Origin of the sequence: Mucilaginibacter gotjawali (assembly GCF_002355435.1) — a bacterium.
Taxonomy (GTDB): Bacteria; Bacteroidota; Bacteroidia; order Sphingobacteriales; family Sphingobacteriaceae; genus Mucilaginibacter; species Mucilaginibacter gotjawali.
The window spans coordinates 4,492,339-4,723,024 of sequence record NZ_AP017313.1; the positions used below are offsets into that span (position 1 = coordinate 4,492,339).

Annotated in this window: 194 protein-coding genes, 2 tRNA genes, 3 rRNA genes and 3 pseudogenes (1 of these 202 cut by a window edge); 75 read left to right on the forward strand and 127 right to left on the reverse strand. The window is 43.1% G+C overall.

The window, feature by feature from the left end; translation table 11 throughout:
• Positions 1-1,118, reverse strand: the 5' portion of a protein-coding gene (locus MgSA37_RS19785; protein WP_096354366.1) for a right-handed parallel beta-helix repeat-containing protein. 415 nt of this gene lie to the left of the window's left edge; only the first 1,118 of its 1,533 coding nucleotides appear in the window; the start codon lies at positions 1,116-1,118; its stop codon lies beyond the left edge, outside the window.
• A gap of 129 nt (positions 1,119-1,247) precedes the next feature.
• Positions 1,248-1,625, reverse strand: coding sequence for a chorismate mutase (locus MgSA37_RS19790; protein WP_096354368.1), 378 nt, complete (start codon positions 1,623-1,625; stop codon positions 1,248-1,250).
• 219 nt (positions 1,626-1,844) lie between these two features.
• Between MgSA37_RS19790 and MgSA37_RS19795 the strand changes: the two genes are divergently transcribed.
• Positions 1,845-3,605, forward strand: a complete 1,761-nt coding sequence (locus MgSA37_RS19795) for a DUF885 family protein (RefSeq protein ID WP_232010691.1) — start codon at positions 1,845-1,847, stop codon at positions 3,603-3,605.
• 499 nt (positions 3,606-4,104) lie between these two features.
• On the opposite strand, the gene MgSA37_RS19800 is transcribed toward MgSA37_RS19795, so the two are convergent.
• From MgSA37_RS19800 to MgSA37_RS19810, 3 genes are all read right to left on the reverse strand, one after another.
• Complete coding sequence (locus MgSA37_RS19800; RefSeq protein WP_096354371.1) at positions 4,105-6,516, reverse strand: glycoside hydrolase family 127 protein; 2,412 nt, start codon at positions 6,514-6,516, stop codon at positions 4,105-4,107.
• Between the two features lie 230 nt (positions 6,517-6,746).
• The gene (locus tag MgSA37_RS19805) at positions 6,747-8,663 is read right to left on the reverse strand and encodes an alpha-amylase family glycosyl hydrolase (RefSeq protein WP_096354373.1); all 1,917 of its coding nucleotides are present in this window, start codon (positions 8,661-8,663) and stop codon (positions 6,747-6,749) included.
• Between the two features lie 198 nt (positions 8,664-8,861).
• On the reverse strand, positions 8,862-9,443 hold the full coding sequence (locus MgSA37_RS19810) for a thymidine kinase (RefSeq protein ID WP_096354374.1): 582 nt from the start codon (positions 9,441-9,443) through the stop codon (positions 8,862-8,864).
• Positions 9,444-9,594: 151 nt separating this feature from the next.
• Between MgSA37_RS19810 and MgSA37_RS19815 the strand changes: the two genes are divergently transcribed.
• Positions 9,595-10,647 (forward strand): hypothetical protein, encoded by a 1,053-nt coding sequence (locus MgSA37_RS19815; RefSeq protein WP_096354376.1) that lies wholly within the window; start codon positions 9,595-9,597, stop codon positions 10,645-10,647.
• Positions 10,648-10,723: 76 nt separating this feature from the next.
• On the opposite strand, the gene rodA is transcribed toward MgSA37_RS19815, so the two are convergent.
• The 14 genes and pseudogenes from rodA to MgSA37_RS19880 all read right to left on the reverse strand — a co-directional run bounded on the left by rodA (position 10,724) and on the right by MgSA37_RS19880 (position 25,486).
• Positions 10,724-11,986, reverse strand: coding sequence for a rod shape-determining protein RodA (gene rodA / locus MgSA37_RS19820; protein WP_096354378.1), 1,263 nt, complete (start codon positions 11,984-11,986; stop codon positions 10,724-10,726).
• Positions 11,979-13,994, reverse strand: a complete 2,016-nt coding sequence (mrdA, locus tag MgSA37_RS19825; RefSeq protein ID WP_096354379.1) for a penicillin-binding protein 2 — start codon at positions 13,992-13,994, stop codon at positions 11,979-11,981. The genes rodA and mrdA overlap by 8 nt, the downstream gene beginning before the upstream one ends.
• Positions 13,991-14,509, reverse strand: a complete 519-nt coding sequence (gene mreD / locus MgSA37_RS19830) for a rod shape-determining protein MreD (protein ID WP_096354381.1) — start codon at positions 14,507-14,509, stop codon at positions 13,991-13,993. Before mreD ends, mrdA begins: the two co-directional genes overlap by 4 nt.
• Positions 14,502-15,335, reverse strand: coding sequence for a rod shape-determining protein MreC (mreC, locus tag MgSA37_RS19835; protein WP_096354383.1), 834 nt, complete (start codon positions 15,333-15,335; stop codon positions 14,502-14,504). Before mreC ends, mreD begins: the two co-directional genes overlap by 8 nt.
• A 63-nt stretch (positions 15,336-15,398) precedes the next feature.
• Positions 15,399-15,776 carry a four helix bundle protein gene (locus tag MgSA37_RS19840; RefSeq protein WP_096354384.1) on the reverse strand — a complete coding sequence of 126 codons (378 nt, stop codon included), beginning with the start codon at positions 15,774-15,776 and terminating at the stop codon, positions 15,399-15,401.
• Positions 15,777-15,870: 94 nt separating this feature from the next.
• A pseudogene (locus MgSA37_RS19845) lies at positions 15,871-16,892 on the reverse strand (rod shape-determining protein).
• Positions 16,893-17,049: 157 nt separating this feature from the next.
• Positions 17,050-18,576: a bifunctional phosphoribosylaminoimidazolecarboxamide formyltransferase/IMP cyclohydrolase gene (gene purH / locus MgSA37_RS19850; protein ID WP_096354387.1), complete on the reverse strand. Its 1,527-nt coding sequence runs from the start codon at positions 18,574-18,576 to the stop codon at positions 17,050-17,052.
• Positions 18,577-18,770: 194 nt separating this feature from the next.
• Positions 18,771-19,067, reverse strand: a complete 297-nt coding sequence (locus tag MgSA37_RS19855) for an FtsB family cell division protein (protein WP_096354389.1) — start codon at positions 19,065-19,067, stop codon at positions 18,771-18,773.
• Between the two features lie 172 nt (positions 19,068-19,239).
• Positions 19,240-20,544: a DEAD/DEAH box helicase gene (locus MgSA37_RS19860; protein ID WP_096354391.1), complete on the reverse strand. Its 1,305-nt coding sequence runs from the start codon at positions 20,542-20,544 to the stop codon at positions 19,240-19,242.
• A 418-nt stretch (positions 20,545-20,962) separates the two neighbouring features.
• A complete protein-coding gene (locus MgSA37_RS28360) occupies positions 20,963-21,130 on the reverse strand; it encodes a hypothetical protein (protein ID WP_157750650.1) in 168 nt (55 codons plus the stop codon).
• Between the two features lie 13 nt (positions 21,131-21,143).
• Positions 21,144-21,677, reverse strand: coding sequence for a signal peptidase II (gene lspA / locus MgSA37_RS19865; protein WP_096357613.1), 534 nt, complete (start codon positions 21,675-21,677; stop codon positions 21,144-21,146).
• Positions 21,678-21,906: 229 nt separating this feature from the next.
• Complete coding sequence (gene eno / locus MgSA37_RS19870) at positions 21,907-23,205, reverse strand: phosphopyruvate hydratase (protein WP_096354393.1); 1,299 nt, start codon at positions 23,203-23,205, stop codon at positions 21,907-21,909.
• A 292-nt stretch (positions 23,206-23,497) separates the two neighbouring features.
• A complete protein-coding gene (locus MgSA37_RS19875) occupies positions 23,498-24,595 on the reverse strand; it encodes an ABC transporter permease (protein ID WP_221199458.1) in 1,098 nt (365 codons plus the stop codon).
• A 126-nt stretch (positions 24,596-24,721) separates the two neighbouring features.
• Positions 24,722-25,486, reverse strand: coding sequence for an ABC transporter ATP-binding protein (locus MgSA37_RS19880; RefSeq protein WP_096354396.1), 765 nt, complete (start codon positions 25,484-25,486; stop codon positions 24,722-24,724).
• A gap of 451 nt (positions 25,487-25,937) precedes the next feature.
• Here MgSA37_RS19880 and MgSA37_RS19885 point away from each other — a divergent pair, with 451 nt between their 5' ends.
• Complete coding sequence (locus MgSA37_RS19885) at positions 25,938-26,468, forward strand: hypothetical protein (protein ID WP_157750651.1); 531 nt, start codon at positions 25,938-25,940, stop codon at positions 26,466-26,468.
• 112 nt (positions 26,469-26,580) lie between these two features.
• Here the strand turns inward: MgSA37_RS19885 and carA are convergent, their stop codons facing one another.
• Positions 26,581-27,681 carry a glutamine-hydrolyzing carbamoyl-phosphate synthase small subunit gene (gene carA / locus MgSA37_RS19890; protein WP_096357615.1) on the reverse strand — a complete coding sequence of 367 codons (1,101 nt, stop codon included), beginning with the start codon at positions 27,679-27,681 and terminating at the stop codon, positions 26,581-26,583.
• Between the two features lie 257 nt (positions 27,682-27,938).
• Between carA and panB the strand changes: the two genes are divergently transcribed.
• Positions 27,939-28,754, forward strand: a complete 816-nt coding sequence (gene panB, locus MgSA37_RS19895) for a 3-methyl-2-oxobutanoate hydroxymethyltransferase (protein ID WP_096354398.1) — start codon at positions 27,939-27,941, stop codon at positions 28,752-28,754.
• A gap of 168 nt (positions 28,755-28,922) precedes the next feature.
• On the opposite strand, the gene MgSA37_RS19900 is transcribed toward panB, so the two are convergent.
• On the reverse strand, positions 28,923-30,149 hold the full coding sequence (locus tag MgSA37_RS19900; protein ID WP_096349579.1) for an IS4 family transposase: 1,227 nt from the start codon (positions 30,147-30,149) through the stop codon (positions 28,923-28,925).
• 110 nt (positions 30,150-30,259) lie between these two features.
• On the opposite strand from MgSA37_RS19900, the gene MgSA37_RS19905 reads away from it, so the two are divergent.
• The gene (locus tag MgSA37_RS19905) at positions 30,260-30,985 is read left to right on the forward strand and encodes an RluA family pseudouridine synthase (protein ID WP_096357617.1); all 726 of its coding nucleotides are present in this window, start codon (positions 30,260-30,262) and stop codon (positions 30,983-30,985) included.
• Positions 30,986-31,067: 82 nt separating this feature from the next.
• Here MgSA37_RS19905 and MgSA37_RS19910 read toward each other — a convergent pair whose 3' ends face one another.
• Entirely contained in the window at positions 31,068-32,168 is a 1,101-nt protein-coding gene (locus tag MgSA37_RS19910; RefSeq protein ID WP_221199435.1) for a zinc-dependent alcohol dehydrogenase family protein, read from the reverse strand.
• A 180-nt stretch (positions 32,169-32,348) separates the two neighbouring features.
• Complete coding sequence (yiaK, locus tag MgSA37_RS19915; RefSeq protein ID WP_096354400.1) at positions 32,349-33,338, reverse strand: 3-dehydro-L-gulonate 2-dehydrogenase; 990 nt, start codon at positions 33,336-33,338, stop codon at positions 32,349-32,351.
• A 279-nt stretch (positions 33,339-33,617) separates the two neighbouring features.
• On the opposite strand from yiaK, the gene MgSA37_RS19920 reads away from it, so the two are divergent.
• Both MgSA37_RS19920 and purN read left to right on the forward strand, forming a co-directional pair.
• Entirely contained in the window at positions 33,618-34,136 is a 519-nt protein-coding gene (locus tag MgSA37_RS19920; RefSeq protein ID WP_096354401.1) for a hypothetical protein, read from the forward strand.
• Between the two features lie 195 nt (positions 34,137-34,331).
• Entirely contained in the window at positions 34,332-34,910 is a 579-nt protein-coding gene (gene purN, locus MgSA37_RS19925; protein ID WP_096354403.1) for a phosphoribosylglycinamide formyltransferase, read from the forward strand.
• A 98-nt stretch (positions 34,911-35,008) separates the two neighbouring features.
• On the opposite strand, the gene MgSA37_RS19930 is transcribed toward purN, so the two are convergent.
• From MgSA37_RS19930 to MgSA37_RS19970, 9 genes are all read right to left on the reverse strand, one after another.
• Complete coding sequence (locus tag MgSA37_RS19930; RefSeq protein ID WP_096354404.1) at positions 35,009-35,188, reverse strand: hypothetical protein; 180 nt, start codon at positions 35,186-35,188, stop codon at positions 35,009-35,011.
• Positions 35,189-35,264: 76 nt separating this feature from the next.
• Entirely contained in the window at positions 35,265-35,549 is a 285-nt protein-coding gene (locus tag MgSA37_RS19935; RefSeq protein WP_157750652.1) for a type II toxin-antitoxin system RelE/ParE family toxin, read from the reverse strand.
• 3 nt (positions 35,550-35,552) lie between these two features.
• On the reverse strand, positions 35,553-35,747 hold the full coding sequence (locus tag MgSA37_RS19940; protein WP_157750653.1) for a hypothetical protein: 195 nt from the start codon (positions 35,745-35,747) through the stop codon (positions 35,553-35,555).
• A gap of 151 nt (positions 35,748-35,898) precedes the next feature.
• Positions 35,899-37,047 carry an acyltransferase family protein gene (locus tag MgSA37_RS19945; protein ID WP_096354409.1) on the reverse strand — a complete coding sequence of 383 codons (1,149 nt, stop codon included), beginning with the start codon at positions 37,045-37,047 and terminating at the stop codon, positions 35,899-35,901.
• 117 nt (positions 37,048-37,164) lie between these two features.
• Entirely contained in the window at positions 37,165-39,261 is a 2,097-nt protein-coding gene (locus MgSA37_RS19950; RefSeq protein ID WP_096354410.1) for a vWA domain-containing protein, read from the reverse strand.
• A 112-nt stretch (positions 39,262-39,373) separates the two neighbouring features.
• Positions 39,374-40,117, reverse strand: coding sequence for a 3-oxoacyl-[acyl-carrier-protein] reductase (gene fabG, locus MgSA37_RS19955; RefSeq protein ID WP_096354412.1), 744 nt, complete (start codon positions 40,115-40,117; stop codon positions 39,374-39,376).
• A 74-nt stretch (positions 40,118-40,191) separates the two neighbouring features.
• A complete protein-coding gene (locus tag MgSA37_RS19960; protein WP_096354414.1) occupies positions 40,192-40,917 on the reverse strand; it encodes an Ntn hydrolase family protein in 726 nt (241 codons plus the stop codon).
• 306 nt (positions 40,918-41,223) lie between these two features.
• Positions 41,224-42,192 (reverse strand): beta-propeller domain-containing protein, encoded by a 969-nt coding sequence (locus MgSA37_RS19965; protein ID WP_096354415.1) that lies wholly within the window; start codon positions 42,190-42,192, stop codon positions 41,224-41,226.
• A gap of 9 nt (positions 42,193-42,201) precedes the next feature.
• The gene (locus tag MgSA37_RS19970) at positions 42,202-42,867 is read right to left on the reverse strand and encodes a hypothetical protein (protein ID WP_157750654.1); all 666 of its coding nucleotides are present in this window, start codon (positions 42,865-42,867) and stop codon (positions 42,202-42,204) included.
• 216 nt (positions 42,868-43,083) lie between these two features.
• Between MgSA37_RS19970 and MgSA37_RS19975 the strand changes: the two genes are divergently transcribed.
• From MgSA37_RS19975 to MgSA37_RS19985, 3 genes are all read left to right on the forward strand, one after another.
• Positions 43,084-43,605: a transposase gene (locus MgSA37_RS19975; RefSeq protein WP_096354418.1), complete on the forward strand. Its 522-nt coding sequence runs from the start codon at positions 43,084-43,086 to the stop codon at positions 43,603-43,605.
• Positions 43,606-43,733: 128 nt separating this feature from the next.
• Positions 43,734-44,408, forward strand: coding sequence for a hypothetical protein (locus tag MgSA37_RS19980; RefSeq protein ID WP_096354420.1), 675 nt, complete (start codon positions 43,734-43,736; stop codon positions 44,406-44,408).
• A gap of 7 nt (positions 44,409-44,415) precedes the next feature.
• A complete protein-coding gene (locus tag MgSA37_RS19985) occupies positions 44,416-44,703 on the forward strand; it encodes a DUF5076 domain-containing protein (protein ID WP_096354421.1) in 288 nt (95 codons plus the stop codon).
• Positions 44,704-44,706: 3 nt separating this feature from the next.
• Here the strand turns inward: MgSA37_RS19985 and MgSA37_RS28365 are convergent, their stop codons facing one another.
• The 7 genes from MgSA37_RS28365 to MgSA37_RS20015 all read right to left on the reverse strand — a co-directional run bounded on the left by MgSA37_RS28365 (position 44,707) and on the right by MgSA37_RS20015 (position 50,543).
• Positions 44,707-44,871 (reverse strand): hypothetical protein, encoded by a 165-nt coding sequence (locus tag MgSA37_RS28365; protein ID WP_157750655.1) that lies wholly within the window; start codon positions 44,869-44,871, stop codon positions 44,707-44,709.
• A 215-nt stretch (positions 44,872-45,086) separates the two neighbouring features.
• Positions 45,087-45,302 (reverse strand): cysteine-rich CWC family protein, encoded by a 216-nt coding sequence (locus MgSA37_RS19995; protein ID WP_232010692.1) that lies wholly within the window; start codon positions 45,300-45,302, stop codon positions 45,087-45,089.
• 144 nt (positions 45,303-45,446) lie between these two features.
• Complete coding sequence (locus tag MgSA37_RS20000; protein ID WP_096354424.1) at positions 45,447-47,825, reverse strand: ribonucleoside-diphosphate reductase subunit alpha; 2,379 nt, start codon at positions 47,823-47,825, stop codon at positions 45,447-45,449.
• 172 nt (positions 47,826-47,997) lie between these two features.
• On the reverse strand, positions 47,998-48,966 hold the full coding sequence (locus MgSA37_RS20005) for a ribonucleoside-diphosphate reductase small subunit (protein ID WP_096354426.1): 969 nt from the start codon (positions 48,964-48,966) through the stop codon (positions 47,998-48,000).
• A gap of 467 nt (positions 48,967-49,433) precedes the next feature.
• On the reverse strand, positions 49,434-49,796 hold the full coding sequence (locus MgSA37_RS20010; RefSeq protein WP_096354427.1) for a methionine-R-sulfoxide reductase: 363 nt from the start codon (positions 49,794-49,796) through the stop codon (positions 49,434-49,436).
• Between the two features lie 161 nt (positions 49,797-49,957).
• Positions 49,958-50,110: a YdeI/OmpD-associated family protein gene (locus MgSA37_RS29200; protein ID WP_232010693.1), complete on the reverse strand. Its 153-nt coding sequence runs from the start codon at positions 50,108-50,110 to the stop codon at positions 49,958-49,960.
• 16 nt (positions 50,111-50,126) lie between these two features.
• Positions 50,127-50,543, reverse strand: a complete 417-nt coding sequence (locus MgSA37_RS20015) for a YdeI/OmpD-associated family protein (RefSeq protein ID WP_232010694.1) — start codon at positions 50,541-50,543, stop codon at positions 50,127-50,129.
• Between the two features lie 145 nt (positions 50,544-50,688).
• Between MgSA37_RS20015 and MgSA37_RS20020 the strand changes: the two genes are divergently transcribed.
• Positions 50,689-51,183: a hypothetical protein gene (locus MgSA37_RS20020; RefSeq protein WP_096354429.1), complete on the forward strand. Its 495-nt coding sequence runs from the start codon at positions 50,689-50,691 to the stop codon at positions 51,181-51,183.
• A 72-nt stretch (positions 51,184-51,255) separates the two neighbouring features.
• On the opposite strand, the gene sucD is transcribed toward MgSA37_RS20020, so the two are convergent.
• The 5 genes from sucD to MgSA37_RS20045 all read right to left on the reverse strand — a co-directional run bounded on the left by sucD (position 51,256) and on the right by MgSA37_RS20045 (position 56,461).
• A complete protein-coding gene (sucD, locus tag MgSA37_RS20025; protein WP_096354430.1) occupies positions 51,256-52,137 on the reverse strand; it encodes a succinate--CoA ligase subunit alpha in 882 nt (293 codons plus the stop codon).
• A 159-nt stretch (positions 52,138-52,296) separates the two neighbouring features.
• Positions 52,297-53,523 carry a C4-dicarboxylate transporter DctA gene (dctA, locus tag MgSA37_RS20030; RefSeq protein ID WP_096354433.1) on the reverse strand — a complete coding sequence of 409 codons (1,227 nt, stop codon included), beginning with the start codon at positions 53,521-53,523 and terminating at the stop codon, positions 52,297-52,299.
• Between the two features lie 239 nt (positions 53,524-53,762).
• Positions 53,763-54,572, reverse strand: coding sequence for a hypothetical protein (locus MgSA37_RS20035; RefSeq protein WP_157750656.1), 810 nt, complete (start codon positions 54,570-54,572; stop codon positions 53,763-53,765).
• Between the two features lie 208 nt (positions 54,573-54,780).
• Positions 54,781-55,554 (reverse strand): hypothetical protein, encoded by a 774-nt coding sequence (locus MgSA37_RS20040; RefSeq protein ID WP_096354436.1) that lies wholly within the window; start codon positions 55,552-55,554, stop codon positions 54,781-54,783.
• A gap of 118 nt (positions 55,555-55,672) precedes the next feature.
• The gene (locus MgSA37_RS20045) at positions 55,673-56,461 is read right to left on the reverse strand and encodes a hypothetical protein (protein ID WP_096354438.1); all 789 of its coding nucleotides are present in this window, start codon (positions 56,459-56,461) and stop codon (positions 55,673-55,675) included.
• A gap of 217 nt (positions 56,462-56,678) precedes the next feature.
• Between MgSA37_RS20045 and MgSA37_RS20050 the strand changes: the two genes are divergently transcribed.
• The 3 genes and pseudogenes from MgSA37_RS20050 to MgSA37_RS20060 all read left to right on the forward strand — a co-directional run bounded on the left by MgSA37_RS20050 (position 56,679) and on the right by MgSA37_RS20060 (position 63,209).
• The gene (locus MgSA37_RS20050; RefSeq protein WP_096354439.1) at positions 56,679-57,134 is read left to right on the forward strand and encodes a protein tyrosine phosphatase family protein; all 456 of its coding nucleotides are present in this window, start codon (positions 56,679-56,681) and stop codon (positions 57,132-57,134) included.
• A 136-nt stretch (positions 57,135-57,270) separates the two neighbouring features.
• Positions 57,271-60,272, forward strand: a pseudogene (locus tag MgSA37_RS20055) (leucine--tRNA ligase).
• Positions 60,273-60,713: 441 nt separating this feature from the next.
• On the forward strand, positions 60,714-63,209 hold the full coding sequence (locus tag MgSA37_RS20060) for a TonB-dependent receptor domain-containing protein (protein ID WP_096354441.1): 2,496 nt from the start codon (positions 60,714-60,716) through the stop codon (positions 63,207-63,209).
• Positions 63,210-63,333: 124 nt separating this feature from the next.
• Here MgSA37_RS20060 and MgSA37_RS20065 read toward each other — a convergent pair whose 3' ends face one another.
• Positions 63,334-65,136, reverse strand: a complete 1,803-nt coding sequence (locus MgSA37_RS20065; RefSeq protein ID WP_096354443.1) for a MutS-related protein — start codon at positions 65,134-65,136, stop codon at positions 63,334-63,336.
• Positions 65,137-65,318: 182 nt separating this feature from the next.
• On the opposite strand from MgSA37_RS20065, the gene rlmH reads away from it, so the two are divergent.
• From rlmH to MgSA37_RS20085, 3 genes are all read left to right on the forward strand, one after another.
• Positions 65,319-65,792, forward strand: a complete 474-nt coding sequence (gene rlmH / locus MgSA37_RS20070) for a 23S rRNA (pseudouridine(1915)-N(3))-methyltransferase RlmH (RefSeq protein ID WP_096354444.1) — start codon at positions 65,319-65,321, stop codon at positions 65,790-65,792.
• A 718-nt stretch (positions 65,793-66,510) separates the two neighbouring features.
• Positions 66,511-67,437, forward strand: coding sequence for an aspartyl/asparaginyl beta-hydroxylase domain-containing protein (locus MgSA37_RS20080; protein WP_096354447.1), 927 nt, complete (start codon positions 66,511-66,513; stop codon positions 67,435-67,437).
• Positions 67,438-67,475: 38 nt separating this feature from the next.
• Complete coding sequence (locus MgSA37_RS20085) at positions 67,476-68,399, forward strand: cation diffusion facilitator family transporter (RefSeq protein WP_096354449.1); 924 nt, start codon at positions 67,476-67,478, stop codon at positions 68,397-68,399.
• Positions 68,400-68,775: 376 nt separating this feature from the next.
• Here the strand turns inward: MgSA37_RS20085 and MgSA37_RS20095 are convergent, their stop codons facing one another.
• From MgSA37_RS20095 to MgSA37_RS20105, 3 genes are all read right to left on the reverse strand, one after another.
• Positions 68,776-69,324, reverse strand: coding sequence for a DUF5606 family protein (locus MgSA37_RS20095; protein ID WP_096354452.1), 549 nt, complete (start codon positions 69,322-69,324; stop codon positions 68,776-68,778).
• Between the two features lie 85 nt (positions 69,325-69,409).
• Positions 69,410-69,847: a peptidylprolyl isomerase gene (locus MgSA37_RS20100; RefSeq protein WP_096354454.1), complete on the reverse strand. Its 438-nt coding sequence runs from the start codon at positions 69,845-69,847 to the stop codon at positions 69,410-69,412.
• A 122-nt stretch (positions 69,848-69,969) separates the two neighbouring features.
• Complete coding sequence (locus MgSA37_RS20105; protein ID WP_096354455.1) at positions 69,970-70,341, reverse strand: hypothetical protein; 372 nt, start codon at positions 70,339-70,341, stop codon at positions 69,970-69,972.
• 353 nt (positions 70,342-70,694) lie between these two features.
• Between MgSA37_RS20105 and MgSA37_RS20110 the strand changes: the two genes are divergently transcribed.
• The gene (locus MgSA37_RS20110; RefSeq protein ID WP_096357623.1) at positions 70,695-71,876 is read left to right on the forward strand and encodes an asparagine synthetase B; all 1,182 of its coding nucleotides are present in this window, start codon (positions 70,695-70,697) and stop codon (positions 71,874-71,876) included.
• A 99-nt stretch (positions 71,877-71,975) separates the two neighbouring features.
• On the opposite strand, the gene MgSA37_RS20115 is transcribed toward MgSA37_RS20110, so the two are convergent.
• From MgSA37_RS20115 to MgSA37_RS20150, 8 genes are all read right to left on the reverse strand, one after another.
• Complete coding sequence (locus MgSA37_RS20115; RefSeq protein WP_232010695.1) at positions 71,976-74,075, reverse strand: putative porin; 2,100 nt, start codon at positions 74,073-74,075, stop codon at positions 71,976-71,978.
• The gene (locus tag MgSA37_RS20120; protein ID WP_096354457.1) at positions 74,068-74,889 is read right to left on the reverse strand and encodes a purine-nucleoside phosphorylase; all 822 of its coding nucleotides are present in this window, start codon (positions 74,887-74,889) and stop codon (positions 74,068-74,070) included. The genes MgSA37_RS20115 and MgSA37_RS20120 overlap by 8 nt, the downstream gene beginning before the upstream one ends.
• Complete coding sequence (lpxK, locus tag MgSA37_RS20125) at positions 74,852-75,985, reverse strand: tetraacyldisaccharide 4'-kinase (RefSeq protein ID WP_096354458.1); 1,134 nt, start codon at positions 75,983-75,985, stop codon at positions 74,852-74,854. The genes MgSA37_RS20120 and lpxK overlap by 38 nt, the downstream gene beginning before the upstream one ends.
• Positions 75,986-76,041: 56 nt before the next feature.
• Positions 76,042-76,410, reverse strand: a complete 369-nt coding sequence (locus MgSA37_RS20130; protein ID WP_096354460.1) for a type II toxin-antitoxin system VapC family toxin — start codon at positions 76,408-76,410, stop codon at positions 76,042-76,044.
• Positions 76,404-76,646, reverse strand: a complete 243-nt coding sequence (locus tag MgSA37_RS20135; protein ID WP_096354461.1) for a hypothetical protein — start codon at positions 76,644-76,646, stop codon at positions 76,404-76,406. The genes MgSA37_RS20130 and MgSA37_RS20135 overlap by 7 nt, the downstream gene beginning before the upstream one ends.
• A 94-nt stretch (positions 76,647-76,740) precedes the next feature.
• Complete coding sequence (locus MgSA37_RS20140; RefSeq protein WP_096354463.1) at positions 76,741-77,922, reverse strand: chromate transporter; 1,182 nt, start codon at positions 77,920-77,922, stop codon at positions 76,741-76,743.
• Positions 77,923-78,004: 82 nt separating this feature from the next.
• On the reverse strand, positions 78,005-78,775 hold the full coding sequence (locus MgSA37_RS20145; RefSeq protein WP_197706028.1) for a Type 1 glutamine amidotransferase-like domain-containing protein: 771 nt from the start codon (positions 78,773-78,775) through the stop codon (positions 78,005-78,007).
• A 124-nt stretch (positions 78,776-78,899) separates the two neighbouring features.
• Complete coding sequence (locus MgSA37_RS20150; RefSeq protein ID WP_096354464.1) at positions 78,900-81,281, reverse strand: ABC transporter permease; 2,382 nt, start codon at positions 81,279-81,281, stop codon at positions 78,900-78,902.
• Between the two features lie 344 nt (positions 81,282-81,625).
• Between MgSA37_RS20150 and MgSA37_RS20155 the strand changes: the two genes are divergently transcribed.
• From MgSA37_RS20155 to MgSA37_RS20175, 5 genes are all read left to right on the forward strand, one after another.
• Positions 81,626-82,144, forward strand: a complete 519-nt coding sequence (locus MgSA37_RS20155; protein ID WP_096354466.1) for a hypothetical protein — start codon at positions 81,626-81,628, stop codon at positions 82,142-82,144.
• 186 nt (positions 82,145-82,330) lie between these two features.
• Positions 82,331-83,239 (forward strand): serine hydrolase, encoded by a 909-nt coding sequence (locus tag MgSA37_RS20160; RefSeq protein ID WP_096354468.1) that lies wholly within the window; start codon positions 82,331-82,333, stop codon positions 83,237-83,239.
• 38 nt (positions 83,240-83,277) lie between these two features.
• Positions 83,278-84,081, forward strand: coding sequence for an alpha/beta fold hydrolase (locus MgSA37_RS20165; RefSeq protein WP_096354470.1), 804 nt, complete (start codon positions 83,278-83,280; stop codon positions 84,079-84,081).
• A 102-nt stretch (positions 84,082-84,183) separates the two neighbouring features.
• Positions 84,184-85,410, forward strand: coding sequence for a BamA/TamA family outer membrane protein (locus tag MgSA37_RS20170; RefSeq protein ID WP_096354472.1), 1,227 nt, complete (start codon positions 84,184-84,186; stop codon positions 85,408-85,410).
• A 98-nt stretch (positions 85,411-85,508) separates the two neighbouring features.
• A complete protein-coding gene (locus MgSA37_RS20175) occupies positions 85,509-86,720 on the forward strand; it encodes a BamA/TamA family outer membrane protein (RefSeq protein WP_096354474.1) in 1,212 nt (403 codons plus the stop codon).
• A gap of 779 nt (positions 86,721-87,499) precedes the next feature.
• On the opposite strand, the gene MgSA37_RS20180 is transcribed toward MgSA37_RS20175, so the two are convergent.
• The gene (locus MgSA37_RS20180) at positions 87,500-88,594 is read right to left on the reverse strand and encodes a hypothetical protein (RefSeq protein ID WP_096354476.1); all 1,095 of its coding nucleotides are present in this window, start codon (positions 88,592-88,594) and stop codon (positions 87,500-87,502) included.
• 210 nt (positions 88,595-88,804) lie between these two features.
• Between MgSA37_RS20180 and MgSA37_RS20185 the strand changes: the two genes are divergently transcribed.
• The 9 genes from MgSA37_RS20185 (at position 88,805) to MgSA37_RS20225 (ending at position 100,782) form a co-directional block, all read left to right on the forward strand.
• Positions 88,805-91,927, forward strand: a complete 3,123-nt coding sequence (locus tag MgSA37_RS20185) for a tetratricopeptide repeat protein (RefSeq protein ID WP_096354478.1) — start codon at positions 88,805-88,807, stop codon at positions 91,925-91,927.
• A 12-nt stretch (positions 91,928-91,939) separates the two neighbouring features.
• Positions 91,940-93,754, forward strand: coding sequence for a TonB-dependent receptor (locus MgSA37_RS20190; protein WP_096354480.1), 1,815 nt, complete (start codon positions 91,940-91,942; stop codon positions 93,752-93,754).
• Positions 93,755-94,050: 296 nt separating this feature from the next.
• The gene (locus tag MgSA37_RS20195) at positions 94,051-95,103 is read left to right on the forward strand and encodes an HU domain-containing protein (RefSeq protein WP_096354482.1); all 1,053 of its coding nucleotides are present in this window, start codon (positions 94,051-94,053) and stop codon (positions 95,101-95,103) included.
• A gap of 16 nt (positions 95,104-95,119) precedes the next feature.
• Positions 95,120-95,827 carry a MotA/TolQ/ExbB proton channel family protein gene (locus tag MgSA37_RS20200; RefSeq protein WP_096354484.1) on the forward strand — a complete coding sequence of 236 codons (708 nt, stop codon included), beginning with the start codon at positions 95,120-95,122 and terminating at the stop codon, positions 95,825-95,827.
• A complete protein-coding gene (locus MgSA37_RS20205; RefSeq protein WP_096354486.1) occupies positions 95,824-96,222 on the forward strand; it encodes an ExbD/TolR family protein in 399 nt (132 codons plus the stop codon). Before MgSA37_RS20200 ends, MgSA37_RS20205 begins: the two co-directional genes overlap by 4 nt.
• Positions 96,223-96,286: 64 nt before the next feature.
• Complete coding sequence (locus MgSA37_RS20210) at positions 96,287-97,108, forward strand: energy transducer TonB (RefSeq protein WP_096354488.1); 822 nt, start codon at positions 96,287-96,289, stop codon at positions 97,106-97,108.
• A gap of 100 nt (positions 97,109-97,208) precedes the next feature.
• Positions 97,209-98,534, forward strand: a complete 1,326-nt coding sequence (locus MgSA37_RS20215) for a bifunctional folylpolyglutamate synthase/dihydrofolate synthase (RefSeq protein ID WP_096354490.1) — start codon at positions 97,209-97,211, stop codon at positions 98,532-98,534.
• Between the two features lie 248 nt (positions 98,535-98,782).
• Entirely contained in the window at positions 98,783-99,772 is a 990-nt protein-coding gene (gene mgrA / locus MgSA37_RS20220; protein ID WP_096354491.1) for an L-glyceraldehyde 3-phosphate reductase, read from the forward strand.
• A gap of 26 nt (positions 99,773-99,798) precedes the next feature.
• Positions 99,799-100,782 (forward strand): Gfo/Idh/MocA family protein, encoded by a 984-nt coding sequence (locus MgSA37_RS20225; RefSeq protein ID WP_096354493.1) that lies wholly within the window; start codon positions 99,799-99,801, stop codon positions 100,780-100,782.
• Between the two features lie 196 nt (positions 100,783-100,978).
• Here MgSA37_RS20225 and MgSA37_RS28620 read toward each other — a convergent pair whose 3' ends face one another.
• Positions 100,979-101,155: a DUF6496 domain-containing protein gene (locus tag MgSA37_RS28620; protein ID WP_172885350.1), complete on the reverse strand. Its 177-nt coding sequence runs from the start codon at positions 101,153-101,155 to the stop codon at positions 100,979-100,981.
• A 205-nt stretch (positions 101,156-101,360) separates the two neighbouring features.
• On the opposite strand from MgSA37_RS28620, the gene MgSA37_RS20235 reads away from it, so the two are divergent.
• Complete coding sequence (locus MgSA37_RS20235) at positions 101,361-102,470, forward strand: AI-2E family transporter (protein WP_096354495.1); 1,110 nt, start codon at positions 101,361-101,363, stop codon at positions 102,468-102,470.
• 118 nt (positions 102,471-102,588) lie between these two features.
• On the opposite strand, the gene MgSA37_RS20240 is transcribed toward MgSA37_RS20235, so the two are convergent.
• The 12 genes and pseudogenes from MgSA37_RS20240 to MgSA37_RS20295 all read right to left on the reverse strand — a co-directional run bounded on the left by MgSA37_RS20240 (position 102,589) and on the right by MgSA37_RS20295 (position 110,486).
• The gene (locus MgSA37_RS20240) at positions 102,589-102,894 is read right to left on the reverse strand and encodes a hypothetical protein (RefSeq protein WP_096354497.1); all 306 of its coding nucleotides are present in this window, start codon (positions 102,892-102,894) and stop codon (positions 102,589-102,591) included.
• Positions 102,895-102,921: 27 nt separating this feature from the next.
• Complete coding sequence (locus MgSA37_RS20245) at positions 102,922-103,521, reverse strand: tetratricopeptide repeat protein (protein WP_096354499.1); 600 nt, start codon at positions 103,519-103,521, stop codon at positions 102,922-102,924.
• A gap of 91 nt (positions 103,522-103,612) precedes the next feature.
• Positions 103,613-103,894 carry an Ada metal-binding domain-containing protein gene (locus MgSA37_RS20250; protein WP_096354501.1) on the reverse strand — a complete coding sequence of 94 codons (282 nt, stop codon included), beginning with the start codon at positions 103,892-103,894 and terminating at the stop codon, positions 103,613-103,615.
• Positions 103,891-104,595 (reverse strand): annotated as a pseudogene (locus MgSA37_RS20255) (2OG-Fe(II) oxygenase). The gene MgSA37_RS20250 and the pseudogene MgSA37_RS20255 overlap by 4 nt, the downstream one beginning before the upstream one ends.
• A 62-nt stretch (positions 104,596-104,657) precedes the next feature.
• Complete coding sequence (locus tag MgSA37_RS20260) at positions 104,658-105,506, reverse strand: methylated-DNA--[protein]-cysteine S-methyltransferase (RefSeq protein ID WP_096354502.1); 849 nt, start codon at positions 105,504-105,506, stop codon at positions 104,658-104,660.
• Positions 105,507-105,693: 187 nt separating this feature from the next.
• A complete protein-coding gene (locus MgSA37_RS20265; RefSeq protein ID WP_096354504.1) occupies positions 105,694-106,500 on the reverse strand; it encodes a pyrroline-5-carboxylate reductase family protein in 807 nt (268 codons plus the stop codon).
• Positions 106,501-106,539: 39 nt separating this feature from the next.
• Positions 106,540-106,818: a pyrimidine/purine nucleoside phosphorylase gene (locus MgSA37_RS20270; RefSeq protein WP_096354505.1), complete on the reverse strand. Its 279-nt coding sequence runs from the start codon at positions 106,816-106,818 to the stop codon at positions 106,540-106,542.
• A 59-nt stretch (positions 106,819-106,877) separates the two neighbouring features.
• Positions 106,878-107,411, reverse strand: a complete 534-nt coding sequence (locus MgSA37_RS20275) for a GNAT family N-acetyltransferase (protein ID WP_096354507.1) — start codon at positions 107,409-107,411, stop codon at positions 106,878-106,880.
• Positions 107,412-107,696: 285 nt separating this feature from the next.
• Positions 107,697-108,092 carry a toxin-antitoxin system YwqK family antitoxin gene (locus MgSA37_RS20280; RefSeq protein ID WP_096354508.1) on the reverse strand — a complete coding sequence of 132 codons (396 nt, stop codon included), beginning with the start codon at positions 108,090-108,092 and terminating at the stop codon, positions 107,697-107,699.
• 96 nt (positions 108,093-108,188) lie between these two features.
• Entirely contained in the window at positions 108,189-109,253 is a 1,065-nt protein-coding gene (locus MgSA37_RS20285; protein ID WP_096354510.1) for a nucleotidyltransferase domain-containing protein, read from the reverse strand.
• Complete coding sequence (locus MgSA37_RS20290) at positions 109,250-110,005, reverse strand: nucleotidyltransferase domain-containing protein (RefSeq protein ID WP_096354511.1); 756 nt, start codon at positions 110,003-110,005, stop codon at positions 109,250-109,252. The genes MgSA37_RS20285 and MgSA37_RS20290 overlap by 4 nt, the downstream gene beginning before the upstream one ends.
• Positions 110,006-110,129: 124 nt before the next feature.
• Positions 110,130-110,486 (reverse strand): hypothetical protein, encoded by a 357-nt coding sequence (locus MgSA37_RS20295; RefSeq protein ID WP_096354513.1) that lies wholly within the window; start codon positions 110,484-110,486, stop codon positions 110,130-110,132.
• A 138-nt stretch (positions 110,487-110,624) separates the two neighbouring features.
• Here MgSA37_RS20295 and guaA point away from each other — a divergent pair, with 138 nt between their 5' ends.
• The 5 genes from guaA to tnpA all read left to right on the forward strand — a co-directional run bounded on the left by guaA (position 110,625) and on the right by tnpA (position 116,935).
• Positions 110,625-112,154, forward strand: coding sequence for a glutamine-hydrolyzing GMP synthase (gene guaA / locus MgSA37_RS20300; RefSeq protein ID WP_096354515.1), 1,530 nt, complete (start codon positions 110,625-110,627; stop codon positions 112,152-112,154).
• The gene (locus MgSA37_RS20305) at positions 112,111-113,358 is read left to right on the forward strand and encodes an ABC transporter substrate-binding protein (protein ID WP_096354517.1); all 1,248 of its coding nucleotides are present in this window, start codon (positions 112,111-112,113) and stop codon (positions 113,356-113,358) included. Before guaA ends, MgSA37_RS20305 begins: the two co-directional genes overlap by 44 nt.
• Positions 113,355-114,515: an RsmB/NOP family class I SAM-dependent RNA methyltransferase gene (locus tag MgSA37_RS20310; protein WP_096354519.1), complete on the forward strand. Its 1,161-nt coding sequence runs from the start codon at positions 113,355-113,357 to the stop codon at positions 114,513-114,515. The genes MgSA37_RS20305 and MgSA37_RS20310 overlap by 4 nt, the downstream gene beginning before the upstream one ends.
• An 84-nt stretch (positions 114,516-114,599) precedes the next feature.
• The gene (locus MgSA37_RS20315; RefSeq protein WP_096354520.1) at positions 114,600-115,433 is read left to right on the forward strand and encodes a hypothetical protein; all 834 of its coding nucleotides are present in this window, start codon (positions 114,600-114,602) and stop codon (positions 115,431-115,433) included.
• 1,034 nt (positions 115,434-116,467) lie between these two features.
• Complete coding sequence (gene tnpA / locus MgSA37_RS20325; RefSeq protein WP_096354524.1) at positions 116,468-116,935, forward strand: IS200/IS605 family transposase; 468 nt, start codon at positions 116,468-116,470, stop codon at positions 116,933-116,935.
• Positions 116,936-117,043: 108 nt separating this feature from the next.
• Here the strand turns inward: tnpA and MgSA37_RS20330 are convergent, their stop codons facing one another.
• From MgSA37_RS20330 to MgSA37_RS20340, 3 genes are all read right to left on the reverse strand, one after another.
• Positions 117,044-117,613 carry a MarC family protein gene (locus MgSA37_RS20330; RefSeq protein ID WP_096354525.1) on the reverse strand — a complete coding sequence of 190 codons (570 nt, stop codon included), beginning with the start codon at positions 117,611-117,613 and terminating at the stop codon, positions 117,044-117,046.
• A gap of 189 nt (positions 117,614-117,802) precedes the next feature.
• Positions 117,803-118,966 (reverse strand): MFS transporter, encoded by a 1,164-nt coding sequence (locus MgSA37_RS20335; RefSeq protein WP_096354527.1) that lies wholly within the window; start codon positions 118,964-118,966, stop codon positions 117,803-117,805.
• 97 nt (positions 118,967-119,063) lie between these two features.
• A complete protein-coding gene (locus MgSA37_RS20340; protein ID WP_096354528.1) occupies positions 119,064-120,587 on the reverse strand; it encodes an amino acid permease in 1,524 nt (507 codons plus the stop codon).
• A 219-nt stretch (positions 120,588-120,806) separates the two neighbouring features.
• Here MgSA37_RS20340 and MgSA37_RS20345 point away from each other — a divergent pair, with 219 nt between their 5' ends.
• The gene (locus tag MgSA37_RS20345) at positions 120,807-121,052 is read left to right on the forward strand and encodes a DUF6364 family protein (protein WP_096354530.1); all 246 of its coding nucleotides are present in this window, start codon (positions 120,807-120,809) and stop codon (positions 121,050-121,052) included.
• A gap of 3 nt (positions 121,053-121,055) precedes the next feature.
• Positions 121,056-121,478 carry a type II toxin-antitoxin system VapC family toxin gene (locus MgSA37_RS20350; RefSeq protein WP_096354531.1) on the forward strand — a complete coding sequence of 141 codons (423 nt, stop codon included), beginning with the start codon at positions 121,056-121,058 and terminating at the stop codon, positions 121,476-121,478.
• A 112-nt stretch (positions 121,479-121,590) separates the two neighbouring features.
• On the opposite strand, the gene MgSA37_RS20355 is transcribed toward MgSA37_RS20350, so the two are convergent.
• The gene (locus MgSA37_RS20355) at positions 121,591-123,828 is read right to left on the reverse strand and encodes a sodium-translocating pyrophosphatase (protein ID WP_096354533.1); all 2,238 of its coding nucleotides are present in this window, start codon (positions 123,826-123,828) and stop codon (positions 121,591-121,593) included.
• 154 nt (positions 123,829-123,982) lie between these two features.
• On the opposite strand from MgSA37_RS20355, the gene MgSA37_RS20360 reads away from it, so the two are divergent.
• From MgSA37_RS20360 to MgSA37_RS20380, 5 genes are all read left to right on the forward strand, one after another.
• A complete protein-coding gene (locus tag MgSA37_RS20360; RefSeq protein ID WP_096354534.1) occupies positions 123,983-125,449 on the forward strand; it encodes an APC family permease in 1,467 nt (488 codons plus the stop codon).
• On the forward strand, positions 125,421-126,833 hold the full coding sequence (dacB, locus tag MgSA37_RS20365; RefSeq protein ID WP_232010696.1) for a D-alanyl-D-alanine carboxypeptidase/D-alanyl-D-alanine endopeptidase: 1,413 nt from the start codon (positions 125,421-125,423) through the stop codon (positions 126,831-126,833). Before MgSA37_RS20360 ends, dacB begins: the two co-directional genes overlap by 29 nt.
• 38 nt (positions 126,834-126,871) lie before the next feature.
• Entirely contained in the window at positions 126,872-127,435 is a 564-nt protein-coding gene (locus MgSA37_RS20370; RefSeq protein WP_096354536.1) for a hypothetical protein, read from the forward strand.
• A 52-nt stretch (positions 127,436-127,487) separates the two neighbouring features.
• Complete coding sequence (locus tag MgSA37_RS20375) at positions 127,488-127,982, forward strand: hypothetical protein (protein WP_157750658.1); 495 nt, start codon at positions 127,488-127,490, stop codon at positions 127,980-127,982.
• 84 nt (positions 127,983-128,066) lie between these two features.
• Positions 128,067-128,300, forward strand: coding sequence for a hypothetical protein (locus MgSA37_RS20380; protein ID WP_096354538.1), 234 nt, complete (start codon positions 128,067-128,069; stop codon positions 128,298-128,300).
• 9 nt (positions 128,301-128,309) lie between these two features.
• Here the strand turns inward: MgSA37_RS20380 and MgSA37_RS20385 are convergent, their stop codons facing one another.
• Entirely contained in the window at positions 128,310-129,020 is a 711-nt protein-coding gene (locus MgSA37_RS20385) for a hypothetical protein (RefSeq protein ID WP_157750659.1), read from the reverse strand.
• 41 nt (positions 129,021-129,061) lie between these two features.
• Complete coding sequence (locus MgSA37_RS20390; RefSeq protein ID WP_096354542.1) at positions 129,062-130,900, reverse strand: UbiD family decarboxylase; 1,839 nt, start codon at positions 130,898-130,900, stop codon at positions 129,062-129,064.
• A gap of 204 nt (positions 130,901-131,104) precedes the next feature.
• On the opposite strand from MgSA37_RS20390, the gene MgSA37_RS20395 reads away from it, so the two are divergent.
• Both MgSA37_RS20395 and MgSA37_RS20400 read left to right on the forward strand, forming a co-directional pair.
• Positions 131,105-131,941 carry a sulfite exporter TauE/SafE family protein gene (locus MgSA37_RS20395; RefSeq protein WP_096354543.1) on the forward strand — a complete coding sequence of 279 codons (837 nt, stop codon included), beginning with the start codon at positions 131,105-131,107 and terminating at the stop codon, positions 131,939-131,941.
• Between the two features lie 116 nt (positions 131,942-132,057).
• Positions 132,058-132,438: a DUF1634 domain-containing protein gene (locus MgSA37_RS20400; RefSeq protein WP_096354545.1), complete on the forward strand. Its 381-nt coding sequence runs from the start codon at positions 132,058-132,060 to the stop codon at positions 132,436-132,438.
• Between the two features lie 368 nt (positions 132,439-132,806).
• On the opposite strand, the gene MgSA37_RS20405 is transcribed toward MgSA37_RS20400, so the two are convergent.
• Positions 132,807-135,245: a TonB-dependent receptor gene (locus MgSA37_RS20405; RefSeq protein ID WP_096354546.1), complete on the reverse strand. Its 2,439-nt coding sequence runs from the start codon at positions 135,243-135,245 to the stop codon at positions 132,807-132,809.
• 332 nt (positions 135,246-135,577) lie between these two features.
• Between MgSA37_RS20405 and MgSA37_RS20410 the strand changes: the two genes are divergently transcribed.
• Positions 135,578-136,375: a HipA family kinase gene (locus MgSA37_RS20410; RefSeq protein ID WP_096354548.1), complete on the forward strand. Its 798-nt coding sequence runs from the start codon at positions 135,578-135,580 to the stop codon at positions 136,373-136,375.
• Complete coding sequence (locus MgSA37_RS20415) at positions 136,353-136,736, forward strand: DUF3037 domain-containing protein (protein ID WP_096354550.1); 384 nt, start codon at positions 136,353-136,355, stop codon at positions 136,734-136,736. Before MgSA37_RS20410 ends, MgSA37_RS20415 begins: the two co-directional genes overlap by 23 nt.
• Before the next feature lie 81 nt (positions 136,737-136,817).
• Here MgSA37_RS20415 and MgSA37_RS20420 read toward each other — a convergent pair whose 3' ends face one another.
• The gene (locus tag MgSA37_RS20420; RefSeq protein WP_096354551.1) at positions 136,818-137,195 is read right to left on the reverse strand and encodes a hypothetical protein; all 378 of its coding nucleotides are present in this window, start codon (positions 137,193-137,195) and stop codon (positions 136,818-136,820) included.
• A gap of 153 nt (positions 137,196-137,348) precedes the next feature.
• Here MgSA37_RS20420 and MgSA37_RS20425 point away from each other — a divergent pair, with 153 nt between their 5' ends.
• Positions 137,349-138,635 (forward strand): DUF3887 domain-containing protein, encoded by a 1,287-nt coding sequence (locus tag MgSA37_RS20425; protein ID WP_096354552.1) that lies wholly within the window; start codon positions 137,349-137,351, stop codon positions 138,633-138,635.
• A gap of 116 nt (positions 138,636-138,751) precedes the next feature.
• Here MgSA37_RS20425 and MgSA37_RS20430 read toward each other — a convergent pair whose 3' ends face one another.
• Entirely contained in the window at positions 138,752-139,225 is a 474-nt protein-coding gene (locus MgSA37_RS20430; protein WP_096354553.1) for a DinB family protein, read from the reverse strand.
• Between the two features lie 216 nt (positions 139,226-139,441).
• Between MgSA37_RS20430 and MgSA37_RS20435 the strand changes: the two genes are divergently transcribed.
• Positions 139,442-141,175 carry a DUF885 domain-containing protein gene (locus MgSA37_RS20435; RefSeq protein WP_232010697.1) on the forward strand — a complete coding sequence of 578 codons (1,734 nt, stop codon included), beginning with the start codon at positions 139,442-139,444 and terminating at the stop codon, positions 141,173-141,175.
• 916 nt (positions 141,176-142,091) lie between these two features.
• Positions 142,092-143,009, forward strand: a complete 918-nt coding sequence (locus tag MgSA37_RS20440) for a DUF6263 family protein (protein WP_096354555.1) — start codon at positions 142,092-142,094, stop codon at positions 143,007-143,009.
• Positions 143,010-143,084: 75 nt separating this feature from the next.
• Here MgSA37_RS20440 and MgSA37_RS20445 read toward each other — a convergent pair whose 3' ends face one another.
• Entirely contained in the window at positions 143,085-143,456 is a 372-nt protein-coding gene (locus tag MgSA37_RS20445) for a YXWGXW repeat-containing protein (protein ID WP_172885351.1), read from the reverse strand.
• 291 nt (positions 143,457-143,747) lie between these two features.
• On the opposite strand from MgSA37_RS20445, the gene ligA reads away from it, so the two are divergent.
• The gene (gene ligA / locus MgSA37_RS20450) at positions 143,748-145,763 is read left to right on the forward strand and encodes an NAD-dependent DNA ligase LigA (protein ID WP_096354557.1); all 2,016 of its coding nucleotides are present in this window, start codon (positions 143,748-143,750) and stop codon (positions 145,761-145,763) included.
• Between the two features lie 355 nt (positions 145,764-146,118).
• Positions 146,119-146,631, forward strand: a complete 513-nt coding sequence (locus MgSA37_RS20455) for a hypothetical protein (protein WP_096354559.1) — start codon at positions 146,119-146,121, stop codon at positions 146,629-146,631.
• A 30-nt stretch (positions 146,632-146,661) separates the two neighbouring features.
• Here MgSA37_RS20455 and MgSA37_RS20460 read toward each other — a convergent pair whose 3' ends face one another.
• Both MgSA37_RS20460 and MgSA37_RS28370 read right to left on the reverse strand, forming a co-directional pair.
• Positions 146,662-146,850: a hypothetical protein gene (locus MgSA37_RS20460; protein ID WP_096354561.1), complete on the reverse strand. Its 189-nt coding sequence runs from the start codon at positions 146,848-146,850 to the stop codon at positions 146,662-146,664.
• The gene (locus tag MgSA37_RS28370; protein WP_157750660.1) at positions 146,822-146,962 is read right to left on the reverse strand and encodes a hypothetical protein; all 141 of its coding nucleotides are present in this window, start codon (positions 146,960-146,962) and stop codon (positions 146,822-146,824) included. Before MgSA37_RS28370 ends, MgSA37_RS20460 begins: the two co-directional genes overlap by 29 nt.
• Positions 146,963-147,053: 91 nt before the next feature.
• Here MgSA37_RS28370 and MgSA37_RS20465 point away from each other — a divergent pair, with 91 nt between their 5' ends.
• Together MgSA37_RS20465 and dapA are read left to right on the forward strand one after the other, a co-directional pair.
• Entirely contained in the window at positions 147,054-149,510 is a 2,457-nt protein-coding gene (locus MgSA37_RS20465) for a DUF5686 and carboxypeptidase regulatory-like domain-containing protein (protein ID WP_096354563.1), read from the forward strand.
• A 135-nt stretch (positions 149,511-149,645) separates the two neighbouring features.
• Complete coding sequence (dapA, locus tag MgSA37_RS20470) at positions 149,646-150,524, forward strand: 4-hydroxy-tetrahydrodipicolinate synthase (protein ID WP_096354565.1); 879 nt, start codon at positions 149,646-149,648, stop codon at positions 150,522-150,524.
• A gap of 73 nt (positions 150,525-150,597) precedes the next feature.
• On the opposite strand, the gene MgSA37_RS20475 is transcribed toward dapA, so the two are convergent.
• The 18 genes from MgSA37_RS20475 to MgSA37_RS20560 all read right to left on the reverse strand — a co-directional run bounded on the left by MgSA37_RS20475 (position 150,598) and on the right by MgSA37_RS20560 (position 172,224).
• Positions 150,598-150,774 carry a histone H1 gene (locus MgSA37_RS20475; RefSeq protein ID WP_096354567.1) on the reverse strand — a complete coding sequence of 59 codons (177 nt, stop codon included), beginning with the start codon at positions 150,772-150,774 and terminating at the stop codon, positions 150,598-150,600.
• A 343-nt stretch (positions 150,775-151,117) separates the two neighbouring features.
• A complete protein-coding gene (locus MgSA37_RS20480) occupies positions 151,118-152,533 on the reverse strand; it encodes a glycoside hydrolase family 125 protein (RefSeq protein ID WP_096354569.1) in 1,416 nt (471 codons plus the stop codon).
• Between the two features lie 88 nt (positions 152,534-152,621).
• On the reverse strand, positions 152,622-153,998 hold the full coding sequence (locus MgSA37_RS20485; protein ID WP_096354571.1) for a sensor histidine kinase: 1,377 nt from the start codon (positions 153,996-153,998) through the stop codon (positions 152,622-152,624).
• Between the two features lie 225 nt (positions 153,999-154,223).
• Positions 154,224-155,468 carry an aminotransferase class I/II-fold pyridoxal phosphate-dependent enzyme gene (locus tag MgSA37_RS20490; RefSeq protein ID WP_096354573.1) on the reverse strand — a complete coding sequence of 415 codons (1,245 nt, stop codon included), beginning with the start codon at positions 155,466-155,468 and terminating at the stop codon, positions 154,224-154,226.
• A gap of 212 nt (positions 155,469-155,680) precedes the next feature.
• Positions 155,681-157,294 carry a cell division protein FtsZ gene (ftsZ, locus tag MgSA37_RS20495; RefSeq protein WP_096354575.1) on the reverse strand — a complete coding sequence of 538 codons (1,614 nt, stop codon included), beginning with the start codon at positions 157,292-157,294 and terminating at the stop codon, positions 155,681-155,683.
• A gap of 174 nt (positions 157,295-157,468) precedes the next feature.
• Positions 157,469-158,815: a cell division protein FtsA gene (gene ftsA / locus MgSA37_RS20500; protein WP_172885352.1), complete on the reverse strand. Its 1,347-nt coding sequence runs from the start codon at positions 158,813-158,815 to the stop codon at positions 157,469-157,471.
• A gap of 1 nt (position 158,816) precedes the next feature.
• Positions 158,817-159,677: a cell division protein FtsQ/DivIB gene (locus MgSA37_RS20505; protein ID WP_183476097.1), complete on the reverse strand. Its 861-nt coding sequence runs from the start codon at positions 159,675-159,677 to the stop codon at positions 158,817-158,819.
• Positions 159,670-161,025 (reverse strand): UDP-N-acetylmuramate--L-alanine ligase, encoded by a 1,356-nt coding sequence (murC, locus tag MgSA37_RS20510; RefSeq protein WP_096354579.1) that lies wholly within the window; start codon positions 161,023-161,025, stop codon positions 159,670-159,672. The genes MgSA37_RS20505 and murC overlap by 8 nt, the downstream gene beginning before the upstream one ends.
• 75 nt (positions 161,026-161,100) lie before the next feature.
• On the reverse strand, positions 161,101-162,207 hold the full coding sequence (murG, locus tag MgSA37_RS20515; RefSeq protein WP_096354581.1) for an undecaprenyldiphospho-muramoylpentapeptide beta-N-acetylglucosaminyltransferase: 1,107 nt from the start codon (positions 162,205-162,207) through the stop codon (positions 161,101-161,103).
• An 80-nt stretch (positions 162,208-162,287) separates the two neighbouring features.
• Entirely contained in the window at positions 162,288-163,442 is a 1,155-nt protein-coding gene (locus MgSA37_RS20520) for an FtsW/RodA/SpoVE family cell cycle protein (protein ID WP_096354583.1), read from the reverse strand.
• A 153-nt stretch (positions 163,443-163,595) separates the two neighbouring features.
• Complete coding sequence (gene murD, locus MgSA37_RS20525) at positions 163,596-164,939, reverse strand: UDP-N-acetylmuramoyl-L-alanine--D-glutamate ligase (RefSeq protein ID WP_096354585.1); 1,344 nt, start codon at positions 164,937-164,939, stop codon at positions 163,596-163,598.
• A 114-nt stretch (positions 164,940-165,053) separates the two neighbouring features.
• Positions 165,054-166,295 (reverse strand): phospho-N-acetylmuramoyl-pentapeptide-transferase, encoded by a 1,242-nt coding sequence (gene mraY, locus MgSA37_RS20530; protein WP_096354587.1) that lies wholly within the window; start codon positions 166,293-166,295, stop codon positions 165,054-165,056.
• 201 nt (positions 166,296-166,496) lie between these two features.
• Positions 166,497-166,838 (reverse strand): four helix bundle protein, encoded by a 342-nt coding sequence (locus MgSA37_RS20535; RefSeq protein ID WP_096354589.1) that lies wholly within the window; start codon positions 166,836-166,838, stop codon positions 166,497-166,499.
• Between the two features lie 76 nt (positions 166,839-166,914).
• Positions 166,915-168,375, reverse strand: coding sequence for a UDP-N-acetylmuramoyl-L-alanyl-D-glutamate--2,6-diaminopimelate ligase (locus tag MgSA37_RS20540; RefSeq protein ID WP_096354591.1), 1,461 nt, complete (start codon positions 168,373-168,375; stop codon positions 166,915-166,917).
• Positions 168,372-170,480: a penicillin-binding protein gene (locus tag MgSA37_RS20545; protein WP_096354593.1), complete on the reverse strand. Its 2,109-nt coding sequence runs from the start codon at positions 170,478-170,480 to the stop codon at positions 168,372-168,374. The genes MgSA37_RS20540 and MgSA37_RS20545 overlap by 4 nt, the downstream gene beginning before the upstream one ends.
• Positions 170,470-170,880 carry an FtsL-like putative cell division protein gene (locus MgSA37_RS20550; RefSeq protein ID WP_096354595.1) on the reverse strand — a complete coding sequence of 137 codons (411 nt, stop codon included), beginning with the start codon at positions 170,878-170,880 and terminating at the stop codon, positions 170,470-170,472. Before MgSA37_RS20550 ends, MgSA37_RS20545 begins: the two co-directional genes overlap by 11 nt.
• Positions 170,877-171,779 carry a 16S rRNA (cytosine(1402)-N(4))-methyltransferase RsmH gene (rsmH, locus tag MgSA37_RS20555; protein ID WP_096354597.1) on the reverse strand — a complete coding sequence of 301 codons (903 nt, stop codon included), beginning with the start codon at positions 171,777-171,779 and terminating at the stop codon, positions 170,877-170,879. Before rsmH ends, MgSA37_RS20550 begins: the two co-directional genes overlap by 4 nt.
• On the reverse strand, positions 171,772-172,224 hold the full coding sequence (locus tag MgSA37_RS20560; RefSeq protein ID WP_096354599.1) for a division/cell wall cluster transcriptional repressor MraZ: 453 nt from the start codon (positions 172,222-172,224) through the stop codon (positions 171,772-171,774). The genes rsmH and MgSA37_RS20560 overlap by 8 nt, the downstream gene beginning before the upstream one ends.
• Positions 172,225-172,431: 207 nt before the next feature.
• On the opposite strand from MgSA37_RS20560, the gene MgSA37_RS20565 reads away from it, so the two are divergent.
• Positions 172,432-172,707 (forward strand): hypothetical protein, encoded by a 276-nt coding sequence (locus tag MgSA37_RS20565; RefSeq protein ID WP_096354601.1) that lies wholly within the window; start codon positions 172,432-172,434, stop codon positions 172,705-172,707.
• A 41-nt stretch (positions 172,708-172,748) separates the two neighbouring features.
• Positions 172,749-174,332 (forward strand): serine hydrolase, encoded by a 1,584-nt coding sequence (locus MgSA37_RS20570; protein ID WP_096354603.1) that lies wholly within the window; start codon positions 172,749-172,751, stop codon positions 174,330-174,332.
• 183 nt (positions 174,333-174,515) lie between these two features.
• On the opposite strand, the gene MgSA37_RS20575 is transcribed toward MgSA37_RS20570, so the two are convergent.
• The 6 genes from MgSA37_RS20575 to MgSA37_RS20610 form a co-directional block, all read right to left on the reverse strand.
• The gene (locus MgSA37_RS20575) at positions 174,516-175,280 is read right to left on the reverse strand and encodes a DUF4846 domain-containing protein (RefSeq protein WP_157750661.1); all 765 of its coding nucleotides are present in this window, start codon (positions 175,278-175,280) and stop codon (positions 174,516-174,518) included.
• A gap of 4 nt (positions 175,281-175,284) precedes the next feature.
• Positions 175,285-176,160 carry a M15 family metallopeptidase gene (locus MgSA37_RS20580; RefSeq protein WP_096354607.1) on the reverse strand — a complete coding sequence of 292 codons (876 nt, stop codon included), beginning with the start codon at positions 176,158-176,160 and terminating at the stop codon, positions 175,285-175,287.
• Positions 176,138-176,713 (reverse strand): pentapeptide repeat-containing protein, encoded by a 576-nt coding sequence (locus MgSA37_RS20585; RefSeq protein WP_096354609.1) that lies wholly within the window; start codon positions 176,711-176,713, stop codon positions 176,138-176,140. The genes MgSA37_RS20580 and MgSA37_RS20585 overlap by 23 nt, the downstream gene beginning before the upstream one ends.
• A gap of 177 nt (positions 176,714-176,890) precedes the next feature.
• Complete coding sequence (locus tag MgSA37_RS20590) at positions 176,891-177,508, reverse strand: hypothetical protein (RefSeq protein ID WP_096354611.1); 618 nt, start codon at positions 177,506-177,508, stop codon at positions 176,891-176,893.
• A 203-nt stretch (positions 177,509-177,711) separates the two neighbouring features.
• Positions 177,712-181,695, reverse strand: a complete 3,984-nt coding sequence (locus MgSA37_RS28625) for a methylmalonyl-CoA mutase family protein (protein ID WP_172885353.1) — start codon at positions 181,693-181,695, stop codon at positions 177,712-177,714.
• 187 nt (positions 181,696-181,882) lie between these two features.
• Complete coding sequence (locus MgSA37_RS20610) at positions 181,883-183,457, reverse strand: tetratricopeptide repeat protein (protein WP_096354613.1); 1,575 nt, start codon at positions 183,455-183,457, stop codon at positions 181,883-181,885.
• A gap of 120 nt (positions 183,458-183,577) precedes the next feature.
• On the opposite strand from MgSA37_RS20610, the gene MgSA37_RS20615 reads away from it, so the two are divergent.
• The 7 genes from MgSA37_RS20615 (at position 183,578) to MgSA37_RS20645 (ending at position 191,678) form a co-directional block, all read left to right on the forward strand.
• Positions 183,578-184,567, forward strand: a complete 990-nt coding sequence (locus MgSA37_RS20615) for a hypothetical protein (RefSeq protein ID WP_096354615.1) — start codon at positions 183,578-183,580, stop codon at positions 184,565-184,567.
• Positions 184,568-184,645: 78 nt separating this feature from the next.
• Positions 184,646-185,596 (forward strand): TIGR01212 family radical SAM protein, encoded by a 951-nt coding sequence (locus MgSA37_RS20620; protein WP_096354617.1) that lies wholly within the window; start codon positions 184,646-184,648, stop codon positions 185,594-185,596.
• Positions 185,597-185,795: 199 nt separating this feature from the next.
• Entirely contained in the window at positions 185,796-187,016 is a 1,221-nt protein-coding gene (locus tag MgSA37_RS20625; protein ID WP_157750662.1) for an acyltransferase family protein, read from the forward strand.
• A 32-nt stretch (positions 187,017-187,048) separates the two neighbouring features.
• A complete protein-coding gene (locus MgSA37_RS20630) occupies positions 187,049-187,894 on the forward strand; it encodes a hypothetical protein (protein WP_096354620.1) in 846 nt (281 codons plus the stop codon).
• Entirely contained in the window at positions 187,894-189,255 is a 1,362-nt protein-coding gene (locus MgSA37_RS20635) for an acetylxylan esterase (protein WP_096354622.1), read from the forward strand. The genes MgSA37_RS20630 and MgSA37_RS20635 overlap by 1 nt, the downstream gene beginning before the upstream one ends.
• Before the next feature lie 229 nt (positions 189,256-189,484).
• Positions 189,485-190,798: an acetylxylan esterase gene (locus MgSA37_RS20640; RefSeq protein ID WP_096354623.1), complete on the forward strand. Its 1,314-nt coding sequence runs from the start codon at positions 189,485-189,487 to the stop codon at positions 190,796-190,798.
• A 16-nt stretch (positions 190,799-190,814) separates the two neighbouring features.
• Positions 190,815-191,678 carry a hypothetical protein gene (locus MgSA37_RS20645; protein WP_096354625.1) on the forward strand — a complete coding sequence of 288 codons (864 nt, stop codon included), beginning with the start codon at positions 190,815-190,817 and terminating at the stop codon, positions 191,676-191,678.
• Positions 191,679-191,752: 74 nt separating this feature from the next.
• Here the strand turns inward: MgSA37_RS20645 and MgSA37_RS20650 are convergent, their stop codons facing one another.
• The 3 genes from MgSA37_RS20650 to MgSA37_RS20660 form a co-directional block, all read right to left on the reverse strand.
• Positions 191,753-192,223 carry an SRPBCC family protein gene (locus MgSA37_RS20650; RefSeq protein ID WP_096354627.1) on the reverse strand — a complete coding sequence of 157 codons (471 nt, stop codon included), beginning with the start codon at positions 192,221-192,223 and terminating at the stop codon, positions 191,753-191,755.
• Between the two features lie 47 nt (positions 192,224-192,270).
• Positions 192,271-192,738: a GNAT family N-acetyltransferase gene (locus MgSA37_RS20655; RefSeq protein WP_096354629.1), complete on the reverse strand. Its 468-nt coding sequence runs from the start codon at positions 192,736-192,738 to the stop codon at positions 192,271-192,273.
• Between the two features lie 151 nt (positions 192,739-192,889).
• On the reverse strand, positions 192,890-193,363 hold the full coding sequence (locus MgSA37_RS20660; protein ID WP_096354631.1) for a ribonuclease H-like YkuK family protein: 474 nt from the start codon (positions 193,361-193,363) through the stop codon (positions 192,890-192,892).
• Between the two features lie 246 nt (positions 193,364-193,609).
• On the opposite strand from MgSA37_RS20660, the gene MgSA37_RS20665 reads away from it, so the two are divergent.
• Positions 193,610-195,640, forward strand: a complete 2,031-nt coding sequence (locus MgSA37_RS20665; RefSeq protein ID WP_096357633.1) for a M13 family metallopeptidase — start codon at positions 193,610-193,612, stop codon at positions 195,638-195,640.
• Positions 195,641-195,734: 94 nt separating this feature from the next.
• On the opposite strand, the gene MgSA37_RS20670 is transcribed toward MgSA37_RS20665, so the two are convergent.
• From MgSA37_RS20670 to ettA, 4 genes are all read right to left on the reverse strand, one after another.
• On the reverse strand, positions 195,735-196,151 hold the full coding sequence (locus MgSA37_RS20670) for an SMI1/KNR4 family protein (protein ID WP_096354633.1): 417 nt from the start codon (positions 196,149-196,151) through the stop codon (positions 195,735-195,737).
• Positions 196,152-196,196: 45 nt separating this feature from the next.
• Positions 196,197-196,943, reverse strand: a complete 747-nt coding sequence (locus MgSA37_RS20675; RefSeq protein ID WP_096354635.1) for a hypothetical protein — start codon at positions 196,941-196,943, stop codon at positions 196,197-196,199.
• 99 nt (positions 196,944-197,042) lie between these two features.
• Positions 197,043-197,996, reverse strand: a complete 954-nt coding sequence (locus MgSA37_RS20680; protein WP_096354637.1) for a DUF4240 domain-containing protein — start codon at positions 197,994-197,996, stop codon at positions 197,043-197,045.
• A gap of 2 nt (positions 197,997-197,998) precedes the next feature.
• Positions 197,999-199,681 carry an energy-dependent translational throttle protein EttA gene (gene ettA, locus MgSA37_RS20685; protein ID WP_096354639.1) on the reverse strand — a complete coding sequence of 561 codons (1,683 nt, stop codon included), beginning with the start codon at positions 199,679-199,681 and terminating at the stop codon, positions 197,999-198,001.
• 498 nt (positions 199,682-200,179) lie between these two features.
• Here ettA and MgSA37_RS20690 point away from each other — a divergent pair, with 498 nt between their 5' ends.
• Entirely contained in the window at positions 200,180-202,714 is a 2,535-nt protein-coding gene (locus MgSA37_RS20690; protein WP_096354642.1) for an ATP-dependent Clp protease ATP-binding subunit, read from the forward strand.
• Between the two features lie 352 nt (positions 202,715-203,066).
• Entirely contained in the window at positions 203,067-203,636 is a 570-nt protein-coding gene (locus MgSA37_RS20695) for a dihydrofolate reductase family protein (protein WP_096354644.1), read from the forward strand.
• A gap of 69 nt (positions 203,637-203,705) precedes the next feature.
• Here MgSA37_RS20695 and MgSA37_RS20700 read toward each other — a convergent pair whose 3' ends face one another.
• From MgSA37_RS20700 to MgSA37_RS20730, 7 genes are all read right to left on the reverse strand, one after another.
• Positions 203,706-206,564 carry a carboxypeptidase-like regulatory domain-containing protein gene (locus MgSA37_RS20700; RefSeq protein WP_096354646.1) on the reverse strand — a complete coding sequence of 953 codons (2,859 nt, stop codon included), beginning with the start codon at positions 206,562-206,564 and terminating at the stop codon, positions 203,706-203,708.
• Positions 206,561-209,329 carry a hypothetical protein gene (locus tag MgSA37_RS20705; RefSeq protein WP_157750663.1) on the reverse strand — a complete coding sequence of 923 codons (2,769 nt, stop codon included), beginning with the start codon at positions 209,327-209,329 and terminating at the stop codon, positions 206,561-206,563. The genes MgSA37_RS20700 and MgSA37_RS20705 overlap by 4 nt, the downstream gene beginning before the upstream one ends.
• A gap of 21 nt (positions 209,330-209,350) precedes the next feature.
• Positions 209,351-210,727, reverse strand: coding sequence for a carboxypeptidase-like regulatory domain-containing protein (locus MgSA37_RS20710; protein WP_096354650.1), 1,377 nt, complete (start codon positions 210,725-210,727; stop codon positions 209,351-209,353).
• Between the two features lie 40 nt (positions 210,728-210,767).
• Positions 210,768-211,754: a FecR family protein gene (locus tag MgSA37_RS20715; protein WP_096354653.1), complete on the reverse strand. Its 987-nt coding sequence runs from the start codon at positions 211,752-211,754 to the stop codon at positions 210,768-210,770.
• A gap of 78 nt (positions 211,755-211,832) precedes the next feature.
• Positions 211,833-212,417 (reverse strand): RNA polymerase sigma factor, encoded by a 585-nt coding sequence (locus MgSA37_RS20720; protein WP_096354656.1) that lies wholly within the window; start codon positions 212,415-212,417, stop codon positions 211,833-211,835.
• Between the two features lie 110 nt (positions 212,418-212,527).
• Positions 212,528-213,550, reverse strand: coding sequence for an aldo/keto reductase (locus tag MgSA37_RS20725; RefSeq protein ID WP_096354659.1), 1,023 nt, complete (start codon positions 213,548-213,550; stop codon positions 212,528-212,530).
• Positions 213,551-213,592: 42 nt separating this feature from the next.
• The gene (locus tag MgSA37_RS20730; RefSeq protein ID WP_096354661.1) at positions 213,593-214,450 is read right to left on the reverse strand and encodes a YitT family protein; all 858 of its coding nucleotides are present in this window, start codon (positions 214,448-214,450) and stop codon (positions 213,593-213,595) included.
• Between the two features lie 148 nt (positions 214,451-214,598).
• Here MgSA37_RS20730 and MgSA37_RS20735 point away from each other — a divergent pair, with 148 nt between their 5' ends.
• Positions 214,599-214,925 carry a hypothetical protein gene (locus tag MgSA37_RS20735; RefSeq protein WP_096354663.1) on the forward strand — a complete coding sequence of 109 codons (327 nt, stop codon included), beginning with the start codon at positions 214,599-214,601 and terminating at the stop codon, positions 214,923-214,925.
• A gap of 88 nt (positions 214,926-215,013) precedes the next feature.
• Here MgSA37_RS20735 and MgSA37_RS20740 read toward each other — a convergent pair whose 3' ends face one another.
• Positions 215,014-215,994, reverse strand: coding sequence for an acyl-ACP desaturase (locus MgSA37_RS20740; protein WP_096354665.1), 981 nt, complete (start codon positions 215,992-215,994; stop codon positions 215,014-215,016).
• A 1,092-nt stretch (positions 215,995-217,086) separates the two neighbouring features.
• Here MgSA37_RS20740 and MgSA37_RS20750 point away from each other — a divergent pair.
• The 6 genes from MgSA37_RS20750 to MgSA37_RS20775 all read left to right on the forward strand — a co-directional run bounded on the left by MgSA37_RS20750 (position 217,087) and on the right by MgSA37_RS20775 (position 224,554).
• Complete coding sequence (locus MgSA37_RS20750; RefSeq protein WP_096354669.1) at positions 217,087-218,433, forward strand: sensor histidine kinase; 1,347 nt, start codon at positions 217,087-217,089, stop codon at positions 218,431-218,433.
• A gap of 12 nt (positions 218,434-218,445) precedes the next feature.
• Positions 218,446-219,150 carry a cellulose biosynthesis cyclic di-GMP-binding regulatory protein BcsB gene (locus MgSA37_RS20755; protein WP_096354671.1) on the forward strand — a complete coding sequence of 235 codons (705 nt, stop codon included), beginning with the start codon at positions 218,446-218,448 and terminating at the stop codon, positions 219,148-219,150.
• The gene (locus MgSA37_RS20760; RefSeq protein ID WP_096354673.1) at positions 219,105-220,553 is read left to right on the forward strand and encodes a hypothetical protein; all 1,449 of its coding nucleotides are present in this window, start codon (positions 219,105-219,107) and stop codon (positions 220,551-220,553) included. Before MgSA37_RS20755 ends, MgSA37_RS20760 begins: the two co-directional genes overlap by 46 nt.
• A gap of 103 nt (positions 220,554-220,656) precedes the next feature.
• On the forward strand, positions 220,657-222,495 hold the full coding sequence (locus tag MgSA37_RS20765; protein WP_096354675.1) for a glycosyltransferase family 2 protein: 1,839 nt from the start codon (positions 220,657-220,659) through the stop codon (positions 222,493-222,495).
• Positions 222,492-224,054, forward strand: coding sequence for a hypothetical protein (locus MgSA37_RS20770; protein WP_096354676.1), 1,563 nt, complete (start codon positions 222,492-222,494; stop codon positions 224,052-224,054). The genes MgSA37_RS20765 and MgSA37_RS20770 overlap by 4 nt, the downstream gene beginning before the upstream one ends.
• Positions 224,055-224,311: 257 nt before the next feature.
• Positions 224,312-224,554, forward strand: a complete 243-nt coding sequence (locus tag MgSA37_RS20775) for a hypothetical protein (protein WP_096354678.1) — start codon at positions 224,312-224,314, stop codon at positions 224,552-224,554.
• Positions 224,555-224,680: 126 nt separating this feature from the next.
• Here the strand turns inward: MgSA37_RS20775 and MgSA37_RS20780 are convergent, their stop codons facing one another.
• The 6 genes from MgSA37_RS20780 to MgSA37_RS20805 all read right to left on the reverse strand — a co-directional run bounded on the left by MgSA37_RS20780 (position 224,681) and on the right by MgSA37_RS20805 (position 230,575).
• Positions 224,681-224,938, reverse strand: a complete 258-nt coding sequence (locus MgSA37_RS20780; protein ID WP_096354679.1) for a DUF7660 family protein — start codon at positions 224,936-224,938, stop codon at positions 224,681-224,683.
• Positions 224,939-225,054: 116 nt separating this feature from the next.
• A 5S ribosomal RNA gene (gene rrf, locus MgSA37_RS20785) occupies positions 225,055-225,166 on the reverse strand.
• A gap of 290 nt (positions 225,167-225,456) precedes the next feature.
• Positions 225,457-228,333: ribosomal RNA gene (locus tag MgSA37_RS20790) — 23S ribosomal RNA — on the reverse strand.
• A 252-nt stretch (positions 228,334-228,585) separates the two neighbouring features.
• A tRNA-Ala gene (locus MgSA37_RS20795) sits at positions 228,586-228,662 on the reverse strand.
• A gap of 102 nt (positions 228,663-228,764) precedes the next feature.
• Positions 228,765-228,839: transfer RNA gene (locus MgSA37_RS20800), tRNA-Ile, on the reverse strand.
• Between the two features lie 214 nt (positions 228,840-229,053).
• Positions 229,054-230,575: ribosomal RNA gene (locus MgSA37_RS20805) — 16S ribosomal RNA — on the reverse strand.
• Together the 16S, 23S and 5S rRNA genes with 2 tRNA genes alongside form the textbook arrangement of a ribosomal RNA operon.
• Between the last annotated feature and the right edge of the window lie 111 nt (positions 230,576-230,686).

Below are 230,686 nucleotides of genomic sequence, written 5' to 3' on the forward strand. Positions count from 1 at the left end.
ACAATATTGCCGTAAACCTTGCAGTTGTAAAACTGTTTGGGGTCGTCGGAACTGTTCCAGATGTACAGCCCTGCCTGCGAATCAGAAACCGTACCATCATTTTCACTGACGTTATTCCGGATGATGTTGTCGTGCCAGGGTGATGCGCCCCAGTATTGAAAAATACAAAAGCCGCTGCCCTGGTTGCCATAACTGAAGCAATTTTCGATGATGGAATTGGTAGTGCCGCCGTCAAAATCAAATCCGCCGCCGTCGGCGCCGCCTTTGGATGTTTTGTTATTATAGGATAGGCAATGCCGGATGGTTACACTGTCCGCTTCATAACACCAAATGCCCACCGGGCCGTTGCCAATACGGGGCATGTCCCAGCCGTTGTTTGTGGCCGTACAGGCTTCAATAGTTACTTTGGTGCAATGGCCAACCACAATGCCGTTACCGCTGTGATTATCGAGTTTTGTCGGGTCGCCGGGGTTATTTTCGGCACGGCAATCAAAGATCTTTATATTCCTCGAATCTTTTTTGCTGTTGCGCCCTTCAACCGTAATGCCGGCCGAACCGTTGTCGCGCACAAAAACGCCATCACAATAAACCGATGAAGATGAATCAATAAGCAGCCCTGATTTTTGAAAGCCGCTGATATCCATGTTATCAACCTTTATATTTTCACTATTAATAATAGCCAATCCGTTTTCACGGTTACCTGTCTTCCGACCCAATCCTGTGAGTTTCAAATTCCTGACCACCACGTTAGCCGATTTGTAAATACTAATCGCCCGACCGCTATCGGCATTCAGGGTTGCCTTACCATCACCGTATGAAGAAAAGGCAATCCATTGGTCTCTGGCTTCTGCCTGATCCATACGGATAATCAACTTACCTTTGAATGTTTCGCCTGCTTTAAAGTAAACAATACTATGCGGCTTTAAGTTAAGGCTGTTAATTTTTTGGATGGTTTGAAATGGGGCATCTATGGTACCGGGGTTATTATCATTGCCCGAGTTACTTACATAATATTTTGTATAATCAGCTTTTTTATGCTGCGCGACAGTCTTCGCCCCTATAAAAAAAATAGCACATAAAGCAGCAAAACTGCCCAACAGGTATTTTTTAAGAATCATTTACAATTGGTTTATAATACCGTAATTATGGTGAATATATATCGATTATAAAAACCCATACACATCAAAAATAAAAAGACACAAAATATTACGTCTCCGCACCAAAAATTATAAATGTATTTATGGTGCTCAATGGTCCGTCGACGTACTATCCCCTTCTATCCTCAAACTTTCTTTATGGATAGCATTTAATAGTTCGGTAATAAATTCACTTGATAAACCTTCTTTGCTGCCCGCTGCTATGCCCTTATCAAGCACCTGTTTAAACCGGGCGGCCTGCAATGGCGGGATATGGTTTTTTGCTTTGTAAATGCCGATCTCTTTAACAATCCTTTCCCTTTCGCCTAAAACTTTCATCAGCTGGTTATCCAGCGAATCAATTTTATGGCGACTGGCATCCAGGTCCTGTTGGGTATTTACGGGGCTGGTTTGGGCGTGTGCGGCGCCAATGCTTAATATGCAGATCCCTATTGCCAAAATAACGGCTTTAAAAAGCTTGTTTTTCATATCAATGGTTGTTTATGGCCATAAATTTAGGGGATTAAATCTTTCCGGGCGATGCATCCGGTTAAAAATTTGCCATAACCTGTTAATTTACCGTTAAAAATGGCTTGCCTATCCCCTATTTTTATCCCTGTTTAATTTGTCTTATATTTCAACATAATTAACATTAACTCCGGCAAAGCTATGGTACAATTAAAATTACAAAAATCTTTAACATTAGTATTGGTAACTTTAATATATCTGATATTAAAATCAAATCAAACATTAGCCCAAACCACAGCCGGTACCGCCGCCATGTACGAACAAAGCAGCGAAACTTCGGGCCTGGTGATTCAATACGGGCAGGATGTAAATGCCATCAGGGATTTTTATTCGCCCTATACAAAGATTGACGGCTACGAGGATCAATCAGTACAAACCTCGCCCGATGAGCGTAAACGACTGATAGAGATCGGTAACGGTTATCTTGAAAAACTAAAGCAACTGGATTTTGACAGCATGAGCATTTATGGCAAGGTAGATTATACCCTGCTGAAGAAAGAAATTGTGTACGACCTTGGCTCACTAAAGAAAGACGAAACCGAATACAACCAAATAACTGCCTATATCCCCTTTGCCGACGATATTTACCAGCTGGAAAAGAAACGCCGCCGTGGCATCTCGCTCGACGGGCAGGGCGTTGCCCTGCAACTGAACAATATCTTGAAGGCTGTAAACACTTCGAAAGCTTTGTTTGCATCGGTTTCGTCCATCGATATGCCGCTGGCACGTAAGGGGAAAGCCGCCGTGCTTGGCCTGCGCAGTCGTTTGAAAAGCTTTTACGATTTTTATATTGGTTACGACCCTAACTTTACCTGGTGGGCGCCAAAACCGTATAAAAACCTCGATTCGGCCCTAAATGTTTATGCTGCGCTCATCTACAGCAGAGGCAAGATCAATACTACCCAAAAGCCCGACAGCAGCGGGATTAAAGGCGTACCCGTTGGCCGCGATGAGCTGATCAGGGAACTGCAGGCCGAAATGATCCCCTATACGCCGGAAGAGCTGATTAAACTGGCTAACAAAGAGTTTGCTTATTGCGATGCCGAAATGCTGAAAGCATCCAACGAAATGGGCTTTGGCAACGACTGGCACAAGGCGCTGGAGAAAGTAAAAAACAGCTACGTGCCGGCAGGTAAACAGCCCGAAGAGATCCTGAAATTGTATAATGATGCCTTAAGCTTTATTAAAGAACGCGACCTGATTACCATACCGCCCCTTGCCGAAGAAACCTGGGGTATGACTATGCTGACACCGGAGGCACAACTGGTGAACCCCTTCTTTTTAGGCGGCTCTCAAATTATGATCAGCTACCCCACCAATACAATGAACGAGGAGGATAAGCTGATGAGCATGCGGGGCAACAACCCCTACTTTTCACGCGGCACCGTACAGCACGAGCTTTTGCCGGGGCATAACCTGCAGTATTTTATGAACAGCCGCTATAAATCGTACCGGCAGGCTTTTTATACCCCGTTTTGGATTGAGGGATGGAGCCTGTACTGGGAGCTGCTGCTTTACCAGCAAGGCTTTGCCCAAACGCCCGAGCAACGCATAGGCATGCTGTTTTGGCGCATGCACCGCTGCGCACGCATTATATTCAGCCTGAACTATCACCTGGGCAACTGGACACCGCAGCAGTGTATCGACTTCCTCGTCGACCGTGTGGGCCACGAACGTGCTAATGCCGAGGGCGAAGTACGCCGGTCGTTTAAAGGCGACTACGGTCCGCTTTACCAGGTGGCCTACCTTACCGGCGGCCTGCAACTGATGGCCCTTAAACACGAACTGGTTGACAGCGGCAAAATGACCTATAAACAATTTCACGATGCCATTATCAAAGAAAATACCATGCCTATTGAAATGGTTCGCGCCACCCTCACCAACCAAAAACTGGAACGCGATTTTGTTACCAAATGGCGGTTTTATGATTTTGGGCGATAGAGATTAGAGATTAGAGATCAGGTATGCGTTTTGGTGTGCTGTATCGTTGTACGATCCATACAAACGTTACAGTGATACAGTAGTGATACAAATTCCGCACTCCCCTGTCATCCCGATGTATATCGGGATCTCACAATACAGGCCGTTGACAGGTGCACCAACATACATAGCGGGCATTGGAGGGCTACCTATCTGTGGGCTACCTATCCGTGGGGTGCTGAAACAAGTTCAGCATGACATTCTTATTTTATTTTATTGATGAATTGCTGTATCGTGCTGTATCGTTGTATCGTTTGTATGGGCCGTACGGTGATACATTGATAGGGCATCACCACCACGTCGTTGCGAGGAACGAAGCAATCTCTGCACACGCTAATCAACTGACGAGTATCTCTGGTTTACCTGTCAGCTGCACGCCATTCATTTATACATTTCGTTCGTTGACTGTCTGTTGCAGAGATTGCTTCGTTCCTCGCAATGAGCGGGTTGGGGAGTATTATCACTTCACCGCCCACTCATGGATCCCTGCGGAGTTATCTGCCGGTAACTGCAACTCGAGCTTTAAGGCTGTGGTTTGTACAGGCTCAAACTCAAGGATATTGTATTTGTCTTTGGCGATATCGTAGGGGGTGGTGTTTTTTACAGGTACCCAATTGCCATCTTTTTTGTAATAAACTTTGTAGGATACCGGGATGCGACAGCCGCCCCAGGGACCATCATCGTACCAATAAACTTTTGATTGCGATACGGTGTGCTGGGTATCAAAATCATATTGCACAAATTCGGTAGTATCATGTTTTGGCCACCAGTGCAGGTAGGGCATGTTATGGTCGTTGGAGTTTTCGGGATCATATTGGTCGTTAAGGGCCTTCAGCATCCGTTTACTGCTTACCGAGCCTGATACCTTGCTGGTACTGGCAATAGTTGGCGCAGGTTTTGGCATGGATGCCGATGCTTCATAAGGGATCCATACCGTCATCTCACCCGATCCGCGGTTTGCCCAGGCATAATACGGGATGGCGGTAACATCCTGATTGGTTTCTAAAAGCGCATCAGAATTTATGCGGCGCTTGCTGCCCATCCCCTTGGCGGTGATCACTTCTACCCCATTCAGCAGGTTTGGCCTGTACAAAGCGTTGCTCACCGCCATTTTATCAACGGTAATGTTTTGCACGGTACTGTCGCGGTTATCGGGGCCTTCAAGGCAATATACAATGGGGCCGCGTTCAAACACAAAACGGTCGCGGTCGGCTTTTACCTGTTGGTTGGCAATTACTTTTTGCGTTTCCATAGGTAAATCCATGGTTACTTTATCACCTTTTTTCCAGGTGCGGTTTAATACGGCGTAGCCTTTTTCGGTTTGATAGGCTACCTTTTTACCGTTGATGCTGATGGTAACCGGTTCGGGTTTGGTATCGACAAAAGTGTACAGATCGCCCGGTACCGGTTTGGCTATGGCCCAGCCGGGAATCCGAACCCGCAGGGTGAAACTGGTGCCTTTTTCGGGGTTTACTGTTAAATCTACCTTACCGTTCCATGGGTAATTGGTGGCTTGGATGATGTTGATCTTACCGGCATCAAGCAAAATATCGCTGCTGTTACTCATAAACAGGTTCACATACAGGTCGTTTTTATCATGCGCATAAACATAGCCCGGCACCGAAGGCAAAAAGCGCGTCATGTTGGAGATACAGCAGGCACAGCTAAACCAGGCGCTGCGCTGGTGCTGCCCCACGGATGCCAGGGGGTTTGGATAAAAGAACCGGTTGCCGGTTAAGGATACCCCGGATAACAAACCATTATAAAGCGTGCGCTCCAATACATCCACATATTTTGAGTCGCCGTGCAGTAAAAACATACGGCTATTCCAGTACACGTTGGCAATGGCAGCGCAGGTTTCGGCATAAGCCGACATATTGGGCAGATCATAAGCATCGCCAAAAGCCTCGCCGTTGCCGGTGGCGCCAATACCCCCGGTGATGTACAATTTTTTGCCAACCACATCATTCCAGATATCATCAATGGCATGCAGGTATTGCTGGTTCCCGGTTAAGGCAGCCACATCGGCCATACCGGTGTACATGTAAGCGGCACGAACGGCGTGCCCTTCGGCATCGTGCTGGTCGACTACTCTTTTATCCGCCTGGTTATAGGCATCACCTTTAGGCCCGCGAACGTCAAGGAAGAATTTAGCAAGGTCCAGGTATTGTTTATTGCCGGTAACCCGGTATAATTTTACCAGCCCTATCTCCACGATCTGGTGGCCGGGGTATTTTTCTTCTTTGCCATAACCGAAGGTGCGTACCAGCAGGTCGGCATTTTTCAGTGCGATATTCAGTAATGTTTTTTTACCGGTAGCCTGGTAATGGGCAACTGCGGCTTCGTAAAGGTGCCCGGCATCATACAATTCATGACTCAGGATCTCTTCATTTTCCCAGCGTTGTTTGCCGATCCATTCGTGCGGTTTTTCAGCGTTTACCGTGCGGAAGGTGTACAGGTAACCATCTTTTTCCTGGGCAGCGCCGATGATAGTGATAAGGGTGTCAATATATTTATCAAGTTTAGGGTTACTCTTCACCTCCATGGCATAGGACGCACCTTCAATCACTTTATAAATATCGGTATCATCAAAAGGGAATTCGCTCAGCTGATCACCGCTGAGCAATTTCGCAGCACGTAAAAAGTTATCCACCCTGCCATTGGCCTTGCATTGCGCCAGCACATAAGGGATAGTGATGTTGGCGTTCACTTCCATCTTTGGCTCCCAAAAACTGTCGTTCACATGCACCTGCGTAAAGGGCACAGGCTGTATAGGGTAATCTTTTTGCTGGGCATAAAGACCACCGTCAAATAAAGCGAGCGAAAATACTGCCCCGCAAATAATCCTGAATGAAATATTACTCATCATCATACAATCTTCCTCTATAGACTATCAAAAACCTGATCTTCCTGGTGGGTAGCTAAGATAAATAAACAATAGTATGATTGGAATTATTGCATTGAGAGGAAAATGCTATTTTTTTCGAACCGATGGCGCCGACTAAAAAAACAGGTACATAAAATACTTATTATTAAATATTTACAAAAAAGCCTATACCACTGGTGAGTGGTACAGGCTATCAATTTGGTTAAAATACTGTATTAATAGGTTAATGGCGTGTTACTGTAAACATGATATTCGCCCGGGGCCAGTGTCATATTATAAGGTAATGACGTAACATTGATGGACGTACCCGAAAAGTTATCGTACCAGGTACCAGTGGAAGGAAAGCTTAGTGCAACGGGCTCAGCTACCACATCAAAATTGCCCACTACCTCAACATTATTGGTTGGATCTAACAACTGGATAAACTTAACAGAGCCAGCCAAATTATAAGTGAACGTAGTGGTTGTAAATACCGGGTTCTTTGTTTTCATCCTGATCATCCGCGAATAAACCTGGTATAAATGATGGCGGTTTGGATCGGCCATATACTCCCAGTGAGGTGGTTTATCACCCAAACGGCCGCCGGTGCCTGCATCGTTAATGCTCACATCGTACCCGCGCTCGCCAAACTGCCAAAGCATTTTGGGGCCGGGTGACGAGAACATAAACACGGCGCCCATTTCATCCCGTTTAAGGCCGGTTGCCAGGTCTTTTATACTGTAAGATCCATTAACATTACCATAGGCGCCATTTTTAAATTGCAGCCGTTCTTCGTCGTGGCTTTCAAAATAGGATACCAATGCATATGGGTTGGTGAAACTATAAGCATTGTAAAACAATCCTGTCAAATCCCATGAGCCACCGCTATCGTTATAACTCATTAACGCCTGCTCGCCGTTAGTGCTCATGTTGCCCCAGGTCATCATCCCTACATTCGCCAGTTCATTTTCTTCCTGGTTGCTGGCAAAATCTTCAAGGATGACATAAAATTTGGGATCGATCGACATCATATAGCTGTTATAATCTTTCCATATAGCCACCCTGCTGGCATCATACTGGCCCCAAAGGCCAACATCGCTACCAGAGTTGAATTGGGTAAATCCCTTGGCAAGGTCAAACCTGAAACCATCAATATGATACTCCTGCATCCACCATTTTAAAACATTTTTTACAAAATATTTGGTTGCCACACTTTCGTGGTTAAACTGGAAACCAACATTATACGGGTGAGTGGCTACAGTATTGTACCATGGGTTATCAGCTGTTGGTGCCGAACCATTCCAATACATTTGAACCATTGGGGAGGACCCAAACGAATGATTTAAAACAATATCCTGGATCACCGCGATACCTTTTGCATGACAGGCATCGATCAATGCCTTTAAATCATTTTTTGTACCATAATATTTATCGGGGGCAAAGTAAAAGTTCGGGTTATATCCCCACGAATCATTCCCTTCAAACTCGCTCACTGGCATCAGTTCAAGCGCATTTACACCTAAATTTGCAATATAGTTGAGGGTGTCCTTTATGGTTTTATAATCATGGGTGGCAACAAAATCGCGCACCAATGCTTCGTAAATCACCAGGTTTTTAGGATCAGGGCGTTTAAAGGTGGTGTTTAGCCAGGTGTAAACAGGTTGGTTGGCCCAAAAAGTGCTTACTATGCCGCTTGCCCCTGCCGGGTATGCTTTTAAGTTGGGATATACCGTATGTGACGGTGTATTTACGTATTGGTCGTTATTGGGATCAAGAACTTTTTCAGTGTAAGGATCTGCCACTTTTAAATTGCCATCGATCAGGTACTGGTAGGCATATTCTTTGGTTGGGTCGAGGTTATCTATCTGAACCCACCAACGGGTACCATCAACTGAATTTTTCATTGCTGTTGGCTGCCAGCTATTAAATTCGCCAATAACCCCTACGCTGGTTTTCTTGGGTGCATACAAGTTAAAAATAACCGATTTGCCTGAATTAATAAAGGTTACGCCATCTTTAGCGTTTGCCGGTGGGTCGACCCCTTGAGTTCCGGTAACGTTCCCGGTATTATTGTTAGAAGGAGTTTTTTTGCAAGAGGTAATACTGATCAATAATATACCGATGAGTAATAAGTACAAATTCCTGATGTTCATATCTTTTATTTATAATTGGTTTCTTAGCTTAAACTGAATTTATGTATTTTATGTATAGAGGACATAAAATAAAAATCAGCCGGTAATAATCGGCCTCAAAAAGGACCGCTACAATTTCAACGTATAAAAGTAGAGAATTATCTTTAGATTAATAATGAGGTATCAAAAAGAATTATAAAAGAGCCCGCTTTTGGCGGCTCAGGAAGCAGAATTAAGATAGCAGATCCTGCACCGGGGCTCATAGCTTTCTTTTTCGCCCAACAGGATCCGGGTGTCGTCCGGAACCAGCCTGTAGGAGTACATGGCCGGGTTGCCGCATCGTACACAAACTGCCTGTAGTTTGCTTACCGAATCGGCCATGGCCATAATTTGCGGCATAGGTCCAAAGGGCTGGCCTTTAAAATCCATATCAAGGCCCGCTACAATAACCCGCACCCCTTTATTGGCTAAAACGTTGCAAACGTCGGGTAATTCTGCATCAAAAAACTGCGCCTCATCAATACCTACAACATTCACGTCGCTGGCAAGGAGCAAAATAGAGGAAGCGTTTTCGACCGGCGTTGAGGGGATAGAATTAGCATCATGGGACACCAGTGCATTCTCAAGGTAACGGGTGTCGGCCTTGGGACTAAATATTTCCACCTTGAGCCTGGCAATCCGGGCGCGGTTCAAACGCCTGATGAGTTCTTCAGTTTTGCCTGAGAACATGGAACCGCACACCACTTCAATACTCCCGCCAAGCTCACTCTTCCGCTTAAAAACATCTTCGTTGAAAACCATTTATTTTATGTTGTGATTTCACCGATTTGGATGTGATTTCACCTATTTACCAGTCATTTTAAACCAATCACCAATCTCCGGACTCTAATCTGTATCGACAAATATCAGAATTTAATCTTATTTTTGGATAGCATTTTTCTAACATTGAGGCATGAAGCAAAAGGAAGTATTTAAAAAGATTGGTGGAATTATACAGGAGCTTAGTGATCAATACGAATACCTGAGAACGGTACCCGATGATTTGAACGACCTGGAACTTGAACTTTTTGTTGCGAACGCACATTTCCTGACGGACCACATTGAGGTATTGTGCAAACTTAACTTGCAAAACAAACCCAAACGTACCGTTGAAAAACCGGAGAAGCCTGAGAAACCTGAAAAGGCAGAGATCGCCTACGAGCAAAAATACTTTGAGCCCGTGGTTCAGCAAATGAAACACGGTTTGGATAAGGAAGAAGAGAAAAACGGGAAAGAGGCTTTAAAGGGAGATGAGCCCAAAGATGTACCCCAGGAAAAAGTGACCGAAAAGCTGAAAAAGGAACCGGCTAAAACCGCGGAATCAGAAACCACGGTTAGCAAACAACCTGAAAAATATGAGGCTCCGGAGATCGACCTTTCATCCGCGGCACCGGCAGATACTTATTCATTTATAAGAGAAGAGCCTGCAACCATAAGGCATGAACTGATCCTGGACGAATCAATGGACCGGGATGAGGATGAAAAGCTGGAAACAGAACGCGAGCCGGTAAGGGAAACTAAAAAAACGAGATTAATATCACCGCTTACAGCAGAGACAGCTGAAGAAGAAGCGGTCACCGAAATTATCAACAAAAAACCGTCGGAAAGCAAACCGGAAACGGTTAAGGATAGCCAGGCCGCTGAAGATGAAGTTTTGACCATTAATCAAAAAATGTCGTCGCAGGTAAATGACAAAGGTATAGCACACACTGAACAGCTTACTATTAAACCAATAAGTGATATTAAACTGGCCATTACCCTCAATGATAAACTGCTGTACGTTAAAGACCTGTTTAACGGTTATAACCTGGCTTACAGCGAAGCCATAGAAATACTTAACCGCTTTAACACGTTTGAAGAAGCCGCCAGGTTTTTAAAAACCAATTATGTTACCAAAAACAACTGGGAAAGTAAGCCGGCGACAACAGAGAAGTTTTATGCGTTGCTGAAGAGACGGTACGCTTAGTTGTGAGTGGTGAATTGTGAGTGGTAAGCGGAAAATCAACTACTCACAATTCACTACTCGCCACTTACTGTTCAACCTAAACAATCCCCATCCGGTTTGAATCAAGCTTTACCAGCACAAAAATAAGCATGGTGAAATTCAGCAGGGAAGAACCGCCATAGCTGATCATCGGCAAAGGTATACCGATAACCGGGGCGAGCCCTATCGTTGTGGCGATGTTAATGATAACGTGAAAAAAGATGATCGACGCCACGCCATATCCATAAATTCTTGAAAACGGCGATCGCTGTCTTTCCGCTAAGAAAATAATCCTCAATACTAAAAATAAATACAGACCCAAAACCACCACCGAGCCTGCAAAGCCCCACTCCTCGCCTACCGTACAGAAAATAAAATCAGTACTTTGGGCAGGTACAAATGAGTATTTGGTTTGTGTGCCATGTAAATATCCTTTCCCCCAAAACTTACCTGAACCAATAGCAATTTTTGATTGGTTTACATTATAACCTTGCCCCCTCGGATCGCTTTTAATGCCCAATACAATATCAATACGAACCTTTTGATGGGGCTGCAAAACGTGATTGTAGATAAATTTAACGGAAAATACAAAGGCTATGCAAATAGCCAGACCCGTAATCATAGCAACAACAAGCCGCCTGTTTTTGCGGAATAAAGCAATAATCAGCAGCGCCACTAACGAAATTACAGCAACAACATATATAGGGGTATATAATATTGAGGTAAGAAAAAGAATAATAAACAGTGCGCTGATAACCAGGAAATATGGCGAAAGCCCCTCGCGATACAAAACAAAGATCAACGAATAAAAAACAAGCGTTGAGCCCATATCCGGCTGCATCAGGATAAGAAGCATAGGTACGCCTATAATAGCGCCTGCGGTTAAAAATGAGCGCCACTCAGTTATCCTTACATTAGTTGCACTTAAGTACCTGGCAAGTAACAGGCACGTGGTAAACTTTGCAAACTCGGATGGCTGCAGTTTAAAGCCGCCGCCTAATGATATCCAGGCAGCATTGCCGCCAACGCTGCGCCCTACTACCAGTACCAGCAATAGCAACAAAAGCGTTATGCCATAAAAAGCCGGGGCAAGGGCTGTTATAAACCTGCTTTCGAGCAACAGGATAACAATACCAATGACAAGGGAAATAAGAATGTATAATAATTGTTTACTGTAATCGGTTTTAAAGTCCAATATACCTGGGTGCCGCTCATCAAAAACAGCGGAATGAATATTAAACCAACCGATAGTACAAAGGGCCAGGTAAATAAATACCGTTACCCAATCCACATTAAAAAAGAAACTGCGCTGGTTATTCATTTTCTTTACGTATAGGTTGTGCAGCCAAAAACCGGGTTAAAGAATCTTTTTTATTTTTTGCAGCCGCGCTTTTAGCTCCTTTAAGCTTCCTGCTTACGGAGTCCTGCATTCTTTTTTTAATGCTATCGGCTTTTAACGCTTTTCTTCTGTTAAAGGAATTGCTGTGCAGGTAGGTGGCAGAATCAGGTAAACGGGTAGCATTCGCATAATAATCTACGGTTATGCCTGACTCCCGCTGGCTAATGCTTCCCTTTAAATATTTTTCGACAATAAAACTTGCAATCGGCGCGGCCCAATGCGCACCTTCGCCCGAGTTTTCTACCACTACGGCGATGGCTATTTTAGGATGATCGCGCGGGGCGAAAGCAACAAATACAGAATGTGACTCGCCATGCGGATTTTGCGCCGTTCCGGTTTTACCACACATAACAATACCTGGTATTTTCGACTTGATGGCTGTTCCTTTGTCAACTACCGCCTGCATTCCATTGATAACCGGTTGAAAATATTGCGAATCTATCCCAACATAATTTCTAACTGTATATTCCTTTTTTATGACATTTTGTTCGCCTATCGCTTTAATCAAATGCGGTTTATAATAATAGCCTTCGTTTGCTATGGTACATTCAAGGTTTGCCAGTTGCAAGGGTGTTGCCAATAGCTCCCCCTGGCCAATGGCAAGGGAAATAATGGTACTGGAGCGCCATCCACCTTTTTTGTAAACATTATCGTAATGTAGTGGCGTGGGGATATTACCTCTGCTTTCACCTGGCATATCCAAACCAAGTTTCGATCCTAAGCCAAATTTACCAACGTTATTGCGCCAGTTAGCAAATGTAGCGTCTGTTTTCTTCGCCCCGTTCCTGTCCATGATCTTTTGGAAAACCATTGAAAAATAGCCGTTGCATGAAAGCGCAACTGCACTGCTTAAATTCACCAGGCCGTGCGCCTCACCGTTGTTACAAGGAATTTTCCTGTTACCCGCCTTGTAATATCCAGGGCAATAATAGGTGGTACCCGGATCAATAATACCCTCCTGTAAAGCAATCAGTGCGCTCAGTGGCTTAAAGGACGACCCCGGAGGATATTTCGCCTGGATGGGCCTGATGAAAAACGGATCAAACGGATCTTTATAAATTCTGGCTGCATTGTTGCCGCGTTCGCGGCCAACCATCAGGTTAGGATCATACGTTGGGCTGCTTACATAGCAGAGTATTTCACCCGTAGAGGGTTCAATAGCCACTATACTACCCAACTTATTTTTCATCAATTTTTCGCCTAATTTTTGGATGTCAATATCCAATGATGAAGTTAAACGCTGACCGGCTACCGCTGCGGTATCAAACATACCGTTTGCATAACGCCCCTTTGGTTTACCGCGCGAATCGACCATCAGGTTTTCAACACCCCGCTGCCCTCTCAAAACTGTTTCGTACGATTTTTCAACGCCGGTGATCCCGATATAGTCGCCGGCATGGTAGTAGCCTCCAGAGCGTTTGATATCCCGGTCCTGTGCCTCGCCGATATAACCTAAAAACTGCGCGGCAACTGAATCGGGATAAGTGCGCAAATAACGTGGGGTTGAATAAAAGCCAGGGAATTCTGATAGCCGCTCCTGCAAAGACGCATACGTGGTTACCGAAATTTGCTTTTCGAACGGTGAGGATAAAGTAGGCGAGTATTTCATTGCCTTTTGCCATTGCTTGTCAAACTCCTGGCGGCTAATTCCCAATAATCTGCAAAACTCTGTTGTGTCAAATGGTTTAACCTGTTTAGGGCTCACCATAATATCGTAAAAAGGGACATTTTGAACAAGAATTTTTCCGTTTCGGTCTAAAATCGGGCCGCGGGCCGGGTTATGGATGATCTCCCTGCGAACGTTATTACTCGCGTAAATAGCATAACGGGGGTCGATAACCTGTATATAAAATAGCCTGGCTAAAAGGATGATAATGATGGTTAAAAAAATCCCGGTAATTACATACCTCCGCTCAAAAAAACTATTCATTTCCGCTCTTTCTTTCTGAAAAATATTAAACCTGTAATTAAAATCAAAAATACGGTAAATAGCGAACTGAGTAAAAAGCGGCCTATAATATATGGCAATCCGGAAATGCTAAATGATTCGATAAGAAACAGGAAAAAATGGTGAACCAGGGTTAACGTTATAACATACGTAGAAAACCACCTGAGGCCCTTATTGCTGAGTGTTGGTTCCGGTTCGTTGTCAAAACCATCCTTCTGAACGGTAACGCTGATAAAAAAGATACGCACTAAAGCAAGTATCACACATGCTGATGCGTGCAGACCGGGCGTATCATAAAAAGCATCGATGGTGAGCCCGGTAATAAACGCCAATACAAATAAAAGCACATTGGGTATTTCAAACGGCAGCAGCAGGATAAACAAAATATAAAGGAACGGCGTAGATAAATTATACAGGGTCATGTTTTTCAATAGAAAAACCTGTATAAAAACTAAAACAAAAAACCTTAACAGGTTAATAAAAATGCTTTTACTCATCCTTTTTTTGCCGGGCCTCCAGGGCTTCCTGTTCTTTTGAAAACTTATTATCCACTACATTAACGTACTCCAGTTTACTGAAATCAACTGAAAGGGTTATTTCCATATTTAATGAATACCCCCCGCCTTTTGTACGAAGGCTGCTTATTTTACCAATGGGCACGCCTTCCGGAAAAAGTGAATAGCCCGAAGTTACCACCCATTCTCCTACCCTGGGCCGGGCATTGTTTGATACGTCCTTAAGGATACCTTTATGCGGGTCCATATCATCACTCCACTCTACATGGCCTATTTCTTTGTTATCGGCCAGCATGGCGCTAAACTGCGAATCCTTGTGCAATAACGATTGAACAAGAGAAAAATGGTCAGATACAAATACTACCTTCCCAACAATTCCTTTGTTACAGATAACCCCCATTCCTTTTGCGATGCCTTGCTTGCTGCCCTTGTTAATGGTAAGGTAATTATTGTTGTGGTTAACTGAATTATTGATCACCCTGGCTACGATGTAATCATATTGTTGTTTATAAACCGTATCGGTAACCTTATGCTTTGTAACGGTGTCGGCATAAAACGAAGACTTCAGGGTGTTACGCAAATGAGCATTTTCACGTGCAAGGCTGTCATTAACTTCTTTCAGGGAAAGATAGCTGTAAAACTCATCGGCCCTGGCATAGAGCCCCCCGGTAACTTTGTTTGCTGAGTTAATAAATTCTGCCCGCTGAAAGGAATTGTTTTTTACGTAGATAACAAGGGAGGTGACCTCGAAAATGAGGAACAAAAAAAATGCGTTGTACTTACTGATAAATATCCAGAGGTTACGCATGGTTAGAGATTAGTTGATTAGTTAATTAGAGATTAGTTAAAAATCAAACGTATTAATTAGGGATTAGAGATTAGGTTTATGATCTGCCTGTTTTCTTAAAAAGTTGATATATCCGTTTATCATTTTCATACACTCCTCACAATCTTCTTTAAAAGAATTAAATACTTTTACTTCAATTATGTTATTATCCATAGCAATATAAAGATGATCTATTGTCTCTGCTGCTGAGCCGCGTGCATTTAGCAGGAATTTCGCCGCGTCGGCGTAATGAAATCGCCCATGTCCTTCAGCTATGTTATTTCCTATTGAACGGGAGGATCGAATGATTTGATCACTCAACCTATATTTCTCCTCAGCGGGGAATGACTTCACCAATTCTGTTATCTTATTTCGTAAAATTCTCGCCTTCTTCCAAACTTCCAAATCTTCAAAAGAACTCATATCTAAAATTCAAAAAATAAGTTGAATATCGAAATCAACTTTAAACAGCATTAAAGAACTAATCTCTAATTAACTAATCTCTGGTCTCTAATCCCTATTGCATTAAAAATTTAAAATTACCGATGTTTTTAAGCGCTGTTCCGGTACCGCGTACTACGGCACGCAGCGGATCTTCGGCCACGTGAACCGGCAGTTTGGTTTTCGCGGCTATACGTTTGTCGAGGCCGCGCAACAGTGCGCCACCACCGGTTAAGTAGATCCCGGTTTGATATATATCCGCCGATAATTCGGGCGGGGTAATTTCAAGTGCTTTTAATATCGCTTCCTCAATTTTTGAGATAGATTTGTCCAAACAATGTGCGATCTCAGAATAAGAAAGCATGATCTGTTTCGGTACGCCTGTCATCAGGTCGCGGCCCTGCACAGCAAAGTCGGCCGGCGGATCAGCCAATTCTGGTAATGCGGCACCAACTTCAATTTTAACTTTTTCGGCAGTACGGTCGCCGATCATAATATTATGCTGGCGGCGGATATATTGTACAATGTCTGAGTCGAAATTATCACCTGCTACGCGGATGGACTGGTCGCAAACAATACCCGAAAGGGCTATTACCGCAATCTCTGTTGTACCACCACCAATATCAATGATCATGTTGCCCATTGGCTCTTCAACGTCAATACCGATACCTACGGCAGCTGCCATTGGCTCATGGATCAGGTAAACCTCTTTAGCGCCGGCAATTTCGGCCGAGTCGCGCACGGCGCGTTTTTCCACTTCGGTAATACCTGATGGGATGCAGATCACCATACGTAAAGAAGGGAAAAACCATCCTTTGCCCTGGTTGATCATTTTGATCATCCCGCGGATCATGTGCTCTGCTGCGTTAAAGTCAGCGATCACACCATCTTTCAGGGGGCGAACCGTACGGATATTATCGTGCGTTTTGCCTTCCATCTGCATGGCTTGCCTGCCAATGGCAATTACTTTATTGGTTGTTCTGTCGAACGCTACTATCGAAGGTTCATCAACAACTACTTTGTCATTATGTATTATGAGGGTATTTGCGGTACCTAAATCAATCGCGATTTCTTGTGTAAAAAATTAAATAGACCCATTTGGTTTAAATTTATTATGACACGAATTTCACGAATGTAAGCTAATTTTCACGAATGATTTGCATTAGTTGATGCAACGTGATATTTATTTCCATTTCCTAAAATTCCTGTCCACTCTTATAAATTCGTGTTAGTTAGTGTCCCGATAAACCCGGGATTAATGTTTAAAATGCCGTATCCCTGTAGTTACCATCGAGATGTTTTTTTCGTCGCACATTGCAACCGAAAGCTTATCGTTTATTGACCCACCTGGTTGTAAAACAGCTGTAATGCCGGCCTCTGCCGCCAACTCAACGCAATCAGGGAAAGGGAAAAAAGCATCTGATGCCATCACCGCCCCATTCAGGTCGAAACCAAAACTATGCGCTTTAATAACCGCTTGTTTTAATGAATCAACCCTTGAGGTTTGCCCAACACCGCTTGACATTAACTGGTTATTTTTCGCAAAAACTATGGTATTTGATTTGGTATGTTTTACCACTTTATTTGCAAAAAACAGATCCTTCATTTCATGTTCGGTAGGTTTCCTGTTGGTTACTGCTGTCATTAGTTCCGGCCCTTCTATCGTTGCGTCCTTGTCCTGCTCAATTACCCCGTTAAGCAATGTTTTAAATTGTTTGGCGGGTAACAGCACCTGCTGGCGGACCAGTATAATACGGTTCTTTTTCTCTTTTAGTATAGCCACTGCTTCATCAGTAAATGCCGGCGCTATTAAAACCTCGTAAAATATTTTACTGATCTCGGTAGCGGTTTCAGCATCAATCTCATCATTGGCAATAATTACACCGCCAAAAGCCGATACGGGGTCGCAAGCCAGCGCATCAATCCAGGCTTCTTTAATAAAATTGCGCGAAGCGATGCCGCATGCGTTGGTATGTTTTAATATAGCAATGGTTGGCTCGGTAAATTCGTCGATCAAAGCCACTGCTGCGTCAACATCTACCAGGTTATTGTAGGATAATTCCTTACCATGCAATTTGGTAAACATGGCATCCAGGTCGCCGTAAAAAACACCTTTCTGGTGCGGGTTTTCGCCGTAGCGCAACACCTGGCTGGTTTGAATGCTTTCCTTAAATACCGGCAACTGCTCTTCCTGGTTAAAATACTGGAAGATGGCAGTATCGTAATGTGATGATATATTAAAAGCTTTATTGGCAAAAGCCCGGCGCTGATCGATAGTGGTGGCCCCATTCTGCGCTTTCAGGATATTTTCCAGTTCAGAATAGTCTTGTTTCGATGCAACGATCACCACATCTTTAAAATTTTTGGCTGCTGCACGGATCAGTGAAATACCACCGATATCAATTTTCTCAATGATCTCAGCTTCTTCAGCATTTGATTTTACGGTTTCTTCAAAAGGGTAAAGATCAACAATCACCAGGTCGATCTCGGGGATTTCGTATTGTGCCAATTGCTGTTCATCGCCTTCAAAATTCCTGCGGGCTAAAATACCCCCGAATACCTTGGGATGCAGGGTTTTAACACGACCACCTAAGATTGAAGGATACGAAGTAAGGTCCTCAACGGCGATTACATCAACCCCTAAATTGCGGATAAAAGTTTCGGTTCCACCGGTGGAATATATATTAACCCCAAGGCGGTTTAACTCATGGATTATAGGCTCTAAATTATCTTTGTAATAAACTGATATTAAAGCGTTTTTTATTTGAACAGATTGGCTCATCTACAGCTAAATTTTGAGCCGCAAAGGTAAGGATTTGTGTTCAGAGATTGGGAGTTAGCCGGTAGTTTTTTTTTGATTGGAATTTCTCTGATTTTATTTTGATTTCGCCGATTGTTAATTTGTGGTTTAGTACAAATTACAGGGCTTTTTCAAAAAGGGAAAATCGTCCTACAAAGTGAGTATTAGCTAAAAATTTAATCTTTCTTCGGCTGCACAATCACAAACACGTCCTCGTTATCCTTTTTCATCAGGTATTTTTCGCGGGCAAATTTCTCCAGCTCTTTGGGATTTGAGTCGAGTTCGTTCAAATCCTTGTATACCTTGGCGGTTTCTTTTTGGTAGAAATCACGCTCTTGTTTCAATTTGCTTACCTGCTGGTAATACTGGTATTGCGAGAACAGGTCGTTCTTGTCAAAAAATATCATGAATACCACAAATGCCAGGGCAACCAGGAAATATTTATTCCGAAAAAGGTTAAACAAGCGTATCATGGCAACAAATTTAAAATATTATTTAAAACTATTTAAAAATGATGGTTTGTGCAAGTGGGGTTATTAACTTTTCAACAAGTAGTTGATTAGGTTGATTAAGTGAGTTGTTGATTAGGTTAACAACTATTGTATAAACCTAATCAACTATTCACCAATCTCTAATCACTAACCCCTACCTCCTCCTGTCACGACTCCCGCTCCGGGCGCCGCTCAGGCCGCTTGCGCCACCCCGGTTGGCATTGCCAAAACCGCGACCGCGTTTAGGGCCACCAGAGTTATGGCCGCCACCGCCCGAACCTTTTTTTGCGCCGCCGGCTGCTTTTGCAACAATGCTTTGCGGGCTCATGGGGTATGGGTGTGCTTCCTCGACAGGGATCTGCTTGCCGATCAGTTTATGGATATCCTGTAAAAATTCAATTTCTTCCTCGTCGCAAAACGAAAGTGCTATTCCGTTTAACCCGGCACGGCCCGTACGGCCAATCCTGTGCACATAGGTTTCAGGGATGTTGGGCAGTTCGTAGTTAATTACGTGTGTCAGTTCATCAATATCAATACCGCGGGCCGCAATGTCAGTTGCAATCAAAACACGGGTGGTACGGTTCTTAAAATTACTTAAGGCCCTTTGGCGTGCATTTTGCGATTTATTGCCGTGTATGGCCTCGGCAGTGATGCCAACGCGTACCAGGTCTTTTACTACCTTATCGGCGCCGTGTTTGGTGCGGGTAAATACCAGGGCATTTTTAATGGCCTTATCTTTTAATACATGCAGCAATAAGGATTTTTTATCCGATTTCTCTACATAAAATAAAGCCTGCTGTATCGTATCCGCAGTAGATGATACCGGGGTAACTTCCACCTTTTCGGGTTTGGTTAGTATGGTATTGGCCAGCTGCTGGATCTCGTTCGGCATGGTAGCCGAGAAAAACAAGGTTTGCCTTTTGGCGGGTACCTTGGCTATGATCTTTTTAACATCATGTACAAAGCCCATATCCAGCATACGGTCGGCTTCATCCAGTACCAGCATCCGGATATGCTCCAGGTGTACAAAGCGCTGGTTCATCAGGTCAAGCAGGCGGCCTGGAGTGGCAACCAAAATATCTACGCCCCTTCTTAAAGCATCAGTTTGCGGATTTTGCGAAACGCCGCCAAAAATCACCATATGTTTTAACCCAGTGTGCTTGCCATAAGCGGCAAAACTTTCATCAATCTGGATGGCCAGCTCGCGGGTTGGGGTAAGGATAAGTGCTTTAATGGTTTTTTGTTCCTTGTGCTGCAGCCTGTCCTGGTATAATAACTGCAGGATGGGGATTGCGAAGGCGGCCGTTTTACCGGTGCCTGTTTGGGCGCAACCCAGCAGGTCGCGGTTTTGTAATATAATGGGGATAGCTTGTTCCTGTATAGGGGTTGGGGTGGTATATCCCTCTGTTTTCAGAGCACGTAAAATCGGCTCAATTAATTTTAAATCTTCGAATGACATGTAATTATTGTAAATGTTTGCTAACGCGAAGCATAAGCGGGGATCTGAAGTATTTTTCGGTGATCAACCTTAAGCGAAACGGTAATTATTCGCAAAGATACGTTTTTTATTTGGGAAGTTGTTTTTTGTAACCAAAAGCTACAGGGTGAAAATTACGATGATGATTTGCTTAGTGAATAAAAGGGACATGGGTGAGGTGTAGTGAGGTTATGTTTTTTAGTAAAAAAGGGGTGATTAGAAAGATTTATGGAGGTAAACTATATTAAGATTGGGTCAAACTTTTTATTTTGGGCGTTGCCTGCGGCCGGGCTGTACGCTCATACGCCTGCAGGCCTTACGCACAGTGGCCGGTATCCGCTCCCATCCCTAACGCAAAAAATTCTAATAATCAACCTGTGCCTTTAATCGATTGATTTTCCTAAGCTATGCTGGCTTCGCGGCTTGCATCTTTCAACAATTCGCTAATGATAAAGTCTTGCGCGTTTTCTTCAAATTCATCCCGAAATTGACTGCCGATTTTCCCATATTCGATATCAAGAATTTCGCCGAAATCTTTGGCATTTCTTATTGATTCATTCTTATCCATCTTGAAAATATTATTAAATCTGCTCGCCGGTTGGCGTTTCTGTTTTTACACCCTCTTCCGGCTTCTTTTTAAACCATGCATGCAACAGGATCATAAATGTACCCGCCATAATGGACATATCGGCCACGTTAAATATACCTGTTTGAAAGATGACAAAATTAATGTGCAAAAAGTCGGTTACCGAGCCGTGCATGATCCGGTCGTAAATATTGCCAATGCCGCCGCCAACGATGAGGATAATACCTACTAAAGTTACCCGGTTAAGGTCGGTTTTGGTGAAAATATAATAAAGGCCAAAAAGCACTGCTAATAAGGGTAGTATATTGAGTAAAACATTTCTTAAGGGTCCCTTAAGATTGTCGCCTAAACTTAAAAATGCGCCTGAATTTTCGACCCTGGTGATGGTGATATGGTTATGCAGGTAGCCAACCCAGTCATAATATTCAAATTTATGCCTGATGATGGCCTTGGTACCCTGGTCGCAACCAATGTTTACTGCAAGAAGGAGTATAATAAGAAGCGTTCTGCCTAACCGGGATGATTTCATTTTCTGTCTGAACCGGAATTTCACCGATTGCCTGGATTTAAAGGATGCAAATATAGAGCACAGATTTTACTGATTTCTTTAATTCCCCTGATTTTTAAAAAAAACAAGAAGCCGACCCTATAGCCGGCTTCTATTAATTCGTGAAATTCGATTTAATTCGTAAATGTTCGTACTTAAATCAATTCGTGAAAATTCGCACTTATTCGTGAAAATTAGTGCAAAAATTCTGTTAGCGGTTTTTAAAGTATTTAAAATCTTTACCGATAAATTTCGCGCTATCACCCAATTCTTCTTCAATACGCAGTAACTGGTTGTATTTCGCGATCCTGTCAGACCGTGAAGCTGAACCTGTTTTTATCTGGCCGCAATTTAAAGCAACCGCTAAATCAGCGATGGTTGAATCTTCAGTTTCGCCCGAACGGTGGCTCATTACCGAAGTATAGCCATTGGTTTGCGCCAAAGTTACCGCGTTAATGGTTTCAGTTAAGGTACCTATCTGGTTTACTTTTACAAGGATGGAGTTTGCAGTGTCTTCATCAATACCTCTTTGTAAGCGTTTTACATTGGTAACAAACAAATCATCACCAACCAACTGAACTTTGCTGCCAATTTTGTCGGTCAATAATTTCCAGCCTTCCCAATCGTCCTCAGCCATACCGTCTTCGATGGAAATAACCGGGTACTTTGCTGCCAATTGAGCCAGGTAATCAGCTTGTTCAGCACTGGTGCGGATAGCACCTTTTTCGCCTTCAAATTTGGTATAGTCGTATTTTCCGTTTACGTAAAATTCAGATGCAGCGCAATCAAATGCCAGGCAAATATCTACACCTGGTTTGTAACCTGCTTTTTCAATCGCTTTCAAAATGGTTTCAACACCGTCTTCGGTGCTGTCAAAAGTTGGCGCAAAACCACCTTCATCACCAACAGCAGTTGAAAGGCCCCTGTCATGCAATATCTTTTTCAAATTGTGGAATACTTCGGCACCCCAGCGTAACGCTTCTGAAAAAGAAGGCGCGCCAACCGGCATGATCATAAATTCCTGGAACGCGATAGGTGCATCAGAGTGTGAACCGCCATTAACAATGTTCATCATCGGGATGGGCAAAGTATTTGCGTTAACGCCTCCAATGTAGCGGTAAAGTGGCTGGCGGCTTTCCTGGGCGGCAGCTTTCGCAACCGCTAAAGAAACGCCTAAAATAGCATTGGCGCCTAATTTCCCTTTGTTTTCGGTACCGTCAAGTTCAATCATCAGTTTATCGATGGCGTTTTGTTCAAACACATCAAGTCCCTGCAATTCTTTGGCAATTATATCATTTACGTTAGCAACGGCTTTTAGGACGCCTTTGCCCATATATTTGGTTTTATCATTGTCACGAAGCTCCACCGCTTCGTGTACTCCCGTTGATGCGCCGGAAGGTACTGCGGCGCGGCCAAGTGCGCCATTTTCGGTTAAAACATCTACTTCAATAGTAGGGTTGCCGCGCGAATCAAGGATCTGGCGGGCATGTACGTCAATAATTAAGCTCATTGGGATTGGTATTTGTCAATTTAAATATCCTTAGTGTAATTAGTACACTATATCATATAGTTTTCAAATATACAACTTCCGCTATATATGTGTAAAGATTTCACAGATTGTTTTGTGATTTCACTGATTATTAACAATTATTTAAAGTGACGGGGCTAATTTTTGAATCTTGTAAATTGCGGCCTTAATTTACACGTACGAATTATAAATATGATGCTTAATCAATCCCCTCCATATTAACATTTAAATGCCAAAAAGCCGCGCATTCGCATGGCACCATATTGCACATCACCTATTCCCACTTAAAAGTTTTCACCGCAACCGCGTAAACAATGATAAACCAGATCCCGATGATCAACAGATCGTGGGTTACATCTCCAAGACCTGCACCTTCAAAGGCTACATCGCGCATGGCTTTATTCAAATAGGTTAACGGCAAAATATTACTCAGCCACTGCAGCCAGGTTGGGAAAGCGGTGGTGGCAAAAAAGGTACCTGACAGTAAGAATTGAGGCATCGTTATAATATTGGACAGCGGCGGAACAGCGCTTTCATTTTTGGCAATGCCGGATATAATAAAGCCGAAGCCCATAAAAACGATCAGGCCTAAAGCTGACAGGATCAGCATATTGATTACCGTAGTAACGCCATGGATAAGCGTAAACCCGAAAAAGTAGTGACCAACGAGGATGATAAACAAAGCCCCGATCCACGAAAAAACCAGGCGGGCCAATGCTTCGCCCAAAACAATGCTGTATTTTTTTACCGGGGTGGCAAAAAAACGTTTGATCACCAGGGTTAAACGCAGGCTGAGGAACACAAATGCCGTCCCGAAAACACCACTGCTCAATAATGAAAAGCCAAGCATCCCGGGAAGTAAAAAGTCGATGTATTTATATTCGCGGCCATGAATAGTGGATTCTTTCAATTCAGCGATTGGTTCGGCCTGCGTATTATGGCGGCTATTGATCTCAAAAAACATACTATTTAACATGGACCGCAGCACACCATCTTTTTGAGCCGAAGCAGTGGTATACTGTATATTCAGCGTATAATAGGGAGGTATTGTGCTCGTCTTCACATCAATTATAGCATCAATATTGCCTTTTGAAAGGTTTTTATTCATTTCCGTTGCCGACTGATCCTTTATCAGGTGAATAGCCGGGGTATGTGCTAAACGCTGGTAAAGCGAATCGGATTTACTGGTATCGCAGGTTTTGGCGACGCCCACATCCATTTTCAACCCGCCGCCGCCAATATTGGCAAAAACAACGATAAATATTAAAGGGAAAGCCAAACTAAACACCACCGCCGAAGGGCTGCGGATAATGGAACGGAAACTGGCTTTGGCGATTGCAAGGGTTGCTTTTGTATTATTATATTTCTTCATTATGTTGGTTCAATAGTTCACTGGTTCATTAGTTCATTGGTGAGGCGTCGCAGAATTACAAATGGGTAGTGCAAAATGCCTGCAAAAAACCGCCAACTTCTTCTCCCCCTTTAGGGGGCCGGGGGGCTACCCCTCTCTCCACTCCTTACCGGTAAGGTCAATAAACACATCCTCTAAATTGGCCAGTTTTACTTGTTTTTTACGTTCGAAACCCGACTCAATCAATTTGTCGATAAAATGATTTGGGGTATCGATGCCTACGATGCGGCCACCGTCAACAAAGGCAACGCGATCACACAATTCTTCGGCTTCGTCCATATAATGAGTGGTGATGACAACCGTTGTTCCGCTGTCGCGGATCTCGCGGATCAGGTCCCAGAGGTTTCGGCGTGCCTGCGGATCCAGCCCTGTTGTTGGCTCATCCAGGAAAATAATTTTCGGGTTATTAATGAGTGTTGTGGCGATGGAAAAACGCTGTTTTTGTCCGCCGGATAATTCTTTATATTTTGATTTAGCTTTATCAACCAATGCCACTTTTTCCAGCATCTCGTTGGCTGTTTTATCAATGCCATATAAACCGCAGAAAAGCGCGATCAGCTCAGATAGATTTAAATTAGGATAATAGCCAGCGGATTGTAACTGAACGCCAATGCGCTGTTTGATCTTATCGGCATCATGATCAATAGAAAGCCCGTCGACGGTGACTTCACCGGCTGATTTTTCACGCAAGGTTTCAATGATCTCGAGGGTGGTGGTTTTACCGGCGCCGTTAGGGCCAAGCAAGCCAAAGATCTCGCCGTCATACACTTCAAAACTAATTCCTTTTACGGCTTCAAAATCGCCGTAATTTTTCACCAGGTTTTTTACCGTAATAATAGGTTGTTTTGCCATGCTGCAAAAATCGTTTTCTAATTTGGAATTTCTGTTATCTTTTTGTCGAAAGATGGTGTTTTTTTAAGTCTCCCCCTACCGGGGGAGATTATTCGTATCCGTATTTGTTTTTTAGGCACTCATGATTGCTACGCAATTTAGAGGGGGGCTGGGGTTTTATTTTATCAAATGCCCAAGGGTGTGTATCAGCGCCTGCGCCTGCGCGGCAAGATGAATGGCATAATGAATAATTTGACCAGCGAGTAAAGTTTTCATGATAACAATTGATTTATGGCTCAAAGTTGCTATCAGCGCAGAAATTCAGTTAGTTAATTTAGGCGAAGGAAGCCAAATATCCGGTAAACAGGGTAAAAATGCCGATGAAATATTCCGCCGGAATCGGTGAAAATAATTTAATACTTATATTTATCATGGTTATAATTCAGGATCTGCCATCTTAAAATCAAACGCAATGATGAAAACGTTATTTACCTGCCTGTTGCTTGCTATCATCTGCGCGTCATGTGACACAAAGGTTAGGATAAACGCCCCGGAGCGCTACCAGGTGCCCGAAGACAGCGCGATCACCAAAGCCGTGCATGACGCTTATACTGCTATCAGTTTTAAAAAAGGTGAAAATCCCCGTTTCAGCGAAATTAAAGACTATTTTATTCCGCAGGCACAACTGATCAATTTCAGGGGCGATACCGCACAAATAACCAGTATTGATCAATTTACCGAACTTTACAAACAGTTTGTCGCAGCTAACCACATCAACCTGTTTTACGAAGAAGAAATTTTTGGCCGCACCGAACAGTTTGGCCGCATAGCCCATCGCATCAGCACATACAAAACCTATCTAAACCGGATGGACACAGTAGAAGAAAGGGGCGTAAACAGTTTCCAGCTGATAAAAACAAAAACCGGGTGGAAGGTGTCGAGTATAATATGGGATGTAGAAAGACCGGCGTTGAAGGTGCCGGGGTATTATTTGAAGAAGTAAGGCCTCAGCACACTAAATCAAATTTTCAATTATAAAAAAAGCTTTTGAGTTCAAACCCAAAAGCTTTTTTTATGATCTGCACATCTGTAATCTGCACATCCGCACATCGTCCTTATTTCATCAAGGCTATAAAATCATCAAATAAATACCTGCTGTCATGCGGGCCGGGAGATGATTCAGGGTGATATTGTACTGAAAATGCTTTTTTGCCTTTTACCCTGATGCCTTCAATAGATTGGTCGTTCAGGTTAACGTGGGTGATCTCTACTTTGTCAGATGCCCTTACCGCTTCAGGCACTACGCCAAACCCATGGTTTTGCGACGTTACTTCACAATGGTTGATGATGACGTTTTTTACCGGGTGGTTTAAACCGCGGTGGCCGTTAAACATTTTTTTGGTAGGGATATCATTCGCCAAAGCCAGTAACTGGTGACCAAGGCAAATGCCGAACATCGGTTTTTCGGCCTTTAAAATTGCTTTTACCGTTTCAACAGCATAAGGCATGGCAGATGGATCGCCGGGGCCGTTGGATATAAAATAACCTGTTGGCGCAAAATCCTTTTCCATGTCTTCGAAAGAAGTTTTTGCCGGGAAAACTTTCGCATAGATATCCCTTTCGTCAAAATTGCGCAGGATGTTTTTCTTAACGCCAAGGTCGAGTACCGCAACACGGTAGGTAGCGCTTTCATCACCGAAGGTATAAGTTTCGGTAGTGGAAACTTTTGATGAAAGCTCGAGGCCGTCCATGGAAGGCACTTCGGCAAGCCTGCTTTTCAACTCTTCAATGTCCAATATCTCAGAGGAAATGATAGCGTTCATTGCACCCTTATCACGGATATGGCGCACCAGCTGCCTGGTGTCAATATCCGAAATACCAACAATATTTTCTTCCTGGAAATAATCCTGGATCGATTCATCAGCCTGTTTACGGCTGTAGGCGATGTTATAATTTTTACAAACCAGGCCTGCGATCTGGATCCTTCCGGATTCAACTTCGGCATTAGCGATACCGTAATTCCCGATATGGGCGTTGGTAGTAACCATGATCTGACCGAAATACGAAGGATCGGTAAAAATTTCCTGGTAGCCTGTCATGCCTGTATTAAAACAGATCTCGCCGGTGGTGGTGCCCATCTTGCCGGCTGATTTTCCATAAAATACAGTTCCGTCAGCCAGTAATAATACTGCCGGTAATTTGGTTAAATATGTCATTGATAAAATAAAATGAATGGTAAAAATGCCGGTTTGCCTGGTGCGGCGCCCCATAAAAACAGGCTGAAAATTTGAAGTGAGAATCTCCCATGTTCAAGGGGCAAAGCTAATGATTTGACACGAATTACACGAATAAAATTCGAATTTTCACGAATCTTGTTGCCCGGTTACTATTCAAAAGCTAAATATGCCTTATTCGAAACAATTCGTGTAATTCGAATAAATTAGTGAAATTCGTGCCATTAAATTATTATCCCATGTCGGTAAATAAAGAGGTTAAAAGAATTACCACCCACATTTTACAGGAAATGAAGGCCCGCGGCGAAAAGATCAGCATGCTTACCGCCTATGATTATTCTATGGCGGCTATTGTTGATGAAGCCGGCACAGACATTATCCTGGTAGGCGATTCCGCCTCCAATGTAATGGCCGGGCACGAAACGACCTTGCCGATAACGCTCGACCAGATGATCTACCATGCTTCATCGGTAGTGCGCGCGGCAAAACGGGCATTGGTGACAGTCGATCTGCCTTTTGGTTCCTACCAGGGAAATTCAAAGGAAGCGCTAAATTCTGCTATCCGGATCATGAAGGAAGCCGGCGCCCACAGTGTTAAAATTGAAGGCGGCGTTGAAATTGCTGAATCCGTTAGCCGCATCCTTACCGCGGGTATCCCGGTTATGGGCCATTTGGGGCTTACGCCGCAGTCCATTTATAAATTCGGCACCTATACGGTACGGGCAAAACAGGAGTCGGAAGCGCAAAAATTAAGGGAAGATGCCTTAAAACTGCAGGAACTGGGTTGCTTTGCTATCGTGCTGGAAAAAATACCGGCAGCTTTGGCCAAACAGGTGAGCGAAAGTTTAAGCATCCCCACAATAGGAATAGGCGCCGGACGTTATTGCGACGGACAGGTGTTGGTGATCCACGACATGCTGGGCATCAATAAAGAGTTTAAACCAAGGTTTTTACGGCAATATGCCAACCTGAACGAGATTATGAACGGCGCCATAAAAAATTATATCAGCGACGTTAAAACAAAAAGCTTCCCCAACGAGAAGGAAGAGTATTGAGTTAGAAGTCCATGGTCGATAGTCCATAGACCATGGTAAAAATAGCCATTAACGGCCATGGTCTATCGACTATCATGGGTGTCCGGTAGAAAGTTTAAACTTACAAAAAAAGCATGTTTAAATGATTGAAACAGGTTTTTTAAGTTGATTTTGACTGGGAAAAAGTATCTAAATCGGGAATAAAAGGTTAGCTTGTGGGCTTGCTTTTAGCTTTAGTCGAACCGTAATCTCTCTAATGTCATTAACGATATAGGATAGGCTATGGTAATGCATTAAGCAAATGCGAATCAGGTTTACGAAATTAGAAAAGCCATGTACAGTTTTACTGATGCATCTTCTGATGACTTCCAGCAGTAAAAAAGCGATCATGGCGATGTATATCTGAGACTTACAAGCATTTTCGGATGTGCCTAAAAAGGTTTTAATCTGTAAGTTCTGTTTCATTCCCTTAAAAAACAGTTCAATATTCCAGCGAGATTTATAAATCAGACTTATCGTCTCAGCAGACCACTCTAAATTAGCTGTTAACAGGTCTATCTCACGATTATTTATGCTGTCATAAGCCACTACTCTCCGCATTTTACAAGTGCCCAAGCCGGTAGTGCGCGCCTTTTCCCCTGTGATCTGGATGATCTGATCAGAAATGATGATTGTGTTTTCCCCGGATATTACAGGCCGATCTTCCAGCACCTGGTAACTTATTTTTTCTTTCAGGCGGGTAACAAAGTCGCCATTGTTATCAATACGATCTTTAAAAAAGGCAAAATCAAGGTACCCTCTGTCATATACCAAAATACTTTGGTAGCTTGTTTTGAGGTGAGATAGAGCCTTCCTGTCATCTGTCTTAGCATCGGTGATATAGACCATTTCCGGTATTTGGCTTGCCAGGTCGAAGCTCACATGTGCCTTGATCCCGCCTTTTGCTGTCCGGAATTTTGCCCATTTAATCAGGTTTAGGCATACGGTCATCGTGGTGGAATCTATCAACTTTACTGAGCGCCCTTTAATCTCTTCAATGATCTTATAATGCTCGCTTTTTGAAAACAATCCTTTGTAGTAAGTTATTAATTCAGAGAACAATAACTCATATACTTGATAGTTACGCTCTGCATTCCCATCCGACATTGTGGAACGGGCCGGAGATTGTTTTAAGCCAAGTTCTTTTAGGAACAATGTGTTTACATTCATGCCTAAAGTGATGTCCCGGAGACTATAACAGCCGTTCAGCTGTCCGAAAAGCATAGCAATTAGCTGACTTTCTGTATTATAGCGCCTAAAGCCATCATCGGAAGAATTTTTATTAATACACTTACTTAATATTGTAGAAGGAATTAAGCCGAGGATTTGGCTAAACAAACACTTGTCATTACTTTTACTTCTGTGAATTGAGCTCATTGGATTGTTTTAAATGTGGTAATTCAAAACTAATCTTTTGAGCTCTTTTCTTTAATCTTTTTTCTACCGGACAGTAGTGATCGACTATGGTCCATGGACAAACAACAAACATGACCAAAGTCAACATAAAATACGAAAACCTGCCTGTAACCGACAAAGACGTGCTGTACGAGGATAACCATCTTATTGCGATTAATAAGCGGGCGGGCGATATTGTGCAGGTAGATACTACAGGTGATGAATCGCTGGAAGATAAGGTCAAAAAATATATTGCCCAAAAATATGATAAACCCAACGGCGCTTTTTTAGGCGTGGTACACCGACTGGACAGACCGGTAAGCGGGGTGATCCTTTTTGCAAAAACCAGTAAAGCGCTTGACCGGATCAACAAAATGTTCAAGAACCGCGAAATGAATAAAACCTATTACGCGGTTGTTCGCACAAAACCCTACCCCCCCGCCGGTAATTTAGTACACTGGCTGGTAAAAAATCCGCAGAAAAATGTAACTAAGGCATATGATCATGAAGTACCCGGCAGTTTACGTTCGGAATTAAACTTCAGGGTGGTTGGCGAGCTGAATGGCTACACATTAATAAGGGTTGACCCCATTACCGGCCGTCCGCACCAGATCAGGGTACAGTTGTCTACTTTAGGAAGCCCGATCGTAGGCGACAATAAATATGGGTACCCCCGCGGCAGTTTGCGTAAAAGCATCAGCCTTCATGCACGCCGCCTGGAGTTTATTCACCCGATAAAACAGGAGAATATCATTATCACCGCCCCCGTCCCCCATGATGGTTTTTGGGAAAAGTTTGAGGGAATGATGGAGGAGTAGGTTAAGTCTTAAGTCGAAAGTCTTGAGTCCAAAGTCGGATTTGAATTTTTCGACTTCAGACTCAAGACTTTCGACTTCGGACTCAGTCCGCTGTCATGATCACTTTCAGCGCTTTTTCTTTGGCCGCATTTCCAAAAGTTTCATAAGCTTCCATTACCTGGTCGAGCCTGAAATGGTGGGTGATCAGCTGGTTCGGATCCAGTTTTTTAGCACCAACTGTTTTCAGCAGCATAGGGGTGGTCACAGTATCCACCAGCCTGGTGGTAATGGTAATATTTTGCGACCACAATGTTTCCAGGTGCAGCGTAACGCTCTTCCCGTGAACGCCAATATTGGCAATATGCCCGCCCGGTGCAATTATAGATGTGCAGATCCCGAACGTTTCGGGTATGCCAACTGCTTCAATAGCTACATCTACTCCTTTGCCGTTTGTCAAACTTTTTACCTTTTCAATTACGTTTTCCTTTGCACCATTTACAAGTTGCGTTGCGCCAAATGTTTTAGCGGTATTCAACCTGTTTTCGTCCGGGTCGATCATAATGATCTCGGCCGGCGAATAAAACTGTGCGGTTAACAAAGCAGCCAAACCTATCGGCCCTGAACCTACAATAGCTACGGTATCACCTGGTTTTACCTGCCCGTTTAAAACACCGCATTCAAACCCGGTTGGCAAAATATCACTCAGCATTACCAGAGCTTCTTCATCTGCTCCTGCAGGAATTGGGTAAAGGCTGTTATCGGCATGCGGAATCCTTACATATTCGGCCTGGGTACCATCAATCAGGTGACCCAATATCCATCCCCCGTCTTCACAATGCGAATACATCCCTTTTTTACAATACTCGCATTTGCCGCATGAGGTAATGCATGAGATCAGCACGTGATCGCCTTTTTTGAAATTGCTTACAGCAGTGCCCAGTTCCTCTATAATTCCCACACCTTCGTGGCCGATGATCCTGCCATCGGTAACTTCCGGCACATCGCCTTTCATAATATGAAGGTCTGTTCCGCAAATCGTCGTTTTAAATATTTTCACAATCGTATCAGTCGGTTTCAATAAACCAGGTTTTGGTTTGCTCTCCCATGCCTTGTTACCGGGCCCGTGATAAACCAATGCTTTCATCGTTTTTGCCACGCCGTTTACCGGTGGGATAACCACTGCTTCTTTTACTAATGTTTCCATGATATTTTTGTTTATTGGAAGGTATACTTAAACTACAAAGATGAAGTCATCCTGTTTCAAAAGAAATGCCGGGAGATATTATTAAAGGTGATTCTTTGCACTTTATCGGAGGGACGAAAAAATACTATTGACTTCAGGTTAGTTGCGATCGAAAAAAACTCGATTTTGGATGCCCCCCCCTCACATCCCAAGCACCTGCTTCCAAATCTTTTCATCTACCCAAACGCCTTCTTTTAAACTTTTCTCCCTGGTGCGCAGCGTATTTTCGCCGGGATAGGAGATGGTACCGCCTTCTTCCACCGGGCTGCTGGTTTTGGTATAGCTGATGATCTCTTCGATGAGTTGCGCAGTATGTGCGTTGTTATCGGGCTTGATACAAATAAAAACCTGTGATACGCCGCTTTCTTTTTCGCTTTGGGTGATCTTAACGGTGGAGTTGCCCTGGCTAAGCACCGTTGCCAGCAGATCAAGCACCAGGGATAAACCCGAACCCTTCCAGAAACCCACCGGCAACAACCTTTCGGATTGCAGGATGTCCGCAGCATTGGTACTTAAGTTACCTTCGGCATCATAACCGCCCGGTAAGGGCAGTTCCTTCTTTTGGGTTTTATACAAATTAAGCTTGCCAACGGAGTATTGCGAGATGGCCATATCCAGCACCACATGCCCGCCGTCGCGCGGAACGGCGATCACCAGCGGGTTATTGCCCAGTCGCGGGTCGAGCCCGCCCCAGGGCGGCAGGTTGGCAATGGTATTGGTAAAACAAATGCCGATCATCCCGGCCTCAGCAGCCTGCCAGCCATAGGCGCCGGCACGCATCCAGTGGTTGGTATTTTTAATGGCCACGCAGCCAATACCATTTGCTTTGGCCAGTTCAATGGCACGTCCCATACAAAAACGTGCATTCAATATTCCCGGCGCAAGTTTACCCTCCCATTGCTCCAACGAACCAAAACTGTTTAACAATTCAGGCTCCGCATCTTTTTGTACCAGCCCCTGTTTCACATAATCAACAAACACCGGGAACCGGTTCAGTCCATGCGTGTAAACCCCATCGCGGCTGTTCTTGGCAAAAATTGTTGCAATCGTTCCGGCCTTGTCCCCGGTAAAACCAAGAGAAAGCAGTACCCGGTTAAATTCGGCGAGGAGTTGTTCAAAGGGGATGGTCATTTAAGTCGAAAGTCTTGAGTTCTGAGTCTAAAGTCAATAAAATCTTCATTACAAACTTACAACTTTGGTCATTTTAAGTAGAAAGTCTTGAGTCCTGAGTCTTAAGTCAATTAATTCATTGCAAACTTACGACTTTAGACTTAAGACTCCGGACTTGAGACTTTAAACACCGGACTTAAGACTCACAATCATTATCACCTTTAATGATAATATTAACCCATTTAAACAGTTATACATAAACCCTGCCCGTAATATGGCCGGGAATTTTTATTTTTGACGATGTTTTCCTCCATAAAAAGTAAACGTGCCCTTTTAATCATTACCGGTTTGCTTACGGCCCTGGTGATCAATTCCTGTAAAAAGACCAGCATCAGCCCTATACAGCAACTTTTTACCGGAGGCACCTGGGAGCTGGCATCCTTACAAACCACCTATTATACAGGCAATACCGCTGACTCGACAGTTACAGATAGCTCAACCTGCCTGACTAGCCAGTTTTTTACTTTTAATACCAACAATACCTGTACCTATACCAACTTTGATTGCATAACACAAACTTCGGCAGCAGCGGCCTGGTCGTTAACGGGCAACCAGCTTTTTTTACAGGCCGCAGTTGTATGTAAGGATACCACGGCTGCGGGAAGCTCAACACCATTTTCCTATGCCCAGATCCAAAATCTTGGGATTTATTCCCTGGTGCTGAATACCGGCGATATCCAGCCCAATTATTCGCTTACGGCAAAGCGCAAGGTCATTACCTATGGCTTTATTCGCCAAAAGACCACCACTTCTCCATAATTTGCAAACAGCGCCGTTTGTTTAGCATAAATTAAGCTTTCATTTGCATTTGACTGAACCGGATTGCCGTAAAATCTTTATATTTGGGACGTATTATAAGGGTTTTTCACGTTTTTGCATGGTTTTATTGCTATTTTCGAAAACCCGCGGAAAACAATTGATAAAATTAATGGGCATTAAAAAATTTAAGTTTTAATGAAAAAAAGAATCGCAATTTTTGCTTCAGGATCAGGGTCAAATGCTCAAAAAATAATGGAGCACTTTAAGCGTCATCCCGAGGCAGAAGTAGTACTGATCCTCACCAATAATCCGCAGGCCTATGTATTACAGCGCGCCGATAATTTCGAGATCCCGGCCCACATTTTTACCCGCCACGAATTCTATGAAACCGATGAAGTGATCCGCCTGTTAAAAAACCTGCAGGTCGACCTGATCGTTCTTGCCGGCTTCCTTTGGCTGGTTCCTGAATCGTTATTAAAAGCATTCCCCAACAAGATCATCAACCTTCACCCTGCCCTGCTGCCAAAATATGGCGGCAAAGGTATGTTTGGCGATCACGTACACAAAGCTGTACTGGCCGCTAAAGAAGAAGAATCGGGCATTACCATCCATTTTGTAAACGACCAGTTTGACGAAGGCGAGGTCATCCACCAGTCCCGTTTTAAAATAGACCCGGATGATAACCTGGAAGTAGTTAAGTTTAAAGGCCAGCAGCTGGAGCACCAATATTTCCCAAAAGTGATAGAGAGTTTGTTGAAAAAGATGAAGAGTTAGGGGTTGGTTAGTGTTTAGGGCTTAGTTTTCTTTTGGTCGTTTCAAACCGCTCATAAATATCATTCAAAGCCTTGCTTTCCGTAGAAAACCCACGTTCATTATATCGGGGCACCTCTTTCATGTTCGAAGACCCGCCATTCTTTATATGCAATGTCACCAGGCCTATAATTATCAGTTATTTCGAGCATAATACCCTCTACATACGGGCCGTCTAAAGAATAGGCGCTTTGGCTAACGCCCAATTCAGTCAGCTTTTTAGTTAATTCCTGCCGGTTCATTTAATGCCAATGTTATCTTTTTAATTATATATAGCAACATTTTAGGTTGAGGAAGTAAACGAGAACATTACTTCTATCAAAAAAGTAACGACCCATGAATTATCTCATAAACTACCAGTTCGTTTTCCTGCACCCTAAATGCAATAACCCAATCATTAAAGTGACTGCACGAATATCTATAAGCAGCTAAAACAGGATGATTACATAAGGTATATTGGATGTTTGGCTGAGCCAATTTTTTTAATGCGGCTTTGAATCTAAGCGCATATCTCGCGCCACTTCCCCTGGTGTTTTTGGATTCTACAAAAGCGGCGATTGCATCAATCACACTCATGGCTTTAGGTGTAATTTTTACAATCAACTTTTACAGCTTTTTGTTGGAGTATTTTGAAAAAGCACTTTCAAGATCGAAAGGTTTAGCGTCGTTTCCTTTTGAAAGGTAATCCATCAATTCTTCATCTGTTGCCTTTCTGCCTATTCCTTTCACCATCGCGTTCACATCCAGTTCTTCAAATTCACCGGCCCTTACTGATAAACCCAATTCTTCTGCTAATTGCATAATCAAATGTGTTTTTTTATCAGAATTTGATTTGATGATCAATGTTGTCATATTCGAAGTTAGCAAATTTTTTGTTGAATTTTCACATACTGCTTTTAATTAAAAGTGCGTTCTTGAGTTTATATATTCTGCCCGATCGTCTTCCAGGAGCCTAAATAACCCTCCGCTTTGTCAATAGCCCATTTCTTATCCTCAACGCCGGTTTCTCAATCACATACCGTATCAACAGTGCCCCTGCAATAACGCAAACGATACAGATCAGCATCACTATATTGCTATTTTTATCCAGCCCCTCCTTTTCCAGCAGATTCTGAACTAAATGGATGATGATCTTATGCGAAAGATAAATTGAATAAGATAATGTGGCTATCAGCCCGGTGACCTTTGATTTGAGCCGGTAAAATATATTATCAGGGCTTACAAATGCCGCCAAAATCATCCCATACCCCAGCGCCACCAGCGGGAAACCCAATATTACCGTATTATAGGTAGATTGCTGCGGGCACAGCAGCCATGCGGCAAATACAACCAGTAAACCTGCACCCAAAACCTGGTAGCTGTATTTGTTTACCCACTGTTTAAACCCCGGGTAAAAAGTAAACACCCCGGCGATGCTTGCCCCAACCAGTAAACCATCCAGCCGGTTATAGGTAGGATAATATACGTATTCGTTAAAGCGGGCGCCAAATTCATCGGTATCGAGGTAAGGGGCAACCAGGTAATGCCAGTTTAAAAATCTCACCATATAACATGCAACAAATAAAATCACCACCAGGTAAACCGCCTTTTTGCCCGCCTTAAAAAAATTGAACAGCAGGAAAATTAAAGGCAGCAGCAAATAAAACTGTTCCTCAACACATAGCGACCAGCCATGGCTGAAGGTGCCGTATTTTTTTAGGTCGAGGCCGAAATTTTGGGTAAAAGTGAAATACTGCCATAGGGGCGACAGGTGCCCCCACTCGCGCGCTAACGGAAAAGCGATATAGATGGTGATCACCAGCAAATACGGCGGGATGATCCTGAAAAAGCGCTTGATAAAGAACTCCTTTACCGAAATATTTTTGCCTTTTGATACCGTATTAAACAGCTGACCGGCAATTAAAAACCCGCTCAATACAAAAAACAGGTCGACACCCGTCCAGCCAAAATTACTGAACCGGCCGCTTTCCCATGCCGGGTGCCCAAAAAACTGGTAATGGAAACATAATACATAAGTGATGGCCAATGCCCTCAAATGGTCCAGTCCGTGCAGTTTGTGCTGATCGCCAATTTCATTGACAACCGATAGTTGTTCGGGCATTTAGTATCTGATTTATTTTAAACCAATCTGCAAAGATTTTATTTTTAGCCCGGTAATCAGCCAAAGCACACTACAACAATACCACAACTGTACTCAACTTTTGCAGGTTTTTGGGGATTAGATCACCCCTTCGCGTTTCCTTAAAAACCATTCCATACTAAGCAGCAGCAATATCAACACGAAGACCCATTTTACATCCACCAGGTCGCTGTAACGTTTGTCTTCATACACAACCGTTTTCACATTCTCGTTTTTGCGGATGAGATTAGCCAATTGGCCAATCTGCGAAGGTTGGATCATTTGGCCCCCGCTTTGTTTGGCAATGGTACGCAGCAACTGGTGGTTGGCGGCGCTTTGCCTTGCTTCCAGGTTTAAAGGTTTTACCGTGAGTTGCCCTGATGAATTAAATACCCTGTCGCCATTTTTTGTGGAAGCCGAATAAGTGTATTCCCCGACTGGTAAAGTACCTGCATTCAGCTGGTAATTTTGATTGACGCGGGTAAACAGGAAGCTGTAATCTTTTCCCTTTTCGCTTTTCAGGTTGATCTTTACATCAGGGGTATTGATCAGTTCAAGCGCATCATTATAAAGTTCGGCATTAAGCAACACATTCTCGCCTTCATCAAAAACCCTTTTTGACGGGTAAACAATAAAACGCTGCCGGCTGGCATTCGCCGTTAAATATTGTACCCCCTGCCCAAATAGCTCTTCAAGGGAATGATGGTTGCCATATTTCTGAAATTCCGCCAGCTGCCAGCGCCACAGGCCCTCGCCTGTAAGTACCGCCACGCGTTCGCCGCCTTCATCGCCGAAAGACAATAAGGGGTACGAAGTTTCAACACTGCCAATCCTTTGCTTTAACAAGGTGCTGCCCGATAGCGGCGAACTGTAGCTGCCATAAGGCGCCAGCAAAGGCGGGAAAACCGCGATTTTATTCCGGGTAGAATCAGATAAGGTGAAATCCGTAAAATCTGCTGTTGGCTGTGCAAATACTTCCTGCATCTGCTCCTGCCCCGAACTTATTTTTACCAATTGCTGCCCCTGGTCAAATGCCTGCAAATTGCTTTGCGCCCCTACCATATACCAAACCGGCACTTTTGCTTTAATCAAATTCTGCAGGATATTATTCCCCGTTGCCGATACCTGGAAAAGGATGAGCAAACTGTAATCTCCGGGCTTAACTGATGCAAGGTCCGCCAAAAAACTTGTTTTAACCTCGTAATTTTTATTATTCTGGATCGACTGCCGGATCGCGCTGACATCCGGGTGCGGGCCATCATAAACCAGCAAGATCTTTTGTTTGGCATCCAGCACATCTACATAAATGGTTTCGGTATTGTTTTGGGTCGATACTTCGTTTTGTACCGGTGCTATGCTGATGTTAAATTTTCGCGTCCCTTTTTTATCTGCATTCAGTTTCAGGGTAACTGCCTTATGGAAATCGTTTGAGTTGATCTCCATATTTTGAGCCGATACCTGCCGCCCATCTTCGGTTACCGACAAATGCATCGTTTCGCCTTTGGCCTGGTAGGCCTCCGCCAACACCTCTATCTCAAAATCGTTGCCTAAAAAAGCGGTTTTGTTGTAGTTGACGTTGCCCATCAGCAGGTCGCGTTTGGCAATGGTATCACCAAGCGCAATGGTATAAATCGTCGATTTAATGTTTCGGGCCTCATATTGCGGATCGGTGCCCCTGTTGTACAAACCATCTGTTGCCAGCACCACCGCGCCTATATTCTGATTTACAAAACGTTCGTTTAGCTGGTGCAAGGCATTAGCTATATCTGTTTGCTTGCCCGAAAAATCCTTGGTAAGCCCGTCAGCCACATCCTTATTAAAATGAAATTCGCGGACATCGTAATCACTCCCCAGTTCTTTTTTGAGGTCAGAAAGGGCGTCTAAAGTCTCTCCGCCAGCTGGTGGAGGATATTTAGAGGGGGCGAATAGCTTTATTGATTGCGAATTATCCTGCAAAACCAAAACCAATGGTTTTTGCGGGTTATAGCTTACCGTTTTAACCAGGGGTGAAAGTAGCAGCAGCGCGATGATCGAAACAACCACAGCACGGCCTGCAAATAGCAGGTAACGGAATTTTTTATCCAGACTAACCGGCTGTTTATACAGCAGCCATCCATACAATATACCCAATACCAGGCAGGCAGGCGCCCACCATCCCGAAACCGTTCCCCAGGTAATTGAAAATAATAGCTGCATATTGGCCCCCTCTAAATCTCCCCCGGTAGGGGAGACTTTAAAAAACTTCAGGGTAGTCTTTATTTAAACAAATCTTAAAAGCCCTCCCTACCGGGGAGGGTTTGGGTGGGGCTTACAACATTCCACCATCAACCGGTATCACCTGCCCGGTAATATACGATGCCATATCAGATGCTAAAAACACACAGCAATTTGCCACATCTTCAGGTTCGCCGCCGCGTTTTAGGGGGATAGCCTGCGCCCAGCCTTCAACCACCTTGGGATCAAGCACTTCGGTCATTTCGGTTTTTATAAAGCCCGGGGCAACCACATTGGTACGGATATTCCTGGAACCTAATTCTTTGGCGATAGATTTTGAGAAACCGATAATGCCTGCCTTTGAAGCCGCATAGTTGGCCTGCCCGGCATTGCCCTGCACCCCAACAACCGAGCTCATATTGATGAACACCCCGTAGCGGTTTTTCATCATTATTTTTGAAGCCGCTTTAGTCAGGTTGAAAATAGATTTCAGGTTTACTTCCAATACATCATCCCAGTTTTGTTCGGTCATGCGCATCAGCAGGCCGTCTTTGGTGATGCCGGCGTTATTCACCACGATCTGCAGGGTACCAAAATCAGCAACAATATCATTTACCAGCTTTTCCGCTTCTTCAAATTTGGAAGCGTCCGAGCGATAGCCTTTTACCTTGGTACCGAAACGTTGCAGTTCCTGCTCCAATGCCTCGCCTTTTTCAACAGAGGATAAATAAGTAAACGCTACATTAGCGCCATGCTCGGCAAATTTCTCGGCAATTTTACGGCCTATTCCTTTTGACGCGCCGGTGATCAGCGCGGTTTTTCCTTCTAATAACTTCATAATATATCGTATGATTTCGGGCGATGAAGATAGGGAATTAGTCCGAAAGTTTGAAGTGCAGAGTTTGCACAACCCTATTGAATTGTAGCCCCGCTATTGCTTTTTTTTATCCAAACTGCACCATCTGGGCTCAACTCCAGTAAATCGATCGGTCCACCAACGGTGAGCGGTTGTTTTGCTGCTTCCAGTTCAACCAATTGCTGAACATATAAGTCGGGTTTTTGCAGCATTGTCTGTTTTGCAGGCAACTCATCAGGTGCGGCATCGTCAATATCTTTGGAGATCCCGATTACGGCGAGGAAACCAACCGGTAATACACGGCAACGCACTACTGGTTTATTCTTTTTCAGGTAAACCCTGAATTGGACATCCATCACCCTGGCCCGGCCATCTGTGTAACCAAAAAATGCAACTTCTGCCAGGCCGTTGGCTAAAAATCGTTTGAGCATTTCCGGGTAAAATTGCTGCGCTTCATCCATCAGGTGCTGGTAGTGCGCCGTCATTGCAGCACCAAACGCTTCTATAGCAGCATCCGGATCATTGTTTTGGCCGAGGGCATTGTTGGCAGCTGTCAGTAATCCGCCATCGTCAAAACCGGCTATCGCGAAATAAGTATTACCTACGTTGTGAATTTTGCATATAGACTCCGTCCGGGTTTTATCGTCATCAAGGTAAAACGTCCGCCGGCTGTCTGCCGCAACGTAAATATGACCATTAGGCGCAATATAAATGGCAATGCAGGTTGAAAAGCCCCTTAATGAGGAGAAAATTAAAAATCCGGTTATTAATAATTTATTCACTTTAACTTTACATAAAGTTAACTAATTATTAATGTTAAAAAGCAAGGATATTTAAAAAAAGAAGGGGTAATAAATTAGTTAAACCTTAGATTTAGCAAAGCAGTTAACAGGAGGATTTGGTTAAACATACAGTTATCCGTAAAAAGAAGACCGTTGGCTAAATGCCCGCCATTGGTTAGCGGAGGATCAGGGAACAGAGAGACATTGAAGTGAGGCAATTGCAGTTCGGAATATTTTTCCGAACTGCCAGCTTACATACTTTTGAAAAATCAGAAGGTTTTGCGGGCAGCCTTAAAATAATCCCCTCTACTTCCAATCCGAATACAAAATACCACTTCCTATGCTGTACTTATTCAAAACAATAGTATGCGGCGTATTGGCGTCAATAAATACGGGGGGCGTTCCCAGGTAAATGGCCGCCGGTTCAATGGCATTGTTGGTATCCGGATCAACATAAGTGGCCACCAGGTAATCTAAACTGCTGTTATAAACAGGGCTTGCCGAATTGGTTACCGGGTACGACGCATCGGGGTAAGTATTCATATTTGAGAAAAGTTCCGTAGTTACCAGGGCGTCGGTGTATCCGTTAGGATCGGTATACCCTACAACCAGGTCGGCACTGGTGCCGGCAAAACCAACATAATTCATCTTATAGCCATACATATCAGGGTTGCTGTAGGCTACCGCTTTACCTGTAGCGGCCGGTACCATAACCAGTTCGTAAGTATCGCCATTGTTAAAGTTAAAACTATGCACCACATAAACAAAATCGCCGTTTATGGATACGGATGCCGATAAAATATCGGTGTTCGACCCGCCAACAATGCCCGGGTAAGCAAATGCAGGCAGCTTAAGGGCCGGCCCATAATAGGCCATGGTGCTGCTATTAAGGATATAAAGCGTTTTGTCGTCGGCGCTCCAGTCAAAACTTTTTGCAGATGTATATTGCGTAAGCTTAGTGATAAGCGTGCCTTTATGATCGACGATCAGGATAGCATTATTAGCATCAAGGTAAGCAAACTTAGTATGGTCATGCGATATTTTAACAAAGCGGGCGGCACTGCCATCGGTAGTAACCTGTACTACGGGTTTGGTAAAATCAGCCACGTAATAAATATTGCTTTTGTAAATAAAGGCGGCACCGGTAATGCCGGGATGCACCAGGCTGTCAATTTGTTTGGCCTGTGTTTTGGTTATATACGGATACGGGCCTTTTTGGCAACCCATAGCAACAACTATCAACAGGGCCAAAAGGCTATAGATCAGTCTTTTCATAAATCCCGTTTAAAAATTATAAGTTAAAATAAAGCTGCCTGCGTACGAACTGTATACAGTACCAACAAGCGGATTATCGGCCGCTCTCCCCGTTGGCGCAAAAAGGTTGTACTTACCTTCAATACCGATAGCCACATTGTCGTTAAGGGAATAGGTAAACCCGATCTTTGGCGCCAGGTAAGCGTCTTTTTCACCTAAATTCTCTGTATCATCAACATACAGGTCGGACGAGTGAAAAGCCATGTGCGTATAATAAGCACCCAAATTTAACCCGGCGTAAACTTTCACGCCATCTGAAATTTCAAAGTTGTAAGCCACGCCAAGATAAATTGATATTGCCGTGTAATTATCATAATGAACGGTGCCATAATTTGTTTGATCCACCTGGTAGTAAAAAGTATCCAGCTTGGGTTTATATGCATGATAACCAATGGTAATGCTTGAGGTAAAATTGCCATGGTACGAAAACACGCTCACCCCATAGCCTATGGCCGGCTTAAAAGTGTAGCCCAGGTTGCCTACAGGTACATCATAGCTGCCCACCAGGCCAATACCGTAGGTGCCGCTGCCACCGCCGCCATAACGATAGTATTGGGCATTTGCTGTGCTAGTAGCAAAAACCAAAATAGTTAAAGGGATAAACAAAATGGTATTAAACAACTGTTTAAGTGACAAAAGGTAAAGGTTAAAGCCCATTAAATTGCGTGGTTTGATGCATCAAAGTTGCAAATTTTTTAATTAATACTTTTTATTTATTTCAAAATTATTAAAATGACAAAGGTGATGTAATGACGCTAGTAAAGAGATTCTCATTTAATTTCCGCCCTTGTTGGTGTTTTCACCAACAAGTACCGATATGTCAGAATTAAAGATATTTTTTAATTTAGCTATATGGCCGATATCAATTTTGACTACCACCCGCAATTTTTTACTGCAACTATTTTGGAATGGAAACACCTGTTAAAGGAAGACGAATTTAAAGACATCATCATAAAAAGTCTTCAATTTTTAGTAAAAGAAAAGAGCGTTGTGATTTATGCTTTTGTAATTATGCCTAATCATATTCACTTAATATGGCAGATCCAGGACGGTTTTAAGAGAGATAAAATTCAACTGCGTTTTTTGAAATTTACAGCCCAGCATATGAAATTCAAACTTTTACAAACTGATAAATCACGACTTGACCATTTTAGGGTTAATGCCAAAGACAGGGAATATCAATTCTGGGAAAGGAACGCATTGAGCATTGATTTATGGAACGAAGCGGTATTTATGCAAAAACTTGAATACATACATAACAATCCATTACAGGAAAAATGGCGGTTAGCTGAATTTCCGGAAGAGTATAGATATTCGTCTGCTGGATTTTATGAAACTGGCATTGATGGGTTTGGCATTCTTACTTCTTATTAATATCCTGTTTGCTGACATCCCTCTTTTGTTGGTGAAAACACCAACAAAGGCGAACAGGGTAGCTGATGCGGCCGAACATAAACACCGATTCAAAAAATAAACTTAACTTAGACTGCGATAACAATTGTATGCGCAGGAATTTCCTTATTCTTTTTTCACTTTCGTTATTTAGCTGCCACCAAACTATCGGCATTAAAGCACAGCGCCTGGCGGATACATTGGCTGTTCTAAAAAGAAACAGCGAATTCAGGCCCTTAAACGAGGATGATGCCTACGACTTTATGAACAAATACTACCTGCCCCGCCTTGGTTCCTTAGAAACCGGGCGAAAAATATTTATTCATCCGCTAACCGGGGTGAATTTTAAAGATTTATATATTGAAGACAGCATCAAACTGCAAAAAGGATATAGCGCAGATTCAACGCGTAAATTTACAACAGAAACACGCCCCCCACGCCCGCCGCTATTGAAACTTGATGATAATTTCAAATGGAACAACAAAAAACTTTTAAAGGCCGTAGTTATTAACGACTATATTAAAACTTCCGGAAAAGATAATTCTTACGATAACACCGATAGTATTAAAGCATGGCATCATAAATATGGGTATGGCTATATGTGTGTCTCCTATCCACAATACAATGCCTATTCAAAACGCCTGGTGATACGCGAATGGATTGAAAATGATGATTGGTGCGGCACCGGACGGGAAAGTAAATTTTGGTTTACCAGAACGCCTGCGGGGTGGAAAACCGACTCATATCAGTGGAATCATAGCCAATACAAAACTATTAAACCTTAATAAAATAATGAATGAGCTAAATATCCCGCCCGAAGCATTAAAAGATAAAGATGCCTTTGAGTTACTGAGAGTCTGGGCTGCCTTTGAAGAACAACATGTTATAATTAATTCAGGACTTAGCGGAGGCCCGAAAGCTTTTGGCTTTCTATTAGCTGAGCTGGCCTTGCATGGTTCAAAACTATACGGACAACGTTTGGAAAAAGATGAATTGGAAACATTAAAGGAAATACTTGATGGTTTTAATAACGAGATCATCAAGGAATCCGGCAATCCCAGCGGGTCTATTGAAGAATAATCATTACTTTGAATTCCACTTTCGCTCGATAATTCCAGATTGGCTATTAACAACCATGCCTGTATCGCACCAGTTAAAAAGAACCAATTCACCAAATTGGTTTAACTCAATACCCACATAAGGACAATCTTTTCCATTAAAAAAAGTTCTTTTTTCTGTATCCTCCATAAATAATCACCGGAGGTTGTAATGCCAAATACGTTCTGGTTATACCCCCCCTTTATCGGCGCTTCTATAAGTAAAACAATTACGCCATCAACTACCAACGTCTTCTTTATGGTATATTCAAAATCTAAAGAATAACCATTCGAAAGAGTGATTTTGTTCCTATCGACAATATAATCCATAAAATTTATAACTACACTTGATATGAAAGCAGGCCATTATCTTTTCAGTAATGCCATGTATTCCTCCTTCAACTCCAGCAAGCAAGCTGCGCACATACAGCCCTCGTAATTCTCGCTTATATACTGTACCTCGTTCAAATTCAACTGCACTGCGGCGCACTGGCATTTGGTAAAGGCGTTGGCTTTACATTCTATGCTTTTGCCGCAACGTTCGCAGGAAATTATTTCATGTTTGGTCATATTGAAGTCCATAGTCCATGGACCATGGTCGATAGTTTTGATGTGTTCAATTTTATAGTATTCTGGTCAACCTAAAATAAAAAGACCATAGTTAATTTCAGGATAAATTCCTGATTTCAACTATGGTCTATCGTCCATGGACCATGGACTAAAAACTTATGCCGAGCAAGTAACGCAACCCTCTTCCATTGAGCAGCTCGGACCGGCAGGTATTTCATCCACAATCTGGTCAACTACTTCAGGAATTACAGGATCCATGTTTTTGCCACCCTGGTTTTCAACGGTAAATTTAACCGCCTGCGATGCTGCCTGTGTACGCAGGTAATACATACCTGTTTTAAGGCCCTTCTTCCATGCGTAAAAGTGCATTGAAGTAAGTTTAGACGCATTTGGCGAGTTGATGAACAGGTTGAGCGACTGCGACTGGCAGATATAAGCGCCCCTGTCGGCCGCCATATCAATGATATTACGCATCTTGATCTCCCACACGCTTTTGTACAGGTCTTTTAGTTCCTGCGGTATTTCTGCAATATCCTGTACCGATCCATTGGCGGTGATGATCTTATCCTTCATGTTGTTATCCCACAAACCCAGGTTAACCAAATCGCGCAGCAAATATTTGTTAACGATGATAAACTCACCGCTCAATACCCTGCGGGTATAGATGTTTGAGGTATAAGGCTCAAAACATTCGTTATTGCCTAAGATCTGTGAGGTAGATGCGGTTGGCATTGGTGCTACAAGCAATGAGTTACGCACACCATGGTTCATTACGTCCAGGCGCAGGTTTTCCCAATCCCAGCGGCCGCTGTCGGGCTTAACACCCCACAGGTCAAACTGGAACTGTCCTTTTGATAAAGGCGAGCCTTTAAAGGTTTCGTAAGCACCTTCTTTTATCGCAAGGTCTTTTGAGGCTGTCATGGCTGCAAAGTAGATGGTCTCAAAGATCTCTTTATTCAGCTTCCGGGCTTCATCGCTTTCAAAAGGTAAACGCAGCAGGATAAAGGCATCAGCCAATCCCTGCACGCCCAAACCTATCGGGCGGTGCCTTAAGTTGGAGTATTCGGCCTCTGCAACCGGGTAATAATTATTATCAATGATCTTGTTCAGATTGATGGTAGCCTGGTAAGTTACCTCATACAGTTTAACATGATCAAATATGCCTTCCCTTACATAACGTGGCAGGGCCAGTGATGCCAGGTTACAAACCGCCACTTCCTTATCTGAAGTATATTCTATAATTTCAGTACAAAGGTTCGAGCTTTTGATGGTTCCCAAGTTCTGCTGGTTTGACTTACCGTTAGCGGCATCTTTATACAACAGGTATGGCGTACCGGTTTCTACTTGAGAGTCCAGTATAGCAAACCAAAGTTCCTGTGCTTTTACCACCTTGCGGGCACGGCCTTCTTTTTCATATTTGGTATACAGGTCCACAAATTCTTTTCCCCAGCAATCAGCCAAACCCGGCGCTTCATGCGGACAGAACAAACTCCAGTCTTCATTTGCTTCTACACGCTCCATAAACAGGTCGCATACCCAAAGGGCGTAAAAAAGGTCACGGGCGCGGTTCTCTTCCTTGCCATGATTTTTACGGAGATCTAAAAATTCAAAAACATCTGCATGCCATGGCTCCAAATAGATAGCAAAGGCGCCTTTGCGCTTGCCGCCGCCCTGGTCAACGTAACGGGCGGTATCATTAAATACACGCAACATCGGGATAATGCCATTGCTGGTACCATTGGTACCGCTGATATATGAACCGGTTGCCCGTACATTGTGGATGCTTAAACCTATACCACCTGCGCTTTGTGAAATTTTAGCGGTTTGTTTTAGGGTATCGTATATGCCATCAATACTATCATCCTTCATGGTTAATAAAAAGCACGATGACATTTGCGGCTTAGGCGTACCCGCGTTAAATAATGTTGGCGTAGCATGGGTGAACCAGCGCTCGCTCATTAAGTGGTAGGTTTTGATAGCGCTTTCCACATCTTCTTTATGGATGCCGATAGAAACACGCATAAACAGGTGCTGCGGACGCTCGGCAATTTTACCGTCAACTTTTAACAGGTATGATTTTTCCAGCGTTTTAAAACCGAAGTAATCAAAACCAAAGTCGCGGTCGTATATAATGGTGCTGTCTAATAATTCAGCATTTTCTTCAATAATTGCCCAAACGTCATCAGCCAAAAGTGAAGCGTCTTTCCCGGTTTTAGGGTCAATATAACCGTGTAACAGGCGCATCGTTTCGGAGAACGATTTGATGGTGTTTTTGTGAAGATTGGATACCGCTATGCGCGATGCCAGCAAAGCATAATCAGGGTGCTTTGTGGTTAATGATGCAGCTGTTTCGGCTGCAAGGTTGTCCAGTTCGGAAGTAGTTACCCCGTCAAATAAACCCTCAATTACTTTTTTGGCCACATCAATCGGGTCAACCAAAGCAGGGTTTAAACCATAGCATAACTTTTCAATACGTGCGGTAATTTTGTCGAACTTTACCGTTTCTTTTTTTCCGTCTCTTTTGATAACGAACATCTTGACCCCCTTGTTTAATTATTATTTATTTTATTGTACCCTTATTGTTTGAACTAAGATGCGTAGGATTTTTCACTTATTGTTTATTTTCAATGGTGTTCAAGAGGGCTTCGCCGTTAAAGGATGACAGGATTTTTTACTAATCTCTAATCTCCAGCCTCTGATCACTAACTTAAAAGTCCTCATCCAGCGAAAACGCTTTATTGTCCTGGCCGTTTAACACACCACTTTTCTGGTAATCCCCAACCCTTTTTTCAAAGAAATTGGTTTTGCCCTGCAGGCTGATCATTTCCATAAAATCAAACGGATTGGATGCGCCATAAAACTTATCGTAGCCCAGTTCGCCCAGCCACCTGTCGGCTACAAATTCAATATACTGGCTCATTAATTTCGAGTTCATCCCGATTAAGTTTACCGGCAATGCGTCGATAATGAATTCTTTTTCAATTTCAACAGCGTCGGTGATGATAGCGGTTACGGCTTCCTGCGAAAGCTTATTATCCAGCATTTTGTATAGCAAGCAGGCAAATTCGCAGTGCATGCCTTCATCGCGCGAGATCAGTTCATTACTGAAGGTTAATCCCGGCATCAGGCCGCGTTTCTTCAACCAGAAGATGGAGCAAAAGCTGCCTGAGAAAAATATCCCCTCAACAGCTGCAAAAGCCACCAGGCGTTCAGCAAAACTTCCGTTATTGATCCAGCGCAGCGCCCATTGTGCTTTTTTACCAACACAGGGAACGGTATCAATGGCATGGAACAAACGGTCTTTTTCTGTCGGATCCTTGATATAAGTATCTATCAGCAGCGCGTAAGTTTCTGAATGGATATTCTCCATCATGATCTGGAAACCATAAAAACAACGCGCTTCGGGCAATTGCACCTCGCTCATAAAGTTTACGGCCAGGTTTTCGTTAACTATCCCATCGCTCGCGGCAAAGAAAGCCAGCACATGCGAAACAAAATGTTTCTCGCCTGTACTCATGCCTTCCCAGTGTTTCATATCATCACCAAGATCTATCTCCTCCGCCGTCCAGAAACTCGCTTCGCACTTTTTGTACATCTCCCAGATCGCAGGATATTTGATCGGTAAAATAACAAAGCGGTCTTTGTTCTCTCTTAGTAATAATTCGGTCTCTTCCATTTAAGCTGTATTTTATTGCAAGCCTTTTTGCTATCCTTTTGTTTTTTAACGCTACCCGTTAGCCGACGACTTTCCCTTAGCCTTAGTTTTAACAACCGTGATAAATATTGATCACTCTAATGCTTTAACTCCCTGCTCACCAATCTCTGCCAAACTAATTTTTTATTTTTTCCGGTCACTACAGATGTACATAGTGTCCTTTATTTCAATACGATCCCGGGGTACCGGAGACCGCTAAAAAGCGTTGCAAGAACTTATATCAAATATAGGAGAAGCATTTTTACGGTGATAGCTTAAGTTTTAAACATCAGCTATAAGTTATACACAATCCACTTTATCAATTAGTAATGAGCAGATTAGTGCCTTTTTAACCTACCCGTTTTTAGTCCGATGTTAATATTGCGTTAACAACTTCTTAACCTAAAAATCAGGTAAAAAACAGGGCCAAAACCGCCAAAAAACAGCCATTATTCAGCAGGAACAAACTTCATGGATACTGAGTTTACGCAGTGCCTTACATTTTTGGGTGTTAAATACTCACCCTCAAAAACGTGCCCTAAATGCGCGCCGCAGTTGGCGCAGACAATCTCAACCCGCCTGCCGTCGGCATCCGGCACACGCTTTACTGCGCCTTCAATCTCGTCGTCAAAGCTTGGCCAGCCGCAGTGCGATTCGAATTTTGATTCGGAAGTATACAGCGGCGTATCGCACCTTTTGCATACATATAAACCCTGCGCCTTGTTGTTTAATAAAGCACCGGTAAATGGCCTTTCAGTGCCTTTGTATAATATTACCCGTTCTTCGTCGGGTGTTAATATGTTGTATTCCATTTTTAATTAGTGAATTAGTGAATGATTGAATTAGTGATTAGGGTAATCAACTTACTCCTGGCACCATCAACTTTCCGACTTTCGGCTTTCTATTTATCTCAATATACGGGTATTTTCCGGGCAAAAAAAGGCCAGTTTTGGATATTTACCTGACCCTGACATTACTGCCGGTAATGGTTTGCCTTAATGTTTTGAGCTGCAAGGCTTACCGTTTCGGCGATGCGTTTTTGGCGGGTGGCAACTTGTTTGGCGTTGCTGATCCATTCGAGGATAATTTTTTGAGACGAACGTGAAAATGATTCAAAATTCTTCATGGCTTCCGGATTTGCTTCAAGGGCGGCTTTCAGATCCTCCGGTACGATTTCTATCGTCCACCTGGTCGAGTGCATTCCATGTACCGGTTGTTTTAGCCAGTTCAATCATTTCAAGTCCCGCGGACGCCATCAAACCAAGGGCGAGCAAATGTTCTACCTTTTGCTTATTGATTTTACTCCAGTTACTTTTCGGATTCCGTTTGGCAAAAAACTGGTAATAACTTTTTTCGTTACGTTTATTGGGCTTACTATCTATCCAGCCAAAACAAAGCGCCTCTTCTACGGCTTCGTTATAATAAACGCTGGGTACGCCACTGCCTTTGTGGTACATGATCAGCCATACGCTTTTTTCGGATAGATGAAATTCCTGCAACCAGCTACGCCAGGCCTGGCGATCTTTTGCATAGAAGGCATTTTCCTTTTCTTCGGGCATTGTGTTCATGAAAAAAATCACCCTAAAAATAAAAAATTCCGGCCAAAACCCGGACGTTAATTATTGAACTAGTGAGTTAGTGAATTGAAATTTACCAATTATGCCTATTTTCATCCATAACCCAGTATCTTAATCCAAAAATATCATGAAACCTCTTTTGATAAGTTTATTTTTCGCCATTTCGGTACAAACGCAGCCAAAACAGCAGAAAATAATTCTTCCTCCACCGGATGATTATTATCTTAATTCAACAGAAAAATTAAGGTATGCCTTTTTCAAATTCGACTCAAAACGCGATGAATACATTTTTGATAAAAAATCCAAACCGGCTACTTTATCAAAAACTGAGCTCTTAACTATTGAAAAATTAATTGTAAAAGGAGTAGGAGTTTACAATAAAAGCAGAAGTGGTAAATACAATATGATTAAAAAGCCGGAAAAATATTTTAAGCAGTTTATTGCAATAACAAATACCAAAGGCGAAAAAGAAGTTTGGGTTAATTGCTGTTGTGCGGTGATGCACAAATCATGGAAAACACATATCCAACAAACCAGCGACGGTGGAAGTTGTTATTTTACCATCAAAATCAATCTGACAAAAAACAAGGCCACTAAACTCAATGCCCATGGTCTCGCATAGATAAAATAAAAAATCCCGGCCAAAACCAGGATTTTTTTAATTATTTAAATAAAAACCTTTCAGCTTTTACCTTTAAGCTTTCACCTTTTTTAGTTCCTCTGCCATTGCCGCGCCAATTTCAGCAGGAGATTCTACCACGCGGATGCCGCATTCGCGCATAATTTTCATTTTGGCTGCTGCGGTGTCATCGGCTCCGCCAACTATGGCGCCGGCGTGGCCCATGCGGCGTCCCGGAGGCGCTGTTTGGCCTGCTATAAAGCCAACCACAGGTTTGGTACCGTTTGCTTTGATCCAGCGCGCCGCTTCGGCTTCCATACCGCCGCCAATTTCGCCGATCATAATGATACCGTGGGTATCCGGGTCGTTCATCAACAGCTCAACCGCTTCTTTGGTTGGGGTACCGATGATCGGGTCGCCGCCAATACCAATGGCAGTGGTGATGCCCATACCGGCTTTAACCACCTGGTCAACCGCTTCGTAAGTTAAAGTACCTGATTTGGATACTACGCCTACATGGCCTTTTTTAAAGATAAAGCCCGGCATAATACCGATCTTGCTCTCGTCAGCCGTAATGATCCCCGGGCAGTTAGGGCCGATCAAACGGCTATCCCTGCCTTTTAAATATTCTTTCACCATGATCATATCCTTTGTAGGGATCCCTTCGGTGATACATACAATTACTTTAATACCTGCTTCGGCCGCTTCCATAATGGCATCGGCAGCAAATGCAGGGGGCACAAATATGATAGATACATCGGCGCCTGTTTTTGCAACCGCGTCGGCTACGGTATTAAATACAGGCCTGTCAAGGTGGCTCTGGCCGCCCTTACCCGGCGTAACACCGCCAACCAACTGGGTACCATACTCAATCATCTGCGATGCATGGTAAGTACCTTCGTTACCTGTAAAACCCTGAACTATAACTTTGGAATCTTTATTTACGAGTACGCTCATTGTGCTTTTTGAATTTGTAGCGCAAAGCTAAAGTTTTTGACGGAATGTCAAGCCCCCTTGCCCCCTAAAGGGGGAATATTTTTACAATTTGTACAGCTTCGTTCAAAACCATGAAAAAGGCGTACTTTTTTACCAACATGCGAATCAAAAGCTCCCCCTTCAGGGGGCTGGGGGGCTAAATTCCCCTTCACTCTTCGCAATCACAATTGTAGCGATCCCGTTCCCTATCATATTGGTAATGGCCCGCGCTTCCGACATAAACCTGTCTACCCCCAGCAAAATGGCAACGCCTTCTGCGGGAATAATCTTTATGGCCGCAAGCGTGGAGGTTAATATGATAAACCCACTGCCGGTTACCCCTGCCGCGCCTTTACTGGTGATCATCAGAATCCCGATGATCGTTAATTGCTGCACCAGCGTGAGCGGGATATGAAATACCTGCGCCAAAAATATCACCGACATGGACAGGTATATGGTCGTCCCGTCCAGGTTAAATGAATATCCTGCCGGGATCACCAGCCCCACCACCGATCGTGAGCAGCCGAATTTTTCCATTTTATCCATCATGGCCGGCAATACGGATTCCGATGAGGATGTTCCCCATACCACCAGGATCTCTTCCTTAATAAAAGCCAGGTATTTCCATAAACTGAACTTATACAGGTAGCAAATAAGGTTCAATACACCGAAGATGAAAAAAATGGAAGTAAGGTAAACGGAACCCATCAATATGCTCAATGGCTTGAGTGTTTTTAGGCCGAACGTACTGATGGTATAGGCCATCCCACCGAAAGCGCCGATGGGTGCCACACGCATCACCATGTGCATGATCTTAAAAAACACCTTGCTGAATTTATCAAATAAGCTGATCACCGTTTGCCCGGTTTCGCCCAGGTGGCTGAGCGCAAAGCCAAACAATATCGCAAAAAACAGGATCTGCAAAATGTCGCCCTTTGCAAACGCTTCAAATATATTGGGTGGTACTATATGGGTTAAAATATCCAGCCAGTGCATATCTGCAGCGGCTTTTTGGTAAACCGCCAGTTTGGAGCTATCTGCAGCAATTTTACTTACAAAGCCATCGCCGGGCCTTAAAATATTGGCGACGATCATCCCGATAACCAGGGCGCTGGTACTTACGATCTCAAAATAAAGCAACGCTTTGCCCCCTACCCGGCCCACTTTCTTCATATCACTCATACCGGCAATGCCCAATACGATGGTAAAAAAGATGATCGGCGCGATGAGCATCGTGATCAAACTGATGAAAGTCTGGCTGATGATTTTTGCCGTCGGCCCAAAGGTGGGGAAGCAAAAACCAACGATTACGCCTAACAGGATGCCTGCCAGTACCTGGAAATTAAGATTGGTAAGGAGTTTCTTCATGCAAAACAAGTATACAATTAAATATAAATATTTTGCAGCTGTGCCTCATTTAATTAACGCTGCGGGCGCTTACCCCGTGAAAAACAATCAGCGCAAAGCCGCAACGCCAAGCAGAAATGTGAGCAATTTAATATCGAATAAAGAATGTCGAATAATGAACACCAAAGTCTTAACTTCATTATTCTGTATTCGACATTCGGTGTTCAATATTAATATCCTTAAATTAACATTTATGTCGATCAAAGGGGCGTTACTATCCCCGTAAGCAGGTTAACCCTATAATTTTTGCCGCCGGTACTTATCTCCGCCTGGTGATTTCCTAAAAATGTTATGGTTCCGGTGGTGGCGGTTTGCACGCCATCAATAGGGCCGCCCGGGAGGTTGTTATATTCAAAGTTGTAAAAGGTGGACGTGCCTGAAACAACATCCGGCACACTGCCGGAAACATCCACAATCAGGCCCAGCAATTTAAACCCACTGTAAAAATAATCGAACCCGAGCGTTACCTGCCCTTTTAAAACGCGGTAATTATGCGAAGAATAATTATAGCCATTCATCGATACCGTTTTATAGGTTTTATCCAGGGCCTGCACTTTATAATCCTGGGCAACGGTGTAAGGCGCGTTGAACGCTGCGCCTGAGTAAGTATTGGTAATGCTGTCACGCACGATATAACCATCGGGGATATCGGCACTGCAGGTATATACAAAATGAAAGTTACCTGTATAGTTGATGGACGTGTCGGTGGCGGTTTGGTTATAATTATAGCTGGTATCAATAGTAAAACCGCATAACGGGCTCATGGCAAATGTGCTGAAAGAAAGGGCGTTTTTATTTCCGGTAAGGTTTACAGGCGCCTTGATACCGTTTTTAACGTTGGCGCCGCCATATTGCCCCGTTATTGATTTATACAGATCAACGGCTATCCGGCCGCTGAGCGCGGCATAATCGGTTTTGCTTTTTACAACCGTTGTTTCGTTTTTTTTACATGACAAATAAACAACAGAAAGGGCCGTAAAAAGAAGGGTTAGCTTTAGTACAGGTTTCATTACAAATTGGATTTCGGTTTTTTGTACTTTGCGATGCAAATACCCCGCCAATGCAATAAAAAACACACCGGCACGGGAGCCTGCGAAACAAGTTGACAGGATGAAGCAGCGCTAAAACAATGGTGGAAATAATTTATCGTCTAAATATAAAAAAAACCTTCCCCGTATTTACAGAAAAGGCTCTTTTTATTGTTTTTTTATTTTGGTATCAGCTTACTGCGCCGGTTTGCAGGTTTACGTTATATGCTTTACCATTAATAGTTACAGCCGCCATATGGTTGCCAAGGAAGGTAATGGTGCCCTGGTAGTTCCACACGCCTTTAGGGCCACTTCCGCTGGTGTTAAAAGTAGCCGTGCCAGCAATAACATCGCCGGCAGCGGGGCTAAAAATAACCGATGTAAGCGTATAGTTAAATACTTCGGTACCGCTCCTTTTTGTACCCGTATTGTACTGGTAACTTCCGTTTGAGGCCAATGACCCGTTAAGCGATAAATTTGCATTTTGGTTTAATGGATTTGCACTCAAAAGCGTTAAATTTTCGGCAACTTTATAATTCAGGTTAAGCGTAGGGCTTGTTAAACTGATAGTAATATTATCATTAGTGGTGAAGCCTGAAACCACGTTATTTACGCAGGAGAAACTAAACTTAAATGTTCCGGAGATAGTGGCCGATCCGCCGTTTGCTGCGCCGGTATAGCTCATGGTGGTATCAATTAACAAACTGCAATCGGGGTTGGTTAAGCTTTGCTGCACTTTCCCTTTGGTGTGTACCGCAAATGAGGTTGGCGAACTTAAACCGCCGGAAATATCTACACCCAAGCCGCCAAATAACGACTGATCGATATTTAAGGCCACCTGGCTGGCAACTTCCTGGGGCGCCAATTGCGGATCGGACGTCGTTTTTGCTGCTTTTTTACATCCTGAATAAACGATTGCCGTCCCGGCAAGTACCAGTACAATAGAACGTAGTTTTATTTTCATGATAAGATTATTAATTTCTATACAAATGTATTAAAGATAAATTTAATAAAACAGGTAAATCATCCATAAAAAAGCTCCCCTCAAGTTATCAAAGGGAGCTTCTGTTGATATTTAAGGTTTAAATAGTTGTTGATATTTTTCCGGTAAGCAGGTTTACATAGTAGATGCTATCGTAGTAGTCAACTTTAGCCATGTGGTTGCCTAAGAAAGTAAGCGTACCATACAGGGCATAAGCAGTAGTACCACTAAGGCCTGTTGCTACAAAAACAGCTTTTCCGCTGGTAATGTCAGGAGGGGTTTGGTCCAGGTGTACCTGCAGGCCTGATAAAGTAAATGAATTATAGGTTAGGCTTTTACCGCCTTTGGCACCGCGGTCAAGTACAATAGTGGCTTGAATCAATCCGTCAACGGTAACCAATGAATTGTTGGGGTTTAAACCGGTAACTTTATAGTTTTGGCTTAAACCATCAATAAAGCTGTATCCCGGTGCGGTACCAACAGTTGTTAAAGTATCCTGTGCGGTGTAGCCTATAGCGCTGCCGTTATTACATACATAATAAAATGAAAGCCCGCCGGTAGTACTGGATTTAATGGTATCGCCAATATTGGTATTGTATGAAATACCATTGTTGATATAAAAACCGCAGGCATAATTGGTGCTGTTTACTTTTACCGTTGATGTTGAATTAGGAACAGAAGGCGTGCTGATACCGTTGTATACGTTAATGCCCCCAAACTGCCCCGTTAATGAATGGTACAGGTTTAAGGCGATTTGGGCGCCGGCGGTTTGTTTAGTGGTGGCGGTAGTAACAGTGGCTGGTTTTGCGCTTTCGCTCTTTTTGCAGGCATTAAATAATACAGCTACGCCAGATAACAATATTATTGCGCTAAGTAATTTAGTTTTCATAAAGTGAGTGGTTTTAAGAGTAATAATTTATCGACAACTAAGTTAATGGATGAAATGCCTTTTTTATCAAAAAATCAAAGAAAAAGGCTAAATAGCACCGAAATTAACCCTAGGGTAAATAATACTTTCCTTATATTAAATATGGGAAAATTCTTCCCCTGTTTATGGTGTTGTTTTTTCTAAATGATTGTCTGTTATTTATTTATAATTTTATCTCATGAGTTCTGTTTACAATTTCCGTCAAATTTCTGGGATGATGGCTTGCTCCGGCCAGCCCTCAGAGGGACAGTTGCCCCTGATTGCCGCGGAAGGCTACCAGGTCATCGTAAACCTGGGATTGGCAGATGGTAAATATGCGCTAAAAAACGAAGGCGCCTTAGTTAAACAGCTGGGGATAACCTATCACCATATCCCGGTTAAGTTTGATGATCCGAAAACCGACGACCTTATAGCCTTTTTCAAACTGATGGATCAACACCCAAACGACAAAACGCTGGTGCATTGCGCTGCCAACTACCGGGCATCGGCATTTACCGGCCTTTATCTTTTTTCAACCGGCCGGCTTAACGAAGATGAAATGCTTTCCTTTATCGAAGATGTATGGCAACCTGATGCCGTTTGGCAGCAATTTATTGAGGATAGTGCCGATTTTATAAAAGAGCATAGGTTTTAACATTACAACCTTCCAACTTTTAAACATTACAACATACTTCAACACCTTACAACCTTTCCAACTTATTCCAACCAAATCACTACCAAACTAATAGGGATTTTCTTAATTTCGCAGCCTCACACGCCTTTTATATAAAATGGATTACCAATTTAAAGATATAGAGAAAAAATGGCAGCAGTTTTGGGCTGATCACCAAACGTTTAAAGCTGAAGACAAAACGGCCAAACCGAAGTACTATGTGCTTGATATGTTCCCCTATCCTTCAGGAGCAGGTTTACATGTTGGCCATCCGCTGGGCTATATCGCATCGGATATTTTTGCACGTTATAAAAGGCTGAAGGGGTTTAACGTATTGCACCCGATGGGATACGACAGCTTTGGGTTGCCTGCCGAACAATATGCCATACAAACCGGTCAGCACCCGGCTATTACTACGGAAACTAATATTGCCACCTATCGCCGCCAGCTCGACCAGATCGGCTTTTCGTTCGACTGGAGCCGCGAAGTGCGTACCAGTTCGCCCGATTATTATAAATGGACGCAATGGATCTTTATGCAGCTCTTCAACTCCTGGTATAATAAGGATGCGGACAAAGCCGAATCCATTGCCAAACTGGTTGAACATTTTGAACTAAACGGCGCTGCCGGCATTAACGCTGTGTGCGACGATGAAATTTTAAGTTTCACCGCAGAGGAATGGAAGGCCAAAAGCCATAACGAGCAACAATCCGAGCTGTTAAAATACCGCCTTACCTACCTGCGCGAAAGCACCGTAAACTGGTGCCCGGCCCTGGGTACCGTTTTGGCGAATGATGAAGTAAAAGACGGTTTTAGCGAACGCGGCGGCTACCCTGTTGAACAGAAAAAAATGATGCAGTGGAGCATGCGCATCACCGCCTATGCCGACAGGCTTTTAAAAGGCCTGGATACCATTGACTGGCCCGAGCCTTTAAAAGAAATGCAAAGGAACTGGATAGGGAAAAGTGTGGGAGCGTCAGTTAGATTTACGATTTCAGATTTACGATTTACGAATGGTGAGAATTATATAGAAGTTTTCACCACCCGCGCAGATACTATTTTCGGAACAACATTTTTAGTGCTTGCTCCCGAACATGAATTGGTGGCATCATTAACTACGCCTGAACAAAAAAGCGCTATTGATGCTTATATCGCGCAAGCAAAAAAGAAATCGGAGTTGGAGCGCATGGCAGATGCTAAAACTGTTTCGGGAGCGTTTACAGGCAGCTTTGCCATTAACCCGGTTAGCGGCGAAAAGGTACAGATCTGGATTGCTGATTATGTTTTGGCGGGCTATGGTACCGGCGCTGTAATGGCCGTACCATCCGGCGATCAGCGCGATTATTTGTTTGCCAAACATTATCATTTGCCGATCATCCCGATCATCGACATACAAAATATCGAAACCGAGGCCGACCCAACCAAGGAAGGGCATTATATAAACTCGGGCTTCATCAATGGCTTAGCATATAAAGAAGCTACTGCGGCCGTAGTTGCTAAATTGGAAGAATTAGGCGCAGGCAAGGCAAAAGTGAATTTCAGGATGAGGGATGCCATTTTTGGCCGCCAGCGTTACTGGGGCGAACCAGTGCCCGTTTATTTTAAAGATGGCCTGCCCTATTTAATTGATGAAAAAGACCTGCCGCTGGTATTACCGGAGGTTGATAAATATTTACCCACCGAAAGCGGCGAACCGCCGCTCGCAAGAGCAACCGGCTGGAACTACAAAATAGCCGCTGACAGTAAAGTCTCTCCGCCATCTGGCGGAGGAGATTTAGAGGGGGCCGGTACGTTCCCCTACGAGCATAGCACCATGCCCGGCTGGGCCGGCTCAAGCTGGTACTGGTACCGGTATATGGATGCCCAAAATGATACAGCCTTTGCTTCGGAAGAGGCCATTGAGTACTGGAAAGATGTTGACCTTTATATCGGTGGCAGCGAACATGCTACAGGGCATTTGTTGTACAGCCGTTTCTGGAACAAGTTTTTGAAGGATATTGGGTTAGTAGTTGAAGAAGAGCCTTTCAAAAAATTGATCAACCAGGGGATGATCCAGGGACGTTCAAGTTTCATTAATAAACTGAACATTGACTTAATTGACGAACAAGGGCAGAAGATTATAGACAATACGAGTAGCGATAATGTTGCTATTTTTTATATTTCCGATGATTTAGTTAAAAAATATAAAAATGATAGAGACTGGATAAAACAATTGGAAAATAATTTAAATGAAAAATATCATTTAAAATTGTCTGAACTAAAAAGAAAGATTTCTTTAGAACATGTGTCTTTCACTCCTTGGCACGTTAATGTTAATTTAGTTAATAACGATATTCTAAATATAGAAGCATTTAAAAAGAGTATTCCCGCAATAGTTATAATACCGAGTTCGTATTCGAAAATGGAGTATTTACTTGCCATTGGGAAATCGAAAAAATGTCGAAATCCAAATTCAACGTGGTAAACCCGGACGACCTGATAGAACGTTACGGCGCGGATACCCTACGCATGTACGAAATGTTTTTGGGCCCGCTGGAACAAAGTAAACCATGGAACACCAATGGTATTGAAGGTGTGTTTAAATTCCTGCGGAAATTCTGGCGCATGTTTCATAATGATGCCTGGGATTTTAAAGTTTCAACCGAAGAGCCAACCAAAGCGGAATTGAAATCGTTGCATAAAATTATCCGTAAAGTGGAGGAAGATGTGGAACGCTTCTCCTTCAACACTTCGGTTTCCAGCTTTATGATCGCTGTAAACGAATTGACAGATCTTAAGTGCAATAAAAGAGCAATCTTACAAGACCTGGTCATCGTTCTTTCGCCCTATGCGCCGCATATCTGCGAGGAATTGTGGACCTTGCTGGGCAACGAAGCCGGTACATTATCCTATGCGCCGTACCCGAAATTTAACCCGGCATACATGGTTGAAGATGAATACGCCTACCCTGTTTCCATCAACGGTAAAACCAAAATGAACCTTAATATTTCATTAAGCCTTGATCCTGCCGCGATTGAAGCTTTTGTATTGGCGAATGCTGACGTGCAGAAATATATGGACCATAAAGCCCCTAAAAAAGTGATCGTGGTTAAGGGAAGAATTGTAAACATTGTTTTGTAGCGCCTCGTCCTGAATTATGAAATGATTGATTACCAGACGATTGCACCGATGCCGCCAAAAAGCAAATTTGATACGTATTGACTATCAACCACTTAGCCAATTACGACAATTTATAAAAAAGTGAAACACACTGATAATGAACATGTTTCACAACGTTCCATTTGTTCCGCGTGGGAAAATGGAACGCTTAGGTTGGTTGTACAGGGGCTTTGCCAGCCTGTCTTTTTTAGCCATACCCGGGATATTTTTTTATGATTTCCCAGGTAAGTGAATCTGCAGGTGGCTAATCGCACAGGAATTTCGACCTGGTTTTCAAGCGATCAAAATATTTATCAACCCCACCGTAACGAATTAATTACAATTACCATATGATGACAAAATAAGCTGATCTGCCTGTAACATTTCAGCTATTTTCGCCTCCAATTAAAAAAATCACACGAAATGAAACGTTTTTATATATTTTTTGCATTCCTGTTTTCTGTAATAACGGCGAACGCCCAGTTTGGCGTCGGCGGCGGTGGGTCAAACATCGTCGGGAAAATATCAGGCACCCTGATTGATTCTATCTCCAAAAAACCGCTGGATTACGCTTCTGTCGGTTTATTCCGGGTTGGCGGCAAAAGCCCATTATCCGGTTCAATAACTGATGCCAAAGGTAATTTCAGAATAGACGGTGTACACCCCGGTAATTATAACCTGGTGATTACCTTTATAGGCTATCCTACAAAAACGGTAGGACCGTTTACTACAACTGATTCAAAACCCGATAAAAACACGGGTGTGATCAATGTTTCGCCGGGCGCGAAAACACTAAAGGAAGTGACCGTTACCGGCCAGGCAAATTTGATCGAAAATCATATTGATAAGATTGTTTATAATGCCGAAAAGGACCTTACCTCAACCGGTGGCAATGCCAGTGATGTTTTGCAAAAGGTTCCGATGGTGTCAGTCGACCTCAATGGTAACGTAGCTGTTCGCGGCGACCAGAATGTTAAAGTACTGATCAACGGAAAACCGTCTGGTGCGACCTCTGCAAGTTTATCGGACGTATTGAAAACCATTCCGGCTGCACAAATCAAAACAATTGAAGTGATCACGAGCCCTTCAGCTAAATATGATGCAGAAGGTTCAGCTGGCATTATAAATATCATCACCAAACAAACCAATATATCGGGTATCAGCGGTTCGGTTAGCGGTGGCTTTGGCACACGTCAAAACAACGGTAACTTCAACCTCAACTATAACAAAAACAGGTTTAGTTTATCTGTGAATACAGGCGGTAACCTAACCTGGCCGCAAACGTCCATCAGTGATTTTAACCAGCATTTTCAATATGGAAATACCAATGTGGCTCAAAGTTCAGACGGCACAAGCCTTGTTAAGCGTTATGGCACCATAAGTTCTGTAACTGCCAGCTACCAGTTTAATGCTTTTAACGATATCACATCAACATTCCGCTACAACAAAGGCGGTTTCAATACAAATTCAAATAATACATCAACCAGGACGGATTACAATCATCCGGATTCAAGCTATTCCTATCTAAGCAATACACTGGGCCATAACTCATTCGGCGGGTTCGACTGGACTATGGATTACACGCACAAGTTTAAAAAAGAAGGCAATAACATCGTATTTTCCGGTGAATGGAGCCACAGTGAGATCATTACTGATTTTACCGACTATTTTACGCCCCAAAAGCTAACCAATGTTAAAAATAATATCGACGGAATAAATAATGAGTATACTTTCCAGGCAGATTATACACTACCGGTTAATAAATTATTAAAGGTTGAAGCCGGTGCAAAAGAGGTGATCAGGCGATTAAGCAGTAATTCTCAGGCTTTTGATCCATCGGGAAATGATTTTGTTTATGACCCGCTTACTTCCAGCGTTTACGACTATAACCAGAACGTTACCGCGGGCTATACCGTGCTTACATTCACCCTGCCGAAAGGGTATTCAATTTTAGCAGGCGGAAGGGTTGAGAACACCAATATTCACGGCGATCCGCAAAGTGCCGGCGAGACGTTTCTAACACCATTTAACAGTGATTACCAGATTTATATACCCAGCTTAACCCTTCAAAAACAAATTTCGTCAACACAAACGATTAAATTAAGCTACAGCAAACGTATAACCAGGCCAAGCCTTCAATTTTTGAACCCCTATGTAAGCCAGACAAATAAACTGGCACAAACGGTTGGTAACGTTGCTTTATCGCCAGAGGTTTCGCAAACAATTGATTTAAATTACAATACCTTCATCAAATCATCATTGCTTAATTTTTCAATTTATTACAGGCATATTGACGGAGTAATTGAAAACATTGCAAACCATATTGTAGTAGATAGTTTAATCGGCACACTTACAAAATACCAGAATGCTGATGTCAACAATTCATTCGGATTTAACTTTTTCACGTCCATAAATCCTATTAAAATATTAACGCTGCGTACCAATATCAACGTTTATACTTATAGCCCTACACCCTATGCACAGTACGCTTACTATTTCACTAATACCGCAACAAAGGTTCAGTATAATATATTTTTAAGTGCGTCTGTCACTTTACCAAAAGACCTGGTAGCCGAATTGTTTGCACTGGAAAATTCGCCAAGGTACACCCTGCAGGGTCAAAGCCCTTCATTCAGCCTGCTTGGATTGGGTGTAAAAAAACAGTTCCTGAACAAAAAGGCTTCAATTGGTATCAATACCCTTGAACCATTTAATAAATATAAAAACTTTAATTCCACTACCACAAGTCCCGGGATTACCCAAACCAGTCATTTTGCGTTCCCGTTCCGATCAGTGGGCTTAACATTTAGCTACAGCTTCGGTAAGTTAAAATTTGCCACCCCGTCGCAAAAGAAGGGTGATGTTGATGAAGAGAAACAAGGCGACCAGGGAATTGGCGGAGCCGGTGGCGGTCGGTAATGTGCAGATATGCAAATGTGCAGATGTGCGAATGATGGATTGATGTCCAAACATTCGCACATCTTCATTTGAGCTATCCCGCATTCATTGTCCTCAAAATCCGCATATCCGCACATCCGCACATCTACTCCGCCTCCACATCAATCCCTATCTGTTTTAGCAATAACGATGCGTTGAAGGTTTTGCATTCCCCGTGTTTCATTTTATAATCAAACAGCATTTCGCCATTGACTACCTGGATATCAAAATAAAAATTGCGGATATAGGCTGGATATTTCTTTTCCAATTCGGCGATCTGCAGATCGTGGGTAGCCACCATGCCTACCGCTTTTTTACCGATGAGCCGTTCAATTACCGCTTTTGAGCCCAGGTATTTATCAACCGAATTGGTGCCCCGCAGCATTTCGTCAATCAAAAAGAAAATCTTTTGGTCGCTTTCAACCGCCTTCAGTAGCATTTGCAGCCGGTCCAGTTCGGCCTTAAAAGTGGAGGTGCTTTCATTTAAGGAGTCCTTGATGCGCATATAGGATAGAATGGTCATTACCGAGACTTTCATGTGCTGAGCACATACAGGCGCGCCGCAAAGCGCCATTACCGTATTGATACCCGCAGTACGTAAAAAAGTACTTTTACCGGCCATGTTGGAGCCAGTGATGATATCAATATTAAAAGCACTATCCAGCTCATAATCGTTTTCAATCCTTTTTGCCCTGCTGATGAGCGGGTGGGCCAACCCTTTTGCGGTTAACGTATAAGCAGGGCCATCGGCAATTTCCGGGAAACACCAATCGGGGTAATTAATGTGCAAACTTGCCAGGCTAACCAATGCTTCATACGCTGCAATCACATCAAAAGCTGCTTCAAGGTTTTTATCGTTATTGCGCTTCCAGTTTTCTATGGCGATGATCTGGCGGATGTCCCACAGAAAAAACACATTCAACACAAAACCAACAATTAAGTTTAAGTGATAATTGAGTTTATTGATGAGGCCGGATAATTCTTTGATCTGCGCCGATGTATTACCGGTTGCTAAACGTTCCACCAGGTTTTTGCAATAGCCCGATGCCCACTGCTCCTTTTCAATTTTCTCAAAAACAATGGCATAGTTATTTAAGGTATCCCCTATTTTTCCGGCAATCAGGTCGGCTTTTTTTATATAAGACGCTTTTGAGGACACGATACCCAGGTTAAAAAGGCCAACAAGTACCGCTACGGTTCTTAACACAGGAAAAAAGTAGCTTGCTATAATCAGCAGCACCAGTAAATAAGGCGCAATTTTTGCATAAATACCAAGCCATTTTTCGCCTGGGAGTGCTAAGGGAATATGCAGGTATACAAAAAGGTTTTTGAGTTGATTTGTCTCGGCTTTATTGGCAAATAACAACAAGGCCTGCATTTCAAGCTTCCAGGCATTTTTGCTAGAGAGTTCCTTTATAGCTTCCTGCCGTGCCAGGATAACCTCTTTTTCAGCAGGAGCGCTAAGCCATCCGGCAAGCTTTTCGTTACCGGTGGGGGTAGCAGCGCGGTTAAGCAGTTGGAATAGCGAGGCATTGCCAAAAATATCCAGGTCGGCGCTGTAAAAATGCCTATCATCTGCAAAACGGCTGCCGTTATCGTAAATATTTGAGTAGTTTAAAATACTTTCAATTTCATTTTCGTTGACTTTCTTCAAGTCGAGGAAATATCTTTTTTGTTTTTCGAAAACTGATTGTCGCGATACCAGCCAGGCAAAGCAGAATAACGAAATGATAAATGAAATGGCCAGTACGGTAAAATCATCCAGCGTAATGGCAAAATATAGGGCTAATACCAGCAAAGCAAATACAACTAAACGCATAAGCGAATACCCATTTGCCAGTTCTTTAAATTTATCAGCCTGCTGCTGTGCATTTGTTACCCTTTGGGTGTAGTCTTTGATGATATCCATTTTTTGTTGTAAAGTTGCAATGTTGAAAGGTTGTAAAGTTTTTTTATTCGGAAAATCAATATGGATTATAGATCAACATATGTCGTTTTTATTTAGCGTTACTATAACATTTCAACTTTGCAACGTTACAACATTTCAACATAAAATAACATTCCAACTTTACAACATTACAACTGCCGCTCATGAAGATCACTTTTATAACCGTTGGCAAAACCGTTGACAGCTACCTGAAAACGGGTATCGATATTTACGTCAGCAGGTTAAAGCATTATACCAAACTTCAGATTATTGAAATTGGTGAACTAAAAAACACCAAAACGCTAACCCGCGACCAGCAAAAAACAAAAGAAGCGGAACTGATCCTTAAAAAAATCTCTCCCCTTGACCACGTGATCCTGCTCGACGAAAATGGCACCGAACTTACCTCGCAGCAATTCTCAGCTTATATCAATAAAAAAGCAATCAGTTCAACCTCAAACCTGGTTTTTATTGTAGGTGGCCCTTATGGCTTTGATACGACTGTTTACCAGCGGGCTAACGATAAGATCTCCCTATCGGCCATGACCTTTTCGCATCAAATGGTACGGCTGTTTTTTGTTGAACAACTGTACAGGGCCTTTACCATTATTAAGGGTGAGCCGTATCACCATGAATAGTGAGTCGGTGAGTGGTGAATAGTGAGTGGTGAGTCAATGTCGTTTACTTAGGGGATATTTATTTTTATAAATTGTTTTTTACAGTAGATATACAGCTCCTCTTTTGTAAATATTGCGATGAGCAACACGTGCAACACCCTGCAAAAAACCAATAAATTTTTGATTATCAATTATTTAAATGAGGACAAATTTTTTTTCATTGACAAAAATCTGTCAGCACTTTTGAAGTTTTTGCGCCGTTCAGGCAATTCCAACATCCCCCCGAACCTTAAGCAGGCAGCATCGATTGGTGAGTGATAATTTAGAAATAACCCATCTAAGAATAGGGTACGCCCAAACATATTGCCCAATGTCATTAAGTTAGGGAAAAGGGAAGGGAATTAATATCGAATAATGAATTTTGAATGTCAAATTTCGAAGTTTCTTACTTTATTATTCAATATTCGACATTGGGTGTTCGATATTAAAATCCCTTAACTTAATGGCATTGACATTCTGCCTCATAGAGGCTACCGCTTTGTAGCACACCTCACAAAAAAGAAATATTGCCATGTCAGTGGCTACCCTTCGCAAATTGGCCCATGGTTCAAAAGCCTACTACTCACCAACTGACCCATACAGGCAAATCGTCAGTTTTCTGTAAAAATAGCGTTTCAGGCACCCAGGGGGCACATTTCGTTAAACGAAAGTCTTTATTTTTGAGAAAAGATATTGACCCATGCATCAAATTTTACCAGAACTGCTGTCCGTAAAATTCATTTTATTTTATATCCTCATCATTTCTACCGCCATTGTACACTACCGCGGAAAAGTAAGGTATAAGTTTTTCAGGCAGCTAACTGATCACTCAACATTTATGGCGCCCATTAATATCCCAATGTATGCGTTGTCAGGCGTTGAGAATAAACCGTATATCAGCCAGGCAAATTTCCCGCAATTAAGTTTGTTGAAAAACAACTGGCAAACCATCAGGGATGAGGCTTTGCAGCTGGAACGCGAAGAACTGATAAAAGGATCGGACAAGTACAATGATATGGGCTTCAACTCTTTCTTCCGCCGCGGTTGGAAACGTTTTTATTTGAAATGGTATAATGATTTTCACCCATCGGCCAAAAAATATTGCCCGCAAACTATCCAGCTGATCAAAGAGATCCCCGAAGTTAAAGCAGCCATGTTTGCCGTATTGCCTGCCGGAAGCGAACTTTTGCAGCACCGCGATCCTTATGCGGGCTCCCTTCGTTACCACCTGGGGCTGATCACCCCCAACTCCGAAAACTGCCATATTGTGGTTGACGGGCAAAGTTACGCATGGAAAGATGGAGACGATGTACTATTTGACGAAACCTATGTGCATTATGCGGAAAATAAGACAGATATTGATCGCATCATCCTGTTTTGCGACATCGAGCGCCCTGTAAAAACTATTTTTGGGCGCGCCTGGAACAAATTTTTCGGCTGGTTTATTATGGCAGCGGCTGTTTCGCCTAATATGGGTGAAGACAAAACCGGCAACATTAATAAAGCTTTCAAATATGTTTACTCCATCCGCCTGCTGGGGAAACGCATTAAAGCATACGACCGCAATGTGTATTACGCTGTAAAATATGCGTTACTGTTGCTGATATTGTACCTTATCTTTTTTTGACAATATTTTAATTTACAGTTTTTTACTAATTTTGCCGGATGTCAGACGGTCACGATCATTCGCACCACCACCATCACCACGATCATACCCCTAAGCTCGATCATCTGAATTCGGCTTTTATTATCGGTATCATTTTAAATTCAGCATTTGTAGTCATCGAGGTTGTGGCTGGTTTTTTAACCCACTCCCTCTCGCTGCTTACTGATGCAGGCCATAATTTAAGCGATGTAGCGGGGTTAGCCCTTGCATTGCTTGCCTTTAAATTAACCAAGGTAAATTCAACCAGCAACTATACGTACGGATTTAAACGATCAACCATTATGGTATCGTTTTTTAACGCTTTGATCCTGTTTGTTGCGGTTGGATTTATCGGCTATGAGGCAATCACCCGCTTTATTGAACAGGAGCCCGTAGATGGCGGCACAATGGCCTGGGTGTCACTTATAGGCATTGGCATCAACGCCTTTACTGCCTGGCTTTTTGTAAAAGACAAGGATAAGGACCTGAATGTAAAAGGCGCCTATATGCATATGGCTATTGATGCTATCGTATCATTCGGCGTGGTGATATCCGGTATCATTATCTATTTTACGCACATCTACTGGATAGACAGTGCGGTGAGTTTAATTATTGCTATCGTTATATTAAGAGGAACATGGAGTTTATTAAAGGACAGCCTAAGGCTTGAAATGGATGGCGTACCTACTAAAATAGACCTGGAAAATATTAAAAATGAATTGTTAAAAGGCAAAGGAGTTGTAGATGTACACCATATGCACGTTTGGGCGCTGAGCACTACTGAAAATGCCCTGACCGCCCACATTGTGATCGCCCCGGAATATATTTCAACTTTTGACGCCATAAAACGCGATTTGAGGCATCGTTTAGAACATCTTGATATCAACCACTGCACCCTGGAGCCGGAATTCTCGGAAGCGGAATGCAAACAGCCTGATTGCTGAATTCCTGCTAATTCTCTGACATGACGTTAGCTTTAACAAGGTTTTGGTTTGAATTTGAATCAATTAATAACGATACTCCATACTATTTAGCGCTCGGATGCGGTGTAACTGCATACAGTTACGAGGATGCAGTTCATTTATTGGATAAACTCGTGTTTGAGGGTCGACCTATATCGAAAATCAAAAAGCACATTGAAAATATTGATATTTCGACTTTAGACGCTGATCATATCTTACCAAATATGGTCAGACCGCCAAATTTGAGAGGTATTTGGTACCCTCAGGGATTTTAAGCAAGAAACGGAATTGTCTGTATAGGTATAAAATAAAACGCCCCGGAAGAACCAGGGCGTTTTTATTTATGTTGAATTTTTTGTTAAGCTTTTTTAGCCGCCGGTTTTTTTGCCTTTGCAGGCGCTTTTTCAGCATCTGCTTCTTTAGCAGGTTTTGCTGGCGCTTTCTTAGCAGCTGGTTTTGCCGGTTCTTCCACAACAGCAGGTTCCTCTGCTGGTGCAGGCTCTTCAGCCACCGCTGTAGTTGGATCTGCTTCTGTAAATAATGGCAGGTCTTTTATGATGGAATACCAGTTGAGTACCTTTTTCATATCCGAGGCGTAAACCTTTTCCTCATCATGGTCAGGCGCTACTTCCCTGAAAAAATCCCTTAGCTTTTTACCGTCAGCCTTGGCATCAGGTACGCTCGCCGAATTTTTCATCCTTTCAAAAACATCCACCAGCTTAATGTCTTCATCTTCCCCAAAAAGGGTAATTTCATTCAGCGCCGCAATTTTTGCGGTTGATATATTGGCCACCATTTTGGTTTTCAGCACATCAAGGCTTTCCAAAATATAGCCGGTTTTGTTTTGCGCCAGCGCTTTCCATAGTCCAGGCTTACCTGATACTGCTACTATTCCCAGTAAATTCATTCTTTATTTTTTAAATAATGATCAGCGTGTAACCGGAGATTAGAGAGCAGCCTAAAACTAATCTCCAGTCTCCAGTCTCTAATCACTAATCCTCGATTACCTCTATCCCTAAAATTTTATCACCACGCTGAATAGCGTCAACCACGTCAACATTTTCAACTACTTTACCAAACACGGTATGTTTCCTGTCCAGGTGAGCGGTATTAGTACGATTATGGCAGATAAAAAACTGCGAGCTGCCGGTATTAGGGCCTGCATGCGCCATAGATAAAACACCACGATCATGATATTGGTTATCGCCGGTTAATTCGCAATCAATTTTATAGCCTGCGCCGCCAGCACCGGTACCGGTTGGGTCGCCGCCCTGCACCATAAAGTTAGGGATCACACGGTGAAAGATCACATTGTCATAGAAACCTGATTTAGCTAATTTTTTAAAATTGGCTACAGTGTTCGGGGCATCCTTGTCGAAAAACTCAACAGTCATGTCGCCCTTTTCGGTTTTAATAATGGCTTTGCTCATTTTTAATATTTAATGGATGGCAAAGGTAGTAAAAAACAAGAAAGGTAAAAGAGGGGAAAAGAGGTAAAAGCGGAAAGGTTAAAGGCGAAAGCTGAAAGGTAAAAGGTGATCGCATAAAATTGTTACTTATATTTTTCAAAGTAGGCTGTTATCGTCTGGTAGATTTCACTGTCTTTACCGGCCACAAACCGGGTACTGATATTTATATCGACGCCATGTTCCAGCGCAAACCTGATAAATATACCCCCATTTTTAGAGCTAGCAAAATCCATATATAAAATGTCTTTCCAATAAACAGTTTTGTTGCCAATAAAATATTGAAGTTTCTCATTGTCCAGTTCAAGGGCAATTTCTCCCCGCCGCAGCGGCAAAATGTATTTGTGTATTAAATAGGTGAGCATTCCGCACGTTGTAAGAAAGCCCAAACCAACACCCATCCAGGCCGCGCGATCAGCCGTATTAGTCGCCAACATCATAACGGGGAAACCCAACATTGGTAAAAAGAAATTATACTGATATACCAGATTTGGTACTTACTGTAGGGGTATTTTATAACATCCATTTTTTTATTTTAGGCTGACAAATATAGAATTAATGGGGTCTCTTTTATTGTTGAACCCTGAGCATTATCAACTTTTTAAAAGTTGCCAAATCTCCTCCGCCTAAATTGAATAATACCCTATCCAATTATTCGTTATATTTGAACGTGGCAACAAGCGAAATTATGAAATACAAAAAACATCCTTCACCTTTTACCTTTCAGCTTTCGCCTTTCACCAAATACCTTTTAGCTTTCGCCTTTCTGCTTTTACCTTTAATCAACAGGGCTGCATCGATATTAATCCCTATGGATGAGGACCAGAAGGACCACCTGAAATCATACGGGATTGCATTTTGGGTACTCAAAAACGGTGAAGAAATTGACTGGCTGCTCAATTACCGCGGCGGCAGTTTCCTTGCCAAATATGAGCAACGGATTGAGGATGAATGTAAGATCCGCGGTGTAAGTTACGAAGTGATCCCCGATGGCAAAGTAAACCAGATCATTACCGAAGTAAGCGATCCTTCCGTAAATATGGATGTGGTAAAGCTTGAAAAAGCGCCGAAAATTGCCGTTTATTCGCCCAAAAATAAGTTGCCCTGGGATGACGCCGTTACCCTGGTGTTAAAATATGCCGAAATACCTTATGATGTTTTGTACGATGAGGAAGTAATTCGCGGCGACCTGCCCAAATACGACTGGCTGCACCTGCACCACGAGGATTTTACCGGCCAATACAGCAAGTTTTATGGCGCCTTCCGCTTTGCCGACTGGTATAACGAAGACCAGAAAATACAGGAGGCCATGGCGCATAAACTGGGCTTTAAAAAAGTATCGCAAATGAAGCTGGCCGTTGCCCAAAATATCCGGACGTTTTGTGCCGGAGGCGGCTTCCTGTTCGCCATGTGCTCGGGTACCGATACTTTTGACATTGCGCTCGCTTCGGCCAATACCGACATTTGCGGACCGATGTTTGACGGCGATGCCGCCGACCCGGATGCGCAATCCAAACTGGACTTTACGCAAACGTTCGCTTTTCAGAATTTTACACTGGATATGAACCCCATGTCGCACCAGTTCAGCAATATTGATGTTACTGCCACCCGGCAGACAGACCGTACAAAAGATTTTTTTACGTTGTTTGATTTCTCTGCAAAATGGGATGTAGTGCCCAGTATGCTCACCCAAAACCATGATAAAGTGATCAAGGGTTTTATGGGTTTAACTACTGCCTTTAACGAAAAAATGCTGAAGCCCGGCGTTACCATTATGGGCGAAATGAAAAGCAATAATGAAGCCCGTTACATCCACGGCGAATATGGCAAGGGCCAATGGACATTTTATGGCGGCCACGACCCTGAAGATTACCAGCACATTGTAGGCGACCCTCCTACCGACTTAAAATTACACCCCAATTCACCGGGATACAGGCTGATCCTGAATAATGTATTGTTCCCCGCAGCAAGGAAGAAGAAGCAGAAGACCTAAAGAACAGCCCCCCGGCCCCCTAAAGGGGGAGTTTAAAGGGCGTTTAATCATCCTGCAAATCAAAAGCTCCCCCTTTAGGGGGGTGGGGGGTCTTGGCCGCTAATTATAAAACGCCCATGACACCCCAAACTTTAACAAATGGTCCTGTTGCGGGTATTTGTAAACGGTATAATAACCTTTACTTAGCAGTCCCTGGTTGGCATAATCATACATGATAAAAAAGTTGGTATGCTGCAATGTAGCTTTCAAAAACAGGGTGGCCACCGGGAAGGATGAAAAAGTAACATTGGGGCCGTTATAAAACTGACCCAGGCCCGGTGCATAGGATGGCGCTACATATTGAGTATTGTAGCGCACGTCAATGCCAATACTGGTATTCAATACATCAAAATACATCCCCTTGTAATACAGGCTGCTGTAATTATAAAACTCGGGCGTGCGCAAGGTTGCCTGGTAATCTGTTTTTTGATAAACGGCATAGGTATCAAAATGCCAATGCCGGTACGACAGGCTCTTACCCACGCTCACTTTTAATAAATTAATATCGGAGCCAAGTTGAACCGGGTGCGCATCTATACCATTGGTTTGTGCCGCAAAATACAAATAATCGCCAATCAGGAAGTACTCTGCCTTCAAATCAAACCGCAGGGCGTCATTTATATAATTGAATGAGATACTATTGGTTTTTTGATTATTGAATTTGTTGTGGAAAATAAAGTGATCGGATACCCAATCTGTATAAACCAGCGGCGGCGCGCTGCTTTGTGTATACCCTTCAAAAACTATTTTACCCACTTTGCCACCTCCGGCAAGTGTTAATTTGGCGTCATATAAAAAATTGCCAAAATCACGGCCGGCCGCTATTTGCTGTACATTGCCCTCAAGCAATAACCTGTCGCTGAAACGATAACTTATTTTACCGTTCAAAGTGATATCCTGGAAAGAATTACTCTGCTGTTTTACAGGAAGGTTTACTTTACTGCCATATTGATTTAACGTTGTATCCCGTACATACTGGTTATAAGAATAAATGTCCTGGGTTAAGCCCAGGTCCAGTTTAGCCTCGTTTTTTACCGGCTTATCGCCCCTGCTCCTCAAATAAAAACTGTAGGAGAAACTATTTTGCAAATGGTGCACCGTAGTAGAGTCGCGGGCATAATTTGAATCGAAATAATAATCAGGAAACACGTTATATGTGTCCGCGTCATTTTGCCTGAAGTTGTATTTTTTACTTTCAACAAAAAACGTATAAGCAACGCGCTGCGTTGGTAAAATACTTGAATTGGCGCCCTTCTTTTTAAGGCTGTCAATCCTGCCGATATAATAAAATTGTTTTAAGTAAAAACTGGTCCCCGTCCACTGTTCATAGGTATTGGGCAAACGGGAAATCTCATCGGTTGCTGCCAGTGGGTTTTTCTCTACAAATATCGTATCATTTGATAAGATGGACCCCGTTATGGGCGACTTTAAGTTATTATAAATCAGGTTAGTGAGCAAATTATACCTCTTGTTTTTTGATTCGTACCAACTAAAAAAAGCAGCATTTACGTTACTTACATTCTGGCCCAGCAATGCGCTGCCATAATAGCCCTGTGAACCTGTAAAGTTCAAATTAAAACCTACGTTTAGCTGTGGGTTTACATTTTGAGTATGGGTAACCTTTAAAATCTGCTCTTTATGGCCGCCTGTTACAAAATCAAGTATCGTTAGGGGCACCCTTGCGCGGTAATAGTTAATGTCCTCAGGGTTTAACAAGTAAGGATCAAGCTCATGCTGTCCCACGTCAAATCCAATGGTTTTTGATGGTGAAAACAAAAGGCTCCTTTGGGGCTCCCCGGTGTAACCAAGGCTAATCCTGGGGTCGCGCGGCTGCAGCAACGGGCTGTAATTCTCAAAATTCACAACGCTCGTATCCAGCCTGAATAGCTGCGTGCTATCCCTTAACAGCTTTTCAGTAGTCACCCTGATAAATTTCGAGTTAAAAACTACTGAATCCTTCCTTCTGTCCATTTTTTTCCGCAACGAATCCAGCTGCTGGTCGGCAGTTTCAGGTTTGGAGGTAGTGGTATCATTAAAATTGGGTTTACGCTGCTGCCCGGGATAAGTTGGATTATTCGGATTTGTCGGCGATTGGGCAAAAACAATTTGCCCCGATATGCACATCAGTAACAGGATAATATATTTAAACTTCTCAGGCATCTTTACCGGCTATCAATTCTTTAAGTATCATTGTCATTTTTGGTTCGGCAGCCCTGGCCACTTCCAATATCTCTTCCAGCGAAACAGGTTTTAAAACTTCATTAAAACCTTCATCAGTAAGCACCGATATGGCAAATACAGGCAAACCCATATGGTTGGCCACTATTACTTCGGGTACGGTGCTCATCCCCACCGCATCGCCGCCTATGGTGCGTAAAAATTTGTATTCGGCTTTTGTTTCAAGGTTCGGACCAGTTACAGCAACATAAACTCCTTTATGGCAGGTAATATTGTTGGCCCTGGCAATATCCAGGGCTCTTACTATCAAATCGCGTTGATAAGGTTCGCTCATGTCCGGAAAACGGGGACCCAATTCCTCTTCATTCCTGCCCAGCAAGGGGTTATCGCCCTGCAGGTTGATGTGGTCTTCAATCACCATCAGGCCGCCTTTTTTAAATTCGGGGTTAAGCGACCCGCTGGCATTGGATACATACAGGGATTTTATGCCCAGCATTTTCATTACCCTTACCGGGAAAGTGATCTGCTTCATGGTATAGCCCTCGTAATAATGCAACCGGCCTTGCATGGCAACAACTTTTACCCCTGCAAGTTTGCCAAAAATCAATTTACCTGAATGAAACTCTAAAGTAGAGATCGGAAAATCCGGGATATTGGCATACATCAGTTGTTTTTCAACTTCAATTTCATTCACCAGGCCGCCAAGTCCTGTGCCAAGGATGATGCCGGCTTCGGGTTCAAAATCGCCAATACGGCTTTTAATGTATGCTGTTGTATGTTGTATGCTCTCTAACATAGTTGTTTATTAGCTGGTCAAATTGTTGCCCGCTTTCGTCCAAAAATTCAACCTTTATGGGAACCACAAAAACCGGTAAACTTTCGTCTGCCGGTAAAGGCCATCTGAACCACGAATCTTCTAAACGCTGTGCATCCTTTTCTGTTGTGATGATCAGTTTTTTTTCTGTTTTGCAGGCAACAAACTCAGCGGCAAGTTTAGTGATATTTTTCAAGGTAAACGGGTGATGGTCGGGATATTTATGATGAATAACATGGGTGGTAAACCCATTTAAGTATTGCAAAAGTGGTTTGGCATTGGCAATACCGGTCAGTAAAAACACGGTAGTATCCTTATCAATCCCGGTATTTACAGGTTTACCATCTAAACGCTGCAATGGCTGGTAAGCAATGGTCGAAAAAAACAATTGCTGGTAAGGACCCGGCGCTACCTTTTGATAAGCATTTTCTTTTTGACCGTTAGTTAGCGTTGCCGGGCATTTGGTTACAACAATCACCTGCGCCCTCCAGCGCCCACTGAACGGTTCGCGCAAGTCACCCGCTGGCAATAACAAATGAGGTTCGTTTAACCGGTTATAATCAAACAGCAAAATACCCAGGCCCGCCGTAACGGCCCGGTGCTGGTAGGCGTCATCTAAAATTACCAGGTCGTGTTCCGGCAGCAGTTGGTTCAGTCCTTCTACCCGCTTTTCACAAACGGCCACCGTAATATCAGGAAACTTGTGCTTGAACTGAGCCGGTTCGTCGCCTATTTGGTTGGAAAGTAGTGAGTAGTGAGTGGTGAGCTGTGAATTTTCGTTTTCTTTTCCTGACTCCTGATTCTTGATTCTTGATTCTCCAACCAAATATCCTTTTGTTTCCCGCCCGTATCCACGACTTAACGTAGCCAGTTTGTAATCATCCTTTAATAAACGGATAAGGTATTCAGCCATCGGGCTTTTGCCTGCACCGCCAACATCAAGGTTACCTATAGAAATTACCGGTTTATCAAATTGATAGCTTTTAAAAAATCCCGCATCATAAAACCAGTTGCGGATAATAACCACCAGCCCGTACAAGAGCGAAAAAGGTAATAAAAGCCAGCGCAGGTATTTCATATTTCGCTGTAAAGATAGGAAAAGGGATTTATTGGGGATTAAAATTAGACTTCGGACTATATCAACTCAATACCAGGGATAAATTGAAAATGTTTTTTATTAAGCGTGTAAAGGGGAAGGTTATAATAGAGTGCGGTAGATGCAATAAGCGTATCTGCGATACCTGGCCGATGACTTAATGTATAGGTTTTGAAAAGATCAATAAAAATATCTGTTATATCTGAGCTGATGGGTATTGCTGTATATTTATTTAGCTGTTTTTCAATTTTCGCAAAATCGGCTTTATCTTTTGCGCCAACAATAAACTCAGCAGTCGTAATAGCACTTACGTAAAATACCTCAGATTTTATCTGCTCAACCGTTTCCTTTACAGCAAGATTTCCCCTGTAAAGTTCAATAAGAATATTAGTATCAAAAATCACCATTTGGAAGGCCAGGCTTTGTCCCTTATTTCTTCAATCGAGGGGAAATCAGGTGCCGCGCCAAAACTTTCGAATAATTCATTTACATTGATTTTTTTTCCCTGGGGCGGCGAAGGATGAACTTCTTTTTTTGCATTACCTACTTCCACTACAATCACCTCAACCTTTTTTCCAAAGAATTTTTCGGGTATATCAATGCTGTGATTTTTTTTATCGGGAACTAAAGCTTGCTTGTACATTATTCTCTCTGTTCTTGTGCGTAAAACAAATATACATAATTCAGGGGCAAAATTCAAACCCATACAAACTCCTTATGCCGGAAATCAGAAACACCTACAATGCCTTTAATAATAACCCAACAATCGCTGCCACTCCAATAATATAAGGTTCCTGCATTTTTTTAAAGTAGATGAGGGCTAAAACCGCAGCCAAAGCAATCGCCGCTGTCGGAATATCGACAATTGAACGCATGCCAATAACAATAACCGATCCGACCAGCGCACCAATTACCGAAGCGGTAATACCATCCACAAATGCTTTGATACTGGCATTTTTGGCGATCTTTTTAAACGAAGGCGCCAGTGCGACCGTAAAAAGATAACAAGGCAGAAAAGTTGCCAAAGCTGCAATACATGCGCCGGGGAAACCGGCTACCAGGTACCCAATAAACCCAACCGTTATCACTACCGGGCCGGGGGTGATCATGGCCACGGCAACGGCATCAACAAACTGGTGTTCATTCAACCAGCCAAAATCTTTAACCACTCCACCATGCAAAAAGGGAACGATAGCCAAACCGCTGCCAAACACAAAGGTGCCTGCCTTCACAAAAAACCAGGCAATATTCCACAGGGTTTTATCGTCGTAGCGCCAGAAACCTATGCCGAGTAAAAGGCCCGCGGGCGCAACAGCCGGCTTTTTCATCCATCGCGGGGGTGCCTTAATCACCATGTATAATAGACCGCAGCCGATAAAAAGCAAAATTTGCTCCTGTTCCGTTATTACAGTTATCAAAATGGCAGCAATATAAAACAGCCATAACAACCATTTTGATTTTACGGCAGTCCATTCAAATTTGCTGATTGATTTTATAGTGAGTTTATAGGCGCTCATCCCGATGATGCCGATCACCGCCGCCCCTACCCCATAAAACACCGCCTGCATCCAGGCAAGCCCGCCGTAAAGCTGGTAAGCCATGCCCAGTAAAACCACCATAAAAAATGAGGGCAGCACAAATGCCAGCCCGGCAAGTGTGGCCCCTAAAAACCTATGGTGAACAAACCCGATATAGATCCCCAACTGTGCAGCCAGCGGGCCGGGCGCCAGTTGCGCCAGCGCAAGGCCTTCTTTGTATTCTTCTTCGGTAAGCCAACCTTTATTTTCAACCAGGTCGCGGTGCATATAGCCAACCAAAGCAACCGGCCCGCCGAAGCCCCAGGTGCCCAACTTTAAGAAGTATTTAACAAGCTCATAAATGGAATAAACTGGCACCTGGTTTGATATATTTTTTTCCATTTTCTGGTACTGATACCTAAAGATAATAGATTTTCACCTCAACTCCCAAAATTCCGGTCAAAACAAACACACCCGATAACTCTTACTTAATGATCTCAGCTACCGGCAACATCTTTTCGTCGATCTTCCCATCTACAACAGAGACATAGTATGCATGGCTTTTATCATCAATAGCTACAGTGCGCACAAATTGTTCATTTTCAAAAACCACGCCGGCCAGGTCGTCGATAGCGTAACCCGGGCTTAGCCTGCCTCTCAAAATATTGTCGAAATAAAGCGGTTTGCGCATAGGTTCGCTTTGGTAATGCGGGCAATGGCTGGCAGCAATAAATGCCAAACCATGTATAATAGCCAAATTCTTCGGCCGGGAATCTGTTGTACCCCCATCAAACCAGCATAACGAGCCGGCACTGCCGCCTGCCATGATGATCCCTTTATTGTAGGCTTTTCTCAGCACGGTATCAATGCCCTGCGCCTTCCATATGGCCAGCATGTTCAAGGTATTGCCGCCGCTTACAATGATGGCATCCATGCTCAGCAGGTTTTCTTCAAAAGTCTTTGGTTCGGTATAGGAAGCTATAAAAGTTTTTTGAACGCAAGCCTGCATCGGCAGGTCCTGGCACACCTCGTACCAGGACACGATGGTAGCGGCATTATCGCCGGTAGCAGTAGGCAAAAAGCAAATTCTTGGATTTTGTTTTTTTGTTAAGGCGATCACATAGCGCATAAATGGTTTGGTAAACTGGCCGCCGTAAGCAAAAATTGTGCGGGTAGCTGGTGTATGGGTGTTTACTTGGGCCATAGCAGTATAACAAAGGGATATAAATATAAGGGCAAAACTGATCTTCTTCATGCAGGGGTATAATTGTGCCGCAATATATAAATTTTAGCAATTGCTTTACAAAAAGTAAATCCCGGCAAATATTTTGCCGGGATTCGTCCTAAAATAAACTAAAACTAAAACTCTTTCCTTCAATCTATTCGCTTCTCAAACTTTTTACCGGGTTTGCAATTGCGGCTTTAATCGCCTGGAAACTTATCGTAATTAAAGTAATAACAATAGCGGCAATTGCTGATATGATAAATACACCCGGGCCAATGGTGATGTGGTAATCATATTTCAATAGCCATTTTTGTAAAAAATAAAAAGCCAATGGAGAGGCTATCACACAACTGATCGTAACGAGCAAAATAAAATCACCCGACAGCAGTAGCCATACCTGGCTTACGCTGGCGCCCAATACTTTTCGTATACCAATTTCTTTGGTGCGCTGTTCTGCAACAAACGCAGCCAGCCCAAACAAACCGAGGCACGAAATAAATATGGCCAGAACAGCAAAAATGCCGGCCAGCTTACCTATCAACTCCTCCTGGCTAAACTTCTCATTATACTGTTTATCCACAAAGCGGTAATCATATGGGTATACCGGGTTGTATTTGTTAAAGATGGGGCTGATCTTTTCTACTGCTGCGTGCGCATTCATCTTGGGCGACAACTGGTATAACAAATTGCCATTCGGACCATTAGCGCTAAAGGTAAACATCGTTGGGTCGGCAGCGCTGTATGGCGAGTTCATCAGTGCATCCTTTACTACACCGATGATCCGGAATTTTTGTCCACCCCAGGTGATGAGCTGATTTACAGGGTTATCAAGCCGGAGCCTTTTAATCGCAGCTGCGTTAAATATTACATTGCTGGTATCCGCCTTTGAGCCTGGCACAAAATCACGTCCCGATTGCATTTGCATGCCTAATGTTTTAAAATAATCATCGGAAACCGTTATACTCCCCATTTCAACCGTTTCGCCGGGTCGCTTGCCGGGAAACATATCCACGTCGGTATGCGACCAAACAGTGGTTGCCGGGCTTGATGATGTACACAATGCCGTTACAGCACCGGTTTGAAGAAGATCGTTTTTAAGTGCGTTAAAATTGCGGGCCAGGTCTGCATTCATATCAGTGGCCATCAAGCGGCTGACCTGGTAACCGATTGGCCTGTCTTTGGCATATTGAATTTGCCTGTATATGATGGCGGTACTGATAATTAAAGCTATTGAGCAGCTAAATTGTGTAACCACTAATATTTTGCGCGATACTGAAGCCGATTTGCCCACCTGGATGGCGCCCTTTAATACCCTGACCGGATTGAATGATGATAAGTAAAATGCCGGCCTGCTGCCAGCCATAATGCCGGTGAGTGAAACGCATACCAGCATAAAAATCCAAAATACCGGGTTTGCATACGGGATGGAGATCAGCGTACCTGTGAGTGAATTAAATGCCGGCAAAGCTAACTGCACCAATAGTATCGAAAACAAAAATGAAATAAAAGTAACCAACGACGACTCTATCAGGAATTGAAAGATCAAATCTTTACGCTGTGAGCCGATGGCCTTGCGCACGCCAACTTCCCTGGCCCGCTTCTCAGAACGGGCAGTCGACAGGTTAATAAAGTTGATGCAGGCTATAAGCAATACCAGCGCGCCGATGAGTGTAAAAATGCGGACATAGTCGATAAAGCCGCTAGCCGCTTTTCCATTTTTGAAATCGCTGAACAGGTGCCATTTTAGCATGGGGTACAAAATAACATTGGAGTTCATTGCGTTGATGTTATCTTTTTCGCCCTTTTCTATATCCCGTATTTTGGCTGATACAGCGCCTAATGAAACGCCGGGTTTTAGTTCGGCATAAATCGCGAAGCTGTTATTGCCAAAGCTGCCGGTGCGCGCCATTTTCACATAGCGCTGCGTTGCTTCGTAATAGCTGAATGGAATAACATATTTAAACTGGAAGGTTGAGTTTGCCGGAATATCTTTAATAACTCCTGTAACTTTTAAATTATCATGGTTATCAACCCTTATCAATTTATTGATGGGATCTGTGTTTCCAAATAAAGCTTTCGCTGTTGATTCCGTTAGCACAATTGAAAAAGGATCTTTTAACGCTGCATCAGCATTTCCATAAATAAAAGGGTAGCGGAACATCTTTAAAAAATCGCAGCCGGCCTGTACTCCATACCAGTAAAATTTCTTATTACCAACCATAAGGCCATGGGCGCCCCAACCATCAGTTTCGGCAACATGGGCAAATTCAGGGATATTATGACGAAGGGCATCAGCAAGTTTTAACGATGTGGACGAGAAGGTAAGCGTATCGCCATTGCTGTTGTAATTGCGCATTACCTGGTACAGCTGCCCGTTACCGGGCAAAAACTGATCATAACTGTATTGATAATTCACCCATAAACCAATTATCAAAGCCACAGCCATCCCGGCAGCCAGTCCCCAAATATTAAGTAAACTATAAACCTTGTTGTGCAGCAGGTTTCGCCAGGCAATTTTTAAATAGTTCTTTATCATGTTCCTTGGCTATTAGTCGTTGATCGATCTTAGCATTTACGGGTTTCCAAACCTTATCGTATTCAGCCAAGAAAATGCCAAACCAATTACAAACTGATTATCAATTAGTTAATCACATTTATCAGGAACTTTATTGTACGTTTTTGATACAGTAGATGTACGGTTATGAAAGAAGTGCAAATCCTTTAAAGCTTCTTAGGATGTTATATTGCGAAACCGTTATGATAACACTCATTTTACAGCGTGCCCGCAATCATTTCTCAACCTTTAGCCAGCACCTATTATTGCACATTAATCTCATACTGAGATATGCAATAATTTATTAATCATTAACACCTATTGACATGAAAAATTACCTATTAACATTTGCATTGTTGGGTGCAGCTGTTTTCAGCTGTATGGCTCAAACTGCGTCCAAATCATCAAACCAGGAAAGTAAATTCAGTATCGGGGTAGATGCCGGCTTACCTACCGGAAATGCCAGCAATGTGTACAATTTCGCTATCGGCGGCTCGGTTAAGTACGAAGCATTGGCATCTACTGATTTTTTTGTTACTTTTTCGGCAGGCTATGAATCTTTCCTTGTAAAAAGCTCGCTGACTTCGCTTGGTGCAAAATCATCTATGGGTTTTGTTCCGCTAAAAGCAGGACTAAAATACTACTTTTCTGAGGGCTTTTTTGGTGAGGCTCAAGTAGGCGCTTCCATCTCAGCAGAAAGCGGTGGTGGTACTGCATTTGCTTTTGCCCCATGTATCGGCTATTCTTTTAATGGCGGTTTTGAAGCTGGTATCAGGTATGAGGATTGGACAAAAAGTGGAAACCTGGGACAGGTTGCATTGCGGCTGGCCTATCGTTTTAATTAATACAACTTTTAATAAAGCAATAAAAAAACCGGGCAAAATACCCGGTTTTTTTATTGCTGTTTTTAAAAATCCGGGAGCCCTGTGTTTAAAAAGAACGGCTTCGCGATAACCAAATGGCATATTTACTTTGGCAAATATTTTATCTTTCCGATTGCTTTTATACCTTAGATAAATTAAAAACGAAAGATGAGGCATACACTTCTGGCCCTGATGTTATTTATAACATCAGTTGCCTTTGCGCAAACTGATACTAAACTAAATGCCATGCTGCAGGATGCTGTAAAAGGATTTAACGGACAGGTGGGTATATATGTACATAACCTGAAAAGTGGTAAAACTGCAGCCTTAAATGCCGATACACTGTTCCCGACTGCCAGCATGATAAAGGTGAGTATACAATGCGGTTTGATGGACAAAATTGAAAAGGGACTGATAAATTACAACCAGAAACTGGTGTACCGCGATTCATTGCTGTATAAAGGCGAAGATATTTTGGGTTCATTTAAAGACGGGGATACGATAGAGGTAAGTAAAGTTGCCCTGCTGATGATCACGATGAGCGATAATACGGCAAGTTTATGGCTGCAAAAGCTGGTGGGAACAGATTACATCAACAACTGGCTGGATGTTAATGGCTTTAAAGTAATGCGCGATAACTCGCGAGCTACCGGCCGCGACGCTATGCATGCCAGGTATGGATGGGGGGTTACTACGCCCTTTGAAATGTGCCGCCTTTTTACCATGATTGCCAACGAAGAGGCGGTGAGCCCTGCCGCCAGCGAAAGAATGATCAGGAATATGGGCCGGATCTTTTGGGATAATACAGCGCTTTCGCAAATCCCTCCGTATATCCATACGATATCCAAGCAAGGTGCGCTTGACGATTACCGGTCGGAAACTGTATTGGTAAACGGGCCGCATGGCGATTATGTTTTTTCCATCATCACCAACCATAATAAGGACCAGCGCTGGACGCAGGATAATGAAGCAGATGAACTGATCCGTAAAGTATCCGCTTTATTATGGCACTACTTTGAACCAAAAAGCGACTGGAAACCGGCCGCAGGAATAGACAAATTTATGAAGGATGAATAATTTTATGCGTTTAACATTAGACAAATCTATCTTCTAAAATGAAAAAATATACGCCGGTCTTCATACTCCTGCTTTGTTTAAGTTCGGGGCTATTTGCACAGCCAAAAGACGAAGGGCATTATTTTACTTCTTTCGACAGCACAAAAATATACTACGAAGTAAAAGGCGACGGCTATCCTGTTTTGCTGATCCACGGCTTTTCGGGTAACGGGCAGGGGCTAAAAACCTGCGTATTTTATGACGATCTGCTGAAAGCAGGTTATAAAGTAATCCTCATCGATCAGCGCGGCAACGGCCGTTCAGACAAACCGCATAATGAAAGTGCCTATGCCAACGATGCCGAGGCCAAAGATATTACCGGCCTGGTAACCTGTTTGCATATTAAACAATATGACGTCGTTGGCTATTCGCGCGGATCAATTATTGCATCCAGATTGTTGGTGCTGGACAAAAGGCTGCATAAAGCAATAATGGGCGGCATGGGTGATGCCTATACCAATCCGGAATGGCCACGACGTGTGCACGCCTACCGCGCTTTAATGGGCGATACATCCCTTCATGACGTGGACGATATGGTAAAATACATCCACAGCCAGCATTTTGATGAACTTGCCCTGGCGCTTCAGCAAAAATACCAGCCATCAACAAGCCCGGCAGAGCTTTCGAAAGTAAAAATTCCGGTTTTAATTATCCGTGGAACAGAGGATAAGGAAAACGGATCGGAAACCGGGTTGAATAAACTGATCCCAGGTTCGGCCCTTACCTATGTCCCCGGAAACCACAACACGGCAATTCATACAAGGGAGTTTTCATATGCTGTAATTAAATTCCTGGCGCAGTAGTTTTTTTAACTGAACAGGTGCCATACATTTTTACAAATTCCTTCGTTAAGTGTTTTTTAATGCTTTCATTTACAAAGGAGAAAGGCTGGTTTTTATTTGGCAATGGGGAAATTTGTTTTACTGCTATTTTTATTTTTTATACCCTGTTTGCTTTTGGCACAGGGCCCCATAGATAAAGGCCATTTTAGTTTTGATACTACCGGCAAAAAGGATCTCATTGATATTGCGCGTGCGCTTATAAAAGACAAACCCAGGTCTGTGATATTTGATGAAAAAAAGAAAATTTATTTCTCATTTTTACCTGTTTCTACATCTATCCCCGGCGGCGGCTCGGCACTGGTTACTTCCACTACCGCCGGCATTTACCTGGGCGACCCTAAAACCACTTATCTATCAACCGTTACTTTTGCGCCGTATGCAAATTTAAAAGGAAGATATGGCATGCCTGTCCGGTCGAATATCTGGCTCAGCAATAATGCATGGGTTATCCAGGGCGATTCCCGTTTTTTGGTTTACCCCCAATTTACCTGGGGCCTGGGCGGCGGGCAGCCCGAAAGCTCCCGGTTTTTAGTAAACTATAACTATATCCGCATTTACCAGGCCGCGCTAAAAAAAATCAAACCCTATTTTTTTGTTGGCGCCGGCTATGCCTTTGATGATTATATTGATATCGAAAATTCCGACAACAGCATTAACAATGGCAATACCATCAGTAGTTTTACCCAATACAAATTTGGTACATCAACCGATAAAAACTCTTTTTCATCGGGCCCTACCATAAACTTACTTTACGATACCCGGAAAAACGACCTTAACCCGCTTCCGGGTACCTATGCAAATGTGGTTTATCGCTATAGTGGTGTGGTGTTTGGCAGCAATAATAGCTGGCAGTCATTATATTTCGACTTTCGCAAATATATTTCGCTTAACCATGGCGGCCCAAAAAGCGAACTCGCTTTCTGGAGTTTCTACTGGACCACCCTCACTACCGGCGCACCATATCTCAACCTCCCGGCAATCGGCATGGATCCTTATAATCGCTCAGGCAGGGGTTTTGAACAAAACCGGTACCGCGGCAAAAGGTTATTCGACCTGGAAACCGAATACCGCGGCGATATAACCCACAATGGCTTACTGGGTTTTGTTTTGTTTGTCAATGTAAACTCGGCCAGCCAGCTAAAAAGCAACCGTTTTGTTTACTGGAACCCCGCAGCCGGCACCGGCTTACGCATCAAGTTCAACAAAAAATCGGATACCAATATTTGTATTGATTATGGTTTTAGCAAAGATTACTCATCCGTAAAAGTGGGACTTGGCGAAGCATTTTAAGCACATCATCAATCCCGGTATCGTGCCTGTTAATTTATATATTCTGTTTGCGTTTAATCAACTCCAAACAAAAAATTGAAATTTTTCTTATATGAGTAATGAAAAAAATTTTATTGGCGTTCCTTTTTTGCATTGCAGCATTTGCGGTTCGCGCCCAGGTTCCTGTTGATACCACTAACAAAACAGATATTGATACCTCTGGTCAAAAGGATTTGATCGATATAGGCCGGTCGCTTTTCCGGTTTACCCCCAGGAAAAATCACAAAGAAAAAAAACAGATTTATTTTTCATTTCTTCCTATATCCTCTTCAGTACCCGGTGGAAGCAAAGCATTGGTAACTTCTACAACTGCCGGTTTTTACCTGGGACCCCGTAAAACCACCTATATTTCAAGCGTCACCTTTGCGCCGTATTTTAATTTAAAAGGACGTTATGGGTTGCCTATCCATTCAAGCATCTGGCTCACCGACAATTCGTACAACATACAAGGTGACACCCGCTTTTTGGTTTACCCCCAATACACCTGGGGCCTGGGTGGCGGTCAGCCGGAAGGAAATAAACTATTGGTGAATTATGATTACATCCGTTTTTATCAAAGCCTGCTTAAACGAATAACCCCATATTTGTACGCCGGCGTTGGTTATAATATGGATTATTTCATCAATATCAATACAATACCTGCCACTCCGCTAAGCAATTTCACCAACTATCAATATGGTACAGCCCAGGGCGTAAATTCATTTTCGTCGGCTATTACTTTTAATGCATTGTATGACACGCGCGAAAATTCATTTAACCCGCTCCCTGGCGCCTTCGCAAATATTATTTACCGCAATAATACCAAGCTCCTGGGAAGCGACAATAACTCGCGCTCGCTGTATATCGATCTGCGAAAATATATCTCGGTAAGCAATTCAGGGCTAAAAAACCAATTTGCATTTTGGGCATACTACTGGACAACCCTTTCTACAGGCACTCCGTATCTCATGCTGCCGAGCATCGGTAACGACCCCTACCAGCGCTCGGGGCGCGGCATTGAACAGAACAGGTACCGTGGGGAAGCTTTGGCATATTTTGAAACTGAATACCGCAGAGATATCACCCGCAACGGATTGCTTGGATTTGTTTTGTTTGCCAATATCAACTCAGCCAGTCAAGCCAACAGCCACCGTTTTGCTTATTTAAACCCTGCAGGCGGCACCGGTTTACGTATAAAGTTCAACAAAAAATCCAATACCAATATCTGTATTGACTATGGTATAAGCAACGGATTTTCGGATATCAATTTAGCGCTTGGCGAAGCGTTTTGATATATTTGAAAAATACAGCAACCATCAGATTGTAAGGCAATTACAAATTATAATATTTATTTTCCATATTGAAAAAAGTTTATTATATTTGATTAGCTTAAAATTGCTTTATAATCAAATTCCCTGATACTATGGTTGCTTCATTGCATGACAGAGGTAGTTTAGAGAAAACCGACCGAAAAGTTTATCATTGCCATAAGTGCAACACTGTTTGCGACACCCGGATTCATCGCGGTATTTTAGTAAAAACTTTACTTTTCTTTCTTCCGTTAAGGAGATATTTATGCCTCAATTGCAGGCGTAAATTTTATGTTTGGCACTAATCTCTGTTCACAATTATCTATTTTTCAAATTCCCCCCAATAAATTACAGCACTTTTGTGTTTTACTTTTATTGTAGCAAAACAATTGGCGAATAAATTTCTTATATTTCTAACCCGGTAAACAACAGCGAATTTTGAGCGAAGAAGCAAGTATCAATAAAAAAAAATATTGCCCCATTTGCGGCGAGCCTTTTCATTTTCGGGTGCGCAGGAGTTGGTTATTAAAACAGCTTTGGTTTATATTACCATATAAGAAATATTATTGCGCTAAATGCAAAAAAAACTTCTTTGTAAAATCGAAAAAGCCCTGACTCCTTTTCGTGTTTTTACGATCTTCATTCAATTCTCCGTTTTATCGAACTACAAGTAAAGCCAGAATTTACTGCAGAATGATGTTACCGGCATAAATTGGCTACATAATATTAAAGTGACTGGCTGATTTTACCTGGCCCAAAAACTAACGTTTAAACGTTTTCAGCTCCCTATCAATCCGTTCGTTCCATCTCTCCTGTGCGGCGTGATCGCCACCATGATTGGTTTCCTCGTCATACTGTTTTTGTAAACTGTCCATTTCTCTGTAGGCATCCAGGTAATCCACGTTAACCGGTCCGTCATAATTGGACACCGGTAAATATTCAGCCCTTATCCGCCGTTTAAAATGTTCAGCCACAATCCTGGCGATATCAAAATGCCGTTGTTCATGGTTTAAAGCATAATCATTTTGCATACCTGCTTTTACCCAGCAATCGTTTTTGGGTATACAAACTTTTATGTCCAGTTCAAGGTTGATCGCGCCGTTGATAACCGTAGCTTTTTCGTTATAGCCTATTGTTGCAAACACCTCGGCGTCAAACCTGCTTTGAGGCACTTTTCCATGAAAATCAGCCCAGGTTAATGGCCTGGTAAACGAATAATAAACCGTGTCCCCTTCGGTTTTCTCTGTGTAGTCGGTAAAGGTAACCTTTACCGTTTTTGCCAGGTTGATATTGGTTGCCGCCTGTTTATTCATCCAGGTGTTCAGATAAATCAGGGCGTTTGCCAGCGAATGCCGTAAAGTTGGTTCAGCATCCTGTACAGGGCCTCCGCTCCGGGTATATTGTATCTTACCATTGTAATCAACAAGGTGTATGGTGTCGCCGTCCTCCCGCAGCAAGCTAAATGACATTACTGTTGAAACGTCACCGCTAACGTGTCCATCCTCCAACACCAGTTCACCTGCTTTAAACTGTTTAAGCCGGATAATAACCGGCCTGAGGGCTTTGTTTTTTGGCAGATTGTGGTTGATAAACCGTTTAATGGCCACGAAGCCGCCGCCCGCGAAATCATAGGGCTTACCGATAGCGGTGGCGCTTTGTCCGAGTATTGAAGCATACCATAGTATGCCGTTTTTATCTCCGCGCTCATCAATAACATTTTCTATATAAAACTCCTTTGGCGTTACAGGCACCTGTTCATCCTTTAATATAATTGAATCGTTTTGGATCTCAGCATGCTTAAAACCGGTTAAAACCAGTACTGTAAATATTAAAAAGATGAAAAAAAGCTTGCTCATTTTTGTTGACCAATAACGAAAATCCCGGCAAAGAATTATCAAATTTAACCAACAAATTACTCATCTTAACAACCCTAAAGTTTTCCACACCAATACCAACCCTCTGATTCTATCCGTTAACAAACCAATGTTCTCCACAGTATGTGCATTACTATTGTGGAAATCGCTTAATGCGTTTAGCTATTTTTGAACATCGTTAGTTTGCGCCCTATGATAAAATACAAATACGTCGCCTTTATTGTCCCGTTATTTCTTGCCTCCAGATTATACGCCCAGCAAAACCCCTCGTTCCAGGTTTATAATACCTATCATGCGGCTACAGACCTGCTTGATAAAGGCGAGTATGTTGCCGCTGCGCAACAGTTCCGGCTGGTTGAACAATCAAAACTTAAAGCCGGTACCCAATCGCGTTTCGAATCGGAATTAACCCTTTTAAAAGAGAATTCCCAATATTACGAAGCTTTGTGTGCGCTTGAACTCGAAAATGACGATGCCGAGAGCATGTTCCTGCGGTTTATAAAAGAACATCCTGAAAACCCTTTCACGCGCCTGGCTTATTTCCAGATCGGGAAGTCTTATTCAAAACGCGAGCAATGGGCCGAGGCCCTGGAATGGTTTGATAAGGTACAGGCCGATGAGTTAAGCGGCCGGGAAAATACGGAATACAAATTCCGTAAAGGGTATGCTTATTTTTCAACCAATGACTATAAGCACGCCCAGGAGCTGTTCAGCGAAGTAAAAGGCCGCCGCTCGGAATATACCGACGACGCTACCTATTACTTTGCCTACATTGCCTACATGAATAAGGATTATCACCTGGCGCTGGTAAATTTCCAAAGGTTAAAAAACTCGAAGAAATATGAGAACAGCTATCCTTATTACATTACAGCTGTTTACTTCCTTGACAACCGTTATGATGATGTGATCAGTTACGCGGTGCCTATTCTCAACAAAACCCATCAGCAAAACGAACGGGAAATGCTGCGGCTGATCGCCGCTTCTTATTTCGCGAAAGCTAATTATGCTGACGCGGCCAAATATTATACCCGTTTTGAAAACGAGGACCTCGGCAAAACACAGACCACCCAGGATACCTACCAAATGGGCTACACTTTTTATAAAGTAGCCAACTATACCAAAGCCGCTACCGAACTGGAGAAACTACAACAACAAAATGATGTATTTAGCCAGAACGGGGATTATACCCTGGGCGATGTTTTTCTGAGGTTAAATAACAAACAAAGCGCCCGCAGTGCTTTCTTCCTGGCATCAAAGCTCAGCTTTGACAGGCAATTGCAGGAAGACGCGTTATACCAGTATGCCAAGTTATCCTACGAGCTGGATTACAACAACCAGGCACTGGATGCAACCAGGCTTTATTTAAAAAATTACCCAAAAGCTAAACGTACCGACGAAGTAAAAACGTTACTGGGCGAGGAATTACTTAATTCGCACAATTATGCCGAAGCGGTGGATATACTGGAACCTATCCCCAATAAATCAGCCAGCGCTATGGCGGCTTACCAAAAGGTTACCTATTACCGTGGTCTTGAGTTTTATAACGAACGCGCTTTTGAGAACGCCATCGGCATATTCCTGCGTTCATTAAAACACCCGGTTGACTCGCATATTGCTACGTTAACCACTTACTGGATGGCTGAAGCCATGTACGAGGTTCGCAAATACGACGAATCGGTTGAAACCTTCCAGAAATTTTTGGACATGCCGGATGCTCCGGAAACGCCGGTTTACAATTACGCCAATTACGCACTGGCTTATGCGGCATTTGGCGGCGAAAAATACAGAACCGCCGCTACTTATTTCCTAAAGTTTTTAGATGGCGACGAAAAAGATGCCAATACTGTAAACGATGCCATCACCCGCCTGGGCGACAGCTATTTTGTTTTAAAGAACTATAGCAGGGCATTAGACTATTATAACAAGATCATTGAGCGGCGCAGCCAGGGTGAAGACTACGCCTTATTTCAACGGGGTATGATCCAGGGGTTGCAGGGTGCACCTGATACCAAGATCAGCACGCTGAACGATGTTTTGAGCAAGTTCCCGAAATCTGACTATGCTGATGATGCATCGTTTGAGATAGCTTACACTTATTATGTAAAGAACGACACACTCAAGGCAAAAAGCGCGATGCTGGATATGATCCAGAAATACCCCACCAGCAGCTATGTGCCGCGTGCATTGGTTACCGTAGGTTTGATTGACTATAATGCCGGAAACGATAACCTGGCGATTGAATCTTTCAAAAAGGTGGTGCAGGATTATTCTTCAACCGATGAGGCCAAACAGGCGCTTAAGCAAATCGAAAAGATCTACACCGATAAGGGCGACGGGCAAACGTTTATTAGCTATGCGGCTACAGTGCCTATTGCAAACTATACCACGGCCGACCAGGAAAACATTATGTACACCTCTGCAAATAATCTGTATGCCAGGGGTGATTGGGATGGCACAGTGGGTGCCGTGAATGCTTATTTTGATAAATTCCCAACCAAGCCCATTTACGAAAAAGGGGCGCGGTTCATCAGGGCCCAAAGCCTGGTAAACCTTGGCCGCTCACAGGAAGCGGTTAATGACTATAACGTTATTTTAAACGACTGGACCAGTAATTATACTGAGCAATCCCTGATTGCCATGGCCAAACTTTATATCTCGCAAAAGAAGTATAACGAAGCGGTTGTTTTCCTTAAAAAACTGGAAGTAAATTCGGAATATAAGGCCGACTACACTTTCGCCATAAACAACCTGCTGCTTTGCTACTCCCAGATGGAAATGCCTGACGATGCGCTGAATTACGTAAAACTGGTACGCGAAAATGAAAAAACCGCGCAGGAAGATAAGTTTAAAACGGGCCTGTACGCTGGCCAGGCTTACCTGCAAAAGGGCGACACCACAAAAGCTGTAGTTGAATTTACTTATACCGTTACAAATACCAAAACAGTGGCCGCCGCTGAAGCAAAATACAACGTTGCCCGGATTGAATACCTTAAAGGCAAATACAAGGCATCGCAGAAAACCTGTTTTGAACTGGTGAAGGACCTGCCAAACTATGATTATTGGGTAACGAAAACCTTTATCCTGCTGGCTGATAATTATGTGGCGCTGAAAGATAATTTCCAGGCAAAAGCTACGCTGCAGAGTATTATTGATAATTATAAAGGCGACGACGATATTTTACCAACCGCCAAACAAAAAATGGATCAATTAAGCCCGGGAAACAAAACCGAAATAAAATCAGATTCAACCGGCGTGAAGAAACGAAACATGAAGTCGGATACTACAGGGGTGAAGAAACAGGATAACAAAGAATAAATAAGACAAGCAATGAAATTTAAATACATCTATATACTGCTTACCTTACTATCAGCATTATACTTTGTTCCTGCTGATGCGCAAATAAAGCACAAAAAAGCAAAAAAGCCTGCGGCGAAAGTTATTCGCAAAAAACCGGCAGCTATTGCAAAAACAGCTCCGGTAAAAAAGGCCTCAGCTAAAGGCCTTGGAGATGAAGCGGCGAAAGTTAAAACTGATACCACCAAAAAAATGCCCTTAAGCGGCAATAGCCTGACGGAAGAAATTGTGGTAACCACTGCTTATAAACCTGTTTTGGCCGATGCGGTAAAGATCAGGATCAACCCCGACCTGGAGGATAAAACCCCATTTAAGGCACCGTTAACTTATTTCCCGGTTGATAAACGCCTGGAACTAAATACAGATATCAAACCTTTTAACGCTATGAAAATGCCGAAAGAACAGGATTCGGTATTGAATAATAACTATGTTAAAGTTGGCCTTGGCAGTTTAAAAACTACGTTTGGCGAAGCTTATTTTAACAATGGCCGCGACCAGGGTTTGCAATTTGGCGGCTATTTAAAACATTTTGCGCAGAGTGGCTCCTTGCCCGATCAGAAAATGAACCGCGAGGAAGCGGGCATTTTTGGCAAAAGCATTGGCCAGGTAACCTCATTAAGCGGCAGCATCAATTATAACTACAGGGGTAATTATTTTTATGGTTTCGACCAAACCAACCTTCCTCCGGCAAATCTGCAGCTGGACAAACAACACTTCAGCACCATCAGCGCGCAGGGCGAACTGACTAAAAACTATAAAGACGTTCCGAACGACTTTACTTACGCGCTTAAGTTGAGCGGCTATATGTATAACGATGCCTACCAGGCTAAAGAAAGCAATGTAGTGCTGTCCGGATTTTTAAACGAAACCATCAACCAGTTTTATGCGGGGCTTGCAGGTTCCATCGACGTGGCCACCCAGCAGGACAGCGCTTATAACTATAATAACAGCTTCATAAGGCTCAACCCCTATTTAAAATTCCAGGGCGACAGTTATAAAATTGAAGCTGGGGTAAACATCGTCGATAACTTTGGGTTCACATCATCGTTCCACATTTTCCCGGCGGCAAAACTCGAATTACAACTGATCCCTAAATACCTGCGCATTTTTGTAGAGGCAAAGGGCGATGTAAACCGCTCATCGTTACTTGATTTCTCGAATACCAACCCATTTCTCGGGCAGAATATCGCGATCAAAAACTCGGTTGACCAACTGGACATTGCGGCGGGTTTAAAAGGCACGATATTGCCGGGCTTAGGTTTTAAGGCGACGATTTACCGCAACCAGGTAAAAGATATGCCTTTGTTTGTAAACAATTTTGATTTTGCAACCGGGTATAACCGTTTCACGGTGATCTACGTTAACGGCAAATCGCGGGTTAACGGTTTAAACGGCGAGTTGGATTACAAAGCATCGGACGATCTGGATATTTTTGGACGGGTAGAATTTAAGCAATACCAAATGCCCGCCGGTATCCAGCCATGGAACCTGCCTACCTTCAAACTGACAGCGGGTACCGTTATCCATATCAGCAACCTGGTTAATGTGAGCGGATCGATGTTTATACGCGGATCGGCTATGGATCCATACCCTGCGACCACCGGCAGCCTGGCGCCTACTACGATATCTTCATTTGTTGATTTGAGCGGCGAAGTGGAATATAAAGCAACCAAAAGATTATCAGTATTTGTACATATAAACAATATTTTAAACGGAACAAATCAAACCTGGATATATTATCCTGACTACGGATTTAATATATTTGGCGGCGTTGGCTATAAATTTTGATAAATTGTAAAACGCCCAGGCGTTCAAAAAAAGAAAAGATAATTGCAGCTACCCTCTTTTTTGCCTGCAAAAGAGAGGGTGGTCGAGCGTAGCAAAGACCGGGTGAGTCAACCCGGCGGACATTAGCGCCAATGCATAGCGGCGAGTTTACTCACCCCGACTGCGCTACGCTGGTCGACCCTCTCTTCCGCAAGCGGTAAAGAGGGTAGCTACAGATGTTGTTAAATTTAAAACCTTTTAAACGAGAAAGGCGCACCGGGTTTTAATATTTTATAATAAACTGTACTTTAGCGAAAATGAATTTAGCCGATTATTTAAGTGAACTTTTAGGGCAACAGGACGAAGTTAGCGTTCCGGGCCTTGGCTATTTTGTGCGTTTGCGTATTAAAGCTTATTATAGTGATAGCGAAGGCAGGTTTTACCCGCCGCATCACCAGGTAAAGTTTGTGCCTGAAATTAAAGAAGATGATACCTTTGCCCAGTATGTTGCTGATAATAAAAACATATCGCTGGCATCGTCAAAGTATTTTGTCGAGAAGTTTATCAGCAAATTAAAGGAGGATGCAGCCAGGGGGAAATACTTATTCGCTGACCTTGGGTCCTTCTTTACGGAACAGGGCCAGCTTGTTTTTAAACCCAACGACCGCATACCTGCAGATCCTGCGTTTTATGGTTATCCACCGGTTGACATACCAAAAATTGGTACGCCGGTGCCTGTGGATGCAAAAAAACCGGTCGTCAATCAAACGCAATCCGTTACTGCGCCGCAGGCACCAGCCACAGCCGTAAGTACGGCTTATGTTAAACCTGTTCCGCAGCCGCAATACTATGAAGAGGACGTTGAGCCCAAAAAGACGATAAGCGTTTGGCTGATCGTGTTGATAGCGGTGGCGGTTTTGGCACTTGCAGTGTTTGGATTCTATAAATTCTATCCGTCGGCATTTGACAAGGTAAAAGAGGCTTTTAATAAAGTTACCGGTAAAACTGCAATGGTTGCACCCGCCGCGAAGCCGGTGGTAAAACCCGATACTGCAAAAAAAACAGTGGCCTTAACCGATACAAATAAAAAAAAAACGGCAGCACCGATAGATACTGTTAAACCATCGAGGTTTGAAGCAGTCGCAGATAAAGTTATACATCTTGGAAAAGCGAATGAACGGGTCAAATATCTTAAATCAATGGGGCTCAATGCTTACATTATAACGGACGCGCCCGGACCGCTTATAAAAGTATCTGTCGGTTCTTTTAAAACTTATCATGAAGCCGACTCATTAATAAACGCACTATTGATAACCGGGCGAATAAACAAAAACTGGCGTCACCAGCCATTAGAAGTAAAAACCCAATAGAAATAAAACCACAACAATGACATTATTATTCGAGCAGATAACCGATACAGCACACAAGCTAATTGATACAGCAAAAACCGCGGGCCAGCAAGTAGCTGCCGACCATGAAATTCGTTTTGGCGATCTGCTGGTAAAAGGCGGATGGGTAATGGTACCGATAGGTATTTTGGCATTATTGGGCCTGGTGATTTTTTTTGAACGGTATTTCACCATCCGTAAAGCTTCGAAAGATGATTCCAACCTGATGATCCAGGTACGCGGAAGTATTTTATCAGGCAACCTTGAATCGGCCAAAGCCATTTGCCGCAACAGCAATACCCCCTTGGGCCGCATGCTGCAAAAAGGCTTGCTGCGTATAGGCCGCCCCATAAAAGACATTGAAGGCGCTATTGAAAACGTGGGTAAACTGGAAGTTTCCAAACTGGATAAAAACATAGGCATTTTGGGCATCGTAGCAGGTATTGCCCCCATGTTTGGCTTTTTGGGTACCATTATTGGGGTTATCAAAATTTTTTATGATATCTCCGAAACAGGAAATTTAAGTATCGGCGTTATATCAGGTGGCTTGTACGTAAAAATGATCACTTCGGCAGCTGGTTTAATGGTTGGTATTGTAGCTTATGTAGGCTACCATATCCTGAACATTATGGTGGAGAAAGTGATCCTGAGACTGGAAACAGACGCTATTGAATTTATTGATCTTTTAGAGGAACCGAGCAAATGAATTTAAGAAAAAGACAAAGGGGCGTTTCGGCTGAGGTGCATACCTCTGCCATGAACGACATTATGTTCTTTCTGCTCCTTTTTTTCCTGATAGCGGCAACATTAACCAACCCCAATGTGATCAAGTTATTGCTGCCAAAATCGTCATCGGGAAAACCGATCTCGAAAAAAACGCTGAATGTTACCATCAGCAAGGAGTTGCAGTACACAGTAGATAATAAACCTATTGCACTTGCTGATTTGCCGGCCGCTTTGACAAATTATAAAAACATTTCGCCCGATCTCACCATTATATTACATGTCGACAAAACAGTGGCCATACAGGACATTGTTGAGGTGATGGATATATCAAATAAATTAAATATAAAACTCGTTTTAGCAACGATACCGAAATAAAGAAGTTGATGGTTGATGGTTCATAGTTCATGGCAAAGCCGCAAAACACTATGAACCATCAACCATGAACCATGAACTAACAATGGAACACCAGGAAGAAAATAATTATCCAAAGGCCTTTTTAGCAACAGGTATTATACTTGCTGTAATGATGGCTTTGTGTTATTTCATCATCTTTAAAGATCCCCCCATCCAGGATGATGGTACGGGTGGTATCCTGGTAAATTACGGCACATCCGAGGCGGGAATGGGGAATGATATTAACAGTGTGGAAGAGCCCTCGGTATCGCCCAAAGCCAATCATACGCAACCATCAAAAGTTACCCAGGCCCAACCCACCGAGCAAAAAAGCCAGGTAGCTACCAGCAACGAAAAGGTAGTTACCCAAACAAACGAGGATGCGCCGGAAGTGGCCGCCAATTCAAAAAAAGCGAGTAAAGCAGTCGCCACCACGCCGGCCAAACCCGTTCATAAAGAAGTAGTAAACCAAAACGCGTTATACCATGGCCCATCTAAAACCGGATCAGGCGGGGGCGATGGCACCACTACCACACCAGGCAACCAGGGCAGCAAAAATGGTTCTCCCCTGGCAAATAATTATGGGGATGGCGGTAATGGCAACGGCGTAAGCGGCACACAGTGGAGTTTTGTTAGTATGCCCGATGTGAAAAATAGCAGCCGCATGCAAGGCCGTGTAGTTATTGATATTACCATTGACCCAAGCGGCAATATTGTTGAGGCACATGCCGACCGGAAAACACGTATGGGCGACCTCGACCTGATTAACCGATGTATCAGCGCCGTAAAAAACTCTCACTTAACATCATCCTCCCCGGCTAATGGCAACCAAAAAGGCCAGATCGTATTTAAATTTGATGTGGATTGATTATTTGGTCCGATAGACCACGGTCCATTATCAATAACTTTTTGCTTCCAAAACCCTATTTTTGCCATGGTCTACGGACTATATACCATGGACTAAAACAATGAACTACCCGGAGACCATTAATTACCTCTACAGCCAGCTTCCGTTATTTACACGAGTCGGTCAATCCGCCTATAAGGCCAATCTTGATAATACCATAGAACTCTGCCGGCGTTTGGATGATCCACAGCATAAATTCAAAAGCGTTCATATTGGTGGCACCAATGGCAAAGGTTCAACCTCGCACATGCTGGCGGCAGTTTTGCAAACAGCCGGCTATAAAACAGGGCTGTACACTTCGCCTCACCTTAAAGATTTTAGGGAACGGATCAGGATCAACGGTGAAATGATCAGCGAACAGGAGGTAATTGATTTTGTAGCTGAACATCAGCCGGATTTTGAGGAGATCCGCCCCTCCTTTTTTGAAATGACCGTTGGGCTTGCTTTTGATTTTTTCGCCACGGAAAAAGTTGATATTGCCATTATTGAAGTTGGCCTGGGCGGGCGATTGGATTCGACCAATATCATCACCCCGCTCCTATCCGTCATCACCAATATCGGCTGGGACCATATGAATATTTTGGGCGATACATTGCCATTAATCGCCGCTGAAAAAGCAGGGATCATCAAGCCAAACATTCCCGTTATTATCGGGGAATACCAGGAAGAGGTAGCGGATGTTTTTATCGCCAAGGCAAAAAAAGAAAATAGCGGGATTTTGTTTGCTTCGGAGATGTTTGTTGATGAGAACCAAGAATCAAGAGCCAGTAATCAAGACAAAAAAACAAAAGAATACCTGGAGGTAACTGTTATTTACCCACCTGAGACTACTGACTCAAGACTCAAGACTTTAGACTTAAAACTTGACCTAACCGGAAGTTACCAGCTTAAAAATGTAAAAACGGTTTTAAGAACTGTGGAGGAACTTCGCCGGCAGGGTTTTAACATTACGGATGAACATATTCAAACAGGCTTAAGGCAGGTAAAAACCTTAACCGGCTTGCATGGCCGCTGGGAAGTTTTAAGCAAACACCCTTTAACCATTTGTGATACCGGGCATAACCCCGAAGGAATAAACGAAGTATTGCAAAATATTGCGGCAGTAAACTATGATCACCTTCATTTTGTGATCGGGGTGGTGAATGATAAGGACCTCAGCAAGATCTTAGCGATGCTACCTGTGGATTGCACCTATTATTTTTGCAGGCCCGATATTCCCCGCGGACTGGAAGCGGAAAACTTAAAGTTAAAAGCAGAAAGCTTTGGGTTGAACGGTGAGGTTTATTCATCGGTTAATGATGCGCTGCAAGCGGCCCAAAAAAACGCAGGCGAAAACGACCTGGTTTTTGTTGGGGGTAGCACTTTTGTGGTGGCAGAGGTGGTGTGATCTTAGCCATTTTTAAGATGGATGCGGTTAGCGCAAATGTATCATACTTACAAAATTTGTCATTGCAGCGCAGCAATCGCGAACTTTGTCTGGCGAAGTGAACTGGCGGAAATGCAAGGTTCGCGATTGCCGCGCTCGTCCCTCGCTCGTAATGACAAAAATCCAAATACTGATGTAAATCTTAATAAAACCCTTTCGAATTTATTTTTAAAGGCTAATTTTAACGGCAAACAGCATTTCAAGCATTTATGACATACCTCCCATCACCCGACAGATACAAAAACATGCGATACCGCCGCTGCGGAAAAAGCGGGCTGAAACTCCCGGCAGTTTCGCTGGGTTTGTGGCATAATTTCGGGGGTGTGGATGTAGCCGAGAATTTCCGTAAGATCCTGCACACCGCTTTTGACAGCGGGATCACCCATTTCGACCTTGCCAACAACTATGGCCCGCCGCCGGGTTCGGCGGAAACAAATTTCGGGCAAATCCTGCATGAAGATTTTCGCGGCTACCGCGATGAGATGATCATATCCAGCAAGGCCGGCTATACCATGTGGGATGGCCCTTACGGGGACTGGGGTTCCAAAAAATATTTAGTATCCAGCCTGGACCAAAGCCTAAAAAGGATGCGGCTGGAATATGTGGATATATTTTACCATCACCGCCCCGACCCGGAAACCCCGCTGGAAGAAACCATGGGCGCGCTTGACCTGATCGTTAGGCAGGGAAAAGCCCTTTACGCAGGTATTTCCAATTACCCGGCGGATAAAGCCGACGAAGCGATTTCGATATTAAAAAAACTGGGTACGCCCTGTTTGATCCACCAACCAAAATATTCAATGTTTGAGCGCTGGGTGGAAGGCGGCTTGCTGGATGTGCTTGAAAAAGACGGCGTTGGGTGTATTCCATTTTCACCATTGGCACAGGGCTTGCTTACTAATAAATACCTGCATGGTATTCCTGAAGATTCAAGAGTTGCCAAATCGGGTGTTTTTTTACAGAAAAGCCATGTAACCGATGAAAGGATCAGCCAGATCTCAAAGTTGAACGATATAGCTGTAAAACGCGGGCAAACACTTGCCCAAATGGCATTGGCCTGGATATTGAAAGACCAGCGCATCACTTCGGTGCTGATAGGCGCCAGCAAACCCGAACAGATCACCGATTCACTGAAATGTTTGGATAATACTGAATTTTCGGAGGAGGAATTGACACAAATTGAAAGCATTTTGAAATAATAGGGTGACATCCCTCTGATACGATTATGAATACAATCAACTGGGGAATAATAGGCTGCGGTAATGTAACCGAAAAAAAAAGCGGACCCGCATTTAATAAAATTGCTGGTAGCAACCTGGTTGCCGTAATGCGCCGTGATGCCGAAAAAGCGGCTGATTATGCCCTGCGGCATGGTGTAGGCAACTGGTACAGCGATGCCAACGAACTGATGAACCACGAAGGCCTCAATGCTATTTACATTGCAACGCCGCCGGCATCGCATATGGATTACGCTATAACTGCCTTGAAAAAAGGCCTTAATGTTTATGTAGAAAAGCCGGTAACGCGGAATGCCGGTGAAACCCGGCGAATTGCTGAAGCCGTAAAACAACATCCCAACCAAAAACTTACCGTTGCACATTACCGCCGTGCGGTGCCCATGTTTTTAAAAGTAAAACAATTACTGGATAGTGAATTGATAGGCGCAGTACGTACGGTGCAGATCAGGATGTGGCAAAGCCGAAAGCCGGCGCTGGTTGCTGATGTTACCGATAACTGGCGGGTACAGCCGGAACTGTCAGGCGGCGGCTACTTCCATGACCTTGCCCCCCACCAGCTCGATCTGATGTTGTATTATTTTGGCGAGCCGGAGCATTACCATGGCTTTTCACTAAACCAATCAAATACCACACCGGCTGACGACCACGTTTGCGGGGAAATATTATTTAAAAATAAAGTAGTGGTAAATGGTTCGTGGTGCTTTAATGTTGCTGAAAGCCAAACCACTGATTCCTGCGAGATCATTGGCACAAAAGGAAAAATAACCTTCCCGTTTTTTGGTAATTACATCAGCTGGAAAACCGATGATGGCGAACAAACTTTAAATTTTACGCATCCTGAACACATCCAGCAACCCATGATCGAAAAAATTGTCGCTTTCTTTAATGATGAAGGGCCTAATCCCTGTTCCATTGATGAAGCGGTGGTGCTGATGGATATAATGGATGCCTTTACAAATAAAAGCCATTGACAGAGGCTGTCTCAAAAGTCTGTGAACTGACAAGCAAACGAAATAAAATTTGAACTTAGTGTTAGTGGTTTGTTTTTTTACCACAATGGGCACTAAGAAAGCACACTATGGTCACAAAGACCTAAAGTTTCAAAATGCAATTCGGTTACTTTTTATATGGAAATACTTTGGCAACAGCCTCTACTTAAAATCAGACTCATTTCTGCTTCGGCACCTTCGCGCCTTCTTTTCGTGCTTCAGATAAACCGATAGCAACTGCCTGTTTTGGATCCGTTACTTTTTTACCACTGCGGCCGCTTTTTAATTTGCCTTCTTTCATTTCGTGCATGTTTTCACGCACCTTTTCCTGTGCTTTTACTGAATACTTTGCCATAACATTTCTCATTAGGTTAACAATTATCTCCGCAAGCAAAATCATTGCCAAAAACATTCTGCAAAAAAAAATAATCGGCATTGCAAAACGTGGCGTCTCCACGATTTTTTATTAAAAAAATAATTTTACCCGATTATTCTTATCTTCAAACCATTAAATAAAACTGGTGTTCACTGATTAATATATTTAAACCCCTTAATTAATTATGCCGGCAAAAAAAGCAGAACACCCCTTTTACGAAAAACTTTCTTTGGTGCTGGTCGGGCTTATTGCCCTTGGATACCTTGTCATCCTGGCCAAAGAAATTCTCGACCCTTTAATATTCGGCTTTCTGTTTGCCATTTTGCTGTTGCCGATAGCCACTTTTCTTGAAAACAGGCTACGGTTTTCAAGAACTTTGTCTTCTCTTTTTTCCATCCTGCTGCTTTTAGCCTTTGTTGGAGGAATCCTGTACCTGGTAGGTTCGCAGATCGGAAGCCTTACAAGCGACTGGCCGATGTTAAAAAGCCAGGTGGGCCAATCATTAAAAGATCTTTCTGAATGGGTGCAGCACGCTTTCCATATCAATGCTTCCAAACAGATGGTTTATGTTGAGGATACCACAAAAAAGATTATGGCATCAGGCGGCGAAGTGGTGGGCCAAACTTTTGACGCTGTATCGTCTCTTATGCTGTTTTACGTTTTTATCCTCATATTCACTTTTTTAATTTTGTTATACCGCGCCCTGCTTATCCGCTTTATTGTTTGGGTTTTCAGCGATGACCATGCTGCGGTGGTGCATGATATTGTTGGAAATATCCAGAGCATTTTAAGACAATACATCCTTGGATTGTTGCTTGAGATGTTTGTAGTGGCTTGCCTGGCCTGCACGTTTTTCTTTTTCATCGGCATTAAATATGCCGTATTGCTTGGCATTATTGTGGCGCTTTTTAACGTTATCCCCTACCTGGGCATTTTTACTGCTTTGCTGCTCAGTTCGATAATAACCTTTGCCACAGGCAGTGTAAGAGATGCAGCGTTAGTAGCGGGAAGTGTACTGCTTATACACGTGGTGGATTCAAATTTTTTATTGCCAACTATTGTCGGATCAAAGGTAAAGCTGAATGCATTGGTTACCTTCCTTGGGATTATTTTGGGGGAAATGATATGGGGTTTATCCGGTATGTTCCTCTCCATACCGATGCTCGCCATCACTAAGATCATCTTCGATAGGGTTGACAGCCTGAAACCCTGGGGCTATTTATTGGGCAGCGGGCAGGAAGAAAGCAAATCAGCCACAAAAAAAATGAAGGCAGTTAAAGAAGATAAAACCTGATTTTTTAGGTGAAAGGCGAAAGGTTAAAGGCAAAAGGTACAAAATATTACAATTTTCGACCAGATGCTACCATATCTTAAAACCTTTTACCCTTCGCCTTTAACCTTTTACCTAAAACTCACCCAACAATCTGCATTATCTTGATTGAAATAGCAATAATATAGGCCAGCAATATGATGGTATTTAACACCAGCAGCCAGTTCATTTCGGGTTCGTTAAATTTTTTAAGGCCACAAGTGATCAGCAGAAAAAGGAAAGAAACAATGATAATTGCGGGAAATACAAGTTGCCAGGAATAATGAAAGGTTAAATAAATATGCTGTAATTTAGCTTGATCACCCTGGAACAAAGGTACCATGGCCGCGACTAACAGGATGACAAATATCCTGAGAACAATTTTCGTTACAACTTTGCTGACTTTCATTGAGGCGCCAAAATAAAACAAAATTGTTTAATTGTCGCTCAAAACATCCATACAATCCTTACTTAACCGTTTAAGCCGGTCATTTAATAAATCGGGGCCGGCGGTATTATGGCTCTTTGCGTACAGGTCTTTAATGATGTTAAGGGTATCATCACTGGGGTCGCAGGCCTGGGCTTTTTCCAGGTGTGGCAAAGCCATTTGTACCGCCTTTACATATGTGGCAAACAAACTATCCTTTGCCGCCTTATCAGTTGCATCGTTCATTCTTGCTTCAATCTTTTTTGCTTTATCCAAATACAAATAACCCAGCGCACGGTGCGCCACGTAATAATCGGGCACTGCTGCCGCTACTTTAACATAAAAAACGATTGCCTTATCCGGCTGGCTATCATCTTCATACATTTTGCCGACGCCAAAATAAAAGTTGATCCTTGTTTTTTCCGGCAGTTTGTCTGCATAAGGAATAATGGCCTCGCCCAGCTCCAAAACCTTGTCCTGTTCGCCCTGGAACCGCGCCAAATTAAAATCAAGGTATTTGCTGTAAACAGAGTCAACAGAAAGTACCTGCGCATGTGCAAGCAGTCCGGTAAAGCAAAGAAATATGAATATAAAAAACCTTTTTAGCATTTTATTGGTTGATTGGGTTGATTAAGTGAATGGTTAATTAAGTTGATTGTGAAAGTTAAAATCTCTTTTTATACTTTTTTATTGGATCACCTCAATCCAACTTAATCAACTTATTTAAAGCATCTTTCCATTTTTTATAGGTGCCGGCCATACAATGCCCGCAAGGCCGGTAGCCCATTTCAATTGCTTCTGTTTCCAAACAAAAGAAAACCCGGTTCGCAGGCTTCATCCTTTTACCGGCTGAGCAATTCAATGTACCATATATTTTCAGCTTTACGTTGCCGGCAAAGGTTATTTCCTTTTTATCGAGCAGTATTTTTAAATTCCTGCTGCGTTTAAACGCTGTATCGCCTAATGAAGTATGCCTGATCATGCCGCGTCATGAAAAATAATACCCAGTGTATGCCGGATACCTGCCGTAAGTTCACTTACGCCATGTTTCATGTTTACACGGTGGTAGCCTTTGCTCCCATTTACAGGCCTGAAATTGGTGGTAAACAGCAGCATATCACCTTTTTTTGGCTTTAGCACAATCGCTTTTGATTGTGCCCGGGGCCTTTGCTCCACCAGCACAAATTCGCCACCTTCGTAGTCTTCACCCGGTTCATTTAAAAACAAAACCAGTTGTATCGGAAAATACACATCGCCATAAAGGTCCTGGTGCAAGGTGTTATACCCCCCTTGCTGTATCGCAATATTAGCGGCGTAGGCCTATTGACCGCTGACATGGCAAAGCTCCAGCAATTCCGACAAACTCCCGGGAAATTGTTTATCGATGTTTAAAACACGCATCCAGTTATTGGCAATAGGCGCCAGTTTTGGGTAAACGCATTCCCTTAATTGTTGTACCAATGCCGGCAGGGGGTATTGAAAATATTTGTATTCGCCCAAACCATAACCATGATGCTCCATTATGATCGTTTTTCGGTATAAATTCCCGCTGCAATACTGATTAATAAGTTCATCGCAATCAGCGCCCGATAAAACATTGGACGCAGCGGCATACCCTTTTTTGTGCATATCTTCCGTTATGCGGGCCCAATCCAGCAAGGCAATTCTTTCTCTTATATCCATCTTTACTATTCAGAAAACAAATAATCAACCTAATATAACGTAGTCAACCTAATCAACCAATTTTAACCAACCAAACTCAACTGTGCCGCTTCCCAGCCAATGATGGCTGTTTTACGGGTAGCGCCCCAATGGTATTGGCCAAATTCTCCGGTTGATTTGATGACCCTGTGGCAGGGGATCAAAAATGCTACCGGGTTATCACCCACCGCGCTGCCGACGGCCCTGCTCGCAGTTGGCTGGTGAATGGCTTTTGCTACCGATGAATAAGTCGATAAACCGCCAACCGGGATATTCAGCAAGGCTTCCCAAACCTTCAACTGAAAATTGGTGCCCTTTAAATGCAATTTAATATTGGATAAATGCGACCAGTCGTTTTTGAAAATAAACAGGGCATCCTGCTGAAGGACGTCAACCATTTGGCTGTAGCTGGCATTAGGAAACTGTGCATGCAATTGGCTAAATGCATCGTCCCTGTCATCAGCAAATGCCATATAGCAAATGCCTTTGAGCGTTGATGCCACGATGATATTGCCAAACGGACTTTCGGCAAAGCTGTAATTAATATGGAGCGATTTACCGCCATTTTTATACTCTGCCGGTGTCATCCCTTCAATATTAATAAACAGGTCGTGTAAGCGGCCTGTACCGGAAAGGCCGGTTTCAAAGGCAGTATCAAATAAGGTGGCCTGGTCGTTTTTTAAGATTCCTTTGGCATAATCCAGGCTTAAATATTGAAGGAACTTTTTGGGGCTGATACCGGCCCAGTCGGTAAATAAACGCTGAAAATGGAAGGGGCTTAGGTTTACCTTTTCGGCCACCAAATCCAGGTTGGGTTGTTCCTTAAAATTTTGTTTTATATAATTTATTGCCTCAGCAATGCGCTCGTAATTGATACTTTCCTGTGTGCTCATGATTTGATTATTTAACAACACAAATGTACCCGTGCGCCGCGGGGGATAAAACCCGGTTCTTGCTTTGTTTGACTATGATTTTTCGTTAGTAATTTATTTTTAACGGAACTCAAGATGGCTTCGCCGTTCGTAAGATTTTTAGGATTATAAGATTATAATTGGCTGTCACGCTAACTTAATCAACCAATCAACTAAACTCATCCGAAATAGCCATACTTCGCTCTACCCCTGCTTCCACTGCCTGCAATAAATCCCTGTTTTTTCTAAGATTGATTAATATCGCTTCCGTAATTCCGCCGGGCGTTGCCATTTTATGCACATAATCTTCGGCGTCCTTGTCTGATGCAAATTCAGGAATTACGCCTTTCGCCCATACATAAAGCTGCCGGATGACGGCATAACCCGGCTTCAAATCTTCGAACTCACTTTCAACATCAATTCCAATCTTTTTAGCCAGGACAAGCGCCGCGGGCAAACAAACCCCAACGGTAAAATAATGCAATTCCTGCTCATTGTTCAAAATCATCGGGGTAAATCCGCTTGTTGTAATGATCCGGTTCACTGTTTCATTAAACGGGCAAATGGCAGCCATTGCCTTATTTTGGCGGATGGTATCGGGTCCGCTCGTCATGATCCTGCATACGTTTTTACCGAAAACCTTTTGCAGGCTGGCTAAGGGAATGCCCGCCATCCCCGATACAAACAAAGTATTCTCACCGATTAATGTTATCCTGAAATCAATAAAGCTTTGAGGACGAATGAATATAAACACAAGATCCGCAGCCATGCACAATTCTTCAACTGGCACCACCTGATCCGATAGACCAAAGCCTTCAATTGTTTTTTTGGTGTGAGGACTGCCCTTAAAGGAGATAAACAGGTTTTGAACAGGTAAAAAGGACCTGATGAAAACCTGCGCCATCGTCAACCCCAGTTGACCAGCGCCTATAATGCCGATCTTTAAATCAGGAAGTTGCTTTTTTCCTAAGGGCATAAATTATCAACCTAAATAAACATTAAAAAATGCCTGGTACTATCCGTAATAGCAGATATAAGCTACGTCACTTTCGCACAATACATCAAATTTGGTATCCGCCGGGATATGCAACACTTCATCAACCCCGGTTTTAACCCAATCTTTTCCGGGTAACCTGGTGCCGAAAACACCGGATATGATCTTAATTGTTTCCTTTGCGGTGGCACCGAACTGGTAAGTGCCTGCCTGCATTACGCCTACGGTAGCGTATCCTTTTTCTGTTTCTAAGCCCAGGCTTTGCACATTGCCTTCAAAATAGGTATTGTGTTTAATCATCGTTTTAATTTTATGTAAATATAGTTTCCCGGAAATAGATATGGATACCCGATTTTAAATTAGGCAGGTTTCCCCATCTTCACGATGCCCAAAACTTCGCCATCAGGCAATGGGGCGTCAATCCTTTCAATCGCCTCATACCCCATTACGGTATAAAGCGGTACGCCCGGCAAAGTTGCGCCCAATTCAAAACTGGTAAAGCCATTTTCTTTCGCGGCGGCCTCGCAAACATTGATGATCAGCGTCCCTATCCCCTGCCGGGCATAATCCGGGTGCACAAAAAATGCGCGGATGCGGGCGGCATCTTGCTTTGGGTCGAGTAAAGGATCTTCAATTTCTTTATGCTGATCGCCGCCGTAGAGTGTATTGCGCCTGCTCCATCCGCCACAGCCAACTATTTTTCCATCCAATTCAGCAATGTAGTAGGTACCGTCAGTAACCAACTGGGTATCTACGCCAAAAACATATTTGATGGCGCTTTCAATCTGGCCGGGGGTATAATACGCGGTACTTAATCCCCTAACCGATAGCACGATCATTGCATTCAGCGCAGGGATATCAGCAAACGTGGCGAGGCGGGTGGTAAGTGGCATTTATTGGGTAGTTTTTCAAAGAATATATTTAAAGCGATAATTAGCTGAAACTTTCTTACCCTCTTTGCCGATTTCGGCAGAGAGGGTCGACCAGCGTAGCGAAGTCGTGGTGAGTCAACTCGCCGCCATGCATTGGCGGTAATGTCCGCAGGGTTGACTCACCCGAACGTCGCTACGCCTGCCCGCGGCAGGCAGGCTCGTTCACCCTCTCTTTTGCAGGCAAAAAAGAGGGTTAGCTTCAATTTTTTTATGGCACCCCGTTTTTGCTCCGTCATTATAAAGATATTAAGGATTATACTTCTTCGTTTTTGTTAAATTCCCTGCTTTATCCCAGGTTTTCCATTCCCCTATTTTCTTTTCGCCAATATATTCACCCGAATCAAATAAACCGCCTTCGGCATGATAGCGCTCCCAAATTCCGGCTCTTTCGCCGTTATTAAAGGAGCCGGTTTGCATCAGGACGCCGGTTTCGCGATACCATTTCCAGGGGCCATCCATCTGGTCGTTAACAAAATTGCCGATGGCTCTAAGTCCTCCGCTTAAAAAATAATATTTCCACTCGCCGGTTTTGCTGCCATGTACATATCTGCCTTCCGCGCTTACTTTGCCATCTTTAAAATATTCCTTTACCGGGCCATGCAGTAATTGCCCGTTGGCATCGCGTTTATTACTGTTCATCATAGATTATTATTCGGTTAGATTTGACAACTCTTGACGAATTGTCAAATCTCTTTTTAAACATTAGAAAGTTGGTAATCTTTGCATGATGAAATAAAATTAATAAAACTCTTCCCTTATTTCTATCAAAATATCTTCTGCTTTTTTAAGATCGGGGTATTCGGGCAAATCGGACTTTTTGTATAATCCCTTTATCTTCTCCATCTTTTCTTCCACCATATTCATTAAATCGTCAAACTCAAATATGCCGCTGCGTATTTTCAGCAAGAACTCGCGGTCTTCTCTATGTACTATTACCTGGTTATATAAAGCTATCTCTTCCGCCATATTTAACAACCTGAATGTGTGCATCATGTTTTTGGCGTCATAGCTCTTGCCATGTGATAGCGTACTTTCATAACGCGCCTGGTTTCGCTTTTCTTCCCATTCCCTATATTCTTTGTACTCTTTACAATAGGTTGAATAGCCATCTTTATTAAAATTCATTGTCGCCAATGGTTCAATATTTTCAGGTACGGAACTCAACTGAACGTCGTCCGAATCTCGCCCGGAAACTATCCCTTTAAACCAGCTACCACCTGACAGTTGCTTTTGATGGTATAGTAAATAAACATTTCTGAAATGATCCAAATTAACCAAGCCACAATCTTCCTGAACAAGATTATTTTCTTTCAACCATGAAATTAACGGCACACTTCCATTTTTGTAAATTACATAACAAAAATCCAGAACAGATTTCCGTGCGTTTGCCATTGGTTTATTGATCTTTTTATTCAAACCCCTTGCTTTCCTGATTTGTGTCTGGGCATAACCGGCAAATGTATCAAGGCATAATTTTGACAAAAAGTCGGACGGCTTTATCTTATCCATTAAAGGATGCTTGTAGAGCACACAATCAGCGGGGGTGTTCAACAACTCGAGGATATTCGGATTGTTTTTTGTTAATAGCTCCAGAAATCGTTTAATCTCAAAATAAACTTCATCATTACTATCATTTGATACCTGCTCGCAGGATTCAAAACCATACAATTCCTTTTTTGGCAGGATAAAAATGCCCTTCTTATCAATATCAGAGCCTGGCAAATTCAGATTGTAAGCCCGACTTCCACTGATACAATCCAAAAGGATAAATTCCCGTTGTTGTTGTAACTGGGCAAAATTCATAATGCGATGTATTTGCGAAAAACAGCATTCAATTCACCTGCAGGCTGATGGTTAGAGGGTATTTGCCCCATTAATTCTTTGCACATTGTCAAAGTTGCATTTAACCAATCATCCAAAACAGGGAAAGGTTTAATTAGCTTTTTTTCATCGCTTACCGCCTTCAGTTTCAGCAGTTCGTCAATATCCCTTTGGAAAAATTTATCATCAACCAGCACCCGCAATGCACCAAACTCCATTGGCGGAACGGTTTGCCTTTCGACTATCCATTTACAGGCTAATGCCGACCTCAATGCATAAAAATAACGTTTCATTTTTATCTGGTCGCCTTGCAAATCGTCATTAACTGTATTAATTGCCATCGATAAATAATGATTACCAGCGGCCCTTAATGAAAAGTATTTGGGCATTAATTGTTGCAATTCAGGTGCTAAACCCGATTCATCCATATAAACTATCGGCGATTGTAGCCATTCATATAGCGGTCCGTTCGATTTTAAAAATAGTTTCAGCGCTTTTTTAACATCCCATCCACCAATATCAAGCACTTCATTAACAGGTAAATCAATAACATCGCCGATTTCATGAATGCTGAGGTAGTCATTGGTCGTCCTGGCGTAAATAAAACGAACGTCAAAGTCGCTGTCAGGCGATGGAAATCCCCAAGCCCTGCTGCCAGATTCACAGGCATATAAAATCCTGATATGATTTTCCTTTTCTAATTCGCGTAATTTTTCTTTTATAATTTCGAGCATATAGTCGCAATTTACAACAATCCAACTATTGTCCGAGCCTGGATGAAATGGATTTTGGGGATTAATTGGATTTATATAAATAGAAAGGATTGTGAAAACTTATATTGGGCCAGCTTTAAAGCCCTTACGTTTCCGCCATACGTTGAGAGGAGGGCTTAAAATTATCATTCCAAAAATCCAAGTAATATATCCGATAAGTTTTAGCCTCTACAAGAAATCTATGATGGGGTACAAGGTTTACCCCATTGTATTCGGAAACAGCTACATGGTAACAATTATCCAAATCCCCGGCCTTATTTTCAATATATATGATGTAAGGCCTACCTTTTTTAGTCATGTATTTATTATCAGCAACAATTTCGGGCAAGTTTGTTATCAGTCGGACAATTTTTCGTTCCGTTTTATTGGCGGGCAAATCCTGTGATCCGGCTGGGGTTACAATAACGATAAGGGAAAAGGCAAGGGAAATTAAAATTTTCATACTGATTAATTACCTAAAACTAATGCTTATTTGAGAATTCTATAGCATATGTTTCAAAAAATCCGAAATCCAAAATTCGAAACCCGAAATTCTCACATCTCATATCTCACATCTCAAATCTAATCTCTATCTTTGCCCATGCAAGAAAAAATCCTTATTCTTGACTTTGGCTCGCAGTTTACGCAACTCATCGCGCGCCGTGTCAGGGAGCTCAATATTTACTGCGAGATCCACCCATTCAATCATTTTCCTGAAGTTGACAGCAGTGTAAAGGGCATCATCCTTTCGGGCAGCCCGTACTCTGTAAGACAGGACGACGCGCCCAATTTCGATTTTAAAAAATTTCATGGCACTTTGCCTGTTTTAGGCGTTTGCTATGGAGCACAACATATCGCGCACAATAACGGCGGCGAAGTATTGCCTTCCAGCACGCGCGAATACGGCCGCGCCAATTTGCAATACATCAGCGAGCATAACCCGCTTTTTAAGCTGATATTACCTGGTTCGCAGGTGTGGATGTCTCACGGGGATACCATTGCCAGCATTGGTGATGATTTTGAGGTGATCGCCAGTACGGATACGGTTAAAGTTGCCGCTTTCCATGTAAAAAACACACAAACATACGGTATCCAGTTCCACCCGGAAGTAACACACAGTGTTGATGGCAAGCAATTGCTGTTTAACTTTTTGGTGGATATCTGCGGTTGCAGCCAGGACTGGACGCCTGATTCCTTTGTTGAAACGTCGATAGCTGCACTTAAAGAAAAGCTGGGCGATGATAAAGTGGTATTGGGGTTATCCGGCGGTGTGGATTCATCGGTGGCGGCGGTATTGCTGCACCATGCCATCGGCAAAAACCTGCATTGTATTTTTGTAGATAACGGGCTGCTGCGCAAGGATGAATACCAATCGGTATTGGATTCGTACCAGCACATGGGCCTCAATATAAAGGGGGTTGATGCCAAACAGCGTTTTTATGATGCTTTGGCTGGCTTAACCGATCCCGAGAAAAAGCGTAAAGCTATAGGCCGCGTATTCATCGAAGTTTTTGATGATGAGGCGCACCGGGTGGAGGATGTGAAATGGCTGGGACAAGGCACTATCTACCCCGACGTGATCGAGTCCGTTTCGGTAAAAGGGCCGTCGGCCACCATTAAATCGCACCATAATGTGGGCGGGCTGCCTGATTTTATGAAACTAAAGGTAGTTGAGCCCTTAAATACCTTATTTAAAGACGAAGTACGCCGTGTAGGCAAGGCTTTGGGCATTGATCCGAACATTTTAGGCAGGCACCCTTTCCCTGGTCCGGGCCTGGCCATCAGGATCTTAGGCGAAGTTACACCACAAAAAGTGGCTATTTTACAGGAAGCCGATGCGATTTATATCAACAATTTGCGGTCGGCCGGTGTTTATGATAAAGTTTGGCAGGCAGGGTCCATATTTCTACCGGTACAATCGGTAGGTGTTATGGGCGATGAACGCACTTACGAAAACGTGATCTGCCTGCGCGCAGTGGAATCGTTAGACGGGATGACAGCCGATTGGTGCCACCTGCCTTATGACTTGCTGGCGAAGATCAGTAACGAGATCATCAACAATGTAAAAGGAATTAACCGGGTAGTATATGACATCAGTAGTAAACCGCCTGCAACCATTGAGTGGGAATAGGTGGTTCATCTTTTTATTTATAGCGCTGCTGGGGGCTGCATGTTCACCAAAACTGCAGCCTGTAACGGTACGCCCTGTACATAAGGAACCGGAAAAGGCCGCCGATAAAACACCCGAAAAGGAGAATAAGCCGGCAGCGCCAAAAACATCCACGATAGCTTTATTGCTGCCTTTTGGGCTCGATCATTTGGCGCCGGGGGCGTCCTATACCACATCAAGCCTGCACGAAGCTGACATTGCCCTTGGCTATTACCAGGGCTTTAAATTAGCGCTCGATTCGCTTACAGGCCAGGGGTATAATTATAAGCTGATGGTTTATGATACCCGGGGCGACAAAGCGCAATCGCACAGCCTCGCCAATAATCCTGCCATAAGGGCCAGCGACCTGGTGGTGGGCCCTGTGTTTCCGGATGATATAAAAGCTTTTACCGGTAACTTTACCAGCATGCACCAGCCCGTGGTTTCCCCACTGTCGCCGGCGTCGCCTTCCGCTTACAAAAACCAGCAGGTAATTACCATGATACCGCCGCTGGAGTACCATGCCTGGGCAGCCGCGAGGTATATCAAGGAAAAAATCAATCCTGAGAAGGTGTTTGTGTTGCGCTCGGGCTTTAATGAAGAAAATGAATACCTCATCCCCTTAAAAAGGGCAATTGACAGCCTGGGGAAAAAGCACATCAAAATAATTACCCTAACGGTGATCCACGGCCAGTTAAATTCACTGGTGCCGCAATTCAGTACTACCGGCGCAAATATATTTATCATACCAGCAACCGACCAGCATTTTTTAACCATCACGCTGCGGTCGTTGGATTCATTGCATAATTTGTACCCGGTAACCGTTTTCGGGCATCCCAATTGGGTTAACTTTTCCTTTTTAAAGGCCGAGTTGCTGCAACGGCTGGATACCTATATTACATCGTCTGACCGGATCAATTACAAAGCCGAAAACATCGTTGCCTTTATGCGGCGCTACCGCGAAACCTACCATACCGATGCCACCGCATTCGCCATAAAAGGATTTGACGAAGGCATGTATTTGGGGCGGCAACTTTCAGCGGGTAATCTTAAAAATTTGGCGCAAACGGATTTTTCGGGTTTGCATAATGATTTTAAGTTTGAGAAAAAAGCAGGGCTTGGATGGATAAATACCCATGTTTCCGTGTATAAATATGCTAACTTTGAGCTGAAAAAGGTAGAATGAAGGCAATAAACCAGCTTAAAACGTTTCAGCGTATTTTGGATGAATATCCGGCAGAAACGCCCTTAAGCAAATTTCTACCCGGCTTTTACCGCCAGAACAAGCAGATGGGCTCAACCGACCGGCGGGTTGCCAGTCGTTTGGTTTATAATTATTTCCGCCTGGGCCGGGCATTACCCAATTTACCGGCCGATGAACGCCTTTTTATAGCAGAGTTTTTGTGCAATACGCAGCTCAACTCATTTCTACAGCATTTTAAACCCGAATGGGCCGCCTGTATTGATTTTACCCTAACCGATAAACTGACCATGGTAAAAGCCGTACACCCGGATTTTGCTTTGGATGATGTTTTCCCATGGACAACTCAGCTTTCAGCAAACATTGATAAAGATGCATTTCTAAAATCGTTTTTTGTTCAGCCGGACCTGTTTATCAGGGTATATAAAGGTTTTGAAAACCAGGTAAAAGCGGCACTGGCTGTTGCCGAAGTTGCTTTTAAAGATGAAGGCAACGGCTGTTTAGCCCTGCCCAACGGTACCCGGCTGGAAACTATAATTACCAATCCACATTGGTACGAAGTGCAGGATTATTCCTCGCAGCAAACCGCCCGATATTTTAAGCCCAATAAATGGGATTACTGGTGGGATGCCTGCGCAGCGTCAGGCGGCAAATCGCTTTTATTGCACGACCAGGAACCCACCGTAAAACTGGTGGTATCCGATATCCGCGAGTCTATTTTAGCCAATTTGGATGAACGCTTTCAGCAGGCGGGACTTACCAAATACCAAAAAAAGCTGCTCGATCTTACTCAAAACAACGATCTGCTCCTCCATGATTACGCCTTCGACGGTATTATTCTTGATGCCCCCTGCAGCGGTTCCGGCACCTGGGGTCGCACGCCGGAGATGATCAGCCAATTTGATACCCATAAGATTGAATTCTTCCAGCGCCTGCAGCAAGGCATCGCACGCAATGTGGTTAAATACCTTAAACCCGGTAAACCGCTCGTTTATATCACGTGTTCTGTTTTTAAAGCGGAGAATGAGGATATAGTGAGTTTTATGGTGAAAGAAATGGGGTTGAAGCTGGAGGAGCAAACGGTTTTAAAAGGGTATGGGAATAAGGCGGATACGATGTTTGTGGCGCGGCTAGCCCCCTAGGGAATTTTTGATTTATCCGGCTTGAATTGTTAACTTAGTAACGAATGTTAAACTAATATATTCCTGAATCATTGTCCAACCTGAATGAAAAAAACAACTTTAACCTTACTAATTGCCTTAATTACTTTTTCATGTTTCTCGCAGTCATTTCCTAAAAAACAAACTCTCATACCGTTAAGCAATGTCAACGGTGTGCCCTTTTATAAAGAACAGGACATGAATGATTGGGTAATAGATGGTTTTGAGATTGATAACGATGGAACGTTCTACTTTTTAGGGGGGGACAAAGTGGATTGTTTAGCGGTATTCTCAGGCACCAAACAAATTGTCCGTAAAACATATAAAGAGTGGCCCGGTCGTCAGCTTTATTTCTACAAAAACAATCTGTACACGTTTGGTGGTGAAAAAAAAAATCAAAATCTTATAAAAGTTCTAAATCCTTCAACCGGCTTAATTATTAAAACCTATTGCAATATCCCCGATAAACATATAGACCAATATTTTTTTACAGATAGCTCTATCATTATCGGCGCAATGGGAGACACCGCTATGTGGTATGAACGATACAGTCTTTCCGGTAAGTTTATTGGGAAATCCCCGAATGAATATGGTGTACCATCTTTTATTATTCCGGAAAATGGCAAATTCAGTTCATGCGAATTCCTTGGGAAATGGAATGATAACTATGTATTCTGGGGCAATAGCGATTTAAATGCGCCTCACCAACTTTATCTTGTCGACAATAAAGGCAAAATATTGGCCAAAAGAATCATACCCAAAGGCTTGACCGGTAAGGGATATTTCGAAGAATCCGATGAAGATAGAAAAGTTCGAAACGGGAGCTTTTTTGTATTGGGCCGGAAAGGAAATGATGCTTTGATTACCGAAATCCCATTGGCAAGTTTTTTCGGCAAGTAAAAAATCAAACTCCCCCTTTAGGGGCCTTGGGAGGCTACAAATGCGTATTACTCCTGAACAATTTTATCGCAATAGCCAATAAAATTATTCTCCATAAAAAACACTTATCTGTGCCTGTCAAGCCAATAATGGGTAGCCACTACGTGGCAATATGTCTTACTATTTATTTTTCTACAAACGTTTTGCCCCTATGGGGCAAGGGGGTTAATTTAAAGTAACGTATCATCTGTCTTAAAGAAAATTGTAAATGTTGTTAATGTACATTGCATTGCCCCATATGGGCAAAACGTTTGTAGCAACAAGTCCAACCCCCAATTATTGCCGTGTAGCGGCTACCCTTTGCCGACATGTTGAAGACTTGCAATCCTTTTAAATGGATTGCTTCGATGTGGCAAAATGCATTTTCATAATGCCACCCTATAACAAACATTGCCTTGCCCCATAAGAGCAAAACGTTTGTAGCAACAAGTCCAACCCCCAATTATTGCCGCGTAGCGGCTACCCTTTGCCGACACGTTAAAAATCTGCAATCCTTTTAAATGGATTGCTTCGATGTGGCAAAATGCATTTTCATAATGCCACCCTATAACAAACATTGCCTTGCCCATAGGGGCAAAACGTTTGTAGCAACAAGTCCAACCCCCAATTATTGCCGCGTAGCGGCTTATTTTGAAAACTTGCAATCCTTTTAAATGGTTTGCTTCGATGTGGCAAATGTATTTTCACAATGCGCCCTGTAACAAAAATCGCCTTGCCCCATCGGGGCAAAACGTTTGTAGCAACCCGACCCACCACCCAATTATTGCCGCGTAGCGGCTACCCTTTGCCGACACGTTAAAAACCTGCAATCCTTTAAATGGATTGCTTCGATGTGGCAAATGTATTTTTACAATGCCCCCCTATAACGAACATTGCTTTGCCCCATAGGGGCAAAACGTTTGTAGCACCACAAGCCCCCAACAATTATTGCCGCGTAGCGGCTACCCTTTGCCTATTTGCTTTAAAGTGTTATTTTTGAATATACCTTTATCATTATGTCAAATACCTTTACCCAACTCTACATTCACTGCGTTTTTGCTGTAAAATACCGGAAAGCGGTAATACAACCTACCTGGGAAGAAAGGCTTCATCAATATATTACGGGCATTCTGCAAAACAATGGGCATAAATTGTTGGCGATCAATTCAATGCCGGATCATTTACATTTTTTTGTCGGGATTAACCCAAAGCAATCCATTTCGGATATGATGCGTGTGGCAAAAGGCGATAGCTCTGAATTTATTAACAAAGAAAAATTTACAGAGAGAAAATTTTATTGGCAGGATGGCTATGGCGCATTCAGCAACAGCCGCACACAAATAGACGGTGTAGTTAAATACATTATGAACCAAAAACAACATCACACCAAAAAAACATTTCGCGAAGAATACCTTGATATATTGAAAGATTATGCCGTGGAATACAATGAAAAATACATTTTTCACGACCTGTTAGACGGGTGAAGGGTAGCCACTACGTGGCAAAACCTCCTCTCTTGTTGTTTTTCTACAAACGTTTTGCCCCTATGAGGCACAAGGAAAACAAAAATTCCCCCTTTAGGGGGTTAGGGGCTACAAGTGCGTATTACTCCTGAACAGCTTTATCGCGATAGCCAATAAAATTATCCCGAAGGCTTTCCTCAAGATATTTAACCCGGTCTTCCCCAACAGCCTTTCCAGCAATTGCACATTTTTTAGCACGAGATAGACAAACAGGGTGTTAACCACTATCCCTACTAAAATATTTGATGTTTGATATTGTGTTTTTAATGATAACAGGGTAGTCATGGTACCTGCCCCGGCGATGAGCGGGAATGCTAATGGCACAATTGATGCTGATGAGGCGACTTCGTCCTTAAAAAATCTAACGCCAAGAATCATCTCCATGGCGATGATAAAGATCACGAGCGATCCCGCGATAGCGAAGGAAGAAACATCAAGGCCGATAATACTAAGCAGCTCCTCCCCGCCAAATAAAAAGCCAACCATCAGCACCAAAACCGCGATGCTTGCCTTTTCGCTTTGGATGTGACCTACCCGCTGCCGCATTTCGATAATGATGGGGATAGCACCCAGGATATCAATGATAGCAAAAAGGATCATCGTTACCGAGAGGATCTCCCTGAAAATTAGTGGATGCATAGCTAATTAAAAACACGAATTTCCACGATTTTTTTGAATTACACTAATTAGCGCAAATTATATCTAATCTCGCGAATTTGTATATGCTCTCCGCGAACTCGCGTTCCTAACACTTTTCCCAAAAGAATTCGTGTAATTTGAAAAAATTCGTGACTATTCGTATTATTTAAATTCGTGTTTATTCGTGCATTATGATTTTGACTTTAACCGGAAACAAAGCAAAGTTGCAACTAAAATATAGAAAGACGATAAAATGAATACGCTATGTACCGAAAAAGCCGCCGCTACCCCCGCCGTAAGCGGCCCCAGCGTTTGCCCGACTGAGGCGTATGACTGGTTGATGCCCAATATTTTGCCTTGTTCGGCATGGTCGATATTGTCGGCAATAATGGCATTGAGCATAGGGTTACGCAGGCCATTAAACAATCCGTAAACACAAAGACAAATTGCAAAAGGAACCAAAACGGTGAGGAAGCCGGATATGAACATCGCCGCAAAACACAACGCGCTTGACAATAACAGTATAGTGATTTTTGACGGGAAGATCTTTGTAAAAAGCGGAACGCCCAGCTGCGCAATGATCCCGCAAACGCCAAACGAGGCCAGGAAAATGCCCATTGTTGCAGGCGTGATCTTCAAAATATCCACACTAAACGTTTGGAAACCGATGATCATGGTAAACTGTGCCATGGTAAGCATAAAGCCGGTAAAAATAGCCGTACCGATAATCGGGCGTTTTAACGTGGTGATGAGTGAAGCAAACTTAAATTTACTATTGAAGGTTAGCCGTGTTTTTTTATCTGTAAGATTTGTTTCTTTTAGTAGAAACAGGGTGCACAATGTACCAATCAACGAAATGCCCGCAGCAAAAAAAAATGGCGCCTGCGGGCTGATCTTGTTGAACAAACCGCCGATCAACGGGCCGACCACAAAACCAAACGCAAAGGCAGAACTAAGAATACCGAAACGTTTTGCGCGGTTCTGTGGTGTGGCTGTATCAGCCACCATGGCCTGTGCTACCGAAATATTGCCGCCGGTCAGGCCGTCAAGTATCCGGGCGGCAAACAGCAACCATAAGGCATTGGCTTCGGCAAACAACAAAAAGGAAAAACAGGTGCCGGCAAGGCTAATGGCCAGGATAGGTTTTCTGCCCCATTTATCAGACAAGGAACCTAAAACCGGTGTGGCAAAAAATTGAGCGATAGAAAAAGAAGCTGTCAGAACGCCTAATGTGGTACCTGTGAGGCCGAATGTTTTACCATAGGCATACATCACCGGGACGATAATGCCGAAGCCCAGCGAATTGATAACGCATACTAATACTAAAACCCAAAGGTTTTTATCGGTTTTCATGTGCCAGGTTTACGGAAAAAAATTCAAGTCAACAAAAAAGGTTCTGACGACGCAGAACCTTTTTTGTTACAAATATTTATAGTGTCCAAGGATAGTATTACTTTTTCTCAAAATCGGTAGCCGTAGGCAATATGTCGCCTGCTGTGCCAAGTTTGCTATTTTTCCTGCTATATGCAAAATAAATGATGAGGCCGAATACCATCCAGGCAAGGGCGCTTAACTGGGTTCTGCCCGGTAAGCTGATGATCATCCCTGCGCATATCAATATACCTAATATAGGCACCAGCGGCACAAAAGGCGTTTTGAATGGTCTTACCAGGTTTGGATCTTTTTTACGCAGGATCATAACACCAACGCAAACTACCACGAATGCAAACAATGTACCGATCGAGGTTAAGTCGCCGGCAACGCTTTCGGGTAAAAATGCGGCAAACAGCCCCACAAAAATAAACAGAATGATATTGCTTTTATATGGAGTGCTGAATTTTGGGTGAAGATCAGAAAACACTTTCGGCAATAAACCGTCTGTCGACATGGTATAAAACACCCTTGACTGACCCAATAGCATCACTAAAATTACAGACGAAAAACCTGCCAGGATAGCAACAGTTACCAAAGTAGAAAGCCATGCATAACCTGCCATGTAATGGCTGATGGCGTATGCCACAGAAGCTTCTTTACCGGCTTTCATAAAATCGGTATAGGGTGCTACACCTGTTAATACCCAGGAGAACACTACATACAGGATGGTACAAATAACCAATGATCCAAGGATCCCGATCGGCATATCTTTTTTTGGATTTTTTGCTTCCTGTGCTGCTGTTGATACAGCATCAAAGCCAATAAATGCAAAAAACACGATACCGGCACCCCTGACAACCCCACCCCAGCCATGCGTAAAGAACGAGGAGAAGGAATACATTGTACCGTCGGGCAATTTTACTGGTTTTGCATCAGCAGGAATCATATAAGGTGTATGATTGGCCGGATTGATAAACTGCCATCCGATAGCGATAAATACCAAAACGATGGCCACTTTTAAAATAACGATAACACTGTTAACTGTTGCTGATTCCTGGGTACCTTTTATTAGTAATGCTGATAGCAGTAATAAGATCAATAAGGCTGGCAGGTTAATAATGCCATGATGCGATACGCCGTTTGTAATGATCGATTCCATAGGCGAATGGCACCATTCGTACGGTATTCGGTGCCCGAGCAGGTTATTTGCATATTCGCTCCAGCTGATGGACACAGTGGCTGCTCCAAGTGCATATTCCAATATTAACGCCCAGCCAATTATCCAGGCTATAATTTCGCCCATAGTAGCATAAGCATAAGTGTAAGCGCTGCCCGCAATTGGGATAATGGATGCGAACTCTGCATAGCACAGACCCGCAAAAGCGCAACCGATGGCTGCGATAATAAAAGAAATGGTTACAGCGGATCCGGCGTTACCACCAGCAGCAGCAGCAGTTCTAACAAAAAGGCCTGCGCCAATTATAGCTCCAATACCAAGGGCAATGAGGTTCCCTGCACCCAGGGTGCGTTTAAGGGTATGCTCACCTTCGTTGGCCGAAGCAAGCAGTTGTTGAATCGATTTTTTTACAAATAGCTTCATGTTTTAATTAATAAGATCAGTTATAATAATATGAGTTCAGTTTCTCCCCAAACGTACTTAAATTTATTGAAAACATAAAGTGCAGAATGTAACAATGGGATGAGTAGGGAATGCTGAATTAAATTGGTTGGCTAAGCCGACATTCTAATGTTAAAATATATGTTTTAATTTTAATTTGCATTAACTTACACGTACCTTTGAAAAAATAAAACACGTGCCATGACTACAAAACTAACATTGACGTTGGAGGGTGACGTAATTCTATCTGCAAAGAAGTATGCCCGGAAAAATGGCAAAAGCTTATCGGGCATTGTTGAAAATTATCTTAAAACAATTGCATCAGCAACAGATACAGATGTAACTTTATCTCCAAAAGTCAGTAGATTAATGGGGGCAATCAAGTTACCGGAAGATTTTGATCATAAAAAAGAACTCGGCAATATTTTAACTCAAAAATACAAATAGTCCATGAAGCATATCTTTATGGATACCAACGTAGTCATCGACTTTTTAGCTGACAGACGGCCTTTTTCATTGCAGGCTGCAAAAATATTCAACCTGGCTGCTACGGGCAAAACACAAATTTATATCTCGGCTGTATCTTACAACAATATTTATTATGTGCTACGGCAATCGTTAACTAACAAAGCTACAATTAAGTTATTAGAAGGCTTAGAAGAGTTGACAGAAGTGGCCGATGTATCACGGGATGTAATCAAAAAATCGTTGAAAACAGATTTTAATGACTACGAAGATGCTATCCAGTATTATTGTGCTTTAAGCATCCCCAAAATCGATTTCATCGTTACGAGAAACACAAAAGATTTCAAAAAAAGTTCGATACCAGTATTAAACCCGGAAGAAGCGTTAGCATTGATGAGTAACGTGTGATTAAAAATAAATACGCTATTGTTAAGCTACGCCAGAAGAGTTATCATTAACTATCGAATATCTTTAAAAGTTTATAGACAAAAAAGGGGCACTTTTCAGTACCCCTTTTTCTTTAGGCTCTTTTATCAACCTTAATCACATGCGTGATCATTGATCGCTGCTGCAATTCTTTTTGAATGCGCGGGCTGTTAACAGCTTCTTTATGTAAGTGAGGTGCAATTACTAACGAAACGATCGACATCAATTTAATCAGGATATTCATTGACGGGCCTGAGGTGTCTTTAAACGGATCGCCTACGGTATCACCGGTTACAGAAGCCTTATGCGGTTCTGATTTTTTGTAGAACATTTCGCCGTTGATCATTACGCCTTTTTCAAATGATTTTTTGGCATTATCCCATGCACCACCGGCATTGCTCTGGAAAATCCCCATTAGCACGCCTGATACCGTTACCCCTGCTAATAAGCCGCCCAAAACTTCGGGGCCGAAAGCAAAACCAATAATGATCGGGGTGATCAAAGCGATCAAACCCGGAGCAACCATTTCGCGGATGGACGCTTTGGTGGAGATGGCTACACATTTTTCGTACTCAGGCTTGCCTGTGTACTCCATAATGCCCGGGATCTCGCGGAACTGGCGCCTTACTTCTTCCACCATCGCCATAGCAGCGCGGCCAACGGCCGAGATACATAATGACGAAAAGATAAAAGGTATCATACCACCTACAAACAATCCGGCTAATACGTCAGCTTTATAAATATCGATATGTTCGATACCTGCAACCCCAACAAAGGCCGCAAATAAAGCCAGTGAGGTTAGTGCTGCCGAAGCAATGGCAAATCCCTTACCTGTTGCAGCAGTGGTGTTACCTACGGCATCCAGGTTATCTGTACGGTGACGAACTTCTTCAGGTAAACGGCTCATCTCGGCAATACCGCCCGCGTTATCGGCAATCGGCCCGAAAGCATCAATGGATAACTGCATCGCAGTAGTTGCCATCATGCCTGCTGCAGCGATAGATACGCCGTATAAACCAGCAAAATGATATGATCCGTATATACCTGAGGCCAGCACCAAAATCGGCGCTACAGTTGATTCCATACCTACTGACAAACCACCGATGATATTGGTAGCATGGCCGGTTGATGACTGGCGGATGATGCTTAATACCGGGCGTTTGCCCATGGCAGTATAATATTCGGTGATCATGGACATTAAAGTGCCCACAACAAGGCCAACAGCGATGGCGCCGAAGACGCCGTTTTTGGTAAACACGATTGAACCATCTTTTAAACCGCCACCGGTAACTTCGTCACGGATCATATGAAAACTATCAGCCGGAAGCAGCCATTGCACTACAAAATATGTGGCAATAGCGGTTAATATAATCGACATCCAGTTACCGATATTCAAAGCATTTTGAACGCTGTCGGTTTCTTTCTTGATCCGAACAAACGCAGCGCCTACAATGGAGAACACCAGGCCTAAGCCCGCAATAACCATTGGCAGCAATACCGGGGCGATACCGCCAAAATTATCATTGGAAACAATCTCTCGTCCCAAAACCATGGTGGCTAACATTGTTGCCACGTATGACCCGAAAAGGTCGGCGCCCATACCTGCAACGTCACCAACGTTATCACCTACGTTATCAGCGATAGTTGCCGGGTTGCGCACGTCATCTTCGGGGATGCCAGCTTCAACTTTACCAACCAAATCAGCGCCTACGTCAGCTGCTTTGGTATAAATACCACCGCCAACACGGGCAAAAAGAGCGATAGACTCGGCACCTAATGAAAATCCGGCTAAAACGTCAAGCGCTTTTGCCATACCTTCGCCATTTACATTTAAGCCCTGGCTCCTTACGTATAGGGTATAAAAAACAATAAATAACGATCCCAGACCAATGATAGCCAAACCGGCAACACCCAGGCCCATTACAGTACCACCTGTAAACGACACTTTAAGCGCCTGCGCTAAACTGGTACGTGCAGCCTGCGTGGTGCGCACATTGGCTTTAGTGGCGATGCGCATACCCAGGTAACCCGCAAAAGCAGATAAAAAAGCGCCCACAATAAAAGATATTGCGATAACCGGGCTGGACGTTTTTACCGTAGTACCCGAGTAAGCCAGCAACAGACCTGCCACTACTACAAAGTAGCCCAGTATCTTCCATTCGGCACGCAAAAATGCCATGGCGCCATCGGCTATATAGCCAGACAGCTTGGTCATCTCACCGTCGCCGGCATCCTGTTTGGTTACCCAGGCGGCTTTAATGCCCATGAAAACGATCCCGATAAGGCCAAAAACAGGAATTAAATAGATCAAGTAAGTGTTTAATAAATCCATATATAATTTTTAGTGACTAAATATTTTCAATAATATTTTAAAAAGAGTGCAAATATAATTGGTCGGCGCAAATTAGTAAATTAATTTCTTTACAATAGCCTGTCAATTATAAAGTTTTTTGAATAGTTTAGAAACTTTAAACAAAAACCCATTGATGGCAACAAAAACAGTACAAGCAAAATTAAAACATGAACTGGGACTGCTGGATGGCACCATGCTGGTGGCAGGCTCGATGATCGGCTCAGGTATATTTATTGTAAGCGCGGATATCACCCGTAATGTAGGCTCGGCAGGCTGGCTGATAGCCGTTTGGCTGATCACCGGGTTTATGACCATTACCGCTGCGGTTAGTTATGGCGAATTGAGCGCCATGTACCCCAAAGCAGGCGGCCAGTATGTTTATTTAAAGGAAGCTTATAACAAACTGATTGCCTTTTTATACGGCTGGAGTTTTTTCGCAGTGATACAAACCGGCACAATAGCGGCTGTTGGCGTGGCATTTTCCAAATTCACAGCCTATCTTATCCCTGCGGTTAGCGAGGACCATATTTTATACCCATTTAACCATTACCTTGCCAAGGGTGAAGTAAAACCTACTTTCTCCATCACTGCGGCGCAATGCGTTTCTATTGGGATCATCCTTTTGCTTACTTATATCAACACCAAGGGGGTAAAAAGCGGTAAACTCATTCAAAACACTTTCACCATCACCAAGCTTTTAAGTTTGTTTGGGTTGATCATTTTTGGATTTATTGCTTTAAAGGGCGATGTATGGCATGCTAACTGGGCACATGCCTGGGATTTACATAACCTAAAGCCGGATGGCAGCGTAGTGCCCCTTACTATTGCTACTGCGCTGGGTGCTATTGCAGCGTCTATGGTAGGTTCAATCTTCAGCAGCGACTCCTGGAATAACGTAACTTTTATAGCAGGCGAAATGCATAACCCCAAACGCAACGTAGGGCTAAGCTTATTTTTAGGCACGCTCATCGTTACCATTATTTATATATCGGCCAATGTTGTTTATACCGGCGTGTTGTCCATGCATGATATAGCTACTGCCGATAAGGACCGGGTAGCTGTTGCAGCTTCTCACGTGATCTTCGGAAATGCAGGCACTTACGTGATCGCCATTATGATCATGATCTCCACCTTCGGTTGCAACAACGGATTGATCATGGCCGGAGCAAGGGTCTATCATACCATGGCCAAGGATGGTTTGTTTTTTAAGAAAACAGGCACATTGAACAAATTTTCTGTTCCTGAATTTGGCTTGTGGATCCAGGCGCTGGTTGCCAGCGTGCTTTGCTTAAGCGGCCGGTACGGCGACCTGCTGGATATGATCTCCCTGGTGGTGGTTATCTTTTATATTCTCACTATTTTCGGTATTTATATTTTAAGGGTAAAACAACCTGATGTTGAAAGGCCCTATAAAGCTTTCGGCTACCCCGTTCTGCCGGCCATTTATATCATCCTGGGCCTGGCATTTTGTATCCTGCTATTAATTTACAAACCCGAGTATTCGCGTGGTGGTTTGTATATTGTATTAGCCGGAATACCCATTTATTTTATCGCAAAGAGGTACTTGAAAAATGATGATCAGGAAGAGCTGGCTGGCTAGCGTACTTTTTTTTTCGGGGAATTTATTTGCGCAGCCGCTTCAGCAGCATTTGCAAACAGCGTTTAACCGCTTGCAGACCGACAGCCAGTGCCGCTATGCCTCGGTTTCGCTTACCGTTTTGGACGCTAAAACCGGCGAAACCGTATTTGCCGGCAATCCAAATATGGGGCTGGCAACGGCTTCAACCCTGAAAACGGTTACCACCATTACCGCTTTTAATTTACTGGGTAAGGATTTCCAATACCAAACCCAGTTTGGTTATTCAGGTTCAGTAGGCGCTGACGGAACGCTTACCGGCGATGTCATTATCAAGGGAGCAGGTGATCCAACGCTGGGCAGCTGGCGATATGAAAGTTCGCATGAGCACCATATCCTAAGTTTAATGGTAGATGCGCTGCAAAAAGCGGGCATCAAAAAAATTAACGGAAGGATTGTTGGCGACGACAGTATTTTCGGCTCACAATCCATTCCCCCCGGATGGATTTGGATGGATGTGGGCAATTACTATGGTGCCGGAACTTCCGGCCTTACCTGGCGCGAAAACCAGTTCGATATTAAACTCAGGACCGGGAGGATTGGCAGCCCGATTGAGATTGCCCGCGAAGTACCGGCAGTACCTTATCTGGATTTTAAAAGCGAACTATTAAACGCCCCGGCAGGCACCGGCGACGAAGCTTATGCGTTTTTACCGGTTGGCGGCAAACTGATGTACCTAAGGGGAACTTATGCCGAAGATCAAAGTAAAAAAAGTATTTCCGTAGCCCTCCCCGACCCTGCCTATGATGCTGCTTTCCGTTTAGCGGATACCTTAAAACGATTGGGTATTTTGGTAAGCAACGAACCTGAATCCACAGGTACTTTAACCGCTAAAGGCTTGCCGGCGCCGCAGATCGCCACAAACCTAACCACCATCCTTTCACCCCGGTTAAGCCAGATCATTTACTGGCTCAACCAAAAAAGCATTAACCTATACGCGGAGCAATTGCTGAAAACTATTGCCTGGAAAGCCGGCAAACAGCCCTCCACCGAAAATGGCGTGGAGGTACTGCAGGATTTCTGGAAAGCAAAAGGCATAGATCCGCATTCCCTGAATATTTTTGATGGCAGCGGCCTTTCCCCCGGCGACAGGGTAACGACCCTTACCATGGCCGCAATCCTGCAATCGGCCAAAAAGGAAACCTGGTTCCCTGATTTTTATGAAAGCCTGCCTACTTACAACAATATGAAAATGAAAAGCGGCACCATACTAAATGTACTGTGCTATGCCGGCTATCAAACCTATAAAGGCCGCGAACTTTGTTTCAGTATTATGGTAAATAATTTTAACGGATCAAGCCGTGCTGTGAAGGAGAAAATATTCAGGGTTTTGGATGAGTTGAAATAACTTTCCAAGTCTAAAGAAGAACTTTATAGCGTCAGTCTATGAAAAAAATAAAAACACTCTTTGTCGCTTTAACAATTTCATTAGTTTATTCATCATGTAATAAACCTAAAAATTTAACTACCGCAGAAGTGTATAAAATATTAAATGAGATAATTGCTGACAATAACATCCAACTTGACGTGGTCTGTGCCTCCGTTTACACATTGCCTATTTCGGGTGAATGGTCATCAGAATTTACCTCGAAGGATCAAACATTCATAAAAGATCAACAAAAGGTATTTAAAGATTTTAAATTGGAATCTCATAAGCTTAAATCATTTTGGCCGAGAACTGGAAAATTTAAAGATGTGGTTATCGACGAAACTTGTAAAAGTGGTATATTGGATAAATTGTCATTTCCCATAGTATCTGCTGACAGGCAAAAGGTTTTGCTCGAAATAGGTGAAGACTGCAATTGTATGCTTGGCGGATACGACGAGAAAATTTTATTTATAAAGGTAAAAGGTCATTGGAAACGATCAAAATGGTATGATTATTCTATCAGCCAGAACAATAGTAGTAATCAATCCGAAAACAGGTTGTCAAAACAGCCAAAAATTTGAATCACAATAGGATAACTGTATAATTTAGAGCAAAATAGATATAAATTATAGAGTGAATAAAAAGATTCGATGCGAAGTTCTCTGGCTGGCAGGGTGTTTAATTACGGCCTATTTATGCTATGTTTTGATAGCCGGTGGAAGTGCTCTGGATATAAACATGCACGACACTTATTTAGCCGGTGGTCTGTTTGGCCCCAACTTATCATCGGCTTATTTTGTTTTTAGCTACTTTGTTACCATCGGTTTTGGGGTGTACCTGATCCGTACATTATTTTTCAATTTTAAAGTAATTCTGACTGATATAATATTGCTGATTTTCACCGGACTGGTTTTGTGTTTTTTTAATGAATTTTTATTTGTCATTCACCCTCCTGTGCTTAACTCACCTGCAATTGACAACACAGCGCCTGTAAAAGGGCTTTTTTATGGAGGTGATTTAAATTCTTATCTCTGGGGCATCCATATTATAAAAATGCTCCTAATTGTACTTTTGACTTTTACTGGGTTTATGCTCGGCAGAAAGTGGGACAAGGGAAATGTTAAATAGAAAAATGGTTCAAAAACTGCAGAATTTATAAAATCTCCGGACCAGAAAATTCACCAATAATTAAATTTATTGTATTTTTGATATATGAACTTACAAGCTGAAAAACTTGAAGTGGTTAGACTGATATTGGACACTGATGATAAAAACATCCTCAGCGAAGTGAAAGCTTTGTTCAAAAACCGCCGAAAAACAGCGAATAAAAAAGGCGAATTAGATGAATTTTATGATGGATTCAAGAAAGCCATTCATGAAGTTAAATCATCAATAGATGGCAAGGCTGAATTAAAAGATGCAAAAGCCTGGTTAAGTAGCCTTTAGCTCGACCCACTAAATCCCCGATCTGATACTATTAAACGGCAATCCCAAACCATTTGATGGGTATTGGGCGAGTACGCTGTCTTTTATGGTAATATAGTCGCCGTTTTTATCCACCATCCATTTTTCAACGCCGCCGTCCACTATTTTCTGGGGAACGGTGGAAGAAACAATATTCCCTAATCCATCCACTTCAATTACAAAAAGCTGGTCGCGTTTGTCGGTTGGGTCCTTAAATGGGATGATCAGCGTTTTAGCATAGTCATCCACAAATTTGCCAAGTACATTTTTACCCGTGATAACTACCGGCTGTTGTGAAAGTAATGTTTGGGCTTTCGCACTGTCTAACCCAAATTGCTGAAGGCGTACCGCGTTACCGTGATCGTCTTTTAATGAATCGGTTAATTTCACCTGTTTGTCAGCCAAATACCTTATTGATGCGTAGTAACTGTTATCTCCCGCGCTGATATCACTATTGCCGGGCAGCAGGAAATGAATCGCGAGGTTTTTTATTTGCGCACTGTCTGTTTTTATTTTTCCGGCTATCAGCACCAGTTGAGCAGTGGTTAACCGATTAGCAATATGCACATCCAGGGTAATTAGCGTATCGCTTTTAAATTCTTTAGAAATGGTATAATGCGGGATGTTTTGTGCCTTTTTTCCGCACGAAAAAAATAGCATCAACAAACAACAAACCAGTATAGTATAATTCTTTTTTATCATCGTTCTCAAAAATAAAAACCTTTCACCTTTTTCCTTTACCCTCAAATAATCCCATACAAAGTTCCGCCCTTCTCCCCCATCTTATCCACCAGTTTTTCAACCTCCGGATCTTTTTCCAAAACCGGGGCATGGTGTGGCTTGATGCGTGCATCAATGATCAGCGGCCCCTTGCAGCCCCAGTGTTTATTTTCAATAAAGCTGTTGATGCCATAAATATCATGCGACGGGTTGCTCCTTGTAAAGGTAACCCACACAAAATTATTTAGGTTTTGAGCTGTGAAGTCGGCATCATCGCACAAAACCATTAATGGAAGTCCGTCCAGGTCGGTGTCACCCAATTCTTCTTCCAAAATCTCAAAAATCAGCGGGGTATCGCTGTGTTTGATGTTTTTCGGCACCTTAACCGCCAGTACGCCGGGCATTACCATTTTGAAGTTTGCAAACGGGCGGGGCAGTATAAAATCAGCGGGCAATTCTGCCCAAAGTTCTCGCTTAATTTCCCCTGCAACTGCAACGGCCACTTTACTGCCCGAATTAAGGCCGCTGCCGCTGTAATCCAGCGTATCGATACTGGTATTGGTATAAAAATGCAGGTCGCGGCTTAGGTCTATCCGTTGCAGGATATGTTTTAAAAATCCACCGATGTCGTTTACATCAAGCTTTGGGTCATCTTCTTTCGAGGTGATAAAAAGGTATTTTGCCAGGCTCAGCTGTCCTTTACCTAAAATATGGTTGGCTATGGTCAGGATCTCCTGCGGCCTGCGTTCGTTTGAATAGGGCGTATAGCGCTCGCTGCCAATAGCAAACAACAATGGATGCACACCGGCTGCATCAACAGCGTTAACAGCGTGCAGGCCGGGGATTTCCTTCGGGATAGCAGAACCGGTGATCTCGTGAATCAACGCGCCAAAGCTGGTATCTTCCTGAGGAGGCCGCCCCACTACGGTAAACGACCAGATAGCATCTTTCCGGTGATATACGTTATGCACCTTTAACAGCGGAAAAGGATGTTTTAAACTATAATATCCCAAATGATCGCCAAAAGGGCCTTCGGGTTTGTTGTCGTGCGGCATTACTGTTCCGGTGATTACAAAATCAGCATCGGCCGAAATGCAAAAACCTTCCTCATCATAAAAATAACGAAAACGGCGGTTACCTAAAGCCCCGGCGAAGGTCATTTCCGAGAGCCCTTCCGGCAATGGCATCACCGCGGCAACGGGATGCGACGGTGGGCCACCCACAAATATGCTCACCTTCAGCGGCTGTCCTTTGGCGTTGGCTTTGGTTTGATGAACGCCGATACCACGATGCAGCTGGTAATGCAAGCCGATCTCTTTATTCAAAATATAATCGTTACCGGCCAATTGAATGCGGTACATGCCCAGGTTGGCATTCATGATGCCGGGTTTATCTATATCTTCGGTATACACCTGCGGCATGGTAACGAAGGGCCCGCCATCTTTGGGCCAGTTAACAATTTGGGGGATATCGCTGATCCTGCATTTGGCAAAATTGACCTGCGCATTTTTGCCAACCTTCATAGGCAACGCAGATAATGCCGTTAAGGCAACATTGGCATATTTAAAAGGATGTTTGATAGCTTTAAGCGGATCAGATTTGAGTTCGACCAGGGTTTTCACTTTGTCCAGCGAATCCCTGAAAATAAACTTCGACCGCTCCAGCGTACCAAACAAATTGGATACAGCGGGAAACTTACTGCCCTTTACATTTTCAAAAAGGATAGCCGGTCCGCCGTGCTCAAATACGCGCAAATGTATGGCCGCCATTTGCAAATAAGGGTCAACTTCTTCTTTTATCCGGATCAGATGACCATGCTTTTCAAGGTCGGTAATACAGGCTTGTAAACTTTTGTAGCTCATAGTTGATGCCGCAAATGTACGAATTGGGAAGAGGTAATACGGTGGATAAGGTTATGAATATAAAAAAGCAGACAGCGAACGGCTAAAATTTTACCTTTTGTTAATAAACGCAATTACTCGCCTAAATCCATAGACAAACATTAAAGTAAGCCCCTAAAAAAAGTTATTATTACTTTTGCGGCGACAGATAACCGGCTTATTTATATGACCATACTGGTATTTACCCTGATCATTCTTATCGGCGCCTATTTTGCAGGTTTACTTGGTTCATTAACCGGTTTGGGTGGCGGCTTTGTGATCATCCCATTACTGACACTGGTTTTGCATGTCGATATCCATTATGCCATTGGTGCGTCGCTTGTTTCTGTTATCGCTACCTCTTCGGGTTCGGCAGCGGCGTTTGTGAAAGAGGGAATCACCAATTTACGGCTGGGTATGTTTTTGGAGATCGCTACAACCGCAGGCGCCATGTGCGGGGCCATACTGGCAACGCATATCCCAACCAGTTATATTGCCGTAATATTCGGGCTGATATTGATATTTTCGGCGCTGCTTTCATTAAAAAAGAAAGCGGAAAATATAGTACGCGAAAAAAGCTACCTGGCCGAAAAATTAAAGCTCAGCGGCAGCTATCCGGGCAATAACGGAGCAATTGATTACAGTGTAACCCGGGTTGGCGGCGGTTTTGTGATGATGATCTTTGCGGGCATCATATCGGGCCTGCTGGGCATTGGCTCCGGCGCTTTAAAAGTGATTGCGATGGATACCATTATGCGCATCCCCTTCAAGGTATCAACTACTACAAGTAATTTCATGATCGGTGTTACTGCATCAGCCAGCGCGGTGGTTTATTTGCAACGGGGCTATATCAGCCCGGGCCTGTCAATGCCGGTAGTGATCGGTGTGCTGGCAGGCGCATTTACCGGCTCGAAAATATTGGTACAATCAACCTCATCCAGGTGGCTGAGGTATATTTTTGCGATTGTAATTTCGGCGCTGGCGGTACAAATGATCTATCACGGGGTAACGGGAAAAATATAGTTAAATTAGTTGATTAAGTTGGATCGGGTTGATTAGGTTATCAAATGGCGTTTACTTTTTTGATTTTAACTTAATCAACAACTCTCTTAATCAACTCAATCAACTTAAAAACAGACATGACAAAATTTAAAGACAAAGACATGCAATTATTGCTGGGCCAGGTTTTGAGAGCCGGAACAATAATATCCATCAGCATCGTTTTTATTGGCGGCATCTTTTATTTGGTTAGGCACGGTCATTCGATAGCCAATTACAAAGTATTTAACGGCATACCCGATTTTGTGCAGCATCCGTCAGGCATAATTTATGGGATTTTGAATATTAAAGGCCAGGCTATAATCCAGTTCGGTATTGTACTGCTTATAGCCACACCCATCATGAGGGTAGTGTTTTCGACAATCGGTTTTGTGCTCGAAAAAGATTACATGTATGTGGCCATCAGCCTGGTGGTTTTATCCATTATCTTTTTTAGTATGATGACCGGGCGGGCAGGATAATTAACCTGTTGCTGTATCACTCCTGAGTCGGCGCTTGTTCTTAAGTCTAAAGTTAAAAGTGAGAAGTGAGAAAAACGTAAAATTTCGACTTGGGACTTCCGGCAAAAGACTGCAGGCATCAACACTAGTGTCCTGTCAATCATAAATTAACCTATCGTCAATCTATAAGTTCATTGAAGGGAAAAAGCACAAAAAGGGTTTACAAAAGGTTTACACTTTCAGGAATTTAAATTTTGTAAATACCTAACAATAAGATATTTACACATTAAACCATCACAACAGGGTTTACACTATCTTAGATAACATCCTCCAGGCATTTTTAAGCTTTTCTGATAAAAAACCGAACGTCAATTTATTATGGCATGAAACTAGTTCTCTTTACTGTTCAGCCTGTTTTGTTCTTCTTCGTTTCCGGTAGGGTGTGTAATTGTTTTAAAGGTTGTTTTACCGAAGCGGTAAGTAAAGGCCAGCTTCACCACCTGCGTTTCTATTTTATCCACGACTGAAAAGTTCAGGTTCTGGTAATTGGTATTGAACCTGTCTCGCAGGGTGTTAAAAATATCGGTCATGCTTAACTTCAACGTACCCCTTTTATCAAATAGTTGTGTGCTGATGTAACCATCTGCGTAGTAGTTTGCTTTAAACTGGCTTATACCATAAAAACTCGGCGTTTCATAAAACCCGATCAGCCCTGCCGAAATCGAATTACTGATCTTAAAACTCTGACTGCCAGATAAAATAATATCCTTGGTTCCCTTGTTTAAATTGCCGTTTTGCGGATAGGCTACATACCGCTGGTAAGATGCATCCAGTTTAAAATCGGCCCTCCACCAGTTGGTAAATGTTACCGGCGCTAAAAGCCTCAATCCCACATTATAAATAGTACCAAAATTTTTCGGGATATTGATGTTTACCTTAGTGGTGTCATTTTGAACGTAATACCTGAATTCATAGGCTTCGGTGGTAGTATTGCTGTATAAGGTAGCAGCAAATGATTTATTGTGACTATAGGTCAGTTCAATATTCGTTGTGTATTCCGGTCTCAGGCTGGGGTTTCCCGATCGATAATCATACAGGTCGATATAATATAGAAATGGGTTCACATCTTCATAACCGGGCCGCTTTGTAGTACGGTTAAAACTTAGCGAATATTCGTTTTTATCGTCAGCTTTATATGCCATCAACAGGCTTGGTAACAAATCAATATAATTGTAATTAACTACCTGGCCCCAGGTGTCAGAAATTCCTTTGGCTACGGTTTGAACGGCACGCAGTCCCACCGTCAGGTCAAACTTGTTCATCCTGGTTTGGTAATCCGCATAGGCCGCATTAACGTTTTCAGTATATTTAAAGTGATCGCTGTAATTAGGATCGCTGGTGTACACGCCATTTATCAGGGGGCCAAACAACAGGTCGTTAGTGCTAACAACATTGCTAAATTTAAGCCCCGCTTCAAATTTCGATGTTTTCGAGACAGGATCCACAAAATCGATCATGGAAACCATTTGCCGGATATTTGACGGCGATGAATTCTGCAGTAACAATGGCGCACCGGTCGGGTTTCCGGAAGCATCAAAAAAAGTATTTGTTATGTACTCGGTTGAACTTCGGTTATTGGTGGTGTAGTTAATATTCGCAGAAAGCGTTTCCCCCGCGCTATCCAGTTTTCCACTATAATTAATGTTATAGTTTACGCGCGTAATATTTCTATCAGGGCTTGAATTGGCAATTACCGTAGAATCAAAAACCGACTGGTGATAAATTTTTAAAGAGTTATTTTTCACAAAATCATTGTCAGTTAATGAGCCGTTCACTAAAAAACCAATAGTTTGGGTTTTGGACAGGTAAAAATCGGCGCCAAGGCCAAAATTATCGATTGCCCTGCCGACAACGCTTTTATAGTCGGAATGATAGTGGCTTAATATCTCGTTGAAATCCACATCCCGGTCGGTAGTAATGGTATGAAGTTCCTTATTTTTAGTAATGCTGTAGTTTCCAAAGATATTTACCTTGTCAGTACGGTTATTAAACACAATCCCCGCATTGCTTTTATAATATTTACCATAACCGGCCACTCCGGTAAATGAGCCATTAAATCCGGTGTTTTTTCCTTTCTTCAGGATGATATTGATAATACCTCCGCTTGACGCATCGTTTTTTGCGGAACCAGCGGTAATCAGTTCAATCCTGTCGATGGTGTTGGCCTGGATGCCCCTTAAAACGCTCGCAAGATCCTCGCCGGTTAAATTGGCGGGTACATCATTGATAGTGATCAATGCATTCTGACGCCCGATAATGTTGATATTATTGCTGTTATCAACTCTTACACCGGGCGTCTCCCGTAAAATATCAAAGGCAGAATTCCCCTGGGCGCTTAAACTGTTCTGAACATTAAGGATAAGCTTACCGGGCTGGGCTTCAAGTTCAGGGCGGGTGCTGTTTATGGTTACCCCGCTAAGTTTTTGTATGGTGAGCTTTAAAAAAATATCCGGCGTGGTAAAGATCTGCCCGGATTTTACCGGGTAGGGTCCCGAATATAATTTTTCGCAACCGGCTTTGCTTACCAGGATGAGGTAGTCGCCCGCATTGATATTTGCAAATTCAAAAACGCCGTTTATGCCCGCTGCTGCGGTATTGACGATGGAGGAATCTTTATATTTTATCAGGATGATAGTTGCGCCTTCGGCAGATATGTTATTCTCTGCTAATATTTTGCCTCTTATGGCCGTAACATTTACCTGTGCATGTAAATTATAAAAAAAACACGACAGGAACGCTGACAATAAGCACCCGACTAAAAACTTCATTAATAGTTTGTGTAGAAAATATCTATAAAAATTATCCTTTAATTAAATCGCCCACAATATACCAACAATAATTTAGCCGATAAATTTAATGAGCGAAATATTATAGCAATTACACCAATGAGTTTATTGGACATATCAAGTGGCATATTATCTATACCAATAAGCATATTGTCCCGCTATTCTAAAATATACCTGTTTGCCCGGCAGATTATACCGTATTTAAATATCAGGCAGTATACATATTTCGTCCCCTGAAAATTATAAAAATGCAAAAAATAGATTTCTTTTCAATATTGCTTTAAATTTACCGCGGCCAAAGAGCCATAAAATTAATGAATTTTAGTTTGCCACAATTACGCACCGTTAATGTTACCCGTTATGTTACGCCATTGCGCGAAGGTGGCTCTTTACCTGCCATAGCCGAAGCGGATGACGGTTTTTTGTATGTACTGAAATTCCGTGGTGCAGGACAAGGCAGCAGGGCATTAATAGCAGAATTGATCGGCGGCGAAATTGCACGCGCGCTGGGCCTTAAAGTGCCTGAGATTGTTTTTGCCAACCTGGACGAAGCATTTGGGCGCACTGAACCGGATGAGGAGATCCAGGACCTGCTTAAAGCAAGTGTCGGGCTAAACCTGGCCCTGCATTACCTTTCGGGCGCCATCACGTTCGACCCGGCAATTACCCGTCTGGATGCAAAACCTGCTTCGCAAATTGTTTGGCTCGATTGCTTGCTAATGAATGTTGACCGTACGCCGCGCAATACCAATATGCTTACCTGGCATAAAGAATTATGGCTGATTGATCATGGCGCCGCGTTATATTTTCATCACTCATGGGATAACTGGCGCGAACAGGCCAAACGCCCCTTTATACTGGTAAAGGACCATGTATTACTACCGGGGGCTACAGAATTGGAAACCGTTGACGCGGAGTTCAAGGCGATACTTACACCCGAACGCATCAAAGCAATTGTAGCATTGGTACCTGATGAATGGCTGACCGGGGAAACTACATTCAGCTCTCCCCACGAATACCGTGAAGCCTATGCAGAATTTTTGCTGACCAGGATAGCCCATTCAGAAATTTTTATTAAAGAAGCTCAGCATGCAGCAGGAATACTTATTTGAATATGCCGTGATCCGCGTGGTGCCAAGGGTTGAGCGCGAAGAATTTCTGAATATAGGGGTGATTGTTTTTTGCGCCAAACAAAAATTCCTCCAGGCCAGGTACCTGCTGGATGAGAAACGGCTGAAAGCTTTTGCCCCCGGCCTTGACCTGGCCGAATTGAAAGAGCATATCTGCTCCATTGAACGAATCTGCATCGGCGGCAAAGACGCGGGCCCTATCGGTAAACTGGATATCGCCTCCCGCTTTCGCTGGCTCACAGCTACCCGCAGTACCATCGTGCAAACCTCAAAAGTACATCCCGGTTTTTGCAAAGATGCGGGGCAAACGCTGGAAAGGTTATTTGGGCAATTGGTAGTTTGATTAAGTAAAAAGTTCGGCGGGGCCATAGTTGAGCCAGTTTCGGATTGCAAAAGCCACCGGTTGTTGTAAAAGAAAAGTTAATTATTTCTTCCTCTCTTCAATTTCTGTCTCAACCCGCACTTTTTTCAAATCAATCCTGATCAACGCGAACAAACTCATATACACATTAGCAATAAATACCAGTGCGAACCCAGCTATTAAATAGCCCCGCCAGTCATTAAACAGTAACTGAAAATGGGTGATAAACAACATGATAGCAACAATATAATGGCTAAAGCAATATTCGCAGGTAAAAAGGTAAAAAAACTTGCGCTCGGCAATGGTTTTGCCGTTATGGCAGCGTTTAGCGCAATACTCCCGCGGCTCACGAAAAACTTCTTCGTGAGTAACGGTCCAGGCAATGCAGGCAATTGGTATCGCCAGTGTAAATAACCAGGCAATTTGAGTACTTAATTCCATAAACTGATAATACTGAATTTTATCAAAAGGTTTTGCAATAGTTGAAAAGCAGCAATTTAAGCCACCTGAAATGTTATTTAAAAGGATGAAAGCGAAAACCTGCCCGATTTTTTATTAATTTCGGAGCTGTAAATTTTTTACTGATTATACCTGATGAAAAGAGTTACCCTACTTATAACCATTGCGCTGATGACCGCCAGGGCTCATGCCCAGGCCGAGCCCGTTAACTATGTTTCTGTTCTAACAAAATTCAAACAGTTTTATAACAACAACCAGGTTGATAGTATTTTCAGCATGTTCAGCCCTGAAATGAAGGCGGCTTTACCGTTAAGCAATTTTAAACCCACAACCGAGCAGTTAAAAGCTCAATATGGTAATCTGTTAAAGACGGAGTTTATTAAGTACGGCGAATCGCTGGCTGTTTATAAAGCCACATTTAAAAACAGCATTTTTTTACTTAATGTATCTTTAAACCCGCAAAACAAATTAACCGGTCTGCTGCTGGGCCCTTACCAGGAATCGGCGGTTGCTAAACCGGCGGTTGATCCATCCATCACCGAATCACCGGTATTGCTCAAAACATTTTCGGGCCAGATCTCAGGCACACTGGCCATGCCCAATAATACCAGCGGTAAAGTACCCGTAGTACTTATTGTGGGCGATGCCGGCCCCACCGACCGGGATGGGAATAATGAAAAGAGCGGCTTAACTGCCAACATATATAAGCTTTTGGCTGAAGAACTGGGCAAAAATGGCATAGCCTCGCTGCGGTACGATAAACGCAACGTGGGCCAGAGCGTAAGTTCGACTAAGGAATCGCAGTTACGCATCGACGATTACAGCGATGACGCAGGCAGTTTGATAAACATGCTGAATGATGACCAGCGTTTCTCAAAAATCATCGTATTCGGGCATGGCGAGGGAGCGCTGGTATCTATGATCGCAATTATCGACCGCCCGGCGAAGGGGTATATTGCTGCAGAATCTGCAAGCGAACAGGGAGACAAGGTTTTGATGGACCAAATGAAATCGAAACCCAAATACCAGCAGGATGAATTTAAAGCCATTTTAGACAGCCTGAAAAAGGGAAAAACAACCGATAAAGTTGACCCATCGCTATATTTCATAGCGAGGCCAGCTATTCAAAACTTTTTGATGTCAGTATGTCGCCTGGTTCCCACCAGGGGAATGAAAGCAATGAAAATTCCGGCACTGATCATCCAGGGAACTACTGACCTTAATGTAGCTGTAGATAACGCTGAAAAATTAAAGAAAGCAAAATCAGATGCCCAAATGCTGATCATAAAAGGGATGAACCATATTTTAAAGGATGCCCCGGCTGACGAAGATAAAAATATAGATACTTATACTAACCCGGATCTGCCACTGAGCGCAGGCCTGGTACCCGGGATGGTGGATTTTATAAATAAGGTGAAGTAAGAACCCGAAGGCCTCACCCTGCCCTCTCCAAAGGAGAGAGTTCTTAAGAAGATAAAGCTAAAAATTAAAACAGTTAAAGCCCTCTCCCATGGAGAGGGCCGGGCCGGTAAAAAGCATTACTTCCAATCGCCAAAAAACCTTCTTAAAGCTACGATCTCGCCAATATGATAAGCGTTGTGATCGGCCATTTGCAAAGCTTCCCGCAAAATATTTTGCCCGTCGCCATGCGGTAGTTTCTCATAAAGATTACTGTGTTCCATTAGTTCAATAAATTCATCCAGATCGCTGTTTATCTGAGTGATTGCCCCGGCCCAGAGGCTTTCGTTTGCAGGGGCGTTTTCTTTGGGCCAGTAATCATCCGGCCATTTGGGCGATTTGTGTTCCGCATCTTTGCTAAACTGTAACATATCCCATTGTGCTATCCGGATGTGTTCAACCAACTGCCAGATACTGTATGGCATGTGTGCGGCTTTTTCGCCCCGCAATTCCGGTTTTAAGTCTCTCAGTGCATCCTGCAGCGAAATATGGGCTGTGCCGCCAAGCAGTAATTTTGTTAATTCGGCTATTATTATTTTATCATGGTTATCCATAAAGTTTCGTATACTGGTTGAACAAATATCCGTTCATTTGGTTGTTAAAATTACCAAATAATTAAAGCCACATTACAAATAAAGCGTATTAATAAAAATTTTACGCAAGTGTTCGCTTTCTGTTAATTTATTTCGGCTAAATGTTTTAAGTTTATATTTTTCCAAAACAAACTGAATATCCCGGTGATCAAAAAAATATTAATTACAGTTGTTATCGTGGCACTCTTTTTTTCAGGGTGTAAAAAAGACGGTTCGGTTGGCCCGCAGGCAGGCAGAGACGATGGTGCATTTGCCGTATATGAAAACAATTTCCTTGAAGGTTTATGGAAGCTAAATCCTGATTGGGCCACCACCGCAGGCTATCATAAATATGATAGCCTGTTGTTTGTACCCGATGATAAAAGCAGGGACAAAATGGTTAATTATGCCAAGTTACAGCTCGACTCATTAAGCAGGTTTGATATCACTACTTTAAATGATGCCAATAAAATTGATTACCAGGTGATGCAAAATGAAATGCAAAAAACCGAGTGGAGCATCCAACAACTAAAAGCCTACCAGTGGGACCCAACATCCTATAATGTTACCCGCACATTCGCCTATATTTTAAATGAACATTATGCTCCTTTGGCCAAACGGCTGCGCAATTTTTATCAAAAAATGTCAAACATCCCGGCGTATTACAAAGAGGCTGAGAAGCAGATAAAAAACCCGGTGGCTGAATTAACAGCGCTTGCCGTTGAGCAACACCTGGGCGGCTTAAGTATTTTTGAAAAGGATTATGAAGATTCGCTGAAAAAATCAAACATCCCTGCGGCTGAGCAACAGCAAATGACAGACAAGGCACATGCTTCGGCTGAAGTAATAAAAGGATTTGCGGAATGGCTGAAGGCCCTAAAAAATGATCGCCCGCGAAGCTTCAGGCTTGGAAAAGACCTGTATGATGCAAAATTTAAATACGAAATTCAATCAGAATCCTCGCCCCAGCAGATGTATAATGCTGCTATTGAGCGCATGAAATACATCCATCGCGAAATGGTGCAGGTAAGCAAAAAACTGTGGCCGAAATATTTTGGCACCAAACCGTTGCCAGTTGATTCACTCGACATGGTTGCCCGTGTAATTGACACCATCTCGTCAAACCATGTTTCGCCGGGCGACTTCCAGTCTGCCATTGAAAATACGCTGCCAAAACTTACTGCGTTTGTACGGGCAAAAAACCTGGTTACGCTGGACCCGACCAGGCCTTTGCTGGTACGGAAAGAACCTGGTTACATGGCTGGCGTAGCAGGCGCTTCAATGAGTGCGCCTGGCGCTTATGATAAAGAGGGCAATTCCTATTTTAATGTTGGTAGCCTTGGGGGATGGCCTGCTGAAAAAGCAGAAAGTTACCTGCGCGAATATAATCACTATACGATGCAGATTTTGTGCATCCATGAAGCCATACCGGGCCATTATGTGCAGTTGGTTTACGCAAATAAAGCGCCAAGCCTGGTCAAATCAATTTTTGGCAATAGCGCGATGATTGAAGGCTGGGCTGTTTACAGCGAAGAAATGATGATGGAAAACGGGTATAGCGATGAGCCCGAAATGAAGCTGATGTGGTACAAATGGCACCTGCGTGCGGTTTGTAATGCCATTTTGGACTATAAGGTACATAATGAAAACATGCCAAAACAGGACGCCATGAAATTACTTACCGGGGATGGCTTTCAGCAGCAGGCCGAAGCTGACGGTAAATGGAAGCGCGTGACCGAATCCAGTGTTCAACTCGATAGTTATTTTGCGGGATACAAGGAGATCATCGAGCTAAGGGAAGCTTATAAAAAGAAAATGGGCGATAAATACAAACTGAAAGATTTTAACGAAAAGTTTTTAAGTTACGGCAGCGCACCCATACGGTACATCAAAGAAGCGATGTTAGCCAAAGAAGTTACACCGGGTGGCTAACAGGCGCAACCTGGTTAAACAATTGGTAGCGGTATAATTTCGACAAAAATTAATTGGAAAAATTATCGTAATGAGTTAAATAATTCAACCAATTTGTTCATCCTCAAAAACAGGCGAGCTTGTGTGGCACATATGTTGTGTATCAGGTAGTTCAGGTATTTTTTTGGCACCGCTATTTTACTGCTTTAAAAAAGTAAAAACATTTATTTAGCCCAATAAAAAAGGAGAGCGGAAATAATAAGAAGAAGTAACGCTATATGTTTCGCGAGGGAAATCCTGAAAAAAACAGGAAAAAGAGTCAGAAAAGCTAATATTTTTCTATTATAAACGTGTAAATATTTCTACAATTTGTGTAAAAATTTACACAAATTCCCCATCTTAAATTTATTCATTTTTCCCATTTAAAATAAAAAAACGCGCAGGTTCAACGCACGGGCAGTTTCCGTTTTTAGGGTACGATATTTGTCGTTTTATGACTATACTCTCAAACTCCTATTATCATGAATACACTCACATATATTGGCATAGCAATTCAGGCAGTTCCTGTATTCTTCATTATTAAAACCAGTATATCAATGATCAAACGCAAAAGCATGTTTTAATGTTTTTGTTTTTTTATTGATTTGAAGCAATAAAAATTATTGCCCCGGGCTTATTGTCGGGGCTTTTTTTTTGTAACCCGGCCAAATGATTTTCCGTATAAACAGTTGAGTGAATATTTAATGATAATGCTAGTTTGAGTTATAGCCAGGGTTGAGAGCCTGGCTATATCTGTTTATTGTCCGTCCTACTGCAAACAAGCTAAATTACACCGTGTATGCTAATTTCTCAGGTTAAAGGTGCGTTTATGCTTTTTTACTCCCGTTATTTTTCTTTGTAATATCTTTACTTGCTGCTGAATTCAAACAGCTTTAGTATGAAATACCTTTTATCTTTCTTTTTCTCATTAATACTGGCGGCTGTTTACGCTCAGCCCTTTAAACCATTACTGCATTTGATTACAGGGGAAACCTATTATATGTCGAGTTCGGGAACAACAGAACTAACGCAAAATATACACGGCCGGGAGAACAAAGTAAAAGTGGGGCTTTCATTTACTATGGCTTTTAAGGTAATGGGCAAAACGGACTCCGTTTATAATATGGGCGTGCACTACCAGGCCATTGAAATGAATATACACATGCAGGATACTACCATAAATATGAATTCGGCGCAAAAAGAAAAAACCGACACCGCTTCATTACTTATGGCTGCCATAGTGAATAAACCCTTCAATATCGCAATCACGGTAAGGGGGAAAGTTATCGCTGTTAAAAACCTGGATAAAATATTTCTGGATGCTTTTGACAATTTCAGGCTGATGGACGCAACAAAAAAAGAGCAGATCAAAAGCCGGTTTGTGCAGTCATTTGGCGAAAATGCATTTAAAGGCAGCCTGGAAAATGGTGTTGCTATTTTTCCGAACAGCGGCTTGGCCAAAAATGCCAAGTGGACCGTTAATTCAAATTTATCATCGCCTGCAAAAGCCCGGGTTAAAACCGTTTACCAGCTGACGGATATCTCGCCGGATGTTTTTATAATTCACGGCGATGGGATAATAACTACCGATGAGGACATAAAACCGGAACAAGATAGTGGCACTCCGTTGAAATACGAATTAAACGGCGGCATGGTAACTGATATAAAAATTGACAAAAAAACGGGGTGGATAAGCGCGTTAAATATTAAACAGTTTACACAGGGCAGTCTTGAAATAATGGATAATCCTAAAACCCCGGGTGGGATGACAATCCCGATGATGATAAAAACAGAAATAAATGTAACCGGAAAATAACAAAATACAGCATAAAAAAGCCGCCTCAAATATGCAACGAGGCGGCTTTAACACTATTTGTTATTAATAACGATATTATCTCCAATGTCCGGGAACCCAGTAAAAACCGCGACGGAATTTCCTTTTTTCCCAATGTCCGGCCATCCACATTCCACCATGCCTTGGCGGAAGCCCCCAGTGGCCTGCTACATATTCATAATTACGTCTTCCGGGATTCCACCTCCACTCTTCAGCTACCCAAACGTGGGCGGCAGAAGGACGGTTAGGATGTATCCTTTCATTCCTTTCATAGGCTACAGGACGGTGAAGCTGAAGATTAACTCCAATATCCACCTGGGCTTTAGCTTGCGTAAATGCAGCTACCGAAACAACTGCCAATACTGTAAAAATTCGTGTGATCTTTTTCATTTTAAAAATTGTTGATTTTTTTAATTTAGGACTAAACAAAGCTAATAAAGTTTAATATTATATTTCAAAATTATATGCCATTAATTTACAAAAACAATTTATTGCAGAATTGTTTTTAATAGATAAAAATATTATTATCAGGTTAAAGTTTGTCATACAAAATTGCCTGTTAATTGCTTTTTTTTGATTAAATAACTATTAATTATATTATTATAAAAATAGCAATTCATGTGCACTGTTATAGCAGTGCACATAACTCACAACCAGTTTCATTTTATCCTTTCTTCGTGTTTTTTTATAACTTTCCCACTAAAAACTTATCTTCGTTCCATGTCACCGGCAGAAGCAAAAAACCGAATAGAAACCCTTTCGTCAGAAATCAAACAGCATAATTACAATTATTATGTACTGGCTATGCCCAGCATTTCTGATTTCGACTTCGATAAAAAACTGGAAGAACTTGTCCAATTGGAAAAACAGTTCCCCGAATTTGCTGACCCCGATTCTCCTACCCAACAGGTTGGCGGCTTTATTACCAAAGAGTTTATCACGGTAAAGCATAAATGGCCTATGTTATCGCTGGGGAATACCTATAACGAGCAGGAACTGCTGGATTTTGACCAGCGCATACGCAAGGCTATTGGCGATAACTTTGAATATGTTTGTGAATTAAAGTTTGACGGCTTATCCATGAGCCTAACTTACGAACAGGGCAAACTGGTACGCGCAGTAACGCGGGGCGACGGCGTACAGGGTGATGATGTAACAGCCAATGTTCGCACGATAAATACTATTCCCAAAAAGTTACATCAAAGTGATTTCCCCCAACATTTTGAAATAAGGGGTGAAGTATTTATGCACCTGAAAGCATTTGAACGCCTGAATAATGAGCGCGTAGAGAACGGCGAAACACCTTATGCCAACCCACGCAACTTCGCGTCAGGCACCATCAAAATGCAGGATTCAGCGGAGGTTGCGAAACGGCCGCTGGATTGTTTCCTCTATTTTTTATATACCGATAATATTATCTATAAAACCCATTGGGAAAGCTTGCAGGCAGTAAAAAACTGGGGCTTCCAGGTAAATGAACACAGCAGGCTCTGCCATACAATAAATGATGTTTTTGAATTCATCAATCTATGGGACAAAAAACGCTTTGGATTGAGTTATGACATCGACGGAATAGTTATTAAAGTAAACAGCTACGCACAGCAACAGGAGCTGGGTTTTACGGCCAAATCGCCCCGTTGGGCCATCGCCTATAAATTTAAAGCCGAGCAGGCCGAAACGGAGTTACTTTCAGTTAGCTACCAGGTAGGTCGCACCGGCGCCGTTACGCCTGTAGCCAATTTAAAACCTGTTTTTTTAGCCGGCACCACCGTAAAACGTGCCACGCTGCACAACGCCGATGAAATTGAAAAACGGCTAAAGTTGCATACCGGCGATTGGGTATACGTTGAAAAAGGCGGCGAGATCATCCCTAAAATTACGGGCGTAAATTTAGATAAGCGCAAACCCGGTGCAGAAGCTATTGCCTATATTACCAGCTGCCCGGCTTGCGGTACTTTGCTTGAACGAAAAGAAGGCGAAGCAGCTTTCTATTGCCCCAACGATGAAGGCTGCCCGCCGCAGATAGTGGGTAAAATGCAGCATTTTATTGACCGAAAGGCCATGAATATTGACGGGCTGGGCGATGAAACCATCGAAACGCTTTACCAAAAAGGGTTTATCAACCACATCAGTGACATTTATAGCTTAAAGGATCATAGCGGGGAACTGAAATTGATGGACCGTTTCGGCGAAAAATCCATCACCAATATGTTGGAAGGTATTGAAAAATCGAAAGAAATGCCTTTTGATAAAGTGCTGTTTGGCCTTGGCATCCGCTATGTGGGCGCTACCGTTGCCAAAAAACTGGCGGTGCATTTTAAAAACGTAGATAAACTGGCGGCTGCTTCCTTTGATGAACTGATTACTGCTGAGGAGATCGGCGAGCGGATTGCCATCAGCATATTAGATTACTTTAAGGACGAACGCCACAAGGAGGAAATTGAAAAACTAAAAGCCCATGGCCTGCAGTTTGTGACTGAAGAAAAAGAGGTGAGCCTGGCCAGTGAAACACTTAGCGGCAAAACGTTTATCATCAGCGGCGTATTTGCCAAATACTCACGGGACGAACTCACCAATATCATAGAGCAAAACGGGGGCAAAATTGTGAGCAGCATCTCAGCTAAACTCAATTACCTGGTAGCCGGCGATAACATGGGGCCCGCCAAGCTTGAAAAAGCAACCAAACTGAATATTCCTATTATTACAGATGATGATTTGCTGGCGATGATCGGATAAAAAGCATGGAGCAGTTTGGAGCCGGCTTTGGCAGATTGTAATATTTACTTATCCTTTTGCTGAAAAACGCGGATAGTTTAATATATCGTACCCGGCAGTAATGTGTTAATGCTGTTTCAGTAACGCCTACCAGAGCCGGAACCGTAGCCGCCCTGTTCCGGGTCGGCAGAGCCCCCCACAAAAATTATAAAATATGAACCGCTCATATTTTTATAATTTTTTTTTAAACATAACACTTTTACTAAAATTTATATATTTGTTCAGATAAACAATAAACTTTAAAACAATTAACTTTTATTTTATAACATTCAGTTCCGGTATTTAAATATTATTTTTTTATAAAACTTTGACGACTATGACACCCCTAAGTAGCATCAAGCCCCTCCGCGTTATTTGCCTGGCTTTTTTTTCAATATTAGCCGCTGGTTGCAGCTCCCAGGATGCAACCACTTGCCCCGACTGTAAAGGCAATCAATCGATATCAGCAACGGCACGTTTCAAAATCCTTGACAAAACATCAAAACAAGACCTGTTTTTTGGGAAACTGGCTAAATACCATTTAAATCAGCTTAAAATAAGCCATATTGTAAACGGGCATCCGGATACTGCACAATCCATCATAAATATTGACAGTGCCAAACGCGTCTTCAGTACCAGTGTATTATATGAAAACGATCTTGATACGATGGTTTTGCAAGTAGCTAACTTAAAACCGGACACTTTATATTTAACAACCAGGCTATCAAACAACTGCTGCTCACATGTTTATGTCTCATCGGTTACATTGCTTGGAAAAGTTATTTATAGTGATTTAGATGTAACAACAAAGATTAACGTAATACCAAAGATTATATCTGTTTTGAAATAATTCAGCCGGCACCGGCTCGATTGATTAAATTCAAAAAAACCGGTATCCGTAAATGGATACCGGTTTTGCAGTTATCATTATAAAATAAACCAACCGCTTATCTTTATGCGCGGCAATCCGCCACAGCAGCGCATCGGCTGCTTTATCATCAGGCAACGTTTGCCTTAATACATCTGCCGCATTTTTATACCTATGTTTCAGCCAGGTTAGCCAGGCCATGGTAGTTGATATAACCCTCCTCTCCATCAACAATAACAGCTATAGCAGAACACCTGGTGGCATTACTTTTTTCGTTAGTCATTCCAAATACCTGCCAGAGCCCTTGAAACATGGGTAAAATCTAATCTTTAACATTAATTAACCAAACCGCCCTGTAACTTTTGCAAATTAACTTTCATCTTAGCTTAAACATTCCTTACCGCATGAAATTTATTTTACTTTTTTCATTTTCACTACTCCTCAGTCTCCATTTAGAAGCCCAGCTCACTACCATTAGCGGTAAAATAACCGATGAGTATGGTAAGCCTGTGCCATTTGCAAGTGTTTATGTCAAAAACACTACGCGCGGCACATCGGCCAATGGCGAAGGTGTATATATCCTGCAGTTAAAACCTGGAAATTATGAAGTGGCATACAAAGCGGTTGGTTATCAACAGGAGAGCCGGAAAACTGCGCTCACCGGCAGCCAGGTGATCAATATCGTATTAAAGACCGAAACCTACCAACTTGCGGATGTTACAGTAGCATCGGGCGGCGAAGACCCGGCCTACGGCATCATCAGAAAGGCCATCAAAAAGCGCAAAGAACACCTTAACGAAGTGAATGCCTACACCTGCGGGGTGTATATAAAAGGCATGCAAAAATTATTAGGCGCACCAAAAAAGATCCTTGGGTTTGATGTTCAAAAATTTGCCAGGGAAAACGGGCTCGACTCGAACAGGAAAGGCATTTTATACCTGTCGGAGTCGGAATCGAAATACAGCTTTAAACGGCCTGGTGACGTACACGAGGAAATGATCTCGTCAAAAGTATCCGGCAGCAACCAGGCATTCAGCTTTAACCGGGCATCGGACCTTGAAGTAAATTTTTACAATAACATCCAGAACTGGGAAGGCATCAGCAACAGGCCGGTGATCTCACCTATTGCCGATAATGCGCTATTTTATTATACCTATAAATATATCGGCTTTTCTACCGAGAATGGCCAAACCGTCGATAAGATACAGGTTAAACCTAAAAGGATATATGATGCATGTTTCCAGGGTTACATTTATATATTGGAAGATAGCTGGCGCATTTATGGCCTCAACCTTTTTATCACCAAAAAACAGAACATCAACTTTGTAGATACCCTGCGGCTGAATGAACAATTTTTCCCTGTGAGCGAAAAAGCTTGGATGCCCTCGTCGCTTAAGTTCGACTTTACGGCAGGCTTGCTTGGATTTAAAGTCGGCGGATACTATATCTCGGTTTACAAAGACTACGACCTTTCGCCGACTTTCACTAAAAAAGAGTTTTCGGAAGTGTGGCGCATCGATAAGGGTGTAAATAAAAAGGATTCGGCATTTTGGGAGAACGAACGGCCGGTGCCGTTAACTGCCGAAGAAAAAACGGACTACAAAAATAAAGCGGTACTGGCCGCAAAAAAAGAGTCCAAACCCTATCTTGATTCACTGGATAAGGTGAACAACCAATTTAAACCTGACAAATTTTTATTAAGCGGGTATCGGCACAGTAACCGGTACGACCATGAATATTATAACTTCGACCCGGCCATTACTGCCATTAAGTTTAATACCGTGCAGGGGTTTGCCATTAACTACGGTGCATCCTACAGCAAACAAATTGATACGGCTAATAACCGTTACCTTTTTATAGGAGCTAAAGCCGGGTATGGTTTTTCGGATAAAAAATTTACGGGAAGCGTAACGGGCGCCGTGCCGGTGGGCGATGCGATGCTCGGCTTTAACGCAGGCTCAGAGATTACCGACCTGAATTATACCAACCCGGTATCCTCGCTGGTTAATACATTTTATAGTTTGTTTGAGCGGCAGAATTATGAAAAACTGTACCAGAAACGATTCGTATCGCTGTCGCTTTACAAGCGCATAAGCGGCGGCTGGCAGGCGTACGCGGCGGCAGAATGGGCGGACCGTAAATCGCTCGGTAACACGTCTGAATTTAGCTTTTTTAACCCGGGAGACAGGGAATACACCTCAAACAACCCCGTACTGCCCGCTGGCAATGCGTTGTTGTTTCCTGAAAATCAATCTTTTAAGGTCACCCTGCGCACTACTTATGATTTTAGCGATAAATATGAGACTTTTCCAACGGGCCGGAGATATTTACCCTCGCCCTACCCTACCGTCGGCCTGAGTTACATTAAGGGCATTAAAGGCGCCTTAGGGTCGGATGTGGATTATGACCTTATTGCTGCCGATATCTCCAAATCAAACATCAAAACGGGCGTTTTGGGCAATACCTCTTTCTATATTGCTGCCGGAAAATTCCTGAATAACAGCAGCGTTTATTACCCCGACTATAAGCAATTTGCAGGTAATGAAGTATTGCTGGCCAACGGCGGCATCAATACTTTCCTGCTGTTAAACTACTATACCTTCAGCACTAATACCGAGTATATTGAAGGCCACCTGGAGCAGAATTTCTCCGGCTTTATTTTAAACAAAATCCCATTGTTAAGGAAGCTGAAATTGAAGGAGATTGCCGACATCAATTATTTAAGCACACCGGCACTAAAAAACTATACCGAATTAGGTTTTGGGGTGCAATACCTCAACATCAGGCTGATGTATGGCACCTCATTTAACAGCGGCAGTAATATCAGATCGGCGTTGAGGCTTGGAGTGAGTTTTAAATAGATTACAGGGTGTTCTGTCTTCGGGATTTTACGTGCGGCCTATTCTTTTGGGCTATTGACAAAAAAACCATGAACTATCAACTATGAACCATGAACTAATAGCAATTTGCTATATTAGCACCCTTTAATTATTGAGATGAATAAATTTTACGGGACAGGCGTTGCCATCATAACGCCTTTTCATGCAGACGGACAGGTAGATTACGATGCATTGGGCAGAGTAATTAACCATTTGATTGACGGCGGGGTAGAATACCTGGTTTCCCTGGGTACTACCGGCGAAAGCGCCACCCTGAGCAATGAGGAACGAAAACAGGTTTGGGCCTTTACCTCGGGCGTAGTTAAGGGGCGTGTGGGCCTGGTAGCCGGCATTGGCGGCAACAATACCCACGAAGTGGTGGAACAAGTAAAACAGTTTGATACAACCGGGTACGATGCCATTTTATCGGCCAGCCCGCATTATAACAAGCCCACACAGGAAGGCATTTACCAGCATTACAAGGCAATAGCGCAGGCAGCAACATTGCCTGTTATTTTATATAATGTACCCAGCCGTACCGGCAGCAATGTAAATGCTGACACAGTTGTAAGGCTGGCACATGATTTTAAAAATATTATTGGTATAAAGGAGGCTGGCGGCAATTTCGACCAGATCAACCAGATCATGCGGGATAAACCCGCCGATTTCCTGATGATCTCGGGCGATGACCCGGTTACTTTGCCCATGATGGCATTGGGTGGTGTTGGTGTTATATCCGTAACCGGTAATGTTTTGCCGCGCCAAACATCGGATATGGTACGGCTATGTCTTGACGGAAATTACAAAGCCGCTCAGATCATACATTCCAACCTGATTGACTTTACGCGCCTGATGTTTGTTGAAGGCAGTCCTGCCGGAGCAAAAACTGCGCTGAAACACCTTGGGCTTTGCGAAGATCATTTACGCCTCCCATTGGTACAGGTAAGCGCCGGTACTGCCGGAAAGATAGCTGCCGAATTAAAGAAATTCATATAAATAAAAAACCCGCCCTAATTGGTAAGGGCGGGTTTTTTATTGGAATAAAGCTTTTGTAAGCCTTTTGTTGAAACTAAGCTTTGTTCTTCGCTTCCTGAACTTCCAAACGAATAGCTTGGGCTAAATTCTTGAGATCTTGCATTCCCTTACGAACGCGGGTGCCAGCTGCGCTGTTACCCTTGTTGTAAAATTTGTCAGCATCTGCTTCCAAAGACGCTACTAGTTCTTTTACTTCAGTAAATTTTTTCATTTCAGTTACTCCTTTTTAAAAATATTGAGGTTTATTGTTTTGTAAAGCTAATCTAAACTGTTTTTTCTAAATTAAAAACTTTTAACGCATAAAAATAACGCCTTTAAAGTGGTTTTTTTTAACATTTAAGCGAAGTTAGTAATATTAAATACATATTAGATATTTCGTCACCATAGCAAAACTTATTTAATATACCCACACCCTGCCAATTTGATGATAATATTTAATCATAAATTAGCCAATAATTAAAACAAAACGATTTCAAGTTCAAAAACACGTTAAATATTGGCAGATTGCTATATTTTTAATACTCTGCCAAAAAGTAGTATTAAAGACTTAATTGCTATAATATTTCCGGATAATATTGATGTGTTTTGATGATCAATTCGCCGAATAATGTATTGGCCCATGCAAACCATTTGCGTGTAAAGTCAGTTGGATCGTCTTTATTGAATGATTCATGCATAAAACCGGTATTGGCATGGGTGGTTTTCAGCCAATGGATGCACTTTATGATCTCATTTTTATCGGTTGAGGTTAGCCCGCGCATGATAATGCTCATTGGCCAGATATAATTCATGCCTACGTGCGGCCCTCCTACCCCTTCGGCAGCCTTGCCTTTAAAAAAGTAAGGGTTGGCGCTGCTCAACACCATACGGCGGGTATTCAGGTAAAGCGGATCATGGTTTGATAAAGCGCCAAGGTATGGCAATGCCAGTAAGCAAGGCACGTTCGCGTCGTCCATAAATAGTTGGTTACCAAAACCGTCAACCTCATACGCCAATACTTTTCCATAAACCGGGTGTTGCTTGGTTGCATATTTCTCAATGGCGGCATGAACTTCTGTTGCCAGCACCTTACATTCTGCCGAGGTTTTACTGTCTTTGCCTATAACGAGGAACATTTCGGCCATTTGCTTTAAACTAACGACGGCGAAATAATTGGAAGGGATTAAAAAAGGGTATATCGTAGCATCATCAGATGGCCGGAAGATGGAACAGATCAACCCGACGGGTTTAACGGGGTTACCAAAACCGCCATTAGGAGCGGTATCGCTGGCTACCTCGGTACGCCGCTGGAAATGATAGGGGCCAGGGCCATTTTTACGTTGTTGTTCTTTAAAAGTAAAGAGAATGCGTTTACCTGCCTTTTGCCAGTTTTCGTCGAAGAAACTGTTGTCGCCGCTGGTTTTCCAGTAATTATAGGCCAAACGGATGGGGTAACAAAGCGAATCCACCTCCCATTTTCGCTCATGCAGCTCAGGCTTCATATCGGTGCGGTCACTGTCCCATTCGCTGCCGGTAGGGCCGGCATTAAAGGCGTTGGCATAAGGATCGATCAGTACACAGGCAGCCTGCCGGTTTAATACGCCTTTGATAAGGTTTCTAAGTTCGGCATCTTCCTTTACCAGGGGCAGATAGGGCCAAACCTGTGCGGAGGAATCGCGCATCCACATGGCATCAATATCGCCGGTGATAACAAAGGTATCGGGGCGGCCGTTTTTAACGGAATAATTAACTGTGGTATCCAGCGTATTGGGGTAGCAGTTTTCAAACAGCCAGGCCAATTCAGGATCTTTAATTGCTGCCTTTACTTTGCTAATCTTCGCCTCTACGGCTTTGCTGGTAAATTTGCGGCTGGCAAGCGGCGGCCGTTTACTTTCGAATCTATTGGCGCCGAACCATGTTGGTTTAAGGCCCATCCCTATTCCGGCGGTGGTTATCCCGTTAATTTTTATAAAATCGCGACGTGTTAGCATGGTGTTTCAATTGGTAAGCTGTAAAAGTAAAAAAGCCCTCCGGATTACCGAAAGGCTTACAAATATTTTATTACCTCTTGTTTAAAAATTACAATGGCAATGCTACAATAAAAGAAGTCCCTTTGCCTGGCAGGGATTTTACTGTAATGGTACCGTTCATTTCTTCAATGGCTTGTTTGGCAAAGTACAACCCGAGGCCCATACTTTTTTTGTTGGTGCCGGATTTAAAGTACTTTTTAAATATATTTTCTTTTTGGTCGGACTTTATGCCCAGGCCATTATCCTCAATTTCAATAATACACTGCTCATCTTTACGGTACGATTTTACCTTGATCCATTGTTCAGGCTTATTAAAATCAGCATATTTAACGGCATTGGAGATCAGGTTATTAAAAACCACTTTTATATCGGCGATATTGCATTTAAGTTCCCATACTTCCAGTTCGCTCAAAAAATTCACCTTATGTCCATCGGCAAAAAAACTGTTCTGGTTTTTTATATCGTTTACCAATTCCACCAGGTTGCAAATTTCTTCCTTTTTAGTGCTTTCGTTCCGGATGGTATTTAAAACATCACGAATGTATTTATCCTGCAGCTCAAGCGTTTCGCGCATCATTTCGGTATAATCCGGAAGCCTGGTGATATCTTTTTCGCGCTCCAGCACCGAAACCAGGCCAGTTAACGACGCAATAGGCGACCTTAAATCATGAGTAACCGAATAGGCGAATTTTTTGATGCGCTCGTTCATGTTATTTAATGCTTTGTTTTGCTCCAGAATTACTTTTTGCGAAGTATGCAACTTGCGGAGCATAATACCGGCCAGCAAGGCCGAACAAAGTAGTATGATAAAAGGAATAACCAGGTCGAGAATAAATACATAATGGTCGACCATCCGAGATGTATCACCCAATATAGCTGAAAAGTTCTGTTGTTTGATGGTGAGATTATCAGAGATGGTATTGACCCGTAATATCAAACCATCGCCATCTACAGGCTTTCCTGCAGTAACATCGCGATGCGCGGTGACGCCGATGGCGTTTAATTTGGACACCAGCATATCAGCCTGCTGCCAGGTTTCGATGGCTGTTTTAAAGAAAGGCTTGTTTTTGAATTGGCTGAAAAACCAAACCAATTGCGGCAGGTCCTCTTTGTTATTCCCGCCCATTAAAAAGCCGATGCGGGCTATCCGGGTATCTTTACCCAACATAAGTGCTTCCCGCGCGATGCTATCGCCTTTAGGAATGCTGATATCACTTTTAAAATACAGGTAATCAACTTCATCATGCGAGTTAAGGTAGCTGACCAGGTGCCTGGTGGCATCTTTTTCGCCTTTTGCATATTGGGCTTCGAAATTTATATAGGCCCTTGTGGATGAAATAATTTTTACTGCATAGTAATGTGTAACGCTGATTGCAGCAGTGGCAATTAACACAATTAAAGTTAAGGAAATGATCACTCTCTTCATTACAACAGCACGCCGGTGGGTTAAAGATTGTCTTCAGATCAAGAAAACACAAACCGGTTTGCTTACTTTGTACGGAATTACAAACGCAGAGTTGTATTGTTTTACAAAAAAGGACCAATAGTTGACAAAGCCACTATTTGATTTAAGAGCGCCCGGGCGAATACAACGATACAAAAAAAGCCTCCCGGAATACCGGAAGGCTTTGAATATCTGATTTGTGCATGACTATGCCACCACCATTCTGTTCTCTTTATAATAACCTGCTTTTAACTTTTCAGCCATTTCACTGTAAGCATCCAATGTTCTTTGAACATCCTCCAGGCTGTGTGCCGCGGTAGGGATCAGCCTTAACAGGATCAAGCCTTTCGGGATCACCGGGTAGATCACAATGGAGCAAAAGATGCCGTAGTTTTCGCGCAGGTCGCGGGTTAACGCGGTAGCCTCATATAGTTCTCCTTCTAAAAATACCGGGGTAACCATGGTATTGGTAACACCCAGGTTAAAACCGCGTTCTTTCAGTCCGTTTTGTAAAGCATTGGTAATCGCCCATAGCTTTTCGCGTAGTTCCGGTTTTGAACGCAACAATTCAAGTCTTTTTTTCAAACCTAACACCATCGGCATAGGCAATGCCTTGGCAAATATCTGCGAGCGCATGTTATAGCGCAGGTAATCAACAATTTGTTTGTCGGCAGCAACAAAGGCTCCTATCCCGGCCATTGACTTGGCGAAGGTGCCAAAGTAAATATCAATGCCTTCAACACAATCCTGTTCTTCATGTGTGCCTGCGCCGGTTTTACCCATTGTTCCGAAACCGTGGGCATCATCAACCAAAATACGGAAGTTGAATTTATCTTTCAGGGCAACTATCTCTTTCAACTTGCCCTGCGCACCTGACATGCCAAAAACGCCTTCGGTGATCAGTAAGATGCCACCACCGGTGGTTGCTGCTAATTTGGTGGCGCGTTCCAATTGCTTTTCGCAGCTTTCAATATCATTATGCTGATAAACATAACGTTTGCCCATATGCAGCCTCAGGCCGTCAATGATACAGGCATGCGATTCAGCATCATAAACAATCACATCGTTACGGTCAACCAATGTATCGATGATGGATAACATGCCCTGGTAACCGTAGTTAAGCAAATAGGCATCTTCTTTACCAACATATGCTGCAAGGTCATTTTCCAGTTCTTCGTGGTGCTTTGAGTTGCCCGACATCATACGTGCCCCCATTGGATAAGCCATACCGTAGTCGGCAGCAGCCTGCGCATCAGCTTCTCTTACTTCGGGATGGTTTGCCAATCCCAGGTAATTGTTAAGGCTCCAAACTAAATGTTCTTTGCCGTTAAACATCATGTGCGCGCCTATTTCACCCTCAAGTTTTGGGTATGAAAAATAACCATGAGACCATTTTTGGTGTTGCCCAAGCGGGCCACCCATGTTTTTTGATATTTTATCGAATATGTCCAAAATGCTTTCTTATTTAAAGTGCAAATATAGCCCTTAAAGCGTTTAGTAGCAATGGTTATTACTTTTTATAATAGGCTATAAGCAGTCCGAGAGTCGGGAAGACCGAAAGTCCGAAAGGTAAAAATGAAAAAGTCCGAAAGAAAACTAATCTAAGACGATTCTTCTTTCGGACTTCCGGTCCCGATAGCTATCGGGATTACTGACTTTCGGACTTAATCCACATTATCATGCAGGAAAGAATTATTTCCCCTGATCTCGGTATTACCTTCGTTATCCGGCAATAAAGAAAACCTTGACACCTGGCTTTCATCAGAAGCAGGGGTCTGCTGCAAGGCTATTTCTTTACGTTTGTAGGCTGGTACATTTTCCATTTCCTGTAGGTTGCCGTTGCGTAATTTCATACTGAGGTCCTTCAGGCGCATAATGCGCTCACGCGATTTGCGTAACTGTTCCTCAATGGATTCATCCGTTTTATGATCATCTTTACCCACCACAACTTCTGGTTCAGGTTCCGGCTCAGGCATTCTCTGTTCCTTAACAGATTCAACGCTGGCCACCGGCTCAACCACCTTAAAAGTCATTTCGGGCATTTCAGGCGATTCATTTTCTACAGGCGCAGGTTCTTCATTTAACCAGCTGTATTTTACCTGCGCGGGCTCTTCAGCACGCGGTGCAAACAGATCAAACAAGCCGGTTTGTTTTGGCTCTTCTTTATGTTTTTCATGCCCGCCTTTGAGGTAAGGGCCCGATGCGGGAGTTTCTGGCTTAACCGGGGTTATAAATTCATTTACAGCGCGTGGATTGTGAGGGACCGCAGGATCAAGGATCGAAATAATTTTCTTTTCCCCTTCTTTCTTTTCGCGCTCGTCCCTTGTCTGAAATCCTGTAGCAATGATGGTTACACAAAGCTTATCGCCCAGGTTTTCATCAATACAGTTTCCCCAAATCACGTCGGCCATTAAGCCGGCTTCTTCCTGTATGTAGTCGGTAATGATACTTACTTCATCCATAGTAACCTCCTGAAGGCCTGAGCTTATATTCAGCAGGATATAACGTGCGCCCTCAATTTCATTGTCTTTTAACAATGGAGAGGATAAAGCGCCTTCAACTGCTTTTAATGCCCGGTTTTCACCTTCAGCTGATGAACTGCCCATGATAGACACCCCGCTATCTTTCATAACGGTGCGCACATCTTTAAAATCGACGTTTACATAGCCGGGAAGCGTTATAATTTCGGCGATACCTTTTGCCGCAGTTGTTAAAATATTATCGGCCTGTGCAAATGCTGAACCTAAGGTAAGGTTACCAAAAATCTGGCGAAGCCTGTCATTGGAGATCACCAAAAACGAATCGACATATTTTTTAAACTCTTCCATTCCCTCTTCCGCCTGCAATTTGCGGCGCTTACCTTCAAAGGCAAAAGGAGTAGTGATGATACCAACAGTTAATATGTCCATTTCGCGGGCGGCCTTGGCAATAATAGGACTTGCGCCCGTACCTGTGCCACCACCCATCCCGGCAGTAATAAACAGCATCTTGGTGTTTGAGCCCAGCATCTGTTTAATATCATCGATATTTTCAATCGCTGAATTTTTTCCAACTTCAGGGATCGACCCTGCGCCCATACCTTCAGTAAGGCTGGCGCCCAGCTGTACTTTGTTTGGGATTGGGCTTAATTCCAATGCCTGCGCGTCGGTATTGCAAACAATAAAATCAACGCCGGTGATCCCCTGCCTGTACATGTGGTTTACCGCGTTGCCCCCGCCGCCGCCAACACCAATTACTTTGATGATAGACGACTTTTCTTTTAACATCTCAAACTTCATAATCCTTATTTTCTGTTATTTATGACTGATGAATAACCAGATTTCTGTAATGTAATAATAAAACTTTTTCCACAAGCTTTTTCCACAATTGTCAATATGTGGAAAGATTGGGATTTGTGAATAAGTATCTGAAACAACGTGTTTTTGCCATAAAACCTTGCGGTTTTCCTGTCATTATTGTTTCAGAAAATCCTCATCTTTTATATCATCTTTTATGAATTTTTTTCCGCTTTCCAGTATTTTACTTAGCAGGCCAAACTTTTTGTCCTCGCTGAATTTTGTTTTTGCAACCTTAATTTCGGCCGGTGCCTCGAAGATATCGTTGTATTCCATTTTTTGAATACCCTTAATCAGCAAACCAATACCTGTGGCAAAAGTCGGGCTTTGCAATTCCTCGTAAACCTGTTTTGGCAGCACTTCATTTTTTGCCAGGTGCTCATTTGGTAAACCTATGCGGCAATCCAGCCCGGTGGTGTATTCCACCAGCTGCGCAAGGTGTTTTAACTGGGCGCCGCCGCCTGTTATCACGATACCGGCGATCAGCTTTTTCTCATAACCCGATGATTTGATCTCATAAAACACGTGCTCAATGATCTCCTCCATACGCGCCTGGATAACAAATGCCAGGTTTTTTACCGAGATTTCTTTTGCTTCGCGGCCACGCAAACCCGGTACACATACAATCTCGTTTTCCTTATTTTCATCGGCAAGTGCCGAGCCGAACCTGATCTTTAACTGCTCGGCGATGTTGCGCATTACCGAGCAACCCTCACGGATATCTTCGGTAATACTGTTACCCCCGAAAGGAATAACCGCGGTATGCCGGATGATGCCTTCATGAAAGATGGCAACGTCGGTTGTGCCGCCGCCGATATCCACCAGAACCACACCTGCTTCTTTTTCTTCGTCACTTAAAACAGCTTCGGAAGATGCAAGCGGTTCGAGGATCAGCTCAGAGCTTTCGAGGCCGGTTTTATTGACGCACTTCACAATATTTTTGATGGCAGTAACCTGGCCGGAAATGATATGAAAATTTGCTTCCAGCCTTACCCCCGCCATACCGATGGGATCTTTTATTCCCGGTTCGTTGTCAACCGTAAACTCCTGCGGTAAAACGTGTATGATCTCTTCACCCGGAGGCATTACCAGGTTGTACATGTCTTCTATCAGTTTATCAATATCTTTACGCGAGATCTCGGACGTTATATCGCGGCGTGTGATCAAGCCACGGTGCTGCAGGCTTTTGATATGCTGGCCTGCAATACCAACATTTACCACCCTGATCTCTACATTTGATTGCGCACCCGCTATATCTACCGCCACGCTTATTCCCTGTACGGTTTTATCGATATTTGAAACCATACCGCGTGTTACACCGGCAGATTCGGCTTTGCCGATACCCAATACCTCGATCTTCCCGTTTTTGCTCCGGCGGCCAACAATAGCACATATTTTTGTTGTTCCGATGTCCAATCCTACTACGATTGGCGAACTTTTTTCCTGAGTTGAGCTTTTGTCCATATTAATTCTTTATTAGAGATGTGTCCTTTTTTAATTTAGCAGAATCTGCTGCAAGGTTTTTGGCCTTCAGAGAATCCGCTTTTATATTTTCGTTCCGCACACCAATCACCTGGTTGGCGTACTTGACGTTGATAACTTTATAAGCGTCCCAACCTACCAGGGGAAGCGCTTTCTTATAGAAAATGAGCAGGTTATGGAATTTCGAATCCAATGAATCGGCATTGCCGATAAGAATCCTGTTATTCCCTACTCTTGGCACCAGTTCAATCTCGTGGTCCTTATTCACATACAGCTGTGCGATCTGCGCATCCCACAGTGAATCTTTCCGGATATAATCAGCTGTTTTAAAAAGCTGCATGGCAAGCGCAGTGTGCAGGGTATCCACATGGTTGGCAAAAAGCTCGTCGATATAACCATTAGCCACCAGTACCCGCGCTGTAAAATTGCCCGACAACGGTAGCTTTAAACCGTGCTGATCAACATAAAAATCCTGGTCGAACCGGTTCATCATTCTTAAAACAGGCTGGCGCTGGCTTATTTCTACATTGATAATTCCGTCCATGTCAGCATAAATTTTGGCAAACTCAATAAACGGGTTTGATTTTAATTTTTCTTCCAGTTCGTGGATATTTATATCGTCCATCCGGTGGCCTATAATCGCGTGGCTTTGAATTCCCAAAATATGATCAATTTCTTCCCTGTCAATAAAGTACTGGCTGCCGGGAATATAAACTTTCACATCCTTGCAAACCACTTCTGATTTTTTTACGCTAATAAAACCCATCAACACCACCAGGCCACCCAGGCTGATGGCCCAGGCAAAACCTACAAGCAGGTATCTCCAGATTCGCTTCTTAAACATCTTGCAAAGCGTGTTTTAATGGTTGAACCAATTGATCAATATCACCCGCCCCTACCGTTAAAAGTAAGCCGGGTTTTTCATTTTTTACTATTTCAACAGCCTCTTGTTTTCCACATTTCCGCTTGTTCTGCAGCTTCATCCGTCCCAATATCATATCGGCATTTACGCCTTCTATCGGCAGTTCGCGGGCGGGGTAAATATCCAGTATAAGCAGCTCGTCCACCAGGTCAAGCGCTTCGGCAAAGCCATCGGCAAAATCGCGGGTACGGGTATACAGATGCGGCTGAAAAATGGCCGTCAGCTTCTTGCCGGGATATAACCGCTTCACCGACCTGATACAAGCCTTTAGCTCTTCGGGGTGGTGGGCATAATCATCAATATAAATATGATGGTTGTTTTTAACGATATATTCGAAGCGGCGCTTTACACCCGCAAATGAACCAAGGGCGCTTTTTATTGCATCCGGAGAAACATCCAGCATTAAGGCCGATTCAATAGCCGCTACTGCATTTTCAACATTGTGCGTACCCGGTATCCCTAATTTAATGCCCGGAATGGTTACTATACCATTGGTAAAATCAAAATAAAAATCACCATTTTCAATCCGGATATTTGATGCCTGGGCGTCGGCTTCCATTTCAGCCGCGTAGGTTAATCCGCCCTCAAGCGGCAGGCCTGTTTTGTGAATGAGCTGGCCGCCGGGTTTTATCTGTGAAGCAAAGAGCCTGAACGAATCCGCCAGGTGATCCTTGTCGCCATAGATGTCCAGGTGATCAGCATCCATAGAGGTGATGATTGCTATGTCAGGATGCAGCGTTAAAAACGACCGGTCGTATTCATCGGCTTCCACCACTACTATGTTATTTTTTCCATACAGCACATTAGTATGGTAATTGGTAGAAATTCCACCCAGGAATGCAGAACAATCCTTACCGGAATCTTTCAGTATATGGGCGATCATGGTGGAGGTAGTAGTTTTACCGTGCGTCCCTGCAACACCCACCGTAAACTTCCCCCTGCTGATAATGCCTAATACCTGCGACCGCTTAAAGAGTTCAAATCCGCTGTCTTTAAAGAAATTCAGGATAACCGAATCCTTTGGAATAGCCGGCGTGAAAATGATGAGCGTGCTTTCATCAGGGGTATGAAAAGCTGACGGGATCCAGCCGGCATTGTCATCAAAAATTACCGGGATACCTTCCTTTTGTAAGTCACCCGTTAAATCTGTCGATGTCTTATCGTATCCGCAAACAACGCATCCCAAATGATGAAAATACCGGGCCAGGCCGCTCATGCCTATTCCGCCAATTCCAACCAGGTAAACGCGTTTTATATTGCTTAATTCCATTTTTTCTTAGTCTAAAGTCTTGAGTCCTTAATCTTGAGTCAGGTCTTCGCCGAAATTCGACTTGTGACTTTAGACTCAGGACTTACGACTTAATTTCATCACTTCCTTTGCTATTACTTCATCAGCATCAGGCATTGCCATTTTGCCGATATTATCGCTCAATGTTTTTTGTGTCCCTTTATCATTTAAAAGCTCCAGCACTTTGTCAACCAATTTTGCCTCTGCGTCTCTATCGGCTACAAAAGCCGCTGCATTATTTTGGACGAGTGCCAACGCGTTTTTTGTCTGATGATCTTCGGCAACATTTGGCGATGGCACCAATATCACCGGTTTTTTTACCATACACAGTTCGGCAATAGTGCCTGCCCCTGCACGGGATATAATCACGTCTGCCGCGGCATAAGCCAGGTCCATCCGGTTTAAAAATTCCATTATCCTGATATCAGGGTGATAATTGTCGCCCAGTTTTTCAATGATACCTTTATAATAGAATTTCCCTGTTTGCCATATCAACTGCACATCCGCATCAATGATCTTATCCAGCCCGGCCATAATGCTGCTGTTTAAGGTTCGCGCCCCTAAACTGCCACCGGTAACCAGGATGGTTTTTTTAAAGGCCGATAGCTTATACAATTCAAGCGCCTGCATATGCTTTCCTGCTATATTAACCGAGTCCCTGCGGATAGGGTTGCCGGTTTTGATGATCTTGCTAAATGGGAAGAACTTTTCCATGCCATCAAATGCCACACATATTTTTTGCGCCTTTTTGCCGAGCCATTTATTAGTGACGCCCGCATATGAATTTTGCTCCTGGATCAAATAAGGAATCCCTTTCATGGATGCAGCATACAATATCGGGCCGGATGCATATCCGCCTACACCTACCACCGCATCAGGCTTAAACTCCCTGATGATACCAAGCGCTTTTTTTACGCTGCTTATCAGTTTAACAGGGAACATTACATTTTTCCAAACAGAATTCCGCTGGAACCCCTGTATATCGAGCCCTATAATTTTATAGCCCGCAGCCGGCACTTTATCCATTTCCATACGGCCATTGGCGCCAACAAATAATATTTCGGTGTCAGGATCGAGCTTTTTAAGCGCATTAGCAATAGCGATAGCCGGGAAAATATGCCCCCCGGTACCTCCGCCGCTAATGATGATTTTTTTTGGTTTCACCGATTTATTATTTTTATTGTTGTTGATTTCACCGATTTCTCAGTCCATGGACCATGGTCTATGGTCCATGGACCGGGTACCTATGCTATCGCTACTTCTCTTATCTCCCCTACTATAACTTTCTTTGGCTCTTCTATATCCCGGCTTACCGACAGGATAATTCCAAACGCTATACTTGTAAACAATATGGATGTACCGCCCATACTCACCAATGGTAAGGGGATACCCGTTACAGGCCCCAACCCCACTGCCACTGCCATATTTGCAAATGCCTGTATCGTTAAACTAAAACTCAACCCGGCTGCCAGCAATGCGCCAAATGCTTTGGGCGCTTTTGTTACTATTTTTATGCAGCGGTACAGCAGGAACAGGTAAATTCCTATTAATACCAGGCCGCCAAATATGCCGTACTCCTCCACGATGATCGCATATATTTCATCCGAATAAGCTTCGGGGAGGTAATTGATTTCATCGCTTTTGCCAACGCCTTTTCCAAAAAAGCCACCTGTCGCAATCGCAATTTTGGCGTGATCTGACTGGAACGACTTATCAGGGTTAGCAACTTCCGGATGCATAAAGGCGTGGATCCTGGAAACATACGTTTTATGGCGCGGGCCCAGGAACACTACACCTGCCAGTAACATACCGCCAGCCAGGCAGGTGATAGCAATTTGTTTAATGCTGATACGACCAATGATGAGTAACAGAATACTAACCCCAAACAACATAAGCGCGGTTGAAAGGTTTGCCAGCGCGATCAATATAAAAACAGCACAAACAGCGCCCATTATTGGAATAAAGGATTGTTTTACATCTTTTATATTCTCCTGCTTAATGGATAGGGTACGCGCCAGGTAAGTGATGAGGGCGAGCTTGGCCAAATCCGAAGTTTGAAAACTTAAACCGGTACCCGGAATAGCGATCCACCGGCTGGCATCATTTACGTGGCTGCCAAATAACAGGGTATAAACCAATAAGGGCAGCGTGATGATCATTAACAATTTAGAGATGCCGCGGTAATACCGGTAATCCAGTTTATGCGAAATGTACATCAGCGCAATACCACCGACTATCATAGCCAGGTGTTTCATTAATATCGACTCGGCTCCCACACCACGTTTATAGGCAAGCGTACCGATAGCGCTATAAACAGCCAGCATGGAAATTACCGAAAGCAAAATCACTATCAGCCAGATCCACCTGTCGCCTTTCGTATTATTTAGTATTCTGTGCATAAGCCCCCTCTAAATCTCCCCCTGCAGGGGAGACTTTTTATTTTTTTTATTTTAACATTTACTACTTTCGCAACCCTTATAACATTTGCTTCATCTTTAAATTTCTTCATCTGCACATCTGCACATCCGCATATCTGCACATCCGCACATCAATTAAAGCTCCTTCACTGCCTGTTTAAATTGCCTGCCGCGGTCTTCGTAGTTTTTAAAAAGATCGAAGCTTGCACAGGCGGGTGATAACAGTACTGTATCGCCTTTGGTTGCCAGGTGATAAGCTACCTGCGCGGCTTCCTGGGCCGAATAGGTATTTACGATCACTTCTACCACATCTTCAAAAGCATCGTGGATCCTTTTATTGTCTTTACCCAGGCATACAATCGCTTTTACCTTTTGCTTTACCAGGCTCTTTAACATCGAGTAATCATTCCCTTTATCAACGCCGCCAAGGATCAGTATCACATCCGAGGTCATGCTTTCAAGGGCATACCAGGTAGAGTTGACATTTGTTGCCTTTGAATCATTGATAAAACTGATGCCGGATATTTTCCCAACCGACTCAAGCCTATGTTCAATACTTTTAAAATTCCCCATACTTTCCCTGATGACAGGGTTGCGGAGTTCGAGCACTTTAGCCACAATACCCGATGCCATCGAGTTATAAACGTTGTGCTTTCCTTGTAGGGCCAATTCTGTTATGGACATTTGAAAATGTTGTTGGTGAGTGTTAATGACAATATTGTCGTTTTCGAGATATGCTCCCGGTTCAATCTTTTTTTGAATAGAAAATGGTAATTGCTGTGCAGCGAAACTTCGTTCTGCCATACCTTTTATCGTTTCAGGATCATCGGCACAGAAAATAAAATAGTCGGCGGCGGTTTGATTTTGGGTGACACGGAACTTTGAAGCTGCATAGTTTTCCAGCTTATAATCGTATCTGTCTAAATGATCAGGCGTAATATTAAGCAGCACAGCGATGTGCGACTTAAACTGGTACATATCATCCAGCATAAAACTGCTTAGCTCCAGTACATAGGTGTCAAATTTTTCCGTAGCTACCTGGTATGCAAAGCTTTTACCAATATTGCCAGCCAGACCAACATTTAACCCCGCAGCTTTAAGGATATGGTAAGTAAGGCTGGTGGTGGTAGTTTTACCATTTGAACCAGTGATACCTATTATTTTTGCATCGGTGTACCTGCCTGCAAACTCGATTTCCGAAATTACCGGGATATTTTTTTCTTTTATTTTTTTAACTATTGGCGCTTTTTCGGGTATGCCGGGGCTTTTGATCACCTCAAAGGCTTTTAGTATTTCCCCCTCAGTATGTTTATTCTCTTCAAAGCGGATATTCCAATCCATTAACTGCTGCTTGTAGTTATCGGCAATGGCTCCAAAATCCGAAACAAACACATCATACCCCTGCTGCTGCGCCAGGTAAGCCGCTCCCACCCCGCTTTCGCCGGCACCGAGAATAACTATGTTTTTGTTTGATTTCACCGATTTTTATTTATTGATTTCACCGATTTGTTTCGATCCATGGACCATTGCCAAATTGTTGTTATTTACTGTTTTGTTTTCTAAACTAATCTCCAGCCTCTGATCACTAATTAACTAGCGAAGCTTCAGCGTTATTACGGTCACGATAGCCAGCAGGATGCCGATGATCCAGAACCGGGTAACGATCTTTGCTTCATGAAACCCTTTTTTTTGATAATGATGATGTAGCGGCGCCATCAGAAATACCCTTCTCCCTTCGCCGAACCGCCGTTTGGTGAACTTAAACCACCCCACCTGGATGATCACCGATAAATTTTCGACAACAAATACGCCGCACAACAATGGCAGGATAAGTTCCTTGCGGATCATAATGGCAAAAACCGCAATAATACCACCGATGGCCAAACTTCCTGTATCACCCATAAATACCTGGGCCGGATATGAATTGTACCACAGAAACCCGACGCAGGCCCCTACAAATGCACCTGCAAAAACAACCATTTCGCCTGATTGCGGGATGTACATAATATTGAGGTAATCGGCTATTACCGTATTGCTTGACACATAGGCAAGTACCGCTAGTGTAACCCCGATGATGGCCGATGTACCCGTCGCCAGGCCATCAATTCCATCCGTTATATTTGCCCCGTTTGATATAAAAGTGATGATGATGATCACAAAAAACATAAATACCAGGAGCGAATAATGATCAGTATCCGCGCCAATGAATTTTAATACTTTGCCGTAATCAAATTCGTTATTTTTATAAAATGGTATGGTAGTTTTTGTCGACCGTACATCCTGTGTATAAACCGGCGTATTGCCGCGCATATGAAAATTAACAGGGGCATTGGCAATTGCCGGCAATTTCACTTCCTGCCTGATGATGATATCAGGATTTGAATACATGGTAAAACCAATAAATAATGCCAGCCCTACTTGTCCGATGATTTTAAACCTGCCCGCTAAACCTTCTTTATTTTTCTTAAATACCTTAATATAATCATCCAAAAAACCAATTCCGCCCAGCCAGATCGTAGTCACGATCATCATGATCACATAAATATTGCCCAGTTTGGCAAATAACAGTGTTGGTACCAATATCCCAAGGATAATAATGATACCGCCCATGGTTGGCGTACCGGCCTTTTGCATCTGGCCTTCCAGGCCCAAATTCCGTACGGTCTCGCCTACCTGTTTGTAACGCAGGTAATCGATCAGCCGGCGACCAAAAACCGTAGTAACCACCAGCGATGTAATTACAGCCATGGCCATCCGGAAAGTGATATATTGAAATACCCCTGCACCAGGAATTGCGTAATTTTTGTTCAGCCAATTAAACAGGTAGTATAACATATTTTTTATTGATGTGCAGATATGCAGATGTGCAGATGTGCAGATGCGAGAATGTGCAAATGCGTGGATGTGCAGATATGCAGATGTGCAGATTTTATAATCACTTTTTTATCTTATTAATAAATTATTTTATTTGACATTTTTACAAATTGTCTTTTCATTTCATTTGCACATTTGCACATTCGCACATCTGCACATCTTTTATTTTGTTGATGAAATTATCTTTCCCAGTATTCTCATGATTGATTGTATATCATCGAGCATGTCTTGTTCAAATGGATAGTTGCCAGCATGCTTGCATAGTTTCAACCAATATTCTGTTTCTTCCGCTTCTTTATAAGCAATCTTGCATTTGTGTTTAAAATCATTCTTGCTCTCTGCACCCTGGGCTTCACTAACATTCGCCCCGATTGATGTCCCGCTCTTAAAAAGCTGATTTGCCATACTGAATTTCTTCTTTTCTTCAAGCTTTTCAGTAAAAGCTATTATTTTCAAAGAGAAGTTAAAAGTCAGATCAACTATTAAATTCGGTTTATCACTCATTTTTACATTTTGTTTTATCTAATCATTTCATCCGCACATTTGTACATCTTCCTTATCTGCACATCCGCACATCGCGCTAGCTCAATTCTTTAAAAATCTCCACCAACTCTTCCATATCGTCGAAGTGGTGTTTTACACCCGCTATCTCCTGGTATTTCTCATGGCCTTTGCCGGCAACTACTACAATGTCTCCCGGGCGTGCCAGCATGCATGCAGTTTTGATGGCTTCGCGGCGGTCGGCTATGCTTAGGGTATGCCTTTTGAAAGCCGGATCGACACCTTCTTCCATCTCTTTGATGATCTGTGCCGGATCTTCACTTCGTGGATTATCCGAGGTAAAAACCACCTTGTCACTCCACTCGCAAGCGGTTTTGGCCATGATGGGACGTTTGGTTTTATCCCTGTCGCCGCCGCAACCTATAACGGTGATCACTTTTTCATTCCCTTTACGGATATCATGGACTGTGCTCAAGATGTTCTGGACAGCATCCGGCGAGTGGGCATAATCAACAATGCCTACTATTTTATTTGGCGCGACGATGTAATCAAAACGCCCCCTTGCGCCTGTGAGCTTGCTTAAGCTGGTTAATATTTTGGTTTTATCCTGGTCAAGCAGCATGGCGGCGGCATATACGGCCAGTAAATTGTAAGCGTTGAAAGTACCCACCATTTTAAACCACACCTCTTCATTATCAATCTGCAGCAACAGGCCTTCAAACTGGTTTTCCAAAATGCGGGCCTTATAATCGGCCATACTTTTTAGTCCGTAGGTTTTTTTGTGTGCTTTGGTGTTTTGCAGCATCACGTTGCCATTTTTATCATCCCCATTGGTCAAAGCGAATGCATTTGAAGATAAATCGTCGAAAAAAGCTTTTTTTGCTTTAAGGTATTTTTCAAATGTCTTGTGGTAGTCCAGGTGATCATGGGTTAAATTAGAGAAGATGGCCCCTGCAAAATTCAGCCCTGCAATGCGGTGCTGCGCTATAGCATGCGAGCTTACTTCCATAAAACAGTAATCACATCCCTGCTCAACCATATCGCTCATGAGCCTGTGTAACTCAACCGGATCGGGGGTAGTATGGGTAGATGGGAAAACCTGTTCGTTTATTTTGTTTTCTACCGTAGATATTAACCCGCATTTGTAGCCCATGTCGCGGAACAGCTTATATAGTAAGGTAGCTATCGTGGTTTTACCGTTAGTACCGGTTACGCCAACCAGCTTTAATTTGGCCGAAGGGTTATCATAAAAATTAGCAGATACGATGCCCAAAGCCACGGCAGAATCGGCAACCATTAAAAAATCGACTTCACCGGTAACCCGGGAAGGCAATTCTTCACAGATCACGGCTGCGGCGCCCTCATTAATAGCCTGCAATATATAGTCATGGCCATCAGAAACAGTTCCCTTTACAGCAACAAACAGGCACCCCGGTGTAACTTTTCTTGAATCAAAAACCACTGCCGATATTTCAATATCAGCGCTCCCCTGTAATTCAGTGAATGCCAGCCCATCAATAATTTCGCTCAAATACTTCATTCCAATTCTATTAATATTTTTGACCCTTTTGGCACTATGCTTCCGCCTGCTACTGATTGATTGATTACGGAACCGCTGCCACGCACGGTGACTTTATACCCGGCATTTCCTAACAAAAACAGGGCATCACTTAACCCCATGCCTTTTACTGCCGGTACTACGCCGCTTTTATAAGTTATTTCTTCGTACGGGATACCATTACTGGTGTCCACCCCGCTGGCTGCGGTATTTGACGCATAAAGTGGCTTAACCCCAAGCCTGTTATAAACCTGTTTCAACGCTTTTACATTGCCCTTTTTTATTTGCGGTAAATTGGTGTTGCCAACATAATGAACCGGTGCAGCCTGGTTAATGTCCAGATCACTGGCATATACCCGATCTGCAATTTCCCTGAACACCGGTCCGGCTACTTTAGCCGCCAGGTAATCGCCCTGTGTAGGATGATTGATCACTACGATCATGGAATATTTAGGATGATTTGCCGGAAAATATCCGCAAAACGAAGCCTGGTAAGTTTTTGCGCCATAACCTTTTGCATTATTGGCGATCTGCGCTGTGCCAGTTTTGCCGGCAACAGTATAAAGCGGATTTTTGATCACATTTTTCCCGGTACCTTCTGTTACTACGCCTTCAAGCATGCTTCTCACCTTTCCCAGTGTTGCATCCGAGCAAACTTTTTCATTAATAACTCTAGCCTGTATTTGCTCAACGGTATTCCCCAAACGCCTGATCTCTTTTACTAAAATCGGTGCAATCATTTTTCCATTATTCGCAACGGCATTATATAAGGCAAGCATTTGCAATGGCGTGATCTTCATTTCGTACCCGTAAGCCATTTCCGGCAGGGTATAATATTTATTCCACGAACGGCTTTGGGGGTTTTTGACCACCGGGCTGCCTTCTCCCGGTATCTGCAATTGAAGCTTTTCGTTTAAATGATAGCTGTATAACTTATCCGTAAACTCCGAAGGGTTATTGGCATAGTGCTGATAAACCAATTTGGCTGCTGCCACGTTTGAAGATTCCTCCAATGCGCGTTTTACCGTTATTTCATAATTGTCGTGCTCGGTATCTGTTATGGTTGGCCCCTTAGGAAATTTATATTTACCACCCTCTGCATTTACAATGGTATTGGTGTCAACCTTATGCTGATCCAATAAGGTCATGTAGGTTGCCAGTTTAAATGTTGAACCCGGATCGGCAGCATCGCTGATGGCATAATTCAGTTTTTCCTGGTAATCGCCATCCTTTGTGCGGGTAAAATTGGCAATCGCCCTTATTTCGCCGGTGGCCACTTCCATTAACACAACGCAGCCATGATCTGCCTGGTTTTTTATCAGTTGTTTCTTCAAAGCATCCTGGGCAACATCCTGCAAATTCACATCGATCGTTGAAATGATGTCGGCGCCTTCTTTGGGAGCGATTTCTTCTTCACCGTTATTAACGGGCATCCAGGTGCCGCCTGCAATGCGCTGCATCAGCCGTTTACCGTTCTCACCTTGTATATAACTTGCATAGGCCCCTTCAAGGCCAACGGCATTCTTTACATTGTCGTTTTTATAGCCGATAGTACGTGCCGCAAGCGAACGAAAAGGCAATACCCTTTTGTTCTGTTCCACTATAATCAACCCTCCCTTATACTTACCCAAATTAAAAATCGGGAATTTGCGGATCTGTTTAAGCTCCTGGTAAGTTACCCTGCGCCTGATCAGCTGGTAGCGCGAACCATCCCGGCGGGCATCACGAAGCATTCTTGAATATTCTCTTTCCGATCTGTCAGGGTATAATTGCGCCATTTTCATGGCCAGCGAATCAACTTTTTCATTAAAAACATGTTCATCTGCTATACCGCCTGCAAACATGTCCATATGCAATTCATACTCCGGTACCGATGTTGCCAGCAGGCTCATATCAACCGAAAATATATTGCCGCGCGCGGCTTCCACTGTCTGAAATTGCGTTGACATGCTTTTTGACATGGCCTGCCATTTTCTTCCCTGCACCACCTGCACCCTGTACAACTGGATAATAACGGCGCCTGCAAAAACAAGGATAAGCCCGAAAGCCAGGTAAACACGGATCAGTATGTTTCTTCTAATGCTCATCCTGTACCTCCTCTGCATTCAATTTATGCGGCGGCTGAAGCGATTCTTTCAAACCCAAAGTATCAGCCCTTTTAGCCACTTCAGTAATCGTGCTTTTATAGGCCAGTTCAGCCTTGGTGGTTTTATAATCGGAACTCAGTTCTTTTACTTCTTTAGTTATTTTATCAATATCGCGTATGTTCTTTTCGGCAATGTTCCGGTTGGCGATGTAGATCATCCCCAATAAGGCCAGGAAAAGCACAAAAGGTAAGGCGCTGCTGGCAGCCTCCGCATTAAATATGCGTTTGCTTAAAAACTGAACCAGGTAGTTGTCAGGAATCTCTTTCACTTGTTTTTCTTCCACAACAAGCACCTTCTCTTCTTCTTCCTCCTCAATTGGTACGCGCAGCCTGTTGGTCATCTTTTTACCGCAATTCTTAATTTTGCGCTCCGTGCCCTGTTATTATTAAGTACTTCCCCTTCTGATGCTGTTATTGCCCCGCGGCTTACCGCATCAAAAGGCCTGTTATCGTTTCCATAAATATCTTTTTCCAGTTCGCCGCTGAATTTGCCTTTGGCGATGAAGTTTTTTACCAGCCTGTCTTCCAGTGAATGGTATGATATGACCACCAATCTTCCACCCGAAACCAATACGTCTGCCGTCTGGATCAAAAAATCTTTCAGCGCTTCCAGTTCCTGGTTAACCTCAATACGCAGCGCCTGGAAAACCTGCGCCAGGTATTTATTTTCTTTTCCTTTAGGGATGCGGTTGGCAATAGCATTTTTCAGGTCGGCAACGGTTACAATCGGGCCGTTTAACCTGCCGGTAACAATGGTATTAGCCAGTGATTTCGCATTCTGGATCTCGCCATAGATGCCGAAAATGCGGTGCAAATCAGCTTCTGAATAAGTGTTCACTACTTCTTTTGCACTCAATGCCGATTGCTGGTTCATGCGCATGTCCAGTTCGGCATCAAAGCGGATGGAAAAACCGCGCTCGGCCTGGTCAAACTGGTAGGAGGATACGCCGAGATCGGCCAGTATCCCGTCAACCGGCATGGCCTGGTGCAAACGGCAGAAATTTTTAAGGTACCTGAAATTCTGATCTATAAAAACAAAACGACTATCGTCGATAATATTTTGCCTGGCGTCAGCGTCCTGGTCAAAGGCCAGCAGCCTGCCATCCTTGTTCAGATGTTTTAATATTTCGCGGGAATGACCGCCGCCGCCAAAAGTAACGTCTACATAAGTACCTTCCGGCCTGATGGCCAGCCCTTCCATACACTCATCCAGCATCACGGGGGTATGGTATTTATCCATTGTTCACCTCCTTCATCTTTAGGGCCATTTTGGCAAAATCTTTGGGTTCTGTATTCATCAATGCCTTATGCGCTTCACTGTTCCAAACTTCAATCCTGTTTAAAAGGCAGGTAATAACTACGTCACTTTTTATCTCCGCGTGGTCGAGCAAAAACTGGGGCAAATTCACCCGGCCTGCTGCGTCAAGGCTCAATTCCGTCGCGCCGCGCATAAAATATCTTACAAATTCTATATCTTCCTCGTCATATTCGTTAAGTTTGCTTAGTTCTTCCAGTTTTTTATCCCATTGTTTTTTTGTGTAGATGACCAGATATTTTTTAAAGCCACGATTGATCACAAGACCTTCAGACTCAGCTTCGGGAAGCTTTTTCTTTAGGCCGGATGGGACCATCATGCGTCCTTTATTATCCAGTTTACACTCAAATTCGCCGGTGAGGAATGACATTTTAAAACTTTAACACGATTTGTAATGTAAAATTAGACTTCTTTTACCACTTTCTACCACTTCTTACCACGAAAGTTATTAACACTTGTTCGGTGCGTATGTTAATTGCTGTGCATAAGTGTTTATAAGTCCCATCTAAACAACTTTTCTCCCCTTTTTAATTTGTTTCTTCCTAATTTTAAGCGACTTACAAACGTTTATAACAAAATGATCAAACTGAATGATCCGTACTTCCTGGATATAGAAAACAATGGGAAAAACCTCCGTTTGGTGGTATATGCTAATGGCGTGGAAAAAGTTTGCCGGAAAACAACTCATAAATCACTATCCGCCCTTATACAATCGTGTGAAAATCACCTGTTTAAAGGAAGGTTGCAATTATTCAGAAATCCGGAAGAGATAAGCGTGGTGGTAAAAGGCGAAGTGGTGGGAGAAATTACAGCAGATACGCTGTTAAACTGCCTCAAATTCGATCAACAATAAAAACTTGTACCTATATTTATTGCCATTAGCTAAATCAATCCATGAAAATAATTCTATTCCCGTCGTCAAACTTTAGGCGCAGGTGTTCAATCGCCCTTGGGCTTCTTATTACTGTCGCATCTCAATTGCGCGCCCAGGTAATCGCCCCGGATTCCATTGACCGGCTGGTTAACCGCACCCTGCAAACTTTTGATGTACCTGGAATTGCTGTGGCAATAGTAAAAGATGATAAAATGATATTTGCCAAAGGCTATGGCTATGCCTCGCTGAATACGCATAAAAAAGTAGATGAGAACACCCTGTTTGGGATTGCATCCAACAGTAAGGCCTTTACTACCGCCTCCATAGGGATACTTTGCGATGAAGGAAAAATAAAACTCGATGATAAGGTGACCGACTATATCCCAGAGTTTAAAATGTACGACCCGTATGTAACCGCCGAATTTACCATAAGGGACCTGCTTACCCACCGCAGCGGGCTTGGCCTTGGCGCAGGAGACTTGATGGACTGGCCCGATTCGACCAGTTTTACGGTAGAGGATATGATCCATAACCTCAGGTATTTGAAACAGGCGTCAAGTTTCCGCAGCAAATACGATTATGATAACCAGCTATATAAAGTGGCTGGCGAGCTGATCAAAAGGGTTTCGGGCATGAGCTGGGAAGATTTTGTAGCAACCCGCATTATGAAGCCTTTGCAAATGAACAACAGCGCGCCGGCTTATCAACTGATCAAAGACTATTCAAATGTTGTGGACGCCCATGCCCCGGTTGACGGTAAAGTGATCGTGATCCCCCGTTATAAAACCACCACCGGTAATGCTGCCGGCGGTATTTACAGCAGCGTGGCGGACTTAAGTAAATGGGTGATCATGCAAATGAATAATGGTAAATATGGTGATGGCAAACAGCTTTTCAGCGAAGCGATCCATTTTCAAATGTGGTCGCCGCAGACCATTGTACCGGTCGGCCCGAATTCACCTTACAATACACACTTTGCGGCCTATGGGTTGGGCTGGTTTTTGAGCGATGTTAAGGGCTATAAAGAGGTAAACCATACCGGGGGCATCGATGGTATGGTAACCAAAGTAACGCTGATACCAGAGCTTAAACTGGCGATCATTGTTTTAACCAACCAGCAATCAGGCGCGGCATTCAGCGCAGTAACCAACCAGATTAAAGACAGTTACCTGGGGATTACCGGCCGCGACTGGGTAAAAACGTATGGCGACATGGTGAAACAAAGCCAGCAGGGCGCCGATAAAGTGATGGATGCCGTTTGGCAGCAGGTGGATGCCCGCAGGCACGACACATCAAAACCAGACCTCTCTCCTTTTACCGGCACCTATCATGATAGCTGGCTGGGCGATGCCGTTATCACCTTAAAAGATGGCCAGCTTTGGTTCAATGCCAAACGTTCGCCGAAATTAACCGGGCAGGTTTTGCCCTACAAGGGTGATACCTTTGTGATCAGGTGGAATTACCGCAGTATGGAGGCGGATGCATTTGCGATGTTCTCTTTCGACGAAAATGGCAAACCAACGGGGTTAAAGTTAAAAGCGATTTCTCCGCTAACTGATTTTAGCTTTGATTTCCAGGATCTGGATTTTAAGAAAACGGAGTGAGGTTAGAGATTAGTGATTGGTTGATTAGAGATTAGGAAAAATAAACACAGAGTGGATAAAGGCTCCTTTTTGTCATTGCGAGCGCAGCGCGGCAATCGCGAACTTTGCATGTAGACAATACATAGCGGCAATGCAGAGCTCGCGATTGCCGCGCTCGTTCCTCGCTCGCAATGACAATAGTTTTTATTCTTCGAAACGCTTCAAATACGCCTTATCAATCAACTCCCCGTACCAGATCTCGCTTTTTACATCCATGCTGAACCATGGCGAGTGATATTGCAATACCTGTATATTTTGCGCGGGCATAAAGCTTTGGGCGAGGAGGAATAGTTTTTTATGCTGAGGGTTTTCCACCACGTCCATCACAATAAAACAATGGCCCGGTGAGCCGCCTTTGATGAAAATATCGCCTGTTTTTAGCTCATCAGGACTTTTAACTCTTTTCAATTCCTTATCAAGCGACAGGGTGCCGGCGTAATCAAAAACCAGGGTCATATACCGCATAAAGGTGGGGTAGCTATAATCTTTTTTGGCCTTTAATACCCAGCGGTCGTTATGATAGCGGTATCCGTCAGCGTAGTGGATATAGTCACATTTAAAGCCGCTTTCAAAATGAAAAGCAATCTCGCTGAACCGTTTTTGACGATACAAATATTCTCCCCGCAGCCGCATTACGGCATCCGCACATTGCTGCAAGTCCTCATTACCCACACTCAGATCCACTACTGCGGCCGTAAAGACATCCGTAGCGGCAACAGCGCCTTTGTAGGTTAAAGTATGAGTGCCTGCAGGTTTCAGCGGGAGGTTTTGCAGGTATTCGCCAAAGCTGCCCGGAGGCGGTTTTACCTGCTGGTAACCGGCAGGGGCAGTAAAACGGGTAAGCACGGTATCGGTTGAAGTAAATGCGCTGCAAACCAACAGAAATAAGGACGTGATAGTGCTTTTCATGGTGTTATTGAATAAGTTCGGGCCGGTACTCAAAGTGCATGGTATCATAATGATACCATTTGCCACCCCAGATGAAACCGTATTTCTCAAACGTATCGACGATCAACTGTGGTATGCGGTTTTTATATTTAATTACCGCGTTTTCATTGCTGCATTTGCAGGCCCATTGCCAGTAATCGGAATAAGCGGTATTGATATCAATCGTCATCCCGAAACTGTGCATGCTGTGGCGGTGGGTGCCGGCTATATTCCGCCAGGTAAAGGTACCGCCAATGTTCGTGAGGTATCTTTTTAATTCGGGATGTTCATCCAGTTCTTTTGATATTTGGGCGAGTTTTTTGTCGATGCCGTTGATCTTTGTCACCCTGATCCGCTGGCCAACCAGTTTGGGGCACCACGTAATTTCGACCAGGTTTTTTTCAACCGCTTTTTCCGTAGCGCCATACATCTTTAAAAAGAACGGCTCATACCTGATCCTGCCGGGATCAAAGTTCGACGCAAGCGGCTCCCTTAACAACCCGGCCGTGTATTTTTGGGTGAACATATCTTTCAGATCAGGCTTATCCAGCAAGGTTTTGAAGGATTTATTTTTGATGCCATCATCCCAAAGCATTTTTGTTTTATCTTTAAAAATGAGGTGGTTACCGGCATAGCCGGAGATGAAATTTGGGTAAGTTTCAATGAGTTTTTTGCGGCTGGGGGGATGGTGTCTCCTTTCTGTCCCAGCGGGGTCTCTCGCAGAGGACCCTGCGTTCCGGCCGGCATTATCCAGCGCAGGGTCCCCGTTGGGAGACCCTGCGGGGGCGGGTACGATAAGTATATCAGGAGCAAAATTATTGTTCTCATTTTTTGATCTTTTACCCCTCAATCCTGATATCATATTTAGCCAGCAGACCCGCCAGCCCATGTGCGGAAAACCTCGCTTTTTTTAAATTATTATTATCCGGGTCGATGGTGAAATTGTAGGAAGTACGGAGATCAGCGTTTTTTAATATGGTGCGGCTAAAAAAGGCCCGGTTGAGGTTGCAGTTATTGAAGTGGGCATCGGTAAGGTCAGCCTCGGTAAAATCCGTTTCCACCATCGAGCAATCTTTAAACTTAGCCCCTTTGTTTTTCTTTTTGTAGAAAATGGCATTGTCAAGAATGCAGTTTTCAAAATTCACCTCAAACAAAAAATCGCGGCTTTTGCTGAAATCCGCACCGCTGAGCTTGCAGTCTTTAAAATGGAGATCCTGTAAACCAGTATCAGCTAATTGTGCCAGCGACAAATTGCAATCCTCGAACCGGCAGCCAATAAAAACCATTCCTGACAAGTGAGCATAGGAAAGATCACAATTTACAAATGCGCAATTTTCATAGGTGCGCTTATGCCCTACGATGGCAGCGGCGGATATTTTAGTAAAGGTTTCGTCTTCGATGATGTCAGGAGTCATGGTGCAAAATAAACTATTCTATCGGATTGTATCTGAAGAAATAAATATCAACTTATTTGTAGCCGTTTCTATCCCCGCAGGGTCTCTCGCAGAGAACCCTGCGTTCCGGCGGGCATTATCCAGCGCAGGGTCCCCGTTGGGAGACCCTGTGGAGACGGGAAAGTAACTTAAACGTACTTATTCGTGTACCACGAAATCATTTTGTTTCGACAGTGAATAAACTTTTATGAAGAGAAACAAGGTGGGCATAAAAGAAGCCCAAACGAGCAAAAACCTGTCTATCAATAACCACCGGACACTAAAATTATCATAAACATAGTCACCAATTGTAGGTAAGATTAATGCGACAAGCATCAATGCCACAAACCATCTGAAATATAACTTTATCATTTTACTCCGAACGAACAGCAACACAATCAGCATTGCGACTGCTAAACACGCAAAAAACACGATGATGCTTTGAAATAATGCCGACATTGCTATCGCATCCAGATGGTTAAAATTCAAACTGATTATCGCCGGCACTTTCAAAAACAAAAGGAGAAGCATTGCTCCTCGTATTAAAATATGTTCTTTAAATGCTCCGAGCACCCAAAACAAACCGATGTATACAACGATATTCAAAAAAGTAGCAATGATATTCCAAATGGAATCAGCCGAAGGCTCAGTTGCCTGTGGTTTGGTAAAGTCCGGAAATATGGTATGACCGAAATAAAAAAATAGAAAGACACTGTAAATCAGGAAAATGACATTTGCAACTACTAATGCCAGCGCTATTTTTTTATTGATAACCACGCCTTTAAATTACGGATTAAAACAAATTTCCACTGTAATTTATTGAAAAATTACCATGATGTACTTTTCTGTCCCCGCAGGGTCTCTCGCAGAGGACCCTGCGTTCCGGCGGGCATTACCCAGCGCAGGGTCCCCGTTGGGAGACCCTGCGGAGACGGAGGTAATTACTATAAACCCTATTCATTTGTGTTTATTAAACCAACCTACATATTCCTCCGGTACTGCCCTCCAACCTCATACAACGCATGCGAGATCTGCCCCAGGGAGCAATATTTACAGGCCTCCATCAGGCTCTCAAAAATATTGCCGCCGGCAATGGCGGTTTGCTGCAGGGTTTTCAGTAATTGAGGGATGCGGTCTTCGTTGCGGTGCTGAAACTCGTGCAGCGCTTCTATCTGGAACTGTTTTTCCTCTTCGGTTGCGCGGATCACTTCGGATGGAACAATGGTAGGCGAGCCATTTTTATTGAGGAAGGTATTTACGCCGACGATCGGGTATTCGCCTGTATGTTTAAGGGTTTCGTAGTAAAGCGATTCTTCCTGGATCTTGCTACGCTGGTACATGGTTTCCATGGCGCCCAGTACGCCGCCGCGGTCGTTAATGGCCTTAAATTCGGCTAAAACAGCTTCTTCCACCAGGTCGGTCAGTTCTTCAATAATGAAAGCGCCCTGTATAGGGTTTTCATTTTTGGCAAGGCCGAGCTCGCGGTTGATGATCAGTTGGATCGCCATTGCCCTGCGCACCGATTCTTCGGTAGGCGTGGTGATGGCTTCGTCATAAGCATTGGTATGCAGGGAATTACAGTTATCATAAATGGCGTACAAAGCCTGCAGTGTGGTGCGGATATCGTTAAAGTCGATTTCCTGCGCGTGGAGCGAGCGCCCGCTGGTTTGGATATGGTATTTCAGTTTTTGGGAGCGGTCGTTCCCTTTGTATTTATTTTTGATGGCCTTGGCCCAGATGCGCCTTGCTACACGGCCGATCACGGCATATTCAGGATCTATCCCATTGGAGAAAAAGAACGACAGGTTGGGCGCGAAATCATCAATATGCATCCCCCTGCTCAAATAGTACTCAACATAAGTAAACCCGTTTGAAAGGGTGAAGGCCAGCTGTGTAATAGGATTGGCCCCGGCTTCCGCAATATGGTAACCGGATATGGAAACCGAATAAAAGTTACGTACTTTCTGGTCAATAAAATACTGCTGGATATCGCCCATCATCCGCAAGGCAAATTCAGTGGAGAAAATGCAGGTATTTTGCGCCTGGTCCTCTTTTAAAATATCCGCTTGTACGGTGCCGCGAACGGTTGCGATGGCTTTGGCTTTTATTTTTGCATACACATCGGCGGGTAAAACCTGGTCGCCGGTGAGGCCAAGGAGCAATAGACCAAGGCCATCGTTGCCGGGGGGTAACGCAGAAGCCTCACCTAAATCCTCTCCAAAGGAGAGGACTTTTTGATCTTCTTCAATTTCTTTAGGCCCTTTTCCCCCGGAGATTTTTGCCTCACCTAAATCCTCTCCAAAGGAGAGGACTTTCCTATCTGGTTGATTAAATAATGTTTCTTTAATAATTTGGATTACCCGTGTTGTATTATTAGCTATTTCTTCATTAGTAAAACGGATAACTTTAAATCCTTCATTATTTAAAACCTTTGTTCTGATGTCATCTTCTTCCTTAGTTGCCTCATGATATCCCCCATCAACTTCAATAACCAATCCTTTTGGTAAACAAACAAAGTCAGCAATATACCCATCAATAGCATGCTGCCTTCTGATCTTATAACCAGTTTGATTATTTCTCAATAACTGCCACAATATATTTTCTGCTGGGGTTTGATTTTGCCTGTTTTCTCTTGAGTTTGCCTTCAATGTCTCCCAAATACGCAAATCACCAGTCATAAAACCTAACCTTTTATCACCCTCTCCTTTGGAGATGGCCGGGGTGAGGCTTTTTAAGCCCTCTCCTTTGGAGAGGGTTTGGGTGAGGCGATACGCAGGCCGGGATAACCCTTTATCATCATACAACTCCTTAAACTTCGCTTCTACCAAATGCTCCAGCTGATGTTCTTTGATATATTTTTCGCATTGCTGGTCGATAGCTGCGTTCATAAAAAAGCCAAGCAGCATAGGCGCCGGACCGTTTATGGTCATGGAAACGGAGGTCGACGCACTGCAAAGGTCAAAGCCGGAATACAGCTTTTTGGCATCATCCAAAGTGGCGATGCTCACGCCGGAATTACCTATTTTACCATAAATATCGGGGCGGGTATGCGGGTCTTCGCCGTACAAGGTAACCGAATCAAATGCTGTGGACAGGCGGTGCGCAGGTTGCCCGAGCGATACATAATGAAAACGTTTATTGGTACGCTCCGGACCACCTTCGCCGGCAAACATGCGGGTTGGGTCCTCCCCTTCGCGTTTTAACGGGAATACACCTGCCGTGTACGGGAATTCTCCCGGCAAATTTTCGGTGAGGAGCCAGCGCAAAATATCGCCCCAGGCCTCATATTTCGGCAATGCAATTTTGGGGACCTGCAACTGCGACAGCGAGGTATAATAAAGCGGCTGTTTGATCTCTTTATCCCTTACCTTATAAATAAAATTTTCGGCGGTATATTGTTTAATGGTTTCGGGCCATTGTTTTAACAGGCGTTTGCATTCCGGATGCAGATGGTCTTCGAGATGTTTTTGAATTTCCCGTAGGGGCGCAAAATTTTGCGCCCACACGTTGTGGGTTTCTGATTGCCCGGTTAGGGGCGCAAAATTTTGCGCCCCTACCAGTTCTATTGTTCCCTGCACCTGGTACAATTGCTGCGCAATTTTGCATTGCTCATTCACCCAGCGTTTGTATTCCACGCTGCTTTCCACAATTTCAGCTAAATAGCGGTTCCTGTCAGGCGGGATGATGTAGATCTTTTCCGATTCGCCGGTGTGCAAATGGGCGATGTGTTTTGCATCGATAAAATCGGCCCCGGTTTTTACTTTGATGGCTTTCATTAATGCCTCAAAAAGGGTATTCATGCCCGGGTCATTAAATTGCGAAGCCATGGTACCGTAAACCGGGATGTCTTCGTCTTTGGCATCAAACAAGTGATGGTTGCGTTTATATTGCTTGCGCACATCGCGGATGGCATCCAGCGCGCCGCGTTTGTCGAATTTATTGAGGGCAACGATGTCAGCAAAATCAAGCATGTCGATCTTTTCCAGCTGGGTAGCCGCGCCGAATTCGGGGGTCATTACGTAAAGCGACAGGTCGCAGTAATCCGTGATCATGGTATCCGACTGCCCGATGCCGGATGTTTCCACAATGATAAAATCATACCCGGCAGCTTTGCAGATATCGATACTTTCCTGCACATGTTTAGACAGCGCCAGGTTAGCCTGCCGGGTAGCCAGCGAACGCATGTACACCCTGGGGCTATTGATGGCGTTCATCCTTATCCTATCGCCTAGCAGTGCCCCGCCGGTTTTGCGTTTGGAAGGGTCGACAGAAATAATAGCCAGCGTTTTATCTGTCTCCATCAAAAACCGGCGGACGATCTCATCCACTAAAGATGATTTCCCCGATCCGCCAGTTCCGGTAATACCCAGTACAGGTGTATGATTGGTGCTAATGAGTTTATGAACCTCTGATAAAAAATTATCCGCTTCTTTTGGGTAATTCTCTACGATACTGATCGCGGTAGCAATGGATTTGATATCTTTTTCGGGCAAGTGTTTTAACTCACCGTTGAGTTTTATTTTATGCTGAAAGTCGCATTGCTGCAGCATATCATTGATCATGCCCTGCAGGCCCATTTTGCGGCCATCATCCGGAGAGTAAATGCGCGTGATGCCATATGCCTGCAGTTCCTCAATCTCGTGCGGAAGGAATACGCCGCCGCCGCCGCCAAATATTTTGATGTGGCCGGCGCCGCGTTCTTTCAGCAAGTCGTGCATGTATTTGAAATACTCGAGATGCCCGCCCTGGTAGCTGGTGAGCGCAATGCCTTGTACATCTTCCTGGATGGCACAATTCACTACTTCCTCAACAGAGCGGTTGTGCCCCAAATGGATCACCTCCGCGCCGGAGGATTGCAGGATCCTGCGCATAATGTTGATAGTAGCATCATGCCCGTCGAACAAAGATGCTGCGGTTACAAAACGGATCTTATAGGTTGAATGATACGGGGCGATGCTTTCCATGCAGGCAATAATTAGTTGTCTGCAAAATTAATTAAATAAACCTTGCATAAACTATTAATTGTTTATGGCCTATTGTTGATGGTTCATGGAAAAAACATCATTGTTTTTTTCAGACGTTGACAGATGCACCCGCTGCTCCTTACCCGTATCGATTATTTCTTCTATCTTGATGCCCGGCTCCCCATTCTTATTTCTTCCATACCTTCCAGCTACTTGCGGGGTCAGCCGCTGATGCCCTGTGTTTCTGGGGTGGAATTTTCAAAAACAAAGCGGCCATCCTGTCGCCAAGCGCAGCTGCCTTTGTCCAGTCTGCTTTGGCCGCAGCTTTGTTATTGAGTGTATAATACAGCTTTCCCCGCTCAAGGTAGGCGCCGCTGTTTGACGGATTTAATTCAATTGCTTTTGAAAAATCCGCTATCGCGCCGGTGTTATTCTTCACAACCACATTTACATAACCACGCATATAATAAGCATAAGGCAAATTAATGTTGCCGTCAATCGCCTTATTCAAATCAGGTAATGCAGCGGTGGGATTGTTCATTTCCAAATACAAAGCTGCGCGGTAATAATAGGCTTCGCTGTAACCAGGGTCCAGCGCAATTGCCCTGCCGAAATCAGCTACGGCCTCTGCACTTTGCCGCAAACCCGCCCTGGTTATTGCCCTGCTGTAAAAAGCCGATGCCACCTGCGGGTCTATCCGGATGGCCCGGTTCAGGTCCTCAAGCGCCCCCGCATAGTCATTTGTCGCCAATTTAATGCATCCCCTGTCATGATAAGCTTCGGCAAAATCAGGGTTAAGGCTTATTGCTTTATTAAAATCCGTAGTTGCACCGCTGTTGTCGTCCATTTTCATTTTCACTTCAGCGCGATCATAGTACGACTCAGCATTATCCGGGTTGAGAATAATTGCCTCAGATAAATCGGCACCGGCTGCACCGAAATTACCCAGTTTTAAATTTACGAAACCTCTTTTTTCAAAAGCCTCGGCATTTTTGGGGCTCAAATTTATTGCCTCATTAAAATCTGCAAGGGCTTCATTATAATTATTGAGTTCAGTCCGTGCAAGGCCCCTATAAAGGTACGAGGCGCCCATTTTCGGATTTAAAGCGATGGCTTTCCCAAAATCATCCATTGCACCGTAGGGGTCTTTAAGCCTGCTTTTTGAAATGCCGCGATCGATATAAGCTTCGGGCTGTTTATCGTCAAGCTGGATAGCTTTATTCAGGTCCTCGAGCCCGCCTTTAAAATCAGCAAGGCCATTTTTTGAGTTGCCCCGGTTTACATAGGCAGTAGCATCGTTGGGGTTAATGTCTATTATTTTGTTAAAATCTGCCATCGCGCCGTTAAAATCACCCAGCCTGTTTTTTGCGTTGCCCCTGTTTGTATAGGCTATAGTGCTCTTCGGGTTTAACGCTATGGCGTGGTCACAATCTTCCACCGCACCTTTATTGTCGTTAATATTCATTTTCGCATAAGCGCGGTTAGCGTAGGGCAGATCGATATTAGGGTTGACAGCTATTATTTTAGAAAACTCATCTATGGCGCCTTTGAAATCTCCCTGCTGTATTTTGATAATGCCCCGGTAATTGTAGGCTTCCAGATTGTTCGGATTCAATGCTATTTCTTTGGTAAAATAGGTCATTGCACCATCAAAGTCATTCTTGCTGTATAGCTCGACGCCTTTGTCAAAAAAAGGATCTTTGCTTTGGGCAATTGAAAATAGTGGCAGGAAGAATAGTAAACAAAGTAGCGTTTTTTTCATATGCGATAAGGAACCGATTGTTAATGATGTCAAATATAAAATAATCCTAAATTTTTAGGCCTAATTTATTTGAGCAATGGTGCTATTTAAGATTATGTTTTATATTAGTGCCATAAATATATGAAACCTTTTTACCTTACTCAATTTAAAATCGCAGCAGCTTTTGGGCTATGTTTAGTCTTACAGTCGTGCGTACTAGTCCCGGGTTCCTGGAAAAACGACAAGATCAGTTCCGGCAAACGTGATGATTTTCACACGCTAAATAATGGCGCGCTCAAATACCTTAAAGCCAATGATCCCAAAGGCCTGGTACCATTTTTATCAAAAGATATGATCGCGGCTAATAATGAGCGGACAGTTGAGCAGATCAGCATCGAATTGAAGGCACATGATTATGCGCTGATGGACGAATTTTACGTGGTGAATAAAAGCATGGGCGACGATACCATCCTTGCGAAAGGCCCCGAAATAACCCGTTACGGGCTGAAGTATCCTTATAAAACGACGGAAATGTATTTTGCTTTTTTTACGCCGAAAACATCCGACAATAAATACATGGTAAGCCTTATTTACGGGAAATTTGATTACGGCTGGAAAATCATCAAAATGGACGTTCAACGCTATACGATGAACGGGAAAACCGCACCTGAGCTGTTTGCATTGGCAAAAGATCAATATGAAAAAAAAGAATACCAGGCCTCCCTCAACAACATTTCGCTGGCGATAGATTGTTTTAAGCCAAATGAATATATTCAATACCCGGATGAAGTTGACGCTACACCGTTTTATAACAAAGTACGCGCGAAAGTGAATGAAACCTATCACTATCCGCTTATCCTGCGACAGGTATCCACCGGCCCGATGATCCTGCGTGTTTATAACGATGAAAGTGATGAAGGATCGTACCCGATGATCTATTATATGACGCATTTCCCGCTGAAGGACACCACTGCTGTTAAAAAGGAAAACATGGAAATAAGAAAGGCTGTTGGCAAACTATTTCCCGGTTTGGATGAGAACAATAATTACATATTGTACTCCGCTTTTAACGAAAAGCCGACCGGCTACTCAACTGTTGGGCACTTTGATATGAAAATAAAGGCGCATTAAATATCATATATATTTGATTATGGGCTGTTAACGCTGGATAAAAACCGGTGTTGTCAATTATTACTATCTTTGCGGCACATGCAGGTTGAAGACGCAAAAACATTACAGAGTTACAAGGGGTACAATAACTACGGTGCCTGGCTGAAAGAAAAATATAAAGGCCAGCGGGTTTTTAAGGTTATTGTAGACGGCGGTTTTACCTGCCCCAACCGCGATGGCTCAAAAGGCTATGGCGGCTGCACTTATTGTAATGTTGATTCGTTTACACCATCGGTATCCCGCAACAACCCTTCGGTACGCGAACAGGTGATCCAGGGGGTGGAGCGTGCCCGTAAAGGCAACAAGGCCGATAAATTCATCATCTACTTTCAACCCAATACCAATACCTACGCCCCCACCCATTATTTAAAAATGCTGTATGATGAAGCCCTGAGTTATCATACGGAAGACATTGTGGGATTGTCTGTCGGTACCCGCCCGGATTGTATCGACGCTGAAAAAGTGGCCCTGCTGGAAAGCTATACTGACCGCTTTGATGTCGACATCGAAATGGGCATGGAAAGTATTTATAATGATACGCTGGGGCAAATTAACCGCGGCTGCACCCATGAAGATTTGGTTAACGCTTTAAAACTGCTGGAGAACACCAAACTTTTAACTTGCGTACATACTGTCTTCGGTTTCCCCTGGGAAACCAGGGAAATGATGCTGCGCTATGCGGATGAGATCAACCGTTTCCCGCAGATCCAATTTGTAAAATTCCATCACCTGCATATTGTTGAAGGCTCTGTAATGGGCGTAAAATATAAACGGGAACCATTTAAGTTATTTAGCCTGGAAGAATATGCTGACTTTATTTGTGAATTGCTGCCCCTGGTACGCCCTGATGTAGTTATACAGCGCCTATTTGGACTGAGTGACCTTGACCTGCTGATAGCCCCTAACTGGAAACTAAAAAAGTCGGAAATTCAATATTATATTGACCAGCAAATATTAACACGGGGTGTGGTGCAGGGATCGGAATATTAGTCTGAATCAGAATTTACAGGATTTTAGAATTATCAGAATTAATATTTTTAATATGCAGTGTCACTTACGCTTTTGGCTTTAAGCGAATTCTGTAAATTCAATAATTCTGTAAATTCTGATTCAGACAACCTAACACGCATTTTTGCGTAAACATCCGCGAAAAAATCTATCTTAGAAATTAATTATAATTAAAGCTGTTTTGTCACAAAGGTTACAACAAAATTATATCCCGGCACTCACAGGCGTTCGCGCAATGGCGGCCTACCTGGTATTTATATCCCACTTCGCGTATAAGTTTGATGAAAATTTTCCCCATATCATCCAGCGCTTTTTGGGCGAGTTCCACATCGGCGTAAGTATTTTTTTCGTTTTATCAGGATTTTTGATCACATTCCGTTATTACAAAGATTTCCACCTCACCCGGGACTGGTTTAAACAATATTTAAAAAACAGGGTAGCCCGTATTTACCCTATGTATGCGCTGCTCACCATTGCGGCTTTTGGGTACTACTTTATTACCAGGGACCAAAGCGTAACCAACGGCAGCGGCAACCCGGTAGCGCTTTTCTTTTTAAATATTACGTTTTTGCGCGGTTTTTTTTACCAGTTCTGGAATACCGGGATAGCGCAGGGCTGGTCGTTAACGGTGGAAGAATGCTTTTACTTTTCGGCGCCTCTTATTTTTCTTATCGCCAAAAAGTACCATAAATTTTATATCCAGCCGGTAGTTATCACCCTGTTTGCCATAACCATGGTACTCATCTTTCGCCATATTAACTTCCATGGTTTTTTTGGCAATTTCACTTTTGTGATGCTTTACACCTTTTTTGGCCGCTGTTTCGAGTTTTTTGTTGGCGTGCAACTGGCCCGCTACGTGCTCAAAAACGGCTTTACCCGCACCCGAAATATTAACTTTACCTACACCGGCTTTGTACTCATATTTGTTTGCGTGTTTGTTATGGCGCTGCAGCCCGTTATTAAGCCCTGGCCGGCCGGGTTGGAGACACCAATAGGCATTATTACCAATAACTATTTCCTTTGTATAGCTGTTGCGCTATTCTTTTACGGGATACTTACCGAGGTGACGCTATTTAAAAAATTCCTGCAGCTGCCCTTTATTGAGCTGCTCGGAAAAAGCTCCTATATCTTTTATCTCGTTCATCTAGGCTGGATTTACACACTCATCCAAAGCGGCTTTAATCACTTAAACGATGCTACGTTTGCTGTGTATGACAAGTGGGGGGTCGACTGGCATTCGCCCTTTGAATACGATTGGCTAAACCTTATTTACGTTTTTATCGTATTAAACGCCGTTTCGGTAACATTATTTAAGCTTATCGAGGAACCGTTGAATCATTACATCCGCAAATCCGACTTTTTGGTGAAGTACAAACCAAGGCCAAAAGGGATTGCAGATTAAATGTTTGCAGGTTAACACCTATTTGAGAATTAATGAAAACAAGGCGTATATTTCCTTTTGCTTTTTGCCTGCTGATGCTTTTTATATTACCATATAAAACATTTGCCGGCTTCCCTATAGGTAAATACCGCAACCTTGTGGTGCCTTCGTTTAGCTACTATACGCAAACCGATCATTTTGATATTCATGGTAACTATATAAAAGGCGCACCGGGCGCACGTTTCAGCTCTTTTTCGGCTAATCTTTATGTGGGCTATGGCATCAGCCGCAGGCTCGACCTGATCATTAGCGTACCCTATTTGTACCAGGTAAATAACCTGGGGCAGGGTAAGTCCATTATCAGCCAGGGCGCCGGCGACCTGGTAGCCGGGTTAAGCTATAACCTGGTAAATTTTAAATATGTAAGGTTCCTGTCAGTACAGGTATCAGGTATTGTCCCGCTTTATACAGTACCGGTAAATGGCAATTCAGCATTGGGGCTGGGAAACAGCGGTGGCGAAATAAAATTGATGTATTGCGGCAGCCTGCCAGGCTTTATAGCCGATAAGGGTTACTTTAATACCGAAGTAGCTTACCGAAGGTATTTCGATGTGCAGGGGCCCGACCAGCTGAGCTTTTTGGCCACTGTAGGCATCCCCGTCAGCTGGCACAACCAGGTGAGCCTTGATGTTTCCGTTTTCAGGTCCTTCAGTTCAAATACAACTTTCAATATTAATTATAATGCCGAAAGAAATTATGCTTTTGTGAAACCCCAGCTCAATTTCGGCCACCAGTTTTCACGCCGGTTTTCAATGTTCCTCGGCGGTTATTATGTTCCTTACGGGATAAACACGGGTTTGGGCTATGGAGGTTCGGTAGTAACCATTTTTAAATTATAATGATGAAAAGAATTTGCTGTTTGTTTTTCCTGGTCGCCGGCATACTCATCGCAGGAGCCTCAAGGGCCGGCGCTTTCCAGCAGCAGCAACAGGAATTTCCGGAACCGCCGCAAACGCAGGAGACCGGCGATATCGTTTTAAAACCAACACCAAAAAGCGATAACGGCATTTTCAAAAAAAACGAAGAGATTGTTTACCGTTTAAAAATAACCAACAATACCAACAGCTATAAACAGGGGAAAATTTCGTACCTGCTGACTACCGACGAAGGGAAAAAAGTAAGGCTTGATTCCGTCCACCTGTCCATACGCGGCAACTCATCAAAAGAAATTTTGGTAAAGATGCTGCCAAAGCCGACCGGCTTTTACCGCATTAATTTTATGGTGAACACGCCGGATTATGATGACACCGTTAGAAAGGTATTTGGTGTGAACCCGCAGGAGATCCGTTCGCAATTACACAAACCTACTGATTTTGAGGCTTTCTGGAAACAATCGCGCGTGCAGCTTGAAAAGGTTGCGCCCAGGTACAGGGTATTGGAACGCGGGGACCTGTCGACCGACCGCAAGAAAGTTTACTCGGTAGAAATGCATTCCTTTGACGACCTGGTGATCCGCGGATGGCTGGTGATCCCCCGCGATGGCAAAAAATTCCCGGTGCATTACCGCGTACCCGGTTACGTGGTTAGCCTTAACCCCAATATGGACAGTGATGATTTTATTGCTTTTGATATTAATGTAAGGGGCAACGGCAACAGCAAGGATGTGATCAATATCGGCACGGACAACTATTGCCTGGTAAATGTAGAGAATAAGGATAAATACATTTACCGCGGGGTATACATGGATTGTATCCGCGGCCTCGATTTTTTATGTACGCATGAAAATTTAGGCATCGATACCTCTAAGATCTTTGTAGAGGGTGGCAGCCAGGGCGGTGCGCTTGCACTGATTACTGCCGCGCTGGATAAACGGGTTAAACTTTTAACCATGCAGGTGCCGCTGTATGCAGATATGCATGATAATATGAATATTTCCGCAACGTACGATAAACAGGTCTTCCCTTTTAAGGTATTCAGGAGATATAATGATATTCACCCGGGCTTTAACTGGGATAAATTTTTCGGCACTTTTGATTATTATGATCCGCAAAATTTTGCGCCCATGGTAAAATGCCCGGTTTTAATGGGTATCGGCCTGTTGGATCAGTTTTGCCCGCCACGCTGCAGCATGGCGCTTTTTAACCACATCAGCAGCGCCAGCAAGGAGTATGTTTGTGTACCAAACTCCACACATGAAGTAAATATGGAGTATTTCATGTTTCAAAACGTTTGGCTGCGCGAAAAATTCAGGATCCCCTGAAATTCAAATTGTTAAAAAGTTAGTAAGTTATAAATCGTATATTCATTAAAAAAGTAAAACTTTAACCGAAAAGAACTGTGATTGGGCCATATTTTTACTATCGGTAAAAGTTGGTTAAATTCCGGCACGGAAATAGCCATAACAAATAGTTAATAATACCATGGAATACCGTTAAATAAAATTCCGGCGTTTTAAATTATTATAAAAATGGCTTAACAGATACGTTAATATGATACATGTTTCTAAAATAACTTTGTCTATAATTTGCTGCCTTTTCATGCTCGGCGGCATGCAGCAGGCTTTTGCTCAGGAGGGTGAAAACTCCGGTACGATGACAGATACGGTGATCACACACAGTAAAGATGGCATTTTTAGTTCCACAGCTTCCTATACTTTCCAGGTGAACAGTACTTTTAAAAATACCGAGGAAGGCAAGGTTTCGTACCTTGTAACTACAGAAGCCGGTAAAAAAGTAAGATCTGATTCGGTTAAAGTAAAAATAGCGGGCCACGGTTCGGGGAGTTATGATTTTGATGTAGTGGGATTAAAACCCGGCTTTTACAAAATTAATTTTATGGTTGACGTTGCCGATTATAACGATACGCTGCGTAAAGCCTTCGGCATAAAGCCCGAGCTGATTAGTTCACAATATGGTAAGCCTGCTGACTTTGAAGCCTTCTGGCATGAAGCGAGGCTTGAACTGGACAAAGTAAAACCGGAGTATAAAGTTACAGAAATACCCGACACGGCAAAAAATGACAAGCGCCGTGTTTTTGAAGTTGAAATGAAATCCATCGACGGTATGGTGGTACGCGGATTTTTAACCGAGCCTATCAATAATAACAAAAAGAAAAAATTTGCCGTATTGCTGGGTTTGCCCGGTTACCAGGTAACCCTGGGACCCATGGTTGGTAATGACCCGGATGTAGCGATCTTTACATTAAATATCCGCGGATCGGGCTATAGCCGCGATGTGATCAATGTGAGGCGTGAAGATTACATTGTGCTTAATTTAGAGGATAAAAGCAAGTATATTTTGCGTGGCGCGATAATGGATTGCGTACGCGCGGTTGATTTTATTTACAGCAGGCCCGAATTAAGGCATGATAATATTATTGCAGCCGGTGGCAGCCTCGGCGGATTTTTGGCCATTGCAACTTCCGGAGTAGACAAACGCATAAACTTCTGTTCGGCGGCGAACCCCATTTTAAGCGATATCCGCAATTTGGTTAACGAGGTTGACTGGCCGTTTATTGATATCAGGAAGTATGTAAATACCCGGCCCGGTTTAACAATGGACAAAGTGCTTGATAACCTTGATTACTTTGATGCTAAGAATTTTGCAACAGACATTGAATGCCCCACTTTAGTTGGTATGGGTATGGTTGATAACATAGCGCCGCCGAATACCGTATACACCCTTTATAATGGCATCCGGGCACCCAGGCACCTGATTGTTTTCAGGGATCTTGGGCACGAGATAGGTAGAAAATATGTAGTGTACGAGGGCCGTTGGATGCGGGATACTTTTGCACTGTTTTAAAATTAAATTAAAATCAATGAGCCTGTTAAAAAGCTTTACAAAATCTTTATTATTCGTTTTCATTCTTACCCTGTGGTTTCAGAGTAAAACTTTTGCAGACGGGGGCTTCCCTGTGCGCCCGGGAAGGTTATTGATATCGCCATCGGTAAGTTATTTTTTTGCAAGCTCACGGTGGGACTCCACAGGGGTTAAAAAATCATTTCCGAATAGTGGGAAATACACGTCGGTAGGTGTTACGCTATATGGCGAATATGGCATCAGCAGGCGCTTCGCTGCAATAGTAAGCCTTCCCTATGTTTACAATGATTTTACGCAAAATGTTGCCCCGAAAAATTACTCAAGTTCGGGCCTGGCCGACCTAGAAACGGGCATCAGGTATTACCTGGCCAATATTGATTTTATTTACTATTTCTCGTTACAAGGTACGGCTATCACACCAATGTACACCAATAATACAGCCCTTGGCTATGGCGAAGAAGGCGGCGAGCTAAAGCTGGCGTTTTCGGGTTCGGGCCATTTAGGCGATCTGAGCACTTACTTTAATGCTGCTGATGGCGTTCGCCAGTATTTTGGCACCAATGGCCCTATCCAAAACAGGTATAATGCTACCTACGGCCTTTCGCTCGATGAAGAGTTTATGAACCAGGTTTCGTTAACCGTTAGCGGCATTAACTCCTGGAGCAACGATAAAAGTTTCAATTCCGCAGTTCCCGGAACAAACAAAGACTTTAATTTCCTGCAGGCCTCATTAAGTTATGGACACTCCTTTACCCACGAGATCTCGGTATTTTTAAGCGGCGGCCAATTTTTGACAGGCCGCAATACAGGTGTCGGCACAACGGTATCGCTTGCATTTATTTACAGGTTGGATTACCGGTAATTGGTTGATTGGGTTGATTAAGTTAGATTGGGTTGATTAGGTTTTGTCTGGTCGAACTAACTGAATCAACCCAATCAAATCACCGTCCCAAACAACCGCTCAATCGCTCCTACCCGGTAATCGAAAATTTGTTTTACCTGCTTTTCAACCAAAATAGCATTGGCGAGGCGACCGATGGCGCCGTAAGGGATGGCGTAATCAAGGATGTCCGTCATTAAAACACCTCCTTCTATTGTTTTAAAATGATGCTGGTGGTGCCACAAAGCATAAGGTCCAAAACGCTGCTCATCAACAAAATATTCACCTTCCTTTACATGGGTAATTTCTGTCATCCAGTTCATTTTTAAACCTAAAAAGGGCGAAATGATATAGGTGATCAGCATCCCCGCGTACATTTTTGTTTCGGGGGTGTAATCGGAGGTTATCTTAAATTGCATCCCGTCGGGGGTAATTTTCGATAGGTTAAGTGGTGAGGAAAAAAAGTCCCAGGCTTCTTCAATGCTGATGGGAATAGCTTGTTCTGTTTTTAGATGGTATGTTTTCACAAAGCAAAGTACGGGAAAATAGAGCTGATAGTTTTAATAATAACACATTAACTGTCTATCCCCAGGCGCATCCACACCAACAATTTTTTAAACCCCGCTTTTTCATATGCCTTGATGGCCCCCAGGTTATCGTCATAAACTTCCAACCGCATTTCGGTAATATGCCGCTCCCTGCACCATTCCTTTAAGCCTCCGATGATCATTTGGTTTACGCCCCTCCCCCTGAATTCCGGCTTTACATACATAAAACCCAGATAAGCATGTTGCGGATGTTTCAGGTAGTCTTTAACATCTTCAATCCGTGCGTACCCGCTGCCGGCCAGTTCACCATCGCATTCCGCAACCAATAACTCCACATCCCCTGCACCGATCATCGCCTCAAGGTCGTAATAGTGAATCAAACCCTCTTTTAAAGTGCTGTCAAAAGGCCGTTCGGTAGTAACAATGCCCTGTTCAAATTCAAATAAAGTTTGCAGGTCGCTGTAAACAGCTTTTCTAACAATTATTTTATCCATACCTTGGTATTAGCAGGGGGTAAATTAGGAAAAATTTTGAGAGGTAAGTATTCCACCGGGATAAATTTCCGGGAAATAAGGGGGAGAAAAGCACTCCGGAAAGAACAAAGCACTCCGGCGAGATGTTTTATTTCAAAAACATCAGTTCAAATTACTGCACTATTTTGTTAGCGCAATACGAGCTTGCAAAAGCCTCCGGCTTGGCCTTAAACACAAAGCCCATGCTTAAAATGTAACCCATCGCTTCATGCAATGCCTGGTTCGATTTAAACATCGGGTTGGTGTTAATGTCGGCGTGTACTTCAAGGTCAACATCGTACAGGTCAAGCAGGTCGCAAAGTTTGTAGGCGATATCGATTGATTTTTGCACCTCCGTCAGCATTCTTTCTTTAATGCTCATTTTTTGCGAGGTACGTTCCTGCTGGATGAACATGAACCCTCCTTTTTGCTCGCGTAAAAAAACAATCACGGTGGCAAAATCGGTTACGTTACCTTTCACCTGCGAATCTGTTCCGATACATACTTTAAGCTTGTTGCCGAGGTCGGTTTCCCTTTCTATGGCCTTTTCAACCTCTTCGATAATGGGCGCTTGAATGATCTCGCCGCTAAATTTTCTCCAGGTCATATAAAAAATTTAAGGTTAATTTATGAGTGACCTTTTTTAGGTCTATAAAAATAAGCGATATACTTTTATATAAACGTCAAGAACATGTGATTTATTTGTTAACATTATATTGAATGTTAACAGGTTAGGGTCTCGATGTGCAAATATGCCGATGTGCGGATGTGCAGATTGGGGAATTTGAAAATGGGTTGATTTGAAAATTTGAAAATGAAAGGTTTAAATCTATCTTTAATAAAAATTCAAAAAATGAAATCAACCAGATGGGGCTTACTTGCTGCTGCTATGCTGATGGTAACAGCCTGCAAAAACAAATCAGATCAGCAACGAACCGTATTTTTTGATAAATCGGGGATGGATACCACGGTGAACCCTGCTGATAATTTTTTTATGTATGTTAACGGCAAGTGGATAAAAAACACCAAAATACCGCCGTCAGAAACCGGTTGGGGTGGTATGTACACCATGACCGTTGACAATAAAAAGCAATTGCATGATATTTTGGAAGAAGTTTCCAAACAAAATAATGATAAGGGCAGCAAGGAACAAAAGGTTGGCGATCTGTATCTGAGCGGCATGGACACCGCCGCCATGGACAAATTGGGCTACGAACCCGCAAAACCTTTACTGGTAAAAATAAGCGGCGTTAAAAACTACAAGGACCTGGTAAATATATCGGCTGATACGTTTAATGATGGCGATGGCTTTTTATTTGGGTTTTATGTTTCACCTGACGACCGTAACAGCAAAATGAATGTTGCCCATTTTGACCAAACCGGGTTGGGTATGCCCGACCGGGACTATTATTTTAACACCGACTCGGCCACCGTAAAAATACGCGCTGCTTATACAGCCTATATTGCAAAACTTTTCGCATTAACCGGCACGGATGCAGCAACAGCTAACAAAAAAGCTGCTGATATTTTAAAATTGGAAACTGATATTGCGCAATCGCATCTCGCGCCGGTTGAATTACGCGACCCGGTGAAAAATTACCATAAATTTTCAATAGCGGATTTTAAGAAGCTGATGCCCGATATTGATGTCAAAAATCTATTTCACCGGATGCATATAAATGCGGATACTATTTTGGTTGGTCAGCCTAAGTATTACGTTGCGTTGAATAATTTATTAAAGTCGCAGCCAATTGATGTTTGGAAAGACAAGGTAACCTTTATGGCCCTGGATGGCGCAGCTGCAGCTTTAAGCAAAGACTTCAGGGACGCCCATTTTGCATTTTACAACAAAGCTTTGGAAGGGCAAAAGGTGGCGCAACCGCGCTGGCGCGAAATGGTATCTACTATTGATAACGGCCTGGGCGAGTTGCTGGGCCAGATTTACGTTGCCAAATATTTTCCGCCGGATGCTAAAACCCGGATGGCCGAAATGGTTGCCAACCTGAAGGCAGTTTATAAATCACGGATAGAAAAGTTGGTTTGGATGAGCGCGCCTACCAAAACAAAGGCGCTCGAAAAGCTGGCGGCCTTCACGGTTAAAATTGGCTACCCTGATAAATGGAAAAAATATGATGACGTAGAGATTAGTAAGGATGCTTATTATCAAAACATGAAATCCATCGCGAAGCATAACTATAATGAGCAGTTGAAAAAATTGGGTAAACCTGTCGATAAATCGGAGTGGTTTATGACACCATCAACAGTGGATGCGTATAATAACCCCACCAATAATGAAATCGTTTTCCCGGCAGGCATACTGCAATTTCCGTTTTTTGATAAGGACGCAGATGATGCCATCAACTACGGTGCAATAGGCGTAGTTATAGGACATGAAATGACCCACGGCTTTGACGACCAGGGACGGCAATATGATAAAGATGGCAACCTTAAAGACTGGTGGACAGCCGATGACGCCGCTAAATTTAAACAACGTGTACAGGTATTAATCAATCAGTACGATGGTTACACGGTACTAAACGGCATCCACGTTAAAGGAGCCTTAACCCAGGGCGAAAACCTGGCCGATAACGGCGGTATGGCCATTGCCTACGAAGCCTTTAAAAGAACTGAGCAGGGCAAAGGTGATACCAAAATTGACGGATTTACGCCAGATCAGCGGTTCTTTTTGTCGCTTGCGCAATTATGGCGAATGAAGATCAGCGATGAGGCCACACGCTTAAATATTAATACCAACCCGCATTCGCCGGCCATGTACCGTACCAACGGGCCAATGTCCAATATGCCATCGTTTTATAAAGCCTTCAACATTAAACCCGGTGATAAAATGTACCGGCCGGATAGTTTGAGGGTGAAGGTTTGGTAAGGAATGTGCTAATTTGAAAGTGTGGGGATTTGAAGATTTGAAGATGATATGAGAGATTTGCGAAGTTTTGGAAACTTCGCAAATCTGATCGACACTAATTAAACCACTCTTTACCATTGTCTAGCCGCTTTAGCATATCGGTAAATGAGCTGCCGATTTCTATAGGATAATCGAGCCCAATAAATTCCATAAAAACAATTCGGCAGCTAGTCTCCTCAACTAATTCGATAGCTATACAGCCGCCGCCCATGTCGGTGCCGATTGCGAGGGTGTTAGTAAGATATTTTTGAATTTTGTAGCCTTTGTTATGCGCTAAAAGACTATTTATATCCCAAAGTCTTAAATATTCTGCACCAAGAAGACACTCGTGTTCGACAAAATTGTTAAGAAAATATTTATAATCTTCAGGAAGTGAAAATCTGATAGTTTTTTCGATTTCTTCAAAATTAGTCTCTAAACTCGAAGCTCGTTTAGGGAAATCATACTTAGATAATATTTTTTCTAATTCCATCGTATTAAATGAAAAAAGTCTCTAAGTCAACCTATTTTAAAGTGATTAATTCTGCGGAAAATTATAATCAAGGAAGTGAATTTTGTCTTCAGTCGGTTTTAAATCGATCGTTATTGATACTTGATTATTTTTTTTATCCCTAAGCATCGCACCTATAATATTCAAAACATTAAAACCATCATGCGTTTCGAACCGAGCCCCAAAAAGAATGAATCCTTTTACGTTTCCAAAAGTTAAATCAATTTTCTTAAGGTTGGCTATTAAAGTATCTTTAGCTGCATTCGTATAGGATTCATTACTTAAAATCGCCTTCAATCCATCATAATTTTTTGTTTTGATCAGTTCAATTGCCTTGTTAAAGACCTGCATTTTTGTTGCTATCTGTTCTAATTGATCTAATGTATATTTCGATTCGTATTTTTCTTTTCCATTCAATATCAACACACTGTGAATTTCCTTGTAATTTCTATTTTCGTTCTTTAAATTTTTGTAGAAAGTATAAGCCAGATTAGATGCCGTAAATTCCGGAATGTTGGCATATTTGTCTGCTACATCTGATTTGCTCAATTTCAATTCAAAAAACTTCGCTGTGCCGCTATCGGTCGAGATAGTTGTACCTATCGAATATTCGCAGGATCCTCCATAAAAGTTAACAATTTCCTTAATTCCCTTGTCTTCATTATCAGTAATGCTTAAAATGTTGGATAGTAATGAGGTACTTTGCTCACCTGGATGTTTTTTATCACAAGAAAACAGAAAGAAAGCAATTACGGTTAGGCAGGTTAGTTTCACAGTATATTAGTTTGAGATTCCAATGTACAGTCTTTTTTTGAAATAACAAGATGTGCGAAGCTTTAAAAACTTCGCACATCTAAACGATGGCTTACCCGATCAGGTCCAACCCTCTTTGTTAGCGTATGTCTCATAAGAAACTCCTGCGTCATAGACAATCTCCCTACCCGTTTTTAATTCATAAGCGATTGCCGACAACGATAACAAGGCTTCAAACTCAACATCCTTAACCATCTCCGTCGGTAGTTCTTTTATTTTTTCATATAATGCCTTTCCATTGGCAACAGCAGCACAGCGCGCATACAAAAATGAATCCACCGACATATATTGTTCTTTTTCATCATACGAATATTCACCTATGTTTTTTGCGTGTTCCTTCGTATCGATTTGAAACAGCTTATTAGCCAATGTTTCTTCAAAACTCTTTATTTCTGATGGCTTTAATTTTGATAACGCTTTTGCAGCTGGCTCTAAAACTTTTTCGTCGTTACCTTGCTGGCTCCAATCCAGCATCGAAATAATATCCCAAAACCTAGCATCATCAAGCATCCTTTTAGGTTTATTAACATGAAGCGATTTCATAAATTCCTCATGCTCTTTCCTCGAGATTTCAATTTCTTTCACGAAATTGAAATTGTCATATTTATATCTCCACTCAATTAAAATTTCATAACCAATATCTTGAGGTATCTTCCCACAAGAAGGAAAACCTCCATCAATCCCATTACCAATTTCTATTTTAAAATTGCTTTCTTCACAGGATATAGGAATGTTGCCGACATATTTAAGCTGTTTGGGAAACTTGCCACAATAAATATTAATTATGCTTTTCCCTTTGGGATAAATATATTCTGTAATGAGTATCTCTGTAAGTCGCGGATCACTTATTATTGGCGGTTGTTCACCAATATAGGCTGTCACGCCTATTAAATGAAAAGTGTATGGAGAAAAACCGAACTTACCACCGGTTTTTAAGACCCTTACAGCTCCAAAACGACCGTCCCTTAATATAGTATGGTGAATGTCTCCTTCTTGAATTGCGGTAGAACTCATAATTACACCGTCAACTTCTTATACTTGATCCTCTTCGGCGCCACATCACCTAACCGTTTTTTGCGGTTTTCTTCATAATCCGAATAATTGCCTTCAAAAAAATAAACCTGGCTGTTGCCTTCAAAGGCGAGGATGTGGGTACAGATTCTGTCTAAAAACCAGCGGTCGTGACTGATGACTACGGCGCAGCCGCCAAAGTTTTCCAGGGCCTCTTCCAAAGCGCGCAGGGTATTTACGTCGATATCATTGGTGGGCTCATCCAGCAGCAGCACGTTTGATCCTTTTTTAAGGGTGATGGATAAATGCACTCGGTTACGTTCCCCTCCCGACAAAACGCCTACCTTTTTTTGCTGGTCGGCGCCGTTAAAGTTGAATTTGGAAACATAGGCCCTTGAATTGATAGGCTTATTGCCTACCAAAATAGTTTCCAGGCCGCCGGTAACATTTTCCCAAACAGATTTAGTGGGGTCCAGGTCATCATGCATCTGGTCTACGTAACCTAAATGAACCGTTTCGCCAACCCTGAATGTACCGGCATCAGGCTGATCCTGCCCGGTAATTAATCGAAAAAGGGTGGTTTTACCTGCGCCATTCGGGCCAATGATGCCAACAATACCAGCCGGTGGCAGCGAGAAATTCAGGTTATCAAACAAAAGCTTTTCGCCGTAGGACTTGCTTACGCCATTGGCTTCGATCACTACATTGCCCAATCGCGGGCCCGGCGGGATAAACAGCTCCAGTTTTTCTTCCCTGTCCTTTGTTTCTTCGGACGCTAATTTATCGTAGTTGGATAAACGCGCCTTTGATTTGGCATGGCGGCCCTTGGGGCCCATGCGCACCCATTCCAGCTCGCGTTCCAGGGTTTTCTGGCGTTTGCTTTCGGTTTTGTCTTCCTGGGCCAAACGTTTGGCTTTCTGATCCAGCCACGAGGAATAATTTCCCTTCCATGGGATGCCTTCTCCCCTGTCCAGTTCCAGGATCCAGCCGGCCACATTATCCAAAAAGTAACGGTCGTGGGTAACAGCGATCACGGTACCTTTATATTGTTTTAAATGCTGCTCCAGCCAGTCGATTGACTCAGCGTCAAGGTGGTTGGTGGGCTCATCCAGCAATAAAACATCCGGCTCCTGTAATAATAGGCGGCATAAAGCAACGCGACGGCGTTCACCACCCGAAAGTACCGATATTTTGGTGTCGGGATCGGGGCAGCGCAGGGCATCCATCGCGCGTTCCAGCTTTACATCCAGCTCCCAGGCGTTTACGGCGTCAATTTGATCCTGCAATTCGCCCTGGCGGTTCATCAGCTTATCCATTTTATCGGCATCGCTGTAATATTCCTCCAGTCCAAATTTCTCATTGATCTCTTCGTACTCCTTTAATAAGGCCGTAATTTCGGCCACGCCTTCTTCCACCACCTCTTTTACGGTTTTATTTGGGTCCAGTTCCGGTTCCTGGCTCAGGTAGCCCACGGTATATCCCGGCGAAAAAACCACTTCGCCTATATTGGTTTTATCAATGCCTGCTATAATTTTTAAAAGGGATGACTTGCCCGAACCATTTAAGCCAATAACGCCGATTTTGGCCCCATAAAAAAAGGATAGATATATATTTTTTAAAACTGTTTTTTGCGGCGGGTAAACCTTACTTACGCCCGCCATTGAAAAAATTATTTTCTCGTCTGCCATATGGATATTTAGTGAATTATTAAATTAGTGAATTGGTGATTGATTAGATTGATCAGGCAACAAAAATACCAGAACAAATATGAATGAAATTATGCGTTTAGCAAACCATTTGCCGGGGTTTTTTCGTATACCTAAATAGGATAATTTAACGTTAGTGTAACTATTGTTAATGCCGTAATGTCATATAATTGACTAATTTGTCCGTTATTGTCATATACGGGCTTGCAGTTACGTACCTATAATTAAACTATTTATATAAAATTCTATCAAATAGATATTAATCAATGATTTTTTTATAAAAGTCATTGCAATTGTGGGTTTTTTTTATGAGATTGCTAAAAATTATTTGAGTTTCTTATCTAGTATATCATCTTAATGTCTGCTTTATATTTAACTTAAAAACTTGGCAATAATATTGTTGATATGTGTAAAACAACACGCCCTGATTATTAAAAACAAATTGATACATTAGGGCGTTCATAAATCGGAAGGAACTATATGGAAGCTAAATTTTCGCCGCGGGTTAAGGATGTTATACAATACAGCAGGGAGGAGGCATTGCGCCTTGGCCATGATTATATTGGGACTGAGCACCTTTTGTTGGGACTGATAAGAGACGGGGACGGCGTTGCAATAAAATTACTGAAAGAATTAGCCGTTGATACAGCAAAATTACGACGCTCGGTGGAGGATGCTGTAAAAGGAACTATCGGCACAAATGTGCATATCGGCAGTATCCCATTAACCAAACAGGCCGAAAAGGTATTAAAGATAACTTACCTGGAAGCTAAAATTTTTAAAAGCGATGTTATCGGTACGGAGCATTTACTGCTGTCTATACTGCGTGACGAAGACAACATCGCATCGCAGATATTAACCCAGTTTCATGTTAATTACGAAATTTTTAAAGGCGAAGTGGAATCACATAAGAACGATGTAACCGACGAAATGCCGGGATCCCCTACCGGCGGCGATGATGACTTCAAGGAAGAAGAATCATTCAGCCAACCTAAAAAAGTATCGGATATTAAATCAAAAACACCGGTACTGGATAATTTTGGCCGCGACTTAACCAAAGCAGCCGAAGACGGCCGCCTAGACCCTATCGTAGGCCGCGAAAAAGAAATTGAACGGGTATCACAGATCCTGTCGCGCCGTAAAAAGAACAACCCTATATTAATAGGTGAGCCCGGCGTAGGTAAATCAGCCATTGCGGAAGGTTTGGCGCTGAGGATCGTTCAGCGTAAAGTTTCGCGCGTGCTGTTTAACAAACGCGTGGTTACCCTTGATCTTGCTTCGCTGGTTGCAGGTACCAAGTACCGCGGGCAATTTGAAGAACGGATGAAAGCCGTGATGAACGAGCTGGAAAAATCGCCGGATGTAATCTTATTCATCGACGAGATCCATACCATTGTTGGCGCAGGTGGCGCATCCGGTTCACTGGATGCTTCCAATATGTTTAAACCGGCATTGGCCAGGGGCGAAATACAATGCATTGGCGCCACTACTTTAGATGAATACCGCCAGTATATTGAAAAAGACGGCGCTTTAGACCGTCGTTTCCAAAAGGTTATGGTTGAACCGGCTACCCCGGATGAAACCATCGAAATACTGAACCGCATTAAAGAGAAATACGAAGAACACCATGGCGTAACTTATACGCCAGAGGCGATTAACGCTTGCGTTACTTTAACCACAAGATATATTACCGACCGCTTTTTACCGGATAAAGCTATTGATGCTTTGGATGAATCGGGTTCGCGCGTTCACCTAACCAATATCCACGTACCACAAAATATTTTGGATATTGAGCAAAAAATCGAGCTGATCAAGATCGAGAAAAACAAAGTGGTTCGTAGTCAGAAATACGAGGAAGCTGCCAAATTGCGCGATACTGAAAAGCATTTGCTGGAAGAATTGGAACAGGCTAAAGCCATTTGGGAAGCCGAAACCAAGTCAAAACGCTATACCGTTACTGAAGATAACGTTGCCGAAGTAGTGAGCATGATGACCGGTATCCCGGTTCAGCGTGTGGGCCAGGCCGACAGTCACAAACTGTTAAATATGGCCGAAACCGTTGGCAGCAAAGTAATTGGCCAGGATGATGCGATAAAGAAACTGACCCGTGCCATTCAAAGGACCCGTGCCGGATTAAAAGATCCTAAAAAACCGATCGGTTCATTTATATTCCTGGGCCCTACCGGTGTAGGTAAAACCGAACTGGCTAAAGAGCTTTCGAGGTTTATGTTTGATACCGAGGATGCCCTGATCCAGATAGATATGAGCGAGTACATGGAAAAATTCGCTGTATCACGTTTGGTGGGAGCGCCTCCGGGCTATGTAGGTTATGAAGAAGGCGGACAGCTGACCGAAAAGGTACGCCGCAAGCCTTATGCAGTAGTATTACTGGATGAAATTGAAAAAGCACACCCGGATGTATTCAATATCCTGTTACAGGTATTGGACGAAGGCCAGCTTACTGATTCATTGGGCCGAAAGGTTGATTTCAGGAATACGATCATCATCATGACCTCGAACATTGGCGCACGCCAATTGAAGGATTTTGGCCAGGGAGTTGGTTTTACTACCAGCGCTAAAACTATTCAGGCTGATTCACACTCAAGAGGCGTAATTGAAAATGCTTTGAAACGTGCTTTTGCACCTGAGTTTTTGAACCGTATTGACGATGTGATCGTGTTTAACTCGCTTGGTAAAGAAGAAATCTTCAAGATCATTGATATCGAATTGGCTTACCTGTTTAACCGGGTAAATATGCTGGGTTACAAAATTGAGCTTACCTTAGGCGCTAAAGAATTTATTGCCGATAAAGGTTACGACAGCCAGTTTGGCGCCCGTCCGTTAAAACGTGCGATCCAGAAATACCTGGAAGACCCTATTGCCGAAGAAATATTGAAAGGCGAACTGAGCGAAGGCGATACCATGGAAATTGACTACGACAAAGAAAGCAACGAAATAAAAATTGTTGCCCGCAAAGGCGAAAGCAAAAAGCCTGAAGAAGAAGAGCAGAAGTAAGTATTGAGTCGGAAAAGTCCGGAAGTCAGTAAAGTCCGAAAGAAGCTGCGACTGACGATTCAAAAAAATAAATTAAAAGAAACCCCGCTGTGTGTATGCACGGCGGGGTTTTTTGCTGAGTGATTATTGAGTAACGTACTTAAAACAGACAGGCTTAGTGCTCTTTGCGCCTCCTTTGTGCTCTCCGTGTTTAAATTTAATCGCAGAGTTTACGGGAAGGTACAGAGATTTGGGTAGGGTGAGGTATTGTCATCATAACCCTTTCAAATTGTCACCCTTACACCCTGTTGGATGTAATTGAGCACTATACCTTAGTTTAAAGTAAAACATCAACTGTTAATCAAATAAAAAAATGAGAAAGCTAAAATTACAGATGCAATTATCCGTGGATGGATTTGTTGCCGGCCCGAATGGCGAAATGGACTGGATGAGCTGGAACTGGGGTGATGACATAAAACAATATGTAACCGACCTAACCCATAGTATCGACTGCATTTTACTGGGCGGCCATATGCCGGGTGGTTTTATCCCCTATTGGGAATCGGTAGCGGCAAATCCCGATAACCCGCAATATGCGTTCGGCAAACTAATGACGGATACCCCTAAAGTGGTTTTTACCAAAACGATTGAAAAATCAGAATGGAACAATACGGTTTTGGCCAAGGGCGATCTTATTGAAGAGGTAAATAATTTGAAAGCGCAACCCGGCAAAGACATCATCACCTATGGCGGCGCTAATTTTGCCTCAAATTTGATCAAAAACAATTTGATCGATGAATATCATTTGTTCATTAACCCGACCATCATCAGCAGGGGGATGCCCATCTTTAAATATACAGAACAAAAAATGAATTTAAAGCTGGTAAAAGCCATTCCGTTTGAATGTGGTATAGCGGTGTTATGCTACCAGGCGGGCAATTAATTTATTGGATTACTGGAAAATTAACGGCCCAACTCATTTTCAAATTTTCAAATTGACTTATTTTCAAATTCACTTCCCCCCTATTTTTATTTTGAATGATGCTGAACCGAAGTTCCCATTCCAATCAGTGCCTTCAATAGTTATGGTGTATTTTGATGGCTTATCACCCGCATAAAACCAAATATTGGCCTCACCTTTTGCATTGGTGTTAACGTTGGGTTCCCAATCAATAGTAGGACGGATTTCTTCCGGGCGGTTAACCATATCCTTTGCGGTATACCTGGGTTTGTAAAATACTTTCGGCCAGCTTAGTGGCAATGGTTTATAAAGGTACACGCCGGGGGTATTGCCAAAAAAAGGCCCGTTGCCGCCGCGCGTGGTAATCTCAATATAAGCATAGTCCAGGTAAGCGGGATTGTATGTCCATGGGTCTGGAATAAATTCCCTGATATAATTGGTGCTGTACTTGCCGGACTCATTTACTTCGATCCCTTTGATATCCTCGGCATTGTGAAAATTGAGATAATTTGTTAAATCGACAAACGTTGGGATCGAGATTGCCGAATCCAGTTGGATACCATCAATAATAAATACTGCCTTTTTACCTTTCACAAAATAATCGTGAATAAATGTATCAATGATGACATCGCGTGTAAGGAATGAACCTCCGCCGGCAGGTACCTGTTTATGCACTTTTACCTTGAACGATGCCTCCCTGAAACCTTTTACATTTTCTGTCAGCAAATCGAGCCAGGTTTTCTTTCCGGCCTTTTCCATGTCCTTTTCGTCAAAAACCTGGTCGGCCTCACCGGGGCCGTTCAGGTTTTTTGAGCCCTTTATTATTTTTTTTGCGTGGATATTTACTTCTTTTAACAGGTGTCCGGCAGCCTTGTAGTATTCCTGTTGCTGTTTCAGTTCAGCCTTTCTGGAATAGTTGATCAAGGTCGAGTCGCTGTTAACATACCAGGGCGCAGGCGAAGAGGCCTTTTTAGTTGCAAAGTCCGGAGGGGCTATTTCATCTACCTTTATGCCTACATTAAAGCTTCTTCCGGCCTTATTTACAGCTTTGATAAAAAAAACCGGGGTATCCACTTTTGGCAACCGGTCAAAAACAAACCTGCCTTTTTTGTCAGTGATGGTATCCATCAAAATACCCGGCGATTTTGAAAACAGCAGGACATGGGTACCTTTAATGGCGCCGTTAAAAACGTTGGTTACGTTACCGGTAACCCTAAAATCCTGCTCGGGCTTATAAGTCGGCACAGACGGATCAAATACCTTGCCCCAGTCATATCCTATCCATCCCTGGGTTAATAACAGGTTATCCAGTGCCCTGGCGGCCTCCGGTGTTTTTGAAAGATAGTAGCCCGGCTGTTCCACAAATCCTTTTAAATCCGATTTGAGCAGCAACCCGGAGAGAATATTTTCACTGTTGGCGGTATCGGTCTTAATCAAAGCATCATCCGTAACCGACATTGAAAAATTACCCGCTACGGGTTTCCCGGTTTCATCTGTAACTTTTAGCTTTAAGCCAACACTATCGCCGGCTAAATAACGATACTTACTGTCCTGTAGTTGAATACTGATATCGCTGCGGCTTATAAATACCATTCGTTCATTTAAAGGCCGGCGTTCAGCAGTCATCAGCGTAAAATGGGCTATCCCGGCTGGGAAGATCGATTTTGCAATATTCCTGTTCACAAAATGGTCGCGTAAGGTTAGCACGGCAGCGTAGCAAACTATTCCCCGGGCTCTGCCTATCAGGAAATAACTGTGCGGTTGTTGCATTAAATCGGGTGTGGCTTTTACTGATACCTGCAACGAGTCGCTCAGGGGATCGTTGATCACCTGCAACACCGTGCCCGTAACTTTTACAGCTGGCAGCGGATATTGTTTATTCAATCCGCCAGGCAGGAGCACTTTTGCGGTGTAACTTTCCCCGGCCTTCACATCCAGGTTAAAGCTCCCCATACCATTGTGCAACGATTTAAATACGGCTACCGTTTTTTGATCACTCCCGGTAATTTCGCCTGAAATGCTGGCGCCCATACCGTCTTCGCCTATCGCCTTAAAACCTATTTGTGCGGGCAGGCCTGCAACCAGGTTACCGCCCTCCGGAAAAAATTGGACATCCGTGTTTTCCGGGCGGTTTAACCCAATCGGGATGGTGGCTTTTTTATCGCCGTTGGCGCTTTCGGCAGTAATGGTTAAGCCGGCAGCGCCAGGCGGGATCTTTATATTAAAATCAAGCAAGCCGTTGGCACTGGTTGCCAGCGTTTGTTTATACAAATGCTTATTCCTTGCAAAAACATTTAAAAGCAAAGGTTTATTTCGTTCAGGCGTCCCATCCTGATCGTTGAAATACAACTTAACATTAACAGAGGGCTTATTAGTATCATTTAAGGCACTTACCTGTTTGTTGATCAGCCAGTTTTTTTCGGCAGCGCCGGTAACGTAAAAGGTTCTGTTAAAAAAGTAATCATCGCCAAAATTCCGCATCCAGTTGGTGTAGGCATGCATTGTATAAGTACCGGCTATAAATTCTGTTTCGTTCAGAGCGATATTTCCCCATCCCCGGCCCATGGCCAGCGGGATACTAAAACGTTTCACTACTTTATTGCTATCGTTTGCAATATCAATATACACGATCGCACTTTTATCAGCCGGGAATAACGACGAAGCATTAACCAGATAAGTTTTGTACCAAATGGTATCACCCAGGGCGTAATAAGGTTTATCAAATTGCAGGTAAAGTTTCTCGGATGAGTTCGCCCGGGTAAGGCTGTCAGACAGCCGGGTGATGTTTAATAATTGAACTTTTAACGGAACTGTTTGCGAAAAAGATAGGCAATGCCAGCTTAAAATAATAAGCGCCGTTAAATAAATCCGTCTTTTAATTTCCATTAATATCCTGTGTAAAGCGTTCATTTGATGTTGATTTTTTTTGAAAAATAGCCCTGGTGTCCATTCATATCCGTTCCTTCAATGGTTATGGTGTAGGTAGAAGGTTTATCAGCCGTATAAAAAAATAACTTTGCTTTCCCGTTTATACCAGTAGTAATGTTGGGCTCCCAATCAATTGTTGAGCGCAGGTCGGGTAAATGTTTGGCATCTTTTATCGCGTATTTAGGCTTATAAAATTGTGCAGGCCAGTTTAGCGGCATTGGTTTATACAGGTACATACCGGGAGTATTGCCAATAAACGGCCCGTGGCCACCGCGCGTAGTGATCTCAACAAACACATAAGCATCTATATTAGCGAAAGGATCAAATCTTGACACATATTGTAATTCAAACGCCGGCGTCTGCATCACCTCCACTCCCTTAGCGTCTTCCGCATTATGCTCTTCCAGATAGTTTTTAAAGACATTAAAATCAAGTGATTGAAAAACATCCTCTAAAAATACGCCATCAACTAAAACAATAACTTCTTTAAAACGGGCATAATACCAATGAGGCTTCCCAACAGGATACTGTTCAGAAAATCCTTTTACGTTTTCTTCCAGTAAATTTAAAAAACTTTTCTTTCGGGCTTTTTCGAGGTCTTTTTCATCCAAAACAACATCGGCATTTCCTGGCCCGTTTAAATTGTGCGATTCCTTAACAATTTTCCTGGCCATAATTTTCACTTCTTTTAACTGTCGGGTGCCGGGAATAAGATTTTCCTGTTGTTTAATCAAAACGTTGTTTTTAGTATAGTTCAGCAAAGTGCTGTCGCTGTTCATATACCAGGGCAAAATAGTCGGGCCAACCGGCTTTATAAATTCAGGCGGCGGCGTTTCGTCTATATTAACCCCCACGTTAAAGCTCTTCCCTCTTTTATTTACTGCCTTTAGCAAAAATATAGGCGTATCTACTCTGGGGAAATGCTGAAAAACAAACCGGCCATCTTTATCAGTTACTGTATCAATTAAAATCATCGGCGAGCTGGAGAACAAAACCACATCTGTTCCTTTCACCGGCTTATTGAACACATTTGAAACATGACCGTTTACCACGAATTCGTGCTCAGCAGGATAAACAACCGCGAGTGGGGAAGATGCTCTCGCCCTATCATAACCAATCCAGCCCTGGGTAAGCAACAGGTTATCAAGCGCGGTCCAACGCTCAATTGTTTCTTGAGAAAGATAGTAACCGGGATCCTCAACATATCCTTTAAGTTCCTGGGTTAACTGCAAGCGGGTGATCATATTTTCCTTGTTTGAAGTATCCGTTTTCACCAGCGCGTCGTCGGTAACCGACATAGCGAAATTAACCTGCACAGGCTGGCCTGCCCGGTCGGCTGTTGTTACTTCTAAAGCAACGCTGTCCAGTTGCCCGTATACAGACTTATTGGTGTTAAGCCGGATAGCAAGGTCATCGTGATGATCAATAAACGCCAACCTTTCATTTAAAGGCTGCCCGTTAGCAGCCAGTAAACAAAAATGCGTTATCCCCGAAGGAAATAGCTTTTTTGCTATTTTACCCTTGACCAGATTTTTTTTAAAACTTAGCGCGGCAGCATAACAGACAACACCACGGGACTTACCAAGTAAAAAATAGCCACTATCTAGCGCAACGATATCGTTTGTTGCAAACAGAGAAACTTCAAGCGAATCATCTTCAGACCGATTGATCACGCGCAACGCGGTCCCTGATTCTTTAATTGCCGGTAAGGCAAACATTTTGACAACACCACCGGGCAGGGTAACTTTTGCTGCATAATTTTCGCCGGGCAATATATCAAGGCAAAAGCTTCCGATGCCGTTATGTGCGGATTTGAACGCCGTGATTTGCTGATGGCCGCGGCCGATAATTACGCCTGATATATCCAGCCCCCTGCCGTCCTCTCCCAACGCCTTAAACCCAATCCGTGCCGGCAAACCGGCTACCAGGTTACCCCCCTCGGGTAAAAACTGTACATCAGCGTTCTCCGGCCTGTTTAAAACAATGGGGATATTTACCTTTTTATCTTTTAGTGCTGTTTCGGCGATAATCGCCAGCCCCGGTGATTTTGGCGGAATGCTAAAGGTAAGATCGAGCGTGCCATCAACGCCTGTCATTATTTTTTGTTGATATAGCCGTTTGCCGTTATCTCTTACCTGTAATTCCACGGGTTTAACAGCAAATGGTATTTTATTCAAGTCACTTAACAGGACTTTGGCATTGAGCATATTTTTCCCGTCAACTACAACTGTATTTATACGGGCGTTTACCAGCAGATCCCGTTCGTTACCGCTGCTAACTGAGAAACTTTTGTAAAAAAAGCCATCCATACCAAAATTCCTCATCCAGTTGGTATAGGCCCTGATGGTATAAAGCCCCTGACTGAAATCCTTTTCACCCAGGGTGATGTTCCCCCAACATAATCCACAGGCTACCGGCAACTTAAATTGTTTAACAACCTTATTACTGTCATTGGCCACGTCAATGTATAAAATGCCGCTTTTACCCGAAGCGGTATAATCAGCAGCATTAAACAGCCAGGCCTTAAACCAAATGGTATCACCCAGGGCATAATAAGGTTTATCAAATTGCAGGTAAAGTTTCTCGGCCGGGTTTGCCAGGGTAAGGCTGTCAGACAGTCTGGCGATCTTTAATAATTCATTACTTATACCACGCTCCTGGGCACGCACTTTTTCTTTACTGCATACTAAAAACATTGCAGTAATCATCAAATAGTTGAATTTCAACAGACGTAAGATCGATCTCATATGGGATCTGTTTAGGTGTTATTAGTTTTCAGGCGTATAATCTGAAGGCAAAAGCTCCCCTACCCTTATTTTGGCCCAGTAGCCTTCGTAAACAAGGCTTTCAGGGTTTACAATGATGCCATTATCATCAAAAAATATATTCGGCGCGGTAAACGTTACAATAGTTTTTGCGTATCCCGGCTGCGCCGCCGCCGGAATATCCTCCAGGTTACCGGTATAGTTATGTAATTTGGTGTACATTATATAAAGGCAGTCTTTGTAAGCCATGGCGTAAATGCCTTTTTTGTTGCTAACCGCTATATAATCATTTACCTGCAGGGGCGTTTGTGCCAATGAATCAATGTATTTTATAGGAGAGGACGGCACAGGCAGCGGCTTTCTTTTTAACTGGTAAACAACAAACCCTTCTTCGTTCAACTGGTTATATAACACCGACCGTAAAAAATGCATGATTGAACCGTTGTAAGCTTTCAACCTGTTTTTTTTCCATTTTGCCCGCTGGCTTTTGTCGCCTGCAAGCAGTTCAAATAAAACCTGGCCTTTATAAGTAACTTTATTGATCACCCGGTCATCTGTAAAATCGCTTAAAACATATTTCAATTTATAACCCAGGGCACTATTTTCAATTTCAAGTATGTCAGTGGAGGATCCCTTAAGCATTTTGGCTTTTTCATCGTAATTCAGCTCCAGCACCTCCGGATTTATTATTTTGCATTTATCGGCAAAACCCGACCTGCCTAAAAATTCTTCTTTAAACCACCTGTAATTTCTCTCCCAGTTTGGGTCCGCCTGCACCTTAACCTCTGATAGTTTAATCACCTTGGGCGCCAGTTCAATATCGTGGACATTGATATTCCGGTTATCCATAAAAAGCATTCCCTGGTAAGTAGTGTATCCTATTACCGTCACAATTACCTGGTACTTTCCCGATTTTGATACGTTTAACTTAAAAGTACCATCGTCACCAGTAGTTACACCGATGGTTGAATTACTTAGAAAGATACTCGCATTGGGAATAGGTTTTTTATCGATACTATCCACTATGCGCCCGCTTATTTCGTAAACCATTTCCCTGGCTTTGCGCTGCAGTAAAATATTCTTGTCAACCTGTTTAAAATTCAGGTTGGTGTTTTGTAACAGGGCCGTAAGGGTTTGTTCAATGGTGCGGGTGGCTGGCTCCAGGGTCAAATGGTCAAGCGGTTTGATGTCTTCGTCGCGGTAATAAAAACGTAAAGCTGTTTGCTTTTCTATTCTTTTTATCGCTGTTTCCAAACTCTCGTCTTTCAGGCCAAGGGTTACCTTTTCAATTGCAATACTTTGCCCCTTTGCGTTTACAGCAAAAAATAGCAGGAAACTTACCGCTAATACAATAGGTATAATTAACCGGGGGCGTACCAATTTAATAATTTAGGTTTTGTTAACTATTTGCTCCTTGCCGCTAATTGCATCCCGGGCCATCAATAACGATACTCCCGTCGGGCCTGGTTTTATAGGTAGCGTTGTTAAACATGCATATGATATTTAAAATTTCATCCAGCTTTTCAGCTTTTATAGCTGTACCCGTAAAACGGCAGTTTTTAACCTTATCATTGGCAAAGCTGATGTTCACTTTAAAGCGTTGCTGCAACTGGTTAGCTGCGTCAGCAAAAGTTACGTTATTAAAATGCAAGTTACTCTCTAACCAGGCAATGGCCTTTTCTGCATCAACATTTTTTTGCGAATGCTGAAGGCTGATTTCATTAAAACTGATTTGCTGGTTTGGGGTAATTACGCCTAAAGGTTGATTTCCATTAGCAACACTCACTTTTCCACGGGTTACCGTAACTACTATTGTGTGTTCCTTTTTATCTTCTTTGATATTAAAAGCCGTGCCCAGCACGGTAGTTACCACCTTACCCGTGTGAATAATGAACGGTTTGGAAGCATCGTGCTGAATATCGAAATAGGCTTCGCCTGATAAATATACCTCCCGTGTTTTAGCGTCAAATTTTAAGGGGTATTTCAATACCGATAATGAGTTCACCTCTATTTTGCTGCCGTCAGCCAAAAGCACTTGTTTTTTTTGACCGGCGGGGATATTAATGACCGCAAAATTAGCAGTTGACGAAGTTGTTTTAACGGAGGGCTTTTGAAGAAAGACTGTAAAAACAATAAAAATGACTGCAGCAACCGAAGCTAAGCTCAGCAGCCAGATCCTGCCGGGATGCATACGTAGCACACGGGTATTATCTAAGCCTGCTTCTGCTTCAATATCCCTGAACAAACTTGCCAGCCAACGGTCACGGGTGATTTTATCCATGCGCTGCCATGGCGAACCTGCGGCATGGTGCTGGTCGAGCCAGGCGTCCACCTGCTCCACTTCCCCAGGCGAGGCCTCTCCTTTTAAGTAGCGATCTAACATATCTTCCATATCAATCCGGCTCATTGCTATTTAAATTTGGTAATTGTCGGATGAAAAGGTAAAACGTACCATAGTTAATATCATTATTTATTTGAATTTTATTTAATGCAGCCACCAGCAAATAAAAACAATGGGGCTTATCCGCATTAGCGATTTCCGCAAATGCTTTAATGCCGTGGATAATTGATTTTTTACAGTTTGTTCAGAAAGTTTAAGTTTTTGGGCGATCTCAGGATTACTCAGTCCGTCTTCACGGCTTAACTTATAAATTTCCCTTACCCTGGCCGGCAACTGGTCAAGCGAATGCCGGACGGCCTGCTGCAGCTCTTTTGCTTCCAGTTGCTTATCGCCGCCAGCCTGAAAAAAAGAAGGCAATGATTGTAAGGCCCGGGCATAGTCCTCCCGCGTGATGTTTTTCCGGATCTTATCAATAATCCGGTGGCGCAAAATGGCAAACAGGTACGATTGTAAGTTTGAAGTAATCTGCAGCTGTTCCCTGTTTTCCCAAAGCTTCACAAACATCTCCTGTAGCAGGTCGCGGGCATCTTCCAGGTCATATAGTTTTGATGCAGCAAAACCTGCAAGGTTTTTACCATACCGGCGGTAAATTTCAGCAAAAGCCAGCTGATCGCCATTTTTTAACAGGGCAACCAGGTGCTCATCCGGAAATTTAATGTAGGCAGTCATATTGGTTTATAACGCCTAAAATAGGATTAAATAAACAGAAGAGCAACAAAGCGCCGGATCAGTTATTAATCCTGGCTTTAGATTTGTCAACTTTCCAAATCAACACATTTTCAAATTCTCTTCTCCACCTGGTCATAAAACCCGCCAAACGTATTGGTTTTTACGGCCTCTTCTTTAAAGAAGTCGCCGGGGAAACCAAGTTCAATGGCGCTGGCATCGTTTAGTTTTTTCAGGTGTTCATCACTAAGTATTACATCAATGGTTTTAAGGTTATCCTGCAACTGGTTTAATTTTGTTGCGCCTACAATAGGGATGGACGAAAAACCCTGCTGCATGGTCCATTTTAAAGCTACGTTTCCCGGCGACACGCCCAGTTCATCAGCAATGGCAACTACCACTTTAGTAATGCTTTCAGCGCGTTCGCTGCGGCGGTTACTTTCGGGTTTAATGCGCCCCTGTTCACCACGCAGGTATTTGCCGGTGAGTGCGCCGCCGCCAAGCGGGGCCCAGGGGGTAACGGTCATCCCAAAATGCTTGGCCATTGGTATCAGCTCGCGTTCAGGGGTGCGGGCCAGCAGGCTGTATTCCACCTGCAGTGCCACCAGCTGGCTCCAGCCCATCAGTTCGGCCAGGGTATTCCCTTTGGCCACCACCCAGGCGGGGGTGTCGCTAATGGCGGCGTAGTTGATCTTACCCTGCCTGATGAGGTCGTCCATCCCCCGCAAAACTTCGTCTATTGGTGTCAGGGCATCCCATATATGCAGGTAAAACAGGTCGATAAAATCAGTTTTCAGGCGTTTAAGGCTATCTTCTACGCTGCGCATCATATTTTTACGGTTATTGCCGGATGCATTGGGATTGGTGATATTATCTTTTAATGAATATTTGGTAGCCACCACAAAATGATCGCGGTCATGGTTATGCAAGTATTCGCCGATGATCTTCTCACTGGTACCTAATTTATAGATGTTGGCAGTATCAATAAAATTACCGCCTGCTTCGGCGAAGGCGTCCATGATGGCAAAGCTGGTTTGCTTATCGGCTCCCCAGCCCGCTTCGGTGCCAAAGCCCATGGTACCCAGGCATAATTCTGAAACTTTAAGGCCCGACCGGCCTAATAATTTATATTTCATCGTTGAATATTTTAAGATCGTTTTTACAAATAAATGCCGCTGCTAATGCATCCCCGTCCGTTTAACCAGCCCGCCGCTGGTGTCTTCAATACTATGCTGTACGATAAAGGCTGCGGGGTCAATATCCAGGATCTCCCGTTTGATGGACGGGATCTCCAGCCGGGTTGCCACGGTAAACACAATATCGCGCGGTGCATTGATGTGCCCGTCTTTACCATACCCGCTTTTTCCTTCGTACACGGTAACGCCGCGTCCGCGTTTGGAGATTGCCCGGCGGATCTGATCGCCTTTTGAAGAGACAACGGTGATACCGGTATATTGTTCAATGCCGTTTAAAACAAAATCAATCATTTTGGAAGCGCCGAGGTAGGTAATGATGGAATACAAGGCGGGTTCAACCCCTAAAAAAAACACCGCTGATGCAAATATCATCAGGTTGAAAACCAATATTACATCCCGCGATTTAAAAAGCTGCATTTTTTTGCTCACCAGCATACCGGCAATTTCGGTACCATCAAGCACTGCGCCGCCCCGGATAGCCAGCCCCCCGCCTATACCGATAAATATACCACCGAATACTGAAGTAAGCCCTTTATCATGGGTAACATCCGGGAAATACATAAATGCCAGGCAAAAGGAGAGGCCGGCTATGGCCAACGCGCTTTTTACCGCAAAAATTAACCCCAGCTGCCGGTAGCCTAAAATTAAAAAGGGGAAATTGATTAAAAAAATAAGGATAGCTAATGGGATGCCGGTGGTTTTGGCCAACAGCATGGACATCCCTGTTACACCGCCGTCGATAAATTTGGTGGAGAGCAGGAACCCTTTTATACCCATTGCGGCAGACAGGATGCCTAAACTAACCAATACAAAACTTTCAATGTTCGCCTTTAATTTCACGGTTAAATATACATTACATACCCAATGCCTGGTTACAATTTATTTTACTACGCGGTTTGGCAAAGCCTGCTGTTAAATATTGGAAATTTAATTAATCCAAAACAATATAAAATGCCCATTGTCATTTATTTAAGAAAATAGCATCACCATGAAAATTTTAAATATCAATAAAACCATTACCCCGGATGAGTTGCTTCAATTACTCGGGGAAAAACTTAACCCTTTATTCAGGGAGCAGCGGCAAACGGAGATCATTTTTGTAAGCGAAAATAAAGACGGGGCAATTGAAATTTCGGCACCCGGGTTTTACGAGGGTTTTTTATTCAGGATAGAAATCAAGGGGAAGGAGTTGCACATTACACGATCTGAACATTATGTGGATGATGTAAATTCACTCACTGTTGAATCGATCCTCAACGAAATATTTGCAGATCTAGCCGAAGACGGGAAGGTGACCCTTATGCGGGAAGGTTGATTTTGAGGTGAATGGAAAAAGGCGAAAGGTGAAAGGTTTTACAACCCTATACACCTTTCGCCTTTAACCTTTTAGCTTTCGCCTTATACTATCCGTTTATCCAGCTGAATTTGTATTCCAGCATTGGGTTTTTCATTCTATCAGCAACGCGCAATAAGCGGGTTGGCAAGTTGAGCACGTAATCGCGGGCCTTTTCGCCTGATTCATTTAACTCAGTGATGCTTTCGATATGCCAGTCGGCAATCAATTCTTTTAATATGTCAACATAATCAATTGCTGTATAAATGCCCAGGCGTTGTGCCGCATCGGTAAAATGGCCGAAGGTTTGGCCAACTTTTAAACCCACTTCGCGCAGGAAGTGTGCCGGCATCACAATTTTCTTACGCATCATATCCTCAAAAGCGAGCATCGTTTCGTTGGGGTCGACTTCAAAAATCTTTTCAATAAAATATTTGTAGGCTTTTGCATGACGGGCTTCGTCTCCTGCAATTACACCGCACATTTTTGATAGTAAGGTATCACCATCTTTTTTTGCCTGCGACGCAACCCGGCGGTGCGACACATTAGTAGCCAACTCCTGGAAAGAGGTGTATATAAAGTTACGGTAAGGATCGTGCCCTGTACCAATATCAAAACCATCGGCAATTAAATACTGGGTTGATATTTCCATCTTGCGCATGTTAACCCGGCCCGACAGGTATAAGTATTTGTTCAACAAATCACCATGTCGGTTTTCTTCTCCGGTCCAGTGACGGGTCCATTGCATCCAGCCACCATCTTCATCACGGGATACCCCCTGCACCATGGTTAACCATGATTCATAAGTTGGCAATGCTTCTTCGGTAATCGTATCGCCTACTAAAACGGCTATCAGATCGTATGAGAGTCCCTGTGCGCTCTCCTGCAGTTCTTTAATTTCGCTGAAAAAAGTATCGCGGGACGAATCAGGCAAAAAATCTGACGGCTGCCAAATAGTATCGATGGGTTTCAAATATTCATCCTTTTTTTCAAGCATGAATTTTTCGATGTGCATCATCACTTCCCTTCGTTTTTCTTCAAAAAATTTCATAACACTACAATAGGGTGCAAAGGTAGCGAATAATAATTATAATAATCCTATCCTTTTTGACGGTATGTTTACAGGCCGTACGGGCATGCCTGCCTACTCCTATTGCCCTGATCAAAGGCAAAATGCTGTCTTAAAAATATTATTTTATGATATTTCAATTTCTATAAATAAGTATTCTATATAAACATATTTATTCCGGGTGTTATTTTACTTATGGTTAAAATTTGGAAATTATTTCCGCACTATAAGGAAATGAGACCCCATTTTGCATAAAGGGCAAAAACCCATATCTATGCTTTAATTACACCCAGGTAGTTTTTTTTTATAATCTTTGCTTGAACAATGGCAGCGGGCGCGATTCCGAAAAGCAATTACATTGTAACTATTAGTAAAAATATGGGTAACAATTCCATCGTAGCCAACTCCCCCCCTTCCTGAAAAACAAAATGTGATTTGAATACATAACACGGTATTAACAAGCGTTATATATGATTATGCATATTTTTGAGCAACACTAATCCTGCCAAATACCCGGGCCCGGAGCGCTCTTTTTTATTCAGCATCAAATTAATTTCAACTATTAATACGTTTGAATGAAACCTATTGCAAGGCCTGCCCCGTATAAGACGCGCTGATTAACAATATGGGAAAATATTTACTCATTCCGCACGCCGACGTTAAATTGCCTGTAAGCCATAAGGAGCAACAGGAAATTTGCAGGTACTGTTTTACCAAAAACGCTAATTGGTGCCATTATAAGCGCATTTTCAGGTAAATACGATAAATTTCCGCCTATCAACTTCAAAAAAATAATTATGCTAAAATCAGGATTTATAGCCACAATAAGAGCCCCCCGTGTAAAAAAGGTGCCGTTGGATTGTTTTTTGCTATAAAAACAAAACGTTGAAACCATTAAGTTAAAGCACGCATAAGCCATTTTTAAACATAAAAAGTTTAATAGTTGGCCCGATGTGTGCAGGATGTTTAAATGTGCATAAGTATCTATGATGACTTTTTTTAATTTTCATTTACTTTATGCGGATTAAATTTATAGATAACCAGAATATTATCATAATTTAAGAAAGCTATACAATGTTTGTCCAAATAACAAAAGAAGAGTATTTAAAAGCAATTTCTAAAAAAGCCTGGTATCAGACTAATAATATTATCTGGACGATAATCTTTGTTTACTGGTTATTTTTTATAGTCGACTATATTTTCAGCCCTGATATATGGGTACAGTTTTTCATTATAAGGTTGATCACCACACTTATTATTCTCTCACTTTACAGTCTTTTTCAGCGAAGAAATTATAATTACCGGATCCTGTTACATATTACGCTTTTCCTGTTATCGGCAACATCGGCAATATTGTGCAACGTAGTTGACCTTAGCCACTTAAATGTGTATTTCCTGATGTTTTCAGCCATATTCCTGTTTTTTAACCTCCAGGTATTTTGGGAGCCATTTAACTCGGTTATACAAGCTGCGCTGGCATTTTTACTGCTTGCCTTATTTTTCAATTTATTCAGTCAATATTCCATCGACCTGATCATCGCAAACGGTGGCCAGGTATTCTTCATTATTGCACTGGTATCCTGCCTTGTTCCGGGCGCACGCTTTAAGGTTATTCAACGCGATGTGCGGTCGCAGCTGCTGATCAACAAATCAAACGAACAACTTAAGGAGCAGTACCAGGACATCAACCAAAAAAACACCATTATTGATACGCAATATGAAGAGCTCAGGAAGCTGGATAACCAAAAAAACAGTTTTATAAATATTGCCGGCCACGACCTGAAGAATTTAGTTAGCTCAATAGTAATGAGCAACAATATGCTCAGGGAGGAAGACTTCCGGCTAAGCCCCGATCAGTTAGAACTATCCGGTTATATAGCCCAGTCGGCCGAAAAAATGCAATATCTTTTAAACAAATTAATGGATGTTAAGGAGATAGAAGCACCCGAAATGAAATTTAACCTCGAGGTTTTTGATATCAACCATGAGGCATCACACGTATTCAGGGGTTTAGTGGAAACCGCCCAGATGAAAAACATTCATTTGGTTGATAATATTTCCTCCATTCCTATTATGGTAAATCTTGACCGTGTATTTGCGGGGCAGGTTTTTCAGAATTTACTATCAAACGCAATTAAATTTTCACAAACCAATAACAGTATCCGTGTAGTTACCAGCATTCAGAGGCAGAAATTTGTCTTTGAGATCATTGATGAAGGGATACCTATCGGGATCTATGAACTGGACAACATGTTTAATAAACTAAAAACGCTGAGCGAAGCCTCAGGCCATGTGGAAAGCAGGCTTGGACTAGGGCTATCCATAGCAAAACTAATGACCCAGGAAATGGGTGGTGAGTTATCATACCGGAGTGATGATAACGGAAATTATTTCAGAGTAGAATTTCAAGTAATAAATTAATATTGACAACCAATGAACAAATTTTTTACCTTATTAGCCCTTGTATTTCTTTTAAGTAAGGCATCATTGGCTCAAACCCAAACTATTGTATCCTTCGCATCGTTTGGGCAGGAAGAAGACGAAGCAATTTACGGAATGAGCGGCGCGAGCTTGTTTTATTTTAAGATCCCGCCTCAAAATCAAATCAACGGGAGTAAACTGGTGTTACGTTTTGAGCCTTCGCAGGCATTGATAAAAGAGAACTCTTTTATCAACGTAATTATCAATGATAAACCGGTTTATAGTTCACGTCTTTCCAAAGATTCAATACAGACACTTGTACTTAACCTTAGTAAGGAAGATCTTTCACCAGGCCGGTTCCTGAAGATACAGGTAAAAACCCTGCTTACCATAACAGATGATATTTGCAAGGACCTGGATAACCCCGCAATGTGGCTTAAGGTAAAAAAGGATTCGTACCTGTCCTTGGTTAAAGACGCAAAGGGCGGGCTTGATAACGTAAACATCAGCAATTGCTTTGATACAAAAAGAGCCATTGTTTACCCGGCTGAACCAAGCCTGAACGATTTGAAAGCAGTAGCATGGGCCTATGCAAGGCTAAAAAAGCAACCAACAAGCCAATTTTCGTTTTTGAGCAGGGCAAAGTTCCTGATAGTGTTAAAAATTATATCATGGTGGGCAATATGGGCAGCCTGCCTGAAGATAAAAAATCACTGATCAGGGAGGTGAGCGCACAATCAGGCGAGGGCTTGCTTTACCTTTCTAAATCAATGACTACCGTAACAGATACCATTACCGAAAAAGTAAATCAAAAAGGGAAATTGGTGGATGTTAAAAGGGTTGCATCAGAAAACGTCGCCGGCGAGATCTTATTTGTTACCGGTGGCGACGAAGAAGGCTATTTAAAAGCGGTTACCACCCTGGGTAATGTTAATATATTGAATTCGAGTTTTGGTAATTACCTGATCATTAACCATGCTGAAAATACTTTCATCAAAACCATTGATGAAAACAGGTCGAAAATCACTTTGAAACAAGTTGGCGGATCAAGCGATTTCCTTTCGGGAGTTGGTTCGTTAAAAAATGCGTATACTTTTAAAAACAGCGATTTTAGCTTTACACCAAAAGAAGTTGAGATCAGGTTCATTGGCAATTACAGCGGCTTGAATCCGGGCGACAGGGGCTATTTTAATATTTACCTGAACGGCTTACTGATCAGCAGTGAAAAACTGGATGCATCGGGTAAATTAAATACCTCGGTTACCATCAACCGTTACCAGCACCATAAATATAACAGGCTGGAATCTGAATTCAGGTTCTTCCCTGCAAACGGGCAATGTAAAAACAGCTTTATTAACTTTTTTGGCGAGGTTGACGTAGATAAATCATACCTGGAATCAAAAAATCCTTTTATTTCAAGCGCATTAAGTTTTTACCAATATCCTGAGGCATTTAACTTGGGTACCACAAAAATTGTCGTTTCAAAATCAATTGCGAAATTTACCGCAGGTGCATTGGGCGAAATTATTTATGAGTTGAACAACAACATCAATCCAAACAATTTCCCTGAATTTGCTTATTCCGAAGGGTTTCCTGAAGGCGACCTGAAGAAAAATAACATCATTGCGCTGTTAGCAAAAGAGGATCCGATGCTTAAACAATTTAAGAGCGCTCCAATTCAATTTGATCAAAAATTCACCCTGTATAACGCCGATAACAGGTCGACCCCGGTTTACTCGGTGGCTCAATCCGATTCGGTTTCTTCAGGCCTGGCACAAATCTTTTATGGCACCAGCAATAATGCTACCTTAGTGCTTGTAGCTACCGGCCCGGATGCACACAAGTCTGACGCGTTTTTGAATGTATCCAAATCAATTACCGAGCAGCTGTCAACCCTATCCAGTAACGTATGTGTTACTGATGTTAATTCAAATAAATACTTGTTTAACATCAATAAATCAAGTGATAACCTTGAATACACCGAAACCAAAAGCCCGCTTACACAGTTCTGGGAAAAATACAACTTATACATCTTATTGGGCATACTGTTATTGATACTGTTATCATTCCTTTATGTACGCTCAAGGGTTCAAAGATCACAGGAATTATATAACGATTAAATTTTGTTGGCAAGGGCAGTTAACTGAATAAGTAACCCCGGTAAGCAACAGCTTACCGGGGTCGCTTGACGAATTGTTTTAACATTTTACTGAAATAAAAAATATGTCTATTCCTGAAATTTTGGTTAATGATGGTTTTATTACGCAGCGCGACCGGGAAAAGATTGATGATTTTTCAGCCAGGTCCGGGCAATCCTTCATTAAAATAGCTTTAAATTTCGGGTATATCTCCAGGAAGAATTACGAACGCTCCATGATCAACGCAGGATATCCCTTTAAGGAGATCCGCGAAATGGAGTATGATCCGGAGGTACTGAGCAAAATTGAACTTAAATTTGCTGAACAACATGTGGCCATGCCACTCCGCATTGAAAATAACCGCGTAATAACGGTTATGGCCGATCCGGGTGATAAATTATTTATTGATTTTATCCGGTTTACTTATGACTGCGAGCCGGAGATCATCGTGGCATCAGACCTGGACATTGTTTGGATGAGCCACAAACTGCTTGGCGACAAGTACGTAAAATCATCGGTTTATGAATTGTTAAACCGCGACCCGGCGAATTCCGCCTTTACAACATTTTCATCGGGCCAGTTAATATTCCTGTTCATGTTGCTGGGTGTTGTGACGATAGGGCTGGTGCTCAGGTTTAAAGATACGTCGATCATTATCAATATATTGATCAGCGTGTTCTTCCTGGTGGCCATCTTGTTTAAATTATTCCTGGCATTAGTGGGTTCCCGTTTCGAACTGCACCAGGCAGTAACAAGAGATGAACTGCGTGAGGTGGTAGACGATGAACTGCCGATCTACACCATCCTCCTGCCCGTTTATAAGGAAGATAAACTGATCAAAAAACTGATCTGGAACCTGCAGTCAATTGATTATCCGCGTGAGCGACTGGATATTAAATTATTAATTGAGGAAGACGATGACAAAACGCTGAACGCTGTGCGCAACCTCGATTTCCCCGCTATATTTGAGGTGATCGTGGTGCCCTTCCACATGCCGAAAACAAAACCAAAGGCATGTAATTACGGGCTTCACTTTTCAAAAGGGAAGTACCTTACCATTTATGATGCGGAGGATATCCCGGATACTGACCAGCTGAAAAAGGTGGTAACCATGTTCAACAAATTACCATCCAACTACATCTGTATCCAAAGCGCGCTGAATTATTACAACCGTAATGAAAACTTTTTAACCAGGATGTTTACCCTTGAGTATTCGTACTGGTTTGACTATATGCTACCCGGGTTGGATACCCTGGATATCCCTATCCCCTTAGGCGGAACCAGTAACCATTTTAAACTGGATAACCTGGTTGAATTAGGCGCCTGGGATCCGTTTAACGTTACTGAGGACGCAGACCTTGGTGTAAGAGCATACGCAAAAGGATATAAAATAGCGGTCATCAACTCCACCACGTACGAGGAAGCCAATAATGAACCTTTTAACTGGATCAGGCAACGTTCAAGGTGGATAAAAGGGTACATGCAAACCTACCTGGTGCATATGCGCGACCCGGTAGCTTTATGGAAAAAACTGGGATGGAAAGGCTTTTTAGGATTTAGCTTTTTTATCGGGGCAACACCGCTTACTTTCCTCGTATATCCATTTTTACTGGGGATATTTATCAGTTATATTGTATTTGACCTTTCATCAATCCGGACATTATTCCCCGACTGGGTGTTATTTATGTCGATTTTTAACCTGATGGTAGGCAATATATTAATGATCTACATCAATATGATGGCCGTGTTTAAAAGGCGCTATTACGAATTGATCCTTTTTTCAATTGCCAACCCGGTTTATTGGTTAATGCATTCAATTGCTGCGTTTAAAGGCTTATACCAATTAATCGTTAAGCCGTTTTACTGGGAAAAAACTAACCATGGGCTTAGTAAAGTTACCAGCCCAACAAATGTTGTTAAATGAGGAACCAATCCAGATATCTGTTGCTTATTACCGTATTACTTGCGGTATACTACGTAGTATGCGGTATTTACCTTAACCAGCTGGGTTATTACAGCCAGGAAGGGTTGTTTTATATTGAAAAAACCAAGATCATATTAGATGGCCTTGGTAACAGGCTAAAGGTAATGGGCCTAACCTCGCCTTTACTGCCATTTTACATGTCGTTTATTTTTTCTGTTAAAAACAACGTGCTGGCGCCGGTGATTGCATCTTCAATATGCACAGCTTTCCTGTTTTACCTAATGGCCAGGTCGCTGATTAAAAGAGTAAGTGATGTTTTTTATTTACTGGTGTTGCTGATCATCTTTTTGTTCCATCCGGGGATATTGTATGCGGCCACATCCGGCAAGTCAATAGCCATGGTATTGATATTTTTCTTCCTGTTCTTTTTCAACCTGCTCAAATTTTACAGATCAAACACCACATTCCACGTTTCTATTGCGAGTATCTGCCTGGTGATCCTGATCTTTTGCGATTATAAATTTATCTGGCTCACCCTGTTCTTTATTCCGCTGGTGTTGTTTATCACCATAAAGAGTTTAAATTTAAGCGAGCAGGAATCGATTTTCCGGTTAAATCAAAGTTTTAATAACCCGTCGTTGCGCCGTAAACTCATCAATAAAACATTTGCACTGTACATTATTTTATTTGTGCTGCCGCTGGCCTGCGTTATCTGTTACAAGTTATTGAACCTTACACATGCACAGGACCTGGATTATTTTAATGAGAGCCCCTATGCAACCTGGACAGTTTTAGCTGATAAACTAAGTTTCGACCAACTGTCAACCAGCCCTGTATACCAATTGCCCGAAACATCGGTATTGATTTCCTTACGGATGCTTTTGTTTTGCCCGTTAATACTGGTTGCCGTGTACCTGTTCAGAAACAGCACCTACCAGGTTTTAACCCTGCTTACTCCATTTGCTTTTATAGAGTTTTTACATATTAAATACGAAAAGGTATTTCTATCACAAGAGTATTACCTCATCTTCCTTATATTAGCGTTACTTGCAGTACTTTACCGGGCACAGATTGTAAAAAACCAGCTGGTTTTAAAAGCAGTGGTAGGAGTAATAACGCTTGTAATGCTTTATACCGGCTTTGTTTTCCTGCAGGATTCATCTGTTAAGGAAGAAAGAAGTTTTGTAACTACGATATTAAACCGAGCTCCGGATACGCAGCAGGCACAAAACCATGACCTTGCTGACTATATCAACCGCCTGCCGGGAGACGCGCATGTGTTGATAGACGACGCTATCGCTTATCCTGTTGTGGCCTTTACAACGGACATTCATAAATTAACACTGCCTTACCAGGAAGGTGTATTTTTAAGTGCAATTGAAGCGCCTGATAAATACGATAACTACATACTGCTTGCCACCGACAAAAATGAGGTGACCGGCTTTACCCAACTCAACAACCGTTACGTACCTGTTATTTTAAAATCAAACAGCGGCCTGAGGCTGAGGAGGGTTTTTCAAACGGACGACTGGGTGTTGTACAGGATATTTAATAATTAAATCCGATTTGGTATTGCTGCTCCTGGCAGCGTTTAATTAACGACCCTTTTCCTAAATTAAATAAACTACTCCGCTATGCAGGTGAAAGGCCTGAATGGGCGGAGCATTGTCTTTATCAAAGTTACTTCATCTGCAACCCTTAAATACAAACGATCATGGAGCCAATAACTTATTATTACGAACAGGTAAACCAGCATGCTATAGTGGTAAAGCCGAAGCAACCTTTGCTTAATTGAATAAATGCCCTATATCCTGATTTGATTGAAGATGGCAGCGAAACCACCGTATATCTTGTAAAGGCTCGAAACAGTTTTGAAGATACTGAAAAGTGGCTAAAAAGCAATTTTAATAAGATTTTTGAAAACGAACTTAACGGCCGTCACACCGATGAAAACGACTGGCCTGCAAAAAGAACCTATAAATTGTTTACCGAGTGGTTTGACGCAGAAATTCATATTACAGTGGAGGATATAGAGGAAGCGCCCATCCGGAAAAATTAATATACATAAAGCAATCAAAAAATTTTCTGGGCTATCAAAGTGTCAACTTGCTTTAGCAGTTGTATTGTAACATCTATAGAGGGCATATTAATCATCTAATTCATGCGCTTTTAACGATTTGTACCGTTATTCGTAAATTGATGCGCCTCTTAAAATGGCAGCAAATGTCCTCCATGTTGGTATATCCGCATTGATACCCAGGTGATTGTTATTGTAATATCCTTGAATGTCATTTGCATACGATTCTAAGGCTTCAAGAAAAGTGCTTAATGTATTGTTCTTCCATGAATCGTTATCAGCGTTAAACTCAGTTCTCAAAGAGTTGCAAAACTCGACAAAAGATTTTCGATCAGTTACTTCCTCCGGTAATGTGTTGTTTCCCATGGCTCATTTATTTGAGAACCAATATTACTAAATTTCGGTCATGAACCATGATCTATAGACTATGAACCGGTGTGAAAACAAGAAAGCCCCATGATTTCTCACGAGGCTTCTTTAAGATTTGGCACCGACCTACTCTCCCACATTTTACTGCAGTACCATCGGCTCTGGCGGGCTTAACTTCTCTGTTCGGAATGGGAAGAGGTGGACACCGCCGATATAGGCACCTGAATATTTTTGGTTCATTGGTTCATTAGTTCAATTGTTCATTGGTATGACAATGTTGGCTAATGTACCTCACCAGTATTTTTATTTTGTTTGTTGTCTTTTGTTTACTATCCCGCAGTTACCAATGAACTACTGAACTAATGAACTAATGAACAAACTTAAACATAATTGAAAGAAGTAAGTAGATTGAGAAAACAACAATATTAGTGTTGAGTGATTAGAGCCTTAAGTTTAGCGAACAGGACAAGTCCTAATCTCTATTCTCTGATCTCTAATCACTATTATTACCTGCTATGAGAAAGCTTCGGGCGATTAGTATTACTCGGCTATGATGTCACCACCTTTATACCTGTAACCTATCAACGTAGTAGTCTGCTACGACCCTCAATGGAAGTCTCATCTTGTGGCTAGTTTCGCACTTAGATGCTTTCAGCGCTTATCTATTCCCAACGTAGCTACTCTGCAATACAGCTGGCGCCATAACAGATTCACCAGAGGTTAGTCCAACCCGGTCCTCTCGTACTAAGGTCAGCCCCACTCAAACTTCCTGCGCCCACAACAGATAGGGACCGAACTGTCTCGCGACGTTCTGAACCCAGCTCGCGTGCCACTTTAATGAGCGAACAGCTCAACCCTTGGGACCTTCTCCAGCCCCAGGATGTGACGAGCCGACATCGAGGTGCCAAACCTCCCCGTCGATATGAGCTCTTGGGGGAGATCAGCCTGTTATCCCCAGCGTACCTTTTATCCTTTGAGCGATGGCCCTTCCATGCAGAACCACCGGATCACTATATCCGTCTTTCGACCCTGATCGACTTGTCTGTCTCACAGTCAAGCAAGCTTATGCTATTGCACTCCACGTACGGTTACCAAGCGTACTGAGCTTACCTTTGAAAGCCTCCGTTACCTTTTTGGAGGCGACCACCCCAGTCAAACTACCCGCCAAACAATGTCCTCCGCTATGCGGAGTTAGACACCAGATACAGAAAGGGTGGTATTTCAACGTTGACTAACTGACTCCTAGCGAAGCCAGATCACAGTCTCCCACCTATCCTACACATCCTGTAGCCGATTTCAATGTTAAGTTGTAGTGAAGGTGCATGGGGTCTTTCCGTCCCGTTGCGGGTAACCGGCGTCTTCACCGATACCACAATTTCACCGAGCTCATGGCTGAGACAGCGCCCAGATCGTTACACCATTCGTGCAGGTCGGAACTTACCCGACAAGGAATTTCGCTACCTTAGGACCGTTATAGTTACGGCCGCCGTTTACTGGGGCTTCGATTCAATGCTTCGAATTGCTCCTAACATCCCCTCTTAACCTTCCAGCACCGGGCAGGTGTCAGGCCATATACGTCATCTTTCGATTTTGCATAGCCATGTGTTTTTGTTAAACAGTCGCCTGGGCCTTTTCACTGCGGCTTCATTGCTGAAGCGCCCCTTCTCCCGAAGTTACAGGGCCATTTTGCCGAGTTCCTTAGCCATGATTCACTCGAGCACCTTAGGATTCTCTCCTCGACTACCTGTGTCGGTTTACGGTACGGGTATTCATAATCTGAAGCTTAGCGGGTTTTCTTGGAAGTATGATTACCTGAACTATCCCCTTACCCGAAGGCTCAAGGTACTATCAGCTTTCAGCAAGAGTGGCGTACTTTACTACCTCTCCTATACCTACGGCCTTTAACGAACTATTCCGTCAGTTCGCGTCAGTGTCACTGCTCCGTCACCGCATCGCAATTATAAATAGTACTGGAATATTAACCAGTTGTCCATCGGCTACGCCCTTCGGCTTCACCTTAGGCCCCGACTAACCCTGATCCGATTAGCGTTGATCAGGAAACCTTAGTCTTTCGGTGGGCGGGTTTCTCTCCCGCCTTATCGTTACTTATGCCTACATTTGCTTTTCTATAACCTCCACAGTAACTTACGTATCTGCTTCGCCGGCAATAGAATGCTCCCCTACCAGATGCACCAAAGTGCAAATCCATAGCTTCGGTATACCGCTTGATGCCCGTTTATTATCCATGCCCGATCGCTCGACTAGTGAGCTGTTACGCACTCTTTAAATGAATGGCTGCTTCCAAGCCAACATCCTAGCTGTCTGTGCAATCGGACCTCGTTAGTTCAACTTAGCGGTAATTTGGGGACCTTAGCTGATGGTCTGGGTTCTTTCCCTCTCGGCCCTGGACCTTAGCACCCAGAGCCTCACTCCAGCGTATATTAATAAGCATTCGGAGTTTATCTGGATTTGGTAGGATTTGACTCCCCCGCACCCAATTAGTAGCTCTACCTCTTATTAACTCAACCGCCAGGCTGTTCCTAAAAACATTTCGGGGAGTACGAGCTATTTCCCAGTTTGATTAGCCTTTCACCCCTACCCACAGATCATCCGGAAACTTTTCAACGTTTATCGGTTCGGTCCTCCAGTACCTGTTACGGCACCTTCAACCTGTCCATGGGTAGATCACAAGGTTTCGCGTCTACCTCCACTGACTGTGCGCCCTTTTCAGACTCGCTTTCGCTTCGGCTGCGTGTCTTAAACACTTAACCTTGCCAATGAAGAGTAACTCGTAGGCTCATTATGCAAAAGGCACGCCGTCACCACTTTCGCAGCTCCGACCGCTTGTAAGTACACGGTTTCAGGTTCTATTTCACTCCCCTGTTCGGGGTTCTTTTCACCTTTCCCTCACGGTACTGGTTCACTATCGGTCTCTCAGGAGTATTTAGCCTTACCGGATGGTGCCGGCAAATTCCCACAAGGCGTCTCCGACCTCGCGGTACTCAGGATACCACTATCCTTACATCAATTACCCGTACGCAGCTCTCATGCTCTATGGCCGGGTTTCCCACCCCGTTCCGGTTTTCTTTGTATATCATGTTGTGGTCCTATAACCCCCACTATGCCGTAACATAGTAGGTTTGGGCTTCTTCCCTTTCGCTCGCCACTACTCAGGAAATCACTGTTGTTTTCTCTTCCTATGCTTACTTAGATGTTTCAGTTCAGCACGTTCGCGCATTTATGCAACTATTCTTCAAATAGTTAGGTTTCCCCATTCGGAAATCCGCGGATCAATTCATATTTGCTGATCCCCGCGGCTTATCGCAGCTTATCACGTCCTTCATCGCCTCTGAGAGCCAAGGCATCCCCCGTGTACCCTTTCTTACTTTCTTCTACTCATACGCCTTTTGCTCGTATGGTATGCTTTTTGATTCTTGTTACGTTCATTAGTTCACTCGTTCATCAGTTCATTGGTATCGCTACCGTTGTCCCTTTGTTCTTGTAAACCTTTGAAGCCTTAACAGTCCTCTATACTGTTGTCTTCTCTTTCAATTTACTTCTTCCAATATGTCAAAGAACGTGGCCCCGTTTGATCCCTCAAACTTTGCATGATATCCTATCCCCCTTGAGGGAAACGGTGGGCGTGGTGGAGAATAACGGATTCGAACCGTTGACCCTCTGCGTGCAAGGCAGATGCTCTAGCCAGCTGAGCTAATCCCCCCTATGATGAGTCGTAAGTCTTAAGTCTTGAGTTCTAAGTCTTTGTCTTTTTCTGACTTTGGACTCTGTACTTCCGACTTTTGACTCGCGGCTGCGCCGCGTGTAGTCCCGAGCAGATTTGAACTGCTGACCCCTACATTATCAGTGTAGTGCTCTAACCAAACTGAGCTACGGGACTTTGTGATTTCGGAATTCGTATTTACGACTTCGGATTTAGTCAATCGTGATTCGTAAATCGTAATTCGTAATTTCTTACAATCCCGCTACCTCTTTCAGTTAAAGCCATGTCCTGATGGCTTCATCTTTTGGGTTTCCTTTATATAAAAAATAGATCATGCAGCTAACAGCCTCAGCTGTTATGTTTTGAAGAGATTTTGTGGATACTGCTCCAGAAAGGAGGTATTCCAGCCACACCTTCCGGTACGGCTACCTTGTTACGACTTAGCCCCAGTTACCGGTTTTACCCTAGGACGCTCCTTACGGTTACGCACTTCAGGCACCCCCAGCTTCCATGGCTTGACGGGCGGTGTGTACAAGGCCCGGGAACGTATTCACCGCAGCATTGCTGATCTGCGATTACTAGCGAATCCAACTTCACGGGGTCGAGTTGCAGACCCCGATCCGAACTGTGAACAGCTTTTTGAGATTGGCATCCTGTTGCCAGGTAGCTGCCCTCTGTACTGCCCATTGTAGCACGTGTGTAGCCCCGGACGTAAGGGCCATGATGACTTGACGTCGTCCCCTCCTTCCTCTCTATTTGCATAGGCAGTCTGTTTAGAGTCCCCATCATTACATGCTGGCAACTAAACATAGGGGTTGCGCTCGTTGCGGGACTTAACCCAACACCTCACGGCACGAGCTGACGACAGCCATGCAGCACCTAGTTTCGTGTCCCGAAGGACTGATACGTCTCTGTATCATTCACTAACTTTCAAGCCCGGGTAAGGTTCCTCGCGTATCATCGAATTAAACCACATGCTCCTCCGCTTGTGCGGGCCCCCGTCAATTCCTTTGAGTTTCACCCTTGCGGGCGTACTCCCCAGGTGGAATACTTAACGCTTTCGCTTTGACGCTAACTGTATATCGCTAACATCGAGTATTCATCGTTTAGGGCGTGGACTACCAGGGTATCTAATCCTGTTTGATCCCCACGCTTTCGTGCCTCAGCGTCAATCATACCATAGTAAGCTGCCTTCGCAATTGGTGTTCTGTGACATATCTATGCATTTCACCGCTACTTGTCACATTCCGCCTACCTCTAGTACATTCAAGCCCATCAGTATCAAAGGCACTGCGATAGTTAAGCTACCGTCTTTCACCCCTGACTTAATAGGCCGCCTACGCACCCTTTAAACCCAATAAATCCGGATAACGCTTGGATCCTCCGTATTACCGCGGCTGCTGGCACGGAGTTAGCCGATCCTTATTCTCAGAGTACATTCAACTCATTACACGTAATGAGGTTTATTCCCCTGCAAAAGCAGTTTACAACCCGTAGGGCCGTCTTCCTGCACGCGGCATGGCTGGTTCAGGCTTGCGCCCATTGACCAATATTCCTTACTGCTGCCTCCCGTAGGAGTCTGGTCCGTGTCTCAGTACCAGTGTGGGGGGTCATCCTCTCAGATCCCCTAAACATCGTAGCCTTGGTAAGCCGTTACCTTACCAACTAGCTAATGTTCCGCATGCCCATCTTTATCCTATAAATATTTGATGAAATCACAATGCTGTGTCTTCATGTTATGCGGGCTTAATCTCTCTTTCGAGAGGCTATCCCCCTGATAAAGGTAGGTTACATACGTGTTACGCACCCGTGCGCCACTCTCAAGGAAAGCAAGCTCTCCTATCCCGTCCGACTTGCATGTATTAGGCCTGCCGCTAGCGTTCATCCTGAGCCAGGATCAAACTCTCCATTGTATAATGTTGTTGTTTGATTTACCTGACCCTATTATTAATTAATAGAATCTGTAAAAAAATTATTCCTTTTACAGTATCCTCTCTCTTTTTATCTCATAACTACCTCGCCTC

Bases quoted from the DNA above. Each gene is read 5' to 3' on its own strand.
- MgSA37_RS19790 (WP_096354368.1), bottom strand. From the start codon at position 1,625: ATGAAAAACAAGCTTTTTAAAGCCGTTATTTTGGCAATAGGGATCTGC.
- MgSA37_RS19800 (WP_096354371.1), bottom strand. From the start codon at position 6,516: ATGATGATGAGTAATATTTCATTCAGGATTATTTGCGGGGCAGTATTT.
- MgSA37_RS19805 (WP_096354373.1), bottom strand. From the start codon at position 8,663: ATGAACATCAGGAATTTGTACTTATTACTCATCGGTATATTATTGATC.
- MgSA37_RS19810 (WP_096354374.1), bottom strand. From the start codon at position 9,443: ATGGTTTTCAACGAAGATGTTTTTAAGCGGAAGAGTGAGCTTGGCGGG.
- MgSA37_RS19815 (WP_096354376.1), top strand. From the start codon at position 9,595: ATGAAGCAAAAGGAAGTATTTAAAAAGATTGGTGGAATTATACAGGAG.
- rodA (WP_096354378.1), bottom strand. From the start codon at position 11,986: ATGAATAACCAGCGCAGTTTCTTTTTTAATGTGGATTGGGTAACGGTA.
- mrdA (WP_096354379.1), bottom strand. From the start codon at position 13,994: ATGAATAGTTTTTTTGAGCGGAGGTATGTAATTACCGGGATTTTTTTA.
- mreD (WP_096354381.1), bottom strand. From the start codon at position 14,509: ATGAGTAAAAGCATTTTTATTAACCTGTTAAGGTTTTTTGTTTTAGTT.
- mreC (WP_096354383.1), bottom strand. From the start codon at position 15,335: ATGCGTAACCTCTGGATATTTATCAGTAAGTACAACGCATTTTTTTTG.
- MgSA37_RS19840 (WP_096354384.1), bottom strand. From the start codon at position 15,776: ATGAGTTCTTTTGAAGATTTGGAAGTTTGGAAGAAGGCGAGAATTTTA.
- purH (WP_096354387.1), bottom strand. From the start codon at position 18,576: ATGAGCCAATCTGTTCAAATAAAAAACGCTTTAATATCAGTTTATTAC.
- MgSA37_RS19855 (WP_096354389.1), bottom strand. From the start codon at position 19,067: ATGATACGCTTGTTTAACCTTTTTCGGAATAAATATTTCCTGGTTGCC.
- MgSA37_RS19860 (WP_096354391.1), bottom strand. From the start codon at position 20,544: ATGTCATTCGAAGATTTAAAATTAATTGAGCCGATTTTACGTGCTCTG.
- MgSA37_RS28360 (WP_157750650.1), bottom strand. From the start codon at position 21,130: ATGGATAAGAATGAATCAATAAGAAATGCCAAAGATTTCGGCGAAATT.
- lspA (WP_096357613.1), bottom strand. From the start codon at position 21,677: ATGAAATCATCCCGGTTAGGCAGAACGCTTCTTATTATACTCCTTCTT.
- eno (WP_096354393.1), bottom strand. From the start codon at position 23,205: ATGAGCTTAATTATTGACGTACATGCCCGCCAGATCCTTGATTCGCGC.
- MgSA37_RS19875 (WP_221199458.1), bottom strand. From the start codon at position 24,595: ATGAAGAAATATAATAATACAAAAGCAACCCTTGCAATCGCCAAAGCC.
- MgSA37_RS19880 (WP_096354396.1), bottom strand. From the start codon at position 25,486: ATGGCAAAACAACCTATTATTACGGTAAAAAACCTGGTGAAAAATTAC.
- MgSA37_RS19885 (WP_157750651.1), top strand. From the start codon at position 25,938: ATGATGAAAACGTTATTTACCTGCCTGTTGCTTGCTATCATCTGCGCG.
- carA (WP_096357615.1), bottom strand. From the start codon at position 27,681: ATGACATATTTAACCAAATTACCGGCAGTATTATTACTGGCTGACGGA.
- panB (WP_096354398.1), top strand. From the start codon at position 27,939: ATGTCGGTAAATAAAGAGGTTAAAAGAATTACCACCCACATTTTACAG.
- MgSA37_RS19900 (WP_096349579.1), bottom strand. From the start codon at position 30,149: ATGAGCTCAATTCACAGAAGTAAAAGTAATGACAAGTGTTTGTTTAGC.
- MgSA37_RS19905 (WP_096357617.1), top strand. From the start codon at position 30,260: ATGACCAAAGTCAACATAAAATACGAAAACCTGCCTGTAACCGACAAA.
- MgSA37_RS19910 (WP_221199435.1), bottom strand. From the start codon at position 32,168: ATGGAAACATTAGTAAAAGAAGCAGTGGTTATCCCACCGGTAAACGGC.
- yiaK (WP_096354400.1), bottom strand. From the start codon at position 33,338: ATGACCATCCCCTTTGAACAACTCCTCGCCGAATTTAACCGGGTACTG.
- MgSA37_RS19920 (WP_096354401.1), top strand. From the start codon at position 33,618: ATGTTTTCCTCCATAAAAAGTAAACGTGCCCTTTTAATCATTACCGGT.
- purN (WP_096354403.1), top strand. From the start codon at position 34,332: ATGAAAAAAAGAATCGCAATTTTTGCTTCAGGATCAGGGTCAAATGCT.
- MgSA37_RS19930 (WP_096354404.1), bottom strand. From the start codon at position 35,188: ATGAACCGGCAGGAATTAACTAAAAAGCTGACTGAATTGGGCGTTAGC.
- MgSA37_RS19940 (WP_157750653.1), bottom strand. From the start codon at position 35,747: ATGCAATTAGCAGAAGAATTGGGTTTATCAGTAAGGGCCGGTGAATTT.
- MgSA37_RS19945 (WP_096354409.1), bottom strand. From the start codon at position 37,047: ATGCCCGAACAACTATCGGTTGTCAATGAAATTGGCGATCAGCACAAA.
- MgSA37_RS19950 (WP_096354410.1), bottom strand. From the start codon at position 39,261: ATGCAGCTATTATTTTCAATTACCTGGGGAACGGTTTCGGGATGGTGG.
- fabG (WP_096354412.1), bottom strand. From the start codon at position 40,117: ATGAAGTTATTAGAAGGAAAAACCGCGCTGATCACCGGCGCGTCAAAA.
- MgSA37_RS19965 (WP_096354415.1), bottom strand. From the start codon at position 42,192: ATGAAAAGACTGATCTATAGCCTTTTGGCCCTGTTGATAGTTGTTGCT.
- MgSA37_RS19975 (WP_096354418.1), top strand. From the start codon at position 43,084: ATGGCCGATATCAATTTTGACTACCACCCGCAATTTTTTACTGCAACT.
- MgSA37_RS19980 (WP_096354420.1), top strand. From the start codon at position 43,734: ATGCGCAGGAATTTCCTTATTCTTTTTTCACTTTCGTTATTTAGCTGC.
- MgSA37_RS19985 (WP_096354421.1), top strand. From the start codon at position 44,416: ATGAATGAGCTAAATATCCCGCCCGAAGCATTAAAAGATAAAGATGCC.
- MgSA37_RS28365 (WP_157750655.1), bottom strand. From the start codon at position 44,871: ATGGAGGATACAGAAAAAAGAACTTTTTTTAATGGAAAAGATTGTCCT.
- MgSA37_RS19995 (WP_232010692.1), bottom strand. From the start codon at position 45,302: ATGGACTTCAATATGACCAAACATGAAATAATTTCCTGCGAACGTTGC.
- MgSA37_RS20000 (WP_096354424.1), bottom strand. From the start codon at position 47,825: ATGTTCGTTATCAAAAGAGACGGAAAAAAAGAAACGGTAAAGTTCGAC.
- MgSA37_RS20005 (WP_096354426.1), bottom strand. From the start codon at position 48,966: ATGGAAGAGACCGAATTATTACTAAGAGAGAACAAAGACCGCTTTGTT.
- MgSA37_RS20010 (WP_096354427.1), bottom strand. From the start codon at position 49,796: ATGGAATACAACATATTAACACCCGACGAAGAACGGGTAATATTATAC.
- MgSA37_RS29200 (WP_232010693.1), bottom strand. From the start codon at position 50,110: ATGAAGAATTTTGAATCATTTTCACGTTCGTCTCAAAAAATTATCCTC.
- MgSA37_RS20015 (WP_232010694.1), bottom strand. From the start codon at position 50,543: ATGCCCGAAGAAAAGGAAAATGCCTTCTATGCAAAAGATCGCCAGGCC.
- MgSA37_RS20020 (WP_096354429.1), top strand. From the start codon at position 50,689: ATGAAACCTCTTTTGATAAGTTTATTTTTCGCCATTTCGGTACAAACG.
- sucD (WP_096354430.1), bottom strand. From the start codon at position 52,137: ATGAGCGTACTCGTAAATAAAGATTCCAAAGTTATAGTTCAGGGTTTT.
- dctA (WP_096354433.1), bottom strand. From the start codon at position 53,523: ATGAAGAAACTCCTTACCAATCTTAATTTCCAGGTACTGGCAGGCATC.
- MgSA37_RS20035 (WP_157750656.1), bottom strand. From the start codon at position 54,572: ATGAAACCTGTACTAAAGCTAACCCTTCTTTTTACGGCCCTTTCTGTT.
- MgSA37_RS20040 (WP_096354436.1), bottom strand. From the start codon at position 55,554: ATGAAAATAAAACTACGTTCTATTGTACTGGTACTTGCCGGGACGGCA.
- MgSA37_RS20045 (WP_096354438.1), bottom strand. From the start codon at position 56,461: ATGAAAACTAAATTACTTAGCGCAATAATATTGTTATCTGGCGTAGCT.
- MgSA37_RS20050 (WP_096354439.1), top strand. From the start codon at position 56,679: ATGAGTTCTGTTTACAATTTCCGTCAAATTTCTGGGATGATGGCTTGC.
- MgSA37_RS20060 (WP_096354441.1), top strand. From the start codon at position 60,714: ATGAAACGTTTTTATATATTTTTTGCATTCCTGTTTTCTGTAATAACG.
- MgSA37_RS20065 (WP_096354443.1), bottom strand. From the start codon at position 65,136: ATGGATATCATCAAAGACTACACCCAAAGGGTAACAAATGCACAGCAG.
- rlmH (WP_096354444.1), top strand. From the start codon at position 65,319: ATGAAGATCACTTTTATAACCGTTGGCAAAACCGTTGACAGCTACCTG.
- MgSA37_RS20080 (WP_096354447.1), top strand. From the start codon at position 66,511: ATGCATCAAATTTTACCAGAACTGCTGTCCGTAAAATTCATTTTATTT.
- MgSA37_RS20085 (WP_096354449.1), top strand. From the start codon at position 67,476: ATGTCAGACGGTCACGATCATTCGCACCACCACCATCACCACGATCAT.
- MgSA37_RS20095 (WP_096354452.1), bottom strand. From the start codon at position 69,324: ATGAATTTACTGGGAATAGTAGCAGTATCAGGTAAGCCTGGACTATGG.
- MgSA37_RS20100 (WP_096354454.1), bottom strand. From the start codon at position 69,847: ATGAGCAAAGCCATTATTAAAACCGAAAAGGGCGACATGACTGTTGAG.
- MgSA37_RS20105 (WP_096354455.1), bottom strand. From the start codon at position 70,341: ATGTTGGGTTTCCCCGTTATGATGTTGGCGACTAATACGGCTGATCGC.
- MgSA37_RS20110 (WP_096357623.1), top strand. From the start codon at position 70,695: ATGGATGAGGACCAGAAGGACCACCTGAAATCATACGGGATTGCATTT.
- MgSA37_RS20115 (WP_232010695.1), bottom strand. From the start codon at position 74,075: ATGCCTGAGAAGTTTAAATATATTATCCTGTTACTGATGTGCATATCG.
- MgSA37_RS20120 (WP_096354457.1), bottom strand. From the start codon at position 74,889: ATGTTAGAGAGCATACAACATACAACAGCATACATTAAAAGCCGTATT.
- lpxK (WP_096354458.1), bottom strand. From the start codon at position 75,985: ATGAAATACCTGCGCTGGCTTTTATTACCTTTTTCGCTCTTGTACGGG.
- MgSA37_RS20130 (WP_096354460.1), bottom strand. From the start codon at position 76,410: ATGGTGATTTTTGATACTAATATTCTTATTGAACTTTACAGGGGAAAT.
- MgSA37_RS20135 (WP_096354461.1), bottom strand. From the start codon at position 76,646: ATGTACAAGCAAGCTTTAGTTCCCGATAAAAAAAATCACAGCATTGAT.
- MgSA37_RS20140 (WP_096354463.1), bottom strand. From the start codon at position 77,922: ATGGAAAAAAATATATCAAACCAGGTGCCAGTTTATTCCATTTATGAG.
- MgSA37_RS20145 (WP_197706028.1), bottom strand. From the start codon at position 78,775: ATGAAGAAGATCAGTTTTGCCCTTATATTTATATCCCTTTGTTATACT.
- MgSA37_RS20150 (WP_096354464.1), bottom strand. From the start codon at position 81,281: ATGATAAAGAACTATTTAAAAATTGCCTGGCGAAACCTGCTGCACAAC.
- MgSA37_RS20155 (WP_096354466.1), top strand. From the start codon at position 81,626: ATGAAAAATTACCTATTAACATTTGCATTGTTGGGTGCAGCTGTTTTC.
- MgSA37_RS20160 (WP_096354468.1), top strand. From the start codon at position 82,331: ATGAGGCATACACTTCTGGCCCTGATGTTATTTATAACATCAGTTGCC.
- MgSA37_RS20165 (WP_096354470.1), top strand. From the start codon at position 83,278: ATGAAAAAATATACGCCGGTCTTCATACTCCTGCTTTGTTTAAGTTCG.
- MgSA37_RS20170 (WP_096354472.1), top strand. From the start codon at position 84,184: ATGGGGAAATTTGTTTTACTGCTATTTTTATTTTTTATACCCTGTTTG.
- MgSA37_RS20175 (WP_096354474.1), top strand. From the start codon at position 85,509: ATGAAAAAAATTTTATTGGCGTTCCTTTTTTGCATTGCAGCATTTGCG.
- MgSA37_RS20180 (WP_096354476.1), bottom strand. From the start codon at position 88,594: ATGAGCAAGCTTTTTTTCATCTTTTTAATATTTACAGTACTGGTTTTA.
- MgSA37_RS20185 (WP_096354478.1), top strand. From the start codon at position 88,805: ATGATAAAATACAAATACGTCGCCTTTATTGTCCCGTTATTTCTTGCC.
- MgSA37_RS20190 (WP_096354480.1), top strand. From the start codon at position 91,940: ATGAAATTTAAATACATCTATATACTGCTTACCTTACTATCAGCATTA.
- MgSA37_RS20195 (WP_096354482.1), top strand. From the start codon at position 94,051: ATGAATTTAGCCGATTATTTAAGTGAACTTTTAGGGCAACAGGACGAA.
- MgSA37_RS20200 (WP_096354484.1), top strand. From the start codon at position 95,120: ATGACATTATTATTCGAGCAGATAACCGATACAGCACACAAGCTAATT.
- MgSA37_RS20205 (WP_096354486.1), top strand. From the start codon at position 95,824: ATGAATTTAAGAAAAAGACAAAGGGGCGTTTCGGCTGAGGTGCATACC.
- MgSA37_RS20210 (WP_096354488.1), top strand. From the start codon at position 96,287: ATGAACCATGAACTAACAATGGAACACCAGGAAGAAAATAATTATCCA.
- MgSA37_RS20215 (WP_096354490.1), top strand. From the start codon at position 97,209: ATGAACTACCCGGAGACCATTAATTACCTCTACAGCCAGCTTCCGTTA.
- mgrA (WP_096354491.1), top strand. From the start codon at position 98,783: ATGACATACCTCCCATCACCCGACAGATACAAAAACATGCGATACCGC.
- MgSA37_RS20225 (WP_096354493.1), top strand. From the start codon at position 99,799: ATGAATACAATCAACTGGGGAATAATAGGCTGCGGTAATGTAACCGAA.
- MgSA37_RS28620 (WP_172885350.1), bottom strand. From the start codon at position 101,155: ATGGCAAAGTATTCAGTAAAAGCACAGGAAAAGGTGCGTGAAAACATG.
- MgSA37_RS20235 (WP_096354495.1), top strand. From the start codon at position 101,361: ATGCCGGCAAAAAAAGCAGAACACCCCTTTTACGAAAAACTTTCTTTG.
- MgSA37_RS20240 (WP_096354497.1), bottom strand. From the start codon at position 102,894: ATGAAAGTCAGCAAAGTTGTAACGAAAATTGTTCTCAGGATATTTGTC.
- MgSA37_RS20245 (WP_096354499.1), bottom strand. From the start codon at position 103,521: ATGCTAAAAAGGTTTTTTATATTCATATTTCTTTGCTTTACCGGACTG.
- MgSA37_RS20250 (WP_096354501.1), bottom strand. From the start codon at position 103,894: ATGATCAGGCATACTTCATTAGGCGATACAGCGTTTAAACGCAGCAGG.
- MgSA37_RS20260 (WP_096354502.1), bottom strand. From the start codon at position 105,506: ATGAGCACACAGGAAAGTATCAATTACGAGCGCATTGCTGAGGCAATA.
- MgSA37_RS20265 (WP_096354504.1), bottom strand. From the start codon at position 106,500: ATGCCCTTAGGAAAAAAGCAACTTCCTGATTTAAAGATCGGCATTATA.
- MgSA37_RS20270 (WP_096354505.1), bottom strand. From the start codon at position 106,818: ATGATTAAACACAATACCTATTTTGAAGGCAATGTGCAAAGCCTGGGC.
- MgSA37_RS20275 (WP_096354507.1), bottom strand. From the start codon at position 107,411: ATGCCACTTACCACCCGCCTCGCCACGTTTGCTGATATCCCTGCGCTG.
- MgSA37_RS20280 (WP_096354508.1), bottom strand. From the start codon at position 108,092: ATGATGAACAGTAATAAACGCGATGCCAACGGGCAATTACTGCATGGC.
- MgSA37_RS20285 (WP_096354510.1), bottom strand. From the start codon at position 109,253: ATGAATTTTGCCCAGTTACAACAACAACGGGAATTTATCCTTTTGGAT.
- MgSA37_RS20290 (WP_096354511.1), bottom strand. From the start codon at position 110,005: ATGCTCGAAATTATAAAAGAAAAATTACGCGAATTAGAAAAGGAAAAT.
- MgSA37_RS20295 (WP_096354513.1), bottom strand. From the start codon at position 110,486: ATGAAAATTTTAATTTCCCTTGCCTTTTCCCTTATCGTTATTGTAACC.
- guaA (WP_096354515.1), top strand. From the start codon at position 110,625: ATGCAAGAAAAAATCCTTATTCTTGACTTTGGCTCGCAGTTTACGCAA.
- MgSA37_RS20305 (WP_096354517.1), top strand. From the start codon at position 112,111: ATGACATCAGTAGTAAACCGCCTGCAACCATTGAGTGGGAATAGGTGG.
- MgSA37_RS20310 (WP_096354519.1), top strand. From the start codon at position 113,355: ATGAAGGCAATAAACCAGCTTAAAACGTTTCAGCGTATTTTGGATGAA.
- MgSA37_RS20315 (WP_096354520.1), top strand. From the start codon at position 114,600: ATGAAAAAAACAACTTTAACCTTACTAATTGCCTTAATTACTTTTTCA.
- tnpA (WP_096354524.1), top strand. From the start codon at position 116,468: ATGTCAAATACCTTTACCCAACTCTACATTCACTGCGTTTTTGCTGTA.
- MgSA37_RS20330 (WP_096354525.1), bottom strand. From the start codon at position 117,613: ATGCATCCACTAATTTTCAGGGAGATCCTCTCGGTAACGATGATCCTT.
- MgSA37_RS20335 (WP_096354527.1), bottom strand. From the start codon at position 118,966: ATGAAAACCGATAAAAACCTTTGGGTTTTAGTATTAGTATGCGTTATC.
- MgSA37_RS20340 (WP_096354528.1), bottom strand. From the start codon at position 120,587: ATGAAGCTATTTGTAAAAAAATCGATTCAACAACTGCTTGCTTCGGCC.
- MgSA37_RS20345 (WP_096354530.1), top strand. From the start codon at position 120,807: ATGACTACAAAACTAACATTGACGTTGGAGGGTGACGTAATTCTATCT.
- MgSA37_RS20350 (WP_096354531.1), top strand. From the start codon at position 121,056: ATGAAGCATATCTTTATGGATACCAACGTAGTCATCGACTTTTTAGCT.
- MgSA37_RS20355 (WP_096354533.1), bottom strand. From the start codon at position 123,828: ATGGATTTATTAAACACTTACTTGATCTATTTAATTCCTGTTTTTGGC.
- MgSA37_RS20360 (WP_096354534.1), top strand. From the start codon at position 123,983: ATGGCAACAAAAACAGTACAAGCAAAATTAAAACATGAACTGGGACTG.
- dacB (WP_232010696.1), top strand. From the start codon at position 125,421: ATGATGATCAGGAAGAGCTGGCTGGCTAGCGTACTTTTTTTTTCGGGG.
- MgSA37_RS20370 (WP_096354536.1), top strand. From the start codon at position 126,872: ATGAAAAAAATAAAAACACTCTTTGTCGCTTTAACAATTTCATTAGTT.
- MgSA37_RS20380 (WP_096354538.1), top strand. From the start codon at position 128,067: ATGAACTTACAAGCTGAAAAACTTGAAGTGGTTAGACTGATATTGGAC.
- MgSA37_RS20385 (WP_157750659.1), bottom strand. From the start codon at position 129,020: ATGATAAAAAAGAATTATACTATACTGGTTTGTTGTTTGTTGATGCTA.
- MgSA37_RS20390 (WP_096354542.1), bottom strand. From the start codon at position 130,900: ATGAGCTACAAAAGTTTACAAGCCTGTATTACCGACCTTGAAAAGCAT.
- MgSA37_RS20395 (WP_096354543.1), top strand. From the start codon at position 131,105: ATGACCATACTGGTATTTACCCTGATCATTCTTATCGGCGCCTATTTT.
- MgSA37_RS20400 (WP_096354545.1), top strand. From the start codon at position 132,058: ATGACAAAATTTAAAGACAAAGACATGCAATTATTGCTGGGCCAGGTT.
- MgSA37_RS20405 (WP_096354546.1), bottom strand. From the start codon at position 135,245: ATGAAGTTTTTAGTCGGGTGCTTATTGTCAGCGTTCCTGTCGTGTTTT.
- MgSA37_RS20410 (WP_096354548.1), top strand. From the start codon at position 135,578: ATGAATTTTAGTTTGCCACAATTACGCACCGTTAATGTTACCCGTTAT.
- MgSA37_RS20415 (WP_096354550.1), top strand. From the start codon at position 136,353: ATGCAGCAGGAATACTTATTTGAATATGCCGTGATCCGCGTGGTGCCA.
- MgSA37_RS20420 (WP_096354551.1), bottom strand. From the start codon at position 137,195: ATGGAATTAAGTACTCAAATTGCCTGGTTATTTACACTGGCGATACCA.
- MgSA37_RS20425 (WP_096354552.1), top strand. From the start codon at position 137,349: ATGAAAAGAGTTACCCTACTTATAACCATTGCGCTGATGACCGCCAGG.
- MgSA37_RS20430 (WP_096354553.1), bottom strand. From the start codon at position 139,225: ATGGATAACCATGATAAAATAATAATAGCCGAATTAACAAAATTACTG.
- MgSA37_RS20440 (WP_096354555.1), top strand. From the start codon at position 142,092: ATGAAATACCTTTTATCTTTCTTTTTCTCATTAATACTGGCGGCTGTT.
- ligA (WP_096354557.1), top strand. From the start codon at position 143,748: ATGTCACCGGCAGAAGCAAAAAACCGAATAGAAACCCTTTCGTCAGAA.
- MgSA37_RS20455 (WP_096354559.1), top strand. From the start codon at position 146,119: ATGACACCCCTAAGTAGCATCAAGCCCCTCCGCGTTATTTGCCTGGCT.
- MgSA37_RS20460 (WP_096354561.1), bottom strand. From the start codon at position 146,850: ATGGCCTGGCTAACCTGGCTGAAACATAGGTATAAAAATGCGGCAGAT.
- MgSA37_RS28370 (WP_157750660.1), bottom strand. From the start codon at position 146,962: ATGTTTCAAGGGCTCTGGCAGGTATTTGGAATGACTAACGAAAAAAGT.
- MgSA37_RS20465 (WP_096354563.1), top strand. From the start codon at position 147,054: ATGAAATTTATTTTACTTTTTTCATTTTCACTACTCCTCAGTCTCCAT.
- dapA (WP_096354565.1), top strand. From the start codon at position 149,646: ATGAATAAATTTTACGGGACAGGCGTTGCCATCATAACGCCTTTTCAT.
- MgSA37_RS20475 (WP_096354567.1), bottom strand. From the start codon at position 150,774: ATGAAAAAATTTACTGAAGTAAAAGAACTAGTAGCGTCTTTGGAAGCA.
- MgSA37_RS20480 (WP_096354569.1), bottom strand. From the start codon at position 152,533: ATGCTAACACGTCGCGATTTTATAAAAATTAACGGGATAACCACCGCC.
- MgSA37_RS20485 (WP_096354571.1), bottom strand. From the start codon at position 153,998: ATGAAGAGAGTGATCATTTCCTTAACTTTAATTGTGTTAATTGCCACT.
- ftsZ (WP_096354575.1), bottom strand. From the start codon at position 157,294: ATGAAGTTTGAGATGTTAAAAGAAAAGTCGTCTATCATCAAAGTAATT.
- ftsA (WP_172885352.1), bottom strand. From the start codon at position 158,815: ATGGACAAAAGCTCAACTCAGGAAAAAAGTTCGCCAATCGTAGTAGGA.
- MgSA37_RS20505 (WP_183476097.1), bottom strand. From the start codon at position 159,677: ATGTTTAAGAAGCGAATCTGGAGATACCTGCTTGTAGGTTTTGCCTGG.
- murC (WP_096354579.1), bottom strand. From the start codon at position 161,025: ATGGAATTAAGCAATATAAAACGCGTTTACCTGGTTGGAATTGGCGGA.
- MgSA37_RS20520 (WP_096354583.1), bottom strand. From the start codon at position 163,442: ATGCACAGAATACTAAATAATACGAAAGGCGACAGGTGGATCTGGCTG.
- mraY (WP_096354587.1), bottom strand. From the start codon at position 166,295: ATGTTATACTACCTGTTTAATTGGCTGAACAAAAATTACGCAATTCCT.
- MgSA37_RS20535 (WP_096354589.1), bottom strand. From the start codon at position 166,838: ATGAGTGATAAACCGAATTTAATAGTTGATCTGACTTTTAACTTCTCT.
- MgSA37_RS20540 (WP_096354591.1), bottom strand. From the start codon at position 168,375: ATGAAGTATTTGAGCGAAATTATTGATGGGCTGGCATTCACTGAATTA.
- MgSA37_RS20545 (WP_096354593.1), bottom strand. From the start codon at position 170,480: ATGAGCATTAGAAGAAACATACTGATCCGTGTTTACCTGGCTTTCGGG.
- MgSA37_RS20550 (WP_096354595.1), bottom strand. From the start codon at position 170,880: ATGACCAACAGGCTGCGCGTACCAATTGAGGAGGAAGAAGAAGAGAAG.
- rsmH (WP_096354597.1), bottom strand. From the start codon at position 171,779: ATGGATAAATACCATACCCCCGTGATGCTGGATGAGTGTATGGAAGGG.
- MgSA37_RS20560 (WP_096354599.1), bottom strand. From the start codon at position 172,224: ATGTCATTCCTCACCGGCGAATTTGAGTGTAAACTGGATAATAAAGGA.
- MgSA37_RS20565 (WP_096354601.1), top strand. From the start codon at position 172,432: ATGATCAAACTGAATGATCCGTACTTCCTGGATATAGAAAACAATGGG.
- MgSA37_RS20570 (WP_096354603.1), top strand. From the start codon at position 172,749: ATGAAAATAATTCTATTCCCGTCGTCAAACTTTAGGCGCAGGTGTTCA.
- MgSA37_RS20575 (WP_157750661.1), bottom strand. From the start codon at position 175,280: ATGAAAAGCACTATCACGTCCTTATTTCTGTTGGTTTGCAGCGCATTT.
- MgSA37_RS20580 (WP_096354607.1), bottom strand. From the start codon at position 176,160: ATGATATCAGGATTGAGGGGTAAAAGATCAAAAAATGAGAACAATAAT.
- MgSA37_RS20585 (WP_096354609.1), bottom strand. From the start codon at position 176,713: ATGACTCCTGACATCATCGAAGACGAAACCTTTACTAAAATATCCGCC.
- MgSA37_RS28625 (WP_172885353.1), bottom strand. From the start codon at position 181,695: ATGGAAAGCATCGCCCCGTATCATTCAACCTATAAGATCCGTTTTGTA.
- MgSA37_RS20610 (WP_096354613.1), bottom strand. From the start codon at position 183,457: ATGAAAAAAACGCTACTTTGTTTACTATTCTTCCTGCCACTATTTTCA.
- MgSA37_RS20615 (WP_096354615.1), top strand. From the start codon at position 183,578: ATGAAACCTTTTTACCTTACTCAATTTAAAATCGCAGCAGCTTTTGGG.
- MgSA37_RS20620 (WP_096354617.1), top strand. From the start codon at position 184,646: ATGCAGGTTGAAGACGCAAAAACATTACAGAGTTACAAGGGGTACAAT.
- MgSA37_RS20630 (WP_096354620.1), top strand. From the start codon at position 187,049: ATGAAAACAAGGCGTATATTTCCTTTTGCTTTTTGCCTGCTGATGCTT.
- MgSA37_RS20635 (WP_096354622.1), top strand. From the start codon at position 187,894: ATGATGAAAAGAATTTGCTGTTTGTTTTTCCTGGTCGCCGGCATACTC.
- MgSA37_RS20640 (WP_096354623.1), top strand. From the start codon at position 189,485: ATGATACATGTTTCTAAAATAACTTTGTCTATAATTTGCTGCCTTTTC.
- MgSA37_RS20645 (WP_096354625.1), top strand. From the start codon at position 190,815: ATGAGCCTGTTAAAAAGCTTTACAAAATCTTTATTATTCGTTTTCATT.
- MgSA37_RS20655 (WP_096354629.1), bottom strand. From the start codon at position 192,738: ATGGATAAAATAATTGTTAGAAAAGCTGTTTACAGCGACCTGCAAACT.
- MgSA37_RS20660 (WP_096354631.1), bottom strand. From the start codon at position 193,363: ATGACCTGGAGAAAATTTAGCGGCGAGATCATTCAAGCGCCCATTATC.
- MgSA37_RS20665 (WP_096357633.1), top strand. From the start codon at position 193,610: ATGAAATCAACCAGATGGGGCTTACTTGCTGCTGCTATGCTGATGGTA.
- MgSA37_RS20670 (WP_096354633.1), bottom strand. From the start codon at position 196,151: ATGGAATTAGAAAAAATATTATCTAAGTATGATTTCCCTAAACGAGCT.
- MgSA37_RS20680 (WP_096354637.1), bottom strand. From the start codon at position 197,996: ATGAGTTCTACCGCAATTCAAGAAGGAGACATTCACCATACTATATTA.
- ettA (WP_096354639.1), bottom strand. From the start codon at position 199,681: ATGGCAGACGAGAAAATAATTTTTTCAATGGCGGGCGTAAGTAAGGTT.
- MgSA37_RS20690 (WP_096354642.1), top strand. From the start codon at position 200,180: ATGGAAGCTAAATTTTCGCCGCGGGTTAAGGATGTTATACAATACAGC.
- MgSA37_RS20695 (WP_096354644.1), top strand. From the start codon at position 203,067: ATGAGAAAGCTAAAATTACAGATGCAATTATCCGTGGATGGATTTGTT.
- MgSA37_RS20700 (WP_096354646.1), bottom strand. From the start codon at position 206,564: ATGAACGCTTTACACAGGATATTAATGGAAATTAAAAGACGGATTTAT.
- MgSA37_RS20705 (WP_157750663.1), bottom strand. From the start codon at position 209,329: ATGAGATCGATCTTACGTCTGTTGAAATTCAACTATTTGATGATTACT.
- MgSA37_RS20715 (WP_096354653.1), bottom strand. From the start codon at position 211,754: ATGAGCCGGATTGATATGGAAGATATGTTAGATCGCTACTTAAAAGGA.
- MgSA37_RS20720 (WP_096354656.1), bottom strand. From the start codon at position 212,417: ATGACTGCCTACATTAAATTTCCGGATGAGCACCTGGTTGCCCTGTTA.
- MgSA37_RS20725 (WP_096354659.1), bottom strand. From the start codon at position 213,550: ATGAAATATAAATTATTAGGCCGGTCGGGCCTTAAAGTTTCAGAATTA.
- MgSA37_RS20735 (WP_096354663.1), top strand. From the start codon at position 214,599: ATGAAAATTTTAAATATCAATAAAACCATTACCCCGGATGAGTTGCTT.
- MgSA37_RS20740 (WP_096354665.1), bottom strand. From the start codon at position 215,994: ATGAAATTTTTTGAAGAAAAACGAAGGGAAGTGATGATGCACATCGAA.
- MgSA37_RS20750 (WP_096354669.1), top strand. From the start codon at position 217,087: ATGTTTGTCCAAATAACAAAAGAAGAGTATTTAAAAGCAATTTCTAAA.
- MgSA37_RS20755 (WP_096354671.1), top strand. From the start codon at position 218,446: ATGAACAAATTTTTTACCTTATTAGCCCTTGTATTTCTTTTAAGTAAG.
- MgSA37_RS20760 (WP_096354673.1), top strand. From the start codon at position 219,105: ATGGTGGGCAATATGGGCAGCCTGCCTGAAGATAAAAAATCACTGATC.
- MgSA37_RS20765 (WP_096354675.1), top strand. From the start codon at position 220,657: ATGTCTATTCCTGAAATTTTGGTTAATGATGGTTTTATTACGCAGCGC.
- MgSA37_RS20770 (WP_096354676.1), top strand. From the start codon at position 222,492: ATGAGGAACCAATCCAGATATCTGTTGCTTATTACCGTATTACTTGCG.
- MgSA37_RS20780 (WP_096354679.1), bottom strand. From the start codon at position 224,938: ATGGGAAACAACACATTACCGGAGGAAGTAACTGATCGAAAATCTTTT.